This is a genomic window from uncultured Desulfobulbus sp. (assembly GCF_963662935.2).
Taxonomy (GTDB): domain Bacteria; phylum Desulfobacterota; class Desulfobulbia; order Desulfobulbales; family Desulfobulbaceae; genus Desulfobulbus.
Window position 1 is genome coordinate 519,044 of sequence record NZ_CAXXTL010000001.1, and the last position, 230,686, is coordinate 749,729.

The following is a 230,686-nucleotide window of genomic DNA, read 5'->3' on the forward strand; positions in this document are numbered from 1 at the left end:
TTGAGCTTGGGCAGCGGTTCATCCGGATTGCCTGACAGATCACCAAGGACGCCGACGACAAAGGGAATTTCCTTCATCTGAATGGCATCGCCGATTTCCACGTCATAGGTGATCTGCACCCGGGGTGATCGCACCCGGTCCAAGGTATGCTGTAAACTTTCTTTAGCCATCTCTCTCCCTCCTGTTGAAGTGGAACGTTCGCCGTCCCGGCAGCGTCCGCAACCCGTGACGATTACTTAAAAAGCAAGTTAAAGGCGATACTGCATCGCCTTGGTGATATCGGTGGTGCACAGTCTGTTCAATATCTCCCGGGCCCGAAAACGGTCTTCGTCAGTGGCCGTCTCGTCGGTCAGGCAGCGATAGAGGCTATCCAGGACCTCGGCGATCCAGATCGGCGATTCCCAGCGCGCCAACTGCAGTTCTTCCATCTGGGCAAAGAGCTGTTCGACCAGAGGCCGGGCAAGATCGGCCCGTTTGATCTGTAGGCAGAGCCGGGCGATGAGCAGATGATAATTGGCCTGCTCGCGGACTGACTGGGCACTGCAGGCAGCACCGAGCAGTTCCTCAACCGCAGTCTCGATGCCGTTGCTTTGCAGCGTTGCCTGGGCCTGCTGCCAACGCATCTCCTCCAGCCCCCCGGAGCCCAGCAGGCGGTTGACCCCAGCACTGGCCGAAGGCAGCGTGGCGGCAGGCATCACCATGGCAGTGCCGCCTTGCGGCCGGGCAGGGGCTGGCGGCGACGGATGTAGGAACGCTGCTGCGGGGGGCGCTCCCTCTCCTGCCGGTTCCGGCACCGCGTCAAGCTCCGGATCAGGTTCCAGCCGCCGTTTTTCCTTGAGGATCTTGCCGACCTGGGTTCCGCAGTCCTCGAGGGCGGTGCGGAAATCGGAGAGCCGCGGGGCCTCGTTGCCGAATTTTTCGTCGACCAGGGCGTCCAGACGAAGGAAGACGTCCAGGCAGGATTGGATCAGCTGCATGAGTTCTTCATAAAAGGCGCGGCTGGAAACCTGCACCGCCGCTTCAAAAGCCTCGCCCGTGAGTTTGCCGTCGGCGATCAGCTGATCCCGAGCCTGTTTTTTGGTGTCATCGACATCACCCCACTGATTGAGGATGTCGGTCTCCTTGCCGACCTTGACCGATGCCTGCCATTGCAGCCATGAATAGCCCGGCCCCATCCGGCTATCGGTCAGCGGTACCGTTCGTATCAGCAGGGTAAGCTTGTCGTTGACAAACTCCAGCGGACCGCACCGGTAGTCCAGGTCGCCGTCTTCCGCCAGGGGGTAGACATGGTCCCAGAAAGCGCCGAGAAGGCCTTCGAGCAGGACGAGTCCAGTCTTCACCCCGGCAAAACCCTCGGTGGTGAGCAGGGCCTCCATCAGCCAGGCCGCGATCATCAGGTCCTTGGTCTTCTGGCTCAGGGCCTCGGTCGCCAGCATGATAACCGTGTCCCAGTCAGCGGTCTTCAGCTCCCGCCCCCAATCGCCGCGATCCAGCAGGTCGTCGGCCCGGCGAGCCTCCTTGATTGCATCATAGAGCGGCTGATAGCGCATGTCCTCGCCGGCCGGGTTGTCTCCGGGCAGCGGGGCCAGCAGGGCCGCCAGATCAATTGCTCTTTGCATTCGTGTCACCTTGCCTTGACGCCGTCGTCTGAGGGGCTGCCCCAGCGGTCATTGTGAAGCGGACTTCCCGCACCTCAAGCAGGGGCAGGTCTTGTTCCCCGAAAAGAAAAAGCTGTTGGCCTGCTCCTCTGACCAAACCATCGGCCTGGGGTGCCCAATCGGTCATCCGGCCCATGCGGACCTGGGCATCCGCATGCTGCCACGAAAACGGATAGAGCACCGGCAGCATGCCGTTGAGCGACAGGCCGCTCCAGGTGGTGACCGAGGCGGAGATCCAGAGCAGGTCGAGGAGATTCTGGGGCGGGGTGATGAGGATTTCCCGGATCGATTCAAAGGGCACCCAGAGGTAGCGGTCATGGGCAAAGACCTCAAGTGCATGCGCCAACAGGTCGTCGCCGTTGCGCAGCCCGGAAAATTCCTGCCCGTTGACCGTGCCGGATACCTGCGGGATCTGTTCCGCCGCTGCCCGGTTAATCGCTGCGCTGGTGCTGCTAGAGCCTGGAAGAAAGCAGGGGTAGACCTCCTGGAAATAGTCGGGAGTGCCCGGCAGATAGGAGGGCGGGGTTTGAAAGCCGAGCACCTGCAGCCGTTCCTGTTCGCAGTGGAGCAGGCTCAGATACTGCATCATCGCTGGCCCCTTGTCGCTGGCAAGATTGGCCAGCACCTCCAGGTGCTGCCGGGTCTTGTCCCATTCACCGGAAAAAAGCAGAACCTGAAACAGCAGGGTCCGGGCGGCGATATCGCCGGGATGATGCTTCAACGCAGCCACCAGCTCGGCCCGGGCCTCCTGAAGTTTGCCTTGTTTGATCAGTTCTTTGCTGTTCACGTTCTCCTTGCCCTCGATCATGGTTGTGGAGGTCTCAACCCCTTCCAATTCCGTTCAAATTCTGCCTGTGGCATGCCGCCTTGCCACACTAGATGCAGGGTGGCGGCATTTCCGGGGCCGGCGATCAGCAGTCGCGGCCAGGAACCGGGCTGGTGAAGAAGCCCTTCCTGTCCTTGCACTCCGCTGCCGCTGGACTGCTCCGGGGAAAGGGCCACCATTCTGCCGGCGCAGCATCCGTACACCCCCTGAATGTCAGGGGCCGCGAGCAACTGCCAGTGGAGCGCCTTCAGTTCCCCCCAGATCGCAGTCAGCCCAGCCGGGGAAGAGAGCATCTTTGTGTCGCAGGCGACAAACAGGGAGAACGGAAACTCCCGCAACCCGTCGGAACTCGCCTGGATGAGGCCGACCACCAGTACGCTGTTCTTCCGGTGTTGAAAGACGAACGGCCACAACCCCTCGGGGGGCAATGTATCTCCCCGGAACTGGGCAAGCAGCCAGTCGCGCCAATGGACAGAAGCTTTAGTCGTCACCAGGCTGATGTAGTCCTGGTAGCAGGGCAGCTTGCCGAAGGTCTCCACTGGCCACGCTTGGGGTCCGGAGAACAGGTTTTTCAGACGGGTCAACACCTTGTCGTTATTCTCCGATGGCTCGCGGCGCCGATTTCAGCGGCCCGGCCAGGAAATGGGTTCCGGCAGCTTCTGGTCCCAGTTGACGCTGATCGGCACCACATAGGCTGCCTCGCCCGGTGCCCCGCCCGTCTTGGGAAAGAGCATGTTCAGCCGCAGGTCCGCCGAGGGTCCGGCCTGTTTCCGGCGTCCTTCCCAGGCCACATAGGCCGGAAAGGCGAGACCGCCGCCGCTGAGACGGATGGCCGTGGTCAGGCCGGTTTCCTCATTTTTGGCCTCCAGGTAGATCTCGGAATTCAAGCTGAACTCCCAGATCACCGAGGCGCTCTTGAACCGCTGGCCGCTGAACCGCAGGCGGATGGCCTTGTCCTTGTCGGCCTCCAACCCCGAGATCAGCAACTGGGTGAAATATTTCTCCGCATTCCGGCTGTCCTGACCCTGCTCGTCGTCCAGGGTGATTTTCAGCTGGTGTTTGCGCGGCTGCCGGCTGTCGTCGAAGAGGAATTCACGCCAGGCCAGACAGTGTTCGAGAAAGGCCCGGTCCGCCCGGTCGAGTTGGATGGTCGGCTCGGGGCTTGCCGGATCTGTGGCCAAGAGGTTGTATTTCTTAATAAAAGCCTCTAATCCCTTTTCCTGGGCAAAAAAGAAGTCGTGGAGGTCGTTCTTGGTCTGGGTGGTGATGATCAGCTTGCGGATTTCATTGGCCACGGTGTCGCCGCCGATCCAGCCGTCCCGTCGGCCAAAGGGGTACCTATCACCCAGGCGCGCCCGCCATGCGCCGACAAACCCACCCCATTCCTTGCCGGATTCGGCGGAAAAACCCTTTTGCAGCAGGCTGGCGCCATGGGCATCGATTTTGGCCAGCTGCATGGCCAGCGGCTCGCCCCGGCCCGCAGGATCGCCACTGACTCGTTGGTAGAAATCACTCAGAACCTTGAACTTGTCCAGGCTGACATTATCTCCGGGCTTGCCAGCTTTGACCATCTGCCAGGAAACCCGGGCATCATCGGTTAGGTTTTCAAGCACGTTGTTAAAGCTCCGCTGGGCCTCTTCCAGGTGGGGCAGATACTTGGCCGGGGAATAGAGCGCGGCGGTATTTTCGACCCGCTGCGCAACTGGCTGGAGGTCCGTCCCGATCAGCTGGCTGCCGCCCTGAAGGCCCATCAGGGTTTTGATCTCCGCCACATCTTTGTGGGCCATGTGCTCAAAAAAGGCGTTGAGCGGCCAGACGCTGCGATCGATGAACAGGCTGCGCCGATTCAGGGCCTCCTTGCGGAAAGCGGACCAGCTGCTGGTCCGGAGGATGCTGCCAGCGATATCGATGGTGTTGAGCCGTTCCCCCCAGAATTTGACGCAGTTGCCCCAGGCGGTGCCCATCAGCTCGGCGATGGCCGAACGCACCCGGGTCAGTCCCGGGCTGCCGGGATGCCGCGACTGGAGCCAATCGCTTACTTTCTGCAGCACACCGAAGCGCGATGCCAGCCAGGAGGCGCGCAGAGGTTTGGGGATATCGGTGCCGCTGCTGGCCGAAAGAGCCAGAGCCTCTTTGGGCAGAACCACCTGCACGGCCGCCAGGGCCGCCTCCTGATGAGCCTGCAGGATGACGCTGCCGGTCAGGTCGCTGCTCAGCGCCAGGAATTCTTTCTTCTGCCAGCCCTTGTGCTCGACCTTGTCCAGACTCACGCCGATGTCCTTCAGCCGCTCGCTGCGAGCAGTCTGCCAGGTCTGGCTCATGGCATCGAGCAGGGGCAAGGGATTCTCGCTTTCCGCCTTCAGCCGTTCTTTGAGTTCAGGGGTCAGCAAGGGGCCGAAAGCGGCCTCCTTGACCACCCCGTCCCGGACTTGGAACATCTCCGGGTTGAGGGTGCCGTCCATGGCCAGGATATGGCCGTTCTGCTCCAGGGCCATTGTCCATTCGCTGCCAATGCCGCTCTTGAGTTGCGCGCAGACCTGGGCATGCCGATCAACGGTCCCAGTCATCGGCTTGATATCGGTTTGACTGGTCTCGGCGAACTTGTCATGGAGTGTCAGGTATTCGGATCTGCATTGTTCCTGCAACCCTTCTGTCCATACCGCCACTTTGCCGGTGCCCTTCGGATCAAGTGCGGCGATGGCCTGGAGAAAGGACTCGGCCAGCTGACCAAAGCCCTGCTCGACCTGTTCGCCCCGATCCACCGCAGCGGCCGGTTGAAAGGCGAGCAGGGCTGTGTAACCGGTGTTGATTGCCACCAGCCGTTTCTTCTGCTCCTGCCACTGCAGGGCATAGAAGGAGGCCCAGAACCGCTGGAGATGGCCGAGCATCTGACGGAGATACAGTTCGCCGCCCTGGATCTGCCGGGCCACCGTGGCCGTGCCCTTGGCATAGGGGTATCCCTGGATGATTCGTTCCGCCTCGGGCCGGTCGATATCGAGCCCTGTTTGGGATTTCCAGGCAATGGCGTCGAAAAGCGTGGCGAGCGACTGCACAGTCACCGGCTTGCCGGCATAGAGGTCGAGGCACTGCAGGAGCAGCCTGGATAACCGCTGTTTTTCCTCCAGAGTGGAGATGGGCTTGTCTTCACCGTACTGCTGGCCAGCTGCGGCCACCAGACGGTCGAGCAGCCTCCGTTCGACCAGGGCATCTTCAATCCGGCCGAGATCCTCCACCAGTATATTGTGGCTGGCGCGCAGGAACAACCGTGCCCCGTGACTGATCAGGTCCTGCCTGCCGGCTTCCAGGGTGGTGATGGCGCGGGTAATTTCCGAAGCTGGGATCTCCTGGCCGGGCGTGCCGGTGAGGAGCGCCTGGGCTTTGAGTGCTTGGGTTTCTAGCGGCTTAACCTTGGTGGCCAGGGTCCGGTACCCGGAAGCGAGCAGGATGCCGGCACCGGCCAGGAAGAGCACGGCAAACCCGGCCGCAGCCAGGCGGAGGATAAGTTCCCTCTTGGTCACACCGCCGGCCCTGCGCACCAGCCAGCGTTCCTTGAACACCCTGGTGTAAAAGGCATTGATGAAGTAGGCGCGGGACTGGACAAAGGATTTGGCGAATTCGGCCAGCACCGCTTTATCCGCTGCCTCTGCTCCTGCCAACAGGGCGCGGGCGATTGATCGACCTTCCTGCAGGCCACTGCTGAAGGAGCAGCCGCGGAAGAGCAGGGAGACGTGGTAGCGGTCGGGCCGGAAGATGAGGCTGAGGTAACCGGCCAGGGAATCCTGCAAGCGATTGAATTCGCCGGGAAAGGCATAGACGCGGTCCGCCTCCGGGCCGGGATTGAGCTCCCGCAGCCGCCGTTTGGCCCAGCTGTCAAGGCGGTCGACCAGGGCGGCGAAAAAGGCGGCGTACTCCTCCTGGTTGAAGGCCTCGAGGGTCATGTTCCGGCGATTCCAACCCAGGGCCTGCTTGCGCTCCTCGGCCGAGAGCGAGGCGCAGAATTCGGCGAATCCGTAGACCAGGTCGAGCTTGGAGACCATGATGTTGACCGGAAACTCGATGCCTAGGGTCGAGACCAGCTCCTGCAGTTTATCGCGGATAGTTAGCGCCTTGGCTTTGAGGATCTCCGGCGGGTCTTGAAGCAGGGAGGTGGCAGGAATGGTAACAATGACGCCGTTGATCGGGCAGCGCGGCCGATGGTTGGCGAGCAGTTTGAGAAAGGACAGCCATTCCTCGCGGTCCGGGGCGGTATCGACCGGCATGGTAAACCGGCCGGCCGTGTCCAGGATCACCGCTTCGTTGGTGAACCACCAGTCACAGTTGACCGTGCCTCCAGTCCCGGAGAGGGAATCCTTGCCCAAGGGAAAATCCAATCCGGATTCGCGCAGGGTAGTGGTTTTACCGGACTGCGGCTCGCCGATCAGCAGCACCCAGGGCAGGTCGTAAATCCGCACCTTGGTCGCCTTGAGGGTGAGCATGGCCTCGGCCCAGCGGTCCTTGATCCCCTGCACTGCCACTTTGGCCTGCTGGCGCTGTTGTTCGCGGGCCGCTCCATCCTGCCCCAGGGCCTGCTCCATTCGGTCGCCCCGCCGTCGTTCCAAGAGTTTCCACAGCAAGACGATGGCCAGGATAAGCAGGATACACAGCAGCAGGCCGCCAAGGCCGAGCAGGAAGAAGCGCAACCCCATGGTCTTCCAGATAAGGAAGAGCAGGACCGCTGCCGCCACTGCGGCCAGGGTGCCGATGATGGCGAGAAAGACCTTCGATTTGATCAAGTCCAGAAAAACGCTGAGCATAAGCCTTGGGTATCCTTACACGGGTTGCGGTTCTTATAGCATACGGGCAATGGCATGGATGGTTTCGGCAATGGATGACCAGAGCCACTGGCTGGCGATGAAATAGCCGATGGTGGCCACCACCAGGACCGTGACCACGGTGGAGATGCCGAAGATCCGAGGCATGACCTTGTCACCGCCGGTAAAGGCCCAGTCGGCGCCGGGGGTAAGGACCCTTTCGTCGTCGGGCAACCGCGCCGGCGAGACCGCATACACCCGCTGCTTGATATCGATAAGTTCGTTCTCGCGGCTGCGGAACTTGCCGCGAAAGCCGAGCGCCAGGCAGATGTAGAAAAATTCGGCCAGCTCGGGATCGCGGTAACCGTCCCGCTCCAGCAGGTCAAAAAAGCGCTCGCCGGCGACGCTGGTCTTGAACATCTCCATCTCCAGCAGTTTTTCCCGCCATTCCTTGGCCCTGCTCCAGGTGGAGGAAAGAAGCACCTCATCGGCCAGCCCCACCAGCAGATAACGGATGGTTTCGGCCCTGGCATGCAGCGAAGGCGATTGGCGCACATTGGTGTCGACCATCTGCAGGGTGTTGAGGAGATCTTTGCGCAAACCGTAGAGATCGATCTCCGCGCCAGTTTCCAGGCGGTAGCGGAAGCCGAGGAGAAAATCGATCATCGGCTTGACCGCGGTTCTGAGCGGGCTGGACATTACCGTTCTCCTTTGACGACATGCACATAGAGGCTGATGTCAGAGGTCACCTCCACCGGAATGCCGTGGATCACGAGCAGCAGGTCGCGGAAGAGATCCTGCCAGAACTCGGATTGCCGGGAAAGGTCGACCTGAAAATAGTGCAGGCCGCTCCGGTCGGGCAGGCCGGAGGGGATGCGCCGCAAGCGCTGGCAGTTCAGCCCTCGGGTCCGGGCGATCAGCATCTCGTCGATGCGCGATGGCGGGCCGATTTTGACCCGGTAGTCGCTGAGCATGGCATCGACATTGGCTTCGGACATTTCGGTGTTCATACAGAGATAGGCAATCACCTGGACATTGGGTTCCGGATCGAGCCATTCCTTGTCGATGCGGCAGAAGCGGCGCTCGCCGTCGACCTCGAAACGGCGGTGGATGTAATCGACCACCACGCCGCCTTCGACCATCCGCTCGATCAGCCTCAGCACCGTCTCCATCACCGGATAGAGGTTGTCATGGTCGTAGGCCGGGGCCTCCAGCGGGGTTTCGGGGTAGAGCACGATCAGGTCACCGAGCATGCGCACCAATTCCAGGTACAGGGCATAAGGATGGGTTTGGTGGACGTTCAAAAGCTGCTGCAGGACCAGGCTGTAGCTGGCCATGACCTTCAGCCGGGTCAGGTTGCCCAGCACCCGCAGCGGGTCGCTGGTCAAAGAGATGCGCTTGGAGATGAGTTCACCCTGGAGGAAGGTCGCCTGATTGCGGATCTTGACGACCACATTCTTCACCCGCTCCCGGAGATACATGGAGGCCCCGAGATTGAGCAACGGCGGGATATAGGCGGCATGAAAAACTGGCTGCTTGTCGGAAGACCAAACCAACTCGCCCACCTTGACGGCCTCGAACTGATCGCCGGGCGCGGCCCCGAAGGTAATCTGCACATTCCACAGCCGCGACTGGATTACCTGGCCATTCTCGCCGCTGTTCTCGTCAACAATGGTATTTTCCTTGAGTATGCAGGGGCGCGGAATCCCTTTGTTGGGCTCGTCAAGCTCGTGGACCAGGGGCCGGTTCGGCTCAGCCCGCTTGACTGCGAACCAGACCGCCAGCGGTTCATCCAGCTGACTGGTCAAATCGGTAAACGAACACTCCTCGGCAGAGGCGTTGTTGGGGATGTTGAGCCAGGTCCCGTCCTTGAGACGCAGGACCGCCTGATCCACTTTGATCCGAAAACCGACAAGCGCCGTCGGATTGATCTGCAGCGCCGCAATCCCCCACCAGTGGGCGGTGAGATACATCAGCTGTTCGCGCTCGAGCATGGAGGATCGGCGGCGCTGGGTCTGAAAATGATGGGGCTGCAGCAGCATCCCCTCATACCAGTGAACGTCGGCTGATTCGGCTTCGATTTCGTTGATCACGGCACCAGCTCCAGGAGGTTTTTCTTGACTTTGATCAAGTAGCTATCGTGGAAGGACTCTTTTTTCGAGTCAATCACCAGCTGCTGCTGTTCGCGTTGGCTGGTGCTCTCATAATCGGCATAGATAATGATCTTGCCGGTCTCCTTCTGCACCTTCACAGTCACCGTCCTCACTCCGCCGTCCTTGATCGCCAACTTCTGAATCTCTTCCGGGGGCAGCCGCTCGCGCTGGTCACTGCCGAACCACTCGTCCGGCGAGATGCTCAGGATCGAGGCCGCCTTATTCTCCTCCACGGCCACCACGTCGATCGGCAGGAGAATGCCGTTGTTGATCGAATCGTCTGCCTTAAGCTGCAGGGTGACATCGGTCTGTTTCGGGCCGCCCGCGCATCCAGAGAGTGCAAACGCAAGCAGCATGCTGATACCAAGAATTTTTTGTCTCATCCTGATCCTCCTTTGATCAATACTGACGCATGCGATGCACGCTGGAAGCTAGATTGCTAATTGCTGAATTTTTTTCCTGATGATGTCCCGAATAATGGTTTCACTGGCTCCCTCACTTTCCAGACGGCCGAGCAGGGTCTTCATCTTGATGGTCCACTCATCGGCAGCGATGCCTTTTTTGCCGATCGGCAAACCGAGCCCCCGATTGTCTTTCATCTCCGCGGCCGCATGCTCCAAGGTGAGCAGGAGATGCTCGCCAAAGGCCTTGTAGCCGTCCCGCTGCGAGGCCAGGATGACCACCAGGAGGTTGTACAGAGCGTCGAGGTGGTGTTTCAGCTCCTGCGGCGAGACGAGAGCCTCGCTCAACCGCCGCTCGAGTCCGGGCGGGCGGACTTCCTGGCGGCTGGCTACCGGGTTCAGGGCGTCGGCCAGAAAGCCGGTGACCAGCACCTCCAGCCGCTGGCCGAAGGTTTTCCAGATTTCCTCGCATCCGGCTGCGGGCTGCGGCGACGGTGTGGCCGCTGGTCTGAGCAGGGTTGGCCGTCCCTCGGCTGGCGACGACGTCACAGTGGCAACCGGCGGCGGGGCCTGTTCAGGTTGTGTGCCGCGGAAGGCCTCGATAACAGCGGCATCGGTGGCGTTTTGCTGCATCGCCTCCCGATAGGTCTCGAGGAAACGGGGGTCCTGGCTGATATAGCGGGCCGCCAGACTCCTCCCTTCCTTGATCAGCGCCGCCAAGCTCTCCTTGATGCCGATGACCTCCTGCCGCTCTTCACCGGCCAGGTCGAGCAAACGCCAGAGACGGGGGGCAACGGTCAGAGTGCCGGGATCGCCCCGGAAGGCGCGCTCGACCGGGACATCATGCAGCCATTTGGCCAGGATCTGATACCTGTCCGGTGCAGCTGCCCTGCGCTCACAATCGTATACCACGCCGCTTCCGCCTCGGATCTGGGTCATCAGGGCGAGGAAAAACCGGTCCACATCACAGTACAACCGGTTCGGCGTCGCCTCATCGGCCAAGGCGGTAAACAACCGTTCCCAAACTTGAGCCAGTTCGGCAGTCATGGGATAGCGGCTCCGCGGATCCTCAAAGTTCAAGCCACCGAAAACCAGAGGCGCTGCCCCCTCTTGCGCCAGGGTGAAAAGCAGGACCGTTGACCCCAGAAGGAGCACGTCGCCGTTTTTCAGCGGGTAGCTCCGGTCGGGGCTGAGCCGTTGACTGGCCAGATAGGTGCCGTTGGTGCTGCCGAGGTCACGCACGCACCAGTCATGCCCTTCCCGGACGATCTCCAGATGCCGGCCGGAGACTTGGTCGTCAAGCGCCAGGGACAGGGCATTGCCCACCTTTCTCCCGGCGGTGCCAGGTCCGGCGAGGCAGCAGCGGAGTCCGTCCATGGGGCCGCCGATGACCTCAAATTCCACACACTCCGCCATTAGAGCGTGCATCCGGGGATTTGTTTGGCCAGTTCGACCGCCTCGCTCCTGAGGGGAGAGGTTGACGGGATATCTTTCAAATAATCGCAGGCATCCAGGGGTTTGCCTTCGGTCAGATAGCTCTTGGCCTTGCTGAGATAATGGCTATGGAGGCTGCTGGTCGGCGCCTGCGGTTCCCCCTGCTTTGCCGGGGGCGGAGGGGCGACCGGCGGTGCCTGGGTTGCGGCTGGCGGAGTCTGCCGACTTGACTCAACCGGGGGCGAAGCCGGGCTGCGCAGCCAGAAATAGAGGCCGACGCCCACGGCGAGGAGTAGTCCCAACCCCAGGCCGCCGTACAGCAGCAGCTTTGTGTTCAACGGTCCTTTTTTCCCTTGATCCGGCGCGGATGCGGCACTGGCGAAGGGTTTGTCCCCACTCTGACTGGGAAAGGCAGGTTGACGGAAATCGTAGGCAGGCTGAGCTGGCTGCGTGCTGGGGAATCGTACCTCTGCCTGCCCGGTGGGAAAGACGGGTGCGTTCGGCTGGTCAGCGGCGAAAAAGGATTTGTCGTTCGCCGGAGGCTGGCCGAAAGGCCCTTGGTCCTCGGACGGTGGCCAGACCGGTGGGGTGGATCGCGACGGCCGCTCCGGCGGCGGAACGGCGGCACCGGGCAGATGACGGGCTATGGCGGCCGGATCGCTCATGAGAATGGTTGCATCGTTATCGATCTTTTTCCTGATCCGGCAGGTTACGTTGCCGATGGTCAGCGAACAGGGAACGATTATCTCCAGGTTGGTCGATTTGTAGACCTGGCTGGCATAAACCAGGCCGTTCAGCCCCAGGACCTGCACCGCAATCCGGTCGCCGCTTCGCTGCAGGATCAGGTGATTGCGGCTCAGGGTCTTGTCGATGATGACGATGTCCTGGCTGGAATCCCGGCCGACAGTGACCAGCTGGCCATCACGCAGCGGATGTACATTGGCCGGATCTGCCTGCTCGACCTCAAACCACATATCATCCTGCGGTGTCGAATACGTCTGGTATTCAGAAGGGGAGAGTGACGGACTCTGGGGCGAAGATGGCGGATTCGGTGCAGAAAATGAAAGATTCTGAGCCTGAAAGGAGGGGGAGGCTGAGGGAAACGACAGCTCTGGACTCGGCGGCGCAAATGAGGGCCTTGGGTCCGGAGGCACAAACGCAGAACCCTGTTCCGGCGCCGGAAAGGTCAGGCCCGGTGCTGGCGTGGGGGGAGGGGGCGAAAAAGCCGGACCCTGAGGCGGGGCATGAGGAGGAAACGAGGGTTCCGGGGGTGGTGGGGTAACCACATCGGGCGTGCGCTCCTCCTCCTGGGAAGACGGGCGGATAAAGCCGCCAATGCGGGTCATGTCGTCTTTCTGGGAAAAATTGTCCATGGATGCATCCTCAGTATGGCCAGCCAGTCATCAGTCTGTGCCAGGTGTTCATTTGCTGCAGGAGGGTCTGCGCTGCTGGCCCACAACTCCTTGCTGAGAAATCCTTTTCTACTTCCGTTGCGCAAAGGGGAGCCGCTCTTTAATCGCGGCAACCTTGGCTATCGAGATATCCGGGTAGGGGATATCCGGCTGTACCCCGACTTGCGTGCAGGTGGAGTCATCGGCAAAATGAATTGCCAGAGTGGTCAGCCACAGTTCGCCACCGTCGGAAAGCTTGAATACGGTCTGGGATTCGCACTTGCCGTAAGTGCGCTCGCCTATCAGGGGGGCAAGGGTGTAACTCTTAAAAATGCCTGCCAGCACTTCGGCGGCGCTGGCGGTGCGGCTATCCATCAGGATGCCGCTCGGCCGCGGCAGTTTAGTTCCGGCAGGGGAACTGTAGGCATGGATCTTGCCCGTGCGGTCATAGGTGGAGATTAGAGGAAAACCTGTAGGGACAAACAGGCCCGCAATCTCCAGGGCTTCAAACAGATCGCCACCTGCGCAGCCGCGCAGGTCGAGGACCAGGGTCGCACCGGAACGGTGGAGGGTCGTGTAGAGGCTAGCAAAAAAAGGGGCGGTCTCGTGTGAGACGAAATCGGAGATCTGGATAAAGGTGGCGTTGCCTGCCTCGCGGGTGGTGGTGGACCCGAGTTTGGCAGAAGAAGGGAGGATAGTGTAGCGTTTTACCTTGCCGTCGCTGATGCGGACGACCACCTTACCCTCCCGGATTGCCCTATCAATCAGGGCCGAGGTTTGCTGGACATCTCCGGCAACCGGGGTGCCGTTCACCTCCCGCAATTCACCAATTTCGGGAACGCCCTGCAGGCTGGCCGGCCCGCCCGGTTCCGGGGTGACCCATATTCGAGCCTTGTAGGCAAAGATATTCAGCCCAATCCGCGGGGATGAGGCGGCGGGTTGGGGGACAGCGGCGAGCGGCAGGTAGCGGGCGTGAGAATCGAGCGCGTGCAGCCGTTCGTTCAACTGTTCCATGTTCAGCTGGGAGAGCGACTGTTCCGATGGCGGGTTGAGCGCCTTCTGGGCAATGAGCGTGCGAATCTCGGCAAGAGGAGGGGGCTGTGAACAGACTGCGTCAATCGTCCAGCCACAGACTGATAACACCAGCATCAACAGCAACCATGCTGAATTGCACAACGGACTGCGGCAGGCAGCGGAGGCAGTCGCAGGGCGGCAAACCCGGAAGAAAGCCTTTATTCGCGAGGACCAAACACGCTCAGTGGATGGCATTCGAGAGGGCCTGATAGTATTTGTTCAGTTTCCGGTATTCGTCAGCCAATCGATCCCGCTCAAGCTCCAGAACTTGGGCCTGATCGGGATCCGTACCGCTACCACCCTTGCGGTCGAGTTCGGCGATGGAGGTCCTTTGTTGCTCAATCCGTTGATGGGTCTGCTGAATCTGCTCCAGCAGGGAAGCGGCCTCCTTCTTTTGCTTTTCGGATTGCAGTCGCAGTTTACTGACATTGGCCTTGAGGGTGCTCAGCTTTTTCTCCAGAGACACCACCTGCTTCTGTTCTTGGGCAAGTTTCTGGTCCTGGATCTCCCGCTCACTCTTTAGCGCCAATGATTGCTGGTAGAGCTGCTGGTTAGTTTGCTGCTCCTGATCGAGCTGTTGCCGCCGCTGTTGTTGCCGCTCCTCGTATTTGCCTGAGGAGGTGCCGTGCCAATACCCCGCCAGCCCGCCCTGGCGTGGGTCATCGGAAACCGGCCCGCAACCTGCGGTAAGGACGAGAAAGAACATCCCTGTCCAGAAAGCCTTGGCGTTCATGGCTATTTCTTAACCGTGAGATTATCGGCAAGTTTAGCCATCTGTTTGTTGTTGCTGTCCAGGGTATTGATTTGGTTGCGGAGCAGGGTGATTTCCTGCTCAAGACTGGCGACCTGCGGTGCGGATTTGCCGCCCTTGCTTTCCTGTTCCTGCTTGTATTGGGAGAGGGAAGTGAGCTCCTGATTGTAGTGCTCTAAATCCTTCTTGTTCTTTTCCAGGGTGCCGTTGACGTATTTCTGCTCTTCAGCGGTGAGATAAGCTTTGTCTTTCAGCGATTTCTTCTTCGATTGCAGCAGTTTGATTCTTTCTTTCAGATCGCTGATATCGCTCGCCAAGGCAGTATTCTGCTGTTGCAGGTCGGTGTTATATTTCTTGACTACATTGATTTCGCCATCGAGCCGATCCTCCTCGTTGGCGTACTGCTGTTTGCGTTCGGCGGCATTTGAGCCGTATACGTACCCTGCCGCTCCGCCGCCCACCGCGCCGATGCCGGCGCCGATGAGCGCGCCCCGGCCACGGTTGTTGGAATCAAGGGCCGCCCCGGCTGCCGCACCGACCAGTCCACCTAAAACAGCGCCGAGAGCGGTGCCCTCGGTCTTGGTCCGGGTTGCGTCATCGGTGGTTGATGTGTTGGGATCGCCTCCTTTCGCGGCGCAACCGGATAAGAAACAGAGGGTGATAAACAGTGCTGTTACTTTATGCAGGGTTGATCTCATGGCGCTCCTTGCAGGGGATTGGTTGAAATGAGTTGCTTGTATTATTTCAGTCAACAAAATTTTCAAAACGCTGAGAAAAATCTTTTAATATTATTTCTTTGTCAAGTTTATCACCATTCCGAAGCCTCTTCAAGTGCTCTTTTGCCAGCTCCAGGGAGATTTTCTGGCGTTGGGATAAACGCTCTGTGCTCACCTCAGTGGCATTGATTATCTGCTCAGCGGAGAAGGTCCGGTTTAGATTCTGCATCTCATTCAAATAGGAATCAATTCGCTTTTCCCGGTTCTCGCGGGCGTTGTTGTAGGTGTTTTCAGCTATTGTCAGGTCTTCCTGATAGCGTGGTGATACTTTGACGAGTTCAAGAGCGCTCTTCAGCACCATTTCTTTCTTAGGTATCTCGCTGATAATAGCTGATAAAGATGTGCCTTGCCGAATCAGCTCGCTTGGATCGAAGAGGGGTTGAGTGGATACCAAGGTCCGGGCCGGTGCATTTGCAGTGGAAGCGTCGGTCTTGGCTGCATGCGCTGTTGTTTGCTGTTGCGTCTGAACTAGGGGTTGGCTCTGTACCGTTTCCGGATCGCTTACTAGTCTGGAGGATGGGCTGGCAAGAGGGGAATCCTTCTGGGCTGCCGGTGGCGTCGTTTTTTCCACTGATGGAAGTGTAGTTTTTTCGTGCGGGGCCGATGGTTGCGGTAGCGGGCGAAAGGCGTAATAGCCACCGCCCGCGAGACCGATGAGAAGCAGACCCGCGGTTAGCCCGATCAGCCCCTTGGCGCTGCTCTTCGGCGGCTGGGGTGGTGGCGGAGCTGTTGGCGCCGGGCCGGACGGCGGGGCCGGCAGGCATTCTTTGAGGGCGGCAATCAGTGCGTTGCCGTCGGCAAAGCGGTTGGCCGGGTCTTTTTCCAGCAGTCGCATGATCGCTGCAGACAAGGCCGTCGGCAGCATCGGTTCGAGCACATGCGGCGCCTCCGGCGTGTCCTGGGTGATGGACCGGAATATCGCCGCCAGTGTCTCCCCTTGGAAGGGGCGCTTGCCGGTGGTGAGCTGGTAGAGGATCACCCCCAGCGAGTACAGGTCCGAGCGGCCATCCAGCTCTTGCCCCATGACCTGTTCCGGCGACATATAGCGCGGGGTGCCGAGGATCTCGCCAATTTGGGTCATGGTCTGGCCGTCTGGATCCTCGACCCGGGCAATGCCAAAATCTGTGACCCGGATGGCGCCTTCCGGACTGTAGATGATGTTGGGCGGCTTGATATCGCGGTGAATGATCCCGTGCTGATGAGCATACTGCAAGGCTTGGGCAGTTTGGATACCAATGCTGACGATCTCCGCCAGGGTGAACTGCCGGGTGGCCATCAGCTCATCAAGCGGCGTCCCCTGGAGAAATTCCATGGCGATGTAGACGGTGCCATGGTCCTGGCCCACGTCATAGACGGTGACAATGCCGGGATGGGACAGCCGACCGACCGCCATCGCTTCTTTGAGAAAACGCCGGACAAATTCGCTGGAGGTGACCCGGTCCTCGCGGAGCGCCTTCAGGGCAATGGTGCGGTGGATCTGAGGATCATGAGCCTTGTAGACCACCCCCATGTTGCCGCGACCCAATTCGCCGAGGATCTGGTAACGTCCGTACTGTGTTGGTGGGTTAGTGGTTTGCATCGGTTGACTGTCTCAGGGTAGGCGTGCTCTCTCCGGCCGTTCTTCCGGCAGCGAACTGATCTTTTTCTGCCGGGACTGCCGCGACTATTGCCCGAAGAATCCGGTCTTCGGTTGCGGCGGGTTCTTTTCTGCCCTGATGATTTCATCGATCAGGTCACGGCGCATTTTCCGGTAGAGCTGCCAGCTGATTTGGCCATTGGCATAGGCCTGACAGAGGGCCCGCAGTTCTCTGTTCATTGATTCTCCTTTGTTGATGCTGGGCTGGCCACCCGCACGACCACCACAGTGACATTGTCCCGGGCCCGCCGCTCCAGGCAGGTCCCAATTAGATCCTGGGCGATCCGGGCAGGGGAGTCGGAACGTGCCATGAGCACGCCGATTTCCCGATCCTCCAACTCCTTGTACAGGCCGTCGCTGCACAGCAGCAGCAGGTCGCCATGCTGAAGCTCGAAAATATCGAGGTCGAGCACCAGTTCCTCGCCAGCGCCCACGGCCCGGGTAATCACATTGGCCCTGGGATGCGAGCGGGCCTCCTCTGGCGTGATCCCGCCCATTGTCAGCAACTCCTCGACAAAGCTGTGGTCCCGGCTGACCTGGAAGAGATTGCCCTGACGGAAAAGGTAGAGGCGGCTGTCGCCGGCCCACATCACCAGGCCCTGGCGGCCATGGGCAAGAAAGGCGACCACCGTGCTGCCAGAGATCTTGCCGGTTGTCCTGCCTGCATCCACCAGCGCTTTGTGGGCGCCTATCAGCTGATTTTCAACCTGCTCAACAAAGAGGCTGAAAATCGGGTCAAAGGGCACAACCCTGGCATAATCGATTACGGTACGGCTGGCCACATCGCCGGCCATGTGACCTCCCATACCGTCGGCCACCACCCAGAGTTGCCGGTCGGCCAGTTCCAGGCAGGCATCTTCGTTCAAGGTGCGTACGCAGCCGACATGGCTGAGGCTGGCGGAAAGGTATTCGAAATGGCTGCCAAGGGAGCGTTTTTCATGGGGAGGGGTGCCCGGCGGCACGCTGAGAGTGATCTGCTGGGTGCGGTCGTCGTCCATGGTTCTCTGCTAGGGTAAAGGAGACAGTCAACGCTTACCCTGAAGAAGAGGGTCAGGGGGCGGGCGGAACTCGCTTGCTAAAGTTGATGGGTTCCATGCCGATATCATAAGACTTTTTCATTGTAACGATATTAAAATAAATATACAAATTATTCTGGATCAGTTGCGGTTCAAAAATCTTTAAAGAGCTTTGACCGCCTCTTCCCTGCCACGGGTCAGGTCGCGCATGGCTTCATCTTCCGCAGACGGAACATACACCGCCGTCAGTTTCCCCGAACGGTGTAACTGTGGCAGGTTGAGGGCATTGCGACTGTCAATTTTGATTCGATAAACACTTCTAGGGGGAATTTTTAATGGGGCAACCACGGTACAGTCGAGACCCCGTTTTGTCAAAGAGTGGTAGATGGCATACCCGCAGGGACCTGCTTCATAGGCAAACCGCAGCGTTGTTTTTGTGGTTATTTAAGTGACCACATCCATCCTTATACCTGCAGCCCAAAATATTTAGATTTCTTCGCCTGGGATCATGAACAAGTTGATGCTGCTTTTGGCATAATGTTTTTCGCTCATGAGTAGATCCAGAGCCAAAGTGGCAATGTCATCGGCGACTGGATCGATGCTGGCATCTTTTTCCTGTGAAAAAATCTTCAGATGGGCAGGCCTCAGCCCGCACCTCCCCATTCGCGCCCTCTAGGCCAAAATATTCGATTCCCTTGGTGTTAGCGCATCGGCTGCACTTGACGCGTACGACATGCCATTCCGATCCGCACAGTGCACAGTGCAAATAGCGCAGTCCCCTTGTCGAACCCGCCGTGTGGATGATCGAAGCCACCGGTGGGCTGCCGCAGACAGGGCAGAGATCTGGGCGTTCCGGCCGACCTATCTGGTTCGGTTGGAGTTGCCGTACCAGATAGGTCCATTGTACCTGTAGGGCTGCACTAATGAGGGGAGCGGCCGCCAGGTCAAGTTGCGCCATGTTTCCTTGCAGCAAAGCATCGGCCTGCGTTTCCAGCCATCCACTGTCGGCCTTGAGAAGGAGTGAGAGCGCTTGTCTGCCTTTGAGCGGAATCTCTTGAGTGACGGCATCAATGGCCCTGCGGGCAGCCTCGTGCCACCGGGGCTGCCGAGGCCAACCCGCCGGGACCAGCGGCGGGTTGGCGTGTTCGCGGCATTGATCCAGTAAGTGGGGATCAGGAACAGAAATCTCCGGATGGCGGTCCAACTCGGTCTGCTGCCATTCTGCCAATCGCCCCAAAAACAAGAGATAATCGGACAGACTGTGCCCTTCAGCCAGTTGGTGCAACCTTCGGGCACGGTCGGCGAACAGATGAGCCGGCGGGAGAAGCAATTCAGGAAGTGCACCGGCAGCGATCTCAAGCTGGCCGGGTTGTAAAATGGGGGGTGTGATCATCGTGTATCCGGTTGCAGAGATGATTGTTCAGAGCATTTCGCGAAACGCTTCCCCATGCCAATCGAGGCGCAGGCAAGCGCTTCGCCCAACCCATCAAGGTTACTGTTTTTTTTCGACCATCTCCTTATACCAGGCCGCACAATGATGCCTGGCCCAGGCAGCCGTGACGGTTCCACGGGTCATGGCGCGGATCGAACCACGCGTCCAGTAGGCTGCGTAGACATGGACAATGAAACAGGTCAATGCGACAAAGGCGGAAAAGGCATGTACCACCACCGCGTTTCGGCGCAGGTTAACGGAAAACTCGGGTGCGAACCACGGTTGCCAGATGAGAATACCGGAGACCAGCAGCAGCAGAACGGATAGCAGCAGGGTCCTGGTTAGGAGTTTCTGGCCGAGGTTGTATTTGCCGAGCGGGGGCAAATTTTCCGTTCTGTTCCGCAGGATCTCCCCCATGTGTTTTCCCCATTGCCAGTCGACAGCGGTGATCCGATTGTCTTTCCATACCCTGGCCACCCAGATGAGAAAGAAAAAGGACATGGCCGCCCCAAAGAAGGGATGGAGGATACGCGCCCAGGTGCCGCCGCCGAACAGGCTGGTCAGCCAGAAGAAGAGGGGATGGAAGAAACCGAGCCCGGAAAGGCCGGCGAGAATAAAGGTGATGGCCACCATCCAATGGTTGAGCCGTTCGCTGGCGGTGTGCCGCTGAATGAGAGTCTGTTTGCTCATAGCGTTTCCTCCTTTTCCTCTGTGACCTCGTTGGGTCCCTGAGTCAGGTAGTGGAAGACTCCGCCGACAATGGCGGCGCCTAAACCGATATTCATCAGGGTTTTGGCGATCTCTTTCCACAGGGCGACAAGCGGGCTGATGCCCGGATCTTTCGGCAGTCCCTGATACAGCTCGGGCCGGTCGGCATGCTGGAGCACATACATCACATGGGTGCCGCCTACGCCGGGTGGGTTGTACAGGCCAGCCTGCTGGTAGCCGCGTTCCTTCAAATCAGCAATTCGGCCGGTGGCATGCTGGAGCATGTCCTCCTTGGAGCCGAAGGTGATTGCCCCGGTGGGACAGGTCTTGGCGCAGGCCGGCTCCAGGTTCACCGCCACCCGGTCGGAACAGAGCGTACACTTATAGGCCTTGCCGTCCTTCTTGGACAGGCGGGGGATGTTGAACGGGCAGCCGATGATGCAATAGCCGCAGCCAACACAGGCTTCCTCGTGAAAGTCGACAATGCCGTTGCTGTATTGAATGATTGCGCCGGGGGCGGGGCACGATTTCAAGCAGCCCGGATCGGCACAGTGCATGCACCCATCCTTGCGGATCAGCCATTCGAGCCGCCCGGGGGTAGGTTCGACCTCGGCAAAGCGCATCACCGTCCAGCTTTGATCGGAAAGATCAGCCGGGTTGTCATAGACCCCGTGGTTATTGCCAACGGCGTCGCGGAGGTCATTCCATTCCATGCAGGCCACCTGGCAGGCCTTGCAGCCGATACACTTGGAGATGTCGATCAGTTTGGCCACTTCCAGGGTGGTCCGGGCGTTGGGTGAGGGCGTGGTGGTGGCGGAACGTCGTCTAATATCGAGCGATTGCAGGGTCATGGTTCGCCTCCTTACACCTTGTCAATGTTCACGAGGAACGACTTGAATTCCGGCGTCTGGGTGTTGGCGTCGCCGACAAAAGGGGTCAGGGAGTTGGTGATATAACCGTTCTTGGCCACCCCCATGAAGCCCCAGTGGATCGGAACGCCGACGGTATGCACCTTCTTGCCCGCTATATCCAGGGTGCGGATCCGCTTGGTGACCACGGCCACGGCGACGATGAAGCCGCGCTTGGATCTGACCCGTACGCTGTCGCCGGCCTTGATGCCTTTTTCTCGAGCCAGGTCCTCGCCGATCTCGACAAACTGTTCCGGCTGGAGAATGGCATCCAAGGCCGCATGTTTGGTCCAGAAATGGAAATGTTCGGTCAGTCGATAGGTCGTGCAGACATGGGGGAACTGATCGGCTGAGCCGAAGGTGTCCCAGTCGCCCTTGAAGACCCGTGCAGCCGGATTGGCCCGCGCCTTGTCGTTTTTCGGGTGGAGCGGGTTGGCGGCCAGGGGCGACTCAAAGGGTTCGTAATGTTCGGGGAAAGGGCCTTCCGCCATCTTGTCGACAGCAAAGAAGCGTGCCACTCCTTCCGGATTCATGATAAACGGCCCCATGCCGTTTTCCGGCGGTGAGGCGGCGTTGAAATCCGGGATGTCGGAACCTGACCAGGTACCTGTGGCTCCATTCCAGGCGATCAGCTTCCGCTTGGGATCAAAAGGCTTGCCGGTGAGGTCACAGGAGGCGCGGTTGTAGAGAATTCGCCGGTTGGCCGGCCAGGCAAAGGCCCAGTTCAGGGTCTGGCCGATGCCGAAGGGGTCGCTGTTGTCGCGCCGTGCCATCAGATTGCCCTTTTCCGACCAGCAGCCAGAAAAGATCCAGCAGCCGCAAGCGGTGGAGCCGTCGTCGCGCAGCTCGGCAAAGCCGTTCAACTGCTGGCCGGCCTTGAGCAGGACCTTCGTTGCATCCTTAGGGTCGACTAGATCCTTCAAGGCTGACCCCGAAAATTCCCTGGCCAGCTCTTCGGGCGACGGATCCTCCGGCTGGCGATGCTTCCAGGTCAGGTTGAGGATGGGATCGGGGAAGGCGCCGCCATCTTTTTGATACATCTCGCGGAGCTTCAGAAAGATACCGGCCATGATGGCCTGATCCCCCTTGGCCTCCCCTGGCGGCTCGGCGGCTTTCCAGTGCCATTGCAGCCAGCGTCCCGAATTGACCAGTGAGCCATCTTCTTCAGCAAAACAGGTCGAGGGCAGGCGGAAAACCTCGGTCTGGATTTTGGTCGGATCAACGTCGTTGTACTCTCCGTGATTCTGCCAGAATTCCGAGGTCTCGGTGGCTAGGGGATCGATGATCACCAGATACTTGAGCTTGGTCAGGGCGCCGGATATTTTAATTTTACACGGAGCAGAAGCCAACGGATTGAATCCCTGGCAGATATACCCGTTGACCTTGCCCTGGTGCATATTCTCGAACACCTGGAGGATATCGTAGCCCTTGTCAAGCTTGGGCAACCAGTCGTAGCACCAGTTATTCTCAGTCGTGGCAGCATCGCCGTACCAAGCCTTCATCGTGCTGACGAAAAATTTGCCATAGTTTTGCCAATAGCTCATCTGGCCAGGCCGCATCGGTTTGTAGGCCCGCGCATTGATATAGGTCTGATAGTCTTGCTCCGCATCCCCGGCCAGCGACATATATCCCGGCAGCAGATTGGACAGCAGGCCAAGATCGGTCAGTCCCTGGATGTTGGAGTGACCGCGCAGGGCGTTCATGCCGCCGCCGGCAACGCCAATGTTGCCGAGCAGCAGTTGTACCATGGCCCCGGTGCGGATCATCTGGGAGCCCTGCGAATGCTGGGTCCAACCCAGAGCGTACATGATGGTCATGGCCTTGTTGGGGGCGGCGGTGCCGGCAATCATCTCGCAGACTTTGAGGAAATCGTCTTTGGGCGTGCCGCAGATGGAGGAGACCATTTCCGGGGTGTAGCGCGCATAATGCGCCTTCATCAACTGATAAACGCAACGTGGATTTGCCAGGGTCGGATCGGTGACCACATAGCCGTCCGTGCCAATCTGATAGCCCCAGCTTGATTTGGCGTAGGTCCTTATCTCGGCATTGTAGCCGGTGAACAAGCCGTCAACAAAGCCGAATTCCTCCTTCACCAGAAAGCTGAAATCAGTGTAATGCTTGACGTATTCGTGATTGATTTGATCGTTGCTTAACAGATAGTTGATCACGCCGCCGAGGAAGGCAATGTCGGTGCCAGCGCGGACCGGGGTGTAGAAATCAGAAACTGCGGCCGAACGTGTGAAGCGGGGGTCCACCACTATCAACTTGGCCTTGCGGTGGGCCTTTGCTTCGGTCACCCATTTGAACCCGCAGGGATGGGCCTCGGCGGCGTTGCCGCCCATAATTAGGATGAGGTCGGCGTTCTTGATGTCGACCCAGTGGTTGGTCATGGCGCCACGGCCAAACGTCGGGGCAAGACTTGCCACCGTTGGTCCGTGTCAGACCCGGGCTTGATTGTCGAAGGCGAGCATCCCCATGCTGCGAACTACTTTATGCGTCAGGTAGCCTGTTTCGTTGCTGGAGGCGGAGGCGGCGAGAAAACCGGTAGTCAGCCAGCGGTTGACGGTTTGTTCCTTGTCATTTTTAGCGATAAAATTTGTATCTCGATCGTCTTTCATCAAGGTGGCGATCCGGCTGAAAGCCTCATCCCAAGTGATACGCTGCCACTGCTTGCTGCCGGGGGCGCGGTATTCTGGATATTTGAGCCGATTAGGGCTGTGGACAAAATCGAGCAGGCCAGCCCCTTTGGGGCAGAGAGTGCCGCGGTTTACTGGATGATCCGGATCGCCCTCGATATGGATGATCTCGGCCGGGGCATTTTTTGAGGCGTCGCCCAGGCTATACATGAGGAGACCGCACCCAACCGAACAATACGGGCAGGTATTGCGGGTTTCGGTGGAACGGGTCAACTTGAACTCGCGGACTTCGGCCAAGGCATTGGTTGGGGAAAAGCCCAGTTTAGCCAAACTGGAACCGCCTACAGTAGCTGCACAGACTTTGAAGAACTGCCGTCGATTGTAGTGCATCTCGTCATCCTCCTTGTTGGTAGCTCGTTGACTTTTTTCGATAATAAATTATTCTTGTTCGAGCGTGTGTTGCCTTTTCTTTCAGTGAATTGATATTAGGAACATTATTTCAATTGCCAAATAATTGAGTTGCGTCAATTTCCGTCAACATTCAAAGTGTGAATTTTTTTTAAACACACGACAATAGCTCATTCCATAAGAAAAAATGAATGATATAAAGAAAGAAGATGTCCTTTAAATAGAGACATAGAATTCATGATAACAGATAAAATCATTTGATGAATGTACCGTTATTATATTCCTCGAAAGCAACGCGCAGCTCGTCTTGAGTGTTCATCACTATCGGCCCATACCAAGCTACGGGCTCGTGAAGAGGTTTTCCTGAAACAAACAGGAAACGGACGGGTTTGTCCATGGTCGTCACTTGCATAGTGTTTCCGGTCTGCTCATACAGTACCACGGTCTCATGTTCACAGATACATCGACGCTCCAAGTCGGACCAACCATGGCCCACCACCTCAAAGGAATATGCATCGCGACGATCATCGAAGTACCCTTCGCCGTCCAGCACGTAAACAAAAGCAGTGTGGTTGACGGGTAATGTATGGGTGAACACAGTCCCCGGTGGCACAATGATGTCGAGCATTTCTGGTTCGATGATAATATCCCGAACCGGGCCTTTTACACCGCTCACTACGCCAGCAACCACTTTGATTTTGACACCGTTCACCAGGGCAACCTCTGGGATCTCGGCAGCTTTGACCTCTTGGTAACGGGGGGCAATCATTTTATGGCTGGCGGGCAGGTTGGCCCAAAACTGAAAGCCCCACATGGTACCGGTGGGGCTTTCTTGGGGCATCTCTTGGTGGATAATACCACTGCCGGCGGTCATCCACTGCACATCCCCTGCGCTAATAATTCCTGCATTGCCCATGCTGTCCCCATGTTCCACCATTCCCTCAAGAATATAAGTGATGGTTTCAATGCCGCGGTGCGGGTGCCAAGGGAAACCCGGCAAGTATTCTTTGGGATTACTGGTATGGAAGTCATCCAGCATTAAAAATGGGTCGAACTGGGGTATTTGGGAATAACCGAAGGCACGCTTGAGATGAACTCCTGCGCCCTCGACGGTGGGCTGGCTCTTGAATATCTTGGCTATACGACGAACAGTCATAATTGCTCCTCCGTAATCATATGTTTTCAAAAGTAAGCATCACCGTAGTTCAGCAGGTAACTTTGATTATAATTATCCTTTATTCGCTCTCATAATCAACTCGAACCTGATAATATCATACACCAAATTGTAAACTGAGACGCTCGAAAAGCTTAACCGTCCCTCAAGACATTTCAATCAATACGGTCGATGTCAAAAGCCGCATAGGGCCATGATGTTGTACTAGCGCCAGTTAAAGTGATTGACTGATTTATTCCAGCCTGCTGTTTTATTGCGGTAACTGCTGGCAAGGTAATGCTCAAAGGTGTCGTGGATAGGTATCTGAAATCGCTAAAAAATTTCGGATAAAATGTCTCCTTCCCCGCATTCGGCGGCTGTTTCAAGGGAAACAAGCCGACCGTATATCTCCGTTTGCGGAACGGGTTCAGTAAATGGAGATTGCGGCTGATGATATGTATGGGCACTGACCAGGGTTCCCTTTCGCCTGTGAGCTGCACAGGGGGGGTGATCTCCGATGATGAAAATTAGGGTATCTCTTGTGACATACTTGGCGCTCTGCCTTGAAGGTACGCCCGGCACCTGCCTTCGGCTTTACAATCCTTTACTGCTTCTTTCAGCACTGGAAAGGCTCTTTCCATGAACTCGGTATCCAAGACCGTGTACGTTGAACAATCAGCCATGCAGCCTTGACCCCTTTTGGGGCGACCAGACTGACATCAGGCCTACCATATTCGTCCACGATCACCTTGATTCGAGCATTGTTCCGCTCGTGCACGGCCCGCATGCAAGGATGGTATTCCTCTTCTCGTAACTCGCCTGCGTCCATGAGTTCTCACAGGAGCCGCTGGTCGTCTTCCTGCATTGACAAAAGTTTCTGAAATAACGGATGATTCATCGCACGCAGTGGGCTCCTGGCTAACGTGGCGTTCTCCGGCAGCGGAGCACTGTGGAATTACATTCCAATTGGAAGGTATTGTTCAAAGGCCTCTCTTCTTCAAATAGCTCAGGGTCCATTTCTTGTTTCTGATGCAGAGTAACTTGATTAAAAATGTATATTTTTGCATTTACTCGTCGAAACATCACCATTTTCGGGTCGTTCCCAGAAACTCCCTTGCCAATTGTCGCCCCAGTTATTTTCCGCAATCCAAGGTGGAAGGCTAAGCTGAAAATAGATGGCCAGCGCATATATGTATGGCTCGTAAAGTAGGCGTAATTCAAGCAGTTTACGGTCGGCCGCCTCCCCCTCCTTTAGTTTCTGCCCTTTGCTGGTCAGGAGAAATCGTAATTCTGCCAATTTATCAGGAGGCAGTCGCTCAGGATTCGGTTCAACCGGACAGGTCAGAAACACCAACGAAAGATCAACAATGGCATGGCGGGCCATGGCAAAAGTGAGTTCTGCCTGACGTTCACAGGCCCCTTCTAATCCGACCATTATTAATGCACAGGTGTCTAAAATCGCAGTCAACGCTGCAAGCCACGACTGATTGTCATGCTGGGAACGGAAATAGGCGAGGACCGGATAGGATAGATGTCCTTCTAGCAATTCCGCCGACCAGTGTTCCCATTCGTACATGAGCTGCCGAAGTGCCTCTCTCCCTCGTTCGTAACTGTGCCGGCTGAGCATTTCTGAAGCAGTGGGAGGTGAACCGGCACGGGCATCGAGAAGCGAGATACTTACCTCGCGACTAGCGAATGTTTGATTTAGGGCAGGTAGATAGCCAATTATTAAAGCGAGAAAGGCGAATCCCATTCCTGATTCGACGACCACTAGCAAGCGCGTTAAAGAGGAATGGGGAAGTACGTCTCCCAGGCCAAGGGTAAAAAAAGTGCTGCCGCTTAGGTAGAGGTCAGTGATAAAGCCGGCTTGCCCGTCCATGGTCAGCACTGCGGAGCCCAGGGCCCAGTGGATGAGGGCAAAGCCGCTGACCAGGACGACTGCCCAAATGCTAAGAAGTACCAAAAGCGAGAGCGGACCAAAGTAGCTCAACCATGTTTCTCGTTGTTGCAGAGGAATCAGGGCATTCACTATCCTTACCCAAGAGTACCAGCTATTCCTGTAGAATAGCCTGGTTAGGCGGAAGCGGCGAGTCACCCTGCGTGGTAGAATGATAGTCTCGAATCCCTCCCAAAGGACCATGACAATTAAAATAATGCCAATTACGATTGGAACGAATTTCATGCGAACCTCCGTTGGGTACGGTATCCCCTGTGGGGACGGGTGAAAATAATTTCCGTTAGGTAAACCCCCGGCTTTGCCGGGGGACAACAAAAGTTTGACGGTTCCGGCATAATAAAGAAGCCTCCTCTCACGTGGACCGCTCAAAGTCACGAGAAAGGAGGCTTCATGAACAACTTACAATGTTTAAGCCACACGAAATGGGATTGCAAGTTCCATGTAGTGTGGATACCGAAATGCCGTCGGAAGATGCTTTACGGTCAACTTCGCAAGAATCTTGGAGATGTGTTCCATGACCTTGCCCGGCAGAAGGAGAGCCGGGTGTTGGAAGGGCATTTGCAATCCGATCATGTGCACATGCTGATTTCGATACCGCCGAAATATGCGGTATCGCAGATGGTTGGGTATATGAAAGGAAAAAGCGCGATCCATATAGCGCGGACCTACCTTGGCCAACGGAAGAACTATAGCGGCATGAGTTTTTGGGCACGGGGCTATTTTGTTTCAACTGTCGGTGCCGATGAAGAGGTTGTGCGGGCTTACATCCGCGAGCAAGAACAAGAAGACCATCGCGTCGAGCAACTGCAACTATTCAGATAGTCGACCACCGAATGGTGGTCAGAGAATCTGTTGAATATACCGCTTTGAGCGGTTCACAATCTTTCAAGCCACCGGCTTTGCCGGTGGTCACTGACTAGTGCATCGTTTCAGAGGTTCACTGCCTGCCGCAAGCAATATGTTCGATTCTTTATCAAAAAGGGTAGGTGGAGTTTGTCAGGATTACAAAGGATTATTTTTTCTTTTTTGAATCAAAACATATGCGACAATGCCAACCACAATTAAGTTTGCAACGAGTGCAAAAATCCTCACGAACGAGACCTTGAGGTATATTTCGTAAATTTCAAACGGAAAATAGATCGTTCCGCTCACTACGGCTAGCCATTCCGCCCACACCCTCTCTTTCCATAAGCCATACCCTTCAACAAAACGAAAGGCCGCATAGATCAAAGCCAAACAACCAAAAAACCATAATTTTTGGTCAGTTATATTATCTGCCAAATCGATAAATACAGTCGGATACTTTTGCGTAGGGTGCAAATGTACTTTTAAAATGAATTCGTAGGCAATTTTATGAGCATCTTTATGTAAGAGCCGGAGGAGTCCAAAACCAACCGCTAAAACCAAAGCTCCTTTGACCGCCTCAAAGATTGCGACAGTGTGAATACTTTTTCGTAAATGTAGTGAAGTCACTATTAGCTTATATTCCTCATAAAAGTGATTATTTAATCAAACATAGCATCATTGCAAAGTGTAACGTGGAAAAAAGAATAACGTACCAAAAACAAAAGGATATTATTAATGATTCCAGATAGTTTCAATCTTCATGAAAGGCCAGGGCCCTATGCGAACCCTTATCTCACAGGGATCTTGCTGGGGTTGGTTCTCTTGGCTTCATTCTTGATTCTTGGCGTAGGATTGGGCGCATCAGGAGGCATCGCGCGCATTGGTGCTTGGCTCTCCCTACACGTTTCAGCACCTCACACGCTTGGTAGCGAGTATTTCGGCAACTGGGGGGACAAGCCGTTGAGCTACTATCTAGTGTTCATGTTTGTCGGTACCTTTGTGGGAGCTTTGTTCTCAGCGTTTCTTAATAAACGTGTGAGCTTCCAGGTCGAACGAGGTGCCGCTGCTTCCATAAGCATCAGACTCTTGTACGCCCTTGCGGGAGGCGTGATCGTTGGCTTCGCAAGCCGTCTTGCCCGAGGATGCACTTCTGGTCAAGGACTCACAGGCGGCGCCTTGCTTCTCACTGGAAGTTTTGTGTTTCTATTGTGCATCTTTGTCAGCGGTTACGCCACCGCTTGGTTATTCAGGGGGCAATGGAATGATTAACACTCTCTACAACCTCGATACCCTCGGCACCTCCAGGGCCTTTTTCCTCGCACTACTCATCGGCTTAGGGTTCGGCTATGCACTTGAACGGGCTGGTTTCAGCAGCTCACGCCGTTTGGCCGGTGTTTTCTATTTTACAGATATGGCTGTTGTAAAGGTGATGTTCACCGCGATCATCACTGCGATGCTGGGGCTCTCTTACCTGTTGGTTTTTGGATGGATACAACTTGATCAAATTTTTCTCATGCCGACTATTTACGGTGCGCAAATCGTTGGCGGCCTGCTTTTCGGTTTCGGATTTGCCATGGGCGGTTGGTGTCCTGGTACAGCTGCAGCAGGTCTTGCAGCAGGTAGGATCGACGCACTCGTCTTCCTGGTTGGCGCTATTGGTGGAAGCATTCTGTTCAATGAAATATTCCCTTCGATCCGATCATTGTACGACGCTGGAGATCAAGGGGTTCAAATGGCCTATGACACTGTGGGCATGTCGCGTAATTGGTTCATCCTTGTCTTTACGTTGGTCGCGGTAGCCTCATTCTGGCTTTCCGAGTGGGCTGAGAAGGTTCGTACCGGCCGGGGATCCTATTTGGGTTCACCATTCTTGATAATCTTCAGTTTGGTTTTTGTGGCGCTGGCGAGCTGCTTATATATTTTGATGCCAGTCTCCAACTGAAGAGTGGTCGACAGAAACTGATTAAAAACTTATTAAAATTATTTATACCTGGAGGTCGTGGAATATGAAATTGCCAAGCCAAATCGATAGGATTTCCCTCATTTTTTTGCTTACATTACTCCTGCTAAGTGGGTTCGGTGGCATAGCCGCTGGCGAGTCACCGGTGAGTGATATAGCCATAAAAGGATATGATAGCGTCGCATATTTCCAGGCTGGCAAGGCCCTAAAAGGTAATGAGTCATTTACTTTCCAGTGGCATAATCTGACCTGGTATTTCCAGAGCAAAGAGAACAGGGATCTGTTTGCGACCGGTCCGGAGAGATTTGCCCCGCAATATGACGGGTATTGTGCCTGGGCCTTGACAGAGAAGCGGAAGGCCGTAACCGACCCGGAAGTTTGGAAGATCGTTGACGGGAAGCTTTACCTGAATTGCAGCATGGCAGCGTTTGAAAAATGGAGCAAAGATATTCCCGGTAACATCAAAAAAGCGGATGCGAACTGGCTAAAATTTAACACCGGAAATTGATCGTATGATTTCCGCTGGCTATTTCGTTATTGGAAAGTTTTTGGCCATTGAAGACTTCGATTCTGATCATATGAAATGAAAGCATCTTTTGGTAAAATGCTCATAAATGTGTATTTTACAAAAACTACTAAACGACTTATTGGGCACTCAAGATTAATCCACACATTGAGCACAGCTATGAATCCGGTCATTTGGAAGTGGACCGGTTAAGTCAGACAGGTCACTCTCGATTTAAAAATTTATGAAAAATCGCATTCGACGGACCTTGGCAACCTTCCTGGTCCTTCTTTTTTTCACTACCGGTTTCGGAAGTGCGAAAGATATTCAGGAGGTTGACCAAAAGAGAAATCAGCTGATCGGCTATATGCTCGACAAAGAGCTTCCCGTCATCCATTTCAGCCATAAGAAGATGGATGAGTCTCTGTCCATGGCGGCCTTTGACCTCTATTTGAAACAGTTGGATTACCAGAAAAGGTTTCTGTTGAGCAGCGATGTGACGGCATTGCGCTCTTTTGCCCTCTCTATACCTCATAATCTCGAACATGGATCCAATGTCCTGCCGGAAACAGGATACGATATCATGAAAGAGCAGATTGGCCAGGTTGAAAAGATGGTAGACCAGATCATCGCGGCTGGTTTTGATGTGAACAGTGATGAAGTTGATGAAACCGATCCGGAAAAGGTCGCCTATGCCGTCAACCTGAGTGGTTTGAAGGAAAGGTGGCGCAAAATAATAAAAGCTCAGGTTATGCACAGGTACCTCGATCTTGCAGAGGACCAGAAAATAGCAGAGGAAAAACTACCTGATAACGAGCTATGGAAACAGGCAAAAGAAAAAGTAACCAAGGTAACTAAAGATTTTTTTTTCCGTCTGCACCAGGAGACCCTGCAGGATCATTATGATCGTTATTTCAATGCGATTGCCATGGCCTTCGATCCGCATACGAACTATTTTCCTCCCAATCAAAGAGAGGAGTTCGATATCGAGATGCGCGGCAACCTGGAAGGGATAGGGGGGACTCTTCGTGAAGAGAACGGCTTTATCAAAGTAATAAATATCATCCCTGGAAGTCCTTCCGCTAAACAAGGCCTGCTCCAGGCCGGCGACACCATCCTCAAGGTGGCGGAAAAAGGTGCAGATCCGGTTGACATTACGAATATGCGTCTCGGCGACGCTGTACGGCTACTCCGTGGCCCCAAAGGAACAGAGGTCCGCCTGACGGTGAAAAAGCCGGACGGGAAAATTGAGGTCATTTCGATCATCAGGAATGTGGTTCAGATAGAAGCTACCTTCGTCAAGGATGCGGTGATTGATGCTCCAGACGGTGGGAAAATCGGTTATATTTTAATCCCGAGTTTTTATCGGGACTTCGAAAAATCGAAAGGCAGAAATGATGCCAGAAATGCAACCGATGATACTCGTAATGCCATAGAAGATCTGAAAAAGACTAAACTCAAAGGAATTATCCTGGACCTGCGCAATAATGGCGGCGGTTCGCTCATTGATGCAGTTAAAATCGCCGGGCTGTTTATCAAGTCCGGGCCTGTTGTTCAGGTCAAGGACATCAAAGGAAAGATCCAGGTTCTGAATGATAATGATGCGAGCATCGAATACAGCGGTCCGCTAGTCGTTCTGGTAAACCAATTTTCCGCGTCGGCCTCTGAAATAGTGGCTGCGGCCCTGCAGGATTACAAGCGGGCTGTTATTGTCGGTGGCGAACACACGCATGGGAAAGGGACGGTGCAGGCTGTTTTGAATCTGAACAAAAATATACGAGCTTCAAACTCAAAAGAAATCAGCGATGTCGGGCAATTGACTGTAACTATTCAGAAATTCTACCGGATTACCGGAGGATCCACCCAGTACAAGGGGGTTGTGCCCGATATCGTTCTGCCGAGTTTGTTCCAGCATTTAAAATCAGGTGAAAAATATCTTGATTACTCTCTACCTTGGGATCAGATCGGGACGGTAAAGTTCACTCTTTTCAGCGGTAAACCAATTGATCTGGATATGATCAGAAAAAGGAGTCTGCAGAGGGTCAAAAATGATCCTGGGCTGCAGGCCATCGCCCAGGAAGCTGTAAAGGCGGATGGACGAAGCAAACAGACCACGGTGTCGTTAAAGTTGGCAGACATGCGTCAGAGTATTGAGGAGGCTCATGAAGAGCAAAAAATTTTCAACACCCTGTTCCGTAATAATCAGACAGGACTATATGAGGACGAACAGTCTGAAATTGATGGAATAAGTGCGAAAAATGATGTTCCCAATTGGAAAGAGCGAATCAAACAGGATCCATATATAGGGGAAGCAAAACAAATCATTGTCGATATAAAATGATATGAGATAGTTTCGACTTGCCCTGACACCTCACTTGAAAAGATGAGGGTTACCAGTTTTGATAATGGTGCGAACCAACCATCAAAACAAATGGAGGCAACCCTCATGCTCAATGGTAACGAACGCATCGTAAAACACAAGATTGGATTACTCAATCTGGCGGAAGAACTCTCCAATGTCTCAAGGGCCTGTAATATCATGGGGCTTTCCAGAGACACCTTCTATCGCTACAGAGCGGCTGCCGGTAACGGTGGAATCGATGCGCTGATCGATAAGAGCCGTCGCAAGCCCAACATCAAAAACCGCGTCGAAGAGATGACGGAAGCGGCTGTGATTGCCTATGCAGTCGAACAGCCTCCTGGCAAGAGGCTTCAGGGTCTCACTGGTTACCGCATATTCACACTGTTCGACGTGCCATGCTCTCAGACCCCGGGAAAGCGAAATCAGGCTCGCCATATCGTCGATTTCATATTGATTTCCGCGTTTGCAACCACTTCATCCTACCAAACTTGAGCATTTCGGGGCTCAATCACTTCAACCTTACGGCTTTCGGCCTGTCGTTTGGCTGCCCTACGTTTAACCGTTTCAGTTACACTCAACGGTCCAAGGCTCGCTAACCGATGTCTGCTAGACTTTCCGGGAGTGCTTCGCACCCGTTAGAATATGCGGCCTTGCCCGGCCGCACTGCAAGCGGCTCGACGGAATAGATCGTATTTAACCACTGTGGTTAAATCTAACCAATATTTAAGATTGTCTAATGAGAAGTTAAAGGGTGATTGCATAAAATTATAATTAAAAACAAATGGTTGAATGATAAAAAATGAGTTTCATGACCTGGTTCGGAGATTGCTCTTGATAAAAGCAAGCCTTGGATGGAAACACCAGCAATTCTCTACCGGAGATATCATCAATGAAAGATGCATTGATAAAAGAGCGAGACATTTTTTCCCCTGGATCAGCAATGGTGCATAAAGATTTTGCAGAGGAATTCTCTGCCGGGGTTTGCCCCCATTGTGGTGGCTACCCCTCTTTTGACAAAGACGCTATGGACAAGGATTCTCGAAAGGCAATCGCTCCCGAGTGTTCTACCTGCAATTGTGAAAGATATGCATCGAGGATTGGCAAAAGCGCTGACCGGCATGGACTCGTTTAAACCGCGAACTGTCATGGGCAGAGGGTTAGATGACAAGTGACGCTCAGATAAGCGGAATCAAAAATTGTACCAATCGAGGGTGAGAAAAAGGTCCGCCTTGAGGTCTGCCGAGCCTCCACATCCTTTTGCAAACGGCTTGGATGTCCACTTCCAGTCAAGGCCGAACACCATTCATTGGAAGGGCGCATGAATATATTGCAGACAATTGTCTTCGACTTTGACCACACCCTGACGCCTTGGGATTCTTCTGAACGTTTTTTTCGCTGGCTCCTGAAACGCAGTCCATGGAGAATAGCGCTCGTCATGGCTGCAAGCCCATTCCTCGCCCCGCTTTTGTTGGGCAAAAACACGCGCAACCTGCCGGTTAAATTCGCTGTGTGGACGGCAACTTTGGGGCGGTCCGGCGATGCTGTCAGTGCATTGGTGAGAGAACATGTCACTGAGATTATTGCTCGGCAGCAGCCGCTGGTTATGCAGGATGCGATTCGCCAATTGAATCATCATCTTGCGCGGGGACATCGAGTTGTTGTCGCCACCGGCTCGCTCGAAGCGCTGGCCCGTGAATTGCTCGACCAAAGCGGCCTTGCCCATATCCCCTTGGTGGGGTCGTCGCTCAAGCCGTTTCTCAGGGGCATGGTGGCCAATGAGCATTGTTATGGGCATCGCAAAATCATGATGCTCACAGAGCGGGGTTATCCGCCCCCTTGGGTTGCGACCTACACTGACCATGAATGCGATTTACCCGTGATGAGACAGAGTGCAGCGTGTTTTCTGGTGAACCCACGCCCGAAGGCTATCCGGATCATTTCGGACGAGCTTTCCATTTTACCCGAGGTGCTTTCGTGGCGGTAAGCGGCATCACTCTCCGGCATGGCGCTCTACTCAGCGGTGATGAAGGGTGCGAATGAAAAAAATACTATTCATCTGCGGGTCGATGAATCAAACAACGCAAATGCACCAGATTTCCAAGCACCTTCCCGACTACGAGCACACTTTTTCGCCTTTTTACTGCCATGGGTTTGACGAGATGCTGCGCAAATTCGGCCTGATCGAATTCACGATCGCCGGGAACAAAATGGCGGAACGCTGCCGGGCCTATCTTCAGAATCACGGCCTTGCCATCGATTACCAGGGAAAAAAACAGCCCTATGACCTGGTGGTGACCTGCACAGACGTTTATCTGCAGAAAAACATTCGCGACAACCGGATCGTTCTGGTCCAAGAAGGGATTATCGACCAGGAATCCCTCATGTTTCAACTCGTTAAGCGTCTCCGGTTTCTTCCGAGGTGGATGGCGGACACGGCAATGACGGGTCTCAGCAATGTATACCAGGCCTTTTGTGTGGCCAGTGAGGGCTATCGCGACTTCTTCATCCAACGAGGCGCGCGGCCCGAGAAAATCGTGGTGACTGGCATACCCAATTTCGATAATTGCCGGCAATATTGCGCGAACGATTTTCCTTACCACCACTATGTGCTGGCCTGCACGTCCAATTACAGGGAACTGTTTCGGTACGAGGACCGCGAGGCCTTCATTCGAAGGGCGGTGGGGATTGCTGGGGGGAGGCAGCTTATCTTCAAGCTGCACCCGAACGAAAATATCGAGCGCGCCACCCGGGAAATACGAACGCACGCGTCGGCAGCCATGGTGCTGACGAAGGGGAGCGCGGAAGAAATGATCGCGAACTGCGATGCCCTGATTACTCGTTTTTCGTCAACCGCCTTTGTCGGCGTTGCGTTGGGGAAGGAGACCTACTCCGACTTTGATATGGTCACCTTGACCCGCCTGATGCCTCTGCAGAATGACTCGGCAGCCTTGAACATCGCCACCGTCTGCCGCCGGGTTCTTGAAGAGAATTGACGGCTGCTCAAGGTCCCTTACCGATAAGATTTGCTGGCTGTTAGAGCCTCTGGCTCTTTGATATGTAAGGGGTTGTATGTTGGAGAAGACTTGAGGCACTCCATTGCTTGTCATCCATCGAGGAAAGGAACATTGAAGGCATTAGTAACAGGAGCGACAGGATTTATCGGCAGCCATCTGGTGGAAGCCCTTGTGCAACGAGGAGCCCAAGTCCGATGCCTTGTTCGGAATACAAGCCAGTTAGGGTGGATAAAGGATTTGCCGGTTGAATTTGTCGCCGGGGATTGCCTGGAGAAGAACTCGCTCAAACAAGCTGTGCTGGGCGTCGACCAGGTGTTTCATCTTGCCGGTGCAACCATGGCGGTCAAAGAAACAACTTTCTTCGAGGTCAATGGGTTGGGCACCAAGAACCTCGTCCAAGCCTGCACCGAACACAATACCCGTCTTGAAAAATTTATCTATCTTTCGAGCCAGGCAGCAGCCGGACCGTGTCCGAGCTTCGGCAAGAAAAAGGAATCCGACCCCTGCGAGCCGGTTTCGCCCTACGGGAAAAGTAAATTGCTGGGGGAGGAACTGGCCTTGTCCCACGCGCAAGAACTTCCTCTCCTCATCCTGCGGCCCTGTGCCGTTTATGGGCCTCGGGATAAAGGTTTTTTGACACTTTTTCAATGCATCGCCAAGAACATCAATCCCTGCCTCACCGGCCCCGATCAGCATATTAGCCTGTGCTATGTTGAGGATCTGGTCCGAGCGGTCCTTCTGGCTGCCGAGAGTCAAACAAAGAACGGGGAAATATTTTTCCTGTCCGATGGCCATGATTACCGGATGGGGGAAATCGGCGATATCTTCGCGCAAGCAATGGCGAAACGCGCCCTGAAGCTCCGCCTGCCCCAACAGCTGCTCTTCGGCTTGGCTTTTTGTGCAGAATTTTTCGCCAAGGTCAGCGGCAAACCTTCCATTATGAGCCGTGGAAAGGTCAGGGAAATGGGCTGCACGAACTGGCTCTGCGACATTGCCAAGGCCAGGACAATACTTGGTTTCGAGCCCCGGATTGCTCTTGCACAGGGAGCTGCATTAACCATCGCTTGGTACAAAAAAGAACAGTGGCTTTAGCCATTATGCCGGAATGTTTGGATGTTCAACCTTTCAAAAAGAGCAATCATGGCTGGTATTGAGATCGTTACGGTAACTAGCAGATCAGAGCTTAAGGACTTCATCGACCTGCCCTGGACAATTTATGCCGACTACCCTCAATGGGTTCCCCCCCTGAAGAAGGAGGTTCGCCGGATGCTGGATCCCGGCACCCATCCTTTCTGGGAATTTTCCGAGCGTATCCTGTTTCTGGCCCGGCGCGGCAAGAAGAACGTTGGCAGAATCGCGGGCATCATTGATCGCCATCATAACGAGTTCCATCGTGAGCAGATGGGTATTTGGGGATTTTTCGAATGCGCCGACGATCCGGAGGCCGCGTTGGCCCTCTTTTCGTCGGTGGAATCGTGGGTTCGCCGGAAGGAGATGACCTTCGTGCGAGGCCCGCTTAATCCGTCCCTTAATTACGAGGCAGGTTTGCTCATTGATGGCTTTGATTCTCCGCCGGCGTTGATGATGCCGTACAATCCGCCGTACTATCCGCGATTGATCGAAGCGTGCGGTTTCAGCAAAGAAAAAGATCTGTTTTCCTTCATCATAGACGGGGAGTACCGGCTGCCCGAGTGGATGGAGAGTCTTGCAGAACGGCTGACCCGGAAAAAAGGTATCCACATCAGGCCATTTCGGCTCAAGGACCCGGTTCCTGAACTTGCCCTGGTCAGGGAGATTTTCAACGACTGCTGGTCCGGCAACTGGGGGTATGTCCCCTTGAGTGATCATGAGATAGGGGTAATCGGGAAAAGCATGGTGGCCATCGCCGATCCTGACCTGGCTTTTTTTATCTACTATGAGGATGAACCCGCAGGGGTCTGCGTTATCCTGCCCGACATCAACCCCTTGCTCAAGCGCTTCAACGGGCGCATCGGCTTGTCGGGATTGCTGAAAATCGCCCTCTATCGGCAGGAAATCACCGGATTGCGGGCATTGCTTTTCGGCATCAAGGAAAAGTATCGCCAACTGGGACTTCCTCTGCTGGCCATCCGCCATCTGTATGAGGTGGTGCGAAAGAAAGGGAAATATAGCGCTCTGGAGCTGTGCTGGACCTTGGAGGACAACGAGTCGATCAACTCTTTGGTGGAGGAAGCCGGTGCGCGAATACACAAGAAATATTGCATATACAGGAAGTCGTTATGATGATTGAAGGCGGGGCTGTCACCTGGCAGCGGAGGCATGGACAGAGTGTCTGATCAGCGGATTCCCATCATTGCATTTGTCTGGCGGCCCGAAGAAAGAATCTCGGCGGTGACCCAAATGGCGCACCGAACGGGGAGCAGGGCCATCTTCGATTTTTCCCTGATGGAGGTGGAGCCACTCTTTTCCGCCTTACGAAAAGCAGCTTCCGCTGGCCCGGTCCGGGATATCAAGATTTCCGCCCTTGCTTTAATGGATCCCTCTTTGCCGCTGTTGCTGCAAGAAACAGGGGTCGAAAACATCTGGGTCGAATGCCATCCCATGTTTTTTCTGGACGATTATTACGCCTCTCTCAAGAGATTAAGGGAATTGTCGAAAATCTGCCGTTGCTTTCCAATCATCGGAGACCTGGATCTCCTGACGGCTATTTTGCCAGATAGCACGGGAATCGGGCGTATTGTCTTGAAAGGGTGTGAAGCCTCTGGATTCGTGAGCAATGAGACGACGCTCGCACTCTATGCAGCAGTCAAAGAGATGATGCCCCGCTTATCGCACTCTGTCGATATCGTTCTCTGGGGGGGCGTCTCCACCCCAGAGGCGGCAGCGGCCTTCCTGGTCACCGGGGCTCAAGGGATCGTCTTTGAGAGCGTTCATTGGCTGACCGATCTGGTTGCCATTGATGATGGCCAACGCCAGCGGATTGCCAACCTTCGCCTCGATTCCACCGATTTGATTGGCCTTGACGTGCAGGTTCCGTGTCGTTTGTTCAACAAGGGCAACTCGATTGTTTGTAAGGCAATCAAACACTATGAGAGCTCGCTGTGCGAAGCAGAGATCACGGAACAACACCGCCGTTCCTTCGCAGACCGGGTGAGTGCGGGAGCCCTCCAGCCTCTTGCGAGCCATTTTACCCCCGACGATATTATCCCTCTGGGGGTGGAAGCCGCCTTTGCGGCCTCCTTTGCCGATCGTTTTGGCACCGGAACCGAGGAGGCCGTGACGTCCTTCATGGCCGAGATTCGCAACCGCTGCCGCCTCGCTGCAACGAACAAGGATTGCTTTGTGGACAGCCCGGTTGCCAGGGAGATGGGAACCCGATACCCCTTTATCCAGGGGGCCATGTCCTGGATCACGGATGTCCCCGAGTTTGCTTTGCGTGTTGCCGAGGCCGGCGGATTGCCCACCATCGCCCTGGGCATGATGGATGCGGCAACCCTTGATCTGCGGCTGGGACGTTTGCCCGAGATCATGGGAGAGTTCCCCTATGCGGTCAATATTGTTTCGCTGGCGGAGAATCCTTTCAGGGCGAGCCAGCTAGCCTGGATAAAGAAACACCAGCCCCGTTTTGTGGTGATCGCCGGCGGTGATCTCTCACCGCTCAAGGAATTGCTGGAGTGCGGCATCGAGGTTATCTACATCGCCCCTGACGAGTCCTTGTTGCGGCTCGCCCTTGAAGCGGGCGTTCGCTCCGTGATTATCGAGGGGTACGAGGCCGGCGGACACGTGGGGCGTCATAGCACCCTCACTCTGGCGCAAAAGGTGTTGGACCTGAGACGGTTGCACCCCTCCCTGTTTCATAAGTGTCACCTTGTTCTTGCCGGAGGAATCTTTAACCGGGAGACTGCCTTCCTAGCCGCTTTGCTCGGAGCGGACGCCATCCAGATGGGGACCGCCTATCTGGCCACCCGGGAGATCGTGGAAACGGGCGCCCTGACAGCGCTCTATCAGCGCATGATCCTGGACTCGACTCCTGGGGGAACAGTCGTCTCAGGCCAGGCCACCGGACTTCGGGTGCGATCCTTACGAACCCTGAGAGCGGACGCGGTTTTATCCCTGGAGCGGGAGTTCACTGCGGGACAGCAGGACGAACACTCCTTCCGCAAGAACATCGAAGAGATGACAGCCGGGAGCCTCTTTGCTGCGGCTCGAGGCCTGGACAGGCCAGGCGGGGCAACGCTGGATGAACGGGCCTGTCTGGAACGCGGGCAATTCATGAGTGGAGCCTGCTCCGGTCTTATCGGTACGGTCCTGGATCTGCAGTCCTTCCACCTCCACTTGGCCGAAGGCACGCTGGTGCTTCATCAGCCCTTTGCGGGAATGATCGAAAAAAATCCAGAAGCACCGCTCTCCGGGGGCAACCGTGTCCGGAGGCAAATTGCACCTGCCCGAAATGATGGTGCCCGCATCGCCATCACCGGGATGAGCATTCTCAATGCCTTGGGGAGCAGTCCCGAGGGGGTTTGGGATGCAAGCCTGGCCATGGAGAGCGGGATTAAGCTGGTGCCGCCTTCGCGTTGGGATCACAGTCTTTTTTATGATCCCCGGCCGCAGGTTCCGGACAAGACCTACTGCAAGGTGGGCGCCTTCCTCGATTTTCCGATCTCCCGCCATGAGCTCGGCATTCCTCCCCATGATTTTCGGACCATGACCGAAGCCACAAAGATCACCCTCTGGCTTGCCGACAAAGCCATCCGGGCATCCGGTCTTCTGGATTCGGACATCCCGCGTGAACGGATCGGAGTCCTCATCTCGCAAAACTCGGGGGAGGCGGCGGGGACCCTCACCAATACGATCATCAGGGCGTATGTTCATGATATTGTCGGCTCAATAACAAGGGCCATACACCTCACGCCGGATCAGCGGAGCGCCATCGAACGGGAGGTGCGGTCCGGCCGCATGGCCCCAGATGACACCACCCTTCTGGGCAGACTCAACTGCGCGGCGGCCGGATTCATCTGTAACCGCTATGGGTTCATGGGACCAAGCTACGCGGTCTCCGCAGCCTGCGCGACCTCGCTGGTTGCCTTGTACAGCGCCATCCAGATGATCAAGAGCGGTGTTATCGATGCCGCCATTGTCGGCGGAGGCGAGGATAATCTCACCCATCTGCATTTTCTCGAATTTTCGGCTTTGGGCGCCCTGTACGGGCTGTCGGGACAGGAAAGGCCCGCCCGCGAGACCTCACGGCCCTTCGATGCCCAAAGAGACGGCATGGTCCTGGGTGAAGGCGGAGGGATGATTGTTATTGAACGGGAAGGTTCGGCCCGTGCACGAGGCGCCCGCATTCACGCCGTCATCACCGGCATGGGCGCGAGCAACAACCATCTGGGCATGGTCGAGTCCTCCAGTCGGACCCAGGAAATCGCTATCCGCGCCTCTTTCCAGGAGACACCCTATGGGCCTGAGGGAGTGGATCTGGTGGAATGCCATGGCACGAGTACCCGGCAAGGCGACGTCGAGGAGGTTCGAGCCCTCAAGGCCTTCTTTACTGCCTCCAAGCGCACTGTTCTTACCTCCTTCAAGTCCCAGATCGGACACACCCTTGGCGCCTCGGGCATCAACAGCCTCATTCGCGGCGTCATGGCCATGCAGGCAGGGTTTTTTCCCCCTACGCTCAACTATCGCCATCCCGACCCGGCGATGGACCTGAAAGGATCGGGCCTTTTGATCGCGCCTGAGCCGCATGACTGGGCGTCCAAAGGTGGTCGGTTGCGAAGGCTTCAGGTCAATGCCTTCGGATTTGGTGGTTCCAACTACGTGGTGCAACTGGAGCAGGCCATGGATGGGGCAGGGGCGATCCTGGTATCGCCGGGCTGCGCGCCCGGTCTCGCCCAAGCCAAGGCTGGCACCACGGCGGCTGTGCCGGCAGAGTCAAGTCCTGCTGGAGAGGCAAGGGGCGGTCCTTCCGGTCTTGAGGGTGTCTCTTTCTTCCGGGCCAAGATGGATGGCCGCAACTTCCGGCTGGCTGTAGTGGCGGAATCTGAAGAAGAGGCGCTCACGGTTATCGAGAGGTCCCGCTATCTTGCCGAGGGCGGAACCGTCAACCCCCAAGCCTTGCGATCCCTGGCGCAGCAGGGAATCTTCATGGGCAATGCGGATCTGCCCGCGCCCCCGCTGGCTTTGGTCTTTCCAGGGCAGGGAACCCACTACGCAGGCATGGGGAGGGAACTTTACGAGTCGTTTCCAGTCATCAAAAAAGAGATGGATCGGGCTGCGGCCGTGGCGGACTTTGACCTTCTCTACCTCCTGTTCCACGACCACGAAGAAAATCTGCAGAAGACCAGATGGCAGCAGCCAGCCTTGTTTGTGCTCGAATATGCCATGGCTCGATACCTCACCACACTGGGTATCAGCCCGGTGGCCTTGGCCGGTCACAGCCTTGGCGAACTGACTGCCTTGTGTCTGGCCGACGTCTATTCCTTGGAGGACGGATTTGGCATCGTCAACCAGAGGGCGTTGTGCATGGACAAGGCCGCTGGGCTGCAGGATGTGGATCCCGGCGTCATGGCGGCGGTGGATGCCCCCTTGGACCTGCTGCGCGAGATGATCCAAGGAGGGGCGGGAGACGTCCATGTCAGCAATATCAATTCACCACACCAGGTCGTTGTCAGCGGCAAGACCGAGGCGGTGCATGATTTTTGTACCCGACTCAAAGATCGGGGATACAGGGCCACGCCTTTGCGCGTCAGCATGGCCTTTCATTCCCCGATCATGCGCGTCATTCGCGCTGAACTGGAGGCCTACGTTGCCGCCATCCCCTTTCATTCCCCCCGGATCCCGGTCATCTCCAACACAACCATGGCGCCGTATCCATCGGATTCCGGCGAGATCAGGCGCATCCTCATGGCCCACCTGGAATCACCCGTCCATTGGATGCAGAATGTCCAGACCCTGTGGCAGGATTTCGGCGTTCGGCTCTTCGTTGAGGTGGGCCCCGGCGATATAGTCAGCGGTTTCATCACCGACACGCTCCCGGACCCGGCATGCATCCAGACCTGTCTGCCCGCAACCGAAAGCCTGACCTACAAGACCGCCCTGGCGCAGTTGTTCGTGCATGGCGCTTTGCAACCTCCTGGAGAACCGCAGTTTATTTCCCTCCCTGTAAAGGCTGCCGCATCTCACCCGGTTGCCCAAGCACCTGCGTCGTCGGTGCCTGAACCCATGGGTGTTGACGCCAACGCGGTGGCAACGATCATGCAAAGAGAGATCAACCGGTTTGTGCTCGAGACCTCTGGCGGCCTCCTAAAGCCCATTATCCTGGAAGCTATCCGCCAGGAACTGCACCCGCACTTTCAGGAAGATGATCTCTCCTCTGCCTTGCAATCCATGGTTGGGGCTTCTGAGCCCCTTGCAGGGCGGATGCCGGTCTCTCCGGGTACGCCGGCAGCCCTGCCCCCGCCGCTCGATCTCACCCCGTTGACACCAGGTCCGGAGCAGCCCTCACCGCCGCCAGGCGAGGGGTCCGAGCACCAGAATCTGATGGAGCAGCTCATTGGCATCATCATGGAGGCGACCGGATTCAATCGAGACGAAATTCAACCCGGAATGGATCTGCGCAAGGATCTCTCCATCCGTTCCAGCCGCCTCCCGATCATCATGGATGCGGCGGAACGCCATTTTGCCATCACCATAGAATTGGAAGATTTTATCGATGTCCGTACAGTGCAGGACATCGCCCAGAGGATTGCCACAATTATCGCCGCTCAGGAAGTTGCCAGCCCGCAATCGCCCGCCGCGCCGGATAACAGCAGCCCGGCATGGGATGGGACTCTGCATCCCCTGGAAGATGAAGGGCTCAAGCGGCTGGTCTTCCACCAGGTCGTTGTCGAGCCAGCGGCCTCCATTCCCATGGCATTTAATCCCGGAGAATCCATCCTCATTCTCTCGCCTGACAGGGAGGAGCGACGTGCCGGAAAGGTACAAGACATCCTCAAACGTGATTTCAGGGTTGCCTCGTTGCCCATGCTGTTTCTGTCGGGGAATCCCGATGCGGGCGACGATGAGGGCCAGGACATTCGCTCGACTGCAGGGGCCGCCAGAGCCGCCGCCCGGGTAGCGGGCCTGAAGTCCCTTGCTGGGATGGTGATCCTCCTGCCGCAAGGTGGGGCGGACCATTCAGCAAGCATGGAGGATGTTTCGCGGTTGCTCAGGGGATTCTTTATCCTGTTGCAAGCCTTTCTCAAGGCTCCGGGTAAGAAATTTGTCGTCCTGATCCACTCCGGGGAGGGAAACGAAACGGCCGCTCAGCTCCAGACGGAAGGGATGTTGGGCCTCTTTCTCAGCGCCGCTCAGGAATATCCGGCGGTCCAGTTCCGGACCCTTGCAATCGGCAATGACACCGACCTGAGTGCAGCCTTACGCGCTGCCCTGGACAGAGGTTACCCGATGGTGGAGATGGTGCATCGTGCGGGCAGGGTGTGGACCTCGGAGGGGATCATCGCCCCGTTACGCTGGACGAATTCGGCAGGTCCTGATCTGCTCCCTGGAGATGTGGTCGTCATATCCGGAGGCGCAACCGGGATCGGTGCCCACCTGGCCCGCAGTCTTGCACCCTTTCATCTCCGCTTGGTCTTTCTGGGGCGGACGTCGCTGACGCATCCGCCCGCAGGGCCTTCTGGCGACGGCAACAAGGCTGCGGAGATTGCCCGGACCCTGGCGGAGCTGCATGCCGCTGGGATCGAGGCCTTCTACCATACCTGCGATGTCGCCGATCCCGAGGCGGTCCGGGCGGTCGTGGACGAGGTGGTCCATCAGTATGGCCAGATTCGCGGGGTCATCCACGGCGCCGGTGTCCTCAGGGATACCTTTCTCAGCCGGATGACGGCCGATGAGTTCTCCCTGGTCACGGACATTAAATTCCTCGGAGCCTGGAATCTCTTTCAGGCGGTCGAGAAGGCTGGCTTGCGATTTTTTGTGGGACTTTCTTCAGTGGCCGCCATCCAGGGGAATCCTGGCCAAGCCAACTACGCGGCAGCCAACCGGATGATGTCGGCGCTGCTCAGCACCTTCCGGCAAAAGCATAGCGCCATCCGGTTCAAGGCCTTGATGCTGCCTCCCATCGAAGGGGCGGGCATGGCCGAGGATCCGCACGTGCGGGACCTGATGAAGCGCATGGGCGCGTCGTATGTCCATGTGGCTGAACTCGCTGGGCTGTTCTGTCGGGAGCTTTTCGTCTCCCCGGCCGACGATGATTGGGTGCTGTTCATGCGGACGCTTCCCCCCATAGAGAGAGCAAGGCTCAAGGTCATGCCCGGTCGCTTACTCAATGGCGAAGCGGAGAGTGGGATCGAGGCGTTTGGTCCCGAAGATTTTCCCCTGATTGAGGGAATTTCTAGTCTCGACCTGCGCCGGGAACAGCTCGAGGCCTTCAGGACCTTTGCCCGGGAAAAAGATCTATGGATCGAGGATCACCGGCCCTTGCTGTTCGTCAAACATCCCCTGGTCTCAGCCGCCATGTTGCTTGAGACCTTCATGGAAGCGGCCCGGCTGCTGTATCCGTACTTGCAGGTGCGAGGCGTTCGCCAGGTCCGTTTCATGGACATGATCCAATGCCCTCCCGGAGTTCCGCGGCCTTGCAAAATTTCCTGTTGCCGAGTGGGCAATGGTCTGCAGGAGGTGGTATGCGAGGTCTCGCTCGCAACCCGGTCAATCTCTCCCATCGGCAGATTGACCAACCGCTTTACCCCGCATAGCGAAGGGCAGGTGATCCTTGATAGCGGCGATAATGGAGAGAATCTCGGCGAGGGCTTCCCGGATTTTCCGGTCCGGTTAGACGAACTGCGGACCGGCCCAATGGAGCGCGCACAAGTGCTCAAATGGTACCAAGACTATAGCGGCCTTGCCGGCAGATATCGCGTGCTGGAGCGCCTTGACGGTGCCGGTCCGGGAGTGGTCCAGGGACAAACCATCTACCGGCAGACTGATGATTTCGCCGATCTGGCCAACGCGCAGTACCAGTATTCGCCCTACCTGTTCGAAGCCCTCCTGCAATTGACCGGTCTCTACTGCGTTGCCATGCAGATGCCGGAACAACGGACCATGATTCCCATGGAGATCGGGGAGATGCGGTTGAGCCGAATATGCCGGGTGGGGGAGCGAATCACCCTGGAGGCACGCCTGCGGGCGCAAAACGAGCAGGGTTTCAGCTGGGATGCCCGAGGACTGGACGAGCAAGGCCGCACCCTCATGCAGATTGCCAATCTACGCATGCAATGGGTGGCAGAGTGAGTCTGCCGAGTGGGCAAAGAGGGGATTAGATATGTTCACGGAATGCCAGGACATAACCGTTCATGCCACCAGTTTTGCTCATCAAGGGGGACCGGTATTTTATGCCTCCTTGCCCGGCGATGGCGAAACCGGCACCGGATGCGGGGCGAGCAGGGCTGTTGACCAGAAGCGCCTCGTCACCGCCCTGTGTAATCACGTGGGGGCGATGGACAATCCCCGCTGGCTCTATCGGCATCTATTCGACCGGGCAACGTCCCCCATTCAGGTGGCTCACGGTCCCCTGGGCAGTCCCCAACTTTGGCTGGGAGCAGTTCGAGGTCCCGCCGTCTCCTTCAGCGAGGGAGGCGGAAAGATCTGGGCCGCTCTTTGCGGGGATGGGTCCGATATCGGCATCGATGTGGCAGCGGACGGCGAATTCCAGGGCAACTACCCATTGCACCGGGTGTTTCACGACCAGGAGCTACACCATGCCGGGCGGTTGACAGGCGGAGATCTGGCCAAGGCAGCGGCCCTGCTCTGGTCGATCAAGGAAGCGGTGGTTAAGGCCCTGGGATGCGCGTTCCACCTTGTGGCGCCGCGACAGGTGCATGTCTTTCCCTCAAGAGGAGGAGGCTGGGGATATACGTTCCCGGTACGCTTGTTGGGAAAGGCCCTGATGCGGTACCCCCTGGGCGGCCACCGTTCCATATGGGTCCGTTCGTATCCCCTTGAGGGGATGTGGCTGTCCATCGCTCTAGTTCATGGGCAGTCGCAATAAAATGTTGGCGGGAATTCCCGGCTAACGCTCTCTAGAGGCAGAAGGTTGATGCATGATCAAAGAAGCTGAATTTGCCATCGAAGTTGAACTATTGACCAAGCGGTACGGCAAGTATCTGGCAGTGAATAACATTTCGTTCAAGGTCAGGAAGGGTGAGGTTTTCGCTCTCTTGGGCCCGAACGGAGCCGGCAAAACCACCACGGTCGAGATTATCGAAACCATCCGCAGGCCCACATCGGGACAAGTGCGCCTGCTCGGCATGGACGTCACCAGGAAAAAGCACGCCATCGTTTCCTGTATCGGGGTTCTTCCCCAGGGGTTCAGTTCTTTTGACCGGATAACGGTCCGGGAAACCATGCAGTACTACTCGCGGCTTTTCGGCAGCCGGCATGTTGATATCGACGGGTTGATAGCACTCGTCAACCTCACGGACAAGGCTAAGGAGCAATACGCGACCCTCTCCGGAGGTTTGAAGCAGCGCCTCGGCATCGCCATTGCGCTGGTGAATGACCCTGAGGTCGTGTTTCTCGATGAGCCGACCACCGGGCTCGATCCCCGAGCCCGGCGCGAGGTGTGGGACGTCATTCTGGGCCTAAAGAAGAAGGGGAAGACGGTCTTTCTCACGACCCACTACATGGAAGAGGCGGAGTTGCTTGCCGATACGGTCACTATCATCTCCAAGGGCGCAACCATCGCCATGGGCTCTCCCGATCAGCTCATCGAAAACAATGCCGATTACCTGGTGCTCACCCTCCAATCCGTTGAGGCGAGAGCCCTGGAGATTATTGCCCGGATGGGCTTTCGGCCAGACCAGAACACCAACGACCAGACCATCCTGGTGCGGGTGGCACACACCGATGACATCCGGAAAATACTCAACGCCATCCAAGATGGAGGGGCGTCTTTTCTCAGTATGGACGTGCGCAAACCCAACCTCGAACATGTTTTCTTGAAGCTCACCGGCGAGGCGCTCCATCAGGGCGCTGCCGGCGAGAAGGGGGCACCATGAATCTTCGCGTTGTCGGCGCCAATCTGGTGGTGAGTCTCAAGAGTTTTTACCGCGAGAAGACGGCCATGTTCTTCACAACCATGTTCCCGATTCTCCTGATCCTGGTGTTCGGCACCATCTTCATGGACGATGACAAGCTGCACTTCAACCTGTGCCTGCAGGACCTCGACCAAACCGAAATTTCGGCGGAGATCGCCAAGGCCCTCGCCGCTACCGGGAAGTTGAAGATAACCAGGGTCGACCCCGCCCTGGAAGCCGCTAAGTACGCTAAAGACAACCAGGCGAACCTGGTCCTCGTTATTCCCAAAGACTATGAACAATCCCTCGCGCGATATCTGCAATTGGGCGACCGGAACGCTTTCGTTACCCTCAGGTATGTGTATGACCCCAGCTCCAGCTCGGTGGTGGAAAAGATGCAGATCCTCAACGGGGTCTTCGCCGCGATGAACCAGGAGCTGTCCGCAAAGCCGCCGTTCATCCGGACAGCGGAAGTATCGATCCACACCCGGAAATACCGGTTTCTCGAGTTCTTCATCCCCGGCATCATCGCCATGGCGATCATGACCGAGAGCCTGTTCGGCACCGTGCATGTCAACACGGAGCTGCGGCAGAAAGGGATCATCCGAAAGCTGGCCACCACGCCCATCACCCGTGCCGACTGGATACTGTCAAATATCCTCCACCAGTGCATCCTGGCGGTCATATCCACCACCCTCATGCTGCTGGTCAGCTACGCGGTGTTCGGTGTTCAATTGAACATCAACGCCTGGCTGCCGCTTTTCATTGTGCTGGACGTTTTTTCGTTCGTCGGCATAGGGATGATCCTCACCCGCCTCGTCAAGGAGGCTCAGAGCGCCTCGGCAGCCGCCAATGCCATCATGTTCCCGATGATGTTCCTCTCGGGGAGCTTCTTCCCCCTGGAGATGATGCCGGACTTCCTGCAGTCGTTCGCCAAGACGCTGCCGCTGTACTATCTCAACGAAGGCCTGCGGGCATCCATGGTGTTGCACGACAGTGTGACCGCGCTGCATAACGCTGCGATCATTGGGGCGTTCGCGGCTGTGGTCTTCATTCTGGGTCTGACAGTTACCCAATGGGAGGAGGGGAAGTGAGAAGATGGCCCTGAGAGGAAGGGGAAGAACGAACAGTGGAGTTTCGCTCATGGGTTAGGGAAGCGGTTCCCGCATTGCCGAACCAGGCATTCGCCTAGCGCCTGTGGACCCAATCGCAGCGCAGGCAGGTTGGAAAGCCGCTGTAATCAAGTTTGCCAAAGTTTTTTCTGATCCCGGTCAGCACCGGCCCGTTCCAGATTTCTCGGATACTCTGGACGTTGACATCACCGACGTCCTGAACGCCATTGTAATCAACGCAACAGGTTACCGCACGGCCGTCCCAGAGCACCGACAGGGCTGACCAGGGATAAAAACAGACCGACACGATTTTTTCTCCCACCGGGTTGTACGACTTTCCGCCACCAAAGTTATCCAACGAGCTGATATTCAGGCAGTCGCTGGCAATCTTATCGGGCAAAGAGCGCCACAGCGATTGAAACTCGGCCGTCTTGGCCCCGTTGGTTTCCTGAGGCAGGTATTGCAGGATCAACTTCGGATTGCTCTTCTTCAGTTCTTTCCGTATCCGCATAAAATCTTTGATGTTTTGCAGCGCCACCTTGAAGTCCAGTTGTCGCATGGTGGCGTTATACGAGGCTTCGTCGGTGCCGTAAAAACTGATTTTCATCGCATCCAAACCGGCAAGAATGAGTGATCGTGCTGTCTCGGGGAACAGGAGCGAGGCATTAGTGACAATGTAGGTTTCTTGTATCCCGCAGGCCTTTGCGAGCTTGATTCGTTCAGGCAATAAGGGATCCAGAAGCGGTTCGCCAAACCCGTGCAAATGAACAACGGGTTTTCGGCGCGCGCCGGAGAGTTCGGTCATGATTTTTTCGAATAAGGCAAACTCCATGAAGCCGCGTTTGCGGGTAAGCGTGTCCCGGGGACACATAACACACTGTGCGTTACAGCAGTTGGTATTCTCGATCAGGAGTTGCGAGGGCCAGGGGAGGTGGAAGCGGTAGTAGGGATAATAAAGCAGAGGGGTTCTGGCCAAAGACAGCAGGAACCTTGCAATTTTGTCCCGTGCATTGAGAATCATAGTGCTTCCTTGCGCAATGGGGGTGTTGTCAACTCAAGCCCAAACGCCAGCCGTTTCAAAGCCAAAGGAAGAAGCGGGACGTTGTTGTTAGTCATTTTTTTTGGTGCAGGGCTTCCAGTTCCGGGGCAACGACATCCAGTGCTAAGCGGATCTGCTCGGGCGTATGGGTGCAATTGACAAAAAAGCGCAGACGGGCCGAGTTGTCAGGAACAGCCGGATAGACCATGGGCAGGGCATCGATCCCTTGCCGGAGGAGGGCTTGAGAAAGTCGTATCGCCTTGATGGAATCGCCGACGATCACGGGAATGACAGGGGAGCCGCTGCTGCAGGCACCGGTATTCAGGCCTCTTTCCCGGGCGAGCCTGAAAAAAAGGCCAGAGAGCTCGTGCAGACGTGCCACCCGTTGGGGTTCCTTCTTGAGCAGGCGAATGGCGGCCAACGCTGCTGCGACATTGGGCGGCGACATGCCCACGCTGTAGACAAAACCCGGCGCCGTGTATTTCAGGTATTCGATGAGGGCTCCGGACCCGGCAATGTATCCCCCGCAACTGGCAAAGGATTTGCTCAAGGTGCCCATCCACAGTTCCACCTCGGCAGGATTGATGCCAAAGTGCTCGCCGATACCCCGGCCATTTTTGCCCAAGATGCCGATGGAATGAGCCTCGTCGACCATGAGAAAGGCGCCGTGCCGCTTTTTGACCTTTATGAAGGCAGGCAGTTCCGGGATGTCGCCATCCATGCTGTAGACGCCTTCAATCACAACGAGGGCGCGGCGGAAATGGGGGCGCGACTCTTTGAGAATCTTGTCCAGAGCCCGCCAGTTATTATGCGGAAAAGAAAGATGCGTTGCCTGGGAGAGCTGGCATCCCTGGAGAACGCTGTTGTGGATCAGGGCATCATGCACGATGAGGTCGAGTTTGCCGAACAGATGGCCGATCGTGGTCACGTTGGTGGCATGCCCGCTCACAAAAACCAGGCTGTCTTCCGTTCCAATCAAACCGGCAATTTCTTTCTCAATTTCACGATGCAGTGGTCGTTGGCCTGAAGCAATACGGCTTGCCGAAACCGAGGTGCCGTAGCGGTCGATGGCTTCTTTGGCCGCTTGCGAGATGACCGGATCTCCGGACATCCCCAGGTAATTGTACCTGGAGAATGTGATGTTCTCTCGACATGTTGCATTGGTCCCCCTGGAATTTTCCCCCTCGTGTTCCCTGAAGTATGGGTTGTCGATACCTCGCGTTTTCATTCCCAGCAAGATCTGCTGCAGGTTCCGGTATTCGGGGAAATCCACAAACGGCAAACACTCAGGTTGCACATCACGAGCTTTTTTATGGGCGCAGATCCTTTCCACCGGCTCTCCGGACTGACGGCCGGAGGAAAGCACCTTTGCCAACGGTCCGTCTTTGGTCCAAAGCCCTCCTCCCGACGTCCCCAACCAGAGAACATGCGCCGCCAGATCGGCAATGCTCGCGCCCATAAAGAGCGCTTCGACCGGAATCTCGAATCCCAAGTCTTCCTCTATGGCCGTTTTCAATTCGACAGCCATCAAGGAATCGATACCCATTGTATTCAGAGGGTCGTGGACATCCACCTTGGAGAACGAAATTTTCAGAAGCACCGACACCATTTTTGCTATGGAAGACTGGGTGGCATAGATGTGCTCCGCCGCGTTTTCTGTCTCCAGGTTGTCAGCTTTTTCCCAGGCCTGGAAGGGTGACTCAGACTCAATTTTTCGCGAGTATCCCACGCACTCGGCAACAACATCCAAATTGCCCTGGATGAAATACTCCCGGCACAGTCGGCGTTTGACCTTGCCACTGGTCGTTTTGGGAAGACTGGAGGTCTTGATGAGCACGACGGCGTATGCCTGGATGCCATGCTCTCGGCTGATGCTTTGGCGAATGGCTCCGATGACGGTCTCTGCATCAAGTTTTCTGATGTATGATCGCTCAATTTCCTGCACCACCACCAGCTGTTCTTCATTTTCGACTTCTACCGCAAACGCCGCCCCGCAGCCGGCACGCAAAGCCTCATGGCTTCTCTCCGCGGTCCTCTCGATGTCTTGGGGGTAGTGATTGAGGCCCCGGATAATGATGAGATCCTTGAGGCGACCGGTAACAAAGAGCTGCCCGATATGGATAAAACCCAGGTCTCCCGTGCGCAGAAAGGAACCACCCCCCGTATCGGCAAACCGTGCCCAGAAGGTCTCTTCCGTTTCATCGGGCCGATTCCAATATCCTTGGGCAACGCTGGGCCCTGCGATCCATATTTCTCCGATCGTGTCGTTCTCGCATGGAACTTGCTGCTTCGGGTCGACGATAACAATCTCATGGTCCGCGGGTGTTCCCCCATTGCCGACCAGTTCGAAGTCGTGCTCTCTGTCTGCTGTCGCCAGAACAATGCGGCCGGCTTTCAACGCCTGTGCATCCGCACGCAGGAAAGTCGGTTCGGAGCTCTTGTTGCATCCGCAGGCAAGAAGGGTTGTTTCTGCAAGACCATAACAGGGGAGAAAGGCTTTTTTCCGAAACCCGCAGGGTGCGAATGCCTCGGTGAAGCGGCGGAGCGACTCCGCCCTGACCGGCTCGGCACCGTTGAAAGCGACCTCCCAACTCCTCAGGTCAAGACCTGATCTCTGTTCCGGCGTAATCTTGCGAACACAAAGATCGTAGGCAAAATTAGGCCCGCCACTGGTCGTAGCCTTATAGCGTGAGAGAGCCATAAGCCAGCGTAGCGGTTTTTGGATAAAATGAACCGGCGAGAGCAGGATTACCTCTGCACCTGCGAAAACGGGCTGGATAATTCCCCCTATCAATCCCATGTCGTGGTACGGGGGCAGCCAGATGACAGCGCGGATATTCGGTGAATTCCCAAAAACTGCGTGGATGACGGCTGAATTGTGGAGCAGGTTGCCATGGCTGACCATGACCCCCTTGGGATTTCCCGTGGAACCGGAAGTGTATTGGAGAACAGCGAGAGCGTCCGGACCTAGGGAAGGTTCTTGCCACCCCTTTGCCAGGTCGTCGGGAAGAGTGTCGGTTGCTATCCATTTGAGCGACATGAGTCCGGGCGTCTGCTCTATTTGGCCTTGGTACTCTGCCAGAGTAGCGGCCATGGAGAGCGCGACCGTGGCTCCTGCGTCAGATGCAACTGATCGAAGGTTTGCCAGGAATTGTTTGGAATGGGGAGGGTAGGCGGGCACGGCGACCATGCCCGCACAGAGGCAACCAAAGAAGGCTGCGGGAAATTCAATGCCCGGAGGGTAGAGCAAAAGGACTCGCTCTCCTGGAGAGATGCAAGATTGGAGATGTGCTGCAATAGCGAGTACCCTCCGTTCCAATGCACCATAGGTCAGTCTGGTCTCCTGTGATTCTCCATCATTGAGATAGGTGTAGACGGTTTTTTCCCGGTGTTCTTGGACCCTCTGGCGCAGCAGTTCAATCATGTTCGGCAGCCCAATGGGGAGAATCTTTGCGCTTGAACTGGACTGATGCGCATGACTTGTATAGTTTTTCGTGCTGATGTTCATTTCTTCCTTATAGATCAGAGCAACTTGTTGTCATCAAGCCGATCTGAGTCTTTCAATAGTCAACCGTAAAATGCGAAGAAACAAGAAATCATCACTGCATGCAGTTATTGCAACGTGTTGTGAGCTATCCTGCTGTATCGATCTCCCTGTCTCAGGTCTCTTCCACCGTGATGCAACTCACCGGGCACGAAGCAATGGCCTCTTCAATACATTCTTGATCGCCTCCTTCGGGGGTGCTGACATAGGCCTTATTCTGGACGGAGTCGAAAGTAAAAACATCCGGGCATAATTCAACACACGTTTCGCAACCGATACATTCTTCCTGATCTATCCGTACTTCGAGCATCACTCACCTCCTGAAAAGTGTTGAATTCCCCTTTGAGTGGGTCTTCTCGCTGGTTTTTTTGCCTGCGTGCTCCGTGGGCGCTTTGGAAGCGAGCTTCGGTCATATCGTCGGCTGTCTCTGCCATTCACCATGGGCACCGGCTATGGCGTTCCCTTCTCTCCATTCACAAGGCATTCCGATTTTACGCTCCCTTCCTCCTTCATCATCCACACCGTTTTTGCCGGCAAGAAGACTGGAGGCGCAGGACGGCTTTCCGTCAACACATCCCTGTACTTGGCGTTTAAGTGAGAGATACTGTGGCGAAGGTTGCTGATGTTTTGTGCGTCCTCTTCGGTTACCCAGCTCAGGTCACTGATCGAATAGAGTGTTTGTGCGATGTCATCCAAGGCGTACTTGGTGGCAATGCACCATTCGTCGGTGCAGATTTCTCTCTTCGCTTCTCCCTCTTTTAATTTTTCTTCCAGTGAAGAAATTGATTGTTCTAATTTTTTTAAAAGTTCACATTTTTCATTCACGAAGGACTCTATGAGAATAATATGTCTATTCATATTTGTCCTCCATGTGCAGTTTGCGCATCTGTTCACTCAACCCTGCAAGCAGATATGGTTTTGCAACTACGCCTTTAAATCCATAGTTTTTGAAATCAGTCATAACTGGGTCGTAACAGTAGCCGCTTGAAACGATCACCTTGGCTTGAGGATCACAACTGCAAGAAGCTTCTGTATCGCTTCCTTGCCCCCCATGCCGCCGGGCACATTCAAATCCATGATGACGGCGTCAAAGGGCTTGGCCGATTGGCTTGCAGCGATATATTTTGCTAGAGCTTCTTCATCGTTTTGCCCTTTCAACCTGGTACCCGAGGTTCTCCAGCATGGCTTCGACCACTTGAAGGGTCACCTCCTCGTCATCCATAACGAGTATTTCTTGCGCTGATCTCAGGTGTTTCAGCCCATCTCCAATGTTCACCTGGATTGTGACTATGCTGTTTTCCGCACTTCTTTCATAATCTGTCCAAGTTTCTCCGATGCAGCTCGAGTCAGAGACGGCGTGAAAAGCCCTTAGACCTTGAAAAAAGCGAGCAGGTCTTCATTGACCTGATCCTTGATAGTCGAGCACAGGCCGTGTGGGGCGCCGCGATAGATTTTCAGAGTGGCCTTCTTGATGATCATGGACGACAGCAGGGCTGAGGCCCCGATCGGGACGATTTGATCGTCGTCACCATGAAGGATCAAGGTCGGCACGTCCAACTTTTCTAAATCTTTGGTGAAATCGGTTTCGGAAAAGGCCTTGATGCAGTCGATGACACCCTTGAAACCAGCAGTCATCCCCTGGAGCCAGAACGAATCCCGAAGCCCTTGTGATACGTTCACGTTCGGCCTGTTGGCGCCGTAAAACGGCAGGGTGAGATCCTTGAAAAACTGCGAGCGATCGGCAAGGACATTGGCGCGGATCTCGTCGAACACATCAATCGGCAAGCCGCCGGGATTGGCGTCCGTTTTCAGCATCAGCGGGGTCACCGACCCGATCAGGACGACCTTGGCCACACGACTTGTACCGTAACGGCCGACTGAAGAGGTGCCGATTATTGAGACAGGTGTATAAGCAATGAACCAACCTATTTTGCAAGGAGAAGTTCAATGTCAAACCCACCTCATCGTCCACGTCACAGCGCAGAATTTAAGGCCACAGTAGCCCTGGCCGCACTGTCGGAGTCCAAGACTCTGGCTGAACTGGCTACTGAGTACCGGGTTCACCCGACCCAGATCACCCGCTGGAAGCAGGATCTGACCAAGAACGCTTCTGAGCTTTTTGGCAAGGGCAAGAAGAAAGAAGTCAACCATGAGGCCGAAGTGGCCGAGCTCCACCGTCAGATCGGCAAGCTCAAGGTTGAGAACGATTTTTTAGCCAATCTGCCCGGTCTGAACTTGGCCGGGCGCAGAAACAACAGGTGATCGCTATGGGACATCCTGAAGTTTCTGTTCAGCGTTGCTGCCAGCTTTTCGGACTGCCTCGTTCCAACTATTACCGCGGCCTTGGCTTCGGTCTACGTGTTGGTGATTTGGAACTGATGGCCCGGATAGACAAACTCTATATTGAGCACCCCTGGATGGGGAGCCGTTCCTTTGCTGATCACCTCACAACTCCCGAACTCGTGGTGGGAAGAGGTCGTGTCCGTCGCTTAATGCGGGTCATGGGCATCGAGTCTTTAGCTCCCAAGCCGGGCACCAGCAGGCGACAGCCGAAGCATCCGGTCTATCCCTATCTGCTCCGGGGAGTGACCATTGACAGGCCCGATCAGGTGTGGGCGACTGACATCACCTACATCCCTATGGCTCGGGGTTTCATGTACCTGATCGCGATCATGGATTGGGCCACCAGAAAGGTTCTCGCCTGGCGACTATCCAACACTCTGGACACCAGATTTTGCGTTGAGGCTTTGAAAGAGGCTCTCTTTAAATATGGCGCTCCTGAGATATTCAATACTGATCAGGGGTGCCAATTCACCAGCGAAGCGTTCACCTCAGTCCTCAAGGCCTGGAACGTCAAAATCAGCATGGACGGCAAAGGACGATTCAAGGACAATATCTTTATCGAGCGACTTTGGCGCACCCTGAAATACGAAAGGATCTACCTGAAGTCATACGAAACGGGAACTGAGCTTGTCAAGGATCTGACTTCCTGGTTCGGCTGGTATAATGAGAAAAGAAAACATTCGTCACTTGACAAGCAGACTCCAAATGAGGCTTATTCAAAACGAATCGAACAATTGAGCAAGGCAGCCTGAGGCCTGTAACTGTATAATAAAAGCAACATTGCTTATTTCACACCTCAGGATGTCTCACAAACCCCGACCACCTCATCAGGGAACGCGGACAGCAGCCTGTTGGCAAAAGCCTCGCCGTTGTCGAGCAATCCTTCAAAGGCCAGAGCCTGTGAAATGGGACCGTCGTAAAAGAACAGGCTCATGGACCGGCCTGATGGGAGCGAGACCCTATAAGCCATGCCGGGGTCGATTTTTCCCCCACGCACATCGTGCCATTCTTTTCCTTCAAGGGGGCGAACCTGCTGCGCCTGACTGGGAGAAAGGATCGCAAAGGCAATTTCGTACTGGGCCAGAACGTCCAGGGAGGCGAGATCAACTGCTGTCTCCGGGAGCCACAACCCTTCGGGCTTCCGTCCAAAGCGGTATTCGAAATCCTTCATTCCCCAGATAATTTGGGTTTGCTTGTCACGGGTGTTTGCCAGCGGCAGGATCATATGATTGTAGGCTTGGGCCAATGCCGATCCGTGACCTGAGAATTTTTCCATGCTCTGCCTGTCAGCCTCACGAATGGCCTCGTAAACGTCGATGGCAAACTTCTCCATCCAGAGCAAAACCGTAGGGCCGAAATTGAAGCTTATACTGGCGTAATTGTTGACCAGTTGGGCGATTCGTCCTTTGGTGTCCCAGATTCTTGACACAGCGTTGGCAGCGTAGCATTCGGCCGTAATTCGCTCGTTCCAGTCGTGGTATGGAAACGCTGAATCTTGGATTTCAATGGCCTCCAACCAGGGGCTTTCCCGGGGTGGTTGATAGAAATGTCCGTGAATACAAACAAATCGGTTATTCATGTCGACTCCATTTTACGAATGCTCAAAAGGATGTCACTCTGTTCATTTCGAACAATTCGGAATTGAAGAAAGTTCCACCGGATACAACAGACTTGGCCCAATCCCCAACACTTGGGGACTGGCAAGCCGGAATGACTAAAAGATGTGAGTGTTCATGTGCATGAATTATTAGCCTTTTCATGCCGAAATCTCTCTTCCCTCCATTGAATTTATGGTAGTGCCTTTCATTTTCCAATACGAATAGCTGAAATGTCTCCGATAAGTCCGAACACACTTAAGAGCCAGATAATCACTGCAATAATAACAACAGCATTGAGAATCTTTTTAATAGTGGACTGCATCGGAATGTAGCTGTTGATTACCCAGAGGATCACTCCAACAACGACCAAAATAATGACTAATTGTATTAACGGCATAGCATGTCTCCTTGTTAGTTGAGTTTTGAGCCTTGGTTAAGGGCCCAAGCGGGTACAATCCAAATTACTTCTCACCATGTGCTTGCTTTCTTTTCGTGTAGCGTTAGAGAGTTGAGGCCCAGGGATTCACTGCAGGGCCGCTCCGATCCGAGCTTGGAGAGCTACTTGATGACTATGTTCTGATGTCTTAATAAGGAGATACTCCTTCTTCTCGAGATCGAAGAGTTGTTTTCTGCACGCAATTGTCAAATTATACCAATCGTTTATTCTCATGTTGAAACGGTTTGCTTCAGGGTAGTGCAACGTATTCATAAAGGATTGGATCGCGAAATAGTATCGGGCGGCACTCCGTTCGATCGCGCCGCGCGGTCCACCAATATAAACGGGATCGCCATCAGTGTTGATTCCGGTCACTGTGAATCCGACCTTGTCCCGCCCAAAGGTTGCAAAATAGAATTTTGCCACGAGGCGAAGCGCCTTACTATCGCTGAATGCATAACGGACATGGACAAAAGTCCTTCCCCCGTCGAGGGGCAAAGCCTCGAATCTCATACTGTGGTTCTTGGTTCCGTAAGGGCCTTGATCAGCAAAAATGACGACATCCAGATATCCCTGCTGCCGCTCAACCTCCCGGTAATGCCAGATGATTTGGTGCGTATCTTCCAGTGGTTGATTGTCTTTTCGACCGAGGTAAAAGGTGAGCAGCCATTTCCCGGCTCGTTCCTTGTAGGTGCATGCTTTGACGTTGGGGTGAAGGGAGGCGATGTCACACCAGTTTTCGGGTACATCAAGCACCTTGGCAACGATGTCGAAGGGGTAATCGAAGATTCCATAGACATCCACCTGCATCCTGTTGTCTTGTTCAACCGACTCGAGGTAAAGAGGACGACCGAAGTTGCTGGTCTCCAATTTGGTCACATTTCTGTAATAGGTGTCGAGCAAGATGATTTCACTTTGACCAGGACTCTCGGCCGCAAGAGCGAAACCAGCAAGGTACAGAATCGCCACGGCAACCGGAAATAGGAGTAATTTTAGGGGAATCTTGATCGTCTTCATCCGACTTTCTTTAAATATTTATAATAATAACAATGCAATGCGAGAGAATTTACATCCATTGTTCAAATAAATGTGCAAACGATTCTTTGACCCTTTGCGATAAAGGTCTTCTCTCCCATTTGTCCCGCAGAATCTGGTCGGATTCCGCGAGATCCTCGGCAAAGAGCTTTTCCATCTCGACGGCAAACTCGCGACTGAGGACTAGAGCGTTGACTTCGTCATCGCTTAAAAGGCTCCAGTAGTCGAGGTTGGTGGAACCAACGGTCGACCAAACCCCGTCAATGACTGCTGTTTTCGCATGAAGTATGGCGTTACGACGTTCATATATCTTCACCCCAGCCTGCAACAGCGCGGAATAATTATACCGGGCGGCGTTTATAGCCATGGAGGAATCGGTGGTTGAAGGGAGGATGATCTTGACGTCAACACCGCGCCTGGCTGCGTCAGTGAAAGCGTCCAGTATCTGGTCGTCGGGGATAAAATAGGCATTGGTCAGGTGGATCGAATGTTCTGCAAACGTTATGGCAGAGACATAAACGACAAACGTTATTCTGTTGTCTTGGCCCGGTGTGCTGCCGACGATCCGCACCAGGGCACTCCCCGCTTCCTTCAGGTCAGGGAAATAATTGCGTGCAGAAGTCTCTGGGCCGTTCTGCTTCTGCCAGGTATCAAGAAACAATTTTTGGCATTCAGCCACTGCCGGGCCTTCAATTTGGACATCGGTGTCGCGCCAGGGCAGCAACGATCCTTTGACTCTGCTGCCGGAAAGACTGCTTGAATACACCGAACTGATGTTGATTCCTCCGGCAATGGCGACTTTGCCATCGATAATCAGCATTTTGCGGTGGTCCGGGTTCTTTATAAGCCAGTGACCATGGGTCTTCATCGGATTGATTGGGTTGAATTCGACAACTTGAATGCCCTCGCTCCGCAAGCGCTGAAAAAAGGCGGTTGGGGTATTTAAGCTGCCGACGCTGTCATAGATAAGACGTACCTGGACGCCTTCTGCCTGTTTTTGCAGCAACAGATCGGCGAAGGTGCGGCCCACTGCATCGTCTTCAATGATATAGGTTTCAAGATTGATATGATCTTTGGCCCGCTGAATGGCTTGCAACATTGCAGCATAGGCCGCCTGGCCATTGGCGAGCAAAGTGACTTTGTTCCCTTTGGTCAGTGGACTTTCGGTAACCGATTCCACTACGGCAGCATGGCGTTCCAGGATGTCCGTAGGATTGACCGACTTCTTCAGCCGTTCCATGATAGTTTTGCTATTTTGAGGAGAGAGTATCCCTTTGGCTGTTGCGATTTGTGGAGATTGCCGGGTCGTTGGCGCCTCATCAATAACTTTGGAAACATTCGGCAAGGTCGCACAGCCACTATCGAGGCTCACGACGCCAATTAACAAAAGAATCAGGAAGTATGCATTGATGGTTTTCATGCCTTGATGATGCCTCTGCGGCCATTGGAATGCCGATACCTATCTCTTGTGCCTCTGCGAAAAGTCAAAAAATGCTCATCTCGGCAGGCGTGAGAGAACTCTTGCAAAGAGGAATCGTCTAAAAATATATTCTTTTTGTCGACTGCTTTGGTTCCCCTTCCGTTAACCCTGGAGGCCGCCAGCGGCGATTGATTCAGGTGGTGAAGGCTTGGCGCTCAGCTTGTATCCGGTCCACTGTTCCTGGAATGACATGGGTAAGTAACAGGGCTTGTGGGTTTTATCTGGTGAGATTCGATTCATCTCGAATTCAAGAGAGAGGTTTGTTTGCCGGTTGCCGATGGTTACGGAGGCGACCGGCTGTTTGCTGGCAGCGAGGATCCAGAGTAGGCCCTCTCCGCTTGGGCATGAAGCCGAAGGCGGCGAACTGTGCGAGACGTAGCTTGACCTGTTCGTGATGGCCTGCAACTCCTTGGCAGAGAGTTTGGTATACCGGTCACTGCACAGGATCACGGCCCCGTATCGTTCCTTGAGCATTGGATGAGAGAAAAGGGCACGCAATTGCAGCAGTTGCGATTGTTTTGATCCGCAAAGTTGCAGATTGAGGACCAATATTGAGGCACCTTTTTGGCGGACAAGTGCGAACTGGACGATTTCCTTCACTCCTTCCGACTCTCCGGCTCTCTGAAAACTACCGCTGTTAAGTGTCCATATCCCGGCTCCGGTCAGGATGGCAAGGCCACCGGCATCATACGCTTTTTGATTCTTTTCGTTTTGCCGAGAGTGGCTTGCAGCGTAACAGCTGCAGCTCATCGATAACGATTTCGAAATGATTTGGGCTTCGTCCGCACCGTTGTCCATTGCGCGCCGGATGTTTTGACAACACAGGATATCGATTTCAGCCAAGCGTAATTGTTCGATGCGTTCTTGCCGATGAGCGCTTGAAGTACCTTGTTCATTGCTGTTGTTCAGTGTTGCAACTCTGATCATAATTTCTCGGTCTCCAAGAACGATGCGGTTTTTTCAGAGTGATGTCCATTACTCCCCAAAGATGACATCCTGCAGGGAATGCCCTGCAGGATACCGGCTTCGGTATTGTCCCGATTAATATTTGGTTTCAGTGGTTGTTGAGGTGCGGGTCCGTTTCTCTTGCATGCCAGGTTGTTCGGTTGTCGTTGTGGTGGTTTTCCGAACCACTACCTTGTCAGCGATCATGCGATCGCCTTCGCGGGTGTAGTATACCGTCACAGGCAGGCCGGATTTAACCGTTTCCACCGAGACGGGCGCACCGGTTTCGTCAACATAGGTTGTTCTTTTGGTGGAGCTGTAGTTCATCGGAGACGAACTGGTTTCTGTGCGAACCACTATGGTGTCGGGACTCATCTCGCTGATTGTGCCAGCGGTTTCCGTCGACTTGATCGTGTCGACGGTGGTCATGGTTTGCTGTTGGGCAAAGACCCCGCATGGCAAAACCAAAATGGTTAATGCAATGATGTATGATTTCAACGTGTTCATGATATTCTCCATTGTAAAAAATGTATGGTGCCCGCTGGAAGGCCTTTATGCTCTCTGCACCATCCCCAGCCTCCCTCCATGCTCCTGAGCTTGGCCCTTCGCCGTTTATCGACTTTCAGTTGTCGTGGTGGTGGTTTTCTTCTCTTGCATCACCGGATTTTCAATAGTCGTGCTCGTGCTGGTGCTCGATCTTCTCTCAATGACTTCTCCTGATTTTTGGTCTTTGGAAGAACAGCCCACCATGGTGGCGAACAGGACAAAAATAACGAGATACAACGGGGCAAAGAAATTTTTCTTGTTCATAACGGGTATCCTCTTTAGATGATTGTGGTGAAAAGCAATTCTCTCTACGAGAACCTTCTTGTCCATCACCTTTTACATTTCAATATTTACGCCAAGATGAGATCGATCAACCTCTTGTCTGCATCGATGTGATTTTTAAAGAAATTATGATCTGGATAAACATTCAGCAACTGGCATTAATAGCCGTGGGGAAAAGGTCATATATAACCTGTGGTCATATGTGACCTTTTTAATCTTGTTGAGATGCTTGTTGAAAAGGAAAGGAATGAGGTTTTTGATTCCTGCAGCGCAAAGAGGCGGCGGCCTGCAGATTGCGATAGAGCAGGGCAGGGTGAATGATGAGACAGCGCCGCCTATCCAGAGCCTTTCTCAAACTTCTCATCTCCGGCATGGGGGGAGGCGGCAGTTTCAGCACGCTGAACGCAGGCTCTTTTCAATGGAGAGATAGCCGAGTACGCTTTAATTTCACGTGATATCAACATGTTGTTGTTTATGTTTTCCGTTTGGAATTGGGAAGAGAAGGCTCTTTCCTGGCCATCAGCACCCGGTTGAGTGCACGATAAAAGAGTTTTGTTCTGCAGAAGGCCTTGCACAAAATAATTTTTTTTATCCTGCTGGCCGCGTGCGTGGGGGGGGTGAAATTGACCTCAGGAACACCTGGTTGCCCCTCAAATTTTCGCAAAATTAGGATGTTCGATCAAGTTTTCACCTCTTGCGAATTTTTCACCCAATTCCTAAATTATTTCAAATAATTCATCTCATACTCCTTGTTTGAAGCGTTTTTTTTCGCTTGATAAAGAAGAACCATTTTCTCATGGGCATCCAAGAAAACAAGGCTGCACTTGAAGGCGAATCTGCAAAATAGAGATGTTTCGATGCAACGATTATGTTGCGTTGTTACAGTCTTTTCCGACGATGTTTCATTCGGCGTTTCTATTGAAACCGCAGTATGTGTTCTATAATAAAGATAAAATTCGATTTGAAAAAACAATCGGTTAATCGGGCCCAGAGCTTGCTATAACCTAACTGAATGGTCGGCACTCTGTCGTTCCGTGCGTAATAGATTGCTCATGACGTCCCCCCTATTGGTCTATGAGGCCGATCAGGCGCATGCAAATGTAACAACCGAACTGGTGAAAGAAAAAGACCGGTCGAGTGAAGGAGTTTTGGCATGACCAGTGAAGACAATCAACCAGAAGCGGCTTTGCCCCGCCATCGGAAAGGCAGGGTTCCGGGCCAATCAAGATGTGCCGATTATGTTCCAGGCTGCATATTGAAGAAAGAGACACAAAATGGCGATTTTTCAGGCAGTCTCGCCGAGGTCAGGTTTAAAAAACAACCACACAGGCAACATGTGAACATTTTAAACTTTTCTGAGAAGGGTGAACATCAGATGATAGACGGTAAATCGAGGAGACCCGTCTTTGTTGAAGTTTTTTTCAACATCCTTGGTTCGATTCGCCAACCGCTCCTGGTGCTTGATTACGACTTGAATGTTGTCAAAGCCAATCGTCACTATTACCTGAAGTTTGTTAGTGAACCCACTGAGACCGAGGGGAAATCACTTTTTGAACTTGGGAGTCAATCATGGAATATCCCCAAATTGAAAGAATCGCTTGAGGCTGTCCTTCTTGACAATGCGGTGATGAATGACTTTGTCGTCGAGCAGGACTTTGAATGTATCGGCCGAAGAATTATGCACCTCAATGCCAGCCGGGTTTTATATCGAAAATCGGCCGTCTCTCAACTCATCCTTTTGTCTATTGAGGATGTCACTGACAACGAATTGCATAAAAGAAATCTTGAAGAACTCGTTCAACAACGAACAGTGGATTGTGTTTCCGCACAGGAAGAGGCGGATAAAAGACGACAAGCCGCTGAAGACGCCCTTGCAGAGATACAATCTCTCAAAGAACAGTTGGAAGCGGAACGGGCCTATCTCCAGGAAGAGATTAAACTCGAAAACAACCATGAGAGAATTGTCGGCCAAAGCGATGGCCTTAAATATGTGCTCTATAAGGTCGAGCAAATAGCCAGCAGCGATACCACGGTCCTCATCTTGGGCGAAACGGGAACCGGCAAGGAGTTGGTTGCCCGGGCCATTCACGACTTGAGCCTGCGTAAAAACAAGGCGCTGGTCAAGGTGAATTGCGCCGCATTGCCGGCAAACCTCATTGAGAGTGAATTGTTCGGTCATGAGAAAGGGGCCTTCACGGGTTCCCATGCCAAACACATCGGTCGTTTCGAGGTTGCAAACGGCGGCACCTTTTTTCTCGATGAAATCGGAGAGTTGCCCCTCGAACTCCAGGGGAAACTGCTCAGAGTGCTCCAGGATGGCGAATTTGAACGCTTGGGCAGCACCCATACTATCAAAGTTGACACCCGAATTATTGCCGCGACAAACCGCAACTTGGAAGAGGAAGTGCGTAAGGGTCGTTTTCGGGAAGATCTCTGGTACCGGTTGAATATTTTCCCGATCACCATGCCGCCGCTTCGGGATCGCCAGGACGACATCCCGCTTTTGGTGGAGTTTTACGTGGGAAAGATTGCCAAGCGGATGGGGAAAACCATTGAAGTCATTCCGACGGGGGTCATGGATGCTTTGCAACACTATCATTGGCCTGGAAATATTCGGGAGCTAGAAAACGTCCTCGAACGTGCGGTGATCAACTCATCGGGTCCTAAACTGCGCCTGGCTGATGAACTCAAAAAACCATCTAAGGAGTTATGTACAATTTCCAAAACCTTGGCTGCGGTTGAGCGGGATTACATTCTGCAAGTGCTGGAGCAGACCAGGTGGAAAATAAGCGGAAAAAGCAGTGCCGCTGAAATCCTCGGCCTTGACCGTAGCACCCTACGTGCCCGAATGAGCAAACTCAATATCCAGAAATTTTAATTTCATCTCTTGATCAACCTTGATGAACTCGTAAAAAAGGAAAACACTCGGTTGTGTCATTTCGAGCGTAGAGAGAAATCTCTAGAATTATTATGAGATTTCTCCTCGCTGTGCTCGTCGAAATTGACAGAATTCGACTTTTTGCGAAACCATCAACCTTTGTGACTTTCGAAAACTTGCATAGGGCAAGATTTCGATATTCAACCAACCTGGAGGATTAAAATGAAACGATTAATGGTCCTGCTGTACATGGTCGGGGTAGTTCTCTTTGCTACGCAGGCTTATTCCGCGGATAAAGAGGCTATCAGTAAAAATGTGGATGCAGTTGTTGCTGCCATTAATGGTGGCAAGGGCGCAGCAAGCTTTGCCCCTGATGCGTACACACCCTATGCTTTCATCATGGAAGCGGAAGGAAAACTCATAGTGCATCCAACTTTGGCCGGGAAGGATCTGAAAGTCGAAGGTATGCCCATCTATGAGGCAGTAAAGGCTGCAACTCCTCAAGGAGGATGGGTTAAGTACGAATGAAAGGACAAAGAGAAAAACACCTACATTAAGAGGACGAGCAACAATCTTATTGTAGGGAGCGGATATTAAACGGTAAAAAATAGAATTGTTTTGCTTGTGGTGATTCCTTAGGGAATCCCTATTTTTTTGGGCCCTATGCCGCCCCGGCTCAATGCTCCTGCAGCACTTCCCGTATTTTGATCGCCAGATCTTTTGTTGCGAAGGGTTTTTGAATGAAGTTTACGCCCGCCTTCAGGACACCCCGGTGGGCGATTACTTCGGCGGTGTAGCCGGACATGAACAAAATCTTCATGCCGGGATAGAGAGTTTGCAGCCATTCTGCCAGGTCCCGGCCATTCATTTCGGGCATGACCACATCGGTGAGTAGAAGGTGTATCTCACTTTCATGTTCCTTGGCGAGTTCGATAGCCGCGCCCGGTGTCCCCGCAGCTAACACCTGGTACCCTAATTTCCGCAGCATTGTTTGTGCCATCATCAAGAGCGCCGGTTCGTCTTCCACCACCAGTACAGTTTCTCCCTGGCCCAAGGGAATGTCCAAGGCCTTGCTCTGCCAGGTAATGACAGCGTTATCCAGATGCTGGGGCAGGTAGATTTTAATGGTCGTTCCTTTCCCTGGTTCGCTGTAGACGTTGATAAATCCATTGTTTTGTTTAACTATGCCATACACCGTGGAAAGCCCCAGACCGGTCCCTTGGCCCTCTCCCTTGGTGGTGAAAAAGGGGTCAAAAATGTGATCCAGGACCTCCTTGTTCATGCCGCAACCATCGTCACTGACGGCCAGCAGCGCATACGCCCCTTCGACAAACCCAAAATGATCAGCGCAGTAGGCCGCATCAAAAACAGCGTTCCTGGTTTCGATAGTGATCTTGCCAATCCCTGTAACGGCGTCCCTGGCGTTGACACAGAGATTGGCCAGGATCTGATCGACCTGCGTGGGATCCATCTTGATCGAGCCCAGGTTTGCTTTGGGAAGCCAGGCCAGATCAATATCCTCGCCAATAAGACGGCGGAGCATGTCGAGCATGCTCTCCACGGTCTTGTTCAGGTCAAGCACCACAGGGACAATCGTCTGTTTGCGAGCAAAAGCCAATAATTGGCGGGTGATAGCCGCGGAACGTTTCGCCGCCGTGATGATGATCTCAAGGTCGGTATGCAGAGGCTCACCCGGAGCCACCTTTTCCAGGGCCAGTTCCGCGTATCCGAGGATGACGCTGAGCATATTGTTGTAATCGTGAGCCACGCCCCCCGCCAGCAAACCCACCGCCTCCATTTTCTGGGCTTGTTGAAACTGGGCCGCCAGCCTAAGTTGCTCGGTGATGTCCCGTTTGACAGCCACATAGTTGACAATGTGTCCCGAAGCGTCGAGCACTGGCGAGATCGTCGTCTCTTCGCTGTAGAGATTGCCGTCCTTGCGTTTGTTGACCAGGCGGCCAGCCCAGGTTCGACCGCTGGAGATGGTTTCCCAGAGCTCGTGATAAAAAAGTTCGTCATGTTTGCCACTCTTGAGGATGCGCGGGTTTCGACCGAGGATCTCATTGTGGCTGTAGCCGGTCATCTGCTCGAAAGCCGGATTGACGAACTCGATGTTTCCCTTGACATCGGTCACGACAATACCCTCGCCGGCCTGCTTGATGGCAGCCTGTAAACGCTTGCGCTCGGCATCGGCCCTTTTGCGAGCGGTGATGTCGCGGATGTTGCACTGAATCACCTTGCCGTGGTCCACGAGGTAGACGTTGCTGACGAACTCCACGGCAATAGGGAGCCCCGCACGGGTTTCCAGCGGCAAATCTTCGTAGCGGATGTATTCGTTCTCCTGGAGCGTTTTGAATGCCTCCTGGGATGCGGCAATGTCCTTGAACACGCCGAGTTCCCAGATAAATTGGCCGCACAACTCGTCATACGAAAAACCAAGTAACTGCACCAGGAAAGGATTGACATCAACCACCTTACCCGTTTCGGCATCAAGAATCAAAATACCGTCCCGGGCCGATTCGAAGAGCCGCCGGTAACGCTTCTCGGAATCTTGCAGCGTCTGTCTGATTGCCTCCTCTTGGTGCAGTTTTTTTTCCAGCAGGGCTATTTGCCGATGGAGGTCAGTGTCGGGGGAGGCGAGTTGGTTGGCAATAGGTGTGTCTGTCATAGTTTCTAACCCTCGTTTCCTTGCCCAACGGCGAAGGAGCGTGGCTGCTCAGCTAAGGAAGATGCCGCAATGCGCGGCCTCTGGTTCATTGATGCATTGGTTCGACTTCTCGTGCCTGCCGGGAAGGTTCATACCCGCGAAAATGGCCGGAATATTCCAAGGAGTGCGGAGCAAATAGGGTTAACCCCAACATTCATGTCAAAAGTGCAAACTCACATTGTTTTTTTTCGATAAAAACCTGTAATTAAAAGGTTACATTTCATTGGCACTACTTTTTTCTGCCGGCCCGGCCTTGGTATCGTCAAAGCAAAATCCAATATTCGTCCAACCAAGGATTAAATTCATTAATTAGACGGTCAGCGAGAGTCGAGTCACGTGCCCACGACACACGGTTGCAAGCAGGAATCGGCAGGGGGGCGTCGGTCGGCCTTTGGAAGATAAATATTTTGTACGTCGTCAGGACAAAAAGGGATTTTACGGCGAGGATATTTTTAGGTTAGTTTTTGATAGAGTTAAACCCAGCCCATGTTCGTCCTAGGTCGCCGACAACTTCGATTCTAAAAGTTCTCGTTATTTTGACTTATATTTTTAGAAAATGCTGCTCGGATAGCATAAACAGAAAATGTTGATAACAGCATGATTTACTTGGCCCGAATAAACTCAACCGCAAAGGTTTTCTGAATGGCCGCCTGGAAATAGTTCCCATTTAGGTTGTCTGTATTGGGATCGTAATTCAGCGTATAAGTTGATCCTGGATAGTTGACGTCACGCAATTCCACAAATAGGGTGAGAGCTCCTTCCTTGCGCATTACTTCCGCCCTGGAGACATTTATTGGCCGGGGATTGAAGTAGGTTGCAGTCAGGCTTCCGTCCGCCTTGGTATCTTTCAGTTGCAGGATGTATCCGCCATCAGTCCGAACCCAGCTTCCCTCGATCTGCTTGCTGTCCACGGCTCCAAGATTTTGTCCAGGCTCGGCCCAGGCTATTCCGATCGTCGTCGCTGCACTGATCAGACAAAAAACAACGACCGACAGTCCCCCCAAAAGGTCTTCTCAAATTGATTCCATTGACGATAGCCTGCGAAGGCCTGCCGGTTTACCTGTGCCAAAACTGTTCCTCATTCTGTTGATTGAGATGGAGACCTGCAACTTTGCGCCGCCTTTTTTAGAATCGATAGCTGTAATTGACCGAGATAAAATACATTTGTGGGTTGTCGTAACTTCCGGCCAGCACTTCCGGGTTGACTGCCTTACCATCCTCCATCAATAAGTATTCAAAAGCTACACCCAGGGAAGAGCGTTCGCTGAGTTGCCGCTGCACGCCGGTGCCGAATCGCCAGGCAGCGCCAGAAGGTAAGACAAACGAGATGTTGTCTTGATCGTCGTACATGCTGGTATCGTAGGCAACGCCGAAATTCAGTCGGGTATCGGCTGTCAGTTGATATTGGACACCTAAGGCACCATGCCAGGTGTCCTGAAGATCCAGCCTGGATGTTTGGGTAACTGGACCGACGGTGATTTCCATCTCGCTGAGTGTGCTCCAGTCCTGCCACCCCAGTTCGCCCAGGAGTGACCAATGGTCGTTGAGGACCTGCACCGCACTGAACATGATCTGTTGCGGTGCATCCAACATGGCGTTAATCGGGAGTGACCACGCTCTGCCAGTTGGCAAAGTGCCGTTTGCATCAACATCAAAGTTGTAATCCACCTTGCTGGTATAGGTCAGGCCAAGGCGGGTTCGCGCCGACGGCTCAAACAAAACGCCGACTTTTACATTGGGGGCGATATCAGTATCGTCTAATTCGACTTCGTCACCGCCGAAAACCGCCAGTTTATCTCGGGTGAGTGAGAAGATACCATAATTGATTCCCAATCCTGCGCCGATCGACCATTTATTGCTCATCCGATAGGCCAGGGAAGGTTGGAGGGTGAGACCCATCAAGGTGGCGTCCTTCACCAAATTGTGCCCCGACCAATTGTCATCAAAACTCATGCTCAGGCCGAAATTGCCATACAGGGCCATGCCGAGTTTCAGGTCATCGCTGACACTATGGCTGTAAAACAGGCTGCTCCCTGGCAGCCAGCCGACGATATTACCCGGTCCATTCAGGTTGGAGTCGTTCAATTCATATTCCAAATCCCCATATAAGAGTTGTGCCCCGATTACCATCTGATTGCCTTGCAGACGGGTCATGCCGGCAGGATTGCTGGCAATGGTCGACGCATCCTGGGCACGGGCAGCACTGCCGGCATTGGCGAGGCCGAGATCCTCGGTGCCCAACTCATACAGATACAGACCGCCTGCATTTGCTTGACCTGCAAGGGCTAATAGAACCAAAGCTATTAGCGGCCGAACCATTTTTGTATTTATCATATTTTTCCTCAGTGCGTCTGCGCGGAAGATCCCTACCGTAGTGGTTGAAGATTTCACTCTTATGACCTTGCAGTGATAATCATTGTGGGACCGGGCCGCACCCGATTGGTTGGGTGTGGCCCGGTGGTTCAATTCAGCGTTCCTGCAAGATCAAGGCTACTCCTTGCCAGTGCCTTCCTGTAATTTCAGCAGTACCTGTTCGAGGCCGAAGGTGCCAACCTTTTGCCGGGGCGGGAATGCCACGTAGGAGGATAGATGCTGACCCACGTAGTTCGCAGCAGGCAGGAGTGCGTAGGCATGTTCGACACGCCATTTGCCATAACCGATGGACTCGTGGTCGGCACGTTCAAACGGATCGGCGCGCAGGTCGAAGAGCTTCGGCATGCGCAGGGTCACCATGGGCTCTTGCCACACATCAAAGCCATGGGCGCGTTGCTCCTGGAAGACGATCTTCCAACGATCATAGCGGAGGCCCACGAGATCACCCCCGTCGTTCCAATAGAAGAACTCATGACGCGGCCATGCATCTTTCCCCTGCAGCGCAGGCATCAGGTTGTAACCGTCGAGATGCACCTTGTAGGTCTGGTCGCCTGCGGTGTAGCCGGTCAGCAACTTCTCCTTGATGTCAGGCTCGCCAGCGGCTGCCATCAAAGTGGGCACCATGTCCTCCAACGAGGTTATGTCGTTGATTTGCGTACCGGGTTTGATGACTCCGGGCCAGCGGACGAGCGCCGGCATACGATAGCCGCCCTCCCAGTTGGAGTTTTTCTCGTTACGAAATGTGGTAGTGCCGCCGTCGGGCCAGGAAAAGACTTCGGCCCCGTTGTCGGAGGTGTAAATGACGATGGTGTTCTCGTCGAGGCCCAATTCCTTGAGCTTGTTCAGTACCTGCCCGACCATGCCGTCATGTTCAGTCATTGCATCCGCCGCAATACCTAGGCCGGTCTTGCCCTCCGAGCCCGCTTTTAAATGCGTCCAAATGTGCATGCGGGTGGTGTTATACCAGCAGAGGAAGGGTTTGTCGGCTTTCTTGGCGCGCGTCAGGAAATCGAGCGTTTTGGCGGTGACCTCCTCGTCGATAGTCTCCATGCGCTTCTTGGTGAGCGGGCCAGTATCCTTGACGGTCTGCTTGCCAATGCGACCATTGCGCCCATCCACGGTGGGATCATCCTTGATCGACGCGAAACTTTCGATGACACCGCGCGGGCCGAACTTCGCTTTGAACTGGGCGTCCTTCGGATAGTCAGCATTCTCCGGCTCTTCTTCGGCGTTCAGGTGGTAGAGATTGCCGAAAAATTCATCGAATCCGTGCACCGTGGGCAGGAACTCGTTCAGGTCGCCGAGGTGGTTCTTGCCGAACTGGCCGGTCATGTAGCCTAGGGGCTTGAGTAACTCAGCCAAGGTCGGGTCCTTCGGGGACAGACCTTCTTTCCCACCGGGCATGCCAATTTTCAACAGACCGGTGCGGAAACCGCTCTGGCCGGTGATAAATGCCGCGCGGCCAGCGGTGCAACTCTGCTGACCATAGAAGTCGGTGAACAACGCACCTTCCTTGGCAAGGCTGTCAATGTTGGGCGTCCGGTAGCCCATCATGCCCTGGTTGTAGGCGCTGACATTCCACACGCCGATATCGTCCCCCATAATGACAACGATATTGGGTTTCTTGAATTCGGCAGGAGCCGCCGCCTCTGCCCATGACGGCAAGGCGCTGGCGGCAAGGGCCACACCACCAGCGATACACAGCCCGGTTACCAGGCTTTTCGAGGTACTCTTGCCTCTAAAGATATTCCATCTCGAGGGCTTCTGATTTGTGTTCATGCTTCCTCCTTCTGTCTTTTGGGGTTGTCTTGCCTTCATCGCAATTCGTGCTTTACTGTTGATGCTTTCCTGGAGCTGATTGTTGAGACACTTTCCAGCGCTGGATTTACCGTCCGGAACCTTTCACCCGTCGTGTAATCTCTGGCATGTCGTGTTGAATATGATCGTAAAATTGCTTCATACCGGAGCACAAATAGTTCAGTCCCATCTCGCCGTCCGGCGCGCGCACCAACCGATTCTTGGGACATTCGCCCCAGCAGAGACGCAGGTGCGGGCATTGCCGGCAATACTGCGGCAGGGTGCGGCTCTTGGCGAAACCGAAGTGCTTCTGTGCCTCGGAATAGGCCATCTGACTCCAGTGGGTCTCGCTTATCGTGCCGACTCGGTACTCAGGGTACACATAATGGTCGCAAGAGAAGACATCGCCACTGTGTTCGATGGCCATGCCTTTGCCACAGAATTCTGAGGTGATGCAGCGCTGCGACGGCCAGCCCAGAGATTGGGCCACCGCCGTTTCAAAAAGGTCGACATGAATCTTGCCATAATCACGCTTGTACCAGTCATCCCAGACCTTACAAAGAAATCTGCCCCAGTCGTCGGGGTCAACCGACCAGTCGGTGACTACCGAATCCGGAGTCCCGGGTTTCGCTTGTGCTGAATCGACTACCGGCAGGCTGGCAGCGTCCCAATGTTGCGGAGCAGTGTCACGGAACACCTTGGGTTCCACGCAGGAGATGAACTGTACCCGCCATACTCCCAGTTCGCGGGTCAGGAACCGATAGACATCGAGTGGATAGTGGGCATTTTCTCGATTGACGACACAGAGGGCATTGAACGGCACGCCATGCTTGCGCAGCAGACGGGCTGCATCCATCACTTTGGCATGGGTCGGCTGCCCGTCCTTGGTGACCCGGTAGCGGTCATGCAAGCGCTGCGGCCCGTCGCAACTGAGGCCGACGAGAAAATTATGTTGTTTGAGGAATGTGGCCCACTCAGTATCTAGCAGGGTGCCGTTGGTCTGGAGATCGTTTTCAATGCGTTGCTGAGGTTTCTTGTATTGGGCCTGGAGCTCGACCACTGTGCGGAAAAAATCGAGTCCCATCAGGGTCGGCTCGCCTCCCTGCCAGGAAAAGACGACTTCGTCACCAGTCTGCGCTTCGATGTATTGGCGGATGTGCAACTCCAAGATATCATCGGACATCCGAGGTGCGGCGGGCTGTTGGAGCAAGCCCTGCTTGGAGAGGTAATAGCAGTAGGTGCAATTAAGATTGCACAGCGAACCGAGTGGTTTGACCATTGCATGAAAGCGATGTTTATAGCCTTCGGGCTGCTCGGGCAGTAGTATTGCCGGCCCTTTCGAATGGATCATGTCTATTTTGGCTCCATTGGTCTTCTCTAAAAAATCTTCGCCGCCACCTCAGCACCGACCCTTCTCTGTAGCCACTAGACGAAGAATACCTTCGAGCTCACTTGGGGAAGGGTGAGACGGTCTGCATAACCAGACCGCATTGCATGACTGCCTCTCTCAGAAGGTTCTCGAACTTGCTTATCACAAGCGACAGTATTGTTGCCAATTCGAATCGTAACAAGTGTGGTCAGGTGGCCTGCTCCAGGTCGAGGGGTTTCTCATGCTTAAGGGCGGAATTGGAATTTTTCAGGTTAATTGCACGGCGGATGGCCGCAAGAACCTCCACGCCGGAGTCTGTCTTGCGGAAGTAACCGGCGCATCCAGATGCTTCTGCCTGCGCCCGAACTTGGATGTCCTCGTGTCCCGTTATGAAAACGCAGGGGGTGGTATCGTTAACCGCAGAGAGCCTTTTGCTCAATTCCAGCCCAGTCATCCCTTTCAGTTGAATGTCAAGTATAAGGCAATCAAAATTCGGCCGTTTCGTGTCCGTAAGAAATGCTTCAGCGGAGAGATACGTGATCGGTTGAAAGTGAGCGGCCCGCAGCAGTCGACTCATCGAGCGGCAAAGACTCTCATCATCATCAACGACAGCGATATAGATATTTTGTTTGCGGCTCATAACGAGCAGACTAAATCTAAAAAAGGAGGTTTGTCTACTGCCCTTTAGGGAAGGTTGAGAATGAAGAAAAGGACGTGACGTAGAAAAGAGCTGGCAGGTTACTTTTTGATGGGGCTGACCTCAATCCATAACTTCGTTAATTCAGCTGATGAGGACACCTTGAGCTTGCTCGTTATAGAGGTGCGATGGAGTTTTACGGTGCGTTCGTGAATACTGAGGTCGTGGGCGATTTGCTTGTTCAATTTTCCCTGAACAACGTGTTGCAGAACCTCGTGTTCGCGTGAGGTGAGTGTGGCGAAGCACGCCTGCAACGCTTCCATCCGTGCCCGCCCGGCACGTTCGAAGGCATCACGGTCGAGCGCGCGTTTCACTGCGTCAAGCACGTCCTCTTTCGGTGCATGCTTCGTCAGAAAATCTTCCGCACCCCGCCGCATCGCAAGTACAGTGGTCGGAATATCTCCCTGGCCACTGAGGAAGATGACCGGCAATTTGTGCCCTTCCTTGGCGAGTTCTTCCTGCAGGTCCAGTCCACTCAAACCAGGCATCTGCAAATCCACAAGGACGCACCCCGGAATATCAAGTTCCGGTTGGAGCAGAAACTCTGCCGCCGAAGCAAAGGTCTTCACCTCGAAACCAGATGCACGCAACAGTCGTGCGATCGCCTTCAGGAACGAAGCGTCGTCGTCCACGATCCGGACAATGGGAACGGAAGTATTCATTGCGCATTGCTCCCCGCTATCGGCAAGGTGATGGTGAAGGTTGCCCCCCTGTCACGTTGGTTTCCACCCACAACCGTCCTTCGTGTGTTTCGATGATGCCACGGGAGATTGCAAGCCCCATCCCTAAGCCATGGGGCTTGGTACTGAAAAACGGCTCGAACAAATGCAAGGTGTCATCCTCCGCAATGCCGCCACCGTTGTCACTCACGGCAACTTTGACCGTTTTACCGACAGGCCGCGCCGACACCTTAACAAGAGGGAGTTCCGGTTGATTTTCTTCCAGAGCATCAAAGGCATTTAACAGCAGATTAATAAAAACTTGCTGCAATTGCACCGGATCGCCATGAATGGACGGCAAGGCGGGATTGATATCCAACACTAGCCCCACATGGCGCCTATCTGCATCTGACTGCACCAGGGTAATGACTTCGCCCAACAGGAGCGTAAGGTCGAGATGGTATTGTTTGGATTCGCGTTTCTTCATCATGGCTCGCATTCGATCGATCACCTGGCCTGCGCGTTGGTCATCCTTGCAGATGTCCTCCGTAATGTCGCGTAGTTCGGCAAGGTCTGGCGATGGATCTTCCAGCATTAAACCCATGGCCTCGGCGTTGCGTAGGATAGCGCCGAGCGGCTGGCTCAATTCATGAGCGAGTGTCGAGGCTAATTGCCCCATAGTGGAGACACGGTTGATGTGCGCAAGCTCGTTGCGCTTTTGCTGGAGTTCCAGCTCCATTTGCTTGCGCTCGGTGATATCCATCCCGATCCCCATGCAATACAACTGATCAAGATACTGGAATCTAGCGCCTGTCAACAGGTACGGCATCGATCGGCCGTCTTTCATAATCAGATTTGATTCAATCATAAAACTGCCGAGTTCAATGACTTTCTTGATCCCTTCGGTTACCGCCTCCTGATCTGCAGGCGCATACCAGTCAAGTGCATGACGGTTGCGGAGTTCTCCCGGGCCGTAACCCGTAGCTGTTTCGTGATTTCTGTTCCATCGGACCAGTCGCATCTCGGGAAAAGTGTAGAGGTAAAACAAGCCGGGAAGACTTTCCAGTAAGGTCTCCGAGAAGGATCGTTCCATCTGTAAGGCGAGTTCAGCCAGTTTGTGCTCGGTGATGTCGATCGACACGCCCGTCATACGATTGGAAGTGCCATTGGGTACGAAGAGCGTCTTGGCCAGTACTTTTACCCAGCGGATGCTGTCATCAGGCAAAACAATACGGTAATCGTAACGGAAATCAGCTCCCTCCTGGCGGCACTTCTGTGAGGCCTGGGCGACCCACTCAAAATCGTTGGGGTGGAGCCTGGAAAGGAAAGTATCAAATGATATCTGTTCATCAGGCGAAAAACCGTATATCAGTCGGGCTCTTTCTGTCGCCCAAATGACGTTGGTTTTAAAATCCCATAACCAGAGTCCCACGCCAGCAGAATCCGCCGCCAGATCCAACCACTCTTCTTTCTTGCAGAGATCGTCTGACAGTTGTGCGGTCTGAATTATCGCTCGACTCATCTCCCAGGCCATCACCGACACGACCCCCAAGAAGAACATACTGGGAGTAAGCGGTATTGGGTTGATCCCCCAGAACCCGAAAACAAACTGACCTAAGCTGACGGTGATGAAGAACGCCATGGTGCTGCTCAAAAGCAGCATTGATAACCGCTCGCCCCGCCGCCACATCGTCCATGTGGCATCCACAAGGAAGAACAAAAATAACACCAGACTGGACTGACCGATCAACATCCATGGGTTGGGTATGCCCACCGCGACAGAAACGGTTTCACCAAAGAGTTGAAATTGCCGCAAGCCGGTAATCTCACGGAAATTGATATTTGGCGTGAAAACAAAATTGAGGATGAGGGACAACGTCCGTAGACCACAGATCGTCCATGCAAGCCACAAACGCCCTGCCCGCATGTAAAGCCGTACAAAACCGACCAGCGAGAGAAGCAGTACCCAGAAAGGTACATGCCCCCACCGAAGAACCGTACCAAACTCATTGACCGTCTCCGCCCGCAACGCCAACACTTCGCAGACCGCCAAGCCGACCGTTGCCAACGCCGATAGGGAAAAGAGAAGGCTGGCCCACGCCGTGCGCTTGTTGCACCAAACCAACAAGTGCATCATCGCCAGCGTAAGACAGGATGAGGCGACCATGGCCCAGATGATAATAACCCAATTCATCCTAACACCAGGAGTTGACTAGGATATAACTTTCTTTAAAAAGAAAAAATATCAATTTTTTAATTAGTTATGAAGATGAGCGAAACAATAAGGACCGTTGGGGCAATATATTTCCATTTAATGGCTACCAAGGTTATTTATCAGGCCGTGAAAGCAATTTGGCACCATCAGGCCGCAATTCTCCCTTAGGCGATACATGCCGATATAGTGTTTGCCTAGTTATGCCAAGCTCTTGGCATAGTACGCTAACTTTTGTTTCTGAATGCCCCATTGCTGCCATAGCCCAGCGTAGTTTGGCGGCGGTCATTTTGAACGGCCGCCCACCTTTCCTACCGCGCGCCCGCGCTGAAGCAAGGCCTGCCAGGGTACGCTCGGCAATCAATTCGCGCTCAAATTCAGCCAAAGCAGCGAAAATACCGAAGACCAGTTTTCCGGCAGCGGTCGTGGTGTCAATGGCCGCGCCGTGTCCAGTCAGCACCTTGAGGCCGATGCCTCGCCCGGTCAGATTGTGCACGGTGTTAACCAGATGGCGCAAGCTACGACCGAGCCGGTCAAGTTTCCATACGACCAGCGTATCCCCTTCGCGTAATGCCTTGAGGCAAGCCGTCAAACCGGGTCGATCCTCATGCTTGCCAGAAGACTGGTCTTCGTAGAGATGTGCCGGATCAACGCTTGCAGCGATCAGCGCATCGCGCTGTAAAGAAGTTGACTGGGAACCGTCCGCTTTTGATACCCGCATGTAGCCAATCAGCATGTTGCACCTGTCATATATACGGTCGTTTGTATTACATTCCGATTTCGAGTCGATCTCCTCGGATAAGTTGTCATTTTTCTGGTATCTTAAACTATGTCTTGCAACATGTCCTGTGGATTGATTATTTGACACTAAATTAGTTGATGTCAAATAGTAAGGCGGAGAAATTAAATGAAGCGCAATTGGAAAAGAGAAGAACTGGACCAGCACTGGACACTTTGCGCCCACGAACAAAAACTTCTCCAGCGTAAAACCGTCGCTAGTCGGCTAGGCTTTGCTGTATTATTGAAATATTTTCAGGTGGAAGGCCGATTCCCTGAAAACCCTGATGAGGTTTCACGAGAGGTAATCCGCTTTGTCGCCAACCAGCTTGGGATATCCAGTAAATCATGGCGCGATTATTCATGGGTCGGGCGAGCAACCAAGTATCACCGCGATGAAATCCGCAAGTTTTTAGACTACCGCAAGACCTCTACGCAAGATATAAGAATTTTGAGAAAATGGTTGGTGGAAGAATTTCTCCACCAAGAATACCGCCTGGACCGTCTGCAATTGGCAGTCTTTGAACATTTTCGAAATCACCATGTTGAACCTCCTCCTGCTGGAAAGATTCGTCGTTTACTCCAATCCGCCCTCACCGAACATGAAAACCGTTTCTGTGAAAGGATTGTAAGCAACTTTGATGCGGCGATGATGAACCGTCTCAACGGCCTCTTGCAGCTGCAATCTACGGAGGACGGTGAATGGACTATTTGGCAGACCCTCAAGAATGATCCGGGCAAAGCCGGACTAGAGAGTGTCAAGGCCGCAGTCGACCGCTTGCAAATAGTCAGAGGAATCGGATTGCCTGGCGCTTTGTTCAAAGAGGTCTCGCCAAAACTGGTGGAACGGTACGCCAAACGGGCAGTTGTCGAGGAATCCTTTGAGCTCCGGCGGCATGGTCCCCCCCTCCGGGCAACCCTGATGGCCGCCTTCCTTAATCGCCGCTGCGAGGAACTGACCGATCACTTGGTGGACCTGTTGGTGGAAACCGTCCACAAGATGGGTAAGAAGGCGGAAAGTCGCATTGAGGAAGGCTTGAACGAGGTGCTGCAGAAAGCCCCCAGCAAGATGACCAAGCTCTATCAGATGGCCAAGGCCTCACTCGAAGCGCCGCAAGGGATCGTAGCCGAGGTTATTTTTCCCGAGGTCCCGGAAGAATGGCTGCAGAGCTTGGTCCAAGAGGTTGAAGCTGGAATCGGACATCCCACCAAGGTCAAAACGGCATTACAGCGTTCATACCGTTTTTACTATCGGCGAATGCTGCCGGAACTGCTCAATAACTTGGAGTTCAGTTGCACAAATGCGCAGCACCAACCCCTGATGCAAGCCCTGGGGTTGGTTAAATCACTTCTGGAACAGAAAAATGCAGTTTACCCAAAAGGAGCGGAAGTTCCCTTGACGGGGATAGTCCCGGCAAGCTGGCTGCCGTTAGTGGTCGAGGGTGACAAGATCAACCGGATAGCCTACGAGATTTGTGTGTTGAAGGCTCTACGCGAACAACTCCGTTGCCGTGAGATATGGGTGGTTGGTAGCCGACGCTACCGTAACCCCGAAGAAGATTTACCCCAGGATTTTGCAGAGCGCAAGACCTCCTACTTCGAGGATATGGGTTATCCCCTGGATGCCAAGACCTTTACTGCCTCCTTGCGAGAAGAGTTAACCGGCCATCTGCAAGCCCTTGACGAACGCATCTTGATTAATCCCAAGGTGAAGATCGTGGCCAAGAAGGATGGCCACAGAATATCGATTACCCCCTTTGAGCCCCAACCAGAGCCGATAAACCTCGCCACCCTCAAACGGGAGATCACCCAACGTTGGCCGGGAACAAGCCTGCTTGATATATTGAAGGAGACCGATCTGCGGGCAAACTTTACCCGCTTCCTGCAAAGCGGCACCGAGCGAAGCCATATGGATCGTGCTACCCTCCAACGACGGATTTTGCTCTGCCTGTTCGGTATGGGTACCAATACTGGAATTAAGAGTATGGAATCACTGCCGGAAAACGACTACAAGGAGCTGCTCTACATTCGCCGCCGGTTTATCTCCAACGAGGGCTTGCGCCAGGCTATTACCCAGGTGGTGAACGCAACCCTAGCGATACGGCGGCCAAAGGTTTGGGGCGAAGCCACCACCGCCTGCGCCTCGGACTCCAAACAGTTTGGAGCTTGGGACCAGAACCTTCTCACCGAATGGCATCTCCGTTACGGTGGCAGAGGGGTCATGGTCTACTGGCATGTCGAAAAAAATTCCGCCTGCATCTACTCCCAGTTCAAGCGAGTCTCCTCTTCGGAAGCTGCGGCCATGATCCAGGGGGTGCTCCGGCATTGCTCCGAAATGAAGGTTGACCGTCAGTATGTAGACAGCCACGGCCAGAACACGGTTGCCTTTGCATTTTGCCGCCTGCTGGGGTTTGACCTAATGCCACGGTTAAAAGGGATCAGTCGGCAGAGACTCTACAAGGTGGATATCAGCCAGAGTTTTTCCAACCTCAATCCAGTGCTAGCTGCCAAGGCAATCAACTGGGAGTTGATTGAAGAGCAGTGGGATACCATAATAAAGCATACCGTGGCCCTGAAGCTGGGAATGGCGGATGCGGAGAGCCTCTTGCGTCGTTTCGCTCGCAACAACATCCAACACCCGGCTTACAAGGCGTTGACGGAACTTGGGAAGGCAATCAAGACCATTTTCCTCTGTCGATATTTGGAGTCGGAAGACCTGCGACGGGAGATCCACGAGGGGCTCAACGTGGTAGAAAGCTGGAATAGCGCCAACGGCTTTATCTACTACGGCAAAAGAGGGGAAGTATCAACGAATCGTAAGGACAACCAGGAAATGGGCCTCCTTTGTCTGCACCTGTTGCAGGCGAGCCTAGTCTACATCAATACCTTGATGATTCAGGAGGTGCTAGCGGAGCCAGGCTGGCCAGAACGGATGACACTCCGGGATCTGGCGGCTTTAAGCCCTCTTATAACCCAGCATATCAATCCCTATGGACGATTTGAGCTTGATATGGGGACTCGCCTTCCGCTGGCCGCTTGATTAATGACTTTGATCCTTGGATGGGCAAAAATTTAACTTTGCCTTGACGAGACCAAAGCTGGGCCGGTAGGAACAAAAGTGGCGATCTTGGAACATAACCATTTAATTACGGGTTGTTATCTGGCAAACTCAAGACGAGTTTGCATTTTTGGAACGAATGTTGGGGTTGCCCCAAATACGGAGAATGTTCAGGCCGGCCGTTCTTTCCCGTATGGAGCACGGGAACAATCAGCACTTTTTTTTCTGATCGAACAAACAGCGTCCATTCCTTCATACTCTACAACCGTGGCAATTTTGATTTGCAAGGGTTCGCTCAAGAGGCATTTTGTGCCAAGCAAAACACTGAATCTGTCGGATCGCATATGCTGGTCGAGATGTTGGCGGGTTTCCCATTCTGAAATCAGGTTGAAAACATTGACGTCTTCAATGTCGCCGAAAATATCATAACTCAAACAGCCCTTTTCCTTTTCCGGTGGCTCGATCAATGAGTGCAGGGTTTGCAACACCTCTTTCTGCTTTTCCGGGAGCACGGTCATGATGGTTCTGACTATGATCATTGCTGTCGCCCTTTCTGTTAAATTTCGACTCCTGAGTGCTTTGCACGAGTCGATTATCGCCATGAAACTCTTCGATTTTGTTTTCTTCTGAGGAAAAAAATTGGGCCTTCCTCCTTCAGTCTGAACACGAATCACCCTTGATGTTCAATTTCGGCCTGCGGAGGCGATAGCACATCGGGTGATATTGTCTCTGTAACGGCCTTGGCTGCCGCCAACATTTCTCGTAATTCATCCCCCGGCACGCTTTCCTTTTCAGAAAGGAGCCGGGCTAAATCATCAAGGACGGTACGCCGCTCCGAGAGGATTCCACGGACACGTTGGTGGGATTCATCGATAAATCGTGTGACTTCCTCGTCGATTTGAGCAGCCTTGGCTTCACTGTAATTTTTGCCGGAAGAATAGGTGTCCGGAAGAAACATCGCCTGACGAGGACGTTCATAGCTCACCAGACCCAGGCGATCACTCATGCCATATTCTGTGACCATGGCTCGGGCAATATCCGACGCTCGCTGCAAATCGTTCTGGGCACCGGTTGATATTTCCTGGAAAACCAGTTCTTCCGCTACCCTGCCGCCTAACAAAACAGCCAACCGGTCCACCAGTTCTGAACGGGTCATGAGATACCGATCTTCCGTGGGCTGTTGCTGAGTATATCCGAGCGCCGCAATACCCCGTGGAATAATGGAGATTTTATGCACAGGATCGGCATGCTCCACGGACTCGGCGACAATCGCGTGCCCGGACTCATGAAAGGCGACAATTTCTTTTTCCTGGGCATTCATAACCCGGTTCTTTTTCTGCAGACCGGCGACTACCCGGTCAATAGCCTCGTCAAAATCGACCATCCCCACGGTTTCTTTATCATTTCTGGCAGCCAGCAGCGCGGCCTCGTTGATGATGTTGGCCAGATCTGCTCCGACAAAACCAGGGGTGCGGCCAGCAATTTTGCGCAAATCCACCTCTGGTCCCAACACCACGTTTTTGGAGTGAATTTTTAAAATGGCTTCCCGGCCGTTGATATCCGGCCGATCGACTAAAACCTGACGATCAAACCTTCCTGGCCGGAGCAACGCAGGGTCTAGGATTTCAGGGCGGTTGGTGGCCGCCATGATAATGACCCCTTTGTTGGTATCAAATCCATCCATCTCCACCAGCAGCTGGTTCAGCGTTTGCTCCCGTTCATCATGGCCCCCCATCACATTCATCCCCCGGGCTTTGCCGAGGGCGTCCAGTTCATCAATGAAGATGATGCAGGGTGCCTGGGCCGCGGCTTGGGAAAAGAGATCGCGAACGCGGGCAGCTCCAACACCGACAAACATTTCGACAAATTCGGAGCCGCTGATGCTGAAAAAAGGCACCTTGGCCTCACCCGCCACGGCCCTGGCCAGCAGCGTTTTACCTGTGCCTGGCGGACCGACAAGCAGCACCCCTTTGGGTATCCTCCCCCCAAGTTTTTGGGCTTTATCAGGAGTACTCAAAAATTCGACCACTTCCTCGAGTTCGCCCTTGGCCTCGTCAATACCGGCTACATCCTCAAAGCTGACTTTTATTTCACTCTCGGCAAAAATCTTGGCTTTGCTTTTGCCAAAAGACATGACGCCCATTCCCGATCCCATCTTCTTCATGGCAAAACGCCAGATCAGAAACATAACCCCAAGAGGAAGAATCCATGAGAGAAGGCTGCTTAGAAATTTGTTTTGATAGCGTCCGGAATAGCTGACCTTTCGTTCATCCAGCTCTTTTACCAAGCCGGGATCGTTGACGCGAACAGTCGTGAACTCCTGACTTGGAGACCCTGCCAGCGTTCCCGTGATTTTATCAGGATCAATGGTCAGCTCGACCACCTTGCCTTCGACAAGGTCCTGTTTAAACTGGCTGTAGGGAATTGTTTCTACCTTTGCAGAAAAGAGATAAGGTTGCAGGAAGGAAAAGAAGAGAAAAATTAACAGATAAAACCAGATGTTGAATCGGCTTTTAGGTGGCAAGGCATTCTTTTTATCCTGAGAAACTCCATAACCAAACAGAGACCGAATTTTTTCGGTAAGATTTTCTGGTTGTTTGTTGTTCTGATTGACCGACATGTACCAATTCCTCTTTTCTAGAGGCCCGGATAAAACCAATTGCCTGCAGTTTTCCTTGGCCTGACATAAGGAAAGCAATCATTGATCCAGAATTTACGTGGCCGATATATCGTTACTCATCTTTTTGTTTTATCGTGAATAATTAACAATACAGCGGGCGGGGCCGCTACCTTCTTCTCCCGCCATGAAGCGGTTATATTTAACCACCGGTTAAATATAACCTGATTTGCAGGTTCCTCGGTAAACAGGGCTGGGAGAGGGAGCATCCATGGTCCAGAGGCCACGGATGAGCCATGGAGGGTTCAGTCTCGGGACGGATTACTGGTATTGGCCCGTTTGAAGAGTGTCAACGGGAGAAATCTCGTGCTTTGAAACAAGAGATTTCTCCCGTTGGTCGAAATGACATGGTGCGCAGACTTCCTTTTTGCAAGAGGCTCTGGCGATACATTATTTTTACATCAGCAGGTTGCTTGTGAGTAAAGGCGGGGTATCCGCCCTGCTCAAGTAAAGCCATCGAATCCGGCATGGGGCGAGCTCCACAGTCAACAGTGACAGTGTTCATGCAGGGTATATGCAGGGTTGTCTATTGTTGCAACTCCCATTGCCCATTTTCATTCCGGCAAGCTGTGCTGTAGGTCCGTTCCGGTTTACCGTTGATGATGGCTTCGATTTCAGCCTTTCTGCAGACCCGCCTGGAAGAAGAATCCTGATAAGCTGGCTCCGGAGTAACAGCGTAACGGTTGCCGCTATCCGGATTCACCCAGGATGAACGTTGGTTGGATGCACCCTGCTCATAGGTGTTATTCAACCTGTCTCGATCGGATTTATCCATTTCATTGCCGACAATATAACCAAGCAATCCGCCCACTGCGGCGCCAATCAATGTTGCCCCCGTGTTATGGCCGATCGCCTGGCCGATAATGGCGCCGCCTGCAGCACCTCCAACCGCGCCGGTTTGGCCTTTGGTGGCGCAAGAGGAAAGCAGCAGCAGGAAAAGCAGGGCGACGATATTGATATGTTTCATGATAATTCTCCTTGTTAAATGAGAGTGAGCGCCTGAGAAAATACAAAAATATCGTCTCGTCTTGACGCTGCGAACCGCTTGAATTGGAAAATAGAGGGTATTCACGAGAATGAATCGTGTCTTTCTACTGGCTCTAGGCACTCTGAAATGATCTTGTTGCAATGCAACATGGCGCCAGGTGGCGTGAGGTTTAGGAATGGCTGTTTTCAGTCCGCAGTGCAGGGTTAATGCGTACTCGTGAACCTCCCGGGATCCATTTTGTCTTGAGAGGAATGAAGAATTAAAAATTGGCGCAGTAAATAAACCAACATAGAGAGTTGACAATAACCCCGCATGAAGCGGGGGTGTCGTCTCCCGGAAAACGCAAGTGTCAGCACTTCACAACATTTGTTGCCGTCGGCCCTTTGGCTCCATTTTCCACATCAAATTTCACGCGATCGCCTTCCTGAAGAGATTTGAATCCTTCGGCCTGAATAGCGGAATGATGCACAAAAACATCCTTGCCGTTTTCCTGCTCGATAAAACCAAAACCCTTTGAATCGTTAAACCATTTTACTGTTCCTTCAGCCATTACACATACTCCTTTTTTCGTTGAGTGACCGGGTCACACTTTTGGGGTGATGCCCCCACTTTGGGGGCATCGGTCATACACTGAATCATCGGAGAGGAGGATCATTCAATCGTATGTTATCTGTTTTGCAATCTCCGGACCTGGTTGTAAAAATTAGCAAATGTAGCGTATGTTTCTGGTTTGTTAATAAATATTTTTCCGGCATTCATCTGCGCCATGTCGTGAAGAGTTCAAAGTGGGGGTCGTATTTAACCACTGGCCATATATAACCTTCAAGAATCTGTTGCATGAGTATCTGGCGCACCATTTAAGGATACTTTATCCCCTGTCTCGGTAGACGTTGCATGGAGTTCCGCCTGGCCCGCGCACAGGCAGGCACCGAAAATGAAAATTGCTCCGGAAACATAGATCCACAGCAGCAAGGCCATGATCCCACCGAACGTCCCATAGACCGCGTTCAAGGTGGCAAAGTCTTTCAGGTAGATGATGAACAGGTTTTCACCCGCTCGCAATAAAATCGTGGCGCACAGGGCGGCGGCCCAGACTTCGACAAACCGCGTGGGGCGGCTCGGAGCGAACCGGTAAAAAAGGAGCAGGCCGAAGAACACCACCACCGAGGGGACAAAAAAGCTTCCAAGGTCATAGACCCATGAACGGTATTCATACAGGGGAAACAGCAGCCATCCCCTCGCTATTCTGAGCAGCACCGGCACGGCCATGCTCAGAAGGATTGCAGCCGTCGTGCTGCCGAGCAACGTCAGGCTTTTCAAAGGCAAGCGCCACCAATTGTAGACCGTGCTGCCCCAGGCGCGGTTGGTGGCCACGATCAGGGTGGCAAAACATTGAAGAGCGGTCCAGGCCAGGGCGAGAGAGGCGACCGTGCTTGCCTGGTCGCGGGCAGTGATGACACCGGCGATGGCGCTGGAAATATACTGCTGCATCTCACCGCTAATCGGGACATATCCCTCCATAGAGGCGATTACCTCTTTGCCGGCGATATCTCTGTCGACAAAGGTCGAAACAACCGTGACCAGAAGAATCATTAAAGGAAACAGGGAGAAAAATGCATTGAAGGCAAAGGCTCCGGCCAACTGTGCTCCGTCAATGTCCGCAAACTTTTTGCCGGCAAAGCCCGGCACCGTCCAAACCCGGCGAATAGTTTGCCAAAGTCTGCCTTGCCAGCGAGACAACACCGCAGGCAGCCTGGGGTGGCGCTTCCTTTTCACCGCCTGGCTCTCCGCACCATCTTGACCCCCTCCAAAACCAGCAGCGGGATGGTGGCCAAGGCCATAAGCAGCAAGCAATCGGTGAGCGGCATGGACGACGTCTTGAGTATACGGCCCAGGATCGCATTGTGTTGGCTCCACACCTGGAGACCGAAAGAAACGGCGACCACGATGACCAGATTGAGGTTGGTAAATAACGAGATACGCCAGACCTGCTTGGTTTCACTGCGGGCGCCAAAGGACCGCAAGAGCTCGGCAAAGACCAGCACGGTGAAGGCGTAGGTGCGCGCCGTTTCCAGGGGTTCCGTCTTCAGAACAAGGAGGTACACCGCAAATGCCACCCCCGCCGTGAGAACGCCGGTAAGCAGCATCGAGCGCAGGAAGCTGCGGTCAGTCATGCTTTCTGTTCTGGGGCGCGGGTGGCGTTGCATCACGTCGGGGTCGATGGGGTCGGTGGCCAGGCAGAGCGCGGGCAAACCATCGGTCACCAGGTTGATCCACAGCAGATGAATCGGCAGTAGGGGCGATGGTAAACCAATAGCGACGCAGATCGTCATCAGCAGTAGTTCGCCGGTGTTGCCCGCCAGCAGGTATTGCAGCGTTTTGCGGATGTTGTCGTATATGCCGCGACCTTCTTCGACGGCCGCGACAATGGTGGCAAAGTTGTCATCGGTGATGATCATGTCCGCGGCCTGCTTGGTGACTTCCGTGCCCGACTGTCCCATGGCGATGCCGATGTCTGCGCCTTTGATGGCCGGCGCATCGTTGACGCCGTCGCCGGTCATGGCCACCACGGCCTCTTTATCGGTTTTCAAGGCACGGATAATGCGCAGTTTGTGCAGGGCGGTGACCCGGGCGTAGACGACGGTTTTCAGCGCCCGCTGCTGGAGTTCGTCATCGGATATGTTTTCCATCTCCATTCCGGCGATCACTGATTCGTCGCCGGTGGCGAGGCCGATTTCCCGGGCTATAGCTGCCGCGGTGTGCGGATGGTCGCCGGTAATCATCACCACCCGGACGCAGGCGGCGCGGCATTTGGCCACGGCGTTTTTGGCCTCCTGGCGCGGCGGATCATACATGCCCGTCAGACCGACGAACACCAGGTTGCGCTCGACGGCATCTGCAGCGAGCTCGGCGGGCGAAGCGTTGTCCAGGTCGCGATAGGCCGATCCGAGCACCCGCAAGGCTTGCTGCGCCATGGCGGTGTTCAGCGTCTCAATGCTCCGGCGATCCTCGTCCGTCATCGGCCGGACTCCGGTACCGGTGGAGATCTCCGTGCAGAGCTCCAGCAGCATATCGGGCGCACCGTTGATCAGGGCGCGGAGCCTGCCGTCCGGCATCTTGCGAATCACCGTGTTGCGTTTGCGGTCGGAATCGAAAGGAATGGCATGGTGCTTCGGCAATTCCGCCTCAATCTGCTTCCGGTTGCCGCCGGCCTTGGCGCCGGCCGAAAGCAAGGCACCTTCGGTGGGATCGCCGACGGTGTGCCAATCGCCGTCTTCTTCAACGAGATGCGAATTGTTGCAGCCGAGGAGAACGGTTGCCAGTTCGAGCAGCGGTGCCGTGTATTCGGCCTCCGGTTTCTTGCCTGCTAAACGGACTTCACCGTCTGGCCCGTAACCGTCCCCGGTCACCTCAAAACTTTGGCCGGCGACATACAGCCCGCGCACGGTCATTTCACCGGCCGTGAGCGTTCCGGTTTTATCCGTACAGATGATGGTTGTCGAACCGAGCGTCTCCACTGCCGGCAGTCTGCGCACCAGCGCGTGACGGCGTGACATGCGCAGCACGCCGAGCGCGAGCGCGACCGTAACGATGGCCGGCAAGCCTTCCGGCACAGCGGCCACCGCAAGGCTGACCGCAGTCATTGTCAACTCATAGAGATTGGTCCCGCGAAGCATCCCCAGCCCGAAAAGCAGGGCGACAATGCCGAGCGCCGCCCAGCGAGGATGCGTCCGACCGAATCGAGTTTCTTCTGCAGCGGAGTGCTTTCCCCTGCACCCTCCTTGGCAAGCAGTCCAGCGATGCGGCCCAGCTCGGTTTGCATAGCCGTGGCCACCACGACGGCCAGGCCGGTGCCCGCTGCGACTGCGGTGGCCATGAAGACCATGTTGGCCCGGTCGCCAAGAGGGACATTGCTCCCGGCCAAGGTCGCGGGCTGTTTCGCCACCGCTGCCGATTCGCCGGTCAGGGCCGATTCGATGCAGGTAAGCGATGCCGCTTCCAGAAGCCTGGCATCGGCAGCCACCAGGTCGCCGGCTTCCAGTGCCAGGATTTCGCCAACGACTATTTCCGAAGCTGGGATCGAAGTGATGGCCCCATCGCGCCGCACCTTGGCCCGGGGTGCGGTCATCTTTTTGAGCGCTGCAATCGACTCCTCGGCGTTGAACTCCTGGTAAAAACCGATGGCGGCGTTGAGGACAACGATGGCGAGGATGGCGACAGCGTCGACGACTTCACCCATCACGGCGGAGATCACCCCGGCAGCGATGAGAATCCAGATGATGATACTCTTGAACTGACCGAGAAAAATCTGCAGCGAGCTAATGTGCTTGCCTTCTCGCAACTGGTTCGGGCCGTTGGCCGCGAGACGTTGTCCGGCTTCGGTAGCCGAGAGTCCGGTCGCTTTGGAACCCAGTTCTGCCAGTACTTCCTCGGCAGAACGGTGGTACCAGGCTGTACCCTTGGGTGGTTCGTTGGTGGCCGATGGCGGGGTCATGCGATTCTCCTTCACCCAGCTATTGATGTGGCACGGGCAATTGGGGCAAATTTACTGAGCAATATCCTCAGGTGAGAGGATACCATTGATACCAATGGGTGCTATCGCGGTCTCGGATATGCCCGGTTGCCCGGCTGTGTCGAGCTGCTTCGGCGTCCGCCCGAGGTGAATAGCCTCAAGAACACGAAGCATCAATTCGATCCCGCGCTGCTCATCCTGTTCACAGGTTGGGACGCAGAATGAAGGCCGGCAACCACCAATGGGCCGGTAGAAATTCCATGTGACGGGGTGTCAGTCGTCGCTTGGGTCTTCCTCCGTCAGCCGCCGGCGGATCGCCAGCAACTCCTGCTGGCGCTTTTCGCTGACCTCCGGGTAGCTCATTTTGAGGGCCTTAAAGGTATCGAGAATAATTTGAGAAATAATCAGGCGGGCGTTCTTCTTGTCGTCGGCGGGCACCACATGCCAAGGAGCGATGTCTGTACTTGTCGCGCTCAGGCACGCCTCATAGACCTCCATGTACTGTGTCCAGAATTGCCGTTCTTCTATGTCGGCCACACTGAATTTCCAGTTTTTCTCCGGCTCGTCGATCCGATCGAGAAAGCGCTTTCGCTGTTCTTCCTTGGAAAGATGCAGGAAGAATTTGACGATCCGGGTGCCGTTGCGGTGGAGATGGGCCTCCAGATCGATGATGGATTGATATCGCTCCCGCCAGATGGTCTGCTCGTCGACTAACCCATCCGGCAGACCTTGGCCGTGGAGGATTTCAGGATGGACACGAACGATGAGCACTTCCTCGTAGTAGGAACGATTGAAGAGAACACCACCCCGGCCACGGTGATCATCGAGCCTGCAACGGCCGTGAGTAGGCCGCGGGCACCGGCTGCACCGGAGTCGAAAAGCAGCGGCCATCGCCCGAAGATAGGTAGATTGACGGTCGCGTCCACGGTGATCAGGACGATGGCGAGCACCACGGCGACCAAGACCATCACGGCAGGGACGAACCAGAAGCTGGAGCGACTTTCTTGCCACCAATGGTGCAGTTTTCTCAGCATTATCAGCTGCCTCAATCTTTTAGTATCGATCTTTCCGGCTGTTTTTTTGGAAGAGAAGAGGCAGGGGAGACCGGCAGGAGGTTTTCCCCGTCCTTTAACGGCTGTGCCTGTTCCTTGATAACCACGGCTTCTCTGTATAAGCCGACTTCCGCTTTCGTGGATACGGCATCGGGCGTTTCCTCTGGCGGTTGCAGGGGGTGTTGTTCACCTGCCAGGGTATCCGCACCCCGAGTAGCGGCCGGTTTCCCATCGAGTCCGGTCAACGGGATACATTGGGGGAAGGTGCCCTCTCGGTCATCGCCGGGCGATCTCCAGCGCTGGCGGCTTTTATCTTAAAGCCGCCAGCGCCTTTTCCCCGGTCAGGACCAGGATTGCTGAATGGAAAAGAGTTCTGGCTTCTTTTCTTTTGTTGTTCTTTTCCTTGTACCAGGGCCGCGAGTCGCCACTCAGGGATTAATATAGATCGGGGGAAAAAAGATCCTGACGCCCGGCTCTGGAGGCGGTGTATAGAAGCCTGGCGGCGGCGCATAAATCCGGTGACTGTAACCATCTTCATAATACCGGTATCCACGCCTGTCATGCCAGCGGCCATGTCCACCTTGGCGGTAGCGGTCATACCCTGGCCCCCTGTGCTCGTAACGGCGATTGTCATACTGTCTCCCCCGGTTACGATCATTATCAGCGTAGGACGGCGCCACGTTTATGCTGCTTATTATTGCGGTTAAGGCAAGGCCGAACAAAACCTTGCCTGCTATGGATCTCAAACTCCATCGACTTGATGTCTTCATACAATAACTCCATTCTTGGATGGATTCCGATCGTCTGTTTGGCTGCAATCTTTCATGGGAGAACAGCACCGATTATTTCCTCTTACTCTTATGTTTCCTCATTATCCCTTTCTCAAAGACGGTATCGGCACTCTTTTTCTGTTCATCCGACATACTGGCATAGAGTTCCTCAAAAGGAGGGATGAATTTTTTTAGCTGATTTAAGCGGGTTTCGGTCATTTGACTGTGAAATTTCATCCGCTCGACAGCGTTCATCATCTTGGTTTTTTCATCCCTGTCTGCAACCAGGGCGTCCATTTCTTTCGCATCTTCCCGCATCACCTGTTGCAGATTCTCCCATAATTTTTCCTGGGCAGGGGTGATCTTGAGCACAGTTTGCAGCTCTTTGATGCGGGCCTCGGTATGTTCGACCACAGTGGTTCGAGCAACTGCCGGTGCTTTTTTTGTGTCTGATGCCGCCAAAGAAGGATTAGCAGGTGCCAAAAAGAGGGCGGATAAAAACGCCATCATCACAACAACGCGGGTAACGGGGGAAGCAACTTGATGCATTTTTCGTTTCATGTTCTGTCTCCTTACAAGTTTGGGGTTGACCACTTGTAAACGCTCATTGCGCTCCAAATAGAATTTCTCGAATTTCCAGAACTGTAGAATCAGCTTCTCTCTACGGTTCATTGAATGACCAGGGGGCATCTTGATGCCCGAGCTACCGACCCAGCACTTTCATGGTTTCGCGCATGAATGCGGGGAGATCGGCCGGTTGCCGGGACGTGACCAAATTGCCGTCGACCACCACCTCGCGGTCTTCATAAAGTGTCCCTGCCTCTTTAAGTTCATCCGCCACCGACAGGTAACAGGTGGCCCGCCGGCCCTTTAACAAGCCGGCACTGATCAAAATCTGTGGTCCGTGACAGATGGCGGTTACCGGTTTGACGTGCGTAAAAAAACTCCGGGCGATTTCCAGGGCTTTGGGCTCTTTTCTCAACTCGGCCGGCGCCTTTCCCCCAGGCAAGACCAGGATCGCATAATCGTCGGGATTGACCTCATCAAGTGTCATGTCCACGGTCACCTCGTAGCCATGCTTGCCCGTGATAGCCCCGCGATTGAGTGAGGCTACTGTCACCGCAACGCCCGCTTCCTGGAGGCGGTAGTAGGGGACCAGCAACTCAGAGTCCTCAAAATTGTCCGCGCTTACAATCAAAGCTTTCATATTTCCTCCTAGGGAAATTAACTGGAACCGGGCACCGGCAGGGGTAACGACGCCGGAACCGTATAATCCTGCTCAACCGTGGCCCGAATAAGGGCGCGGCTCTCCTTTGGCGTGGCCTGTGTCAATGATTCCACCCGTTCTGCGGCGGAGGCGAGATTCTCGTCCTTGATAGCCTCGCGAAACCAGCGAGAGAAGTCGCCCTGATGCAAATGGTACTGCCATGTTTCGTCATCGACCCCGTCTCCGATTTGCAGGAAGAGCATCAAATTCTGGGCCCGCAGATTCATTTTGTGCTGCGGTCCACGGAAATAGAAGCTGCGCTCTGGGGGAAGCTGACCTTCGGCATATTTTCGGCGGTGTCGATGACGCACCATTTTGCAGGGATGGCCCAGGACTTTTTGCGGCGGTGTGGCGCTCTCTTTTAACCACAAGAGAAATTCGCCTGGCTCCAGGGCTGTAGAGTCCATTTGTGGGACGGGTTGTTTGATAATGCGGGTAAAACTGGTCAGCGTCTCATGCGCATTGGCCCCCACCACCAGCAGAGTGTCGACGCGTTCCAGCAGTGCTCCTGAGAGCAGATCCGGATGCACGGTGATCAGGACGACGTTGGTCAATTCTTTGGGTAAAGTGCCATCGGGCGGCAACCACTCCGCCGGCATGAGATGATGGGCCTCATCAAGAATCAACCAGTGCGGCCTACCGGTTCGCGAACGCATTTGCAGCAGTTGCGACAGCAGTCGCAAGAAAAACGGCGGGCGATCAGGAATGGGCAACCCGGTCAGACACACGACGGCATTCGTGTTCGGATCTTCCAGGAACCGCAAAATTTCATCTTCGGGGGGAGCGGCCTTCGGCCCTCCGAACATGACCGCTCCTTCGAATTCGTCGTAATCTCCCTCTGGATCAATCAAACAGAACTGATACTGCTGCTCCTGGAGAGACTCAACGATTCGCGTCGCGACCGTTGATTTGCCGCTCGCCGATGGGCCGCAAATCAAAACGCTCTGGCCGTATGGGGACAACAGCACCTCTTGGTCATCGCTTGTTCCCAGGACGAGATGATGTCTCTGCTGTTGCAGATTCAGAGCGGTCAAATCGTTTGCGACCAGTTCCTCGATCAACTGGCAGACGCCCTGGCTGTGATCCCCTGCGGTGATGAAATCTGCCGTTTCCTTTACCGCCGGAAGCGCATTGGCCACAGCCACGGACATCTCGCACAATCGTAAAAACGCATGATCATTTTCCGCATCGCCGATACCGACCACATTATGCGGCGAAATACCCATCTCTTTCAGGGCCGCAATCAATCCGCTGGCTTTGTTAATACCAGCGGGCAGAATCATCACTGCCCCCTTATTGAAGATGACCTGCAGTTCCAGCCCTTGATCGTGAATGGTATTGATGACCGAGTCCTGATGCGGCTCCCAGGTGGCGACAACGACACGTCCGACTGACAGGGGCCCGACGTTTTTTTTGCCCAGAGCCTGCAGGAAACTGTCGCTCGGTGACTCGGCCAGCAGTTTTTCTTCCTTCGCTGAGGGCCGGTAGAGCAAACCCCCATTTTCCGCCACGACCCATTCGAACAAGTCGATCTCCGGAAAGATGTCTAACAATTCCGGCAGCTCGCGACCCGTCACCATTACCAGTCGACGCCCAGTTGCCAGAAGTTGGCGCAGCGATTCCACGGTCGCTACGTCAACGCGGCCATTTTGGGCAAGAGTCCCGTCATAGTCAGTCGCCAGAACGTGATATCGCATCGTACAGCCTCATGTGTTTGGTGATTACAGGTCGTTTCATCAACAACTTCCCGCCTTGCTTATTTCTTTTTCTGCGCAGCCTTTATCGGCTGGAACGGTCCGTATTGGTGCTGTTCCTGTGAAAAATCATCCGCATAGGGCGGATATGGGCAGTCGACCGCTTTTTTCTCCAATTTCGGATAATCCTTCTCGAGTCCGCTCATCTGCGGCCGCTTGTTAGAACTGAGATAGGCGGCGATATCGTAGGCGTCTTCATTGGTGATCGCCGGACGGTTCCACGGTGTGCCCAGTGGCATGTTGCTATGGATAAACGCGGCAGTGGTCAGGAGCCGATTTGTTCCCGCTCCGTTGTTATAGCTGTTTGTTCCCCAGACCGCCGGGGTGACGTGGCTGCCCGAACCTCCTGCCGACATGGACTGATAGCCGTTCCCGTTTTCGCCATGGCACGACAGGCAGAATCGGTTGTACGCCTCTCCACCATTTTTCACCTCGGCCTTGCGGTTCGGACCTTCGTATTTGGGTGTTCCCAAGCCGAAAACATCCTTGGGCATGTCTTTCGACAACCAGTTCACGTAGGCGACCATTGCCTTCATCTCCCTGCTGTCAACAGCCAGCGCTTTGCCGTTGAGGCTCCGCTCGAAACAACCGTTAATTCGCTCTTCAATCCCCTGCACCTTGTCTTCGCGGCCTCGGTATTGGGGATACATCTGGCTCACCCCAATCCAGGGAAGTCCGAATTGTTTGGTGCCGTTATCCAGGTGGCAGCTCGTGCAGTTAAGGGTGTTTCCTGAAAAACGCATTTTTTCTTCCTTTACGCCAGGTCCAAGCTGTGCATAGGTATCGGTCAAAAGCCGTGCACCGTAACGAATAAGATCACCTTCCGCACCCTGAGGTATATCCTGCATCAGCGGCGGTACCCAGGACGCAGAAGGATTTTTTTCCTCTATGGGCGGCGCAGTGGTGCGTTCTGCATCGGCCAGGGTGGTTAAAAATCTGAGGATCGTGTTGATTTCCTGGTCCTTCAGTTTCTTGTCCAACTGCAGGTAACCCATCTGATCAACAGCCTCCGCCAGGTTGCCCGCCTCGCCATCATGGAAATAGGGGGCAGTCAGGGTGACATTGCGCAGCATGGGAACCTTGAACACATATTTATCACTTTCAAGGCTGGTAACCTTCATCTGCCCAAGATCCGAGTCGTTGTTGTACGCATGGAACACACCCATTTTCTGAAAGGTCATTCCACCCAGGTTGGGGCCGCTGTGACACTGCACACAGCCGACATTGATAAAGGTGCGCATCCCTTCCATTTCCTGCTCGGTGAGCGCTTGCTTGTCCCCGTCCATGAATCGGTCGAAACGGCCCCGGCTGATCAGCGTTCGTTCAAAGGCGGCAACCGCTTTGGCGAAATTGTCGAAAGTCACGGGGGCTTTCTCACCAGGAAAGGCCTTTTTGAAATCAGCAGGATACGCTGGTATGCCGTTCAACCGTTCGACCAGCGCTGCCGCATTGGGCATGCCCATTTCAATGGGATTGAGCGGGGGGCCTTGAGCCTGTTCTTCCAATGTGGCCGCGCGTCCGTCCCAGAATTGTGCAATTTGGAACCCGGCATTCAAGGTTGGTGGATCGTTGCGGTCGCCAAATTTTCCTTCAGCACCTTTGCCTGTCTTGCGATTATCGGCGCTTGCGCCTTTGTTGTCGATAGGATGGCACGAGTTACAGGATTGGGTTTTGTTGATCGAAATGGCTTCCTCAAAATAGAGTTTCTTCCCCAGTGCAATCATGGCGGGCGTGTCCTGCTCGCCCCCCGGCATGGTCGCGGGAAGTTTTCCAAACAGCGCATGTGCCTGCAGCAGCACGACGCCATCTTGGGCCTTGGCTGCTTTTTTTTGCGCCTCCGTGGTGGAATCGGCAGAGGCCTGCGAGATCAGGTTTCCCGCCAAATCGGAGGAAACCAGCACACTCAATCCCGTTGCCAATAAAACAACTGATCGTAGCTTCTTTTGCATAACCAATACTCCTTTCTAAGTTATTGAGGGTCCGCCGGTTCAGGTCCATTTGACAACCTGCCTGCCGCCAGCGCCTTATACCCAAAGACATCGCACATAAAATTGATAGCCATACTTCCCAACGACAGAACCCTGCCTTCTTTATATGAAAGTGTTGGTTCCGGTGGCGGTGCCATGGCGCGGAATGCCGACCTTTCATTGTTCGTTGTGGCCGGCCAATCTGGTCTAGCCATGCGGGTTAGGCTTGGTCAATGACGGCTACCGCATTGAAGAATACTAACCAACTACTTGCGGGGTTCTCTCAACTGCGTGTCGTTTTGCTTATGGCGGAATTCGGAGAGGCGCCGGTAAATTTCAACTCTCGCTCGGTTGATGCCGCCGATTGGCCGGTGTTCAATTAAAGAATGTGCCGGAGAAAACGACAAATCTTCAGCCAGTTCCTCTCGTTCCTTGGTGCGAAAGGATTGAGGAGGAATGCGAAGGGTGGCAACTTTGATACAGGGCGATTCCTTTTCGCTCCATTCCACTCCGGCATCTTCAACCGGCATCCGGCCAGGGTCCGTTTGTACTTGCACCATGAAATCAAAGCTGGCCTCATTAGTTGCCAGATGTTTTTCCATGTTCTCAGTGAGATAATGATCGGTAAGTTTTGGGGGTAGGGTGCTTTTTAGGGACGTAGTGGGAACAAGTGAGTATTTTACAGCGTGGTCTGTCCCGCAAAGATACGGAGTGGTGCTCCAGTAACGGATGTCCAGCGGAGATGTTTGATTTTCCGGAGCCTTACGGAGTTCGTTGAGGATATGGATATTGCCGGACAGAACGAGGCGGGAAAAAAAGACCAAGGGGGACCATTTGATGCTGTAGTACACTGCTTCGTGAAACAGTTTGACCGTTCCTAGAGGCATGGTCGGATAGCTTATCAAAATGAAGTCCTGTGTTTCTTGCTCCTCGTTGTGCCTCTCGAACCGCTCCCCCTTGACCCCCATGAGTTTTATGGCAAAACCACGGAGGTCTTTGACTTCGTCCGATTGGATCTTTCCGCTGGAACTGGAAATTCGAACCCAAGCGGGATACGTTAGGCCAGATGCGAATATCCCTTCCTTGAGCTCTGCCGGGATGTGGGGTTCGACGATGAATTCTGCTTGCAGGCAGGCTAGATTTTTCGGGTGTGCGTCTCGTTTGGTTTGACCCGGGGGATAATCTTTGGCCATCTTTTCTTGTAAGAGCGTGTGCATATCGTCGATCAACCGTTCTTCATCATCAGGGACCTTTTCAAACGCACTGATGCTTACCCATTTTCCTTCAGAAAACGGCATGGTCTGTCTCCCCTTGGATGTATTGGTTGGGGCAAACGCATCTCCGGACTTGAGCGTACCGTGTCCTCTTCCTTCCGTGCCCGTTCCGGAAAGCGGAGCAGTTCCTCTGGGGGTGATTGCTTGGGCACATGCACAACCCGTCAGTGCCAATGCCAAGAGAATAAGGGCGCACTCTTTCCTCATCATTACTTTTTGAAATCAAGAAATATCAGGGAACAGGCCGTTCTCTTGATACAATTCACCTTAGGTGCATCCGCGCAGGAAATAGAGCACCAATAAGATCGGGATCGGGACTCCCAAGGCCCAAAGCAAAATCCACCCTATTTTCCCCTTTTGATTGTTCAACATGGCGTCTCCTCATTTTGCGATGTGCAAGCTATCCTGATTTTTTCGAGAACAGCCTGACTGGCAAAGAATCCTGGCAGAATGTGCGGCTATGCAAGCGACAGCACCGTTATCACCTTGTCTGCAATCTTTGATCCAGCTCCTCAATACTCAGCGTAACATTGTTCATAATAATGATTTTACAAGATAAATGTCTGCGCAATCGTTTGCTGGGTTGTTGTTGGTGAGCATAAAAAAAGGTCGCATTTAACCGGTGGCTATATATGACCCTTTTCCGATTTATCCGGCTTCATGAGGTCCAAATGATTGAAGCTGATTGGAAAATGCGGAAGGGATTTTTTTTTGGTGGTGGAATTGCGTGATTGGGCAGCTTCCTGGTCTGGCGACAAACTGTTTGTCAGGATGGGAAAATGAACGAGGTGTCCGATCAACAGCTCGTCATTGGATGAATCGACGTGGTCTTCAGGGGTTGATGTTCTATTACCAGTGTCACTTGCTCAAGGGCTGTTTTCGTACAAGGCGTTTCGTGCGAGACGATCGAGGTCTGCGTCTGTTACAGTAGGAAGAAAACATTTGCGATACAGTTCCTCATGCACGATACCGACAATGGCAACCAGTGGAGCCGCAACCAGAACGCCCAGCACACCGAAGGCGGCCACGCATAAGAGCATGGAAAAGATCACAGCCACCGGATGCAGTTTCATGCTGCGCGCCAGGATAAAAGGGAGAATGACATTGTTTTCTAAAGCTTGGATTGCAATATAGGCGAACACGACCCAGAGAGGGGTCATGCCACCTTTGCCGGCGGCGAGCAACAGGGCCGCGACGGCGCTGAGGAGCGGTCCCAAAAAAGGTATAACTTCCAAGATACACGCAATCATGCCGAGAACCAAGGCATCCATGAATCCGAAGATCGGCAACATGAGCACAAAAACCAGGAAGCCGATCGTTATCATTCCCAGCAGTGTTGCCCCGGCCCAACCGGGCACAAATTTCACGATCCGTTGCATGATAGCCAGGGCCTGGTCATGGTGACGCTCGGGTACGAGAGAAAACAGCGTTCCAAAAATGGGGCGAGGGTTGGTCAGCGTAAAGGTTACGCCAAAGAAGACCGTCACCAACACAATCAAAATCTGAGCCGCGTTGAACGCCACCTCCGTGAAGCGGCCAACCACACCTTGCAACATCTGGCTTAGGCTGGACCGAAAAGAAACCGGTTCTTTCATCGTTTTGATCGGAACCGGTTTTATGACGGGCTTCACGGTTTCTGGTTTAGCTTTCCCTTCCACCGCTGCAGTCTGAGCAATTTCCGTGGTGACTTCCGCCTGGAGCTTTTGTTCGGAAAGGACTGCCTGTTGCTCCATTTTGATCAGCGGTTTTTGCAGACGTTCCCAGTAAGCGGGGAGCTGTTCCGAGAGTTTGGTGACCGAGTTCTGCAACGGCCCAAAGAAAGCCCAGCCGGTCAAGGCAATGACCATCAGCAATGCCGCCACAATCAGCCCCGTCGCACCTCTTCTTCCACCTGTCAAAGCCCGCAATCGTGAAATTACCGGATTAAAGGCGAGCGAAATCAGTAAAATAAGCAGAAACGACAGGAGAATAGGGGACAGCAGCGCGAAAGTTTGAATGAAGGCAAATAACGAAGCCCCCATAACTACATACAGATAAACCGAATGTGGTTTCGTGGCTGATTGCTGGTTGTTGGACATGATTTTTCTCGAGAGCAAAGGAGAAGAGCCCATCTTTGATACAATTATGCGGCCCGCAACCTGGAACCTGCCGGATAACAACAAAGCAAATCGGGCGCGTTTATGAAGAGTGCGGCCACCACAATAACCGGAGTCCAAACGCCGGCCAAGGTTTAGGGGGTGACACTGATTCGTTCACTCCCGTTCCAAGTGTTCCTGGAGCCAAGAGAGTTTCTCGCACTGCCTTCCAGTTCACACATTTTCGTGCATATCCTTGGACTGTGATCAGCGGACACCCGAAGCTCCGATCATCAATATAAATGTCGGCATAGCATTTGGTACTGGTTGTCCACTTCTTTTGTTCGGGGTCTACCTGCACACCGTGCAAGACAATGCCTTTCTGGGAAAACCAGTTGATCGCATCCGTCAAGTATTGGTCTGAACGCATGGTGTACAGAATGATGCTATGCCCAGCCTTGACCAGGTCCTTCAGAGTGTCCACAGCAAGTGGTGCATCCATCCCGACTTCTGGGTATTTGTGATCCACACAGGTTCCATCAAAGTCCACGGCTATTTTCATAAGAGCTCCCTGTTCGATCACATTGCAGCCGCAGCCACTTCAACCCGGTTTTTTCCGCTTTCTTTGGCTTGATAGAGCGCAGCGTCTGCTTTCTCCACGAGGACTCGATGCGTCCGGGTCGTTATCCCGCATGAAGCTAACGCCTAGGCTGACGGTCACTGTGTGTCCATCGGACAATCGTTGCGCCATTTTTGTTTTCATTCTGTCCGCAATTTTGCTGGCTTCAAAATTTTCCGGCAGGATGACCGCGAAATCTTCACCGCCGTACCGGCAGCAAATTTCTTGAGATCGTCAAGCCAAAGTTTATCGGCTTCAATTTCGTTTTCACCTCTGCCGTCCTTGAATAAAGTAGCATATCAAAAAAGGACACTTCTTGAAGAGCGGATCCTCAGTACCCTGCCCATTTTCCATCAACCCGTCGTTTCTTGATTTTGTTTCAGTGTTTCAATTAACTGGGTGAGAAGTGTGAGTTGTTGCTGTTGCATTGCAATAAGCTCGTCCCATTGCTTCTCTCTCAGTAAATCCATTTTTTCATGAAGCACTGATATTTCAAGCTCTGCCTTGAGGTTAACTTCGTAATCATGTTCTGCACTGAGTCGATCTGTGGCAGCCTGTCGGTTTTGCGACATCAAGATGATGGGGGCTTGAAGAGCGGCAATCATAGACAAAAAAAGATTGAGCAGTATGTAGGGGTATGGATCAAATGATTTGTCTGGCTGGGTGAGTACGAACGAATTGAGGGAAATCCAGGCAATCAGTATAAAAATAAAAATGCCGATGAAAACCCAGGAGCCTCCAAAGCTTGCGACCTTATCAGCCAACCTCTGACCGAAAGTCAGTTGTTCGGAAAAGTCGTGCACCACATTTCTTGAAATATGGATTTTCCTGGCGAGGGAATGAGCCACTTTTTTTTCTAGCTCACCAAGATCTTCATATTTCATACGAAAGAGTTTTTCTGCTATTGCACTCACGTTTTGGTTCATTGTTTGAGATGGTTATGGATTAAATTTGCAGCGCGGTTTGTGCCGCCATATGTCTTGGACGGTGCGCTTCTGGCGGCAAAATGATCAGCATGTTAATGGATTTCTCCCTGCCGTTGAACCTTTGGATGAGCCGGTGACCCTGTCAAAATTCCAGAAAGCCTTCTGGCCACCTTTCCTTTGAAGTTTTCCCACTTAGTGCTGGTTCGCATCTCCTTAAACTTTACTCCTCCCCACCAGTAGCAGCACAATGCCGCCCACGAGCGCAATACCACCAACGATCGGCGGCAACGGAAATGTCTTGGTTTTCTCTTCCGATACTTGTAATGGGCCAATATCAACGACTTTTTCGCTGGTTGTGTAGGTGATGCCCTGATACCCTAAGGCTATGACTCCTATGGCAATGAGAAAAATGGCGATAAGTGTGTATGATTTCATTTTTTCCTTCCTTTTGAGAGATTCATTTTGGCTGAAGATGAACCGTTGACCGGCCAGGGCTCGACCTCCCCTTTGCTGGGCATAAATTTGTGCTTCGCACCCCGGTGAACTTTCTCGCTTATCAGGGTTTAAGCCCTCTTGAAGGGCGCGATCAAGGAGAGAGTCTGAGGTGTTGGCTAGATTCGGCCTAGCAACAACAGGATCACGAGAATAACCACAATCAGCCCAACCCCCCCGCTGGGTCCATACCCCCACGACCGGCTATGCGGCCAGATCGGGATGATGCCCAAAAGGGCAAGGATCAGAATGACAAGTAATATGGTTCCTATTGACATGACTCTTCCTCCTTCTAAAAATACGTATTTCAAGATGATTGCGCTTTGTTGTTCGCTTCAGCTCATGACTGTTTGAGCATTCTGGTTCACCTCCGCCTTGCCTTAGAGCCAGAGGGGGAGGCCGTTGACCGTGAGACGATCATTCGACCATCATGTTGTTGACCACCTTGACGACGCCGTGCACATCACTCACAAATTTGGTGGCGAGGTCCTTCTCGGCTACGTTTCTGGCTTTACCTGCTAACGTGACCACACCGTCTTTCGTGGTGACCGTCGTTTTCACGGCACTGGTCGAACGATGATACAGCAAGGTCGTCTTGACCAGGGCGGTGATGGATGCGTCGTCAATCGACCCGCCCATGGCGTCCATTCTTTCACCCATGGTCTGACTGCCTGCTTTATCTGCCACCGGCGGCAAGGTCATCTCGTTGTTCACACTCGCAACTCCTTCGATATCCTTGGTATATTCCGTCGCCAAATCTTTTTGAGCCATGCTGGTGGCCTTGCCTCTCAGGGTGACGGCGCCATCTTTGGCTGAAACCGATATTTCGGTTGCACTCAAGCTTCGATAGAACAGGAGAATGAATTTAACCTTGGTCCCTAGCCATGTATCCGAGTTCATGGCAGGCAAGCCGCTCTTGACCACCAATTGATTGTTGAAACTTTTTACTCCGGGGAGGCCTGTGAGTGTCTCTCCCGCCAGCAAAATATGGGAGTCCTCGGAAACGGTCCCGCTTAAGGTGACGACGCCATCCTGGGACTGGATTTTAATGTCATCGCCCTTGAGGTAGGTCTTGAACACATACGACTGTTTGGCCGATGTTTCGATGCGGTCATCCATCTCGGAAGCAAACAGGTTGACGTTGATGAAGAGCACCGAAATTGCGGTAAAGATAAAAGCTGCACAACGATAGGTTGATTTTTTCATGGCAAATCATTCTCCCTGTGGATTGTTCGGCTCTCTTGAACACTTGGTCCGGCGTCAAGCGACCTGGACCAGCCCCGATAAAACGAATCATGGTCAAAATGGCGGTTATGTGAAAAACCAGCGTTCTCCATTATGGTCAAAGCAATCTTGGTTCCTGTTTTATAATGCCAGCATGCTTAGACGTGTAATAATCTGGTATTTAACAATATTTTTAATTGTTATGCTGATGGCATTCGAATGAATAACTCAACAAAAAAGGGTCACATTTAACCGATGGCCATATATGACCTTTTTTCAAAGAAATGGTGCTCTAAAGTACAAACGGGAAAGAGAGGGGATGATATTCAATTGGAGAGAGTAAATGAGGGGAGTCGCTCGTTGTTAAACCTCGCGAATTCAATATGTTCTTAACTGATTATCTGTTTTGACAAGAGATTGTTATCTCAGTTTGTTAGCTCCTTTCTATTGAAAGGGGCTTTCCAATTTTAGTCATCCTTTATGTGATGAATATCTGTATGCGATTGTCCGATTTGACCACATGCATCGTCAAAATTTGATGAATAAGATGCATGGAGAAAAATTGGTTAATGCAACGATTTGGTTGCATCGCAACAGTATTTCCGTCAGAAGTTTCATTCCATACATCTGTTCGATATCCTGTTACATCCTGTAATTGATCAGTAAGATTTAATCTTGTAATCCTTCGGTCTTATGGGCTCATTTTTTGCTTATTGTAAGTTTGTTTCGGTCCATTGGGCCATTGGACACCTCCTTGAGCCGTAAAGGCCAATCGATAGGTGTCCCTTTTTCCAGCCGACCTCAGATGGAACTGGTCCATATCTGCAGAGCATGGTTGTACCAGTAATTTATCTCTAGACTCTGAGGAAACCTCGATAAGTCTTATGTCGCAGAACGATCCCATGCAGACCGAACTTATCCCTGCCGACATCACCCAATCGCATACGGGAGCTTTAGTTTTATCCGGCAATTGGACAGCTCGGACAATGGCTGGCGCAGGTCAGAAGCTTGCTGCCCTGTGTGATGCCAACGTCGCTGAAGTGGTTGTAGATGGTTCGCGCCTGGAGACAATGGACAGCGTCGGGGTGTGGATCCTGCATCGGCAATTCAAAGAGATACGTAATACCGGCCGGTCGATACGTTTGCTCGACTGGTCGTCGCCCTTTCTCAAATTGCTGGATGCAGTAGAAAAGCAGATCGACATGCCTCTGCCCATGCCCCCGCGCGAATCATCGCTGGAGAAAATCGGCAAGGAAGGTGAGGCTGCTTGGCAGGGCATGTTTGCGCTGCTCAGCTTTATTGGTGAATGCGCCTTCGTTCTGATGCGCATTGCCCCTCACCCAAAACGTTGGCGGTGGCGGCAAGTGCTCAAAAACATTCAAATTGCCGGCTTTGACGCCCTGCCGATCATTGGATTGACGGCTTTTTTGTTGGGCATTGTTGTGGCCTATCAGGGTTCGGGGCAACTCAGGCATTATGGTGCGAATATTTTTGTCGTCGAACTGGTCGGTTTTGCAATGCTGCGCGAATTTTCCCCACTCATCACCGCCATCATTATCGCCGGGCGATCAGGATCGGCCTATGCAGCGCAGATCGGTACCATGGTGGTCACTGAGGAGATTGACGGTATGCGCACCATCGGCATTGAACCCATCGATTTTCTTGTCCTGCCAAAGATTATTGCCCTGATTGTTGCCTTGCCCTTATTGACTGTCTTTGCCGACGTTACGGGTGTGTTCGGTGGTATGATCATGGCGCGCTCGCAGTTAGGGATCAGTTACCACGAATTTCTTGTCCGTTTTGAGAGCGAAATCCACCTGTCTGCTTTGCTGATTGGGATCGGTAAATCTTTTGTGTTTGCTGCTATTATCGCCATCATAGGCTGTTACCAGGGTTTTCGCACTAAGGGGAACGCAGACAGCGTCGGTCGGCAGACCACCCGCAGCGTGGTCCAATCCATCTTTATCGTGATCATCCTGGATTCAGTTTTTTCGGTCATCTTCAGCCTGCTGGATCTCTGATATGCAGAACGCCGCTGATCAGGCCAATGTTGGCTCCCCAAAGGTTCCCAATGTCATAGAGATGCGCCAGGTGTGCACCCGTTTTGGCAGCCATGTTGTCCATGCTGATTTGGATCTTGATATCCAGCGCGGCGAAATATTTGCCATTGTCGGAGGCAGTGGATCAGGCAAATCAACCCTATTGCGCGAGATGATCATGCTGCATCGCCCGAACGCAGGGACGGTAAAGATCCTTGATACCGATGTCCTGACAGCCTCTCCGGACGAGGCACTTATTCTGCGCCAGCGCTGGGGCGTCATGTTCCAGTATGGCGGTTTGTTCGGCACGCTCAACGTACGGGACAATGTCGGGCTGCCACTGCGTGAACACACTGATCTGGATGACAGGTTGATTGATGAAGTGGCCGCTTGGAAGATCAGCCTGAGTGGTCTGGAGCCGGAAGCTGGATTGCAATATCCGACTCAATTGAGTGGCGGCATGCTCAAGCGGGCATCTATGGCGCGTGCTTTGGCGCTCGATCCGGAGCTGTTGTTTCTCGATGAGCCAACCGCCGGTTTGGACCCTGGCGGCGCCGGCGGCATCGACGCTTTGGTCCGTCATCTTGCCGAGTTATATCAGCTGACTATTGTGATCATTACGCATGATCTCGACTTTTTATGGCAGGTGACCGATCGGGTCGCCGTCCTTGGCGAAGGCAAGGTGGTCGGTGTTGGATCGATGTCGGAGTTGGCCCACATGGAACACCCTGATATACGCGTCTACTTCGATGGCCCACGCGGCAGGGCTGCACAGGCTCAGGCCCAGACTCAGGATAAGGTCAGGCCAAACCAGAAACAGGACAAGGAGCAAAGGTGGACGCAAAAATAAACTATGCAGCGGTCGGCGTTTTTGTGCTTGCTCTTGGCGCCGTATTCGTAGCGAGCATCCTGTGGCTTGCTGTCGGCGCCGGCAACAAAAAAGATTATGACCTGTATGGGGCGATTATCAAAGAATCGGTGGCTGGTCTCAATATTGATGCACCCGTCAAATACCTCGGGGTCAATGTTGGCAAGGTGCAGAAAATTCAGCTCGACCCAGCCAATCCACAGGAAGTGCACCTGCTATTCGCGATCGAAAAAGGAACGCCCATCAGAGAAGACACCGAGGCAGTCTTAAAAACGCAAGGCTTAACCGGCATTGCCTATGTTGAGCTCAGCGGTAGCTCCCCAGAATCACTGCCTTTGGCGGTAGTCGCGCCAGGCAAATACCCGATGATCCTGACCAAACCCTCTTTAAGTGCACGATTGGAAAATGTCCTGGCTTCAGTGCTCGCCAAACTTGATCGGACTTCGGCAAACGTCGATGCTCTGTTTGAAGAAAATCGGACGGAAATAAAAAATATCCTTGCCAACACCTCTGTCGTGATGAGCTCAATTGCCTCGCAACAGATGAACATCAAAAGATTTATTTCAAGTGCAGCGAATGTCGCAGACGATGCTGCCCTGATGGTTCCCCATTTTGACCCGATGCTTGATCGGATCAGCAGGGCGGCTGATGCCGTCGAAAAAATGGCAAAGGACACTGCTCTTGTCAGCAAGGACGCAAAAAAAGTTTTTACAGAAGTAGAGAGTGGCGTGCACCAGTTCTCCGGGAAAACACTTCCGGAAACCGAAAAGCTGTTGGTTGAATTGAACGCCCTGTTGGTCTCTTTGCGCCGCTTGAGCGAACAAACCGAACGCAACCCCAGCAGTCTGCTGCGCGGCCGCCAGCCCGTTCTTTTGGGGCCAGGAGAATAGATATCGCCATGATCAATACCTCAGTCCCACCGCCACGCAGGAGTTTGAGCGCCATGGTCCTTGTCGCCGCCATCTTGTGCGGCTGTTCCATGCTGCTCCCTGTTAAATCGCCGCCGCTCACGCTGTTTTCATTCGAGAGTCCGCAGCCAATAGTTCAAGCTGCATCCGCACCATCGGTAAAAAGAGCTGCACCGACGCTGATCGTCAGTATCCCGCGTGCCGCAGCTGGTTTTGATAGCCATAAGATCATCTATATCCGCCAAGCCAATACGTTTGAATATTTTAGCCAGGCCCAATGGGTTGAAACACCGGCAAACATGCTCTCGCCCTTGATTGTGACGGCACTGGAGCGCAGCGGTCAATTCAGCGCTGTTGTGCCATCGCCCACCAGCGCAGCCGGCCAACTGCGTCTGGATGTTGAGATCGTGCGCTTACAGCACGAATTCCTGCAGAGACCGAGTCAGGCTCACTTCACCTTACGGGCCCACCTGCTCGATACGGCGACGCGAGAGGTCGTCGCTTGGCGCGAGTTTGATGCAATCGTGCCTTCAGCCAGCGAAGATCCGTATGGCGGTGTGCTCGCTGCCAATAGCGCAGTCCGCATTGTCATTGAAGAACTTGTCCACTTTTGTGTGCAAGCAGCCACCCGGGATTTGCCTGGAGTTTCTGCTCCTTGATCAAGCCTTGTCATGAGATTTTATGGGAGAGAGATTTTCCTTAATGGGAGCCTTTTGCAAAATGACAGAAACAAACTCTGCTTCTCACTCGCATCTCGCGAGAAAGAGGAAATTTATATTGTCATTTCAAGCGATAGCGAGGAATCCCGGTCATCCGGATGGTGAGATTTCTCCCTCCGGTTGAAAAGACACCACCTGCACCGTTCATTTTGCAAAGGCCTCATGGGTTAGCCGATTTCCGGAACCACTTCTGTTTCCCCTAGGTCAGTCTATTTTTGCGTCGAAGTTTCACTGTTTTGCAATTGAGCCCCATCACCTCCACCCATTCGCAGACTATTGGGTACCGTTGACGCCCTGCTGCGCAGGCGTGGCGATCCCGTTGGAATGCACACCCATCTCTATGGCAGCAATGATGTTGTCCAACCAAGGAGCAACCATGAACCAAGAGGCTGCAATCACCTGTATGTTTGTCGATATCGGCGGCGTCCTGCTCTCCAACGGGTGGGATCGTCATGCCCGCAAACAGGCGGCGGCGCGCTTTGCACTCGACTTGAGTGAGTTGGAGGAGCGGCATCATTTGGTCTTCGAGACCTATGAAACCGGAAAACTCACCTTGGACGAATATTTGGATCTGGTGGTCTTTTACCAGAAACGCCCATTAACCCGTGAGCAGTTCCGGGAATGCGTCTTTGCGCAGACCCAACCGTACCCGGAAATGATCGCGCTGCTGCTCAGGGTCAAAGAGCTGTACAGACTGAAAATTTTGGCCGTCAACAATGAAGCGCGCGAGCTGAATGCGCATCGGATTAGAACATTCAAACTCGACGCGTTCATCGACGGCTTTGTTTCTTCCGGCTTTGTCCACCTACGCAAGCCCGATGCCGACATTTTCCGCCTGGCGCTGGACATCGCCCAGGTTCCGGCCCGCCAGATCGTTTGCATCGACGACCAGCCGCTGTTTGTCGAAGTCGCAAAAGGTTTGGGGATGCGCGGCATTGTCCACACAGACTACAAATCCACCGTCGCCGGACTTGCGGCGCTGGGCTTGACCGCTGACCAGGATGGCGTCCAGGCCGGTTGAGTGCAAGGACTATTCCCAGACCCTCGGGGTGGATCGCAACGCCACCGTACCGCATCAACAAAAACTACAACGCAAGCAAAGGAAAGAACCTCATGCAAACAGCAACACAACCACTCTCCCCGGAACTGCTGCTCAAGATGGACGCCTATTGGCGGGCCGCGAACTATCTCTCGGTGGGGCAGATTTATCTCTACGACAACCCGCTGCTGAAAAAGCCGCTTGAACTGGCGCACATCAAACCGCGCCTGCTGGGCCACTGGGGCACGACCCCTGGGTTGAATTTTATCTATGTGCACCTGAATCGGGTCATCAAGGAAGGCGATCTGAACATGATCTACGTCACCGGTCCGGGGCACGGAGGGCCGGGGTTGGTTGCCAACACCTACCTGGAGAGCACCTACAGCGAGGTCTATCCGCAGATCTCCCAAGATGAGGAAGGCCTGCAGCGCCTGTTCAAGCAGTTTTCCTTTCCCGGCGGCATTCCCAGCCATGTCGCCCCGGAAACGCCCGGTTCGATCCATGAAGGCGGCGAGTTGGGCTATTCGCTCTCGCACGCATACGGGGCGGCCTTTGACAATCCGGAACTGATCGTTGCCTGTGTGGTCGGCGACGGCGAGGCGGAAACCGGGCCCTTGGCCACCAGCTGGCATTCCAATAAATTTCTCAATCCGGTATGCGACGGCGCGGTGCTGCCCATCCTCCATTTGAACGGCTACAAGATTGCCGGCCCCACCGTCCTGGCCCGCATCCCTCGCGACGAACTGGAAGCCCTTTTCCGCGGTTACGGCTACACCCCCTATTTCGTTGAAGGCGACGAGCCCATGGACATGCATCAGCGCATGGCGGCCGCGCTGGACGAGGTGATTGCGCACATCCACAGTATCCAGAGCGAGGCCCGTGCCAACGGGTTCCAGAAACGTCCGGACTGGCCGATGATTATTCTGCGTTCACCCAAGGGTTGGACCGGCCCCAAGGTGGTGGACGGCAAGCCGTCCGAAGGCACCTTCCGCGCCCATCAGGTGCCGATGGGCGAGATGAGTCATCCGGGCCATATCCGGATGCTGGCAGAGTGGATGCAGAGTTATCGCCCGCAGGAACTGTTCGATCAGACCGGCAGACTCAAGGCCGAACTGGCCGAACTCGCGCCGCAGGGAGAGCGCCGCATGGGCGCCAATCCGCACGCCAACGGTGGCTTGTTGCTGCGCGATCTGCGGCTGCCTGATTTTGGCGACTACGCGGTGAAAGTGACGCAGCCTGGCGCGGTGGAGGCCGAATCCACCCGTGTCCAGGGCGAATTTATCCGCGATGTGGTGCAGCGCAATCCTCAGACCTTCCGCGTCTTTAGCCCGGATGAAACCGCCTCTAACCGTTGGGGCGCAGTGTTTGAGGTAACCAACCGCTGCTCAACCGCCGAGATTCTGGCCGGCGACGACCATGTCGCGCCAGATGGTCGGGTGATGGAAATGCTGAGCGAGCATCAGTGCGAAGGCTGGCTTGAAGGGTATCTGCTCACCGGCCGGCACGGCTTTTTCTCCAGCTACGAAGCCTTTATCCATATTGTTGATTCGATGTTCAATCAGCACGCCAAATGGCTGAAGGTGACGCGGGAAATTCCGTGGCGGCGGCCCATTGCCTCGCTCAACTATCTGCTGTCGTCGCACGTCTGGCGCCAGGATCATAACGGCTTCAGCCATCAGGATCCCGGCTTCATCGACCATGTGATCAACAAAAAGGCTGAGGTTATCCGCGTCTATCTGCCGCCCGACGCCAACACCCTGCTCTCGGTCACCGATCACTGCCTGAAGAGCCGCAACTACGTCAACGTGATTGTGGCGGGCAAGCAACCGGCGCCGCAATGGCTCGATATGGACGCGGCAATCCAGCATTGCACCGCCGGCATCGGCATCTGGGAATGGGCCAGCAACGACCTCGGCGGCGAGCCGGACCTGGTCATGGCCTGCGCCGGCGATGTGCCGACGCTCGAAACCCTGGCGGCCGTGGAATTGCTGCGGCACCATTTTCCCGCCTTGAAGATACGGGTGATCAATGTGGTCGACCTGATGAAACTCCAACCGCAGAGCGAACACCCTCACGGCCTAGATGACAAGGCGTTTGACGCCCTGTTCACCACCGACAAACCGATTATTTTCGCCTATCACGGCTATCCGTGGCTGATTCATCGGCTCGCCTACCGCCGCACTAATCACAAGAATCTGCATGTGCGCGGCTACAAGGAAGAAGGCACCACCTCCACCCCCTTTGACATGGTGGTGATGAACGATCTTGACCGGTTTCACCTCTTTGGCGATGCGGTCGACCGCTTGCCTCAATTGCAGTCGCAGCTTGCCTATGCCCAGCAATTCGTCCGCGACAAACGCCTTGAGCATAAACAGTACATCGCCGAGTACGGTGAAGACCTGCCGGAAATCCGCAATTGGAAGTGGGGCGCCCAGCAATGAAGGCGCCGGTTGGGTTCGTCTGCGGCTCGGCCTTTTGCGACCGGGCGAACCTGGGGTCATACGTGATGTGTTGGCTGATGCTGATGGTGTTTTTTGTTTTGTCCGGATGCGTTTCGATGGCGCCTTCGTATCAACAACCGCCGCTGCCGGTGGCGATCGCCTATCCGGACGCCCAACCTGCTGAAGGAATCGGGGCAGGGCAGGGCACAATTGCAACCGGCTGGCGGGACTATTTCACCGATCCGCGCCTGCAGACGCTGATCAAACTGGCGCTGGACAATAATCGTGATCTGCGGACCGCCGTATTGCGCGTGGAGGAAGCGCGTGCCGTCTATGGCATCCAGCGTGCCGAGCAGTTTCCGACCATCGGCGTCCAGGCCGGTGTCGACCGATCACGCATCCCTGCCGACTTAAGCCCAACCGGCAAGCCCGTTGAGGGCAGTCAGTACCAGGTAGCCTTGGGCCTGGCGAGTTGGGAAATCGATTTCTGGGGACGGGTCCGCAATCTCAAGGAATCGGCACTGGAAAAATACCTGTCCACCGACGCAGCCCGCCGCGCTGCCTCCATATCGCTGGTTGCGCAGGTCGCCAACAGCTACCTGAGCCTGCGTGAAGTCGACGAACGTCTGGTGCTGGCACGCCGGACTATTGCCAGTCGCGCTGAATCCCTGCGCATTTTCACCCGCCGCGTCCAAGTCGGATCGACCTCGCGGCTCGACCTGACTCAGGTGCAGACTCTGATGACCCAGGCCCAGGCGCTGGGCGCCCAACTTGAACAGTTGCGCGCCGCCCAAGCCCAGGCGCTGATCTTGCTCATTGGGACACCCGTTGACCTCCCCGCCAGACCGGATCACCTTGGAGAACAGGTCGTGCTGGTCGAACTACGTGCCGGATTGCCCTCGGACCTGCTCGTCCAACGACCCGATATCGTCGCCGCAGAACATCAGCTGAGAGCCGCCAATGCCAATATTGGCGCGGCCCGCGCTGCATTTTTTCCCAACGTCACCCTGACCGGCTCCTTTGGTACAGCCAGCGCCGAACTGGAAGGGCTGTTTGCCTCGGGGAGCCATGCATGGGTTTTCTCACCGAGCATCTCGCTGCCCCTTTTCGATGGGGGGCGGCGACGCAACAACCTCAGCCTGACCGAAGCCCGCCGCGACCTGGCAGTGGCCGCTTACGAGAAAACGGTGCAGAGCGCCTTCCGCGACGTGGCCGAGGCCCTTTCCGCACGGCATTGGCTGACTGAGCAGTTGGTCATCGCCCAAACCGCCCAGGCGGTGCAGACCGAGCGCGCCCGGTTATCCCAGTTGCGCTATGACAACGGCGCGGCCACTTTTCTCGAAGTGCTTGATGCCCAGCGCGAATTGCTTGCAGCCGAGCAACAGGTAGTGCAGATTCGCCGGGCTCTGCTGACCAGCCGTGTCGGCCTGTATGCGGCCCTTGGTGGCGGCGCGATGGATTTTGCTTCGCTCCCCGTCCGCGCCCTCCCTAACTCCACCCGAGGCACCCTGAATCCATGAACGCCACCACAACCGCCCCACCGGTCACCGTGACTGCAACGACACTGCCGCCAGCAGCAGACGCCACCGCACCGGTTACGGTAACAGTGACGGTCTCACTTGCTCCCCCGGTTATTGCACCAGTCTCGCCGGCGGCCCCACCCACTGAGACCACGAAGACTGTCACTGAACAGGTTTCACAACCGGCTCACCCCGCAGCGGCACCCGCCTCACCGGAAGATTCTCCACCTGAAGTCACGAAGCCTGCTGCCGCACCGGCCGCAACACCCGTTCCTCCTGAAGCCAATACACCGGTTGCCATAGCCGCTGCTGCACCGCCGGCTGGCGAACCCACCCCGGCATCAACCACTCCCACTAATACGGTTCCTACCACTGGACCGGTTTCCCAGCCGGCTCAACCAGCCGCATCCGCACCCGAGACCCCAGAGGCTCCTTCTCTGCTCCAGAAAATAAAAAAATGGCTGATCCCAATCCTGGTCATCGCCGCCCTGGCGGCGGCCGCGCTGGTGGCCTGGCAGATGCTGCGTCCCAAGGGGCCTGGCAAGGGCTTTGTCAATGGTAATGGCCGCCTCGAAGCCACGGAAATTGATGTGGCTGCCAAACTCGCCGGGCGGGTGGAGGATATTCTGGTGAGCGACGGCGATTTTGTCACTGCAGGCCAGACCCTGGCCCATATGCAGGTGCAAACCCTTGAGGCCCAACGGGATGAAGCGGCTGCGCGGCTGCAGCAGGCCATCACCGGCGTTGCCAGTGCCGAGGCCCAGGTGGCCATGCGCGAAAGCGATAAGCAGGCAGTGCTGGCCCTGGTGACCCAGCGAGAAAGCGAGAGCGATGCCGCCCGGCGGCGACTGGCCCGCTCGGAGACGCTGACCCGCGAGGGTGCCGCATCGGCGCAGGAACTCGACGATGACCGGGCCCGGCTGCGCAGCACCCAGGCCGCCGTTGCCGCTGCCAAGGCGCAGGTGGGTGCCGCCCAGGCCGCCATTGTTGCCGCCCGTACCCAGGTGGTCAGCGCCCAATCCGCCATCACCGCCGTCGAGGCCACGGTCACGCGCATCAAGGCCGATATCGACGACAGTGCCCTCACTGCGCCCCGCGATGGCCGCGTCCAGTACCGTGTTGCCCAACCCGGCGAGGTGCTGGCAGCAGGCGGCAAGGTCCTCAATCTGGTGGATCTGGCCGACGTCTACATGACCTTTTTTGTCCCCGAAACGGTGGCTGGAAAACTGGCGCTGGGCAGCGAGGTCCACATCATCCTTGACGCTGCCCCGCAGTACGTTATCCCCACCAAGGTGTCGTTTGTGGCCAGCACCGCCCAGTTCACCCCCAAAACCGTGGAAACCGCCAGCGAACGGCAGAAACTGATGTTCCGCGTCAAAGCGCAGATTGACCCTGAGTTGCTGCAAAAGCACTTGAAACTGGTCAAGACCGGTCTGCCGGGCATGGCCTGGATCAAGCTCGACCCACAGGCGCAATGGCCGGCCGAACTGGCGGTCAAGGTTCCGCAGTGAATCCGGAAACTCCCCGCACCGCGCCACCGGTCGCCCGCCTGGCAGGCGTCAGCCTGCGCTACCGCAAGACGCTGGCCCTTGATACCATCAGCCTGGATATTCCCGCGGCCTGCATGGTTGGCCTGATTGGTCCAGACGGTGTGGGTAAATCCAGTTTGCTGGCGCTCTTGGCCGGTGCCCGCGCCGTGCAGGAGGGCAGCCTGGAAGTGCTGGGCGGCGACATGACCAGCACAGCACACCGCGACAGCGTCTGCCCCCGCATTGCCTACATGCCCCAAGGTCTGGGCAAAAATCTCTACCCAACCCTGTCGGTGGAGGAGAATCTCCAGTTCTTCGGCCGTCTTTTTGGCCACGATGGGGCCGAGCGCCGCCGTCGAATCGATGAGCTGACCGCCAGCACCGGTTTACAGCCATTCCTGACGCGCCCGGCGGGCAAACTCTCGGGCGGCATGAAACAAAAACTCGGGCTCTGCTGCGCCCTCATCCACGATCCCGACCTGCTGATCTTGGATGAGCCGACCACCGGCGTTGATCCGCTTTCGCGCAAACAATTCTGGGATCTGATCGAGCACATCCGCGCCGAGCGCCACGACATGAGCGTGGTCGTCGCCACCGCCTACATGGAAGAGGCGGACCGCTTCGACTGGCTGGTGGCCATGGATGCGGGGACGATCCTGGCAACCAGTACACCCAAGGCCCTGCGCACGCGCACCGCCACCGACTCCCTGGAAGGAGCCTTCATCACCCTGCTGCCCGAGGAAAAACGGCGTGGCCATCGGACCGTGGTGGTACCGCCCCTGGCAGCCTCGGTCGCGGCTGAGATTTCCATCGAGGCCCAGGGGTTGACCATGCGCTTCGGCGACTTCGTGGCCGTGGATCATGTCGACTTTCGCATCCAGCGGGGCGAAATCTTCGGTTTTCTCGGTTCCAACGGCTGCGGCAAGTCGACCACCATGAAGATGCTCACCGGCCTGCTGCCCGCCAGCGAGGGCACTGCCCGGCTGTTCGGCCAGGTCGTCAATGCGGGCGACATTGAAGCGCGGCGCCGCGTCGGCTACATGTCCCAGGCTTTTTCGCTCTACGGCGAACTCACTGTGCGCCAGAACCTGGTGCTGCATGCGCGGCTGTTCTCTCTGCCCGAGGAGGGAATTGCCGCCCGGGTGGATGAATTGATCAAACGCTTCGGTCTGACTGCGGTCATCGACACCCTGCCCGACAATATGCCCTTGGGCATCCGTCAGCGTCTGTCGCTGGCGGTGGCGGTGATCCACCAGCCCGAACTGCTGATCCTCGACGAACCGACCTCGGGCGTCGACCCGATTGCCCGCGACATGTTCTGGCAGTTGATGATCGACCTGTCGCGCAACGACCATGTGACCATCTTCATCTCCACCCACTTCATGAACGAGGCCGCGCGTTGCGACCGCATCTCGCTGATGCATGCCGGCCGGGTGCTGGTGAGCGACACGCCTGCCGAGTTGCTCCGCCTGCGCGGCACCGACACCCTGGAACAGGCCTTCATCCTGTATCTCGAAGAAGCCACGGCGGGCAGTCCCCAAGCCGATGTTGTGCAGCCGGGCAAGGCCCTGCCATCTGCACAGCCAACGGGTCGACCGCATCGATCCTTTTTCAATTTAGGCCGCGCCTTCAGCTATACCCTCCGCGAAACCCTGGAATTGCGACGCGATCCGGTGCGCGCCACCTTGGCGCTGCTCGGCACGGCGATCCTCATGTTCATCATGGGATACGGCATCAGCCTGGACGTCGAAAATCTGTCCTTTGCCGTCCTTGATCGTGACCAGACCGTCCTGAGCCAGAACTATGCCCTCAATCTCTCGGGCTCGCGCTACTTCATCGAAAAGCCGCCGCTCACCGGCTATGCCGACCTGGATCAACGCATGCGTGGCGGCGATCTGGCGCTGGCCATCGAAATTCCCTCCGGCTTTGCCCGCGACATCGCCCGCGGCACCGCCGTCCAGGTGGGAGCCTGGGCGGATGGCGCCATGCCGACGCGCGCCGAGACCGTGCGCGGCTACGTCCAGGCCATGCACCAGATGTGGCTGATCGATATGGCCACCCACCGTCTCGGAATAAAGATGGCCGCGGCCAGCACCGTTGAAACCCGCTACCGCTACAACCCAGATGTCAAAAGCCTGCCCGCCATGGTGCCCGCCATCCTGCCGATGCTGCTAATGATGATCCCCGCCATGCTGACGGCGCTGTCGGTGGTGCGCGAGAAGGAACTCGGCTCGATCATCAACCTCTATGTCACCCCGGTCACCCGCAGCGAGTTCCTGCTCGGCAAACAGTTGCCCTACATTGTCCTGGCCATGATCAACTTTTTTTTGCTCGCCATCCTGGCGGTCACTGTCTTCGGGGTGCCGATTAAGGGCAGCTTCGCCTCCCTGACCCTGGCGGCGATGATCTTCGTGGTCGGTTCCACCGGCTTCGGCCTGCTGGCCTCAACCTTTACCAACAGCCAGATCGCCGCCATGTTTGTCACCATGATCGGCACCATCATCCCCTGTGTGCAGTTCTCCGGCCTGCTCAACCCGGTGTCCTCGCTCGAAGGCCTGGGTGCCTGGATCGGCCGCGTCTATCCGGCCACCCATTTTTTGACCATCAGCCGGGGCGTGTTCAGCAAGGCCCTGGACCTCACTGACCTGATGCATTCGTTCTGGCCGCTGCTGGCGGCGGTGCCCGTGATCCTCGGTCTGGCGATTATGCTGCTCAAGAAACAGGAGGCCTGAAGATGCACTCTTTTGCGGCCAATATCTATCGCTTGGGGATCAAAGAACTGTGGAGCCTGGTGCGCGATCCGATGATGCTGGTGCTGATTGTCTACACCTTCACCGTGTCGATCTACGTGGCCGCCACCGCCATGCCCGAGAGCCTGCACAACGCGCCCATCGCCATCGTTGACGAGGATGGCTCACCGCTGTCAGCGCGCCTCATCGCCAGTTTCTACCCGCCGCATTTCAAGGCACCGATCATGATTTCGCTGGCCGAGGTCGATGCCGGCATGGATCGGGGCGACTACACCTTTGCCCTCAATATTCCGCCCAACTTCCAGCAGGATGTGCTGGCCGGAAACACGCCCGCGATCCAGCTCAACATCGACGCCACCCTCATGAGCCAGGCCTTCACCGGCAACAGCTACATCCAGCAGATGGTCGCAGGTGAGGTCAATGAATTTGTGGCGCGTTATCGCAGCACAGTGGTGCCGCCGATCGGCTTGGCGCTGCGCATGCGCTTCAACCCCAACCTGGAACAATCCTGGTTCGGTTCGCTAATGGAGATCATCAACAATGTCACCATGCTCTCCATCATCCTGACCGGCGCGGCTCTGATTCGCGAACGCGAGCACGGCACCATCGAACATCTGCTGGTGATGCCGGTGACCCCGGCTGAAATCATGCTGGCCAAGGTTTGGTCCATGGGATTGGTCGTGCTGGTGGCGGCGCTGGTGGCGCTGGTCTTTATCGTTCAAGGCCTGCTGCGGGTGCCGATCCATGGCTCGGTAGCGCTCTTCATGCTGGCGGCCGCGCTCCATCTCTTTGCCACCACCTCAATGGGCATTTTCCTGGCCACCCTGGCGCGTTCCATGCCGCAGTTCGGCATGCTGCTGGTGCTGGTCCTGCTGCCGCTGCAACTGCTCTCCGGCGGGGCCACCCCGCGCGAGAGCATGCCCGAACTGGTCCAGAACGTCATGTTGGCGGCTCCCACCACCCATTTTGTGTCAGCGGGGCAGGCCATTCTCTACAGGGGCGCGGGCCTTGATGTGGTCTGGCCGCAGTTTTTGTGCATTGTGGCCATCGGCAGCCTGCTGTTTGCCGCTGCCCTACTGCGGTTTCGCAAGACGATCAGCCAGATGGCCTGATTGTGTGGCGGGTCATTCACACCTTCAACATCGTGCCTCTCATCTTCGGGCCTTCTGATCTCGCAAGTTAGTGCGGCGACACCAAATGCCGAAGCCATAAGGCCTGTGCGTGGTTCGGGATCTCTCCCCTGCGGTCGAGATGACAGCAGGGAAGAATTGGACAGTGGTAGCTGACCTAAATTTCAAGATGCCTATAATTTGTGGAGCTATTCTTGGGGGATGGTCACAGAGTTGGCCGCATTTGCAATACGTTCTTCATTCGTGACGCAGCGCCTCAATCGGGTCCATACGGGCTGCGCGCCGCGCCGGAAAAAAGCCGAACACCACCCCAATCCCCGCTGAAAACACAAAGGATAGCAGATTAATGGTCAGGTCAAACAGATAGGGCACACCCATTACGCGGGCCAGTACCATGGATGCCCCTGTGGCGATGATAATGCCGATGAGTCCACCCAGCGCAGCCAGGGCCACTGCCTCGATCAGGAACTGGAGCAGCACCTCACGCTCCAGGGCGCCGATGGCCAGGCGCAGGCCGATCTCGCGGGTGCGTTCGGTGACGCTGACCAGCATGATATTCATGATGCCGATGCCGCCTACCAGCAGGCTGACTGCGGCCACGGCGCCCAACAGGGTGGTCATCACCTTGGTGGTGCCTGAGAGTGTTTCGGCCAACTGCTGGGTATCGAGGATGTTGAAGTTGTCGTCATCGCCCTCGGCCAGCTTGCGGCGCTCACGCAGCAACTGCCGCAGACTGGCTTTCAGCCGGGTGCTGTCGCTGCCGTCTTCCATCGAGACCAGCAGGGTGGCCACCTTCTGGTTGCCGGTGACCCGACGCTGCAGGGTGTGCAGCGGGACGAGCACCGTGTCGTCCTGGTCGTTGCCCATCGCGGCCTGACCCTTGGAGGCAAGCACACCGATCACCTCGCAGGAAAACTGCTTGATACGGAGCTGCTCGCCCAGTCCAACAGCTCCCACTGCACCACCATAAATTTCACGGCGTACCGTTTCGCCGATGATGCAGACGGCAGATCCTGCGGTTTGCTCGTCCGGCTCAAACGTGCGTCCGGCTGCCAGCTTCCAGTTGCCGGTGTCGAACCAGGCATTGCTGCTGCCGGTGACGCTGGTGGCCCAGTTGCGACCATTGGCAACCACGGTGACACTGGCGCGGCCTTCTGGCGCTACAGCGGCAACCCCTCCAATCTGGGCCAGGATAGCTTCGGCATCGGACTCTTTAAAGGAAGGGATGCCAGCACCGCCCCCTCCGCCTCCAGGGCCTTGGCGCTGTCCCGGGCGGATCATTAAAAGGTTGGTGCCCAGGCTGGAGATTTGCGTCTGCACGGCTATGGTGGCCCCTTTGCCCAATGTGACCATGGTGATCACTGCGCTGACGCCAATGACAATGCCGAGAATGGTGAGGAACGAACGCAACAGGTTGCGGCGGATCGAGCGCAGGGCGAGAAACAGGGTATTGAGCAGCATCAGGGTCTCCCCGCCGTTGCCGACGCTTTCAAGGCTGTTGGCGGCGATATGGTCGGGTGCGGGTTCGGCAGGTCGCTTTCAATGCGACCATCGACAAAGCGCACCATGCGGTGGGCATAGGCGGCCATGTCGGGTTCGTGGGTGACCATCAGTACGGTAATGCCGTGCTCCAAGTTCAAGCCGCGCAACAATTCCATAATTTCCTGGCTGCGCTGGCTATCGAGGTTGCCGGTGGGCTCGTCGGCCAGCAGCACTGCCGGTTCCGTGACGATGGCACGGGCAATCGCCACCCGCTGTTGCTGCCCGCCTGAGAGTTCTGCCGGTGAATGATGCTCCCAGCCACCCAGACCCACCGACTTCAGTGCTGCAGCTGAAGCGGCACGGCGTACCGCTGCGCTTTCGCCACGGTACAGCAGCGGTAGTTCGACGTTTTCTTGGGCCGAGGTACGCGCCAGCAGATTAAACCCCTGAAAGACAAAACCCAGATAGCGGCGGCGCAGCCGTGCCCGCTGGTCTCGTGACAACGCCTCGACATGCGCTCCGGAGAACAGATATTGACCAGTGCTGGGCGTATCCAGACAGCCCAGGATGTTCATCGCGGTCGACTTGCCTGATCCGCTGGGCCCCATGATGGCGACAAACTCACCGGCATGGATATCGAGATCGATCCCCTTGAGCGCCAGCAATTCGGCCTGGCCGATGCCGTATTTCTTGGTCACCCCTCGCAGCCGGATCAAGGGTATTGCACCGGAATCATTCATTTCGCACTCATCGTTTTCTGGTCGGTAATCACCTGCATCCCGGCTTGCAGTTCGCCGCCGGTGATCTCGGTCATGCGGCCGTCGCTGATGCCCGGGGTCACCGAAACGGCAACGGCGGCGCCATCGCGCAGCACCCAGACCTGCCGGGCGGTTGCCGTGCTTGCTCCTTCCGCCGCTGATTTGCGGGTGGTACTCCTTGGCATGCGTGGTGTCAGGCTTGAAACAATGCCACTCTTGGTCTTGGCCGTGTCGGCAACCGTGGCTGTTGGCGTGAAGCGCAGGGCTGTATTGGGGACGAGCAGGACGTCGTTACGCTGGGTGGCGGTGATGGTAGCAGTGGCGGTCATACCGGGCCGCAGGCTCAGATCGGTATTATCCACACCGAGGTAGGTCAGGTAGGTGACGACATTGTCGGTGATGGTCGAGCCGTAGGCTACCCGGGTAATCTTAGCCGGATATTTGCGGTTGGGGTAGGCACTGACGGTGAAACTGGCGTCTTGGTCCACCTTGACTGAGCCCACATCAGCCTCATCAACATAGACCTGCAGGCGGAGTTGGGTCAGGTCTTCAGCCACAGTGAACAGGGTTACCGCCTGCAGAGAAGCCGCGACGGCGTTGCCGGGTTCGACGGTGCGTGTCAGCACCACACCCGTGGACGGCGAACGGATCGAGGCCTTGGATAGGTTGATTTCATCGGTGGCCAGGGCGGCCTGGGCATCGTTGACGCCGGCACGGGCACTGGCCTCGCTGGCCAGGGCCCGCTTGAGGGTTGCACGGCTGACATCGAGTTCGGTCCTGGACGGTACTTTGCCCCCCGACAGACGCGCCACTTCCTCAAGCCGCACCAGATTGGCTTGGGCCTCACCCACGGTTGCGACGGTTTGCTCGACCAACGCTTTGGCCGCGGCCACGGATGCACGCGAGCGCAGAATCTGACCGTTCAACTTCGAGGGATCGAGCTCGACCAGCACCTGGCCCTTTTCGAGGCGGTCATTGACATCGACATTCACCTTCAGGACCGTGCCCGAGAGTTCGCTGCCGATGTTGATCGAGCGCGTTGGTTGCAGCGTCCCGTTGGCAGTGACGGTCAGCGTCAGGTTGCCGCGCCCCACGGTCTGGGTGGTGTAACTCGGCGCTGCGTCGGCGATTCGGCTTTCCTGCCAGTACCACAGGCTGCCACCCGCCAGCAATACGAGCAGAACACCACCCCATAAAACGGGACGCCGGTACCAGGGGCGCGGTCCAGGCTCGGCGAGCAAGGTGGCGAGGTCGGATGTGGCAGCAGCCTCGGGCGGGGGGGGGACCGAAGAGGAGGCATTGAGTGGGCTCATAAACGGGAACTCCGGGAGGGTGTTTCGATGGGGGTGGGTGGCACATCATTGTCATCAGGACGCCAGCCGCCACCTAAAGCCTTGTATAGACGGACATGGTCGGCACTGACGTCGGCTCGGGCACTGGCTTTGCTGGCTTGGGTGGTGAGCTGGGCGCGTTGGGTTTCGAGCACGACCTGAAAATCAACCAGACCGCTGCTGTAGCGTTGACGCGCCAACAAGGCTGCGTTTCCGGCTGCCTCAGTCGCGTCCTCCAAGCGCAACAAGCGTTCGCGGTCGCCACGCAGGGCCACCAAAGCGTCTTCCACCTCCTGCAAGGCTGTCAGTACGGTGGTTTTGTAGGTCATGAGGGTTTGATCCAGCGCTGCTTGCTGCGCCCGCACCTGGGCGCGTCTGGAGCCGGCGTCGAAAATCGGCATCGAGATATCGGCCATCACCGAACTCACCAACGATGCGCCGTTGGTTAAGGTGTCCAAAGTCATGGCGTTCAGACCCAACGAACCGCTGAGTCTGAAGTTGGGCAGCCTTGCGGCCTCGGCCTGCTGCACGCGGCCCAGCGCTGCCGCCACCTCATGTTCGCTCGCACGTACGTCGGGCCGCTGCCGCAGTGTTTCGGCGGGAATGCTCAGCGCCAAGTCATTTGCGACCTCGGGTACCGATTGAACAACCGCCAGCTGCATCAACAAGGCCGCTGGCGGTTGTCCCGTCAGCACTGCCAAGGCGTGAGAAGTCTGTTCAATGTTGGTTTGCAGGCCTGGTAAGACCGCGCGGAGCTGTTCTACAGCCGTCCGTGCCTGTTCGGCTTCGATAGAGGTGATGAGACCAGCCTGCAGCCGCCACTGGGTGATCTGCAACGTTTCTTGCTGGCTGGCCAGATTGTTCTTGGCTATTTCCAAGCGTGCCTGGGCATCACGCAAAGTGATGTAGTCGAGTGCTACCTCGGCGGCAATCGACACCTGCACATCTCCCAGGCTTGCGGCACTGGCCCGCGCAGTGGCCTCGCTGGTTTCCAGAGCACTACGATTGGCACCGAAAATGTCGAGTTCCCAGGCGGCGTCCAAGCCGGTCGTGAATTTGTTAACGGCGCTGTTGTTGCCCAACTTGCCGCGTTGTGCCGAGGCCGAACTGTCGAGCGTCGGCCACAACGCCGCCGCCGAGACGTCACGTAAGGCACGGGCCTGGCGTAACGCGGCCTGCGCACTCTTGACGCTAGTATTGGTCAGCATGGCCTGGCTCACGAGATTGGCGAGCAGCGGGTCGTTGAAACGGACCCACCACTGGGCCAGCGAGGCGTTGCCGGCCTTGGCGACGCCGTCCGCCGCTGACCAGGCGGCCGGCACAGTGACGGCAGCGGTCTCGAAAGATTGCGGCGTCACCGACATGCAGCCGCTCTGCATCAGCATCAAAATACTAAAAATCAGACCTCTGATGACATTGAACCCGCTGTGGGCGGTCGCCCAGCTCATCCCGCCTCGATGGTGGTTTTTCCTGACCGGGCTGTTACCATCACCGGCGGACCACGGTCGACCGCAAATCTGCTTCCGAATTCTTTCAATACGGGCGCATACATTTTGGGGTACGCTGTTTTCTCTCATACAACTCCGGCATGCCTTGACTGGCCTGTGGATGAACAGGGAGAGGCGCCAAAACCTCCGTAACCGACTGATTCTGCCAGGCAGGGCCTTTCAGCGGCGTTGCAGGTTATGTTGTCCTTTGAACGCATTGTTTCCGTCAATCGCCAAACCTGGCAATAAACCAGGCCGTTGTCAACTGCGTCAGCAACACACAACCAAGCATGATGACGGCCAAAAAAGAGCCGGTAGCGCGGCGGCAGCAGCTCAAAACCGAGAGCGCCTGCCATTGGCGAAAGCGCCAATCCAATTCCAGCGGCCACGGTGCGCACCGAGGGCAGCATCAACGGCCAACTTGCCCAGCTTTCGATAAACGGGATTTTATTGGTACAAATGACATGGATGATCAGGGTCTGGGTGAAGAGCGACGTCACGAACCAGCCGGTGTTGACAGGAGCGGACTGTACCACCGGTCAAACACCTGCACCATGACAAAAAAAATTGCGTAGTCGAAGATCGAACTGATCGGCCCGATGAACAAAATGCAGCTCTGAAACTGTGAATCAAGCAGGAGAGGCTCCACCGGCATGCCCGCATGCTTGCAGATGGAGGCGGTGACAATCTCATTCGCCGGTCAGCGCCTTAACGTCTACGGTCAGGCGCTTCCGCTTTGCTCAGGCCCTCCGGTTGCGTCCCTGGGTCTTTGAGGACGGTCATAATTTCGGCCCGCGCCATTTTCCAGGAAGTTGCATGGCAGGCTGGGCCTCGGCGTTGTCCGGCAGCGGTTCCGGGGCCACGGTGGCGGCTGGAGTTTTTATTGGCTTTTCCATGCACGCCTTAACTTGGTTCTATTGCTTGAAATAATCGCGCACTTTTGAGGCAATCTGGCGATCCGTCATCTTGTCGGCGGGTTCCACCGCAACAATGGTTTCGCCGAGCCTGGCCTGTTCGAGATGCCGTTTCAGCTCGCCCTTGGCCTCACCGGGACCAATAATCAGGAGGGATTCGGTGCCCTGAAAAGCCGCCGTTACCTCCGCATAATATTGGTCGAGCTGGCCCGCAAACTTCCGTTCCCGGCTATCGTCGGCCTTGACCAGCTGCGCTTCATAGGACGCCGTCGGAGGGTTGCCCTCACTCCGCCCAGGGTGTTTCTCAATATTGGATGTGATTTCCAACGTCTCTTCACCTTGGGAGGAGAGCAACACGATGACTGCCTTGCGATGATCAATCCATACCCCTGCTTTCTGTATGTTCATAACGGAATATCCTTTTATTATTTACGGTTGTGTATCTTGCAAGGATCGCTTGCCAGGCGATTTGAGTGGCTTCCGTAAAAAGTGCAACAGGTGTTTCCCCTCTGCTTGGAGCGCCTCGCAAGCTGCATTTGCATCGATATCGTTTACCCTATTCCCCGTGAGACCATCGATCGTAGGGCTCGAGCAGTCCTTTTCCCGGCACTGGCCTTATCTTCGTTCATACGGACCTCTATCCCGATCATATCGGTCCCCTCGGTCGTGCCGGTCGTCACCCCGGTCATGGTGGGGAGGGTAGCCCCAAAAACAGCCTCCAAGGGATGACAACGTTACTGCCAATACGATCAATAGTATGATTTTTTTCATTTTTTTCTCCTTGTTGCTCTTTGTTGTTTCCGTCGCAGAACTGTAAACAACCGCTCCGGCCTACAAACTGCTGTCCGAGGCGTGTATTTTGACTTCGACCGTATGTTCCCGATGGTCGTTTACCAGGTGGATAACCCCATCGTCTTGCTTCATGCCATCCACCGTCACCTGCATTTCCTCCGGACCGGTCTGGGTGGGTAGGATCTTGATGCGGTAGCTTGTTTCCCGATAGCGATAGCGGAGCGTGAACTCCTTCCAGTGCGCGGGGATGCAGGGTGAAATACGCAGTGTGTTCACCTCCAGCTTGAGTCCGAGAAGCGACTCCACGAGCAGCCGGTACATCCAGGCTGCCGAGCCGGTGTACCAGGTCCAGCCGCCACGGCCGGTATGGGGTGCCACCGCATAGACGTCGGCGGCGACAACATACGGTTCCACCTTGTAGATGTCGGTTTCCTCGGGCGAGCGGGCATGGTTGACCGGGTTGATCAGGTCAAAGAGTTCCCAAGCCCGCTGATTGTCCCCCAGGCGAGCAAAGGCCATGGTTGCCCAGATGGCGGCATGGGTATACTGGCCACCATTTTCCCGCACACCAGGGACATAGCCTTTGATGTAGCCGGGTTGCAGCTCCGACGTGTCAAAGGGCGGATCGAGCAGTTGGATCAGCCGATCCTTGCGGCGCACCAGGCGCTCACTCAAGGCCTCCATGGCCAGGTGCGAACGCTCGGGATCGCCGGCTCCGGACAGCACCGACCAACTCTGGGCAATCGAGTCAATCTGGCATTCAGCGTTGCTTGCCGATCCTAGCGGCGTGCCGTCGTCAAAATAGGCACGGCGGTACCACTCCCCATCCCAGCCGTGCTGCTCAATGTTATTGCGCAGGGTGGCGGCTTCAGCCAGACAGCGCGCGGCAAACGAAGTGTCTCCGCGCACTCGGGCAAGTTCGGAGAAGCGCGTCAGCACCTCATAAAGGAAAAAGCCCAGCCACACGCTCTCCCCTTTGCCGTGCTGGCCCACCAGATCCATGCCGTCGTTCCAGTCACCGGAACCGATGAGCGGCAGGCCGTGTTCACCAAAGGTGAGACCGTGGAGAAGAGCCCGGACACAGTGTTCATACAGACTGACCTTCTCATCGGACCGTCCAGGCAGATCGTAATACGAATCTTCCTCTGCTTTAACCGGGCGGCCCAGGGCAAAATGAACGGCCTCATCAAGCACGCCGCTGTCTCCGGTGGTGAGCACATAACGACAGGCGGTTAGCGGCAGCCAGAGATAATCGTCGGAGCAGTGGGTGCGCACGCCGCGATTGGTGGGCGGATGCCACCAGTGCTGGACATCGCCTTCCGGGAACTGATGAGCCGCGCAGAGGAGCAGGTGTTCCCGGACCAGATGCGGCCGGGCGTGGACCAGCGCCATCACGTCCTGCAATTGATCGCGGAACCCAAAGGCGCCACCCGACTGGTAGGTTGCGCTTCGAGCCCACAGGCGGCAGGCCAGGATCTGATAAAGCAGCCAGCCGTTGACCAGCACATTGACCGATTGGTCCGGGGTTTCGACCTGCACTGCGCCAAGCGTGTGCTTCCAGTGCTGCCAGACCAGATCAAGGGCGCCGCGCGCTGCGGTGGCGCCGCGAAAACGATGAACCAGGTTTCTGGCATCCTCAAGGTTTTGTCCTACCCCGAGCTTGAAGATGATTTCGCGCTCCTCTCCGGCGGCTAGATCAAAGCTCATCTGGATTGCACCGCACGGGTCGAGGGCGGCGCCCACCTTACCCGAAAGACGGGTGCGCTTCAGGGCGGCGGGCGTCCGCAGGGAGCCGTTGCGCCCGAGGAATTCCGTCCGGTCGCCGGTGACGGTGCGTTTGCCGTCATCGATGTAAAAAAACGCTGTCCGGTCTGGAAATTCCGTGTTGTATGGGTTGCGCGCCAAGAGGGCGCCACTTGCCGAGTCGACCTCAGTGACCACATGCATGGTAGATTTCGGCCGCAGGTCGCCCAGCACCCATTCAACATAACCGGTGGCCGAGAGGCGGCGAAACCGGCCCGAGTCATTGCGCACCCTGAGCACCATGAACTTGATGGCTGCGTCCAGGGCCACATACACAGTCAGCTCGGAGAGGATACCGCGTTCGGTGTGTTCGAAGATGCTGTAGCCAAATCCGTGCCGGGTAGCATAGGGCGTTGCCCCGCGACAGGGCAGGGGAGTGGGCGACCAGAAGTGGCCGCGCTCCTCATCGCGCAGGTACAAGGCCTCGCCGCTCGAGTCGCTGACCGGATCGTTGGACCAGGGGGTAAGGCGGAACTCGTGCGCATTTTCGCCCCAGGTATAGGCCAGACCACTCTCGGAAATAACAGACCCGAACTGGGGATTGGCCAGCACATTGACCCAGGGGGCTGGGGTCAGTTGTCCCTGAGCGGTGGTAATGACATATTCGCGGCCATCCGGAGTGAACCCGCCCAGTCCGTTGTAGAACGACAGGTCCAGACGCGGCGCGGGTGCGACCGCCAGGGGTTCGGAACGATGGGTCCGGGTCGGGATCAGCTCGGGTACGGTGACTTCCGCCAAACTACGACCCTTAATCTGTTCGGCCAGCGATCCCCGTTTGTCGGAGATGATGGCACGGGCAATTGTTTGGATCAGGATGCGGTCCTCCTCGGCGATCTGATCTCCTGGCCGCACAAAAATGCCGCCGGGCCGGTCGATTAAGCTGGCTTCAATACCGGCGGCAATCAGCCCCATGATCTGATCGTGAAGCAATTGCCGGTAGCCGGCCCGATCCTCGTTCCAGATGACCAGGTCCACGGCCAAGCCCTTGAGCCGCCAGTAGGCATGGGCCTGCACCAGTTGCCGCACTAGTTCAATATTGGCCGGATCTTCGATCTGCAGCAGCACAATCGGCAGGTCGCCGGAGATGGCATAACCCCAGAGACCGGATTGGCCCCGGCGATTTTTGATGAGGATGCTCGGGTCGGCCCGCAAGGCCGCATTGGCGTAGATGATCGAACTGGCTAGACGCCGGTACAATTGGGCGTCAGCCTCCGAGGCATTGAACTGGCGGAGCAGCACCTGGCCGTGGGTCCAGGCCAGATCAAAAACCCGATCTGCCAGACGTCGATCCTGGTATTTATCCACCAGGTGCAAGGCGGCGTCTCGGGTTTCCCCGATGCCGGAAACCATATTGATGGTAACCGATTCCTCTGGTTCAAGGGTGATCCGGTAGCGGATGGAGACGATCGGATCGAGCACCGAACCCTCGCTGCCCGAGAGTGCCCCGGTGAAAAAATCAGCCCCTCCGCTCATAGCCAGGGGAGCAGCCACAGTGTTGCCGCGTCCAATGAACCGCAACCGATCGGTCTCGTAGGAGATATCCCCGATTTCGGCACCATGCACCGCCATCAGGTGAAACATCCAGGGGGTCTGTTCATTGATGGAGCGAGGCCGCCGGGTGCACAGAATTGCCCGTTGCTGCCGGACAATTTCGGTCTGCACAAACAGATTGCTGAAAGCCGGATGGAGCGCGTCTCCGGCAGGCGGGGCCAGGACGACTTCCGCGTAGCTGGTGACATCGATTATTTTGCGTTTGCGGGAACGGTTGTTGAGTGTGATCCGGCGCACCTCAACATCGTCCTCGGACGAAACCACCACCTCGGTATAGGCGTCTATCTCATCGTGCCGGCAACGGAACTCGGCGCGTTCTTCCGAAAAAACCGTCTCAAAGTAGGTCGATGGTTCTAACACCGGCTGATAGGTTGTGGACCAATATTTGCCGGTGGTGACATCCCGGACGTAACAGAAAGTTCCCCAGTTGTCGCAGGTGCTGTCTTCGCGCCAGCGGGTGACGGCCAGGTCGCGCCAGCGGCTGTAGCCGCCGCCGGCGTTGGTGATCATCACATGGTATTTGCCGTTGGATAATAGCTGCACTCCAGGGTTGGGCGTGTCCGGACTGTTGTAGACACGCACCGGCGTTACTGCGTCATTGGCAGCCGCCTGCAATTCGGCAAGTTCGGTTGCGTGGGTAAAGAAGGAGGCGGCCTTGGGAATTCGTTCCTGCAGCAGCAGCATGGTGGCCTGAAACAAGGGTTCCATCGCAAACCGTTTTTGCATGGGACGATCCAACAGCAGGTAAGCCAAAGAGAGCAGGCTCATGCCCTGATGGTGGGCCATGAACGAGCGAACCACCACGTTTGACAGCCCGCGCGGCAGACGGGAAGGCGTGTAGTCGATCGCTTCATAGAAGCCGAAATGCCCTGCAAACCCTTCCGTCGCCATCCGCTCAAGATTCAGGCAGGCTTTCTCTGGTTCCACCATCAGCGCCAGCGCCGTTGCATAGGGCGCAACGACCAGATCCTCGGACAGTCCGCGTTTGAGTCCCAGGCCAGGTACGCCAAAGGCGCGGTATTGATAGTTGAGGTGGGCATCAATGGCGTTATAGCCGCACTCCGAAATGCCCCAAGGTACTCCAGATTTTCGGCCGTAATCGATCTGGCTGGCAACCGCCGCCTTGCAGGTTTGGTCGAGCAGCGTGTTCTCGTAGGTCGGCATCACCAGCATCGGCATAAGGTATTCAAACATCGACCCGCTCCACGAGAGGAGCACGGGCCCGCATCCGGTGGTGGTTAAGAGGCGTCCCAAGGCAAACCAGGTTTCCTGCGGCAACGCGCCCTGGGCAATGGCGACGAAACTGGACAGCCTTGCCTCGGACGCCAGGAGATCGTAGTAGCTGGCGTCCTGGCGATGGTCGCTGGCATTGTAGCCGATGGCCAGGAGACGACGCGATTTGTCAAAAAGAAAATCATACTCCATCTGCGCCATCCGGTTTGCCTGCCGGGCAAGGCTTTCATGCACCGCTATCCGGGCCTGGGCGCGGCTGCTGGCCTCCTTGACCAGCAGGCAGAGCGCCTCGAGCCAGGTTTGATTCCCGGAGACTGTCTGCTGGGCAAGACGATCCTCAAGCACCTGCAGAAGGTGTTCTTCAAAGGCTGCAAGTTCGCGCAAGGTGGGGATTTTGTCGAGATCGGGTAACTCTTCGGGGCCCTGATGAAAAGATGGGTTATCCAGCCAGGGGGCGAGAAAGAGCAACTCCTCGAGTCCATCCCGGCACTGACGGGTTAAGGCGTTGGCCCACCACAGCAAAGGAGTCTCGGAATCGGTGTCCCCGGCCTCGAGGGCGGCAGTCACCTCCGTCGCCGTCGTTGTCCATTGGGTGAGGTGCAGTCGCAGAGTCGAGAGCAGGGCAGGGGGGGAAAGGATGGCCGCCTCCAGTTCCTGCTGCAGTTCAGCGAGTCGAGAGTCCGCTGCGGGGACCGCTTTTGCCGCCTCCACCGCGATTGCCAGGGTGTCCTGCAAGCCCTCCAGGAATCGCCTTCCCAACAGGGTGTCGTCGGCAAGAGCCAGCAGCCCCTGCCGCAGAATGAGCAGGTGACCGGCAAGGTTGCCGCTGTCGACCGATGAAACATAGAGAGGCAGCAGGGGCCGCAGCGATTGGGTGTCGTACCAGTTATAGAAGTGGCCCCGATGCCGCTCCAGCGATTCCATGGTGCGGAAGGCGTTGGTGGTGCGTTCGATCATCCTACCTGGGGTAATATAACCAAAATCGTAGGCGGTAAGATTCGCCAGCAGGGAGAGTCCCATATTGGTGGGCGAGGTGCGATGCGCAACCACCGGGGCGGGATGCTCCTGAAAGTTGTCGGGCGGCAGCCAATGATCTTCCGGACCGACGAAGGTTTCGAAAAAGGCCCAGGTTTTTCGAGCCATGGTGTGGAGAAAAAAGGTCTGCCCGGGCGAAAGTCGCGCTTGCCGGCGGGCCAGCGGCCGGCTGATCCACCAGGCAACGGCCGGAGACGCTAGCCAAAGAACAAGAATGGGCGCCGCCGTAATAAAGGCGGTTGGCCGCACAAAGGCCAGCAAAAGCATGGCGGCAACGGCCAGAGCCGGAGCAAACCACATGGTCCGGTACGAGTCGGCAAGGGTGGCGTCTTTGGGGCTCTCCGAGCCGCTCGACGGGTTCCATTCGAGCAGTCCACGGTGGCTGACCAGCAGGCGCCAGGTTGTGCGCACAATCGCATCCAGGCTGTAAAAAGCCTCATAGGGAAGACAGGTGAGGGTAAAGAGACCCTGGACCAGCCCCAGGCCGGTCGAACTGGCGGCTGCGGCAAGGTGTTGCGTTAAAGGAACGTCCGCTGGCTTGAGCAGCACATGCCAGGTTGAGGCGATCAGGGAAGGAATAAGGATGATGCCCAACACCGCCACGGTCCAAAACCAGGCCGACGGCAGCACGGTCCAGCCCAGCAGCAACAGCAGCGTCAAGGCGGCCGGCGCGAGACTGCGGCGCAGGTTATCGCCAATCTTCCAGCGCGACAGCAGGGTCAAAGGATTCCGCTGCAGGCGACCGTCAAGGCCGGGGACAGCCGGTGTCACCCACTGCGCGATCTGCCAATCGCCCCGAATCCACCGGTGTCTCCGGCTCACATCCTCACTGTAGCGCGACGGATATTCTTCGTAGAGCTGCATATCGCTCAACAGCCCGGAACGGGCGTAACACCCTTCAAGGAGATCGTGGCTGAGGATGCGGTTGTCGGGAAAACGACCGTCCAGGGCGCGTTCAAAGGCATCGACCTCATAGATACCCTTGCCGATAAACGAACCTTCGCCGAACAGATCTTGGTAGACATCCGATACGGCGCGGGTGTAGGGATCGATGCCGGGTTCGCTGCTGCAGAGGCGGGCATACAGGGAGCGATCAGCGCCGGACAGACTGACCGCCACCCGCGGCTGGAGGATGCCGTAGCCGGAAACAACCCGCTGTTTGTCTGGGTCGTAGCAGGCGCGGTTGAGGGGATGCGCCATGGCACCGACAAACTGCCAGGCTGAATCCCGCGCCAGTTGCGTATCCGTGTCCAGAGTGATGACATACTTGACATTGGCCAGAATGGCGATTGCCCCGACAACAAGCGAAAAGCGTTCTGAGGTGTCGGCATCCGGCCCTAGGCGCAGCAACCAGTTCAAGTCGGCAAGTTTGCCGCGCTTGCGCTCGTAACCCATCCAGATTCGGTCCTGCGGATTCCAGCGGCGCGGGCGATGAAAGAGGAAAAAGGTATCACCGGCCGGATTGCCGTACTTGGCGTTCAACTCCTCAATACGCTGTTGGGCCTGCTGTACCAGGGGCTCGTCTTCCGGTAAGGTTTCCGTGGAGGCATCGCGGAAATCGGTGAGCAGGCCATAATGCAGATGTTCATCCTGATTGGCCAGGAAACGGACTTCCAGAGCCTCAATCAAGGCGTCGAGGCTTTCCTCGCTGGTGAGCATGGCCGGCACCACCACCAAGGTGCGCAAGGCCTGCGGGATCCCTTTGGAAAAATCCATACGCGGCAGCGGACGAGGCGTTGCCAGCAAGGTGGCCAGCCAGTTGACCAGGGCAACAGCCAGATGACTGCCGCCTAGCACGGCAAGCAGGCCAATCAGACCCAGCGCCCAACCCTGCGCACTGGCACCGGTGAGCTTTGCGGTCAAGAGCCAGGCAAAGACCGCCGTCAGCAGCAGAATGGTGCCTCCATAGAGCGATAAAGGGAAACGGCGGCTGACAGCGGCCACGACCTCAAGCAGCGACCGGTGGACAGCAGCCGCTTGTTCGAGCTGCACCCGTCCTTTATCGACCAGATAGAAGCCCACATGCGCGGTTGGGTCGTCGCCATCTGTGCAACTGGCACCGGCGAGGGCTAGTTGAATGGCCTTGTGGGCCACCTCGTTTTCCGAGAAAGGGCTTTTTTTGGCTATTTTTTCCACTGCATGGCGATAACGATCACGGGTGGCAAAATCCATCTTGTCATACACATCGCCGGGATCTTCACGCAGGGTCTGCTCGACAACGCTCATCGCCTCGACAAAGATGCGCCAATCCATGGCCCCGAGAAATCGTAAACTGTTGATGGTGTTGCTGATGGAAACCCGGTCGGCGGCTTGTTGCTGATTTTCCGCCCGCACCAGTTGCTCAATTGTCTGGCCGGTCTCAGCCAGACGCTGTTCAATCCAGGTGAGCGGCAGGGCCAGATCCAGGCTCTGCCCCTGGAGGCGTCGCGCAAGCTCAGCCACGAAGGAACTCACCAGATCAGGGCTTGACCGCGCCATGTCGGCAATCACCAGAATCAGGCTTTTGGGATCCTTCTCAGCGGCCTCGAGCATCTGGTCGGCCCAGGTGTTGGCGAGGTTGCGGTTGATCCGGTCGGCAGCGACCCGGGCGGCGACTCGGCGAAGGTTTTCCACCAGCGCCAAGCGCAGCATGATGGGGATAGCCCACAATTCGCCGAATGTGAGGATAGTCACCGTTTGGTAGGCAGCAACGAAACTGCTGAGACTCTCCGGGTCGACCAACCCGTCGCCGTGGGCAATCGTTTCCAGGGCAATATCATAGACCCGCGGCAGCGCCGCTGATTGCCCATTCTGCAAACGCGGCAGTTCCTTGCTGTACCCTTTGGGTAAGTGCCGCTTGGCCGTTCGAATCTGTTCCTCGATCAGATAGAAGTTATCGAGCAGCCATTCCCCTGCCGGGGCAATCCGGAGGTTTGCTTTGACCGCATCGGTCAGGAGGTCTCGAACTCCCAATAGGATTTTTTCGTTCTCGGCCAGCCGTTTGAGAAGGCGGTCCTGGGGAGGGTCCGGGCTCAATGTGTGCGAGGCTGCCAGGGCCTTGCCATGATGTTCCATCTGGTCGGCGCTGAACAACCCCGCGCGCAACGGTGCTTCGCCGGTGGCATATATTTTTGTGTGGCTCTTGTTGCTGAAATGTGCTCGTAAACGGAGGAGAGTGTGACGAATTGTTGTGATGCGGATGTTCATGAATGAAGCTCCTTTTTAAATCGGCTTTCCGGCCCGCTCAACTGAAAGAATGCGTTTGCGAAAGCGGTAAAACCCAGCGGTTAAGAAACTTCTTACTGCGGATAGATTGGTGAGGTGGAGAGTTTTTTCTTTATGAGGAAAATTTGAATAATATATGTGTATATAACAACTTATTTGTTGTAATTCTTGTCAATAAATTTATTGCAATGTTGTGTTGACGCTGTATAGGAGCGAATCTTGTCTCAACGGTTTAATGAGATAATCGCTTGCATGGAGCCCGAAACTAATTTTAATCGATTCGTTGGTAGGGTATGCAGTCATTATGATGACCCGTGTTTTGAGGTTTCTCTCTGCTACCTCGTTCAAAATATCGATGCCCCATCCGTCAAGCAGGTTGATATCTGCAATGATCAGATCAAAATATCCCTCGTCCATTCGTGATAGAGCCATAAGATAACAATCGGCCGTGACCACGGAGTGTTTCTCGCTGGTGAGAAATCTGTGGAAGCTGAACCTGATGGATTCTTCGTCATCGATCACAAGTATATGTGCCATCTTTCTTATCCTAGTAAGCGTCTTCTGGTCAGGCGGCCAGCAGTGTTTGAGTCATGTTGTGGAAAGGTTTGTCGCTATGTTGCATTGAGCAAAACCGGCAAAAACCCTTCCTTGGAAGTTTATTTTTATGATTAAGGCAATCAAGATTCATACCGAAAAAGGCGCCCCTGTCATCATTTCTGATTATAACCATATCTTGGCAGGTTGTGGCACAGCAAAGGGTGAACAGCTTGTGGCTGGCGAGCCGGTCCATTGTTGCAATACACATAAATGTTGCGCCTTGAAGGCTTGGTGACGCAACATTTGAGCAGTGCCCAAAGGGTAAGTTATTGAGTGGTGTGGCCAAATAAAAAGCCCACAGGGGCTCCCTGCGGGCTTTGAACGGAGGAACGGCTCAGCTAATTATTTGGTTTCGGTCGTTGTCGTCGTGCGAGTCCGTTTTTCCTGGATCATCGGACTGCCGGTGGTGGTCGTGGTTTTTCGCACCACTACCTTGTCGGCGACCATGCGATCGCCTTCGCGGGTGTAGTACACCGTGACCGGCAGGCCGGATTTAACTGTCTCGACAGAGACAGGTGCGCCCGTCTCGTCAATATAGGTGGTGCTTTTGGTCGAACTGTAACGCAGGGGAGATGAGCTGGATTCTGACTGCACCACGATGGTGTCCTGGCCCAATTCACTGATTGTGCCTGCGGTTTCCGTTGTGGTGATCCGCGTCTGCTCTTGGGCAAGCACACTGCACGGTAAAACGAGGACAGTCAGGGCGAGGATAAACGATTTGACTTTTTTCATAATTTTCTCCTGGTGATGGTGAATTGTAGATGCATTGGCGGGGACCGGTAAACTGCTTGGCCGCAATCTGTTCACGGTCTTGCCGGTTGCCCTTTCTTTGGAACCTTTCGGCCTTGAAGATGCCGTGGTCTTTATTATTTTGCCGGTCGACTGGTTGAAGTTTTCATGGAGGCGATCAGATCTTGCATCTCCTCACCCTGAGGGTCAAGGGCGGCACCCCTCAAGTAGTGTTCGATGCAGCCATTGATACCATCGGGCAAGCTCTCCTTGTTCCTCCCCATGAGGTCCATAGTCTTGGGTTTGAACAGGTCTCCGCCCAGTCTCTTGCCGCCATCATGACAGGTGATGTAGCTTTTCCCCATAGTGCCGCTGCCAAAGTGAGGACGTGCAAACAGAACCTTGCCCTTGGTTGCTTTGGCAGCATGGGGCAAGTGCACACCACCCGCCATCATCAGCATGGAGATCACAACAAACGCTTTATCCATTGCCACCTCCTCTTGCGTCAGGGATTGATGATCTGGCAAGGGCTTGCCGCTCCGCCACCATCGTTGGGCGCCTGCACCTGGAGAGGAAAAAGTACGCATCCATCACGATGAACCGCAGCGGAGCGGCGAGGGTGCTACAGACCGTTTCAGGCCTTCCACAATCCATGAAGATTGCAATATTCGCGAGCAGACACCTTGTCCGCCTTGATGCAGAATGTTGCTTCCGGCGCGTTGCCGGGTTTGAGGTTCTGACGGTAGACTTTGTCGTCGGCCACAAGTTCGATCCATTCGATCCAGTGTTTATCTTCCATCGGATGGGCGACACTGCCGACAGTCACCTTGTAGCCGTCTGCAACCTTGGTGATCACCGGCACATGTTTTTCTTTGGCGGCATCCACCGTGTTTTCGGAAATCAAGACCATGGGCTGGCCGCAGCACACCAATTCTCCTGCTCCGGCATGGAGTACTTCGATGATGTTGCCGCAGACGGTGCATTTATAGATTTCATTGATTTTGCTCATACAGAGATCTCCTTGATAGGTGAAACGTGATTGTCGGTTGCTAACTCCCCAGCCTGCCGCCTAATTGCCAAAAGACCGGGGTGATCGCTCTTCAACGGGCAGAAAAGAAAAAAGGAGGTACGCCTCCTCTTTCCCCGGCCCGTTCATGCTTGCATTCGTTTGTAGAGATGCCCAATTATTCCATTTGGGCAGTTCGTTCTTTATGCGCTGGTGATGGCCTTTTGCATCTCAGTCTGTAATGATGCCCAGGCATTGTCCATATTCTTTTGAGTCTGGCCCCAAAAGACTGCACTCCCATCGTCCAGATCTTTCAATATTGCCCTGCAGGTTGTAACCCTTTGCTCAAGTTCTTTAATTTTCCTGATATATTTGGCACGCTCCCAGACAGTCGAGCCATTTGGTTGGGTTTTTGATTTGGCTAATTTGGTTTGGACTCGTTCCAATTCGTTTTCCATCTTCTGTTTGTAGGCTTCTTTAGAGTTCATAAGCTGTCCTTTTGTTGATGTAGTGGTGGGTTTTCGCTTCCTTTCGATAGCATTGAGCAGTTGAGCTGTTTCAATGCCGAGCAAAACGCATTTTCTTCCTTCCATGCACCATGGTGGATAAGAAATCCGGCTTGATCAAAATTGACTTCCTGTCCATGGCATTCGAGTATAACCATCAGCAACATCCTGATATTGAATGGCTTTGTTGACTATTGTCCCGTGGGGTCGTCATTTAAGCCGATCTTCAGCCTCTGTGGGTAGGCTCCTGATGGGACGATCGTCCGTGGGACAGCTCGATATCTTCTGTGTTAGCGATATTCGTGCCGACAAGATGATCGAATTTTAATCATCTTTTTTTATCTGAGAGAACAGAGCGTTAAAGCGGGGAACGGGGAGGGGACAGGTTGAAAACAGTTAAAAAAAAAGCGTTGCACGCAACGGAAATGCTGAATGCACTAACCGGATCACGGGCAACGCTCTAAGAGCGGTGTGCTACGAACGGGAGGGCTCTTCGATCAGGTTGAATTTTTTAATTCTCCGGTACAGGGTGACGCGATCGATCCCCAGCAAACGGGCGGCTTTGGCCTTATTCCAGGCGGTTTTATTGAGAGCTTCCAAGGTAGCACCGGAATCGATCCCCTGCGCCTCGCCCCCGGCAGAGCGGCGCATTCCCGGGATCTTCATGAAGTCCGGCGGTAAATGGTCAAAGGTGATGATGTTCTGATTACACAGAACAAAGGCATGCTCCATGGTGTGTTCGAGTTCGCGGACATTGCCCGGCCAGGGATACTTGGCAAATGCTTTGAGGACATCCGAAGAGACGGCGGTAATATTCTTCTTGAATTTAGTATTGAATTTGTCACGAAAGTGTTCAAGCAGCAGCGGGATGTCTTCGCGCCTGTCCCGCAAAGGGGGCAATCTGATCTCGACCACTTTGAGCCGGTAGTAGAGGTCTTCCCGCATTTCGCCCAACTGGACTTTTTCCTGAAGATTGCGGTTGGTGGCCGCGATCAGGCGCACGTTCACCTTGGTGGAAACTGAGCTGCCGACGCGTTCGAATTCGCTCTCTTCGAGGACGCGCAGGAGCTTCACCTGTATTTTAGGCGAGATATCGCCAATTTCATCGAAGAAGATAGTGCCGCCGTCCGCCCGGTGGAACCGACCCTCGTTGTCTCTGATGGCGCCGGTGAACGACCCTTTGACGTGACCAAAGAGCTCGGCTTCCAGGAGATTTTCGGGCAGTGCTGAGCAGTTGACCTTGACCAGCGGTTTATGGCTGCGGTCGCCGGCAAGGTGTAGGGCCTCGGCCACCAGTTCTTTTCCGGTGCCGCTTTCCCCGGTGATGAGCACCGTGGTCTGGACCACGGCCAAGGCTTTAATCAGGGAATAGACCTGCTGCATCGGCTGACTTTTGCCGATGATGCGATGAAACTGCCGGTGCTCGGTCAGCTCTCTTTCCAGATCAGCCACATGGGTGTCGTCCCGCACCACCATCACCACGCCCGAGGGCTTGCCGCCGAGATCGAGGAGCGGATAGGTCCGCACGCTGACCACTCGCGCGGCCCGATTCCCCTGCTGACATTCGATATGGTCCACTTCAACCGGGGCGCCGCTTTGGATTGCCGCCGCCAGAATCTCGCCGCATTTCCCGCCGCATCGCACGGGGAGATCCAGGAAGGGTTTGCCGATGTCGTCGCGAGTATAGGCGCAGAGGGTTAGGGCCGCCTCGTTGAACTCGATCAGTACCGCATCCTTGTCGACGCTGATGATCGCATCGCGGACGCTCCGGAAGATCGCCTCCAGGTTGGTCCGGTATTTTTCTTTTTCTTCATGGAGGATTTTGTATTTCAATGCTGTTCGGGTGAGGCCGAGCAAGGACTCCTGGTTGACAGGCTTGGCTATGTAATCGAAGGCGCCCAGCCGGATGGAGTCGGTCGCGGTCACGATCCCCGGATCGCCGGTGATCATGATCACCGGGCAACTCAGGCCGCGCCCCTTGATTTCGCGTAAAATATCGATTCCCGTCCCGTCGTCCAGGATGATATCGGCAAAGACCATATCAAATTCCGCCTCGCTTAACCGGGCCAGGGCTTCACTGCAGCTGGCAGCCGTGGCCACAATATGCCCCGCACCCCTGAGAAACCGTTCAAAGGTAAACCTGATCGATTCCTCGTCATCGATGACCAGAATTCTTGCACTCATATTCCCCCCTCGGCATCGCTCTGATGCACTGGTAATGCAATGATAACCTTGGTGAACTCGTCTTTAACGCTCTCGAAGAGCAGGCTGCCGCCATGGTCCGCAATAATTTTTTGGGTGATGTTCAACCCCAGGCCGGTCCCTTTGCCAAACGGCTTGGTGGAAAAGAACGGCTTGGTCACCACCGCCAGCTCATGTGCGGCAATCCCCACCCCTCGATCATGAAAAATGAGGTGCACCGACGGCAGACCGCTAATGACCACGCGCTTGGCGGTGATATCGAGGCGTTTGTTGGCATGCCGTCCGGGATACTTCTCGTTTAAGGCGTACCGCGCATTATTGATGATGTTGATAATGCATTGCTGGATCTGCTGAAAGTTCACGTCAACCGGGGGCAGGTCGTCGGGCAGGTCGATGGCGAGGGTGATGCCCTCCTTGCGGATCTGCGCCTGGGTGAGAACGACGGATTCCGCCACAATGGCAGGGAGAGGCGAGGGTCTTTTCTCTTTTCGCCGATCGTGCTGGGCGTAGGAAAGGAGGGTGGTGACGATGCGGCCGACACGCTCGCCTTCCTTGACAATGCGCGTGCCGATATCCTTTTCCAGGCTCTCCGGGCTGCACTCATTGATCAGTATCTGGCCATAGTTGATGATGCCGGTGATCGGGTTGTTGATTTCGTGCGCCACTCCGGCGGCCAATTCCCCCAGCGAGGCCAGATGCGCTGCCTGGATCGCCTCTGCCTGCATGGCCATCTTTTCGGTGATGTCGCTGACCAGAAGGAGGGCGCTGGTGACCGTGTCCGTCTCACGGATCGGAAAAGCCTTGATGTCAAGCACGGCCCCATTGTACGTCACAATCGCGATTTCTTTCTGTCCCGTTGCAAAACAGCGGGTGATCGGGCAATCCTCCAGGAGTGCTATACGGTCATGGAGGAGCTTGTAACAGTATTGCCCTGCCGGGTCGGCGATCGCCTTGTCCAGTTCCAGGGTGTTATCGCCATTGATCCACAATATTTCCATCTCGGGGGAGAGCAGAATCAAGGTATCGCTGATGGCGCTCAAGAGCGTCCGGAATTCCTGGGAGAGCCGTTTGAATTCGTTTTCACTTTCACTCAGCGCGAGTGTGCGCTCTTCCACCCTTTTTTCCAAGGCAGCATGCAGCCGGACGAGCTCGTCTTCGGCTTTCTTTCTTGCCGAAATATCGGTGACCGAAGTCCGGCAGAGCGGAGTACCGTCGGTATGCAGCCACCGGATGCTGTCCATCTGGACGTACCGCTCCGGGCCGTTTCTTTGTTCCAGCCGCAGTTCGCAGCTGTGGCGTTCGTTGGCCTGGAAAACCTGCTCAAGGTGGGCGCGAAAGGTAGCTTGATCCGGTTCTATCGCATGCAGCAACAGGACGGAGTTGATCAGGCGGCCTCGTTCAATGCCCAACTGCCCGGCAAAGGTAAGGTTGGCCTCCACGATGCGCCCCTTCTGATTGGAAGTGACGTAGCCGACCGGGGCAAATTCATAGAGATCGGAATATTTTTCCAGCGATTCGCCCAGTTGTTCCTGGGTCGCGCGGAGCTCCTCGTTTTGCATCTCCAGTTCGATCTGATGCACCTGCAATTCGTGGACAAGCCGCTGGATGTCCTGGCCGCTTGTTGCCGGAAAGTTCCGGAGCCTCTGTTCACGGCTGCGTTGCTCCGCAAGAAGGCGCAGCTCGGCAAGACGTTTCTCTTGAGATGATTGATCGGTCATATTCGCACTCTCAGCCCTCTCTCTAAATTGACTTTGCACGTAATTCCGCAAGGAAGGTTAAAGTGTAACGCGTAACAGAGAAATAGCGAAACATTTCTGTTACACGCAACGATTATTTCTTGTTCTCTTGCCGTAAAAGGTTTGCTATCCCCCTGTTAACTCCTCCTAATGCTATCAATAAATCAACCAGACAGCGGCCCTGTTTTTTTGGGCATTGAATTTGCGTGGTGAAAGAAGGTGAGTGATCGCATGCTATGTCAACCTACGGGATAATTCTCGTGTCTCAAAGGTCGAGATTTCTCGCTAACGCTCGGAATGACAAGGCTTTTCGATCTTTTTCAGACAATCGGATCGAAACAAATAATCTTCTCATTATGCAACAGGCTCAAATAAAAGAAGTATCCGCTTGTCCGATAAGACAGGCGCAAGCGCGGCGGCAAGCCGCTCAACCAGGAAAAAGGACGCCATGAGCAATACCAAACACCGACTGACCAACACCTCCAACCTGCGCAAACGGGCCGAAGAAAAAGCCAGTGAAAAGGTGGCCACTTCAACCGAAGACCTCGCGGCTCAGTCACCCGAAGAAAGAGGGGCTATCCTCCATGAATTGCGGGTGCATCAAATCGAGCTGGAGATGCAAAACGAAGAACTGCGCCGGATCCAAGCAGAACTGGAAGCTTCGCAGGCCCGCCTCGCTGATCTCTACGATTTTGCACCGGTAGGCTATCTGACTGAGAGCGAAACAGGAATGGTCGTGGAAGCGAACCTCACCGCCGCCAGCCTGTTAGGGGTGAACCGGGGCTCGTTGTTACGGCTCGCGTTGAGTCACTATATTCTACCTGAAGATAAGGACATCTATTACCACCATCGGCAACAACTCCTTGAGACGGGAGGACCGCAGATATGTGAACTGCGAATGCTGCGGCCCGCCCGCCCGCCGTTTTGGGCACGACTAGAAGCAATTGCTGCCCATGATCAAAAGGGCGAGCCCCTGTACCGGGTCATTCTCAGCGACGTCACCGCATCTAAACGGGCGGAGGAAGGGCGACAAAAACTCAAAGAGCAACTGGCGCACATCCAACAGATGGAATCGATGGAACGGCTGGCTGGCGGCGTGGCTAACGATTTTAACAACATGCTGGGCATTATCCTTGGGCATGCCGAAATGGCCCTGGACCATGCGGACCCGGATCAGCCGTTTTTTACCAATCTGCAGGAAATCGGCAAAGCGGTCGATCGCTCGGCTAACCTTACCTGGCAACTGCTTTCTTTTGCCCGCATGCAGACGGTTGCCACCGAGGGGCTCGATCTCAACGAGACCGTGGAAAAAATGCTCACGATGCTGCGGCGCCTCGTCGGCAACGACATTGATCTGGTCTGGATACCTGAGGCAGGATTGTGGCCGGTGACGATGGATGTCTCCCAGATTGAACAAATTCTGGTCAATCTCTGCGTCAATTCCCGGGATGCGATCACGGGCAAGGGACAGATAACGGTCGAAGTGAAAAACGCACTCTGGAAAGCTGAAGATAATGTCAATCAAGTGGGTTTTCCTCCCGGCGAATATGTGGCGATCGTGGTCAGCGACAACGGCTGCGGCATAGTAGGGGAGAGTGTGGACAAGCTGTTTGAACCGTTTTTTACCACCAAAAAAGTGGGCCAGAGCGCAGGCCTGGGGTTGGCCATTGTCTACGGCATCGTCAAACAGAACAACGGGTTCATCAATGTGTACAGTGAGCCGGCCCTTGGCACGGTTTTCAAGATCTATCTGCCCCATCATGGGGCCAGTGTCATGCCACTGCGGCAGGGCGAGCAGAAAGAGCTTGCCGGCCGGAAAGAGAAGGCCATCGGTACATCCATCAAGCCGGTGCATGCGAGAAAAAAATTAGAGAAGAGTGATGCTGTTTCGTGAACAAATCTTCAGTTAGAAGACGTTTCATCGCAATTGGTTGCGGTAAAACAACGGGGACGCTCTCTTGATGAGATCGGGTTCCTGATCAGGCTCGGCAGAAAGGTGATGGGGAATCCGCTCTGTTCTTTCGACGATGAACACCATGGAGATTCCAAACGTGAACAATAAAACCGGCGTGCTCTTGATCGCTCTCATCTGCCTGGGGGTGCACTCTGCGGCATGCCTTTTTGCAGACACAGAGATTGATCAAAATATTCTCAACCAGAAGAGCGCGGAAAAGATACAGCTCCAACAAGATACTTCCAATGCCTCGCATCCTGTTACCCAGCCACTTTCTTTTTATGAAGTTCTTGAAAAAGCGGAACAAGGTAACGCGCAAGCTGAGTATCTGCTTGGGCGAAGATATTATTTTGGCGAAGGCGTGACCCAGGACAGGGAGAAAGCAGCCCAGTGGCATACAAAAGCGGCCGATCAGGGCCACGCAACGGCGCAATATGTTCTCGGTCTGTTGTACAGCACGGGAGATGGCGTGCATCAAGATAAGAAAAAGGCTGTGGGTTGGATTACCAGGGCGGCGGGCCAAGGCTTGGCCGAAGCGCAATTTGCCCTGGGGATGATGTATCAGACCGGAGAAGATGTTCCGCAGGATACCCAAAAAGCAAGTGAGTTGATCTCCAAGGCGGCTGCTCAAGGAAGTGAAGAGGCCAGAAAAAAAGCAGCTGAATACAAGTTGTAATTCGCCGTTGCATGCAAGCATCCTTGCCGGTACTGAGCGTTCACGCGGTCCAATCCCTGGCTGTGCCCTTCCGAACGCAGGTGAGGCATTCGGGAGTTCTCCGGTGCGGTCGCAAGGACAAGACGGAACAAGGACAATCATAATTGCCCCCCTACACGACGCCTGGTTGCAGTCTTTAGCCACCGTGCTCATACCCTTGCCCAGAAGTGCGTCAAGCCCCCTTTGTAACGAAAAATACCGCAACACTTGCGAGACACGCAACGATTTCCCCGGGCCCGGTCCTGCTCAAGCGGGAGATGGAAAACAGGATAACTCTCTAGTGTTCCATTGTTTCATTGAACAAAAAAGCCATTTGTCCTTTTAGGCATTGAACTTGCGTTAAGAGAGGCAAAGGGAGCTGTCTGGCAAATCCGCATAACCAGCCATGCATCCAAGAGACATCCAGAGGCGCCACCTCTAGCGAGGTAATGGGAGCAACAAAAATGTTTACAAACGATTACCTCGCCCCCATTCAACAGGAGATGAAGATGAACTACGAAGAACGCGATGCCTATGGCATTTACCACCGCTCCACCGAGGGTGGACCTGGACCTGACCTGACCTGATGGGAGCCAATACCCTTATCGGCAACGATGTTGCCAACCATAAAGGCGAAGATATCGGCGACATCAAGGAAATAATGCTGGACGTGCGAACCGGCGAAGTGCGCTATGCGGTGCTGTCCTTCGGCGGCTTCCTCGGCATGGGCGAAAAACTTTTCGCGGTGCCGTGGGTTGCGCTGACCCTTGATACAGCCAACAAACGCTTCGTTCTCAATGTGGAGAAGGAGCGATTGACCAAGGCACCGGGATTCGACAAAAACAAATGGCCAGACATGGCGGATCGAGCCTGGTCCAAGGAAATCCATTCCTATTATGGGGTTGAACCGAATCCGGACGCCACCCCCATCTAACCCATTACTCACGTTGGTGCCCGTCGGCTCCAACGCTTTCAAACTCACGGTTGCGCGGCTGCGCGTCACAACGGCGCTCTTGAAATCGCACGATCAACAAAGGTCCAAAAGGAGAAGTATCAATGAACAAAGAGAAATTTCAAATAAAAGCAGTGTATTCCACCGTTCTGATCGCAACTGCCTCCGCTCTGCTGCTGTTCAGTGCGCCGGTGTATGCATCGACAACAGATGACCGCATCGAGTCGTCAGCCAGGGATTCCTACATCTTTAAGAATTACCTCAATAATGATGCCATTAAGATCACCTCCAAGGAGGGCGTCGTTACCTTGACCGGGAACGTCACCGAAGAGCCCCACAAAAAATTGGCAGCGGAGACTGTGGAGAGTTTGCCCGGCGTGAAGAGTGTCGACAATCAGCTGGTGCTCAAAGATGAAAAAACCGCAGGCAACATGGACGCCTTGGTCAAAGAACGGGTGAAACTTGAGATGCTGTACCATCGCAACCTCAGTGCCACCAAATCCGAATTTCAGGTGAAAGACGGTGTCGTCACTGTCCGCGGGGACGCTGCGAGCAAGGCCCAGATCGATTTGACCACGGAATACATCAAGGATGTTGATGGTGTCAAAGACGTGAAAAATGAAATGGTCGTGGCCAATGCGGGAAAAACCGTGACTGAAAAGGTCGAAGACGTCGGCACATCAATTGATGATGCATCCATCACCGCCTTAGTCAAGGCGACTTTGCTATATCATCGGTCGACCAGCGCCCTCAACACCAGGGTGGAGACAGTCGATGGCATGGTCAAATTAACCGGCACCGCTAAAAACGCCGCCGAGATGGATTTGGCCACCAAATTCGTTAAAGACGTCCATGGGGTTAAGAGCGTGGTCAACAACATGATCATCGAAAAGAAAGATCCTGCAACCAAGTAATACCGAAAGCCTGGTTGCCGGCCGGATGCGAGAGCGCACCGGCCGGCAACGGGCGGCCCGTTCAATCGGGAAGGAGGAAACATGTTATGGACAATAGCGGTGGTTCTATTAATTCTGTGGGCGCTGGGGCTGGTGAGCAGCTACACCATGGGAGGGATGATTCATATCCTCCTGGTCATTGCCCTGATTGTGGTGGTGGTCAATTTCCTGCAAGGCCGCAGAGGAGTGTAGCAGAGAGTTGGAGCATAGAACAGCATGAAAACACACCCGAGAATAGGCGTTGTGCCCCAGCACTTGATGGGCAAAAACGTCAGTTCTCTTTTACAGGAGGCAGTATGACTTTACTCAACAATCTTATCAAAGTGGGAGGATCGGCCGTGATTCTAAAAGAAATTGCTGACCGGATAGCGGGGACAAGAATTAACCGTGAACAAACGCTGCGCCGGAAGAATGCCGGAATGCTGGCGCTCGGCGTAGCCATTGGCGGCACGGTTGGGGCAGTTGCAGGTCTCCTTTTTGCGCCCAAGGCCGGAAAGGAAACACGTGAGGATTTAAGCCGGGTCAGTTGCCAGACTTGGGGGAAAGTGAAAGATAATGTTTCCACTACCGGACACCGGTTAGTGGATTCAGTAGAGGAAAAGAGTTCTCGCCTGCGGACCGCGGCCGAGAAGGGCGTTGATGCGGCTAAAGAATCGTTCAACGAATCCTCCAGCGCAAGCGAAAAAGGCAACAGCTAAGGAAGAACCCATTTCACTGGAAGGAAGACCATCATGGAAGGATATATCACATTCAGTCAACTGGGACTGCTCATTCTTTTTCTGATGCTGGTGGCAGTGGGCGGTTATGCCATTGTCACCCTGAGAAACGTCAATACAGCGGTCAAAGATATCGGGGCGCTGCTGAAAGAAAATAAGGAAGCGCTCAACCTGGCAATTCCCAATATCGCCCTGGCCTCGGAAAATGTGGTTGCCCTCACCAGTGAATTGCGTGCAGGCCTTGGCGAGGCGAGCAGGGCCATCGGCACCGCCGACCAAATAGCTGCGTACGCCATGGTCGTCGGCGAAGCAGCCAAGGCGCTGGTCAGCGTTTTTGCAGGTTCCAGGAAGTAGAACGGCCCTTCACGTTGCAACATGGAGAGCACGCACTTGTGCTTCGGTCTCCGTGGAGACCGGAAACAAAGAGCTGCTTCGTACTCACTGCGACGGCAGTGCAACACAGACCAAGGAATGAAAATGAAAAAGTCTCCGCAGTCTCAATTAAAGGGTAGGCCACTGTATTGGGGCCTGCTCTTTTTCGCCTTCTTTTTCCCAGCTGTCGCGGCGGCAACTTCAGCAAGCGACGAATTCATCCGGGGGTATGCCACGGCGATTCTCCAGCGGGATTTCCAGATCACCGCCAAAACGCTCAATGTCCAGTCCGGAGTTGTGTATATCAGCGGCCTGGAGGCATCGGATGTTGTGCGTGACCGCATGAAAACCTCGCTCGCTGCTATCGATGGCGTCCGTCAAGTGGTGGTTGGTGAGAAAGGCGAGATCGTTCCCACGGGTGGAAAAACGGCGATCACCCCTGAAGTCAACGTCTTCCTGCCCCGTGATTTACTCTTCAAATCGCTGATTGCCGATCCTCGCTGGCCGCATTTTTCCGCCTCCTATCAGCAATATATGCAAAATGACCAGCTAGACGGAGTAGGATCGGCAACCTTCGGCGAGACCTTCAGTTTTTATCGCTTTGCGGGGCCATGGACCAGTCAAATGGAGGTCGGCCTCCAGGCCGGCGTGTTCTCCATCTTTGATATGAATGCAGATTCCCATGACCTGGTCAATGCCGATTATTTTGTGGCCGTGCCGCTCTCGTTCAAAAAAGACAATTTTTCCGCAATGTCCCGGATCTTTCACCAAAGTTCCCATCTTGGGGACGAATACCTGTTGAGCGGGCAATCGGGAGAACGAATCAATCTGAGCTACGAAGGGGTGGATCTGCTCCTTTCCTATAATCTTCCCTTGGGCTTTCGTATCTACGGCGGCGGCGGCTATCTGTTTGATCGTGACCCTGAAGATCTCGCGCCGGGAATAGCACAGGCGGGTTTGGAGTTCAAGAGTCCTGAGGCCTGGTGGGGCGGTGCGCTCAGGCCGGTCGCGGCAGTTGATCTGCAGAGCCACGAAGAAAACGATTGGGATGCCAATGTGTCCGTGCGTGCCGGATTTCAACTTGAAAATCCGGATTTTATCAGCCGCAAGTTACAAATCCTGCTCGAATACTATGACGGCAGTTCACCCAACGGCCAGTTCTATGCCCGCGACAACGTGGAGTATATCGGGCTCGGATTTCATTTTTTCTATGATTGATACCGTCACAGGCGGAAATGCCTGCCAAATTCGGGTCGCCATAATGCAAACCAAATCAATATTTGGAACAGGAGGGTAGCATGAAATCAAGTACTCAAGACAAGGCGGAAGGCGCGTTCCACCAAATAAAAGGGAAGGTCAAGGAGTTTGCCGGGAAAATCAGCGACAAACCTAAACTTGAAATTGAAGGCAAAGCGGAAAAAACTGCCGGCAAAGTACAGGAAAAAATCGGCGAAGTGAAGAAGGTCTTAGGAAAATAAAAGGATTGCCTAGGCATTCGTCGAATTGTCTTTGGTTCACTGCTCGTGATGCAGGGCATTCAATATGCAACACTATAAAGGAGAATATACATGAGATCATTTGGTTATGCAGCCTTTGCTGCGGCTGCCTTCGCCCTGCTCTTGACTTGTGCGCCCGTCCATGCCTCAAAGACGGATGACCGCATCGAATCGTCAGCCAAAAAATCCTATATTTTTAAAACATTTCTCAAAGACGATGACATTAAAATTCAAGCCAAGGGCGGTGACGTCACGTTGACCGGGCTGGTTTCCGAGGAATCCTATAAATCATTGGCCGAGAAAACCGTTGCAGGTTTATCCGGCGTTAAAAGCGTGGATAACAGGCTGGAAATCAAAGGCGCTCCTCCTTCAGCAAACTCGGATGCCTGGATCAAGGAAAAGGTGAAGTTCATCCTCCTGTTCCATCGGAGTGTCAACGCCGTAAAGACCGAGATTGATGTTAAAGATGGCGTCGTCACCCTCCGAGGCAATGCAGCCAGCCTGGCACAAAAAGAATTGGCGGCCGAATACGCTCGGGATGTTGATGAGGTGAAAGATGTAAGAAATGAAATGACGGTATCCCTGGCCGATGAAAAAACTCCCAAAAAAGCAGTCGAACCTATTGATGATGCTTCAATCACCGCCCAGGTCAACATGGCGTTGTTGCTCCATCGTTCCACCAGTGGCCTCAAAACCTCGATCACGACCAAGCGCGGAGTCGTCACCGTGAAAGGCAAAGCCGGCACCGCACTCATTAAGGAGCAGGTCTCCAAATTCGTCAAAGATGTGCACGGGGTAAAAAGCGTCAATAACAAGATGACCATCGAATAGTTTAAGCGGGAACAATAAAACGGCTAGCTCGTTGCCCCGATATCAATCGGTACAACGAGTCTGAAGAATGCACTTGCTGTATCCATAATGTGTCTCCTTCCTAGAAACCTGGTTGATCGAATATGGTCGTGCTCATGTTACCTGCGGCCCTCCTCCGAGCTTATATCATTGCCCTGAGGGATGAAGTGTCAACGGTGCCGTGCTTCGGGCAGCATTGTCCAATCACAGTGTCATCAGAGAAATAAACTCGAAAGAAGGAGAAGTAATATGCCAGAATTCAGTTCACCCTTTTCAGGATTAGCAAGCAACAAAAAACTCACAAATGAGGAACTGATCCGAGCAATCCGGTTCATGATTGCTGTGGAGTATGAAGCGACCCAGTTGTATATGCAACTGGCTGAGTCAACAGACAATAAACTCGCCATCGCGGTCCTGAAGGATATCGCCGACGAAGAACTCGTTCACGTCGGAGAGTTTCTTCGTCTCCTCCGGGAATTGTCTCCTGATGAAGAGAAACTGTATGCAAGGGGAGCGAAAGAGGTCAAGGAAACCATTAAAAAAATGAAGTAAAAATCCTTTTTCCTCGATTTTTCGTCATTTCTTGTAATCACGACCTGAAATGCATGTGTAACCTGTGACAGAAATATGAAGGAACTGTTGTGTTGCATGTAACGCTTTTCTCTCGTTCAGAAAGAACCGCATATGGTGTTCGCTATGCACTACTCATCTATAATAACAAGATAAAAGTATCTTCATGAGTGTATTAGTCCGTTAGGCCCAGGTCTTGCTTTAGAGAAAGTACATTGGGACAATGCGTTTACCAGTATAGATCTTCATGAACGTTTCAAAAGAAAGTAAGGCGCACACTCATGACTTGGCCTGATGGGCGCCGCCGGTGTTTTCGACAGCTACCCCATGGGCTCTCGTAACGAAGATCCCGAATGAGCAATTCCATTCTGAGTAGGGAACTCAAACGCGTCGGACAAAGACACGCGCCTGTTGGTCTTTTCAGGGAAAGTTACCTCGATGATGTATCGATTCGTGCCCGTACTCTGGAATGTGCCACCGATTGTTTCGTCGACCTCAGCAAAAGTTCATACCTATCGAGGCAGCTTCTTGAGTGACACCCTTCATCCGCATGGTGCCAGAACGTAAAAGAGTCATTGTTCCAATGCGCTCAGTCACTGTTTGAGCAATCTCTTGCCGGATAATCGTGTCCAGTAGAGAATGTTACATGCGTTTTTCGATGGGGAGGTAAAAACAAATATCATGATCTTCCTAATTTCGAAAAACTAAAAAAGGACCAGGAGAAAAAACGGAGGAAATTATGAAAAAGAAGGTAATTGGGTTGGTTAGTGTTGGCTGCCTGCTGCTCGCGGGACAGGCGTCTGCAAAGCAGGTTGATATGATTGCTGGCTTCCAGGACCCACTGTATTTTGACATGCCTGGCTACTCAAAGGGTCTGGACATAGAGGAAGTCTGGGGCGTTGTTACAGTCAACGGTGTTTTCAAAGCACAAGCACACACTGTCGGGAACAGGATGTGGGATTCAGGGACCAATAACTGGATAAATACCATTTTTTCTGGCTCTACTAATGATTCTGTACAAGTGATTTCGACAGGTTTCGGTCTTGTGAAGCAGGGCGGCGACTTAGCTCTGTCTTCATCCGCTCACGATGTTACACTGTCACAGAAACCTGGCGTCCGAAATGGCAACAACGGATACAACGGCAAGGGAAACCGTGGCCAGCTCAAGAATGCCCCGGAAAGAGAAGTAGAGCGGACAAATACCCAGATTGCCGTGATGCCAGCGAGACTGAAGATGAATTCACCAGCCTTCGGTGAAGGGCGCGGTCATGGTATCTTGCCAGTCGACTCACCGCACTTCCCTCTCTTTTCCAATGTTGATGGCGACCCATCTGACTGGAGGGGGGGCTTACCTGAATCGATACCGGCTCAGACTGCCCCGGTTCCTGAACCGGGAACGATGCTCCTGTTAGGTGCCGGCTTAGTGAGTCTTGCTGGTGTTGGTCGAAAATTTCGCAAATAGTTCGTTAGCGTTCCATATAGTTCGCTGCAAGGGTTACTCGTAAAGTACATGTTGACGATTTGTTGGCACATTCGTCAGCCAAGCCTGGTAAGTAAAAAAAATAATTTCAGTGATTTACAACACGTTTGTTTCGAGGTATGACACCCAACAGGAGGGATAGAAAATAATCGGTTTCTCCTGTTGTTTATGTATCCATATTGGCTAAAGAGATTGTATTCACCTCTCACTTCATTTTGTTACGATTTTTAGGAATGAGAATATGGACGAAAATAAGCGGCTTGATAAAAATAAATCAGACGAAACTGCAAATTTATGCTATTAGACTTAGTTTATAGTGTTTAAGGAACTCTTAATGAGTGATGCCCCAATCGAGCATATCAGGTGTTCGATTTTTCAGACGAGGCAAGTCTGAAATGACGATTGAAACAAATACAGAGTACTGAATGATCTTTTTTGATGATTCAGTGTATTACCGATGACCCCGAGGTGGGGCCATCAAATTAACTGTGTGACACGATCACACAACGAAAAAAGGAGTAGTTGCAATGGCTGAAGGAACTGTAAAATGGTTTAATGATTCTAAGGGTTTTGGCTTCATCGAGCAGGAAGGCGGCAAGGATGTGTTTGTGCATCACTCTGCTATCCAAGCCGAGGGGTTCAAGTCTCTTCAGGAAGGAGATCGCGTAAAGTTTAACGTGGAAGATGGTGCCAAAGGCCCGTCAGCAACAAATGTTGTTAAGTGCTGACATTTGAGTCTTTCGTGATATAGAAAAAAACCCGCTTCAGGCGGGTTTTTTTTATATTATAAATTTTGCCCCCATCTGTATAAGACTGTTTTTTCCCAGTCCAAGTACCCCCCTAAAACAGTTTTCCGTACTCTTCGCCAAACAGGTCGATGGGAAATAGCCACGGCGCACTCTCTGGATTTGACACCGAAGTACTTCATCGGCAAGCCTTGAAACTGTCCGACAGCCCCAAAATATTTCTGGGCAAACGGTATCTTCCCTTAAACAGACCTATTCCTCGCAACTAGCTCTGCTGCGCGACTCGGCCCCATTCTGTGGCAAATCTACCTCAAAGCGCTCTACACAACTCTGCCCGACAGATCCATGCCCTTTCTTCCCACTCTACAATCCATCCTGAAAAGCAGACTTGACCCGGAACTTAAAAATAAGGTAACGAATAATGGCCTCGCTGTTGTGCTCCGCCAAAGAAATCATTCCGAGCCGTTGGGCAGGGTATGGTAAAAAAGCAGAGCGGAACACCCACCGTGCTGGCGATTCAAGAGACGACTGACAATTAAGGACGAAGAAACAGATGCTGAAACTCAATAGAACGCGGTATTCCCTGACCTTACTCCAAATACTGGCAGTGTTTTCCCTGTTAATAGGGTTGGTCTTCTTCTACAGAGACCAAGTGACGGCGTTTTTCCAGACGACCCAGGCCGGGCAGCTGGGGCTGGCGCTGAACGGAGCGATCTTGCTGATCTTCCTGCTCGGACTGGTGCGTATGATTTTTATCTTCCTCGCCTATAGCCGCGAGCAGGATGTGCTGCAGCGATTTGTCAAGCGGGCAGGGGAGAACGTCTCCAACCCAGCCAATACCTTACCGGATTCCGCATTGGTGGTGAGGCGATACCGCGCCGTGCAGACCATTGCCAATCAGCTGGCGCCGGTCAACCAGGGGGCTTTGGCTGCAACCCTGGTCGCCGGTCAGCAGGCACAGTTCACCCTGGTGCGCTTCGTCAACAGCATTCTGATCTTGTCGGGTGTCCTGGGAACGGTCATTTCCCTGGCGGTGGCCCTGATGGGTGCAGCGGGGCTGATGAACTCCCCGGATAACATGAAAAATATGTGGGACATCATCGGCGGCATGTCCAACTCGCTGAGCACAACGGTCACCGCGATTGTCTGCTATGTGTTTTTCGCGTATTTCTATCTCCGATTACAAGATGCCCGCACCCAATTACTGGCTAACATCGAGGATGTGACCTCCCTCTACATCCTGCCGCGTTTCAAGTATACGGAGCACAACCTTCTCGGTGATGTGGCCCTGCTCACCGCTAGTTTACTCAAGGCAGCGGAAGGCATCACCCAGGTCCAGGATCGTTTCCTGCATGTGGGTGATCACCTGCAACTGGCGGTGAATGACTTACAAGCGGTGATAGCCCAGAGTGGGAACACTATCCTCGATATTCACGACTCGGTACGTGAAGGTTTTCGCCTGGAGAAGGAGGCCCCAAGGGCATGAACAGCGGTTTCCCGAATCTGAGCGGTGGGCAAGAAGATCTGGAGGAAAGTTTTTGGTCGTCGTTTAGCAACGTCATGATGGTCATCCTCAAAATTTTCCTGCTGGTCATCCTCATCATGGCTTTGAACAACCGCAATCTGCTGGACGATCTGAAAAACAACGTCCAGGCAAAGGAAGAGGCGCAGGAGGAAGCCAAGCTGGCTCTCAATCTGGCGCAGTCGAGCCTGAAAGCCAACGCCAGTCTTGAGGAGCAGCTGGCCTATTACCAGCAACGTTCCTCGTCCCTGGATCTGGAGCTGCTGCGCAGTCGGGCAGAAGCCGAGGGGGCCCGCAATCTCAGCAACAACCAAAAAGCAGAACTTACCCGCCTGCAAGCACTGAACAAAGAACAGGCCGATACTCTCGTCAATCGCAACAAAATCGTCGGCGAACTGCAAGGCAAGCTTACCGGGCTGGTGACTGAAAAGGAACGGACCCAAACCGAACTGGCTACGGCTCGCGATAACACTACCCGTATGGAAACGGAGCTGAGCAGTCTGCGTACCAAATACAATGAAAGTGATATCAAACTTTTAAGCCTGCAAGGTGAGTTCAGCGAGCTCGACAAGAAATATCAGAAGCTGCTCAAACCTGCCCGTTCTGCCAGCAATAAACAGGTGGTCGAGGTCCTCTACCAAAAGACCGGTTGCAGTTTGCGCAAGGCGGGGGAGGGCAGTTACCGCAATCTCGATCGAGCGTCGTTGGAAAACGAACTGGGAGCACTGAAAACCCAGTTTGGCAACGACCTCTATGTCAGAATCGTCATCCCCGACAATAGCGGTCTGTCCTACAGTGAGGCGTGGAGTTTCACTAACCAAATTTTGAGCCGGTATGACTATTATTACAACCTGTCTCCAAGCAGTGCGCCCGCCACCCCGGCGGGATCGCCGTCACCGTGAAGTGAGGAACCATCTTTTCACAGCGTTCCTTTTTTAGTGACGGTCATCTCACACTGGTCACAGTCAAAACCTAAAGTATAACTTCCTGTCTTGTCGGCAAGGGTCAGTGGTTCCTCGAATGTTTCAATTTTTCCTTTCGATTGGGGACATATACCTAACTGCGCTTTGATGCAATACTTGGTGGTCATCAATGCACAGCCTTTGACATCCGCTGCCCGAAGTCGAGTGGGGTCGATGTGTTGGACCCCGTGCCGCCGGTAAAACTCGGCTGCTTTTGCATTGGTGATGTTGTCTAGGTAGCCCACCTCTGGGACCGGCCAAGGATAGGCATTGGGGATGCGCTCTTTCGACTCAGGGGTACACGAGGTGAGTCTTGTCTCCAGATGGGTGGCAAAGGCTTTTCGGCGCAGGTCATTGAAGACAGCGGCGGGGAAAAACAGCTCACGAGAGAGCGTCAGAGAGACATCAGCCACTGAAAAGACCGTGCCGCCGCTTTTCCTTAGTTGTTTGTTAGCCACGGGTTCCAGGGTTCCCTCTCTTTCTGCCCTCTCTTTTGCGGCGATGATCGTCGTTTCCGAGACGATGCCATCCTCATCGATGATTTTCAACCACAGTCCATCGGCAGTTTCCTGTAATGTCATGTGAACGACGATTTTTCGGCAGAGCTCACTTTGGCCAAGGAGTTTCGAGAAGTGGGTGTCGGCATTGCGAAATATTTCCGTTCCTACAGCCAACAGCAACTGCGCGGTGCCATCTTTAGGGTATATTTTTTGGCCTTCAACACGATTTACTCGCACGCCAATCAGTCCGTTTTTCGGATGAAAAAAGCAGAGGCCGTCACCATTGTGGGCCGCATCCTCTCCCTCTAGAATAAAACACCTCGCCTCCACTGCCGCGACGCGGCCGAGTTTCTTGCCTATCGATTTGGGGGTGCGGATCTCTCCTACCACATTTCTTCGTTTATTGAGAAAGTAGTCGGTTTTTCCACGACTAAAGGACCGTGAAGGGTCCGGGGTAAAACCAAATTGGCACCGCCCCGACGACGCCCGCACCAAATCCGCTCGCGAATCGATAATCCGATCAAGGGCAAGCCTGTAAGCAGCGGTCACATTTTTTACATAGTGCTCATCTTTGAGACGACCTTCAATTTTTAACGAACTTATCCCCGCATCAATAAGTGGTTCAAGATGACTCGACAGATCCAGATCTTTCAGGCTGAGCAAATAGCGGTCTTTTTCGAGAACTCTCCCCGTGTTGTCCTGCAGGGTGTACTGATGACGGCAAAACTGGGCGCACTCCCCCCTGTTGGCACTCCGTCCGGCCATAACTTCACTGATATAACACTGGCCGCTATAAGAAACACACAGGGCCCCATGGACAAAAAACTCCAGCGCCACCGAGGTTGCAGAACGGATTTTTTGGATCTGGGCCAGACTCAGCTCCCGGGCGAGAACGATTTGGGTAAACCCCACATTTTCTAAAAATTGGATTTTTTCTACCGTCCGGTTGTTCATCTGGGTCGAACTATGCAGTGGAATAGGAGGGAGGTCTGATGCCAACAAACCAAAATCCTGCACAATAAGGGCATCCGCTCCAAGTCCATATAATTGATGACTTAGCTCCACTGCTTGATCAAGTTCATCATCATTTAAAAGCGTATTGAGTGCCACATAGACCTTCGCCCGAAACTGATGGGCATAGGTCACCAGTTTTTCTATATCGGCCAGATTGTTGGACGCAGCGGCGCGTGCGCCAAAGAGAGGGCCGCCAATATAGACGGCGTCCGCACCGTGATTAATGGCAGCAATGCCGCAAAGCAAATTTTTGGCAGGAGCCAGCAGTTCGATTTTTCGTGCAATCATGGATATCCTTCAAACCCAAATTCTTGTCTACCCCAGCCCGAACTCTGCCGGCCAAGCCTGGTAGCGTTTATTTAAGCAGTATAGTCATAAATTCAGCCCATAGCTGTTTGAGAATCCGGAACAATATTCTTTTTTCCTTTGTGATAAGGACATCCCCATCAGGCAAGCCGATGCATTAAGCACTCTCCCCGGTCTTGTGTGTAACGGTTAGGTGGAAAAAATTGCTACGTTTGTGATACACGCAACGAAAACTCTCCGCCCAATCGCCTGCCAGTACAGCATCAGGTATCATTTAACTCACCACAATAGCAATAAAAAATAATTTTGAAAGGCTCGTTGTCTTACGGGCATTGTACTTGCGTTAAAGAGGTGTAGGGAATGCACGTTGCACCTCCACCAGGACCACTAGGTTCTACTGAAGAAAAGATGGGTTGGACGCAAGCCCAGAGTGACGGAATCAATAACCAATCAAATTCACCACAAGGAGCGAGCGATGAACTGGAATACGGTGCAGGGAAACTGGAAGCAATTCAAGGGGACGGTTAAGGAAAAATGGGGCGACCTGACCGATGATCAACTGGACCAAATCAACGGGAAACGAGAGATCCTCGTTGGCCATATCCAGGAGAAATACGGGATCGAGCAGGAAGAGGCGGAAAAGCAGGTCAAGGAATGGGAGAAAAAACAGGGGTGATCGACAATGCAATCGCCCTCAAAAAATGAACGAACACCAACGTGACGTGAAATGACCTGGTCCAACGAACACCGGTTCATAACGGGCACAATTGTAATTGAACCATTTTAAAACAGGAGGCTGAATATGTCACTTGGCACAATAGCACTCGTAGTCTTGGTTCTTATCTTGGTGGGAGTACTCCCAACTTGGCCCCATAGCCGGTCCTGGGGGTATGCACCGGGCGGCACGGTCGGATTTGTACTTATTATTTTATTAATCCTGGTTTTACTGGGAAAAATTTAACTGTCAAAGGAGATTAATAATGAACGTTTCGTATAAAGGTATCTTTGTTGTTGTATTGCTGGCATCTGTTCTTGGGTTGAGTGCGTGCAAGCAAGAGGGCTCAGCTGAAAAGGCAGGGCAAAAGATTGATAAGGCGGTCGAACAAAGCGAGAAAAAGATTGATCAAGCAGCTGATAAAACCGGAAAAAAAATTGAGCAAGCCGGAGAGTATATGGATGATACCGCTCTTACAGCCAAGGTGAAGGCTGAAATAGCGAAGGATCCTTTGCTGAAAGTTTCTCAGATCACGGTGACCACCACAAAAGGTATCGTGCGGTTGAGCGGCGTTGTTGATACTAATCAGAGTATCGACAGAGCCTTGGAAATTACCCGTAATATCAAGGGTGTGCAAGCAACGGAAAACAGCCTGGTAGTGAAGAGTACCAACTAAGAGGTTGTGGCTTCATTGCCTACACCTTTGCAGGACTGCTGATACCGGCGTTGCCTCCTTCTCGACGAAGGAGGCAACGCTTGGCACAGTGTTCAGGTGCGGTTGCTGAAACAGGTTGCGGTGGGAATAGGTGTCTTCTCATGGAAAACCGAGAAGAGGAGTTCCTTATGAAACGAAAGACATTTGTTCTGTTTTTTCTGATAAGCGTCTGGTCATTGCCTGTCGGTTTCTCGGCGGCGGTCGATCAGTTGCCGGTCCAAAGATTAACCGTTGCCCGGGAACAAGATCGGATCTATGGCAGCCAATTTATGACCCACGAGGAGCGCGTCGAATATCATGCGAAGAAACGCGCCGCGAAAACGGAAGAGGAGCGAAAGCTCTTCCGCAAGGAATATTATCAACCTATGCTGGACCGAGCAAAAGCACGCGGTATAACGTCACCCGACGAACCACCTCTCAGTGAGGACGGTATGGATTTGGGATCTGGAGGTGGGGACATGCGGCAGGGTAGCAATCGTTGATTTCCCCTCTTTCCAATCTGTCTGAACAGATTTGACCATGGAGAATAGAATGCCTCATGAAGGGTGATTTCAAATGGGTTCCCATGCATTCTTTGCTCTGCCGACGCCCACCGCCTGCTTTTCATCCTTTGCTTTTTTCGAGATGAACTAACTTCCGCAATGCTCAGATTGTTCTGCGTCCTGTTCTTGACTCTTCAAGATATCGGTTTTCCGAAACGACGGAGTCAAGAACACAGGGGTTTTGAGAGAATGGCAAGCCTGGTTTGGCGCCGATCAAATCACGGTCGCCTCGCATGCATTCTCCAGTAGAAAGGAAAAGAAGGGAAATGACGAATCGAGTTTTAATTATTACCGCTGATTCCATGGACGCCGAGGCGTTGAAGAAGGTGCTCGTCCATACCAGAAACAATGAGTTTATCCTCGAATGGGTGACCCACCTATCCGAAGGGATTAACCGGCTGCGGGAAGGCGGTATAGATGCGATTATTGTCGATCTTGCACTACCCGACAGTCAGGGCATCGACACCTTTGACAGGCTGTTCGCCGCTGCGCCGCACACCCCGATCATGACGCTCAGTGCAGCGGATGACGAAACTTTGACAACAGCATCGGTGCAGCACGGCGCCCAAGGTTATCTCTCGAAAAGCAACCTGGATAACACCCTGGTGCCGCAATCGCTGCACAACCTTATCCAGCGCAAGGCGGTTGAAGAGACCTATTTCCTGGAAAAAGCACGGGCTGAAATAACCCTCAACTCGATCAGCGACGCGGTTATTGGCACCGACATGGCGGGCAATGTTGACTACCTTAACGTTGCCGCCGAAAGCATGACCGGCTGGTCGAGGGAGGCAGCGCGCGGGCGTCCCATCGGCGAGGTAATGCGGATCATCGATGGCGACACACGCGAATCAAAACCCAATCCGATTGAATTAGTGCTGAAGAACAACACCTCCATGGCCCTGACCGCAGGGACGGTTCTGTTGCACCGCGATGGCCGCGAAGCAGCGATCGAAGATTCCGTTGCACCGATCCATGATTGGGACGGCAAAATAACCGGCGCGGTGATCGTGTTCCACGATATCACCAACACCCAGGCGATGGCGTTGAAAATGGCTCACCTGGCGCAGCACGATTATCTGACCAATTTACCCAATCGTGTCCTATTGAATGACCGGGTTGCGCAGGCGATTTCCTTGGCAAAACGGCGAGGTACCCATCTCGCCGTGCTCTTTTTGGACCTGGATAATTTCAAGCAGGTCAACGATTCTCTCGGGCACGCGACCGGCGACAAATTGCTGCAGTCCGTTGCGGCCCGATTGTCTGCCTGCGTCCGCCATTCCGATACAGTCAGCCGTCAGGGGGGCGATGAATTCGTGGTCCTGGTAACCGAGGACAAGTTCGCGGAAAAGGCTGCCTTGGTGGCGGCGAACAAGATACACACTGCGATGGCAGAACCGCATATCGTCGACGGAAACGAACTGCATGTAACCACCAGTATCGGTATCAGCGTCTATCCTGCCGACGGGCAGGATGCGGAAACACTGATCAAGAACGCCGACACCGCCATGTATAGCGCCAAAGAGCAGGGCCGCAACAACACCCAGTATTTCAAAAACGACATGAATGTCCGCATGTTCGAGCGGCAAGCCATGGAAGCCCATTTACGGCGCGCACTCAAGCAGCAGGAATTTTTTTTGCAATACCAACCCACCATCAATCTGCAAACCGGCGCAATAACCGGTGCCGAGGCTTTGCTGCGCTGGAACCATCCTGAATGGGGCCTGGTCCTGCCCGGTCGATTTTTGCCAGTGGCTGAAAGTTGTCACCTGATGGTGCCGATCGGGCGATGGGTTCTACGGGAAGCCTGTACGCAGGGTAAAAGCTGGCAAGAAGCCGGACTAACCTTGACGTCCATATCGGTCAACATCTCTGCTTCAGAGTTTTGCTACAAGGATTTTGTTGAGGGCGTGCGTACAATCTTGTCCGAAACCGGACTGGACCCGTGTTGTTTGCAACTGGAACTGACTGAAAGCGTCTTGATGCGTGATGTTGAGTCCAGTGCCGAGATACTTCAGCAGCTTAAAAATATAGGGGTCCAATTGGCGGTGGATGATTTTGGCGCTGGATTTTCCAGTCTGCGATATATTTCTAGGTTTCCGATCGATGTCCTTAAAATAGACACCTTATTTGTGCATGACATTAGTTCTGCCAAGGGCAATGGCATTCTTGCCAGTGCGGTTATTGCTATGGCCACGAGCCTCAAGCAATTGGTGGTGGCCGAAGGCGTTGAGGATCAAGTGCAACGGGCTTTTCTCAAGGTCCAGCGTTGCGACGAGGGGCAAGGGTACCTCTTCAGCAGGCCGCTTGGTGCCGAACCTTTCACCTCGCTGCTCGCCGAAGGTCTCTCCAAAACGATTGTTCCTGAAGAGAGGTTGCCATCTACAAATTATCATTGGTTTGAAGGCGAGATCGTGTGACCAAGTTTTCCGGTGAGCCCAACAAAGAGAGGGCCCAATCACGGAAATGAAGGTGCGAAATGAAAATCAACCAAAGAGGCGCGCAATGAAAAAAGTACTTTTAGGGATACTCCTTCTGGCGTTGACGGCTCTCCTGCCTCATTCACTCAGGGCAGAAGTCCATTTGAGCATAGACTTTGCTGTACCGGAGCCTGTCATCTTTGCGTCTGCTCCGGAAGTGATAGTTCTGCCAGACACGAACAATGTGTACGTTGTTCCTGAGAGCGATTTCGACATATTTTTCTGGAATGGCTGGTGGTGGCGCCCATGGGAAGGGCGCTGGTATCGCTCACGCTCCTATAACCGTGGTTGGGGTTACTATAACAATGTTCCAAGCTTTTATTATGACGTGGACCCCGGCTGGAGAGACGCTTACAGAGACCGGAATTGGTCGGGCCATCGGTGGAACTATGAACGGATTCCTCATCAGCGGCTGCAGAGGGATTGGAAAAAATGGCATACCAATCAATACTGGCAAAGAAACAGAACCTGGGGTGTAGAGAGCTACCAACCCAAGCCGCAGCGCCAGAGAGAGGAAAACCGCTCCCATAGGCAAGAGCAATATCAACAACGGCCTGAGGTTCAGCAGCATCAGCAACTGATTCAAGAACACCAACAACAACCCGTGGCTCAGCGACAGCAAGGGCAGGTTCAGAAACCCAAAAAACAGCAGATCCAAGAACATCAGCAATCGCCCCAATCTCAGAGACAGCAACAAAAGATTCATAAATCCAAAAGACAGCCGCGCACCGAACCCAAGGAACAACAACAGATTCAAGAACAACAACAGCCTCAAGATCAACAGCATCAGCAACAGAAACCCCAACAAGAACACGGTCAAAATCGGGGTAAGAATCACCAGGGAAAATCACAACACTAACATTTCCAAGAAGAAAAAGATAAGGGGAGATCAAGGCCATCGAGGAGCAGAAGAGTGAAAAAGGATTGAATCCCGAACACGGCATGAGCAGCCGCCAAACTATTGTCATTCGCAGTTGCATTCAAGATGTCCTAGTCAGAAAGGGTGCTTCATGCGGTCACAACCCCTGGAACTGTCATTCCGAACGCATGTGAGGAATCTCGATATTTCTCCCGTTCGGTCGAAATGGCAAGCCGGAAAGTATCAATTTAAAAGCAAACCAGAAGAAGAAACGGTGATACGGCCTGGCGCGAATCCCATATATGGGGCGGGCGGGCCGTTTTTCTTTCATAACGTATTTACAACATATTGGGTCGGACTCATCAGCAGTGCGCAGTAACGATCCAAGAGGTAGCGTATGAAGGATCAGATAAAGTGAGGTGGTAACGCATCAACAAAACAAAATTTTGCTGATCTGCGCCACCAACTCCATCCGCCAATTGGATGCAGCCATGCTGTATCCGGGAAGATTTGATTGCATCATTCCTGTAGGTGGCTTAGACAAGGAGGGGAGGGCAACAATTCTTGAATATTATCTTGCCAAACTCAATACCGGCAATGTCAACGAGGACCGGATTGTTGCAATGACATCCGGATTCACGCCCGCAGATATTCAGTATCTGTTTCAGCAGGCAGCGCATTTCGCTTTTTGAGCAGGAACTTGCCAACAAAGAGGTGAAGAGGTGCCGATTATTGAGACAGGTGTATAAGCAATGAACCAACCTATTTTGCAAGGAGAAGTTCAATGTCAAACCCACCTCATCGTCCACGTCACAGCGCAGAATTTAAGGCCACAGTAGCCCTGGCCGCACTGTCGGAGTCCAAGACTCTGGCTGAACTGGCTACTGAGTACCGGGTTCACCCGACCCAGATCACCCGCTGGAAGCAGGATCTGACCAAGAACGCTTCTGAGCTTTTTGGCAAGGGCAAGAAGAAAGAAGTCAACCATGAGGCCGAAGTGGCCGAGCTCCACCGTCAGATCGGCAAGCTCAAGGTTGAGAACGATTTTTTAGCCAATCTGCCCGGTCTGAACTTGGCCGGGCGCAGAAACAACAGGTGATCGCTATGGGACATCCTGAAGTTTCTGTTCAGCGTTGCTGCCAGCTTTTCGGACTGCCTCGTTCCAACTATTACCGCGGCCTTGGCTTCGGTCTACGTGTTGGTGATTTGGAACTGATGGCCCGGATAGACAAACTCTATATTGAGCACCCCTGGATGGGGAGCCGTTCCTTTGCTGATCACCTCACAACTCCCGAACTCGTGGTGGGAAGAGGTCGTGTCCGTCGCTTAATGCGGGTCATGGGCATCGAGTCTTTAGCTCCCAAGCCGGGCACCAGCAGGCGACAGCCGAAGCATCCGGTCTATCCCTATCTGCTCCGGGGAGTGACCATTGACAGGCCCGATCAGGTGTGGGCGACTGACATCACCTACATCCCTATGGCTCGGGGTTTCATGTACCTGATCGCGATCATGGATTGGGCCACCAGAAAGGTTCTCGCCTGGCGACTATCCAACACTCTGGACACCAGATTTTGCGTTGAGGCTTTGAAAGAGGCTCTCTTTAAATATGGCGCTCCTGAGATATTCAATACTGATCAGGGGTGCCAATTCACCAGCGAAGCGTTCACCTCAGTCCTCAAGGCCTGGAACGTCAAAATCAGCATGGACGGCAAAGGACGATTCAAGGACAATATCTTTATCGAGCGACTTTGGCGCACCCTGAAATACGAAAGGATCTACCTGAAGTCATACGAAACGGGAACTGAGCTTGTCAAGGATCTGACTTCCTGGTTCGGCTGGTATAATGAGAAAAGAAAACATTCGTCACTTGACAAGCAGACTCCAAATGAGGCTTATTCAAAACGAATCGAACAATTGAGCAAGGCAGCCTGAGGCCTGTAACTGTATAATAAAAGCAACATTGCTTATTTCACACCTCAGGATGTCTCACAAACCCCGACCACCTCAAGGACGATCAGGTAACGGCGGAGACCTTTGTCGATACCTTGCCCAAAGTGCCGCCTTCCTTGAGCGATGAAGTGATTGACGAGTTTGAAAAGGACAGCGTGAGCTTTTCTCGAGTGTGAGTAAAGGCGTTGAAGTGTTGAAGTGTGTTGGTAGCGGTTTTTCCGCGCGCCCTTCCTCCCTTGATATCCACTGATCAGCAAGACAAGACGGTTCATTCAGTAAGGAGATCGCTATCTATGGCAGCAAAACAAAAACACAATAAAGCAACCGCTGAGGACGCACCCGGCGACGCCAAGACTCCCCAGGTGCAAAATAGCGGTATCGATGAGGCTGCAATGTCTGGGCCGGTCGAGGCGAGCGCAACCGGATTCCCCATCGTCGGTATCGGCGCTTCGGCTGGAGGGTTGGCGGCTTTCGAGTCTTTTTTCTCGGGCATGCCGGTTAATACAGAACCCGGCATGGCCTTTGTCCTAGTGCAGCATCTGGCACCGGATCACAAGAGCATGCTCACCGATCTGATCAAACGCTACACCCGGATGCAGGTCTACGAGGTGGAAGACGGCATGGTGGTCCGGCCTAACTGCACCTACATCATCCCGCCTAACCGGGACATGGCTTTTCTCGGCGGCACCCTCCAGCTGTTGGAGCCCTCTGCCCCCCGGGGTCAGCGTCTGCCCATCGATTATTTCTTCCGCTCACTGGCACAGGACCAGCACGAACGGGCTATTTGTATTGTCCTTTCCGGCACCGGCAGTGACGGCACCCTTGGTGTGCGGGCCGTCAAGAATGAAGGCGGCATGGTTATGGTGCAGAGTCCCGAATCCACCGAGCACGACGGCATGCCGCGCAGTGCCATCGCCACTGGCTTGGTGGACTTTCAGTTGTCACCCGCCGAGATGCCTGCCCAACTTATCAGCTATGCCGCCCATGCCTTTGGCAAATCGAAGAAAATTACCGCTGCCCCGCCGTCGAAAAACGAGAATGCGCTGAAGAAAATCTTTATCCTCCTCCGTGCCCAGACCGGGCACGATTTTTCCCAATACAAACCCAGTACCATCAACCGGCGGATCGAGCGGCGCATGGCGCTCCATCAGATTGAATCGATGGGTGATTACGTCAAATATGCGCAGCAGACACCCGTGGAGGTGGAATCCCTCTTTCGCGATCTCTTGATCGGCGTCACTCAATTTTTCCGCGATCCTCAGGCCTTTCAGGCGCTTGAAAAAAGAGTTATTCCGCAACTTTTTGCCGACAAGCCTGTTGGCGGCACGGTTCGCGTCTGGTCGCCGGGATGCGCCACCGGCGAGGAAGCCTATTCCCTCGCCATCCTGCTCGCCGAGCAGCAGGAACTGTTAAGGCATAATTGCAAGATTCAGGTCTTTGCCACCGATATTGACAGCCAGGCGATTGCCACGGCTCGCGCCGGGCTCTATCCAGCCAGCATCGCTGCCGACCTCTCGCCGGAACGATTGGCGCGGTTTTTCTCGGTCGAAGATGACAGCGGCACGCTTCGGATCCATAAAACCATCCGCGACATGCTGATCTTTTCCGAACAGGATGTGATTCGGGATCCGCCCTTTTCCCGGCTGGACCTGATTAGTTGCCGCAACCTCATGATTTATATGGGGGCTGACTTGCAGAAAAAGCTCATCCCTCTCTTTTACTACGCGCTCAATCCCGGCGGATTTCTTTTCCTGGGCACCTCCGAAACTGTTGGTGATTTCGGTACTCTTTTTGCGGCGCAGGATCGCAAAGCAAAGGTGTATCTGCGCAAAGATGCGCTGCAAGGGGCCTCCCGCGTTGGCCTAGGGAGTTTTCTGCCCCCCCAGATGGCGATGGATAGTGCGCTGCCACAAGTCGTCGGCAAGATGATGCCCCACAGAAAACTCACCTTGCGCGAATTGACCGAACAAGCACTGTTGCAAGAGGTTGTGCCGGCAGCCGCACTCGTCAATGGCCATGGCGATATCCACTACATTCACGGCCGTACCGGTATGTATCTCGAGCCGGCGGTGGGTGAGGTCGGCGTCTACAACATTTTAAAGATGGCGAGAGAGGGCTTGCGGCACGAATTGACCATATCCCTGCACAAGGTAGCTGCAGGCGCGGAGGTCGCCCGCTGCTGTGGTCTCCGGGTCAAAACCAACGGCAACTTTACGCCGGTCAATCTGACCGTTCGTCCGGTGGCGCCAAGTGCAATGCCGCTATCCGAGGCGCCCTTATACTTGGTTATTTTAGAAGAGGCGCTGGCCGGCGATCACGAACCGTCGACGCAGGGTGAGGTCAACACGAATACTTGTATTGTAGATACAGATGTGGACGTACGAGTTACCGCTCTTCAGCAAGAGTTGCGAGCCAAGAAAGAGTTTCTCCAGACAACCAACGAAGAATTGAAATCCTCCAATGAGGAAATGCAATCGATCAACGAGGAATTGCAATCAACCAATGAGGAGCTGGAAACATCGAAGGAAGAGTTGCAATCAGTCAACGAAGAGCTGGCCACGGTCAATGCTGAATTGCAAAATAAGGTGGTGGATCTGACGCGCGCCAACAACGATATGAATAATCTGCTGGCCGGGACCGGCATCGGCACAGTCTTTGTCGATCACCAACTGCGCATCCTGCGCTTCACCCCCACCGCAACCAAGATCATCAACCTGATCCAGAGCGACGTTGGGCGCCCCGTGGGCCATATCGTCTCCAACCTAGTGGGGTACGACACCTTGTTAGCAGACACGCAGGCTGTTTTAGAGACCTTGGTTTCCAAGGAAGTGGAAGTCCATTCCCAGGCAGGGATGTGGTACACCATGCGCATACTGCCCTACCGCACCCTGGAGAATGTGATCGAAGGCGCGGTCATCACCTTTACCGACATCACCGAGAGTAAACAAATGAAAGCGGCCCTGAGTGCGGCACAGACGCATTTGGCCGAGGCTATTGTCGCCACGGTCCGCGAACCGCTGCTGGTGCTGGATACCGACTTGCGTGTGATCACGGTGAATGCTGCTTTTTACAACACCTTCCATGTGACGCCCGAGGTTACCGTGGGACGATCACTCTTTGAATTGGGCAACCGTCAATGGGACATTCCCGCACTGCATACGCTCCTGGAAGATATTCTGTCCCGGGATACCGTGTTCAATGACTTTGCAGTGACGCATGAATTTGATAAAATAGGAACGTGTAGGCTTTTGCTGAATGCGCGGCGCATCTCCAAAGAACCTGGCCAGCCCGAGCTTATTTTGCTGGCGATTGAAGCAGGCCCCGAGAGCCCGTCGTTCCACCGTAACGACACCACCGCAGGAGAATGACCACCGCACCATTAAGGAGGTTTGGTCGTGGACAAGAACGATGATGTCCGGCCCAGCGTCACGGGCCAACTGCGCCAGCGGGCGGAGGAGAGAACCAACGCGAAAGCAGCGCCGGTGTCGGAGCAAATAGAGGTTCTCACGCCCGAAGAGATGCGGCAAATACTCCATGAACTTCAGGTGCATCAGATTGAGTTGGAGATACAAAATGAGGAACTGCGGCGCGCACAGGTGGAGCTGGACGTGGTTCGGGCACGTTATTTTGACCTCTATGATCTGGCGCCGGTGGGATATTGTACCGTCTCCGAAAAAGGCATGATCACGGAAGCCAACCTCACCGCCGCCACCTTGCTGGGGATAGACCGGGGTGCCTTGGTCGGGCAACCCATGAGCCGTTTTGTCCTGGCCGAGGATCGGGATATCTATTATCGCCATCTTCAGCAGTTGTTCGCGACGATGGTGCCGCAGGTGTGTCAATTACGCGTGCTGCGATCAGCCAATTCGCCTTTCTGGGCCCGGTTAGAAGCAACCGTGGGCCAGGAGAGCGAGAGTGGGCCACCCGACTGCCGGGTCGTGTTCAGCGATATTACCGAAAGCAAGCGGGCAGATGCAGCCCGTGCAAAGAGCAAACGAGTCGAAGCCGCCCTCGCCGAGAGCAAGCAGGCGGCGGCAGCACTTGCCGAAAGTGAACTCAAATACCGCACCTTGGCCGATTCCGGTCAAGCTCTCATCTGGACTGCCGGTCTGGACAAGCAATGCGATTACTTTAACCAGCCCTGGTTGGATTTCACCGGTCGCACCCTGGAACAGGAACAAGGCGAAGGCTGGCTTGAAGGCGTGCATCCGGAGGACCGGGATCGTTGCCTGCAGACCTATGTTGCCGCCTTTGACCAGCGCGAGAAGTTCAGCCTGGACTATCGCCTGCGTCATGCCAGCGGCGACTATCGATGGGTCCAGGACGACGGCACCCCGCGTTTTGACAGTGCAGGAAATTTTTTGGGGTACATCGGCCACTGCCTGGATATCACCGAGCGGAAGCAGGCCGAGGAAGAACGGGCAAAGCTGCAGGCACAATTGATCCAGGCCCAGAAGTTGGAAGCAGTGGGTCGTTTGGCAGGCGGGATAGCGCACGATTTCAATAACATGCTGGGTATTATCCTCGGCTATGCCGAGATTGTTCAGAAAAAACTGGATCCGGGCCAGTCTCTTTTTACCTATTTGGATCATATTCGAGAAGCCGCCGAACGCTCGGCGACGCTCACCGGGCAACTGTTGGCCTTTGCCCGCAAGCAGATTGTTACCCCCAGGGTCGTTGATCTCAACGTTTCTCTGGAAGGAATGATCAGGATGTTGCAGCGGCTCATCGGCGAGGATATTGATCTCGTCTGGTCGTGCAGCCCAGACTTATGGCCGATCAAAATCGATCCTTCGCAACTCGATCAGATTCTGGCCAATCTGTGTGTCAACTCCCGGGACGCCATCGCAGGTTTGGGCAAGGTTATTGTTGAAACTAAGAACGTCACCCTTGACGCTGCAATCTGTTCCGGTCACCTTGATTTCAAGCCCGGTGAATATGTGGCGCTGGTTGTCAGCGACGACGGCTGCGGCATGGATGAAGAGACGCAGGGAAAACTGTTCGAGCCTTTTTTCACGACCAAGGAAGTGGGGAAAGGGACGGGACTGGGTCTGGCCACGGTGCACGGTATTGTCAAACAGAATAACGGTTTCATCTATGTCTCCAGTGAGTTGGGGCAGGGGACAACTATCACCATCTATCTGCCCCGGCATCACGACAAGGCCGAGTTGTTGCAGCAGGAGGAGAAGCAACCTGTTCTTGAGGGCAGCGAAACCGTCCTCCTGGTGGAAGATGAGGTGAAAATTCTGAAAATGGTCACGATAATGTTACAAAGTCAAGGATATACCGTCCTCGCTGCGGCCACACCCGGCGAAGCCATCGATTTAACTGAAAAGCATACCGATGAGATTCATCTGCTGATGACCGATGTGATCATGCCCGAAATGAACGGACGCGACTTGGCCCGGCTCCTGCTTCTGTTGCGCCCTGGCCTCAAACTACTGTTCATGTCGGGCTACACCGCCGACATCATTGCCCTCCATGATGTATTTGAGGAGGGCATCAACTTCATCCGTAAACCGTTTTTGATGAAGGAATTGGCCAGCAAGGTGCGCGAGGTGTTGGACCAGGAATAGCCAAGGGGCATGGACATTGAGCACAGATATTTTTTCATACTGCAAGCTCTTTAAGAGCCGACAACTTCTTGATTTGTTAAAATTTAATTTGACCGATGCCCTAGAACACCATATAACAAAACAAGATCAAAAAATGAGCGCGATTCTATTAATCGTCCATTTTGAGAGGTCACAGCAAGGGGAGATGTTCAATGTTGGCAATTTGTGAAGATTGTTCAAAAAAATACAATATCGACGAGTCCAAGATGAAAGGGGACAGAGCCCGATTTTCCTGTCAGGAATGCGGCCATATCATTGTTGTGGTGAGAAAGGGGGCAGCTGATCGGTCAGATGAGAATCCCGCGACTCAACCCGCAGACAAATCCCGGCAATAACAATTTTTGTCTTATCCATCAGGACACTCCCTTGAAACAAGTGGCGTAGCTCGAGCTTATGCTTATTCCACGTGAAAAGCCCTGCCTGGAAGGCCTCAACAGCTATTATCTGCATCTTGAGAAATTTATCGAACACATGCAGGGAGAGATCGGATCCGGTGCTATCCATTGCCTGTCATCCAACCTCGAGATGGTTATTTATTTCAATGAATACGAGGTAATCAGCAGTCTCTTGCAGGAAAAAGGCGGAGCGGCCAACTTTGCCTCTTCCTCTGAAATAGCCAGGAGTTTCTTCTACAACTCCAGTTGCGCCGTCGCGGTGTATCAGCTTGACGCCCACGCCATTTTTTTCTGGGCGCAGATGCCTGCGTTTCAGCGGGCCAAGGCAGCCTTGAAGTCAACGGAAATCCCCCTGCCCGATCTTATCTTTCGCCTCAGGCAGAAGCAATTCTCCGGTTTTATCGACGTGCAGCTGGTGAAAAAAAATGATGGCGGTACCCTCTTTTTTAACGAGGGCAATAGGATCGGGGGGTCGTACACCTGGGGCAAAGGCGGCATGAGCACTTCCGACGAGGACTACAATTCCTTGATCAGTCGGGTGCAACTCAATGAGGGTATTTTCACCTTCGGCAGTTTCGTCAAAGAATAAATCAGTTCGTCTGTAACATGTTTTTCAGCTTTCCTTCCCAACTTCCGTGGGGGTAGGTGCCGCCACCACCGCCGACGGTTCCACCTTCTCCGCATCCCATCCTTTTCCCGCCAGTTGACCGCAAGCCGCTGAAATATCTTCACCCCGACTCTGACGAATAAAAACCGTAAAGTCCCGATCACGCAGGATTTTCTGGAAGCGAAGGACGCGCGCTGGCCCTGGGCTTTTATAAGTGCTGTCACCGGCCGGATTCACCGCCAGTAAATTGATTTTACAGGGGACTGTCAGCAGCAGATCCGCGAGTTTTTCCGCATCAGCATCGCTGTCGTTGATACCTTCGAGCAGAGTGTATTCAAACATGATCCGCTTGCGCCGCTTCTGTCGATAGGTGCGGCAGGCTTCGATTAATTCGGCCAGTGGGTAACGTTTGTTGATCGGCATCAAGCTGGTGCGGACGACATCATCGGCGGCATGCAGTGAAACCGCCAGGTTAACGTCAGTCTGGTCACCCAGCAACTGCATCTGCGGCACCAATCCGCAGGTGGAGACAGTAATGCGCCGGTTGGAAAAATCGAGCCCTCGTTGTTCGGTGAAGATAGAAATGGCGTCGATGAGGCGTTCGAAGTTCGCCAACGGTTCGCCCATGCCCATGAAGACAATATTGGTCAGGGAGCCCTTTTCATGGGCAAGTGCCCAATCCCGTACTGCGCAGACCTGATTGACAATTTCCGCCGTGGTCAGGTTGCGCCGGAACCCCATGGTCCCTGTCAGGCAGAACGTGCAGCCCATAGCGCACCCCACCTGCGAGGAGACGCAGAGGGTATTGCGGTCTTCTTCGGGGATCAGGACCGATTCGATGATCTCGCCGTCGTCGAGGCGAAAGGCGAACTTAACGGCGCCATCGCGCGAGCATTCCACCATCGAGTCGTTAAAACGGCTGATGAAGGCCGATTCTGCTAGCACTGCCCGGAATTCCTTGGCGAGATCGGTCATCTGGGCAAAATCGGTGATCCCTGGCTTGTAAATCCAGGCGAGGATCTGCCGTCCCCGAAAGGAGGGGTGTCCCAGGGATTCGACATAGCGTACCAATTGTTCCTGAGTGAGATTCTTGAGGTCGGTTTTCGGCTGATTAAGATTCATGCAAATATTGAATGATGCGTTGTATCGCTTTAAATTTAAGCAGTTTACTTCATGAGTTGTAGCCAGATGCAGCGCAGGGGTTACAGGCCTCGACAAGGCTCTGGTTTCAAGGGGACGAGGCCGGCAAGGGCTTGGTCGATAGTGGCCAGCATTACGTCCTTATCCTTGGGTAGCCTGCCGCTCAAGGCAAAGTAATTTGAGGCATGGTTGGCGTGAAACTGAGTCCGAAACGGAGCCAGGTCAGCCAGCAGGCGGCGCAACTCCTCAAAAAGCTGCACCGGGTTAGGGAGAATGAACCGACCAGCCCGTATCTGCCGGTACAATGGGGTGTTTTCAAGCGGCATCAGGGTGAGGACCGCAATTTGGTGCGGCTGCATCCGACTGAGCACCTCGGCTGTGGCTTGCGCATGTTCCTGGGAGAGAGTCGCTCCGGCAATGCCCAGAAGGCAGGTGACCGACAAAAAGATGCCCGCTGCCCGCACCAGCTGGCCAGCTGTGATCATCGCCTCGCTATCGACTCCCTTGGCGATGGCCGTGAGCGTCGGGTCATGACCGCTCTCCAGCCCCATGTACAAACGGCTCAGCCCCCATTGTTTGTAGCACCGAAGCTGCTCGTCGCTTTTTACCATGATGTTCTGGCAGGTGGCATAGGAACTCACCCGGCGAATCCAGGGCAGTTTTTCCCGGATGCGCAGGAGCAGTGTTGTTAATAAGGCGTGGGGCAGGGCAAGGGCATCGCCATCGGCGAGGAACAGGGTAGTGTGCCGCCCGCACCAGGTGGCGGCAAAATCGAGATCCGCCTCGATCTGCTTCCAGGGCTTAATCTGAAATGGCTTGTTACGATAAGCACCGCAGAAGGTGCAGCGGTTATGGGAACAACCGGTGGTGACTTGGAGGATAAGGGAAAAGGCCTCACTGGGGGGCCGGATGATGTCTCCTTGATAATCCACAGGCGAGCGGGGGCTCTGTCCATGACCAAACCGGCCACGGACAGAGCGCAGTCAAATATTATCCGTTTTTCTTGGAAAAATCGGCCATGAACTCGACCAGTTTCTCAACGCCTTCCTTGGGGAAGGCATTGTAGATCGAGGCACGGCAACCACCGACTGAGCGGTGTCCCTTTAGGCCGTCGAGACCGATTGCGGTGGCTTCGCGAATGAACTGGGCTTCGAGTTCCGGGGTCGGCAGGTTAAAGGTGACATTCATCAAAGAGCGGGATTCTTTCTCGGCATGGCCGCGATAAAAATCGGTACTGTCAATTCCTTCGTACAGCATGGCCGCTTTTTGACGATTGATTTTTTCAATGGCTGCAGCGCCGCCCATCTGTTTAAGCCAGTTCATCACCCGGCCAACACAGTAAATGGAGAAGCAGGGCGGGGTGTTGAACATGGAATCTTTTTCAGCATGGGTCTTGTATTTGAGCATGGTCGGCACCTTGTCGTCGACCAAGTCGAGCAGATCGTCGCGGATGATAACAACTGTCACCCCGGCCGGTCCCATATTCTTTTGCGCCCCGGCAAAAATCAGGCCAAACCTGCTGACATCGATCGGCCTGGAGAGGATATCCGAAGACATATCAGCAATCAGCATCGCATCCTTGTTAGGCATGGCCGGAAACTGGGTGCCGTAGATAGTGTTGTTGGTGACGAAGTAGAGATATTTACTGTCAGCGGCCACGGTGTATTCGTCATCGCGTGGGACCCGCTTGTAGGTGATGTCCTCGCTGGAATAGGCGACGTCGACCTTGCCGAAGAGCTTAGCTTCCTTGATCGCCTTTTTCGCCCACACACCGGTGTTGAGGTAGGTGGCCTTCTGGTCGTTTTTCAAGAGGTTCATTGGCACCATGAAAAACTGTGACGAGGCGCCGCCCTGGAGAAAAAGGACCTTGTAATTGCTCGGAATGCCCATGAGTTCCCGGATGAGTGCCTCGGTTTCGTCGGCTACGGCCATGAACTCTTTAGAACGATGGCTCAGCTCGATCAGGCCAATGCCTGTATTCTTGAAATTGACGATATCGGCTGCCGCCTCCTGAAGAACGGAATAGGGCAGGGTGCCGGGACCGGGGCTGAAATTAAAAATTCTCTCGGGCATAACTTTCTCCTTGGTACAGAGGTGGTATTGGTGAGTTTGTATTATCGGCGGATTTGCCGCAAGGCTTCATAGAGGACGATACCCGCAGCCATCGCCAGATTGAGGCTGCGGATATTGGAATTGCTCATGGGAATCGTTAGACAGCGGTCACTATACAGCGTGAGAATATCTTCCGGCAAGCCTTTTGTCTCCTTGCCAAAGATCAGTTTGTCCCCTGGTTTGAACGAGGCTTCCGTGTACGATCGCTTTGTTTTTGTGGTGATAAAATAGAGAAACTGTTCATCCTGCTGTTGCAGAAAGGCATCAAAACTCTGCCAGTAGTTGATACTGACATGCGGCCAGTAATCCAACCCGGCTCGCTTGAGATGCCTGTCGTCCACCTTGAACCCCAGAGGGTGTACCAGATCCAGGGTCGTGTCCGTTGCGCCGCATAAACGGGCGATAGATCCAGTGTTGGGGGGGATTTCCGGTTCCACCAAAACAATGTGTAAGTCAGATGCAGGCATGAACAAGGGCCATGGTAAAAAGGAAAGAAAAGTGTTCACGTATGTACCGAATATGGATTGAGGTTGCAAATTTAAAAATACGTCTTAGAATTTCTGCTCCGCTTTTGCAGTTGGTGATGGGTTTTTCAACTTCTGCCGGAATGCCTGCAGGAAACGAACTCGTTACAGAGTGGTCTTGATGACAGAGCTGGAAAGACCGGTTTTCCTCTCCCAGCACCCTTGTTCTCCTTTTTCTTCTTTTGCGGACACGATAATGGCGCTCATCGTTCAGAAGTTTGGTGGAACCTCTGTTGGTTCTACGGAAAAAATTACGGCTGTGGCCCAACGGGTTATCAAGAACCACAAGCAGGGGAACCGGATGGTCGTGGTTCTCTCGGCCATGTCTGGTGAAACAGACCGCTTGACCGGACTGGCGCTTGCTATGCAGCGTCTCCCCAGCGAACGGGAAATGGATATGCTGTTGGCAACTGGCGAGCAGGTGACCGTGTCCCTGTTTGCCATGGCCGTCAAAGATCAAGGGGGCGACGCTGTTTCCCTGCTCGGCGACCAGGTGGCCATTCATACCGACAACATGCATACCAAAGCCCGGATCCGCTCAATTGATTCGAACTTGATCAACAAACATCTTGACCAGGGGAAAATCGTCGTCATCGCCGGGTTTCAAGGCGTCACCGATGACGGGGATATCACCACGCTTGGCCGGGGCGGCTCTGACACCACCGCTGTGGCTCTTGCCGCAGCGTTGCAGGCCGATGCCTGCGAGATTTTCACTGATGTTGAGGGGGTCTACACAACCGATCCCAACATCTGCCCCCAGGCTCGAAAAATCGATTACATCAGTTACGACGAAATGCTGGAGCTTGCCAGTCTGGGAGCAAAAGTTTTGGATATTCGGTCTGTGGGGCTGGCAAAAAGGTTTCGTGTGCCCGTACATGTCCGTTCTACTTTTTCTGAAAACATTGGCACCTGGGTGGTTGAGGAGGACAAAATCATGGAATCCATGCTGGTATCCGGTATTACATACAGTAAGAATGAAGCTCGAATCACTATTAAAAAAGTTCCTGATCAGCCTGGAATTGCGGCTAAAATATTTCTTCCTATTTCCGATGCCGGCATCTTGGTCGACATGATCATCCAGAACACCCATGATGGCCGCTTGACGGACATGACCTTCACGGTGCTCCGTCGGGATTATGACCGGGCCATGGAAATCTTGCAAAATGTGGCCGAGGAGATCAAGGCGGAGGCGGTGACCGGTGATAAAGACATTGCCAAGGTTTCAGTTGTCGGCGTCGGCATGCGGAATCATCCCGGTATCGCCTCGACCATGTTTCAGATTCTGGCCAAAGAGGGCGTCAACATGATGATGGTGTCAACCTCGGAAATCAAGGTGTCTTGCGTCATTGCCGAGAAATATACGGAACTTGCCGTCAGAGCCTTGCACGACGCTTTTGCTTTGGACAAAGATAATTTGCCGTTGGAAGAGACAGAGTAAACAAATGACCCGAGTCATCGAACTGTACGACACCACCCTGCGGGATGGTACCCAGGCCGAGAATTTCAACCTTTCGGTCGACGATAAAATCAAGGTTTGTCGGCAACTGGACCGGATTGGCATTGATTTTATCGAAGGGGGCTGGCCCGGTTCCAACCCCCTGGCTGTTGATTTTTTCAAGCGGATGCAGGATGTCGAATTGAAACAGGCCAAGCTGGCTGCCTTTGGTTCGACCTGTCATTTTCAGAAAAGTCCGGAAAACGACACCAATATCCAGGCCTTGCTGGCGGCCCAAACTCCAGCGGTGACGATTTTCGGCAAAAGCTGGGATATCCATGTAATCGATGCGTTGCGGATCGAACTTGAAGACAACCTGCAGATTATTGAGGATTCTCTCGCTTATCTGCGCCCCCGGGTCCAGCATCTGATCTACGATGCCGAACATTTTTTTGACGGATTCAAAAACAATCGAGACTACTGCCTGGCGACTCTGGGCAAGGCCATTGCAGGTGGGGCAGAAACTATTGTTCTCTGCGATACTAATGGCGGCACTCTGCCGCACGAAATTCCTGAGATCATGCAGCGCGTGCAGCAGTATCGCGCTGAATTAGGCAGCGAAGTTCGTCTCGGCATCCATTCCCACAATGATTCTGAAACAGCAGTAGCTAATGCTTTGATGAGTGTGCATCTCGGTGCCAATCAGGTACAGGGCACCATTAACGGTTTTGGGGAACGGTGCGGCAACGCCAACCTGACCTCAATCATCCCGGCCCTGATCTTCAAAATGGGTTTGGAGTGCAAGGTAGGGAAGCGCATCGACCAATTATACACCACCGCGAGGCTGGTTAATGAGCTAGCCAATCTGCCGCACAACCGCTATCAGCCATATATCGGCGAGTCCGCCTTTGCCCATAAAGGCGGGATTCATGTCAGTGCCGTCCAGCGTAATCCCATGACCTATGAGCATATTGCCCCGGAGAAGGTGGGTAATGCTCGGCGCATACTGATTTCCGACCAGTCCGGCAAGGCCAATGTCCTGATGAAGGCGCAAAAATATGGTTTGGATATTGAGCAGAACGATCCGTTAATGGTCTCGATCGTCAACGAACTCAAGGACCTGGAAAATCAAGGCTATCAATACGAGGCAGCCGAAGCCAGTTTTGAGTTGCTGATGCGCCGGGCCCTTGGATTGCAGCGGAAATTTTTCCAGCCAGAGGCTTTCCGGGTGAGCAATTACAAGAATGACATGGCCAAAATCCCGATCACCGAGGCGACCATTCGCCTTTATGTCGATGACAACGAGGTACATACCGCCGCCATGGGCGATGGTCCGGTTAATGCCTTGGATCGGGCTCTGCGTAAGGCTCTGACCAGATTTTATCCTAGCTTAGAGGATATGGAGCTCACCGATTATAAAGTTCGGGTCTTGACTGGTGAGCATGGTACCGGAGCCAAGGTCCGGGTTCTGGTGGAGAGCAAAGATCTGGAAGACAGTTGGGGCACGGTTGGCGTTTCGGTGAACATTATCGAAGCGAGTTGGCAGGCACTGGTGGATAGCATTAACTATAAATTGATGAAAGATGAAAAAACCAGAGACTGATTCGGAGCACACTCTCGACGAGACTACCTGCAAGGACAAGCAAACGCTTGTCCTTTTTCTTTTGGGTTTATTTATCCTTTCCCTGCCTTATTTGTCGCCGGAGAGAGGGGTTGCGCCGCCGGTCTATAAGATTGCCCAGCAAAACGGTTCGAATCATTGGCAGGTTGTCAGCCTTACGGAGGCCATGCCTGGTAAAGAGGCCGCGAAGGAAAACATTGAGCAAGTTTCCGAACAAGTAGATGGATCTCACGTTTTTTACGAAAAAAATAACGGTAGCAACCTTCCGGCTGAGCTCGCTTTGTTTTTCAATCGGCCCTTGCCGATCAACAAAAGTCGGCCAGGGGATTTAGAGATGCTGCCAGGTATTGGTCCTCATTTAGCTTCGGTGATTATCGATGCATTAGAAAAGAAGGGAAGGTTCGCCGGCCCCGAGGATCTACTTAATATTCCAGGAATTGGACCCAAAATCTTGCAGCGCATTCTGCCCCTGATCAGTTTTAAAGAATGACAAGCTGCCCACCTGTAACATCTCCGGTGCTTGTCCTAGTTGGTCCGACCGCCATCGGCAAGACCGCGCTGTCTCTCAAGATTGCTGAAAAGTTTCACTGCGAAATCATTTCCATGGACTCGATGCAGGTTTATCGGCATATGGATATCGGAACCGCCAAGGTAAGCAGGGAGGAGCAGCAAAGAATTACCCATCACTTGATTGACATCGTCGATCCGGACGAACAATATGATGCTGCCCGTTTTGCTTGTGATACCTTGCAAGCTATCGAAAAGATCGTCGCTCGCGGGAAAACCCCCCTGATTACTGGAGGAACGGGGCTCTACCTTTCATCTTTAGTCAATGGGATGTTTGACACTCTTCATGTTTCGCAAGAGGTTCGGGATCAACTTCGACAACGGTTGCAGGGCGAGGGGAGGGACGTTCTACATCGGGAATTGATGGCAATAGACCGGGAAAGCGGCCTTCGGATCCACATCAACGATACACAACGTCTTCTCCGCGGTCTGGAAATCTTTTATGCCACCGGTCTGCCCTGGTCGGAGCATCTTCGTCGCCAGAAAGAATCGGCACGGCCCCCCTGTTTATCCCGCATACTGTTATTGGGCCTGACATGTGATCGTGACTTATTGTATGATCGCATAAAAACACGGACGGTCAGGATGATGCAGGATGCCTTTGCAAAAGAAGTTGAACACCTTCTAAGCAAGGGCTACGCCAAAGATCTGCCGGCCATGCAATCGATCGGTTACCGGCACATGCTTGGCTGCCTCAACGGAGAATGGGACAGGGAGACGGCCACCGCTGCGCTTGTTCGCGATACCAGGCGATACGCCAAGAGGCAGATGACATGGTTTAAAAATCAGCAGCAGGTGCAATGGTTTGATATTGAGCGTGCTGATGAAGTTTTGATAGTTATCGAAAATTTTTTTCAAAAGCTATAATACCAATGCATTACACCGATTCCTCTGAGTCTGACTACACCCCGCTTTGCTCCAGAGGTCCCCTGGAAAGGGCGTTTGGGGAAATGATAGCCAAGGAATTCGGCATCCCTTGTCAGTTGGGCGAAATCCTATATAGCCGTGGCGTGACCACCCTAGAGCAGGCAAATGAGTTTCTCTATCCGCAGTTATCGATGTTGCCGATGCCGGAAAGGATGAAGGGAATGCGCGAGGCCGTTTCCTGCATTCTTGAAAATTGCCGCGAGAACAGACCAATTTTTATCCATGGCGACTACGATGTTGACGGCATTACCGCAACAGCGCTTCTCATGGCATTTTTTAAGGAAATCGGGCACGAGTCCTTTTTTTACATCCCTAATCGACTCGAGGAGAGCTACGGTTTATCGGTCAGCTCGATCAACCGCTTGGTGGCACAGTGTCCGTGCAGGGAAGGTGTCATCATTTCAGTGGACTGCGGCATCACGGCCATTCGTGAGGTTGCGTATGCAAAGCAACTTGGACATCGCATTATCGTGACCGATCACCATGAACCGCAGGATATCCTGCCGGCGGCTGATGCTATTCTCAATCCCAAGCAAGCAGGTTGCGTTTTTCCTTGTTCCTTTCTGTCGGGCGTGGGAGTGGCCTTCTTTCTGGTTATGGCCTTGCGCAAGACCATGGCTCCCAGTGTTAATTTAAAGAAATACCTCGACCTAGTGGCGCTCGGCACAGTTGCCGATGTGGTGCCTCTTGTGGGGGTGAACCGTATTCTCGTTCGGGCTGGACTTGAGGTTTTGTCTGCAAAAGACCGACTTGGCCTATTTTCTCTGTGCAATTGTAGTGGGTTGGAAGTAGAGCAGAGAATTTTGTCTGAGGATATTTCTTTCAAATTGGCCCCACGGATTAATGCCGCCGGTCGATTAGGCTCTCCGCGCAAGGGAGTTGAATTGCTTCTCGCAGAAGACCTGCAGCAGGCGAGACAGGCAGCCCTTGCTTTGGAACAGATGAATACTGCCAGAAAGCAGATTGTGATCGATGCGTTAGCAATGGTTGAGGCAGAATGCGTGGAACAAGCTCAGGCCGGAATTGATGGATTAACCATCTATCAGCATGATTGCCATCCCGGTGTATTAGGGATATTGGCCTCACAAATAGTTGAGCGTTACAATCGACCCACTATAGTCTTTGCCGATGATCAAAAAAACGGTCCGGGGGATTTGATAAAAGGTTCCGGGCGATCGATTAGAGGGATTAACCTTTTTCATGTCCTTGAGCAGTGTTCACCTGTTCTTGAACAATTTGGCGGCCACGCAATGGCAGTAGGGCTAACGCTTAAAAAAGTAAATTTTGGCCTGTTCACCCAGCTATTCAACCAAAAAATAATACAACTAAACAATCGTTTAAGCACAACTGTTGAGACGTTTATTGATTACAGAATGACAGACATTTCTCTGCTTACGAAAAATTTTGCACAAGCATTACAATGGTTACAGCCTTTCGGAGAGGGAAATCCTGAGCCAATTTTTTTGTTGCCTGAGCAAAAACTGCTTTCCCCAAGGGTGCGAAACGGGCACCTAGTTTTTCAGGTGCAGGGGAGGGGGCATATTTTTCATGGGATCGGTTTTCGTTTGGATTGCCCTGGGATGGATCTCGCTCAACCAGCTAACCTGGTTTTTCAATTGAAGCGATTGTGGTTCAAGGGAGCGGAGCGTGACCAGGTCCATGCCCTGCAGTTCGTATCACCTTAATATTAATCATTATATAAAATTTAACATAATATATATTATGCGACATTCAGACTTTACCAGTATGGCACTAGTTTAATCATTTTTTCTGCATCCTATTTCACAAAACCTGCAACCAATCTTTTTCTGTGCAAAGGATTGAATTAATCCCAGAAACAAGCTAAAGGCCTTTCACCTTCATTCAATACAACAAAGAGATTCTCCATGAACCGTGATATTTACCAGGAACCCCTTGTTTCCCGATATACCAGCCGTGAGATGCAGGAACTGTTTTCCGAACGGTACAAGTTTACCCATTGGCGCAAGTGCTGGGTCGCCCTGGCTGAGGCGCAACACGAATTAGGACTGGCCAGTGTGACCGCAGAAATGGTGGCCGAACTCAAAGCAAATGTTGATCATATTGATTATGATATGGCCGCCGCCAAGGAACGTGAAATCCGCCATGATGTCATGGCGCATGTCTATACCTACGGACAGCAGTGCCCGCTTGCCGAGCCGATTATTCACCTGGGAGCTACCTCGCAATTTGTTGTTTGTAATACCGATTTGCTCATCCAGCAGCGCGCGTTACAGCTGGTAAAAAGGTCCCTTGTTAAAGTAATTGCCAATCTCGCCGACTTCTGCGCCACCCATAAAGACTTGGCTACTCTTGGGTTTACCCATTATCAACCGGCTCAGCCAACCACCGTCGGCAAACGTAACACCTTGTACATCCAAGATTTACTGATGGACCTGGAATATATCGAACAGCTCGAGGGGCAGATCAAGGCCCGCGGCGCCAAGGGTACGGTCGGTACCCAAGCGACCTTTATTGAACTGTTTAACGGTGACCACCAAAAAGTTCGTGAGTTAGATCGCCTTGTTTCCAAAAAAATCGGCTTTGACCAGGTCTTTGCTGTAACCGGCCAGACTTATCCCCGGAAACTCGACATGAAAACTGGGGAAACTCTTGCTGGTATTGGGGCCTCCGCCCACAAATTTGCCGTTGACCTGCGCCTTCTTTCGAACCTGAAAGTTCAGGAAGAACCTTTTGAGAGCAAGCAGGTTGGCAGCTCTGCCATGGCCTACAAGCGCAATCCCATGCGCTCCGAACGAATGACCGGCCTAGCGCGAAAACTCATGGGGCTTCCAGCTAATTTTGCCGCCACCGCCGCCAACCAATGGTTTGAACGCACCCTGGATGACTCCGCAATTCGGCGCATGGATATGGCCCAGGCCTTTCTTTTGACTGATGCAATATTAAAGCTTTATATTAATATAACGAACGATATGGTTGTCTATCCGAAACAGATAGAGCGTCACTTGAAAGAAGAATTACCCTTCATGGCTACCGAAAAAATATTGATGGCCTGTGTTGAAAAAGGCAAAAGCCGGCAGGAAATACATGAAGTCATTCGAGAGCATTCTGTCGCCGCTGGACTGGCTGTAAAAAATCAAGGGTTGCACAACAACCTCCTGGAGCTTCTAGCCAAGGACGAACGTATCCCCTTCGACTTCAAGGAACTCGACAGCCTGCTTGGCGATTATCAGCAGTTCACTGGCCGGGCAGCCATGCAAACCACGGAATTTCTCCAGGAAAACGTGGGCCCAGTGCTCGATAAATACAGAAAGATCATCGACAATATCGATGCATCTTTAGTTGTTTGATTGTCGAAAATTATGCTTTGCTTTAATTCAGGCCACATGCCCCGCATAATCGAATGGTACCTTTTGATCCGCCCGGAAAAAATTAGTTGGCTTCGGTTTATTTTTGAAGGGTACGATGGGCTCGCCGTCCTCTCTACCCTTTCGCCGGTCCAGGGCTTGGTGCGGGTCCAAACCTTGGACTGCCATTTTTTGGAAACCATGCGCTTGCTTGAGGCAATGGCCAAGGGTCTCACTCCATTTCACGTCGACAATAGTCACGATGAGGCTGCTCTTTTGATCCCATGAACAAAAGCCTCTATATTAAAACCTTTGGTTGCCAGATGAACGAGCGAGACTCGGAGATCATCGAGCAACTCCTTGCTCAGGAGGGTTATAATACAACCAGTGTGCCCGAGGGGGCTGATGTTATCCTGATTAATACATGCAGTATTAGGGAAAAAGCCGAACAAAAAGTGTTTAGCCTGCTCGGTTCGTTGCGAGAGGAAAAGGCGCGGAACCCCTCGCTGCTCATTGGCGTCACTGGGTGCGTTGCCCAGCAAGAGGGAGAGCAGCTCCGGAATCGGATGCCCCATGTTGATTTGGTTGTCGGTACCCAGCAGATCTATCGCCTGCCAGAGATGCTCGACCGTCTGCAGCAGCAAATGACCACCAGGGAGATTGCCACCGACCTGGAAGACTCCTTCGTTATTCCCCCGTTTCAGAAACTCCTTATTGACCAGCCGCCCTCCCCTGCACCCAGCGGTTACAAACGATTCGTCACCATTATGCAGGGATGCAATAACTATTGCAGTTATTGTGTGGTTCCAACGACCAGGGGCCGCGAGATCAGCCGGCCGATGGTTGACATTCTCGAAGAGGTGGAGATCCTTGTAGGCCAAGGGGTACGAGAAATCACTCTGCTGGGACAGAACGTTAATTCCTACGGTATGACCAACAAGGTGGCGGATGAAAACGTGACTTTTCCGTACTTGTTGCGGCGGGTTGCCTCGATTAAGGGGCTTCGCCGGCTTCGCTTCACCACTTCTCATCCCAAGGATCTTTCGGAAGAGTTGATGCGTTGCTTTGCCGAGATTGAGAATCTTTGTCCCCATTTTCACTTGCCGGTCCAGTCGGGATCCAATGCCGTACTGCAACGGATGAACAGAAAATACACGGTTGAATCCTATCTTGAAAAAGTGACCGCTTTGCGCGGGTATCGGCCCGATATCGCTTTGGCAACCGACATCATTGTCGGTTTTCCCGGTGAGACGGATGCGGATTTTCAAGCCACCATGAATTTGTTAAATACGGTCCGGTTCCATAGTTCCTTTTCCTTTAAATATTCGGACCGGCCCCATACTCGCTCTGCCGAATTTGCCGAAAAAATACCGGAAGATGTGAAAAGTAGACGGCTCGCGGCCTTCCAAAATAGACAGGATGATATTTGTTTGGAACGTAACCGTGAGTATATCGGAAAGAAACTTGAGATTATGGTTGAAGTCGTAAGCGGCAACGACCTTAAAGGGCGGGCTGCAACGAATCATATTGTCCACTGCACATGTTCAAGTAAAATGCATCAATCCGGCGACCTGGCAACAGCACATATTAGTCAGGCAGGGAAGCACTCCTTGAAAGGAGAACTTCAACTATAAGATGAACTCTTCTGTTTAACGCATTATAAATATATGATTGATTTCCACTCCCACACCTTTTTCAGTGACGGCGCCCTGGTTCCCTCCGAACATGTTCGTCGGGTCGAAGTCCTCGGGTATGAGGCCATTGCCATTACCGACCATGCCGACTCCTCCAATATCCATATACTCATCCCCAACCTGATTAGGGTCGCCCGGGACTTAAACCGGGTCAACACCACCCAGCTGATCGTTGGTGTCGAGCTGACTCATGTGCCCCCTGCCCTCATTGCTCCGCTCGCCGCCCAATCACGTGCACTTGGTGCCCAGCTGATTGTGGTGCATGGTGAAACGCCAGTGGAGCCGGTGGTGCCTGGTACCAATCGGGCTGCTCTTGAGGCGGACATCCATCTCCTGGCGCATCCCGGTTTCATAACCGAAGAAGAGGCAGCGTTGGCTGCCCAAAGAAATATCTTCCTCGAATTATCAGGCCGCAAGGGGCACAGTTTAACCAACGGCCATGTTGCTCGAGTGGCGGAGCGAACCGGGGCATCTCTGGCAATCAATGCCGACGCCCATGCTCCCGGTGATTTTCTAACGCCGGAGATGGCGGAAAAGGTTGGGTTAGGCGCTGGCCTAAGTCGAGAGCGTTACCTGAAAATCAGGCGGGATATGACGGAGCTGTTCAAACGGCTGAAACCGCTCGAATAACCGGTTAGTTACACAAATAATCCCCAAAAGACATGCACTATCAAGGAACCATTTACAGGCCCCCCAGCGAAGCCAACAGTATCTTGTTGCAGGTGACCACAGGCTGCTCCCACAACAAATGCAATTTTTGTGGGATGTACAAGGGCCAGCGGTTCACGATCACGCCGGACGAGATTATTTTTGCCGATATCGATTATGCCGTCCGCCACTTTCCTCATGCCCGGCGGCTATTTCTTTGTGATGGCGATGCCTTGGTTCTTCCACAATCTAAACTGGTTACCCTTCTCGAACGGATCAAATCCAGGTTGCCGCAAGTAACCAGGGTCGGCATCTATGCCAACAGTAAAAGCCTTCAATCAAAGACGGTAGAGGAGTTGCAAGTTCTGCAACAGCTCGGATTGGGAATTGCCTACATGGGGCTGGAAAGCGGTGACGACCTCACCCTGGCTGGCATGAACAAGGGTGCGACTTCGACGGAGATGATTGAAATGGGCAGGAAGACAAAGGCTACCGGCATTCGGTTGTCGGTCACTGTCCTGCTTGGCATCGCCGGAGCGGAACGGTCCGAGACGCATGCCGTTGAGACCGGCCGGGTTCTGAGCGCGATGGATCCTGATTTTGTAGGTGTCTTGAGTTTGATGATTGAACCGGGGACACTCCTCCACGCCGAATATCAGGCGGGCCGATTTGCCATGCCCGAACCTTTGGCCATCTTGCGGGAGTTGCGAACCATAATTGCCACCACCGAGCTGACTGCTGGCCTTTTCCACGCCAACCACGCCTCTAATTATTTGCCGATCCGGGCCAAGCTCCCCGAGGAAAAAACGGCAACCCTCGCCCTGATCGACCAGGCCCTTGCCGGCAACCTGGCATTGAAGCCCGAATTTCTGAGAGCGCTGTAACTTCAAAAAATATTAACTCAGTGTCGTTATCTTTTTGTGAATCCTTGTTTTTCCTCTTCGTTGCCATGTTGCATCGGATGTGGGCCAGAATCACTCAAAACCACAATCCGGTTTCGGCCCCAGAGTTTCGCCTGGTATAAGGCCTGATCGGCCCGCTGGATTAACTCGTTGGCCTTGATGTCCCTGGAAGGGATCAAGGAAGCGACCCCCTGGCTGACCGTGAGAATGGGCGCGACTCGGGAAGCCACATGGGGAATGCCGAGTGCTTGAATCTTTAGGTTGAACAGTTCGGCTACCTTGTGGGCGGCCTCCCCGTTACAGTCGGGCAAGAGGCAGACAAACTCCTCGCCTCCGTACCGGGCCAAGGAATCGGAAATCCGGCGCATTCCCTTCTGCAGGGCCTGAGCGACTTCACGCAAACACTGATCACCAGCAATATGGCCGTAATGGTCGTTAAAATATTTAAAATGATCGATATCGATCATGATGGCCGATAGGGGGCTGTTGTTGCGTTGACAACGCCGCCACTCGCGGTGGAGTTTGTCTTCATGATAACGGCGATTGGCGATTCCGGTTAACCCATCTAGATTGGTCAGTTTTCTTAGTTCGTCATTGGCGAGTTCAAGGTGCTTGTTGACCTCCTCCACCTTGGTCATCTGCTCGACCACCAGTTTGGCGGTGATCGCCGCTGCCTCACGGGAGGCCAGCACTTCCCGGTAAAGAAGCCGGTAGCCCGCAAACAGTTCGTCCTTGCTGCATTGTTGCAGTTGCTGACTGTCCAAATGGTAGAGATCATGGAGTTTCATGGGCAACCTCCAGGGCCATGTCGGCGGCCAACTTGATCGTCTCCCGCGCCCCTGCCCCTTCGATCCCGATCATGCACACCGACGGCATCGGCGACACTCCTAAAAAGGGCAAGGATTTGAGCAGATAGAGTAGTTCACTGGAAGGGGAATACCCCCCATGCCAATCGGCACAAAGAATATCCCACCCCAGATGGACGACAGCGCCGGGTTCGGCAAACCCAACCACCCTATCCACCAAGATGACCGTATCACAGTTATAAAAAAAGGGGAGTAGGTCCAAGCCACCCAAGCCGCCATTGATGATTTCGACCTGGTGGCAGCACGATCTGGTCCGTAGTTCGTCAAATACATGAAGGCCGGCGGCATCGGCCGCCACTAGGCTGTTGCCCACACAAATGATCCGGCATTTTGTCATATTCCGAGGCGCAACCTGCCAAGAGATCGATTCTTTTTCGAAAAGGCGTGGACTGAGCAGACCATGCAGAGATCAAAGCTACGGACCACATGCCCAACTTCGACCGGATCCTCGGGGTTGCGAATCGGGGTGCCCACCAGAGCCTCCTCAATGGGGCCGCGCAGATCCCTGTCGTCACGGGGCGATGCATTCCATGAAGTCGGGGTAATGACTTGATAATGGTCGATATAGCCGCCGTTTAACTGCACCCAGTGCCCGAGTAATCCGCGGGGGGCCTGGACAAGCCCAAATCCTGAGCCATTAGCTGGAGAACCAGCCGGCTGATAATAACTCTCTCCGGTCGTCATTGCGCCCAGCCATTGTTCCATTTGCCGCAGGATGTGTGCCGGTCGCAGCATCCTGGCCAAAGCCCGAGCCAGGGCGGATGCGCCCCGGGTGGCAACCAGATCGGTCAAAAGGGGATCTTGCCTGATAAGGGCCTCGGCCAACGCGCCGGTTTCAGGCGGAAAACCATTGTAGCGCGGCGCTTTGCACCAGGAATATTTTTCAGGATCAATCGTCTCCAGAGGGTGGGTCTCGGCTTCTGCCGGATGACCTCCGGAATTCAGGTCCTGGTAGCGGGCGTGCTTGACCTGCTCGACAATCCGTTGCTGGTCAAATTCGCTCAAGGTCCCTTTGTGGAGAAAACCGCCGCAGGATGCTCCCGGACCGCTACCCTCAGCCGGTTCCGGTCCGCTCAGATAGCAATCATGGGACCTGCCGATGCCATCCAAACCAAAAGCCTGTCCGCAGCGCAGGAAAAAGCCCAGTTCACCGCCATGATGTTCCGGACGCTCATCAAGCCAATCCTCAAGTTGCCTGCAGTTGGTCACCGCGGCAAACCGATCTCTAGAGCAACCTAGTACGCGCTGCTCATACCAACGGCGGAACTCGGACAGCAGTAAACGGCACTGTCGCAGGTCTGCCTCGCTGGGTTGTGAGGTGATGCCGCCGGGAACGATGAAAGAAGAGTGGGGCCATTGCCCGCCGAGAATGGCAATGATCTCCGGGATTTTTTTGGTGGCCAGAATAGTGGCCACAACCGCGCTGCCCTGAAAAGGCTGGTATCGCCGCACAATCTCGGGATAAAGATCATGGGCGGCGTAGCCTTCCGCGGTCAGATCGGCGGCGAACATGAGAAAGATATGCCTGAGATCGCTCTGCAGTTTCTCGGCTGCCAAGGCGATATTGCGCACAAGCAGACCATTGGGGCTGACCGCTGTGCCGGTGATGTTTTCCAGGGCCATGGCAGCGGTAAGAAGGTGACTGGTGCTGCAGATGCCGCAGATACGCGGTGTAATCACCAGGCCGTCCAGGGAATTGCGGCCGATAAGCATGTTTTCGATCCCGCGATACATGGAGCCGATCATCCAGGCGTCGCTGACAATGCCATTCTCAATGGTGACCTTGACCTCCAGATCGCCCTCGACCCGGTTCATCGGCATATACACGGTTTTCGCCATGGGCAGTGCTCCTGTTCGGGGTCAGACCCGCGATTTTCTTTTCACCAGCCGCTCGGGAGCGGCGGCGGCAGCCATGCCTTTATAGGCCAGATAGTGGGCACGGTCGACCCCGTCCGGCAGTTCCAGAGGGACGTCAATGATATTGGGGGTGTGGAAAAAAGGGTGATCCTGGGGAAAATCGGGATGAGTACAGCCAAAACAGGGAACACCGGCATTGGTCTTGGAGTTACGGTTATTCCAGAGCACCTTGTTGCAGGGCGCATAGGTCAGCGGACCTCGGCAACCCATGTGGAAGAACATGCACCCCGGTCCGCCGAAATCGTTGTCTTCAACCCGGTATTCGTGATACTCGTTGCGGGTGCAGCCTTGATGCACCAGGATACCGAACCAGTCCTCCGGTGCCTGATAGTCGTTGAGCTCGGGCAGGCGATCCTCGCAGACTGCGCAGAGCGTGTCCTGCAAAACAGTAGGATGAACCGGGCATCCCGGCAGGTTGATCACCGGCCACCCGCGTCGCGACCGGAAATGTTCTCCTAACAACCCGCCGGCCTGATGGTGGAAAAACTGTAAGCCGATGGCATCGATTGCCCCCAACTTGCCGATGCCTCCGAAACAGGCACAGGTGCCGACAGCCACCACCGCTCCGGCCTTGGCCGCCAGCTCTTGGACAATGACGGCTTTGGATTCTCCGCGAAAGGTATCGTAGCCGCCACTTGCGGCTGGTCCGCCGAGAATAAATCCTTCGATGAGCAGAAGGTCCAGAGGCCTCGAGCCTCGGCGCAGGTCGTTCAATAAGGTTTCGTAAGAGACTCGATTACCGAAACTGAGTGAGGGGTGCCAGAGAGTCATCTCCAATTCTTCCAGCAAGGCGGGCAGATGCGGTGTTCCCATTCCCAGGAAGCTCATAGTGTCGCCGCCACAGGCGCCGCATTGCAACCACAAGGCTGTTGGCATGCGTCTCTCTCCTCTGGTACAGTGTTTTTCTTCTTTACAATACCCTATAGTTTCTAATTTATGCCGGGTTGACTGTTCCTGTCAAGCCGATAACTTTTTTCATTCACAGGCTTTTTTGGCTGTGAGACACATCACGAGCACTGTATGCAAACCTTGCAAGCCGATCAAATTGAAATGACGTCCATCAACACGGAATATATTGAGCTGGATAAACTGCTGAAACGGGAAAATCTGGCCGCCAGCGGTGGAGAAGCCAGGTACCTGATCAGTCAGGGACTCGCGCGGGTTAACGGGGTTGTGGAAACAAGAAAACGCCGCAAACTGTATCCTGGTGATCTCATCAGTTTTAACGGTGTTGAGATGCGAGTCACAGGGAGCGAGCCCTGCCCCGCCGCCAACAGCGATACGGAACAGGGCGATTGAGAGGGAGGCTTAACGGGTCAGTTTTTCCTTCGCCTCTTCGTAGCGACTGCGCGTTTTCTCTAAAATCTCCGCCGGTACGGCAGGCGGCGGTGGCTGTTTGTTCCAGTCAAGAGAGGAAAGATAATCGCGCAGGAACTGCTTATCGAAACTCGGCTGCCCTTTTCCCGGCATATATTGATCCAACGGCCAGAAGCGGGAAGAGTCCGGGGTCAAGACTTCGTCCACCAAGGTCAGCGTCTCGCCGTCCATCCCCATTTCAAACTTGGTGTCAGCGATGATGATTCCCTTGGTGCGGGCATAATCAGCGGCCCACTGATAGAGCCGGAGACTGACAGCAGCCATTTGATCGGTCAGTTCTCCGCCAACCAACTTCCGCATTTGTTCAATCGAAATATTTTCATCGTGCATTCCCAGTTCCGCTTTGGTGGAGGGTGTGAAAAGCGGTTCGGAAAACTTGTCGGATTCGCGCATTCCCTCGGGCAGCTTGAAGCCGCAAACTGTGGTGCTTTTTTTATAGGCACTCCAGAACGAACCGCTCAGGTAACCGCGGACAATGCATTCAATCGGCACCACTTTGGTCCGTTTAACCAGCATGGAGCGGCCTTCCAACTGAGCCCAGTACTGCTGGCAGACCAGAGGAAACTGCTCAATATCGGCGCTGATCAGATGATTGGGCACGATATCGCCGAGCAGCTTGAACCAGAACAGCGAAATCTCGGTTAAAATCTTCCCTTTGCCGGGGATGGGATCGGCCATGATCACATCATAGGCAGAAATCCGATCGGTGGCCACCATCAGCAATTTATCGGCATGGCCGGGAATTTCGAACATATCCCGCACTTTGCCGCGATGGATTAAGTGTAAATCCGGGCACTCGGTGGCAATCACAGCCTCGTTCATCTCTTCACTCCTTCATTTTGTTGATAAAACATAACGGTCATTCTTTAGTCTTTATAGTTGTCAATTCGAGACAAAAAAGCAACCGACTTTCCACTCGTCCGCCCTCCTTGACAAGCTCTTTCGGCACCTTACTGTTACCTATCATCGCCAACCACAACCCCAATAAGGAGGTAGATTATGGCATTTATACGATTTGCAGAACGGCCGGCCTTTCGTAACCCCTGGGCCGAATTCGAGCGTATCCGCCAAGGGCTTGACGAGCTTTCCCGCTCGTATGTCGAAAAGGGCAAGGGACAGAATCGGGCGAATGTTTATCCGGCACTCAATATTTACGAAGAAACCGACAGGCTGCTGATCACTGCCGAATTGCCGGGAGTCAAAACGTCGGATCTCGAACTCTCCATTGAAGGGGAAACACTCACCCTTCAAGGAAAACGCGACCGCAGGCAGAACGAGACCGGGGCTTCCTATCATCGCCGCGAGATCGAATCGGGGAGTTTCAGCCGGGCCATCACGCTTCCAATCAAAGTCGACACGGAGCAAGTTGGGGCGCGACTCACCAATGGTATCCTGACCATTACCTTGTTAAAGGCATCTGCAGTCACTCCGCGCCAGATCAAAGTTACTGCCGAATAGGAGGCATGTCATGACTGAACAGGAATTGAAGATTCAAGAGAAAAAAGCGGCGCAACCGGGCGATGAAACCACCAAAAATGAGACCTATTTTGCCCCGCATGTCGACATCTATGAAACGGACCGGGAAGTGGCCGTGATCGCCGACATGCCGGGAGTGACGCTTGAAGGCATTGAACTCTCTCTGGAAGAGAACATTCTTACTCTCCAGGGACATCGTTCTCTCCCCAATCACACCGGTCGAATTGTCCTCGAAGAATACGAAAGCGGCCACTATCTCCGGCGCTTCACGGTGGCGGAAACGATTGATCAGGAAAAAATCGAGGCCTCCCTCACCGACGGTGTCCTCACCGTGCACCTGCCCAAGGCCGCCCCGGCGCAACCGAGGAGAATTGAGGTTAAACTCGGTTGAAACTTTTTTCCTTCAACTCAGAGCGTGCTTTCAGCGGTCCTTCACCCGCCTCAGTTCTGGACAGGCGGAATTGGCGTATTCGACCAATTCCGCCACCAGTGAGCCGATCGCGATCTTGGAGTGAATCTCCACCGGCACCCGGCATCTGTCATCGGTGAGCCAGAGAATGGTGTCACCGCTTTTCTCATACAAACCCTTAAAATACATTTTAGGCAGAACCTTCAGCGTTTCCTTTTCACCGAACACGGTTTGCCGCTTTTCCCGTTGGAGAAGCGCAACTTTGACTTCTTGCCGTTTTTTATCGGCAAAGGTAGGCACGACGATGTCCGCTCCTTCTTGCAAAGCCAGCGCTCTGGTGATGATGAACGAGGCGAATTCATTGTACACTGTGCCGGCAATCTCGAATTGTTCCTCAGGTTCCCTGTTTTTTTGATATCGCACTAAAAGGTTTGCCTGATCATAGTGGGTCAACCGTTTGGTTTCCTTGCGATACCCTTCTTTTTGTTGCACTTCGTAGCGGTACGGCAGCTTCATCGGACCGGAGACAAAGCAGTTAAAGGTATCGTCCACCGGATAGAACAGCTCCAGCGGGCCATAATCCTTGACCTTTGCCGAGATGTTGAAGGCGTCATCTTTTGCTTTTTCTCTCTGTATTTTCATGTAGATATCGCCAATTTTCATTCCGCCGCTCCAGCTGACTGCATAGTGCAGGGTCTCGGAACCGGAAAAGATGACGGCAAGCGTAGCCTGATTAACCTGGGAAGGGCGAGTTTCGAGCACTTCTTCGGCGAAAACACTTCCCTGGCTGCTCAATCCAAGCAGAAACCAAAAAAGGAAGAGTCTCGTTGGCGATCGCATATCAGGAGGCCGTTGCCAGAGCAATCCAGGTGGAAAGGAAAAGAGTCAGGGCAATCAATCCGTTCATGGAAAAGAAGGATTGTTGAATGCGCGAAAGATCCCTGGGGTTAACGATGAGGTGCTGATAGAAAAGTGCACCGCCGGTGACCAGGATCCCGGCGTAAAACCAAAAATTCAGCCCCATCTGCACACCAGTCAAGGTGAAGAGGAGGAATGCCAAAACGTGGAAGGTGACAGCAACACGAAAACCGTTGCGCCGCCCAAAAAGTGCCGGCATGGAGAATAACCCGGCCTCGCGGTCAAAATCGGCGTCCAGGCAAGCGTAGACGCAATCAAACCCGGCAACCCAGAAAAGAACCCCCAGCGACAGGACCCACGGATAATCGTCCAAGCTGGCGGCCACAGCCAACCAACCCCCAAGCGGTGAAAAGGCAAGCGCTACTCCAAGCACCAGGTGGCAGAGCCAAGTGAACCGCTTGGTGAGCGAGTAAAAGAGAGCCAGGCCAAGGGCGACCGGTGCGATATTGAGGGTGAGGGGGTTGAGCATGAAACAGGCAAAGAAGAAGAGCATGCCAGCCAGCACCACCATCAGCCAGGACTCAAAAAGGCTGACCTGTCCTGCCGGCAGAGCGCGGTCTGCAGTGCGCGGATTGACGGCGTCAAATCGTCGGTCCACGATCCGGTTGAACCCCATGGCACAGGTACGAGCCCCAACCATGGCCAGCACCACCCAGAAAAAAACGTTGACCGCTGGGAGGCCCCGCTGAGCGAGAAAAGCGCCCATCAGGGCAAACGGCAGGGCGAAAACCGTGTGCTCGAATTTGATCATCTCAAGCAGGATGGTCACCTTCTTCCACATATTCCCCCCCCCTGCCAGCGATTGATGTTGGTAGCAGAGACCGGGACACCCAACAGGTCACAGAGGCGGGCGGCAAAATGGAGGACAAGGTCTTTCAGATCCTTGGGATGATGGTAAAAAGAGGGCATGGGTGGGCAGATTACCGCGCCGGCTTCATGGGCAGCCAGCATATTGCGCAAGTGGGTGCGGTTCAGCGGGGTTTCCCGGACTGCAAGGAGTAAGGGGCGCCGCTCTTTCAAAGTGACATCGGCGCTCCGATGCAGCAGGTTGCCGCAATAGCCGCCGGCAATGGCCGCCAAGCTGCCCATGCTGCAGGGCAGAACCACCATGGCGTCATAAGAGGCGGATCCCGAAGCGGGAGGCGCAAAAAAATCGTCTGAGGCAAACCACTGGCTCACCTGCGGCAACTGCTCCGGCGCGAGGCCCAGTTCAAACTGCAAAACCTTACGGCCCGCCTCGGAGATGATGCCGTGGACCTCTATTTTTTGTTCGGCAAGCAATTGCAGCAGCGCCGGCACGTAGAGCATGCCGGTGGCGCCGGTGATCCCCAGGATGATGCGGTGACAGCCAGTCATGGTTATTCCTTGATTCCGATGTAGATGGAGACGATGCCAAAGGTCAGTGGCCTTCGCGAAACGGCGCTGAATCCGGCTTCGCGCATCAGGGCTAGAAGTTCTTCCGGTTCGTAGAAAGCGGCAATCGAAGAGGCCAGGTACTGATAGGCCTCCTTGTCGCCGGAAATAAGGCCGGCTACGGCCGGCAGCACACGGTTCAGGTAAAAAGTGTAAAGCGGTTTGATGATTGGATTGGTTGGCCGGGAAAATTCAAGGATAAGCAGCTTGCCTGATGGTCGCAGGATGCGATGCATCTCTTGCAACCCTTGCAGGGTTCGCGACAGGTTACGCACCCCGAAGGCCACAGTGCAGCCCCAGAAGGAACTGGAGGGTGCCGGAATGATTTCGCCGTCACCGCAGACCGGAAAGATGCGCGCCTTGCGGTTATCGGCAGGAAGGGCCTTAGCGCCTGCCCGGAGCATATCCTCGCAGAAATCAACGGCCAGCACCCTTCTCTGAGCCGCCTGTCTGGTCAGTTCCAGGGCAAGAGGCAAGGTTCCGGCACAGAGATCGAGCACCCAGCCATCGGGAAATTTCCGCAGCAATCGGGTCGTCCTCCAGCGCCAGTAGCGGTCAATCTGCAAGGAAAGAAGTGAGTTGAGGAGATCGTACCGCCCACTGATCGAGGAAAACTTTTCTTTGACAAATTTTTTCTTATCATCAAGGAGTTGCGCGTCATTCATGAGAAATCACTCGATACCGATCTGCACGTTCTACAGGATAGTGTTATTGGAATATTTTCAGCGGTAGGGTCTCAGCCGGGGCCTCGCCCCGATCCACCAGATACTGAAAAAACCGCTCTAGAGCCAAGATTTTGACCGGAGTGAGATCGTGTTCAATCCCCATCAGATACCGTGAACAAGCTTCGCAATCCATGGGGATGCGTCGTGCCACCCGATCGCAGATCTCGGCCATGCGCAGGGTGCCCTGCTCCCGGCATTCGACCAGGGTTTGCCTGATAGCCCTGGCAGTTTCGGGCTGTTCAGCAAGGAAGGCCTCACGGACCGCGCACACCGAAAAAACAAAAGGCAGACCGGTGACCTTGTGCCAGATTTCACCGAGATCCAACTGGACAGGATACCGCCCCTCCGCTTTCAGCCGCAGGGCATCATCGCCGATCGCTAACACGGCGCTCACGCCTCTTGTATGGGCGCTGGCGCCGTACACATCACCGACGCCATAGCGTGGCTTGACTCGGTAAAATTCCTCAAGAATAATCTTAACCAGACGAATAGAGGTGTCGGATTGACCGCTCAGGATCATCAATTTCCCGTCAAGGTCCTCTGGTCGGAGTTGGGAAAAGAGAAAAACACTACCCACCGGGCCGGTGGCACTGATGGAAAGGTCGGCAAGGATCTGATAGCGAGCGGGATGCGCGGCGTAGGCATAAGAACTGACAAAGCCCATGTCGATCCGGTCTTCGGCCAGCAGGGCGTTTAACTGGCTCGGTTGTCCTTCGATCATCTGCCACTCAGCCGGTAGGGTGCGCTCCTTCCAGATTTCATAGATGGGAGCCGTGTTGATGTAGTTCACCATACCGATGCGCACCATACTTTGCCTCATTGTGGAATCCGGGCCGGTTTAAGGAAGTCGCCGGTATGCACCAAAAAATGGTAGATCTGTTCGGCGTTCTTCAGGTTGTCGGGAATCGGTACGGCTAGCAGATCCGCCTCCTTGCCTGGTTCCAAGGCGCCAAGACGATGTCCCAGGCCCAAGGCTTCGGCTCCGCCTAGAGTGGCCATCCTGAAAATTTCGGAGGGCATAACAGTCGCGTGCGCCTCTGCCAGAAGGCGCATCTCACGCCAGAGAGAAAGTTTAGGATTACTGGCGAGACTATCTGTGCCCAAGGCAGGCAGAATGCCCTGGTCGAGATAGTCCTGCACCGGCGCCTTTCCTGTCTGCAGAAATTGGTTGCTTCCGGGACAGAGACAGACCTTGACCCCTTCTCCGGCCATGATCCGGATCTCCTCATCGGCGACATGAATAGCATGGATGCACAGGGTTCGATGGTCGAGGATACCAAGATCCCGTAGATAATGGACCGTGCCGCCGTTGCCCCTGGAGGTGAAGGAGCCATCCCAGAAGCCGCGCTGCCGGACAAAGTCCACCATCTCCCCCCTACCCTGCCGGATCATTTCGCCCTCAGCTGCCGGCTCGGCGGTGTGAACAGGAAAGATATGACCAAGATCCGTTGCCCGTGCTTTGAGGTGCTGCAATAAATGGGGATGAGTGGAATACGGCGCATGACCCGAACAGAGGGTGGTCTCATTTTCCTGGCCCAACCGCTGCAGATTTTTCGACAACGTGCTTTCGGCCAGACCGAGATATTCCTTATACGGAAAAAGTACTCCGGGAAACGATGCGGCCAGATTGCGACCGATCGACGTATTGCCAACGTCGGCCAGCACACTGACTCCCGAGCGGTACTGTTGCTCGATGACCTGCAAGGCCGTCTGTTCTGCTTGCACACCGACCGCACCGAGGGTGTCGCGGAGTTCGAGCAATCGGCTGATCCAGCCGGTAAAAGTGGTGTCCAATGGTGCGGCGGCCAAGGCGGCCAGGTGGGAAAGTTCGAGATGGATATGGCTGTTGATTAGAGCCGGCGTCAACACCGCATGCGGGTGATCAACCACCTCGGCGAGAGGATACGGCTGCCGCACTTGCTGCAATTCGCCGACCGCGAGGATTTTCCCTTGGGACACGGCAATGCCGCCCGCCTTGATGGGCAAACGGCTTACCGGCACAATCCAGGGCGCACTGTGGATACGGATCGAACCAGCGTCCATCAGACCGGGGTGTAATCCATCAACCGCTGTTGCGGCTGAAAACCGGCGTCGATAACCAGACCCCTGATTTCTTCTTCCGACAGACGGAAGCGAATGCCAGCGGCAGCCACCACGTTTTCCTCGATCATGGTCGAGCCAAAGTCATTGGCCCCGAAGAACAGGGAAAGTTGGGCGATTTTCGGCCCCTGGGTGACCCAAGAGGCTTGAATGTTGTGGACATTATCGAGAAAGATCCGGCTCAGCGCCAGCATGCGCAGATAACTGACCGCCGTGGTCTTCTCAATCTTGCGCACGGCGGCAAGCGGAGTGTGGTCGGGTTGGAACGGCCAGGGAATAAAGGCAGTGAAGCCGCCGGTTCGGTCCTGCAGGTCACGGATTCGCTGCAAGTGTTCCAACCGCTCCGCAGTGGTTTCGATATGGCCAAACATCATGGTGGCGGTGGTGCGCAAGCCGAGACCATGGGCGATCTCCATCACTTCGATCCACTGGTCAGCCGTGCATTTTTTGGGTGCCATTTCTTGCCGCACCCGGTCGCTGAGGATTTCGGCGCCGCCACCAGGAATAGAGCCAAGACCGGCGGCCATCAACCGTTGCAGAACCTGTTCGATCGAGAGACCGGACAGTTGGCTAAAATGAACAATCTCAGGCGGAGAGAAGCCGTGGATATGGATACCGGTTGCTTTCATGAACCGGAGCATATCCTCATAAAATTCCAGCGGCTTGTCCGGGTGGAGGCCGCCTTGCAACAAAATCTGGGTACCGCCGAGTGCCTGGGTCTCAGCTATTTTTTGCGCCAACTCAGCCTGTGACAACACCTGACCACGGCCATCCTCAGGGGCTTTGAAAAAAGCACAGAACTTACAGGCGGAAATACAGATATCGGTATAATTGATATTGCGGTCAATGACATAGGTGACCACCGGTTCGGGATGCAACCGCAGACGAACCGCATGGGCGAGAAAGCCCAACTGATGGAGGCTGGCCTCCCGCTCCAGGCGGAGGAACTCTTCGCCGTTGATCCTCTGGCCCGCCTCAATGTGCGCGATGATAGCCTGCATGACCGTCAGTAGGTGGCGAGAACAGTGTAGAGGGTGTCACGTTGCACCGGCTGCCTCCCGGCTTCCTTGATCAGCCGAATCAGGGTTTTGTGGCCCATGGCTTGCTCGGTTTCCGCACCGGCCATGTGGGTAATGACCTCTTCCTTGACCGTGCCGTCCATATCATCGGCACCGAAGGCCAGGGCCACTTGCGCCAATTTAGGACCGATCATAACCCAATAGGCCTTGATGTGCGGGAAATTATCGAGCATCAGCCGGCTGACTGCGATATTTTTCAAATCATTGATACCGGTCGTATTGCTGTGTTCCGCCATCTCGGTATTCTTGGGATGAAAGGCAAGGGGGATAAAGGCTAAAAAACCGCCGGTCTCGTCCTGGGCGCATCGCAGGGTATCCAGATGCTCGAGACGTTCGTCAATAGTCTCGATATGACCGTAGAGCATAGTGGCATTGGTGCGTAATCCTTGGCGGTGGGCAATTTTCGCCACATCGAGCCACCCCTCGCCGGGCAGCTTCTTTTCGCAGGTTATCTGGCGAATTCGGGGACTGAACACCTCGGCACCCCCGCCGGGCAGCGATCCGAGGCCGGCGTCGACCAGATCCCGCAGGGTCAGGTCGACCGGTTTTCCCGCCAACTGCGCCAGGTGATGGATTTCGACGCAGGTGAAAGCCTGGATATGGACATCAGGCCGCACCTCCTTGATGCCGCGCAAGAGATCAAGGTAATAGGAAAACGGCAGGTCAGGATGAATACCACCGACCATGTGGATTTCACTGATCGGTTCGTCGAGACGTTGCCTGACCTTGGCCTTAACTTCCTCAACACTCATCTCGTAGGCGAGCGCATGCCCTTTTTCTTTACCAAAGGCACAGAATTTACAGAGATTGGTGCAGATGTTGGAGTAGTTGATATGCTGGTTATAAATGAAAAAAGCTTGGTTGCCGTTCTTTCGTTCCCGGACAATGTTGGCCAGATAGCCGAGGGCGAGGATGTTGGGATGGTGAAAAAGGGTTTGCCCATCTTCGAGCGTCAGGCGTTCCCCATCACGGACTTTTGCTAGAATCCGTCCCAAACCAGCTTGTTCGATGTATGCATCCATGGTGTTGTGCGCGTGCCTCAGGGGCAAAAAAAGAAGCCCCTTGGAGCAAGGGGCTCATGTTCATTGAGATGGTGGAAGGATTAATCGAGAAAGAAGCGGAGTTTTTCCCTGCGGCTCGAGTGTCGCAAACGGTTCAGCGCCTTTTTCTCAATCTGCCGGATACGTTCTCGGGAGACATTAAAGCGTTTGCCGATCTCCTCCAGGGTATATTCGGCTTTTTCGCCGATACCAAACCGCAACCGGATGATTTTTTCCTCGCGATCGGTCAGTGTTGACAACACCTCGGTTACCCGATGCGCCAACTCGCGGTTCTGTACCGCATCGTAGGGCGACTCCGATTCCTGATTTTCAAGAAAATCTCCCAGGGTCGAATCATCGTCACCCACAGGAGTTTCGAGGGAAATGGGCTCACGGGATGCCTCGAGGATGGCCAGGATCTTGTCCATCGGCAGATCGGTCATCTTGGAGATTTCCACCGGTGTTGGTTCGCGTCCCAGCTCCTTGAGCAGAGAGTAGAAGGCCTTGAAGAACTGGCTGCGCAACTCGAGGAAATGGACAGGCAAACGGATGGTGCGGGTCTTGTCGAGGATAGCCCTGGTGATCGCTTGCCTGATCCACCACGAGGCATAGGTGGAAAATTTATTGCCTTTTTTGTAGTCGAAACGGAAAACAGCCCGCATCAGCCCGAGATTTCCCTCTTGAATCAAGTCGGCGAGGGTCAGCCCCTGATGCATGTACCGCTTGGCAATGGAAACAACCAGCCGGAGATTGGCCCGGATCATCGAATCCTTGGCAAACTCGATCGAACGGTTGTACGCTTCGATTCTGGTGGTTAGTTCAAACAGCTCACGCTTGTCCGGGTAGTTCCGGTTGGCAATGCTGACACAATGCTTCATGTAATTGAGCTGCTGTTTCTTTGGCTTGAGTGTCGGATCGCGACGCTGCCAGAGATCGATGCGGTCAACTAACATTTTGATTTCAGTGACGCCGGATGTATCGAGTCGAATCGCCTCGATGATGGCGTCAAATCCTTCCCGGATTGTCTTGGAATATTTGGCTTCCTCCTCAGGGGTGAGCAGATCGAATTGCCCCATCTCCCGAAGATAGGTGGTGGTCGTTTCCTCTGACTCGTGCTCTTCACTGTCGGGCAAACTATCGGAAGAGCCATCGTCCTCGCCGCTTTTTTTCCCGGTCCATTCTTCGCCGGAAAGGGTCTTCCTTTTTCCAGATTCTTCCTGGGTAACAATTTCAATATTGTTTTCACCAAGAAAATCAAAGAGTTCTTCTATAGCCCCCGCATCTTTCACCTGTTCGGGGAGCAGATCGTTAAGATGTTGAAAAGTAATGCAGCCTTCATCCTTTCCGGCTTCAAGAAGGTCATTTTTTATACCTGCTAGCACCTGCCTTCTCCTTTATAATGTGCATTCGCACATAAAGTGTTTTAAGAGACAAAAAGAATATTATAGGATAATCTTTCAGAGTAAAAAAGCAATCGAAGAGTGGTTTTTTTGCGGAAAAAGCATACAATCATGCCGCATTCCTTGGCAGTTCATGGGAGCAACAAGGTTAGGCATGTTACCTCGAGTGGGGATTACAACGGATGAGCAATGAATGATACATCGGTAAACACTGTCCAGCAAAGGTCAAGCGGAATTTTGCTGCCGGTTTTCTCTCTTCCCGGATCTTCCGGAATAGGCGACATCGGCCATCCTGCTCGGCAATTCATTGATTTTCTCAAGAAAAGCGGCCAGAGTTGCTGGCAGATTTTACCGCTTGGTCCCACGAGTACCATCTTTGGTGATTCGCCCTACATGAGTTACTCGGCCTTCGCCGGCTCCCCCTTTTTTATTAGCCTCGACCTCCTGGCAGAGCAACAACTGCTGCGAAAAGAAGAAATCGAGACTCCGGTTTTCTCCGAATATACCGTCGATTATCAGCAGGTCGCCGACCATAAAAAAAAGATCCTTGCCTTGGCGTGGAAGCGTTTTCAGGCTATGCCTAAGAACATGCGGCTTCTGGAAGATTTCATTGGAAGCCACCCCTGGTGCGTTGATTACGGACTCTTTCTCGCACTCAAAGAACTCTATCAGGATAAACCCTGGTATGCTTGGCCTGCTGCCCTCCGGCAGCGACAGCCGGCAGCCCTTGCTCAGGCAACTCGAGAACAGACGGCCCTGATCGATTATTTCCTCTTCGAGCAATACCTCTTTTTTACCCAATGGCAGCAGCTTCATGCATATGCCCAGGAGCAAGGCATCCGAATTATCGGTGATTTGCCCATTTACGTTGCTCTTGACAGTGCTGATGTCTGGGCCAACCAGGAATTGTTTCAACTTGATCAAGAATGCGGTGAACCTACCCATGTCGCCGGTGTCCCGCCTGATTATTTCAGTGCAACCGGTCAACGCTGGGGTAATCCGTTGTACCGTTGGAACACTGAAGATTTGGGGACTAAGCAAAGACTGTGGGATTGGTGGGAACAACGGTTGCGGCTTAACTTCACCCTGGTCGACACGCTCAGGATTGACCATTTCCGAGGCTTTGAATCCTACTGGGCTGTTCCTGCGGAAGAGGAAACAGCCTTAAAGGGCTGTTGGCTGCAAGGGCCGGGACAACCATTTTTCGAGGAAATGGAGCGGCGGCTAGGCGGGATGTCTATCATCGCCGAGGATCTGGGTCATATCACCCCGGAGGTCGAAACGCTCCTGCAAAATCTCGGTTACCCGGGGATGAAAGTCCTGCTTTTCGCCTTCGACGGCGATCCGAACAACAGTTACCTCCCCTATAATATAGAAACAAACTGTGTTGTTTACACAGGTACCCATGATAATGATACCGCTGTTGGTTGGTTTCTTAGTCCCGAAGTGGCTCCGGAGAGCAAACAGCGGGCTAAACGTTTTGCCAACCGGATGGACGATCAAGCCGGAACTTTTCACCAGGATTTGATCTACCTGGCACTCTCTTCCTCGGCCGACCTGGCAGTCCTGCCGATGCAGGATGTCCTTGGTTTCGGCAACGACTGCCGCCTGAACAGCCCCGGCACCACCGTTAATAACTGGCAATGGCGTTGTGCAGAGCGATTCTTCAATGAAGCCGTTGCGACCGGGTTATCTGATCTCACCAGGCTGTTCGGCCGGTTACCTCCACTGGATACCGGAAAAATGAACGGCGATTGTGCAAAGGACAGCGGCTTACCGGAACAATCGGCTCCTTCGTGTGCTCTTTAATTACAAAAAAACCAAAGGCATTCTGGTAAAAGAGAAGCGGCTTTGATGCCTTCACGCGCTCAAGATCCAAAATTTAAATTTGTCGGCTACCACACAACAGGCTCACTGCAGGCTGCTCTTTTCTGGGTCAGCGACGGTTCTCATTACACGCGCAACACCCTGTACCTCTCGCCTCGACAGTTCGATAGTCAAAGTTTCTAGCGAAAATACAAATAAACGAGATAAAAATGAATAAATTTAATAAATTAGCACAGGCTATGTCTCTGGTTTTTCTGCTTTGCTGCTTTAACAACAAAGACATGCCCAGAGCTGCTGAATCAATGACAATTGAACCGGCCATGATCATCACCAGGGAAGATGCCAAGGCGCTGACCGGTGTCAGTTTTGAGGAATGCATCACCAGAGAACAGCCTGCTGTCGGTTTGAAATTATGCGTATATGATAAGGATGGCGCATTTCTGCAACTGGGATTGACGCAGCCTCAGAAAGGCGAAAAGAACACCCCTGAATCCATCTATAACTCAATTAAAGATGCCTTTAAAGATGCGGCAAAAGTTGAAGGCGTGGGCGATGACAATTTTATTGCGCCGCCAGGGTTGCACATCATGAAGGACGGATATTACATCACAATTTCGTTGGGGCTCATGACCAAAGACAGGGAAAAGCTGAAGGTAGCCGGAATGAAAGCGGTCCAGAATCTGGACAGATATACGCAGAAAAAATGACAAACTTCCCGATGACAGTTGCTACAGCTTAACGATACGATGAACGATCCCCTGCTCGGCGGCCAATCTATTCAAACCATGACTCTCCCTTCCATCATCAGGGACGCAAACAAGACAGCTCCTTTCGCTGCTTGTGGCAATTGATAAGGCTACCAATGCCAACCCTCCTCACGCATCCGGCAGTTCCACTTGCATTGGCTCTTGGCCTTGGGCGCAGCGCTCTTTCGAGACGATTACTGTTGACCGGTGTTGCTGTCTCTGTGCTCCCGGACCTCGATGTTCTTGCCTTTCGCCTTGGTATTCCCTATGCCGCAGACTTTGGGCACCGTGGATTCAGCCATTCAGTCTTGTTTGCCTTTCTTGCTGCCCTCGCTGGCTCTTGCTTGTTCCGCTTTTTTCGTTCCACATTCCTGCAGTCGTTCTCGTTTCTGTTCGTCGCCGTCTTCTCGCACGGTCTTTTGGACGCCTTGACCAATGGCGGGCTCGGCATCGCCTTTTTATGGCCTTGGTCAGGTGAGCGTTTCTTTGCACCAATGCAGGTGATTGAAGTTGCCCCTCTTCGCCTTTCTCGTTTTCTTTCTTTGAAAGGGGCCACCGTTTTGTGGTCTGAGTTTTTGTGGGTTTGGTTGCCCGTTATGGGTATGGCTTTTAACGGGATTTTACTTCGCCTAACCTTGAACCGGTATTCAATCAAACCCGTGCCAAAAGCCGTCATGGATGGTTAACTGCTCCATTGAACAGAATGATGGGACAAGCACCGAGCGTCCTATTTCACCTGCCTTTGTACTCGTACCGATGATCAATATGAACCCCAAAATCCACCCCACCCCCACGGTAGTGCTATGAAGATCGCCCCACTTTTCGCTCCTTTCGTCGCTGTGTTGCGTGGACTCCGCACTGTCTTTATCGCTCTTTTTGGCTGTTTCGGCTGGCAGCCCCCCCGATGGCTTTGCTGGATAGGCAGAACTCTTGCCCGCTTTTTTTTATGGACCGCCAAAAAACCTCTGACGGCCGCAGTCCTGTTGCTTGCCCTGCTGGGTGCTGCCGGCGGCGGCTGGTACGGTTGGCAATGGTACAGCCACCTGCCCCAACCTCACACCGTCGACTACCGGGTGATTGCCCCGGCCCTCACTGAGTATGAAAAGTCGCCAGTGGTGATTGCGCCCCTGCGCATCCGGTTTGCCGAATCCGCAGCACCGCTCGCCCTAGCGGGCAAACCGGTGGTCTCCGGTCTGCGCTTGGAGCCCACCCAACCCGGTTCATGGCGCTGGCTTGATGACCGCACCCTGGAATTCAAGCCCGAAGGTGACTGGCCGGTAGCAGGTGCTTTTACCCTGGCCTTTGCCAAGGAGAATTTTTTTGCCCCGGGCGTGCTGGTACGCGACTATCAAACCACCTTTACTACTGCCCCCTTCAGCGCAACCATCGCCGCCAGCGAACTCTATCAGGACCCAGTAGATAGCCGACTCAAAAAGATGGTGACCACTGTCGATTTCTCCCATCCGGTGGATGAGGCCAGCCTGAAACGGGCGATCAACCTTAAACTGGGTGAAGGGCTTGCCTTTCGCGACGCCGGCAAAGAGTCCTGGAGCCTGACCATCGACAAGAGCAGCCTCCATGCCCACATCCATTCCGCACCACTGGCTGTGCCCTTGGAATCGGTACCGATCACCCTGGCCCTGGACAAAGGCATCGGGGCCGCCCGCGGCGGCAATCGCACAGAACACATGATTGAACGGGCGGTGACCGTTCCCGGCCGCTACCAGCTGACCTTCAACAATCTGGAAACAAGCTACGTCACCAATCAGCAGGGCGCACCGGAGCAGGTCCTGATGTTCGACAGCACCTTTCCGGTGGCCGACGAAACTATAGCCAAGCATGTGCGCGCCTGGCTGCTGCCCGAAAAACAGGACGGCTGGGATTCCACACGGCTGGGCGAGGCTGACTTGAAAAAGGCACAACTCCTGCCGCTGACCCAGATTCCCAGTGCCGAACCCCTCAACAGTCACCACAGCTTTACCTACCGCGCTCCAATCAACCGGAAGATTGTTGTCAAAATCAATGAAAAAGTCGAGGCAATAGGCGGTTATCTCTCTAAAAAAGAGGAAATCAGGCTGCTCAACACCGGCGAATACCCCAAGGTCCTCAAACTGCTGGGCAACGGCGCCTTATTGAGCTTAAACGGCGAAAAACGGGTTGGTTTTATGGCCCAGGGACTGCCGGGTATGAAGGTGGAAATTGCCCGCCTCGTTCCTGGCCAGTTGCATCAGATTATCGATCAGAATTACAACGGCTTTTCCCAGCCTTCGGTGTACGGGGAAAATTTCGACCGGCTGGTCGAACGGATGGAATACACTCGTGAATTTACCAACCTCGACCCGGCCAAACCGCTGTACGACGCCGTTGATCTGCGTACCTATCTCAGTGCCGAGGGTGGTCGTCGCGGCGTCTTTGTCCTCCGGCTGACCCCCTTTGATCCCAAACAGCCCAAACGCGAATACAGCGACTATCCGCAAGGTTCGGAAAACGGTGACCGCCGCTTCATCGTCGTGACAGATCTCGGTCTGATCAGCAAACGCACCTTGGACGGCGGCCAGGAGGTCTTTGTCCAGTCGATCGCCACCGGTACCCCGGTTGCCGGTGCCCGAGTCGAGGTCATCGGCCGCAACGGTCTGGCTATCGCCGAGGCCATCACCGACGCCCTAGGGCATGCCCGTTTCCCGCAGATGAACGAGTTGAAGCGTGAAAAAACACCGATCATGCTGGTGGCCAGCCTGGAGAATGACCTTTCCTTTCTGCCCCTGGGGCGTGGCGAACATCAGGTTGATTTAACCCGGTTTGATATCGGCGGCGCGGCCAACGAGAGCGGCCCGGAGCAGATTTCGGTTGACCTGTTCACCGATCGCGGTCTTTACCGGCCAGGGGAGACCGCCCATATTGGCTACATCCTCCGCGCCGCCGATTGGAATACCCGGATCGAGGGTATGCCGATCGAAATTGAGATCACCGACCCGCGCGGCATGGTGGCTTGGAATCAGCGCCGCACCTGTCCGGCCAGCGGCTTTGACGTGATCGATTTCAGCAGCAATGAGACCGCGCCCACCGGCGAATATGCGGCCTCGGTCTATTTGATGAAAAACAACCGCCGCAACACCCTGATCGGCAGCACCAGCTTCAAGGTGCGCGAATTTGAGCCAGACCGGATGAAGGTCGACCTCAGCCTGGCCGAATCGCCGGTGATCGGCTGGGTGCAGCCGAACCAGGTTAAGCCGCTGGTCAAGGCCCGGCATCTCTTCGGCGCTGATGCCTCCGATCGGCGGGTGACCAGCCGGATGCAGTTGAGCCCTGCCCTGCCCGCCTTCAAGCAATACCCAAACCTTCGTTTCCATATCGACGGCGTACTCAAGGAGAGTGTGGACGAGGAATTGGCCGAAGCCAAGACCTCGGCAGATGGTACGGCTCAACTGCTGCCGAATCTGGAGCGCTTTGCCCAAGCGACCTACCGTCTCCGCCTGACCGCGCGGGTGTACGAGGCCGAAGGCGGCCGCAATGTTGCGGCCGAGCAGGAAACCTTGGTTTCGGCGGCCCCTTACCTAATCGGGGTGGGCAGTGCCGATGCACTGGAATACGTTGCCAAGGGCGCGGTCCGCAAAAGCCGCTGGCTGGCGGTGGGCCCGGACCTGCAGCCCCTGGCTGTTGACGGGTTGCACCTGGCCCTGGTCGAATACCGCCATGTCTCGGTGCTGGTCAAACAATCAAGCGGCGTCTACAAATACGAATCGCGGCGCAAGGATCTGGAAAGGGACAACAAACCACTGGCCCTGGCCAAAGAGGGGGCGGAGATAACCCTGCCCACCGGCGAGCCGGGCGATTTTGCCTATGAGATCCGCGACGCCAAGGGCACGGTGCTCAATCGGCTGACCTGGACCGTGGCCGGCGCCGGCAACCTGAGCCGTTCGCTGGAGCGCAATGCCCTGCTGCAGATCAAGCTCGATAAACCCAGCTACGCGCCGGGCGAAACCATCCAGATCAGCCTGCGCGCCCCCTACACCGGGTCGGGTCTGATCACCATCGAACGCGACCGGGTCTATGCCCACGCCTGGTTTAAGACCAACACCACCAGCAGTGTTCAGACCATCACCGTGCCCAAGGATTTGGAGGGCAATGGCTATATCAACGTCCAGTTCGTCCGCGATCTCAACTCACCCGAGATCTTTATGAGTCCGCTCTCCTCCGGCGTGGCTCCCTTCAGTGTTGCCCTGGATGCTCGCAAACTGCCGGTTGCCTTGAAAACCCCGGCCCTGATTGAACCGGGCCAGGAACTGAAGATGGAGTTCAGACCAGGAGAAGCAGCCAAGGCAGTGGTCTTTGCCGTTGACGAGGGCATTCTCCAGGTGGCTCGTTACAAGACTCCGGACCCGCTCGGACATTTTTTCCAGAAACGATCGCTGGCGGTGGAGACCTCGCAGATCCTCAGCTTGATCCTGCCCGAATTCAGCCGTTTGTTGGCGGCGGCTGCTCCCGGAGGCGACGGCGAGGACGAGATAGGTGCTCATCTCAACCCCTTCAAGCGCAAGCGCAAGGGACCGGTTGCTTTCTGGTCAGGGGTGGTCGATGTGCCGGCCGGCGGTCGCAGTTTCAGCTATACCGTGCCCGACAGCTTCAACGGCAAGCTGCGGATCATGGCCGTGGCGGTGACGCCGCAGCGAATCGGCGTTTTTGAAGGGGCCACCGAGGTGCGCGGCCCCTGGGTGCTGACTCCCAATATTCCGGCCTTTGTCGCGCCGGGCGATGAATTCACCGTCAGTACCGGCGCTTTCAGCAACCTGAATGCAGCCAGCGACGTGACTCTGCGTCTGCAAACCAGCGCCGGGTTCACCATCATCAACGAGCCCAATCAAAAAATGGAGGTTGCTCCCAGTCGCGAGGGGATTGCGGTTTTCCGCCTCCGGGCCGGTAACGTCCTCGGGTCGGCTGATCTCACCTTCATCGCCGAGAGCAAGGAGGGCAAGGCCCGCATCGGCGAAACCGTCTCGATCCGGCCAGCCACCCCCTACCGCGTCGGGTTGCGGGCTGGATTGTTCAAAGAACAGGCCTTCAGTCTGGAAAAACAGCGTGATCTCCATGACGAACACCGCAAGGTCGAACTGGGTTTTGATCATACACCCCTGGTATGGATGCAGGGGCTGACCACCTATCTTGACCAGTATCCCTACGCCTGTACCGAACAGTTGCTCTCCAAGGCTATGCCCGCCCTGATTGCCGCCAAACCGGAGGAGGCAGCGCGGGCCGATTTCAAACCCCTGCAGACAGCCTTCACCATGCTTCGCCAACGGCAGAACGAGGCCGGCGGTTTTGGCCAATGGGCCAGCAATTTGGTGGTTCAACCGGAGATTTCTGTTTATGCAGCCGATTTTCTGATTGAGGCCAAGGAACGGGGCGCCACGGTGCCAAGTGATCTGCTGCGCCAGAGCCGTGCCTATCTGGAGCAGCTGGCCAATGGTCCGGCCGAAGGATTGGCTGAGTTGCGCATCAAGGCCCGCGCCGCCTACCTGCTCACCCGGCAGGGTGTGGTGACCAGCGCTGCTGTGGCAGCCACGGTCGAGCAATTGGAAAAGCACCACCGCCAGACCTGGCGCACCGATCTGACTGCAGCCTATCTGGCGGCCAGCCAGGCCCTGCTCAAACAGCGGCGCGAGGCTGATCGGCTGATTGCCGGAGTGCCTTGGCAAACCACCGCACAGGGTAAAACAGCCGTAAGTGATCGATTCATGAGCTTCTATGACGATGATCTCAGCCACGATGCCGAACTGCTGGCCCTGACAGCGCGGCATTTTCCCGATCTTCTGGTTAAGCTGCCGGATGCGCTCTTGCCGGCGCTGGGCGAGCGATTATCCAAGGATCAGTATCATTCGCTCTCTGCAGCCCTGCTGATCCGGGCCTTTGACCTCTTGGGCCGAACAGGTACCGTCAAGAGCGGGCAGCTGACCGCCGAGGTAGGCCTGATGGATGGGGCCACCAAACCCTTGGCCCTGACGGGCAAGCCGCTGCACACCGCCGTGCCGCACGGTTGGAACAAGGTGTTCCTGCGCAAGGAAAACGAGGGATTGCCCTCGTTTTACCAGTTGACCGAGGCTGGATTTGACCGGCAGCCGCCCGTTGGCCCGCTACAACAGGGGATCGAAATCATCCGCGAATATCTTGGCGCGGACGGCAAACCGCTCACCGAGGTCAAAGTGGGGGCGGAGTTCACCGTTCGGCTGCGGTTGCGGGCCACCGAACGCGATACCCTCAGCGAAGTGGCGATTGTCGATCTGCTCCCCGGCGGGGTGGAACCGGTGATCGAGATTCCGGCGGAACCGGTGGAAGAGGTGGTCGAAGCCGACGAGAGCGGAGAGAATCAAACTGCTGGGGAGGCAGGAGTAACCGAAGCAGCATCGAGCGAGGAGGTGTCGACCGGGTGGGAGCCTGATTTTGTCGATACCCGTGATGACCGGGTAGTCCTCTATGCCGGACTCTCGCGTGATGTCGCGACCTACGATTACAAGGTGCGGGCCACCAATGCGGGTGTCTATCGGACCCCGCCCCCGTACGCCGAGGGCATGTACGAGCGTGGCCTGCAGGGCCGCGGTGAGAGCGGCATCCTGACCATCGTCGAGCCGTGAATTCCGGGCCCGGCGACACCAGCACCGGGCTCGGAACTGTTTGGCCGGGAAAACGGGGTTGGCTGTACATCGGCGCAACAGCGCTCCTGCTCTACCTCGTTCTCGCCGGCCTGTGCCTGCTGCCGGCCGAACCGCTCCGTGCGGGCATCCCCTCCTCGTGCCTGGTGCGGGCCGTTGACGGCTCGACGCTGCGCCTGACCCTGAGCCGCGATGGTCAGTACCGGCTCTGGACACCACTGGAGGCAATAGCGGACGCCACCGTGGCGGCTCTTCTGCTCAAGGAAGACCGGTCTTTTTATTGGCACCCGGGCGTCAATCCCCTTTCCCTGACCCGCGCCGTCTGGGCCACCTACGGCCGGGGCGAGCGTCAGGGCGGCTCCACCCTGACCATGCAGCTGGCCCGGCGGCTCTTTCACCTCAACACCCGGCAGATTCCTGGAAAGATCAAACAGATTGGGCTGGCTCTCTGGCTGGAGGCCCGCTACTCCAAGAAAGACCTGTTGGAGGCCTATTGCAATCTTGCTCCCATGGGCGGCAATATCGAGGGGGTGGGAGCTGCCGCCCGGATCTATTTCGGCAAAGAGGCCAGCCGGTTAACCCTGGCCGAGAGTCTGGCCCTGGCCGTGATGCCCCAGAATCCCGCCAAACGGGGCGATTTCGATGCAGAGCAGCAACAGGCTCGCCGCAGGCTGGCCCTGGCCTGGCATGAACACCATTCGCATGAACTGTCGGCACCTGCTCTGCTCGACCAGGACATCTCCGGCCGCACCCGCCTGCCCTTTCTCGCCCCGCATCTCACCGATCACCTGCTGCAGAACGCCGCTGGCGAAACGGTGATCGACACCACCCTCGATCCCCGCCTGCAAGGGTTGATCGAACGGCTCCTCCATCAATATATCAACGAGCACCGCAACCTAGGGCTGGTCAACGGGGCAGTCCTTCTGGTCGATCGCCGCGATATGAGCGTCAAGGCCCTTGCCGGGTCTGTTGATTATTTCGACGCCGCCATCCAGGGCCAGGTCAACGGTGTCCTGGCCAAACGCTCGCCCGGTTCCACCCTCAAGCCCTTTCTCTACGGATTGGCGCTTGATCAGGGATTGATCCATCCCCTGTCGATCCTCAACGATGCGCCCACCGCCTTCGGCCCTTTTCAGCCGGAAAACTTCGACGGCCGTTTCGTCGGCCCGATCTCGGCCCGCGATGCCCTCATCCGCAGCCGCAACGTCCCGGCGGTCTGGCTGGCCAATCAACTGCAGCACCCCACCCTCTACGATTTTCTCCACAGCGCCGGCATCGGCCGCCTGCGTTCGGAAGCGCATTACGGTCTGGCCCTGGTGCTCGGCGGCGGTGAGCTGACCATGGAAGAGCTGGCTGGTCTCTACGCCATGCTGGCCAACGACGGTCAACTCCGTCCCCTGCGCTACCGCCAACGCGATCCCCAACCCGAAGGTGTCCGCTTGCTCTCCCCCCAGGCCGCTTTTATGGTCCGAGACATGCTCGGCGCCAATCCGCGTCCGGATCAGCGGCAGCCTCACCACCGCTCCTGGCCGGTTGCCTGGAAAACCGGCACCTCCTGGGGTTTTCGCGACGCTTGGACTGTCGGCCTGGCAGGAGATTATGTGCTTGCCGTCTGGATCGGTAATTTCGATGGCCGACCCAACCCGGCCTTTGTTGGCGTCAAGGCAGCGACGCCGCTTTTTTTCCGCCTGACCGACGCGCTTGCCTTGACTCTGGCCGACGAAACACCTGTTCCAGCCAAACCACCACCGGGCGTCACCCGAGTCGAGGTCTGTGCTGCCTCCGGCGAACTGCCCAACCGCTGGTGTCCGCAGACCGCCCCCACCTGGTTCATTCCCGGTAAATCGCCGATCCGTGTCTCTACCCTCCATCGCCCGGTGACCGTGGACATTCGCACCGGTCTAGCCGCCTGCACGCCCACTGATCCAAACCAGATCCGGGCGGAGGTTTTTGAGTTTTGGCCCTCGGATGTACAGCGGTTGTTCCGCGAGGCAGGCCTGCCCCGCCGCCTGCCGCCCCAACTCGCTCCCGGCTGCACCCAGCCCGCCGCCGTAGCGTCTGTCGATGATCCCCCCCGGCTGCGCTCGCCCCTGGCGGGTGTGGTGTACACTTTACGCCTGTCGCGACCGGACGAAACTATTGGTCTCCAGGCCTCGCTCGGGGCTGGCTCGGAAACGATGTACTGGTTTGCGGGAACCCGATATTTGGGGAGTGCTCAGCGTGAAGGCATACTGCCGTGGCGACCGGGGAGTTCGGGCCGCTACGAACTGACGGTAGTCGATGATCAGGGACGCAGTGCTAGCCGTGATCTTGAGGTAGAGTTCTTGCCATAACTCTACCAGGGAGGCCAGACGCCGACCAGACTGTGGCCGGTGAGGGTGATGGTGGTGTTGGGGTTAGTTGCCCTCACTTGGGCAGCGACTTGCAGGTAATAGTCGATCGCCTGGGTGAGTTGTTCCGAATTATTGCCTGTGGCCAGGTTGGCATCAGCCAGTAGATCTCCAGTCTGCCCTGGATAGGTTCCGGCATAGGAGATGACGATTTCGTCGCCGCGTTGGAAAGAGACCGCTTCGAAGCCGCTACTATCATCATGTTCATGGCGTTTTTCTGTCCATTCGCTTGTATTAAGGAGTACGTTAATCACCGGACATTGACCACGCATTTTTCGAGGCGAACCGCAGTGAATAATGTAAATTCAATGGGTTATCATCAATGACAGATCAAGGTATGATACTAGAGAAGGCCCCCTGAGCACCCGGCGGACTATTCCGCTATAATGGGGGTATCAGCAACCCTTAGCAAGGAGGCCTTCTCATGCGATTGTACACCAAGCAACACAAGCATTACTGTGGAATCGACCTGCACACCAACAAAATGTACCTGTGCATCCTCAGCCAGGAAGGGGACATCCTGCTCCATCGCAACATCAAGACCGAGCCGGAAACCTTCCTCAAAACCATCGCCCCCTATCGGGATGATCTGGTGGTGTGCGCCGAGTGCATGTTCTCCTGGTACTGGCTGGCCGATCTCTGCGCCACGGAAAACATCCCCTTTATCCTCGGTCATGCGCTCTACATGCGAGCCATCCACGGCGGCAAAAGCAAGAACGACAAGATTGACTCCCAGAAGATCGCTGCCTTGCTCAGGGGCGGCCTCATTCCCATGGCCTACGTGTATCCCCAGCGGATGCGTGCCACTCGGGACCTGATGCGCCGGCGCAACCATCTCATGCGCAAGCGGGCCGAGCTCTTTGCCCACACCCAGAATACCGCCAGCCAGTACAACCTGCAGGTGCCTCTGGGCCGGATCGCCAAACCGCAAAACCGGGAAGGCTTGCTGGATCGGTTCGACGATCCCTCGGTGTGCATGTCCATGGCCGCCAATCTCGACATGATCGACGCCTATGACCGGGTGTTGGCCGTCCTCGAACAGGACATCATTGCCCACGCAAAGGAGCATGACCCGACTGCTTATGCCCTCTTGAAGAGCATCCCCGGCGTGGGCCGGATCAATGCCCTCAATCTGCTCTATGAGATCGAGGACATCAGCCGCTTTCCCAGGGTTCAGGATTTCGCCTCCTATTGCCGCCTGGTCACCTGCTCCAAGGAATCCAACGGCAAGAAATACGGCAGTGGCGGCAAGAAGATCGGCAACGCCCATCTCCGCTGGGCCTTTTCCTTGGCTGCGCAACTGTTCCTCAAAAGCAACGAACCGGGCCGGCAATTCCACGACAAGCTGGTGCGGAAACACGGCAAAGGCAAGGCGCTTTCCATCCTGGCGCACAAGCTCGGCCGAGCGGTCTATTTCATGCTGAAAAACCGGCAGGGGTTCAACATGCATACGTTCCTGGCCGTCTAATCGAGGGGACGGGCGAGCCCGACACCTAACTGGAGCTTTTTTCGAGCATATCCGCATGGCCCTCCGGAGCATATCCTCCGTCTGCCGTCAGCATTATGGGCCATGGTCTGCCGGTTGCACCGCAGCCAGAAGGCTTGATTGGCCGTCCGTCCCGCTCGTTGAACATCTGCTTGTTGATGTGGTTCTGCCCCTCACCCGAGCCCGGCTCTAACTCTGGCATGCCGCCGCATGACCAAGCCGTTTTGAATGGGACGGCACGAGGGTACGCGATTGTTTCTAGGACGCGACAACAAAATCCTTGCCGCAATCACCCGGCCTTCGTTCCCGGCGAGCCCGCGAATGGAACCCGGTCTCCGACGAGCAAGAGAGTGGCCCATTCTCGACCGGGTTCCATTCGCTCGTTGCTCTTGCCAGCATCGTCTTAACTGGCAAAGTGGTTGATCCTCGATAAGTGTTTGGCGCAGAGTCACTCTGTCGTCGAATATGAAACCCAAGTCAGGGCGCGCTTCATCGGGCAATTGGTCGGATTGTACCGACCACAGAGTGATAAGTTCATCGCTCCCGGATACCTTTATCCGTTGACAACCGGGGGCCTTCTAAGTGTTCGGTGATTAACGACCGTGTTAATAACAGGAAACCAATTTATTTCATTTCGCGTTGATTGGTAAGCGCGCCCGGCCATTAATGCTAATTGGATATCGGTAGCAATTTTATTTCTCCTTCTTGCTGTTCTTGAAAAGCCTGTCGCAAGGACATTAAGTAGGGGTAACCATTTCTCTTTCACAAACCTTCAAACATCCTTCATGGTTTGGTTGGTCGGAAAACCAATCAATCGAAAGCCATTTGTGCTTTTCAGTGTGAATATGCTCAACGCAGTTATTTGATCCGGCTAACGGTTCCCGCTGGATGGTCTGGTGTTCGGGTTGCCTGTATTCCGAGACAATCTTTTGAATCATTTCTTTGGTCATAAAGCTGGTTCCAGCCCGTTCCACCACAATGTCCGGCATGGAGGAAATCATATTGACCGTCTTGATCTCGGCTGGCAGCTCCTGTAAGGAGATGAGCTGCCACTGGCTGTTGACGTACTTAAAGATGACATACGGGGGATTGGGCCGACCCCATTTGTTGTAGGAGAGACAGCCCATGGGTTCAACCACCAGATAGGCGGTATTGTTGTGCACATCCAAGAGCTTCGGCAAAAAACTGGAACTGCCCAGATTCTGGCTAAAGTGGTCTTCCCAGGTTATCTTCTGCCTGGCGTCCGGCATGGTGAATGATAAACGCTGTTCTTTGTAGGGCGGCTTTTGGCCGATCTCATGCCCCCCGCCGCGAACCACCGACCGATCCACCACCATCGTCCTGCCGTCGTGGAGCAGAATCTCCTCCTGCCAGCTCGTACCCAGCCCCAATGGGTTGGAATCAGCCAGGGACATGCAGCCGCTCAAAAGAGTGGGCAATAACGCCAAAATGCACCATAACGCTTTGACATCTGGGGCTCTATAACGGCGATGCTTGCGCATCAGAGCATGATCGGAGTATCCTGGCTAGTAATCCTGAATAAGTATCTCAACTCCAAGGTCTTTTTTGATTCATGGTTCCACCAACATCTCCCCACACCCTTAGTTTTCTCGGCATCCTTTTTTACCGTTTTTTCCGCCTCGGGCTGACCGCTTTCGGCGGTCCGGCCATGATTGCCTATATCCGTGACATGGCGGTGCAGAAGGAAAAATGGCTCGATCAGGACAGCTTCAAACAGGGGGTGGCAATCTGCCAGACGATCCCCGGCGCCACCGCCATGCAGATGGCGGCGTACGTGGGGTTACGGGCGGGTGGTGCCTGGGGAGCGATCGCGGCTTATGTGGGTTTTGGCCTGCCGGCCTTTGTGCTGATGGTACTGCTCTCGGCTCTCTACGGGCAGAGCCACGATCTGGCGACCGTGGTTTCCATCTTTGCCGGATTGCAGGTGATTGTGGTGGCCATGGTGGCCCATGCGACTGTTCATTTTGGCCGTTCCACTCTGCGGGACTGGCGCGACCTGGGCCTTGGCTTGGTAGTGGCAGGGTTTCTGCTGATCGGCGGCAATCCGCTGGTGGCTATTCTCGCTGCCGCTCTCCTGGGCTGGCTGCTCTTTCAACAGACCATCCAACCGGGGCAGCAACAGCCACAGTCCCGGCTTCCGTTGGCGTTTTCCACCCTCATTCCCGCCTTGCTGCTCAGCCTAGCCCTGATCCTTGGAATCTTCCTTTGTTTTTTTCTGGATCAACGGCTCTTTGATCTGGCCCTGATGATGACCAAAATCGACTTTTTTGCCTTTGGCGGCGGCTACGCCTCGGTGCCGCTGATGTTCAACGAGGTGGTGACCGGCAAGCAGTGGATGACCAGCCAAACCTTCATGGACGGCATTGCCCTTGGCCAGGTGACACCTGGCCCAATCGTCATCACCGCTACTTTTGTCGGCTTTTTGCAAGCTGGGTTGCCCGGAGCCTTTGTTGCCACCGCGGCTATCTTCGCTCCCTCGCTGATCCTCCTCACCGCCGTGGTCCCGACCTTTGACCGCTTCCGGCACAACATCTTTTTTCAGCGAGCCATGCATGGCATCCTGGTGTCGTTCACCGGATTGCTGCTTTCGGTCACCCTTCGGTTCGCCCTGGCTATCCCCTGGAATTTCTTTCGGGTGGGCCTGGTCGCCTTAGCTCTGTTAGCGCTGTGGCGCAAGGTCGACATCCTCTGGATGGTGCTGGCCGGAACGGCGGTCTCAGCCCTGCTTTTGTAGATTTCAGTTCTGCCCTTACCTCGGCATTAAGCCAATATCGAATTCTTCCGGAAACACCAGCGGCCAAGTATCGGCAGCGACAGCACCAGCAGCAGACCGGTTGCCGCTAGCATCAACCAGTGCGGCAAAGTCTCGGCTACCTCGCCGATGGTTGCCGCTGCTGAAAGTCCCAGGGAGAAGTAGAGTCCGTCAAGCGCCAGACCGCAAAGGACACTGACCACCGAAATCGAGACCAAGTAAACGGCCATCCCTCGTTTCCCCAGAATTTTTATCAGGACTGCCAACGCGGTAATGTTGGTGGCCGGTCCGGCAAGGAGAAAAACCAGGGCCGCGCCTGGACTGACCCCCTTGAGGATCAGGGCCGCAGCGATCGGTGTCGAAGCGGTCGCACAGATATACATCGGAATGCCGACCGCCAGCATCAACAGCATGGAACCGATGCCGCCGCCGAGGTGCCGGGTGATCAGGTCGTCTGGAATAAAGACGGTGATGCAGGCAGCAATTGCGATGCCGACGAAAAACCAACCGGCCAGATCTCCCCAGATGTCCGTGATCGCATAGCGAAGCCCTTGCGTCAGTTTGCTCCATAATCCGATCGGTGGTGGCTCATTGTGTGCACAACCGCAGTCGTCAGTGGCGCAAGTTGAGGCCGGCACCAAGGCCATCGGCAGGGTGCGAAGCGCCTGAGGGCTCCCCTCCCGCCAAAACAACATATTTTCCAAAACTCCGGCGACAAAGGCCGACAAAAAGGCGGCCAGAGGCCGGGCTACGGTCATCAACGGGTCGAGTAGAGCCCAGGACACGGCAATCGAATCCACTCCCGATTCCGGAGTAGATATGAGAAAGGCCGTGGTGGCGCCGTTGTTGGCTCCCTGTTTTTTTAATTGAGCCGCAGCCGGCAACACCCCGCAGGAACAGAGCGGAATGGGCACCCCAAGCAGGGCCGCCTTGAAGACCGATTTAATCTTGCCTGTCCCCAGGTGCGCCGCAACGTAATCGGCGGAAAGAAACATCTTGAGGAGTCCGCCCACCGCCAGACCAAAGAGAATATAAAGCGAGGACTGCTCGAGCAGGGTCCAGGCTGCAATCAAAATTTCAGTGAAATAATGCATAACCTACCGCCAAATTGAAAAATTATTCCCGGATGTGTTCCAGGGCCATGTGGATCAGAGTATGAATGTGATCGTCGTTGAGCCGGTAATAGAGGATCTGTCCCTGCCGCCGGTTCTTGACCAGCGCCATCTGGCGGAGCAGCCGCAACTGATGGCTGACTGCCGATTCCGAGCATTCAAGATGGGCGGCCAAATCGCAGACGCACATCTCACCGTGCCCCAAGGCCCACAAAGCCCGCAACCGGTTAGGATCCCCCATGGCTTTAAACAGGCCAGCCATGGCCTCATATTCGCTAACCGGTAATGCCGCGTCCCGCGCCTCGGCAATTCGTGCCTTATGAATGCAGCGAACCCCGCATAAATCCTGCTCGTTCTCGTCTAGTTCCGCCATGCCACTCTCTTATATGAAAATATGTTCACATTTAAAATTAAAATAGTCTGCACGTCAAAAGAAGTCAAGGATCGTCCGACGATCCTCTTGTATTTTATCCAAAATTTGATCATCCTCTATCCCGACATTGATCACATCCTAACATTTATCCGACATATATATGCCCGTCAGCCGGGATACCTTGTTACTGATTGCATAAACCTGAGAACAGGCATCATCAGGATTGCAGAGCCGTTCGGCATCAGCCCCGGTTTGCATCAATGATCCTGTTCTTCGAGGGATTGAAAACAATGGAGGGGAAAATGAGAGGAAAAAAATGGCTCTGCGTCACGACCTTTGCCGCAGTGACCTTGCTGTCCACTGCTGCCTTGGCCGAGATGCCCAAGTATGTCTTCTTTTTTGTGGGAGACGGCATGTCCAGTGCCCAGATTCAGGCCACCGAGGCCTACCTGACCATAAAAAATGGTGGCAAGACGACCGAGGCCAAGGATCTTTTGAAAGAAGAAAATCGGCTGAACATGAGCAAATTGCCGGTTCAAGGAATGCAAACTACCTATGATGCTCATTCCTTAATGACCGATTCCGCCTCTGCAGGAACGGCCTTTGCCTGCGGCATCAAAACCATGAGTGGCGTTATCGGCATGGATGACACCAAAACGATCAGCTATAAGAGTATTGCTCAACTGGCTGAGGAAAAAGGCAAACGGATCGGCCTCATTTCCAGCGTCTCCCTGGACCATGCCACCCCAGCCTCCTTTTACGCCAGCGTGCCCAGTCGTGGTGATATGAACACCATCGCCAAACAAATGGCGGCTTCCGGATACGACTTTTTCGGCGGCGGCGGGCTGGCGGCTTCCGAGGCGGATGCTATCAAAACGCAGATGAAAGGGGGGGGCTATACCATTCTCAATGACCGGGAATCCATCCTGGCCTTGAAAAAGGACCCGAAAAGCAAAGTGGTGGCAATCAATCCCTTTCTGCAGGATGCCGCTGCCATGCCCTACGCCATCGACCGTCCTCAAACCAACCTGTCGTTGGCCGAGATGACCGAGGTGGCCATTGCCTCTCTCGTCACCCGGAAAAAAGACGGTAAAAAAGGCTGGATGGCCAAGGATGAAGGCTTTTTTCTGATGGTGGAGGGCGGCAAGATCGACTGGGCCTGCCATGCCAACGATGCCATGGCCACCATCGGCGACACCATGGATTTCGACGATGCGGTCGGCGTGGCGCTTGATTTTTACCGGGCCTATCCGTCCCAGACCCTGATCGTGGTCACCGGCGACCACGAAACCGGTGGCATGACCGTCGGCCACGCCACCACCGGATACTCCGCCTATTACGACCGGCTGCTCGATCAAACCAGCAGTTTCCAGGCCTTTGGTTTGAACGAATGGAAAGCCCATTATGATGCCAATAAGGTGGGCTACAGCTGGACCGCCCCCAACAACCTGGAAAGCAGCAGCGAGATGATCGGCTTGATGAAGAGCGTTTTTGGTCTCGAGTGGGCCAGCCTCAATGAGTATCAGAAGGAAAAACTCGAAGATGCCTACGACAAGTCAATGAGTGGCCAAAACGATAACAAAACCGATGAAAATAAACTGCTGTACGGCGGCTATGAACCAATCATCGTCACCATCACCCACATCCTCAACGAGCGTGCCAGCATCGGTTGGACCTCCTATTCCCATACCGGTGTGCCGGTACCGGTTTTTGCCATCGGTGCCGATGCAAAACGCTTTGCCGGGTTTTATGACAACACTGACATCGCCAAACAGATGGCCTGCTCCATGGGCATCTGGCAGCAACTGCCCGTTGTGAAGACAGCAGCAGTTCAATAATTCTGTGTTTCTCTTACTCACCAACCCACGGCGCTGCTCCCCCTTGGCAGCGTCGTGGGTCTTTCTTTTCAAAGTCCATGAATTCATTCCACCGCGAACTGCTTTTTTCCCTGATCATTGCCCTGCTGTGCACCGTCCTTTTTTTCCTCGACATTGCCCACGTTCCTCCGGCCCCGAGCGGCATTCGCTGCCGTGGCCTGATCAATAATGTCGATAATTCCAGGGTGCGCACTAACCTGATCGTCAAGACTAACATCCAATCCCTGACCGTTCAATTGCTCTCCGGACCCCACGAAGGCCAGCAGGTTGAGGTGGTCAATATGCTTACCGGCAAAATGGAACTCGACGAGTTCTATGAACCGGGCACAACCATCCTGGTCGAATACGGCGCTCCCGACGGCAAACCGGTTAATGCCGTCGCCCGTGGTTCCTATCGGCTGGGGTTGCAGATTTTTCTCATTGCCCTTTTTGCCCTCCTGCTTTTCGCAGTAGCCGGGGTCACCGGCCTCAAGGCTGGTCTCTCCTTTGTCTTTGCGGCCCTAGTGTTATGGAAGCTCTTTTTCCCTCTCCTGCTGCTCGGTTATCCGCCCTTGGCCACCGGACTTGGCATCGTCACCCTCCTAACCGGTGTTATCTGTTTTTCCGTGGGTGGTCTTACTAGACGCGGTTTAGCGACTTTCGCTGGTTCCATGTTGGGACTCCTGCTCACCTGTGGTCTGGCGTCCCTGTTTACCCACCTGTTCCGGCTGCACGGAGCGGTCCGGCCTTTTGCCGAAATGCTCCTGTATTCGGGATACTATCATCTCAACCTCACCGATATCTTTGTTGCCAGCGTCTTCATTGCCTGCTCCGGCGCGGTCATGGATCTGGCCATGGACATCGCCGCGACCATGGATGAAATCAAATTCCGGCATCCGGAGATCGGCATACTCGAACACATGCGCTCCGGCCTCCGGGTTGGCCGTGCGGTCACCGGCACCATGACCACCACGTTGCTCCTGGCGTATTCCGGTAGCCATATCACTATGTTCATGGTTTTTCTCGCCAAGGGGTTGCCTCCGGCCAACCTGCTCAACGCCCCCTTTGTTGCCGCCGAAATCCTCAATATCCTGGTCGGCAGCTTCGGGGTGATTGCTGTCGCTCCCTGCACGGTGGTCATTGCCGCTTTGCTGTACCGCTCCGCCCCCTCTCAACGTTCTGCAGTTAAAACAAATGTCGAGATGTAACGATTTCATCATATTCGCTGATTAGCGACCGTCTTTGTCTCCAAGATGCAATGAATATCTATCCTCCTGAAGACGGATAATTTTAACCTTGCTTATAACGAACAAACGCGTCCTCTTTCCCCTTGTTGCTCGCAGCTTGCACGGCTAAATTCAAACTTTGAATTCTCTTGACGCTTGTGGTGATGGAGAGTATAAACGGCTCTCTAAAGAGAGGGTTGTCTGTCTGGAGTACTACTTCTAACGTTGATACAAAAAAAATCCATTCGCCGTCTAGTCAGCAACCGTTTCTTTGTACATCCGAATGATCATCAGTGTGATAGCCGGGTCCTGTGCAATAAAGAATCACAAACCCCGTCAGGTCCGGAAGGAAGCAGCGGTCGTGACACTCTTTATGTGTGCAGGGGTGCCCGGCTATCCTTTTTTCAGTGAGACGTCTGCCGGATCGTATGCCGAACAGCCGATGCACCCTCAAGACTCCTGATCATTGACCGCCGGTATCCGTCTTGTCCTACCTCGTTCTCGCCAGAAAATCCCGTCCCCAGACCTTTGCCGAAGTAGTCGGCCAGAAGCCGGTCGTCCGCACCCTGCAAAACGCCCTGACCCAGAACCGCGTTCCCCATGCCCTGATTTTCAGTGGTGTTCGCGGCACCGGTAAAACCACCCTGGCCCGGATCATGGCTAAAGCCCTGAACTGCGAACAAGGACCTGCAGCCGAGCCCTGCAATGTCTGCCGGTCCTGCCGGGAAATTACCGACGGTGCCAGTATCGATCTCCAGGAAGTGGACGGCGCCTCCAATCGCGGTATCCAGGAAATTCGCGAGCTGAAGGAAAAAATCCGCTTCATGCCCACCAGCTCGCGCTTCAAAATTATCATTATTGATGAAGTGCACATGCTCACCACCGAGGCTTTCAACGCCCTGTTGAAGACCCTGGAGGAACCGCCCAACCATGTGTATTTCATGTTTGCAACCACCGAGCTGCACAAGGTGCCGATCACCATTCTCTCCCGCTGCCAGCGCTACGAGCTGAAACGCCTCGGGCACAGTGAACTAACCGATCATTTCAACCGGTTAGCCGCGGCGGAGAATGTCCGGATGGAGCCCGAAGCTGTGGAGATGATTGTGCGCGAGGCCGGCGGCAGCGTGCGCGACGGACTCAGCCTCCTGGACCAGATCTTTTCCTATTGCGGTCAGGAAGTTCGAGCCGACGACGTGATCGAGGTCCTCGGGCTGGTCAGCCACCAGTTGGTTGCCAACCTGGGAGCGGCCCTGCTGGGCGGCGACCTGGCCACGGTCTATACTCTGCTTGATCAAATGTACCTGCACGGCAGCGACATCAAGCGGTTCAGCAACGATCTGCTGGGCTGGTTCCGGGCTCTGGTCGTCTGCAAGGTCAGTCAAAAGCCTGGTCAACTCCTTGAGGTGACCGAGGATGAACTGGTGTTCTTGGCGAAAACCGCCAGCGCGCATTCGCTGGAAACCTTGTCAGCAATCTTCAACCTGCTCCTTGATGGTCTAGAGAAGGCCTCCTTCTCCCAGCAACCACGGCTCGCGCTGGAGTTGGCCTTTATTCGCGCGGTGCAGTTCCGTGATGTTGTTCCGGTTTCCGAATTGATCGCCCGCTTCGACCGTCTGCTGGCAGGCACGCCCATCGACACCTTGCCGGTTGCCGCACCTTCCCCCGCCATCCGGCAACAGGCAGCTATTCCTCCCGTGGCGGAGCCGGCATCCCCCTCCGTGGCCACCCGGATGCAGCCTGAACCGCTGCCCCCTGTTATCACAGATACTGAACCACCTCTGCCAAGGGAATCGTTGACGGCAACAAATCCTCCAGTCGAACAATCAGTGACTCCCCCGGAACCGGCGGCCAGCATAATGCAAGCCCCCCCGAACACGAAACCGGTCGAACTCCCGCAGCAACGAGAAACGATTTCCGAAACACTCTCACCAGCAGCATTGCCTGAAAAGGTTGAACTGCCCGTGCAAATTCCCCCAACTCCGGTGGAAGCAAAAAAACGCATACGTCAGCATTGGGACGCCTTTCTCAAATATGTGCGTGAACGCCAACCCTGGGTTGCGGCCTCTCTGCAGATGGCGGCCTCAGTGGAGCGCAAGGGCGACGAGTTGATCATCCATTTTACCGATAGTGCCGACTGCACCCTGCTGAAGCAGCGCAATACCATCAATGCCCTGACCGAGTTTGTCCTCGATTTTTTCCAGGAAAATCTACGCATCCAATTTGAGGTTCCCGGATCCGGTACCTGTGCTCTTGATCCGGCCAATGGATTGGCGCCGCTCCAGGAACGTCGCGCCCTGGCCAACGATCCCCTGGTCTTAACCGCATTGGATATCTTCACCGGCCAGGTCGGCGAAATCCGCATTGGGCCGCGTTACCGCGCCAGCACACCAACACCAGTCGTTCCCCCCGTGGAAGAAGGACACCCTGCGGTCGAGGAATAACATTCACCCTCTCCCGGCGTTGCTCCAGAGCAAACAGCCTGCACCAGTTAATTTAAGGTAATCCTATGAATATGAGTGATTTGATGAAACAGGCGCAACAGTTCCAGGAAAAACTGGCCACTGTGCAAAACGATCTGGGCAATATCCAGGTCAGCGGATCAGCCGGCGCCGGCATGGTCACTGCCACCCTCAACGGAAAAGGTGAATTACTCGACCTCGTCATCGAGAAAGCCCTGGTTCAGCCGGAGAATACCCAGATGCTGCAAGATCTTGTTGTCGCGGCCGTCAACGACGGCTTGAGCAAGGCCAAAGAACTGGGCAAATCCGAAATGGCCCGCTTGACCGGCGGTCTCAATATACCCGGTCTTCTCTAAATGCAGGTCATCCCACCGGCCCTGGAGCGGTTGATAACCGATCTGACCAGACTGCCCGGCATCGGACGCAAAACCGCCACCCGCCTGGCCCTCTACATCCTGCGCCGACCTGCCGCCGAGGCCAGAAATCTGGCCGACGACCTGATGACGCTGCACGCAACCATTCATCTCTGCAATCAGTGTTTCACCTTTTCCGAAACCGATCCTTGTGTCATCTGCGGCAATCCCACCCGCGATCCCCGTTTGGTCTGCGTGGTGGAGGAACCCGGCGACCAAATCGCCATCGAAAAAACCGGGGCATTTCGAGGCACTTACCACATCCTGCATGGCGTGATTGCACCCATGGACGGCATTGGGCCCGAGGAATTAAAAATCCGTGAATTACAGCACCGTGTCGCCTCCGGCAGGGTCGACGAAGTGCTGATCGCCACCAGCTCAACGGTGCCGGGCGAAGCCACCGCCTCCTACCTCGCCGAAATACTCAGGGAGACGAAGATCCGAATCAGCCGGCTGGCCTGTGGCATTCCCATGGGTATGGATATCAAGTATGCCGACGAACACACCCTGGCCAAGGCCATTGAATCCCGCCAAGCACTCAACGATTCGTTCTGACCCAACCCCATTCACGGCACCCCGCTTTTCTCAGCACAGGTACTCTTCTATCGATAATCGTTTCGACCTTTAGCCGGACCGGCTGCAAGGACAGCACCTAGCTGTCTTACAAAACCGTCATCTTTTTTTTAAAATCGTGGACGTTTCCCCGATTTTTCCCCATAATCTGTTTTTTCAGCCATCCGTGTGGTTCGCCGGTCTCTGGAAAAACACCAACAAGCATTTTCGCCTACCGCTCTTGAATTCGTATGCTACAATACCGCATACAGTGGTCGCTCTCGGAATGGCCCATCCGCATCCTGGCCGGTGCCCTTGCCCGCTGGCTGATGTTGACAGAACATAGCAAATAAGGAGATCTCAATGATCAATCTGGTTGAAAATGATATCACCACCCTGAAAGTCGACGCCATTGTCAATGCCGCCAACGAAACCCTGCTCGGCGGTGGCGGAGTCGACGGTGCCATCCACAAAGCAGCTGGCCCTGAACTGCTGGAAGAATGCCGTGCCATCGGCGGTTGCAAGACCGGCCAGGCTGTGCTCACCAAAGGCTACAATCTGCCGGCTAAATTTGTCATTCATACCGTCGGGCCGATCTGGCAGGGCGGCAACAGCAACGAACCGGCCCTGCTGGCCAGCTGTTACCGCAACTGCCTGGAACTGGCGGTGAAAAACAATATCCAGTCCATTGCTTTTCCGGCAATCAGTTGCGGTGCCTATGGTTTTCCCCTGGATGAGGCGGCCGATATCGCCGTCGACACCATCCAGTCCTTCCTCAATCGCAACGGTAAACCGAAAGAGGTGTATGTCGTCTGTTTCCAGTCCCGGGCCAAGTTCGCTTACGCCCAGGCTATTCGAGGGTTGGAAGAGTGAACCCGGATTCGGCTCAGTGGTGAGAGAGGAAAAATGAATTCTCCATGCTGTTGGTGAGGGCACCTCCATAAGATGGGCGCAAAATTGACAAACAGGAGAGGATGCAGGATAAATTTTCAACTAAGATCCAACCGTTAGTGAGCTAAAAAGGCGGTGTACGGTTATTGGAACGATATTTACCGCCTATTTTCAACGCCAGCTCCCTTATTTTAAGGCATTGTTTTTGCGTTCCATTGTTGGGTCCAGAGAAAAACGAAAACTACTCTGCGCTCCGGCAACGCGTTCCACGGTAAGCGTTCTGGCTCCGAAATCCTCATCCAGATACCCTTCCAGCAGTAGCGGCCCCTTGCTGTACAACAAATGGCACGATTGCTCGTAGACCCTGGGGAACAGGGTGCATTCCACCAGGCCGGTTTCATCCTCGAAACTGAGGAATTCCATCGGTTCCCCCTTCTTGGTGCCGACGATCTTGCCAGCAATGGGCCATCCGAGGAACCGGATTCGGCGGCGTTGATGGAGAGTCGAAGCAGGGAGATTGAGCAATGCATGGGCGGTCAGGGCTCCAGCCCGAATCCGTTGTTCGGTAAACAGTGTGATTGGATGGCGCTCGCAAAGAAAACCCAAGACCCGGTATTCGTTGCGCAGCCGTTGCCGATGTTCTTCCGCGGGGAGTGGTGGTGGCGATGGATCGAGTGGGAAGAGAGAGCCCACTCTTTTCGCACTTTTCCGCCAGGAAGCCAAGAGCCAGATCAATACCCCCCGGTTTTTTTCCGCGGGCGAATGCAATGCATCCAAAGCACCTGCATGAACGAGGGACTCGGCCTCATCAGTGGATGGCTGTACTCGGCCCAGGAAATCAAACACTGAAGAAAAGGGGTGGTGCCTTGACTCGGACCCAATCCGATCACGCGTTGCGCTGCTCAGCCCGGTGATCGCCATCAAACCCACCCGGAGATATCGTCCCTTACCCCGCCAGTGGCTATCGCTCCTGTTCACATCCGGTTGCAGAACGGTCAAACCCAGTCGGCGAGCCTCGGATACATAGGCAAAGGTCGAGTAAAACCCCCCTTGGTTGGAGATCACAGCCGCCATGAACTCGGCCGGGAAATGGGTTTTGAGGTAAGCAGCCTGGAAAGAGACCCTGGCATAGCTGGCTGAATGCGGCTTGCAAAAAGAGTAGCCGTCAAAACTCATCATCATCGCCCAGATGCGGCCGGTGGTGGCCTCGTCCACTCCGCGCTCCGCAGCAGCATGGAAAAATCGTCCCCGGTAATCCTTGAGATGCCGCTCCTTGTCCTTTTTTGACATGATTTTGCGCAGCCGATCGGCATCGGCATGCGAAAAGCCGAACTGCACCGCCACCCGCGATACGTCCTCCTGATAGACCATAATCCCGTAGGTTTCATCGAGCACTCCGCCCACCAGAGGGTGCAGCGGCTGCCAATCGCCACCGTGCAATCGGCGCAGGTATTCGCGGATGAATTCATTGGCCGCCGGCCGGATGATCGAGGAATGGATGACCAGGTGGGCAAAATCACCCTGCCGGGCACGCTGCTGCAGCAGTCGGGTCGCCGGGCTCTCGATATAAAAGCAGCCCATGGTCTGGCCCTTGGCCACGGTACCTTGGGTAGCGGGATCGTCTTCGGGCAACCAGCTCCGTTCATCAAGCGTCTGGCCATTCTCCCGGACCTGATGGATCGCGTCCCGGATGACCCCCAGGCTACGGTTGCCGAGCAGATCTATTTTGACCAAACCCGCCTCCTCCGCCCCGTCCTTTTCCCACTGAATGATCGGCACGCCCTTGGCTGCCCGCTGCACGGGTACATAATCGCTCACCGGTTCAGGGGTGATGATAACCCCACCGGGATGCACTGAGAGATAGCGCGGTACGCCGCTGATGCTTGCCGCCAAGCGCAAAATATCGGGCCAGGGGCCGGAAAGATCGACGCCCCGCAACTGGGGCAGGCCCTGCAACTGTTCCAGATACCCATCCTCGGCCGTCCCTGCCCGCCATATCCAGGGGAGTTTCTTGGTGATCCGACTGATCTCTCCACCCGGTATGCCAAAGACCTTGGCGGTTTCGCGGATTGCCAGGCGCGGCTGCAGGGAAACGTGGTTGGCAACCATGGCTGCATGGCAGCCGAAGCGATTCAGCACCGCCGCCAGGATCTGATCGCGTTCATCCCAGGCGAAATCGATATCGATGTCCGGCGGATCGATACGGCCTGGATTGAGAAATCGCTCGAAGTACAGGTTGTGGCGGATGGGGCAGACATTGGTGATCCGCAGGCAGTACGCCACCAGGGAGGCTGCGCCGGATCCTCGCCCACAGGTCCGGGCGATGGGGCCAACGATGTCCTGCACCACCAGAAAATACGAGGAGAACTGCATGGTGGAGATAACGGCCAGTTCGTGCTCAAGCCGGACGACCACATCCTTGGAGAGAGGGATACCGTACCGATGCCGAGCCCCTGCAAAGGCCAAGGCCCGCAGCTGTCCGTCGGCATCCTGCTCCGGCCAGGGCGGCATGATCAGGCCGGTATATGGGGTGCGCAGGGTACATCGTTCGGCAATGGGGGAAGCGGCGGCAAGGCACTCGGGCCAGAGCTGAAAACGCTGCCGCCATTCGGCTGATGAAGGGAGTGACGCTTCGACGTCTGTCTCAGACTCGGCCAGCCGGCAAAGCGAGGTGTTGGTGTCAATGGCGCGGAGCAGACGCTGGCTTGAGGAGTCGTCAGGGGAAAGAAAAAAACTGTCCTGAACCGCCACTGCCGGCGCCCCGAGCATACGGGCTGTACGGCGCAGCTCGCTGTTGTATTGATTGGGTTGTCCTGTCAGAGTCGCTGCTGTGTCGGCTCCGATCTCTAGGCAGTGCCGTAGCAAGTCCCGATCCGTTGCCAGGAGGACCAAACCTTGATGGTAAGCGGGCAAAGCGGCCATCAGGTCAAAGGCCTGATCGCAGTGCAAGGCGGTCAGCAAGTGGCAGAGGTTGCGATAGCCATCCCGATCTTTCACCAAGCAGAAAAGCCGCAACTGCTTGACTCGCACCTCGGCACCGATGATTGGGGTGAGACCTTGCTCTTCGCAGGCAGTGAGAAAAGGCCACAGGCCATAGAGGTTGTTGATATCGGTCAGCGCCAGGGTTGTGTAGCCCTGCTCTCGTGCATGGCGGCAGAGTGCCCTGGGGCTAGCCGTTCCCCGCATCAATGAAAAATGAGAATGCAGGCCGAACCCGATCATGGCGATTATTGCATCCCGGCCACAATGGGTTGTTGCGCGCCGCGCAGAATTTTATCGTGGCCGCAGCGGGCTCGGATGGCGTCAAAGGCCTCGCTGAGCCGCTTGTTTCTCTGCTGATCGGGATCAACCGCGGCAAAGAGCGAAAGCTGTTGCACCGGATGCTGAATGAGAGAGCAGGCGAGACTGATTTGCCGGAGGCGGACACGGCGGTGCCAGCCGCGATACAAGGCGGTGAGGGCTAACTGCTGGAGGGCCGGATCGTCACTTACCGGGGTTTTGGCCACAGCCTGCCGGGCAACCGAGAGCCCGTCGGTGTAGAACAGCGTCACCGCCACTCGTCGGCAGCCAAGGCCACGTTGTCGCAATCCATGTCCCACCTGCTGCGCCAAGGTGATCAAGGCGGCGCGCACCACAGTCTCTTGGTTGGTGTCGGGCGAAAAGGTATGCTGATGAGAATATTCCGAACCAGGAGGCCCGGCCGGTTGGACCGGGCTGGGATCAATGCCGCGGACCACCTGATAGAGCAAGCGGGCCCGGTGATCGCAGAGCACGCTCAACTCCTGCGTTGAGAGTGCCGCCACCTGATAAACCCTTCGGATATTAAGGTTTTGCAGGCGGATCAGGTCGACTTGGGCAACACCTGGCAGCAGGTCCAGGGGGAGCGGCGCGAGAAAGGAGCCCTCCTCGCCGCCGCCAACGATATACTCGCCTCGTGGTTTGACCAGTCTGCTTGCCACCTTGGCCACCAGCTTACTGGAAGCGATCGACCAGATAGGGTCAAGCCCCAGATCCCGGCGCAGGGTGTTGCGCAACCGCCAGCCGATGTCCGGCGGTGGCCCGAACAGCCGGTGGGTGCCGGTGACATCAAGGTAGAGGTGGCCGTTGCCACTGGAGCGTTCGACCAGAGGCGTATAATGAAGGGCGTGCTCCAGGCAGCGGTTCAGGGCCTTGCGGTAGTGTTCGGGCCGAGGGGCCAGTACCAAGGCTGCCCGGCAACGGCGGCGGGCCGTATTGAGCAGCATGCCCTTGCGCACCCCTTCGGAGTAGGCTTCATCGCTCATGTCGTAGACAACAGCCCGCGGCGACGGGTCGGCGATGATAACCGGCTTGCTCTTGAGACTGCTGTTGAGCAGGCGTTCCACGGCCACGCTGAAATCGGCAATGTTGAGATGAATGATTCTCCGTTCCATGGAGGTCATTCTAGATAAATGTACAGTTAATGTAAAGTTAAACTGTACATTGTGACAATGGTGACAGGAAAGAAATCAGGGCAGCAGGCTAGCCATGGACTGAGCGTTGCGCACCGCCTGTCCGGCTACATGGTTGTTGAAGAGAATGACGCCGGCGGTACAGTGAGAACGCATCCTTGGAATACGCTCCCGGCTCCATTGGCAGAGTTCACCATCGCTGTACGCATAATCGAACTGCTGCTGCTTGGATCCTGAGCGCCACCCCTGGAGATTGCGCCCATGGAGGCGGAGGTAGAACAGATCGGGATTGGTGACCACATCAAGGGCCGGAAACAGATCAGGCAACGGCGGAGCGTCAACGCTTACCAGGGTAATGCGGCGCTGCTCCAATCCCTTGAAGACGCTGTCCTGCGCCCAGGAGCAATGGCGAAATTCCACCGCCAAGGGCAAGGGCTGCAGGGAGTCGAAGAGGTGGGCCAGGTAGGTGCGATTCTCTGGAGTGCGGCGGAAGAAAGGAGGGAGTTGTACCAGTACGCTGAGAAGACGGCCACTCGCAAGCAGCGGTTGAATGCCCCGGCGGTACAGATCAGCCTGAGTCCGCCAGTCATCGCCAATCTCGTGGGTCATGGTGCGGGTGAGCTTGGCACAGAACACCAGGCTGGTGCCGCCGGCAGTGAGCATCCGTTCCACGGTCTCCGCCCGGATCATCTGATACCAGGTGTAGTTGAGTTCCACCACCGGAAACAAGTGACCATACAGGTCGAGCATCTGGGCTGACTTGGTCCCTGGCGGATAGATGCCGGCATCGATCCACTCGGGATAGGAGTAGCCGCAGGTTCCGATGTAGACCGTCGAATCGGCAGACATAAGCGCTTCCGGCTCAGAGGGTGGCCATTTGTTCGGGGCCGCGTTGGATCCCGATCACCTTCCCTTGAATCAGAACCTCACCCAGGCCATAGGTCATAACCGGATAGTTGTTGTTTTCGGGCCGGAGCTCGATGCGATCCCCCAAATAAAAGAACCGCTTGACCGTGGCTTCCTCACTGTTGATCAAGGCCACCACGATTTCTCCATTGGCGGCAAACTGGCGGGGCTCGCAGACAGCAATGTCACCGTCGAGGATGCCGACGTTCTTCATTGAATCGCCCTGAACCCGGAGGGCAAAAAGGTGCTCGCCGCGAAAAACAGACTCGTCGACCAGCACACTTCCTGCCCATTCCTGCTGTGCATACATCGGCAGGCCAGCGGCCACCCTGCCGATAATGGGAATGTTCCTGCCGCTTGGTTTTTTTTCATTGAGCTCTTTACCTTGCAGGATGATCTTGCGGCTGTATCGGCCATCGCGCCGAATCACCCCTTTTTCTTGCAGCGTGTGCAGCAGGCTGGCTACAGCCGTATGGCTGATTCCCAACTCCTCCGCTGCTTCGCGAAGGCTGGGTGCACCTTCGCTGCCTTGGATTCGATTGCGCAGATAATCAAAAAATTGACGTTGGCGCGGTGTGAGTTCGAGCTGTTGTTGGAGCATGGATTATCCCCTGTATTAAATCTTTTTGCTGCTAAAATGTAATAAAACATTTTGCAAAATGTCAAGTCAATAAATAGAAAGCGAAAAGACAGAGAGTTCAGCGTTTACAAAGGAAACCAAACAGGCTCAAATTGTTTACATCAGGAGGCAAGGCATTATTCTGACAGGATAAAACATCTTGACGCACTCGATTAATCTGGGGTTCAGCGGGTGTTGCATCGGCGCCTGATCAAGGTGCTTGTCCAAGCGGCGAAAGAGATCTTTGCTTGCGTGGACAGCCCATGGCGTTGCTATGCCGCCCCAGCCGCTGGAGGCAAGAAATGTGGGCGGCGGACGGAAGAAATGTTGACGTGATCTCGCGAACGGTTTTTGTTGCATGGGATGCCTCCGGTGTTGTGTGGGCCGTTGGACCGGAAGTGAGCCTGTTTTGTCCCTCTGGTGTGCTGATTACCTTATCGGCCGCATCGATGCCCTGATTAAAACCGGCAAAGCCTGTGGCAAAAATGTTCTGGGGTGACAGCGTGCAACCGGCACTCTCCCCGCCTTATGGGTCACATCGTCATGCTCCGAAAGGTCCGAACCAAGAGCACTGGTTCGGCCGCGATACTCTTCAAACGCTGCCGGCAGAGCACACAGCTTGCCTTCCTGCCGCATTCACACGGAAACAGCGTATGATTATTCCTCTCACGACAATACCGATAACCGTTCGCGTCGCCGCTCTCTGCATTCTTCTGGTCTTGGCCCATTTTCCATGGCTGCAGGTTCATGCCTCCGATCCTGGCGGCAAGACGGCGCGTACCGTTCGGGTGGTCATGGACAACAACTACCCGCCCTATGTGTTTGTCAACAGCGAAGGGCAGGTCCAGGGCATCCTGGCCGACCAGTGGCGGCTGTGGCAGGAGAAGACCGGCATTCAGGTGGAAATAACCGCCACCGACTGGAAAGAGGCCCTCAGGGATATGAAGGCCGGCAAGTATGATGTCATTGATACCGCCTTCGAAACCGAGGAACGGAAAACCTGGCTCGATTTCGGCAAGCCCCATGCCCGCATTGAGGTCGCCGCCTATTTCGACAAGGCCATCAGCGCTATCACCAACGCCGATTCACTGCAGGGATTTGTCGTCGCTGTCAAGGAGGGCGACGCCGCCATCGACCTGCTGCGGAGCCGAGGGGTCAACAATCTGGTTTTTTTCAAAGGCTACGAGGCAATTGTCCAGGCCGCCAAGGAACATAAGGTCAACGTCTTCGTCGTCGATACCCCGCCGGCGCTCTATTTTCTTTATAAATACGGTCTCCAGCACGATTTCAAGGTTTCGCCGCCGATCAACGTGGGCGAATTTCACCGCGCGGTCCGAAAGGGCAACACGGCGCTCCTGCAGGAAATCGAAGCGGGCTTTGCCCTGCTCACCCCCGGTGAACTGGCGAGCATCGAAAAGAAATGGTACGGCGCGCCCCTCCTCAACGGGATTTCAGGTGCTCATCTCCTGGTGGGCGGCAGCAGCCTTGGCCTGGTTCTACTCCTACTCTTTCTCTGGAATCATTCGCTGCGAGCGGCGGTACGGAAACGAACCGCTGAGCTGGAAAGGAGCCGAGAGGCCCTGCGGGAGAGCGAGGCGCGGTACCGTGAACTGGTCGAACAGGCCAGCACCATTATTCTGCGCATGGATCGTGAGGGGCGGATCTGTTTCCTCAATGACTATGCCCTACGCTTTTTCGGCTACCAACTTGACGAAGTCATCGGTCAAAGCGTTATCGGCATCCTTGTTCCGGAAACCGATTCCGCCG

The 230,686-nt window shown here is 54.7% G+C and carries 187 protein-coding genes, 1 other RNA gene and 6 pseudogenes (2 of these 194 cut by a window edge); 83 read left to right on the top strand and 111 right to left on the bottom strand.

The features are described 5' to 3' along the window. The 22 genes and pseudogenes from tssB to ACHZCX_RS02355 all read right to left on the bottom strand — a co-directional run. On the bottom strand, positions 1–170 hold the beginning of the coding sequence (gene tssB, locus ACHZCX_RS02250) for a type VI secretion system contractile sheath small subunit (protein ID WP_319585611.1). The gene continues 355 nt to the left of window position 1, outside the view; 170 of the gene's 525 nt are visible here — the first part of the coding sequence; it begins with the start codon at positions 168–170; its stop codon lies beyond the left edge, outside the window. 78 nt (positions 171–248) lie between these two features. After that, positions 249–1,619 (bottom strand): type VI secretion system protein TssA, encoded by a 1,371-nt coding sequence (tssA, locus tag ACHZCX_RS02255; protein ID WP_319585612.1) that lies wholly within the window; start codon positions 1,617–1,619, stop codon positions 249–251. Continuing rightward, positions 1,603–2,445 carry a type VI secretion system accessory protein TagJ gene (locus tag ACHZCX_RS02260; protein WP_319585613.1) on the bottom strand — a complete coding sequence of 281 codons (843 nt, stop codon included), beginning with the start codon at positions 2,443–2,445 and terminating at the stop codon, positions 1,603–1,605. The genes tssA and ACHZCX_RS02260 overlap by 17 nt, the downstream gene beginning before the upstream one ends. A 17-nt stretch (positions 2,446–2,462) precedes the next feature. Beyond that, positions 2,463–3,068 (bottom strand): hypothetical protein, encoded by a 606-nt coding sequence (locus tag ACHZCX_RS02265; protein ID WP_319585614.1) that lies wholly within the window; start codon positions 3,066–3,068, stop codon positions 2,463–2,465. Between the two features lie 39 nt (positions 3,069–3,107). Further along, a complete protein-coding gene (locus ACHZCX_RS02270; RefSeq protein WP_319585615.1) occupies positions 3,108–7,277 on the bottom strand; it encodes a type VI secretion protein IcmF/TssM N-terminal domain-containing protein in 4,170 nt (1,389 codons plus the stop codon). 33 nt (positions 7,278–7,310) lie between these two features. Then, positions 7,311–7,973, bottom strand: coding sequence for a DotU family type IV/VI secretion system protein (locus tag ACHZCX_RS02275; protein WP_319585616.1), 663 nt, complete (start codon positions 7,971–7,973; stop codon positions 7,311–7,313). After that, positions 7,973–9,367, bottom strand: a complete 1,395-nt coding sequence (gene tssK / locus ACHZCX_RS02280; protein WP_319585617.1) for a type VI secretion system baseplate subunit TssK — start codon at positions 9,365–9,367, stop codon at positions 7,973–7,975. The genes ACHZCX_RS02275 and tssK overlap by 1 nt, the downstream gene beginning before the upstream one ends. Beyond that, positions 9,364–9,810, bottom strand: a complete 447-nt coding sequence (locus ACHZCX_RS02285; protein WP_319585618.1) for a hypothetical protein — start codon at positions 9,808–9,810, stop codon at positions 9,364–9,366. The genes tssK and ACHZCX_RS02285 overlap by 4 nt, the downstream gene beginning before the upstream one ends. 48 nt (positions 9,811–9,858) lie before the next feature. Beyond that, positions 9,859–11,232, bottom strand: a complete 1,374-nt coding sequence (locus tag ACHZCX_RS02290) for an FHA domain-containing protein (RefSeq protein WP_319585619.1) — start codon at positions 11,230–11,232, stop codon at positions 9,859–9,861. An 11-nt stretch (positions 11,233–11,243) separates the two neighbouring features. Further along, the gene (locus ACHZCX_RS02295) at positions 11,244–12,635 is read right to left on the bottom strand and encodes an FHA domain-containing protein (RefSeq protein ID WP_319585620.1); all 1,392 of its coding nucleotides are present in this window, start codon (positions 12,633–12,635) and stop codon (positions 11,244–11,246) included. Positions 12,636–12,743: 108 nt separating this feature from the next. Beyond that, positions 12,744–13,802, bottom strand: a complete 1,059-nt coding sequence (locus ACHZCX_RS02300; RefSeq protein WP_319585621.1) for a S41 family peptidase — start codon at positions 13,800–13,802, stop codon at positions 12,744–12,746. Between the two features lie 106 nt (positions 13,803–13,908). Beyond that, on the bottom strand, positions 13,909–14,460 hold the full coding sequence (locus tag ACHZCX_RS02305) for a hypothetical protein (RefSeq protein ID WP_319585622.1): 552 nt from the start codon (positions 14,458–14,460) through the stop codon (positions 13,909–13,911). A 2-nt stretch (positions 14,461–14,462) separates the two neighbouring features. Continuing rightward, positions 14,463–15,176, bottom strand: coding sequence for a YMGG-like glycine zipper-containing protein (locus tag ACHZCX_RS02310; RefSeq protein WP_319585623.1), 714 nt, complete (start codon positions 15,174–15,176; stop codon positions 14,463–14,465). A 46-nt stretch (positions 15,177–15,222) separates the two neighbouring features. Then, complete coding sequence (locus tag ACHZCX_RS02315; RefSeq protein ID WP_319585624.1) at positions 15,223–16,833, bottom strand: serine/threonine-protein kinase; 1,611 nt, start codon at positions 16,831–16,833, stop codon at positions 15,223–15,225. A gap of 84 nt (positions 16,834–16,917) precedes the next feature. Further along, positions 16,918–17,070, bottom strand: a complete 153-nt coding sequence (locus tag ACHZCX_RS02320; protein ID WP_319585625.1) for a hypothetical protein — start codon at positions 17,068–17,070, stop codon at positions 16,918–16,920. Then, positions 17,067–17,888 carry a protein phosphatase 2C domain-containing protein gene (locus tag ACHZCX_RS02325; RefSeq protein WP_319585626.1) on the bottom strand — a complete coding sequence of 274 codons (822 nt, stop codon included), beginning with the start codon at positions 17,886–17,888 and terminating at the stop codon, positions 17,067–17,069. The genes ACHZCX_RS02320 and ACHZCX_RS02325 overlap by 4 nt, the downstream gene beginning before the upstream one ends. Positions 17,889–18,392: 504 nt before the next feature. Further along, positions 18,393–19,299: pseudogene (gene fdhE, locus ACHZCX_RS02330) on the bottom strand (formate dehydrogenase accessory protein FdhE). A 99-nt stretch (positions 19,300–19,398) separates the two neighbouring features. Beyond that, positions 19,399–20,028, bottom strand: coding sequence for a formate dehydrogenase subunit gamma (locus ACHZCX_RS02335; protein WP_319585628.1), 630 nt, complete (start codon positions 20,026–20,028; stop codon positions 19,399–19,401). Then, positions 20,025–20,897 carry a formate dehydrogenase subunit beta gene (fdxH, locus tag ACHZCX_RS02340; protein ID WP_319585629.1) on the bottom strand — a complete coding sequence of 291 codons (873 nt, stop codon included), beginning with the start codon at positions 20,895–20,897 and terminating at the stop codon, positions 20,025–20,027. Before fdxH ends, ACHZCX_RS02335 begins: the two co-directional genes overlap by 4 nt. An 11-nt stretch (positions 20,898–20,908) precedes the next feature. Then, a complete protein-coding gene (gene fdnG / locus ACHZCX_RS02345; protein WP_319585630.1) occupies positions 20,909–23,980 on the bottom strand; it encodes a formate dehydrogenase-N subunit alpha in 3,072 nt (1,023 codons plus the stop codon). Between the two features lie 271 nt (positions 23,981–24,251). Further along, positions 24,252–25,154 carry a pirin family protein gene (locus ACHZCX_RS02350; protein ID WP_319585631.1) on the bottom strand — a complete coding sequence of 301 codons (903 nt, stop codon included), beginning with the start codon at positions 25,152–25,154 and terminating at the stop codon, positions 24,252–24,254. A gap of 1,042 nt (positions 25,155–26,196) precedes the next feature. Then, positions 26,197–27,333 (bottom strand): potassium channel family protein, encoded by a 1,137-nt coding sequence (locus ACHZCX_RS02355; protein WP_319585632.1) that lies wholly within the window; start codon positions 27,331–27,333, stop codon positions 26,197–26,199. A 165-nt stretch (positions 27,334–27,498) separates the two neighbouring features. Here ACHZCX_RS02355 and tnpA point away from each other — a divergent pair, with 165 nt between their 5' ends. Further along, a complete protein-coding gene (tnpA, locus tag ACHZCX_RS02360) occupies positions 27,499–27,930 on the top strand; it encodes an IS200/IS605 family transposase (RefSeq protein ID WP_319585594.1) in 432 nt (143 codons plus the stop codon). Positions 27,931–28,110: 180 nt separating this feature from the next. Here tnpA and ACHZCX_RS02365 read toward each other — a convergent pair whose 3' ends face one another. Beyond that, positions 28,111–28,581, bottom strand: coding sequence for a DUF2127 domain-containing protein (locus ACHZCX_RS02365; protein WP_319585633.1), 471 nt, complete (start codon positions 28,579–28,581; stop codon positions 28,111–28,113). A gap of 108 nt (positions 28,582–28,689) precedes the next feature. Here ACHZCX_RS02365 and ACHZCX_RS02370 point away from each other — a divergent pair, with 108 nt between their 5' ends. The 13 genes and pseudogenes from ACHZCX_RS02370 to ACHZCX_RS02430 all read left to right on the top strand — a co-directional run bounded on the left by ACHZCX_RS02370 (position 28,690) and on the right by ACHZCX_RS02430 (position 48,939). Continuing rightward, a complete protein-coding gene (locus ACHZCX_RS02370) occupies positions 28,690–29,223 on the top strand; it encodes a YeeE/YedE thiosulfate transporter family protein (protein ID WP_319585634.1) in 534 nt (177 codons plus the stop codon). Next, positions 29,216–29,896: a DUF6691 family protein gene (locus ACHZCX_RS02375; protein ID WP_319585635.1), complete on the top strand. Its 681-nt coding sequence runs from the start codon at positions 29,216–29,218 to the stop codon at positions 29,894–29,896. Before ACHZCX_RS02370 ends, ACHZCX_RS02375 begins: the two co-directional genes overlap by 8 nt. Positions 29,897–29,960: 64 nt before the next feature. Beyond that, entirely contained in the window at positions 29,961–30,422 is a 462-nt protein-coding gene (locus ACHZCX_RS02380) for a YHS domain-containing (seleno)protein (RefSeq protein ID WP_319585636.1), read from the top strand. Between the two features lie 241 nt (positions 30,423–30,663). Next, on the top strand, positions 30,664–32,760 hold the full coding sequence (locus tag ACHZCX_RS02385) for a carboxy terminal-processing peptidase (protein ID WP_319585637.1): 2,097 nt from the start codon (positions 30,664–30,666) through the stop codon (positions 32,758–32,760). 105 nt (positions 32,761–32,865) lie between these two features. Further along, positions 32,866–33,117: pseudogene (locus tag ACHZCX_RS02390) on the top strand (helix-turn-helix domain-containing protein); the annotation flags it as partial. Between the two features lie 982 nt (positions 33,118–34,099). Next, positions 34,100–34,765, top strand: coding sequence for a haloacid dehalogenase-like hydrolase (locus tag ACHZCX_RS02395; RefSeq protein ID WP_319585638.1), 666 nt, complete (start codon positions 34,100–34,102; stop codon positions 34,763–34,765). A gap of 52 nt (positions 34,766–34,817) precedes the next feature. Next, positions 34,818–35,774 (top strand): hypothetical protein, encoded by a 957-nt coding sequence (locus ACHZCX_RS02400; RefSeq protein WP_319585639.1) that lies wholly within the window; start codon positions 34,818–34,820, stop codon positions 35,772–35,774. A 132-nt stretch (positions 35,775–35,906) separates the two neighbouring features. Beyond that, positions 35,907–36,887 (top strand): NAD-dependent epimerase/dehydratase family protein, encoded by a 981-nt coding sequence (locus tag ACHZCX_RS02405; protein ID WP_319585640.1) that lies wholly within the window; start codon positions 35,907–35,909, stop codon positions 36,885–36,887. A gap of 48 nt (positions 36,888–36,935) precedes the next feature. Continuing rightward, positions 36,936–38,057 (top strand): acyl-CoA N-acyltransferase, encoded by a 1,122-nt coding sequence (locus tag ACHZCX_RS02410; RefSeq protein ID WP_319585641.1) that lies wholly within the window; start codon positions 36,936–36,938, stop codon positions 38,055–38,057. Between the two features lie 36 nt (positions 38,058–38,093). After that, positions 38,094–46,061, top strand: a complete 7,968-nt coding sequence (locus ACHZCX_RS02415; RefSeq protein WP_319585642.1) for an SDR family NAD(P)-dependent oxidoreductase — start codon at positions 38,094–38,096, stop codon at positions 46,059–46,061. Positions 46,062–46,092: 31 nt separating this feature from the next. Continuing rightward, positions 46,093–46,818 carry a 4'-phosphopantetheinyl transferase superfamily protein gene (locus tag ACHZCX_RS02420; protein ID WP_319585643.1) on the top strand — a complete coding sequence of 242 codons (726 nt, stop codon included), beginning with the start codon at positions 46,093–46,095 and terminating at the stop codon, positions 46,816–46,818. A 52-nt stretch (positions 46,819–46,870) separates the two neighbouring features. Further along, positions 46,871–47,827, top strand: coding sequence for an ABC transporter ATP-binding protein (locus tag ACHZCX_RS02425; RefSeq protein WP_319585644.1), 957 nt, complete (start codon positions 46,871–46,873; stop codon positions 47,825–47,827). Then, positions 47,824–48,939, top strand: a complete 1,116-nt coding sequence (locus ACHZCX_RS02430; RefSeq protein WP_319585645.1) for an ABC transporter permease — start codon at positions 47,824–47,826, stop codon at positions 48,937–48,939. Before ACHZCX_RS02425 ends, ACHZCX_RS02430 begins: the two co-directional genes overlap by 4 nt. 94 nt (positions 48,940–49,033) lie before the next feature. Here ACHZCX_RS02430 and ACHZCX_RS02435 read toward each other — a convergent pair whose 3' ends face one another. The 6 genes and pseudogenes from ACHZCX_RS02435 to ACHZCX_RS02460 form a co-directional block, all read right to left on the bottom strand. Then, complete coding sequence (locus tag ACHZCX_RS02435) at positions 49,034–49,978, bottom strand: SPASM domain-containing protein (protein ID WP_319585646.1); 945 nt, start codon at positions 49,976–49,978, stop codon at positions 49,034–49,036. A gap of 91 nt (positions 49,979–50,069) precedes the next feature. Then, positions 50,070–53,504, bottom strand: coding sequence for an aminotransferase class I/II-fold pyridoxal phosphate-dependent enzyme (locus ACHZCX_RS02440; RefSeq protein ID WP_319585647.1), 3,435 nt, complete (start codon positions 53,502–53,504; stop codon positions 50,070–50,072). A gap of 151 nt (positions 53,505–53,655) precedes the next feature. Further along, a complete protein-coding gene (locus ACHZCX_RS02445) occupies positions 53,656–53,850 on the bottom strand; it encodes a ferredoxin (protein WP_319585648.1) in 195 nt (64 codons plus the stop codon). A 140-nt stretch (positions 53,851–53,990) separates the two neighbouring features. After that, a complete protein-coding gene (locus ACHZCX_RS02450) occupies positions 53,991–54,398 on the bottom strand; it encodes a hypothetical protein (RefSeq protein ID WP_319585649.1) in 408 nt (135 codons plus the stop codon). A gap of 135 nt (positions 54,399–54,533) precedes the next feature. After that, positions 54,534–54,698 carry a hypothetical protein gene (locus ACHZCX_RS02455; RefSeq protein ID WP_319585650.1) on the bottom strand — a complete coding sequence of 55 codons (165 nt, stop codon included), beginning with the start codon at positions 54,696–54,698 and terminating at the stop codon, positions 54,534–54,536. A gap of 210 nt (positions 54,699–54,908) precedes the next feature. Continuing rightward, positions 54,909–55,418, bottom strand: a pseudogene (locus ACHZCX_RS02460) (alpha/beta fold hydrolase); the annotation flags it as partial. A 69-nt stretch (positions 55,419–55,487) separates the two neighbouring features. Here ACHZCX_RS02460 and ACHZCX_RS02465 point away from each other — a divergent pair. Beyond that, positions 55,488–56,635 (top strand): IS3 family transposase gene (locus ACHZCX_RS02465; RefSeq protein WP_319585211.1). Its coding sequence is split into 2 segments (ribosomal slippage): positions 55,488–55,746 and positions 55,746–56,635, totalling 1,149 coding nucleotides; the frame shifts between segments, so codons are not numbered across the junction. A gap of 71 nt (positions 56,636–56,706) precedes the next feature. On the opposite strand, the pseudogene ACHZCX_RS02470 reads toward ACHZCX_RS02465, so the two are convergent. From ACHZCX_RS02470 to ACHZCX_RS02500, 7 genes and pseudogenes are all read right to left on the bottom strand, one after another. Beyond that, positions 56,707–57,462, bottom strand: a pseudogene (locus ACHZCX_RS02470) (glycoside hydrolase); the annotation flags it as partial. 224 nt (positions 57,463–57,686) lie between these two features. Further along, positions 57,687–57,878, bottom strand: coding sequence for a Thivi_2564 family membrane protein (locus ACHZCX_RS02475; RefSeq protein ID WP_319585653.1), 192 nt, complete (start codon positions 57,876–57,878; stop codon positions 57,687–57,689). A 126-nt stretch (positions 57,879–58,004) separates the two neighbouring features. Next, a complete protein-coding gene (locus ACHZCX_RS02480) occupies positions 58,005–58,934 on the bottom strand; it encodes a hypothetical protein (RefSeq protein WP_319585654.1) in 930 nt (309 codons plus the stop codon). A gap of 49 nt (positions 58,935–58,983) precedes the next feature. Then, positions 58,984–60,372, bottom strand: a complete 1,389-nt coding sequence (gene cls / locus ACHZCX_RS02485) for a cardiolipin synthase (RefSeq protein WP_319585655.1) — start codon at positions 60,370–60,372, stop codon at positions 58,984–58,986. A 162-nt stretch (positions 60,373–60,534) separates the two neighbouring features. Further along, positions 60,535–61,359, bottom strand: a complete 825-nt coding sequence (locus ACHZCX_RS02490) for a hypothetical protein (RefSeq protein ID WP_319585656.1) — start codon at positions 61,357–61,359, stop codon at positions 60,535–60,537. Between the two features lie 114 nt (positions 61,360–61,473). Continuing rightward, positions 61,474–61,884 carry a hypothetical protein gene (locus ACHZCX_RS02495; RefSeq protein ID WP_319585657.1) on the bottom strand — a complete coding sequence of 137 codons (411 nt, stop codon included), beginning with the start codon at positions 61,882–61,884 and terminating at the stop codon, positions 61,474–61,476. A gap of 105 nt (positions 61,885–61,989) precedes the next feature. Continuing rightward, positions 61,990–62,187 (bottom strand): hypothetical protein, encoded by a 198-nt coding sequence (locus tag ACHZCX_RS02500; protein ID WP_319585658.1) that lies wholly within the window; start codon positions 62,185–62,187, stop codon positions 61,990–61,992. Positions 62,188–63,580: 1,393 nt separating this feature from the next. On the opposite strand from ACHZCX_RS02500, the gene ACHZCX_RS02505 reads away from it, so the two are divergent. Continuing rightward, a complete protein-coding gene (locus tag ACHZCX_RS02505) occupies positions 63,581–65,083 on the top strand; it encodes a sigma 54-interacting transcriptional regulator (RefSeq protein ID WP_319585659.1) in 1,503 nt (500 codons plus the stop codon). A gap of 222 nt (positions 65,084–65,305) precedes the next feature. After that, on the top strand, positions 65,306–65,611 hold the full coding sequence (locus ACHZCX_RS02510; RefSeq protein WP_319585660.1) for a hypothetical protein: 306 nt from the start codon (positions 65,306–65,308) through the stop codon (positions 65,609–65,611). 148 nt (positions 65,612–65,759) lie between these two features. Here ACHZCX_RS02510 and ACHZCX_RS02515 read toward each other — a convergent pair whose 3' ends face one another. The 9 genes from ACHZCX_RS02515 to ACHZCX_RS02555 all read right to left on the bottom strand — a co-directional run bounded on the left by ACHZCX_RS02515 (position 65,760) and on the right by ACHZCX_RS02555 (position 77,633). Next, a complete protein-coding gene (locus ACHZCX_RS02515; protein ID WP_319585661.1) occupies positions 65,760–67,751 on the bottom strand; it encodes a PAS domain S-box protein in 1,992 nt (663 codons plus the stop codon). 641 nt (positions 67,752–68,392) lie between these two features. Further along, a complete protein-coding gene (locus tag ACHZCX_RS02520; RefSeq protein ID WP_319585662.1) occupies positions 68,393–68,701 on the bottom strand; it encodes a hypothetical protein in 309 nt (102 codons plus the stop codon). Positions 68,702–68,915: 214 nt separating this feature from the next. Continuing rightward, entirely contained in the window at positions 68,916–70,124 is a 1,209-nt protein-coding gene (locus ACHZCX_RS02525; RefSeq protein WP_319585663.1) for an outer membrane protein transport protein, read from the bottom strand. A 156-nt stretch (positions 70,125–70,280) separates the two neighbouring features. After that, a complete protein-coding gene (locus ACHZCX_RS02530) occupies positions 70,281–71,942 on the bottom strand; it encodes an arylsulfatase (RefSeq protein WP_319585664.1) in 1,662 nt (553 codons plus the stop codon). A 106-nt stretch (positions 71,943–72,048) separates the two neighbouring features. Further along, complete coding sequence (locus ACHZCX_RS02535; protein ID WP_319585665.1) at positions 72,049–73,311, bottom strand: anaerobic sulfatase maturase; 1,263 nt, start codon at positions 73,309–73,311, stop codon at positions 72,049–72,051. Between the two features lie 226 nt (positions 73,312–73,537). Then, on the bottom strand, positions 73,538–73,969 hold the full coding sequence (locus ACHZCX_RS02540) for a response regulator (protein ID WP_319585666.1): 432 nt from the start codon (positions 73,967–73,969) through the stop codon (positions 73,538–73,540). A gap of 98 nt (positions 73,970–74,067) precedes the next feature. Continuing rightward, positions 74,068–74,688, bottom strand: coding sequence for a response regulator (locus tag ACHZCX_RS02545; protein ID WP_319585667.1), 621 nt, complete (start codon positions 74,686–74,688; stop codon positions 74,068–74,070). A gap of 16 nt (positions 74,689–74,704) precedes the next feature. After that, positions 74,705–76,879 carry a PAS domain S-box protein gene (locus ACHZCX_RS02550; protein ID WP_319585668.1) on the bottom strand — a complete coding sequence of 725 codons (2,175 nt, stop codon included), beginning with the start codon at positions 76,877–76,879 and terminating at the stop codon, positions 74,705–74,707. A 133-nt stretch (positions 76,880–77,012) separates the two neighbouring features. Next, positions 77,013–77,633, bottom strand: coding sequence for a recombinase family protein (locus ACHZCX_RS02555; RefSeq protein WP_319585669.1), 621 nt, complete (start codon positions 77,631–77,633; stop codon positions 77,013–77,015). 171 nt (positions 77,634–77,804) lie between these two features. Here ACHZCX_RS02555 and ACHZCX_RS02560 point away from each other — a divergent pair, with 171 nt between their 5' ends. Next, a complete protein-coding gene (locus tag ACHZCX_RS02560; RefSeq protein WP_319585670.1) occupies positions 77,805–80,714 on the top strand; it encodes a Tn3 family transposase in 2,910 nt (969 codons plus the stop codon). Positions 80,715–80,902: 188 nt separating this feature from the next. On the opposite strand, the gene ACHZCX_RS02565 is transcribed toward ACHZCX_RS02560, so the two are convergent. The 23 genes and pseudogenes from ACHZCX_RS02565 to ACHZCX_RS02675 all read right to left on the bottom strand — a co-directional run bounded on the left by ACHZCX_RS02565 (position 80,903) and on the right by ACHZCX_RS02675 (position 102,312). Further along, the gene (locus ACHZCX_RS02565) at positions 80,903–81,271 is read right to left on the bottom strand and encodes an antibiotic biosynthesis monooxygenase family protein (RefSeq protein WP_319585671.1); all 369 of its coding nucleotides are present in this window, start codon (positions 81,269–81,271) and stop codon (positions 80,903–80,905) included. A 131-nt stretch (positions 81,272–81,402) separates the two neighbouring features. After that, positions 81,403–83,352, bottom strand: a complete 1,950-nt coding sequence (gene ftsH / locus ACHZCX_RS02570; protein WP_319585672.1) for an ATP-dependent zinc metalloprotease FtsH — start codon at positions 83,350–83,352, stop codon at positions 81,403–81,405. A gap of 346 nt (positions 83,353–83,698) precedes the next feature. Next, a complete protein-coding gene (locus ACHZCX_RS02575) occupies positions 83,699–83,878 on the bottom strand; it encodes a hypothetical protein (RefSeq protein WP_319585673.1) in 180 nt (59 codons plus the stop codon). Between the two features lie 57 nt (positions 83,879–83,935). Further along, positions 83,936–84,376 (bottom strand): glycine zipper domain-containing protein, encoded by a 441-nt coding sequence (locus ACHZCX_RS02580; protein WP_319585674.1) that lies wholly within the window; start codon positions 84,374–84,376, stop codon positions 83,936–83,938. A gap of 370 nt (positions 84,377–84,746) precedes the next feature. Further along, on the bottom strand, positions 84,747–84,947 hold the full coding sequence (locus ACHZCX_RS02585) for a cold-shock protein (protein ID WP_319585675.1): 201 nt from the start codon (positions 84,945–84,947) through the stop codon (positions 84,747–84,749). A 272-nt stretch (positions 84,948–85,219) separates the two neighbouring features. Next, entirely contained in the window at positions 85,220–86,173 is a 954-nt protein-coding gene (locus tag ACHZCX_RS02590) for a YihY/virulence factor BrkB family protein (RefSeq protein ID WP_319585676.1), read from the bottom strand. After that, positions 86,170–88,074 carry a cation-transporting P-type ATPase gene (locus ACHZCX_RS02595; protein WP_319585677.1) on the bottom strand — a complete coding sequence of 635 codons (1,905 nt, stop codon included), beginning with the start codon at positions 88,072–88,074 and terminating at the stop codon, positions 86,170–86,172. Before ACHZCX_RS02595 ends, ACHZCX_RS02590 begins: the two co-directional genes overlap by 4 nt. Further along, positions 88,044–88,892, bottom strand: a complete 849-nt coding sequence (locus ACHZCX_RS02600) for a cation-transporting P-type ATPase (RefSeq protein ID WP_319585678.1) — start codon at positions 88,890–88,892, stop codon at positions 88,044–88,046. Before ACHZCX_RS02600 ends, ACHZCX_RS02595 begins: the two co-directional genes overlap by 31 nt. Positions 88,893–89,183: 291 nt before the next feature. After that, a pseudogene (locus ACHZCX_RS02605) lies at positions 89,184–89,726 on the bottom strand (polyphosphate kinase 2 family protein); the annotation flags it as partial. Next, a complete protein-coding gene (locus tag ACHZCX_RS02610) occupies positions 89,621–89,944 on the bottom strand; it encodes a DUF2254 family protein (protein ID WP_319585680.1) in 324 nt (107 codons plus the stop codon). The pseudogene ACHZCX_RS02605 and the gene ACHZCX_RS02610, both read right to left, overlap by 106 nt. A 259-nt stretch (positions 89,945–90,203) precedes the next feature. After that, positions 90,204–90,596: a hypothetical protein gene (locus ACHZCX_RS02615; protein WP_319585681.1), complete on the bottom strand. Its 393-nt coding sequence runs from the start codon at positions 90,594–90,596 to the stop codon at positions 90,204–90,206. Between the two features lie 208 nt (positions 90,597–90,804). Then, entirely contained in the window at positions 90,805–91,293 is a 489-nt protein-coding gene (locus ACHZCX_RS02620) for a Spy/CpxP family protein refolding chaperone (protein WP_319585682.1), read from the bottom strand. A 142-nt stretch (positions 91,294–91,435) separates the two neighbouring features. Continuing rightward, positions 91,436–91,939, bottom strand: a complete 504-nt coding sequence (locus ACHZCX_RS02625; protein ID WP_319585683.1) for a type 1 glutamine amidotransferase domain-containing protein — start codon at positions 91,937–91,939, stop codon at positions 91,436–91,438. A gap of 17 nt (positions 91,940–91,956) precedes the next feature. Beyond that, the gene (locus tag ACHZCX_RS02630; RefSeq protein ID WP_319585684.1) at positions 91,957–93,696 is read right to left on the bottom strand and encodes an HAD hydrolase family protein; all 1,740 of its coding nucleotides are present in this window, start codon (positions 93,694–93,696) and stop codon (positions 91,957–91,959) included. 59 nt (positions 93,697–93,755) lie between these two features. Further along, positions 93,756–95,702, bottom strand: a complete 1,947-nt coding sequence (locus ACHZCX_RS02635) for a cytochrome c peroxidase (RefSeq protein WP_319585685.1) — start codon at positions 95,700–95,702, stop codon at positions 93,756–93,758. 284 nt (positions 95,703–95,986) lie between these two features. After that, positions 95,987–97,174, bottom strand: a complete 1,188-nt coding sequence (locus ACHZCX_RS02640; protein ID WP_394708737.1) for a catalase family protein — start codon at positions 97,172–97,174, stop codon at positions 95,987–95,989. A 686-nt stretch (positions 97,175–97,860) separates the two neighbouring features. Further along, the gene (locus tag ACHZCX_RS02645; protein ID WP_319585687.1) at positions 97,861–99,072 is read right to left on the bottom strand and encodes an AI-2E family transporter; all 1,212 of its coding nucleotides are present in this window, start codon (positions 99,070–99,072) and stop codon (positions 97,861–97,863) included. Positions 99,073–99,172: 100 nt separating this feature from the next. Continuing rightward, positions 99,173–99,631: a hypothetical protein gene (locus ACHZCX_RS02650; RefSeq protein ID WP_319585688.1), complete on the bottom strand. Its 459-nt coding sequence runs from the start codon at positions 99,629–99,631 to the stop codon at positions 99,173–99,175. A gap of 39 nt (positions 99,632–99,670) precedes the next feature. Next, positions 99,671–99,910, bottom strand: a complete 240-nt coding sequence (locus ACHZCX_RS02655; RefSeq protein ID WP_394708756.1) for a diguanylate cyclase domain-containing protein — start codon at positions 99,908–99,910, stop codon at positions 99,671–99,673. Between the two features lie 131 nt (positions 99,911–100,041). After that, positions 100,042–100,614 (bottom strand): DUF1003 domain-containing protein, encoded by a 573-nt coding sequence (locus tag ACHZCX_RS02660; protein WP_394708738.1) that lies wholly within the window; start codon positions 100,612–100,614, stop codon positions 100,042–100,044. A gap of 213 nt (positions 100,615–100,827) precedes the next feature. Beyond that, positions 100,828–101,049, bottom strand: coding sequence for a DUF3185 domain-containing protein (locus ACHZCX_RS02665; RefSeq protein ID WP_319585690.1), 222 nt, complete (start codon positions 101,047–101,049; stop codon positions 100,828–100,830). A 176-nt stretch (positions 101,050–101,225) separates the two neighbouring features. Next, complete coding sequence (locus ACHZCX_RS02670; protein ID WP_319585691.1) at positions 101,226–101,384, bottom strand: DUF3309 family protein; 159 nt, start codon at positions 101,382–101,384, stop codon at positions 101,226–101,228. Positions 101,385–101,523: 139 nt separating this feature from the next. Beyond that, complete coding sequence (locus ACHZCX_RS02675; RefSeq protein WP_319585692.1) at positions 101,524–102,312, bottom strand: BON domain-containing protein; 789 nt, start codon at positions 102,310–102,312, stop codon at positions 101,524–101,526. A gap of 902 nt (positions 102,313–103,214) precedes the next feature. Between ACHZCX_RS02675 and ACHZCX_RS02680 the strand changes: the two genes are divergently transcribed. From ACHZCX_RS02680 to ACHZCX_RS02725, 10 genes are all read left to right on the top strand, one after another. Continuing rightward, entirely contained in the window at positions 103,215–104,351 is a 1,137-nt protein-coding gene (locus ACHZCX_RS02680) for an MlaE family lipid ABC transporter permease subunit (protein WP_319585693.1), read from the top strand. 1 nt (position 104,352) lies between these two features. Next, on the top strand, positions 104,353–105,219 hold the full coding sequence (locus tag ACHZCX_RS02685) for an ATP-binding cassette domain-containing protein (protein WP_319585694.1): 867 nt from the start codon (positions 104,353–104,355) through the stop codon (positions 105,217–105,219). 23 nt (positions 105,220–105,242) lie between these two features. Beyond that, positions 105,243–106,127 carry an MlaD family protein gene (locus tag ACHZCX_RS02690; protein ID WP_319585695.1) on the top strand — a complete coding sequence of 295 codons (885 nt, stop codon included), beginning with the start codon at positions 105,243–105,245 and terminating at the stop codon, positions 106,125–106,127. 53 nt (positions 106,128–106,180) lie between these two features. Next, positions 106,181–106,804, top strand: a complete 624-nt coding sequence (locus ACHZCX_RS02695; RefSeq protein WP_319585696.1) for an ABC-type transport auxiliary lipoprotein family protein — start codon at positions 106,181–106,183, stop codon at positions 106,802–106,804. A 436-nt stretch (positions 106,805–107,240) separates the two neighbouring features. Next, complete coding sequence (locus tag ACHZCX_RS02700) at positions 107,241–107,885, top strand: HAD family phosphatase (protein ID WP_319585697.1); 645 nt, start codon at positions 107,241–107,243, stop codon at positions 107,883–107,885. Positions 107,886–107,977: 92 nt separating this feature from the next. Beyond that, entirely contained in the window at positions 107,978–110,344 is a 2,367-nt protein-coding gene (locus tag ACHZCX_RS02705; RefSeq protein WP_319585698.1) for a phosphoketolase family protein, read from the top strand. A 65-nt stretch (positions 110,345–110,409) separates the two neighbouring features. Further along, positions 110,410–111,864 (top strand): efflux transporter outer membrane subunit, encoded by a 1,455-nt coding sequence (locus tag ACHZCX_RS02710; protein WP_394708757.1) that lies wholly within the window; start codon positions 110,410–110,412, stop codon positions 111,862–111,864. 437 nt (positions 111,865–112,301) lie between these two features. Continuing rightward, complete coding sequence (locus tag ACHZCX_RS02715; protein WP_394708758.1) at positions 112,302–113,375, top strand: HlyD family secretion protein; 1,074 nt, start codon at positions 112,302–112,304, stop codon at positions 113,373–113,375. Further along, positions 113,339–116,125 (top strand): ribosome-associated ATPase/putative transporter RbbA, encoded by a 2,787-nt coding sequence (gene rbbA / locus ACHZCX_RS02720; protein WP_394708739.1) that lies wholly within the window; start codon positions 113,339–113,341, stop codon positions 116,123–116,125. Before ACHZCX_RS02715 ends, rbbA begins: the two co-directional genes overlap by 37 nt. A gap of 2 nt (positions 116,126–116,127) precedes the next feature. Then, the gene (locus tag ACHZCX_RS02725) at positions 116,128–117,255 is read left to right on the top strand and encodes an ABC transporter permease (protein WP_319585702.1); all 1,128 of its coding nucleotides are present in this window, start codon (positions 116,128–116,130) and stop codon (positions 117,253–117,255) included. A gap of 255 nt (positions 117,256–117,510) precedes the next feature. Here the strand turns inward: ACHZCX_RS02725 and ACHZCX_RS02730 are convergent, their stop codons facing one another. The 14 genes from ACHZCX_RS02730 to ACHZCX_RS02795 form a co-directional block, all read right to left on the bottom strand. Then, positions 117,511–118,734, bottom strand: coding sequence for an ABC transporter permease (locus ACHZCX_RS02730; protein ID WP_319585703.1), 1,224 nt, complete (start codon positions 118,732–118,734; stop codon positions 117,511–117,513). Further along, positions 118,734–119,495 (bottom strand): ABC transporter ATP-binding protein, encoded by a 762-nt coding sequence (locus tag ACHZCX_RS02735; RefSeq protein ID WP_319585704.1) that lies wholly within the window; start codon positions 119,493–119,495, stop codon positions 118,734–118,736. The genes ACHZCX_RS02730 and ACHZCX_RS02735 overlap by 1 nt, the downstream gene beginning before the upstream one ends. After that, positions 119,492–120,826, bottom strand: a complete 1,335-nt coding sequence (locus ACHZCX_RS02740; protein WP_319585705.1) for an efflux RND transporter periplasmic adaptor subunit — start codon at positions 120,824–120,826, stop codon at positions 119,492–119,494. Before ACHZCX_RS02740 ends, ACHZCX_RS02735 begins: the two co-directional genes overlap by 4 nt. Then, positions 120,823–122,292: an efflux transporter outer membrane subunit gene (locus ACHZCX_RS02745; protein WP_319585706.1), complete on the bottom strand. Its 1,470-nt coding sequence runs from the start codon at positions 122,290–122,292 to the stop codon at positions 120,823–120,825. The genes ACHZCX_RS02740 and ACHZCX_RS02745 overlap by 4 nt, the downstream gene beginning before the upstream one ends. A 125-nt stretch (positions 122,293–122,417) precedes the next feature. Continuing rightward, entirely contained in the window at positions 122,418–122,867 is a 450-nt protein-coding gene (locus tag ACHZCX_RS02750; protein ID WP_319585707.1) for a hypothetical protein, read from the bottom strand. A gap of 378 nt (positions 122,868–123,245) precedes the next feature. Next, positions 123,246–123,653: a hypothetical protein gene (locus ACHZCX_RS02755; protein WP_319585708.1), complete on the bottom strand. Its 408-nt coding sequence runs from the start codon at positions 123,651–123,653 to the stop codon at positions 123,246–123,248. A 423-nt stretch (positions 123,654–124,076) separates the two neighbouring features. After that, complete coding sequence (locus ACHZCX_RS02760) at positions 124,077–132,845, bottom strand: GH36-type glycosyl hydrolase domain-containing protein (protein ID WP_319585709.1); 8,769 nt, start codon at positions 132,843–132,845, stop codon at positions 124,077–124,079. 198 nt (positions 132,846–133,043) lie between these two features. Then, positions 133,044–133,400, bottom strand: coding sequence for a response regulator (locus tag ACHZCX_RS02765; RefSeq protein ID WP_319585710.1), 357 nt, complete (start codon positions 133,398–133,400; stop codon positions 133,044–133,046). A gap of 402 nt (positions 133,401–133,802) precedes the next feature. Then, on the bottom strand, positions 133,803–134,192 hold the full coding sequence (locus tag ACHZCX_RS02770) for a hypothetical protein (RefSeq protein WP_319585711.1): 390 nt from the start codon (positions 134,190–134,192) through the stop codon (positions 133,803–133,805). A 134-nt stretch (positions 134,193–134,326) separates the two neighbouring features. After that, complete coding sequence (locus ACHZCX_RS02775) at positions 134,327–134,677, bottom strand: hypothetical protein (protein WP_319585712.1); 351 nt, start codon at positions 134,675–134,677, stop codon at positions 134,327–134,329. Between the two features lie 146 nt (positions 134,678–134,823). Continuing rightward, positions 134,824–135,198, bottom strand: a complete 375-nt coding sequence (locus tag ACHZCX_RS02780; protein ID WP_319585713.1) for a desulfoferrodoxin — start codon at positions 135,196–135,198, stop codon at positions 134,824–134,826. A 200-nt stretch (positions 135,199–135,398) separates the two neighbouring features. Then, positions 135,399–135,788 carry a hypothetical protein gene (locus tag ACHZCX_RS02785; RefSeq protein ID WP_319585714.1) on the bottom strand — a complete coding sequence of 130 codons (390 nt, stop codon included), beginning with the start codon at positions 135,786–135,788 and terminating at the stop codon, positions 135,399–135,401. Between the two features lie 387 nt (positions 135,789–136,175). After that, entirely contained in the window at positions 136,176–137,885 is a 1,710-nt protein-coding gene (locus ACHZCX_RS02790; protein ID WP_319585715.1) for a sigma 54-interacting transcriptional regulator, read from the bottom strand. Beyond that, the gene (locus ACHZCX_RS02795; RefSeq protein ID WP_319585716.1) at positions 137,882–139,621 is read right to left on the bottom strand and encodes a histidine kinase dimerization/phospho-acceptor domain-containing protein; all 1,740 of its coding nucleotides are present in this window, start codon (positions 139,619–139,621) and stop codon (positions 137,882–137,884) included. Before ACHZCX_RS02795 ends, ACHZCX_RS02790 begins: the two co-directional genes overlap by 4 nt. A gap of 466 nt (positions 139,622–140,087) precedes the next feature. Between ACHZCX_RS02795 and ACHZCX_RS02800 the strand changes: the two genes are divergently transcribed. The 15 genes and pseudogenes from ACHZCX_RS02800 to ACHZCX_RS02870 all read left to right on the top strand — a co-directional run bounded on the left by ACHZCX_RS02800 (position 140,088) and on the right by ACHZCX_RS02870 (position 152,845). Beyond that, positions 140,088–141,533 (top strand): ATP-binding protein, encoded by a 1,446-nt coding sequence (locus tag ACHZCX_RS02800; protein WP_319585717.1) that lies wholly within the window; start codon positions 140,088–140,090, stop codon positions 141,531–141,533. Positions 141,534–141,690: 157 nt separating this feature from the next. Then, complete coding sequence (locus tag ACHZCX_RS02805; RefSeq protein WP_319585718.1) at positions 141,691–142,269, top strand: tetratricopeptide repeat protein; 579 nt, start codon at positions 141,691–141,693, stop codon at positions 142,267–142,269. A gap of 527 nt (positions 142,270–142,796) precedes the next feature. After that, positions 142,797–143,221 (top strand): annotated as a pseudogene (locus ACHZCX_RS02810) (PRC-barrel domain-containing protein). 122 nt (positions 143,222–143,343) lie between these two features. Then, complete coding sequence (locus ACHZCX_RS02815) at positions 143,344–144,153, top strand: BON domain-containing protein (RefSeq protein WP_319585721.1); 810 nt, start codon at positions 143,344–143,346, stop codon at positions 144,151–144,153. A gap of 81 nt (positions 144,154–144,234) precedes the next feature. Further along, positions 144,235–144,384: a lmo0937 family membrane protein gene (locus ACHZCX_RS02820; protein ID WP_319585722.1), complete on the top strand. Its 150-nt coding sequence runs from the start codon at positions 144,235–144,237 to the stop codon at positions 144,382–144,384. 104 nt (positions 144,385–144,488) lie between these two features. Continuing rightward, positions 144,489–144,890 carry a YtxH domain-containing protein gene (locus ACHZCX_RS02825; RefSeq protein ID WP_319585723.1) on the top strand — a complete coding sequence of 134 codons (402 nt, stop codon included), beginning with the start codon at positions 144,489–144,491 and terminating at the stop codon, positions 144,888–144,890. A 33-nt stretch (positions 144,891–144,923) separates the two neighbouring features. Next, positions 144,924–145,262 carry a hypothetical protein gene (locus tag ACHZCX_RS02830; RefSeq protein ID WP_319585724.1) on the top strand — a complete coding sequence of 113 codons (339 nt, stop codon included), beginning with the start codon at positions 144,924–144,926 and terminating at the stop codon, positions 145,260–145,262. Between the two features lie 123 nt (positions 145,263–145,385). Then, positions 145,386–146,498 (top strand): DUF1207 domain-containing protein, encoded by a 1,113-nt coding sequence (locus tag ACHZCX_RS02835; RefSeq protein WP_319585725.1) that lies wholly within the window; start codon positions 145,386–145,388, stop codon positions 146,496–146,498. An 80-nt stretch (positions 146,499–146,578) separates the two neighbouring features. Then, complete coding sequence (locus ACHZCX_RS02840; protein ID WP_319585726.1) at positions 146,579–146,758, top strand: CsbD family protein; 180 nt, start codon at positions 146,579–146,581, stop codon at positions 146,756–146,758. Positions 146,759–146,848: 90 nt separating this feature from the next. Beyond that, positions 146,849–147,607 carry a BON domain-containing protein gene (locus tag ACHZCX_RS02845; RefSeq protein ID WP_319585727.1) on the top strand — a complete coding sequence of 253 codons (759 nt, stop codon included), beginning with the start codon at positions 146,849–146,851 and terminating at the stop codon, positions 147,605–147,607. A gap of 267 nt (positions 147,608–147,874) precedes the next feature. Beyond that, entirely contained in the window at positions 147,875–148,177 is a 303-nt protein-coding gene (locus ACHZCX_RS02850; RefSeq protein ID WP_319585728.1) for a ferritin family protein, read from the top strand. A gap of 757 nt (positions 148,178–148,934) precedes the next feature. Next, positions 148,935–149,657, top strand: coding sequence for a PEP-CTERM sorting domain-containing protein (locus ACHZCX_RS02855; RefSeq protein WP_319585729.1), 723 nt, complete (start codon positions 148,935–148,937; stop codon positions 149,655–149,657). Between the two features lie 545 nt (positions 149,658–150,202). Beyond that, a complete protein-coding gene (locus ACHZCX_RS02860) occupies positions 150,203–150,403 on the top strand; it encodes a cold-shock protein (protein ID WP_306547593.1) in 201 nt (66 codons plus the stop codon). 571 nt (positions 150,404–150,974) lie between these two features. Then, a complete protein-coding gene (locus ACHZCX_RS02865) occupies positions 150,975–151,907 on the top strand; it encodes a hypothetical protein (protein ID WP_319585730.1) in 933 nt (310 codons plus the stop codon). Beyond that, entirely contained in the window at positions 151,904–152,845 is a 942-nt protein-coding gene (locus tag ACHZCX_RS02870; protein ID WP_319585731.1) for a hypothetical protein, read from the top strand. The genes ACHZCX_RS02865 and ACHZCX_RS02870 overlap by 4 nt, the downstream gene beginning before the upstream one ends. Before the next feature lie 17 nt (positions 152,846–152,862). Here the strand turns inward: ACHZCX_RS02870 and ACHZCX_RS02875 are convergent, their stop codons facing one another. Continuing rightward, positions 152,863–154,707: a U32 family peptidase gene (locus ACHZCX_RS02875; protein ID WP_319585732.1), complete on the bottom strand. Its 1,845-nt coding sequence runs from the start codon at positions 154,705–154,707 to the stop codon at positions 152,863–152,865. 493 nt (positions 154,708–155,200) lie between these two features. Here ACHZCX_RS02875 and ACHZCX_RS02880 point away from each other — a divergent pair, with 493 nt between their 5' ends. From ACHZCX_RS02880 to ACHZCX_RS02935, 12 genes are all read left to right on the top strand, one after another. Further along, positions 155,201–155,401: a CsbD family protein gene (locus ACHZCX_RS02880; RefSeq protein ID WP_319585733.1), complete on the top strand. Its 201-nt coding sequence runs from the start codon at positions 155,201–155,203 to the stop codon at positions 155,399–155,401. Positions 155,402–155,527: 126 nt separating this feature from the next. Continuing rightward, on the top strand, positions 155,528–155,686 hold the full coding sequence (locus tag ACHZCX_RS02885) for a DUF3309 family protein (protein ID WP_394708740.1): 159 nt from the start codon (positions 155,528–155,530) through the stop codon (positions 155,684–155,686). 19 nt (positions 155,687–155,705) lie between these two features. Beyond that, complete coding sequence (locus ACHZCX_RS02890) at positions 155,706–156,116, top strand: BON domain-containing protein (protein ID WP_319585734.1); 411 nt, start codon at positions 155,706–155,708, stop codon at positions 156,114–156,116. A 140-nt stretch (positions 156,117–156,256) separates the two neighbouring features. After that, positions 156,257–156,637, top strand: coding sequence for a hypothetical protein (locus ACHZCX_RS02895; protein WP_319585735.1), 381 nt, complete (start codon positions 156,257–156,259; stop codon positions 156,635–156,637). 326 nt (positions 156,638–156,963) lie between these two features. Next, positions 156,964–159,114, top strand: coding sequence for an EAL domain-containing protein (locus ACHZCX_RS02900; protein ID WP_319585736.1), 2,151 nt, complete (start codon positions 156,964–156,966; stop codon positions 159,112–159,114). Positions 159,115–159,199: 85 nt separating this feature from the next. Next, entirely contained in the window at positions 159,200–160,033 is an 834-nt protein-coding gene (locus ACHZCX_RS02905; protein ID WP_319585737.1) for a hypothetical protein, read from the top strand. 419 nt (positions 160,034–160,452) lie between these two features. Further along, positions 160,453–160,725: an ATP-binding protein gene (locus ACHZCX_RS02910; protein WP_319585738.1), complete on the top strand. Its 273-nt coding sequence runs from the start codon at positions 160,453–160,455 to the stop codon at positions 160,723–160,725. A gap of 92 nt (positions 160,726–160,817) precedes the next feature. Continuing rightward, positions 160,818–161,965, top strand: a protein-coding gene (locus tag ACHZCX_RS02915; RefSeq protein ID WP_319585211.1) for an IS3 family transposase whose coding sequence is annotated in 2 segments (ribosomal slippage) — positions 160,818–161,076 and positions 161,076–161,965 — 1,149 coding nt in all. Because the reading frame shifts where the segments join, the coding sequence is not laid out codon by codon here. A 311-nt stretch (positions 161,966–162,276) separates the two neighbouring features. Continuing rightward, complete coding sequence (locus tag ACHZCX_RS02920; protein ID WP_319585739.1) at positions 162,277–165,351, top strand: chemotaxis protein CheB; 3,075 nt, start codon at positions 162,277–162,279, stop codon at positions 165,349–165,351. Positions 165,352–165,378: 27 nt separating this feature from the next. Further along, a complete protein-coding gene (locus ACHZCX_RS02925; protein ID WP_319585740.1) occupies positions 165,379–167,559 on the top strand; it encodes a PAS domain S-box protein in 2,181 nt (726 codons plus the stop codon). A 191-nt stretch (positions 167,560–167,750) separates the two neighbouring features. Then, positions 167,751–167,933, top strand: coding sequence for a zinc-ribbon domain-containing protein (locus tag ACHZCX_RS02930; RefSeq protein ID WP_394708741.1), 183 nt, complete (start codon positions 167,751–167,753; stop codon positions 167,931–167,933). 58 nt (positions 167,934–167,991) lie between these two features. Next, positions 167,992–168,582, top strand: coding sequence for a hypothetical protein (locus ACHZCX_RS02935; RefSeq protein ID WP_319585741.1), 591 nt, complete (start codon positions 167,992–167,994; stop codon positions 168,580–168,582). Positions 168,583–168,606: 24 nt separating this feature from the next. Here the strand turns inward: ACHZCX_RS02935 and rlmN are convergent, their stop codons facing one another. From rlmN to ACHZCX_RS02955, 4 genes are all read right to left on the bottom strand, one after another. Next, a complete protein-coding gene (rlmN, locus tag ACHZCX_RS02940) occupies positions 168,607–169,722 on the bottom strand; it encodes a 23S rRNA (adenine(2503)-C(2))-methyltransferase RlmN (protein ID WP_319585742.1) in 1,116 nt (371 codons plus the stop codon). A gap of 80 nt (positions 169,723–169,802) precedes the next feature. Beyond that, positions 169,803–170,672 (bottom strand): radical SAM protein, encoded by an 870-nt coding sequence (locus tag ACHZCX_RS02945; protein WP_319585743.1) that lies wholly within the window; start codon positions 170,670–170,672, stop codon positions 169,803–169,805. A gap of 58 nt (positions 170,673–170,730) precedes the next feature. Beyond that, positions 170,731–171,813 (bottom strand): 3-phosphoserine/phosphohydroxythreonine transaminase, encoded by a 1,083-nt coding sequence (gene serC, locus ACHZCX_RS02950; RefSeq protein WP_319585744.1) that lies wholly within the window; start codon positions 171,811–171,813, stop codon positions 170,731–170,733. A 41-nt stretch (positions 171,814–171,854) separates the two neighbouring features. Further along, positions 171,855–172,319, bottom strand: a complete 465-nt coding sequence (locus tag ACHZCX_RS02955) for a tRNA (cytidine(34)-2'-O)-methyltransferase (protein WP_319585745.1) — start codon at positions 172,317–172,319, stop codon at positions 171,855–171,857. A 253-nt stretch (positions 172,320–172,572) separates the two neighbouring features. Between ACHZCX_RS02955 and ACHZCX_RS02960 the strand changes: the two genes are divergently transcribed. The 10 genes from ACHZCX_RS02960 to ACHZCX_RS03005 all read left to right on the top strand — a co-directional run bounded on the left by ACHZCX_RS02960 (position 172,573) and on the right by ACHZCX_RS03005 (position 183,478). Beyond that, a complete protein-coding gene (locus ACHZCX_RS02960; RefSeq protein ID WP_319585746.1) occupies positions 172,573–173,814 on the top strand; it encodes an aspartate kinase in 1,242 nt (413 codons plus the stop codon). A gap of 4 nt (positions 173,815–173,818) precedes the next feature. Next, a complete protein-coding gene (gene cimA, locus ACHZCX_RS02965; protein ID WP_319585747.1) occupies positions 173,819–175,414 on the top strand; it encodes a citramalate synthase in 1,596 nt (531 codons plus the stop codon). Beyond that, entirely contained in the window at positions 175,395–175,922 is a 528-nt protein-coding gene (locus tag ACHZCX_RS02970) for a helix-hairpin-helix domain-containing protein (RefSeq protein ID WP_319585748.1), read from the top strand. Before cimA ends, ACHZCX_RS02970 begins: the two co-directional genes overlap by 20 nt. A gap of 26 nt (positions 175,923–175,948) precedes the next feature. Continuing rightward, positions 175,949–176,866 (top strand): tRNA (adenosine(37)-N6)-dimethylallyltransferase MiaA, encoded by a 918-nt coding sequence (gene miaA, locus ACHZCX_RS02975; RefSeq protein ID WP_319585749.1) that lies wholly within the window; start codon positions 175,949–175,951, stop codon positions 176,864–176,866. Positions 176,867–176,949: 83 nt separating this feature from the next. Continuing rightward, positions 176,950–178,611 carry a single-stranded-DNA-specific exonuclease RecJ gene (gene recJ, locus ACHZCX_RS02980; protein WP_319585750.1) on the top strand — a complete coding sequence of 554 codons (1,662 nt, stop codon included), beginning with the start codon at positions 176,950–176,952 and terminating at the stop codon, positions 178,609–178,611. Between the two features lie 201 nt (positions 178,612–178,812). Continuing rightward, positions 178,813–180,255: an adenylosuccinate lyase gene (gene purB / locus ACHZCX_RS02985; protein WP_319585751.1), complete on the top strand. Its 1,443-nt coding sequence runs from the start codon at positions 178,813–178,815 to the stop codon at positions 180,253–180,255. Positions 180,256–180,291: 36 nt separating this feature from the next. Beyond that, on the top strand, positions 180,292–180,540 hold the full coding sequence (locus ACHZCX_RS02990; RefSeq protein ID WP_394708742.1) for a DUF4911 domain-containing protein: 249 nt from the start codon (positions 180,292–180,294) through the stop codon (positions 180,538–180,540). Beyond that, a complete protein-coding gene (gene miaB / locus ACHZCX_RS02995) occupies positions 180,537–181,886 on the top strand; it encodes a tRNA (N6-isopentenyl adenosine(37)-C2)-methylthiotransferase MiaB (RefSeq protein ID WP_319585752.1) in 1,350 nt (449 codons plus the stop codon). Before ACHZCX_RS02990 ends, miaB begins: the two co-directional genes overlap by 4 nt. A 33-nt stretch (positions 181,887–181,919) precedes the next feature. Continuing rightward, positions 181,920–182,576 (top strand): histidinol phosphate phosphatase domain-containing protein, encoded by a 657-nt coding sequence (locus ACHZCX_RS03000; protein WP_319585753.1) that lies wholly within the window; start codon positions 181,920–181,922, stop codon positions 182,574–182,576. Between the two features lie 32 nt (positions 182,577–182,608). Continuing rightward, positions 182,609–183,478 (top strand): radical SAM protein, encoded by an 870-nt coding sequence (locus ACHZCX_RS03005; RefSeq protein WP_319585754.1) that lies wholly within the window; start codon positions 182,609–182,611, stop codon positions 183,476–183,478. A 26-nt stretch (positions 183,479–183,504) separates the two neighbouring features. On the opposite strand, the gene ACHZCX_RS03010 is transcribed toward ACHZCX_RS03005, so the two are convergent. Genes ACHZCX_RS03010 through ACHZCX_RS03025 form a run of 4 tightly spaced genes read right to left on the bottom strand, consistent with a single transcriptional unit; the run spans position 183,505 to position 187,155 of the window. Beyond that, complete coding sequence (locus ACHZCX_RS03010) at positions 183,505–184,284, bottom strand: diguanylate cyclase (RefSeq protein ID WP_319585755.1); 780 nt, start codon at positions 184,282–184,284, stop codon at positions 183,505–183,507. After that, the gene (locus ACHZCX_RS03015) at positions 184,271–184,675 is read right to left on the bottom strand and encodes a hydrogenase maturation protease (protein WP_319585756.1); all 405 of its coding nucleotides are present in this window, start codon (positions 184,673–184,675) and stop codon (positions 184,271–184,273) included. The genes ACHZCX_RS03010 and ACHZCX_RS03015 overlap by 14 nt, the downstream gene beginning before the upstream one ends. Before the next feature lie 20 nt (positions 184,676–184,695). After that, positions 184,696–186,201: a nickel-dependent hydrogenase large subunit gene (locus ACHZCX_RS03020; RefSeq protein ID WP_319585757.1), complete on the bottom strand. Its 1,506-nt coding sequence runs from the start codon at positions 186,199–186,201 to the stop codon at positions 184,696–184,698. Positions 186,202–186,222: 21 nt separating this feature from the next. After that, a complete protein-coding gene (locus ACHZCX_RS03025) occupies positions 186,223–187,155 on the bottom strand; it encodes an NADH:ubiquinone oxidoreductase (protein ID WP_319585758.1) in 933 nt (310 codons plus the stop codon). A 144-nt stretch (positions 187,156–187,299) separates the two neighbouring features. On the opposite strand from ACHZCX_RS03025, the gene ACHZCX_RS03030 reads away from it, so the two are divergent. Further along, a complete protein-coding gene (locus ACHZCX_RS03030) occupies positions 187,300–187,578 on the top strand; it encodes an RNA-binding S4 domain-containing protein (protein ID WP_319585759.1) in 279 nt (92 codons plus the stop codon). Between the two features lie 9 nt (positions 187,579–187,587). Here ACHZCX_RS03030 and ACHZCX_RS03035 read toward each other — a convergent pair whose 3' ends face one another. Continuing rightward, positions 187,588–188,478 carry a phosphoribosylaminoimidazolesuccinocarboxamide synthase gene (locus ACHZCX_RS03035; RefSeq protein WP_319585760.1) on the bottom strand — a complete coding sequence of 297 codons (891 nt, stop codon included), beginning with the start codon at positions 188,476–188,478 and terminating at the stop codon, positions 187,588–187,590. 177 nt (positions 188,479–188,655) lie between these two features. On the opposite strand from ACHZCX_RS03035, the gene ACHZCX_RS03040 reads away from it, so the two are divergent. Together ACHZCX_RS03040 and ACHZCX_RS03045 are read left to right on the top strand one after the other, a co-directional pair. Further along, a complete protein-coding gene (locus ACHZCX_RS03040) occupies positions 188,656–189,114 on the top strand; it encodes an Hsp20/alpha crystallin family protein (RefSeq protein ID WP_319585761.1) in 459 nt (152 codons plus the stop codon). Positions 189,115–189,124: 10 nt separating this feature from the next. Beyond that, entirely contained in the window at positions 189,125–189,523 is a 399-nt protein-coding gene (locus ACHZCX_RS03045) for an Hsp20/alpha crystallin family protein (RefSeq protein WP_319585762.1), read from the top strand. Between the two features lie 30 nt (positions 189,524–189,553). On the opposite strand, the gene ACHZCX_RS03050 is transcribed toward ACHZCX_RS03045, so the two are convergent. The 9 genes from ACHZCX_RS03050 to ACHZCX_RS03090 all read right to left on the bottom strand — a co-directional run bounded on the left by ACHZCX_RS03050 (position 189,554) and on the right by ACHZCX_RS03090 (position 198,198). Then, positions 189,554–190,381 carry a DUF3108 domain-containing protein gene (locus ACHZCX_RS03050; RefSeq protein WP_319585763.1) on the bottom strand — a complete coding sequence of 276 codons (828 nt, stop codon included), beginning with the start codon at positions 190,379–190,381 and terminating at the stop codon, positions 189,554–189,556. A gap of 1 nt (position 190,382) precedes the next feature. Next, positions 190,383–191,240 (bottom strand): UbiA-like polyprenyltransferase, encoded by an 858-nt coding sequence (locus ACHZCX_RS03055; protein WP_319585764.1) that lies wholly within the window; start codon positions 191,238–191,240, stop codon positions 190,383–190,385. After that, positions 191,225–191,815: a UbiX family flavin prenyltransferase gene (locus ACHZCX_RS03060; RefSeq protein ID WP_319585765.1), complete on the bottom strand. Its 591-nt coding sequence runs from the start codon at positions 191,813–191,815 to the stop codon at positions 191,225–191,227. Before ACHZCX_RS03060 ends, ACHZCX_RS03055 begins: the two co-directional genes overlap by 16 nt. Positions 191,816–191,817: 2 nt before the next feature. Then, entirely contained in the window at positions 191,818–192,537 is a 720-nt protein-coding gene (locus ACHZCX_RS03065) for a ubiquinone/menaquinone biosynthesis methyltransferase (protein WP_319585766.1), read from the bottom strand. A 43-nt stretch (positions 192,538–192,580) separates the two neighbouring features. After that, entirely contained in the window at positions 192,581–193,405 is an 825-nt protein-coding gene (locus ACHZCX_RS03070) for a menaquinone biosynthesis protein (RefSeq protein WP_319585767.1), read from the bottom strand. A gap of 8 nt (positions 193,406–193,413) precedes the next feature. After that, positions 193,414–194,640, bottom strand: coding sequence for an amidohydrolase family protein (locus ACHZCX_RS03075; RefSeq protein WP_319585768.1), 1,227 nt, complete (start codon positions 194,638–194,640; stop codon positions 193,414–193,416). Next, a complete protein-coding gene (mqnC, locus tag ACHZCX_RS03080; RefSeq protein ID WP_319585769.1) occupies positions 194,640–195,698 on the bottom strand; it encodes a cyclic dehypoxanthinyl futalosine synthase in 1,059 nt (352 codons plus the stop codon). Before mqnC ends, ACHZCX_RS03075 begins: the two co-directional genes overlap by 1 nt. 5 nt (positions 195,699–195,703) lie before the next feature. Further along, entirely contained in the window at positions 195,704–196,798 is a 1,095-nt protein-coding gene (gene mqnE, locus ACHZCX_RS03085; protein ID WP_394708743.1) for an aminofutalosine synthase MqnE, read from the bottom strand. 80 nt (positions 196,799–196,878) lie between these two features. Then, positions 196,879–198,198, bottom strand: a complete 1,320-nt coding sequence (locus ACHZCX_RS03090; RefSeq protein ID WP_319585771.1) for a sigma-70 family RNA polymerase sigma factor — start codon at positions 198,196–198,198, stop codon at positions 196,879–196,881. Between the two features lie 207 nt (positions 198,199–198,405). On the opposite strand from ACHZCX_RS03090, the gene malQ reads away from it, so the two are divergent. The 5 genes from malQ (at position 198,406) to pbpC (ending at position 209,766) form a co-directional block, all read left to right on the top strand. Continuing rightward, positions 198,406–200,025, top strand: a complete 1,620-nt coding sequence (gene malQ, locus ACHZCX_RS03095) for a 4-alpha-glucanotransferase (protein ID WP_319585772.1) — start codon at positions 198,406–198,408, stop codon at positions 200,023–200,025. A gap of 227 nt (positions 200,026–200,252) precedes the next feature. Further along, positions 200,253–200,750, top strand: a complete 498-nt coding sequence (locus ACHZCX_RS03100; protein ID WP_319585773.1) for a hypothetical protein — start codon at positions 200,253–200,255, stop codon at positions 200,748–200,750. A gap of 155 nt (positions 200,751–200,905) precedes the next feature. Next, a complete protein-coding gene (locus ACHZCX_RS03105; protein WP_319585774.1) occupies positions 200,906–201,475 on the top strand; it encodes a metal-dependent hydrolase in 570 nt (189 codons plus the stop codon). A gap of 117 nt (positions 201,476–201,592) precedes the next feature. Then, complete coding sequence (locus tag ACHZCX_RS03110) at positions 201,593–207,415, top strand: alpha-2-macroglobulin (RefSeq protein WP_319585775.1); 5,823 nt, start codon at positions 201,593–201,595, stop codon at positions 207,413–207,415. A 62-nt stretch (positions 207,416–207,477) separates the two neighbouring features. After that, positions 207,478–209,766, top strand: a complete 2,289-nt coding sequence (gene pbpC, locus ACHZCX_RS03115) for a penicillin-binding protein 1C (protein WP_394708759.1) — start codon at positions 207,478–207,480, stop codon at positions 209,764–209,766. A gap of 2 nt (positions 209,767–209,768) precedes the next feature. On the opposite strand, the gene ACHZCX_RS03120 is transcribed toward pbpC, so the two are convergent. Next, positions 209,769–210,077: a hypothetical protein gene (locus ACHZCX_RS03120; RefSeq protein WP_319585777.1), complete on the bottom strand. Its 309-nt coding sequence runs from the start codon at positions 210,075–210,077 to the stop codon at positions 209,769–209,771. A gap of 170 nt (positions 210,078–210,247) precedes the next feature. Between ACHZCX_RS03120 and ACHZCX_RS03125 the strand changes: the two genes are divergently transcribed. Further along, the gene (locus ACHZCX_RS03125; RefSeq protein WP_319585255.1) at positions 210,248–211,291 is read left to right on the top strand and encodes an IS110 family transposase; all 1,044 of its coding nucleotides are present in this window, start codon (positions 210,248–210,250) and stop codon (positions 211,289–211,291) included. A 25-nt stretch (positions 211,292–211,316) separates the two neighbouring features. On the opposite strand, the gene ACHZCX_RS03130 is transcribed toward ACHZCX_RS03125, so the two are convergent. Further along, positions 211,317–211,511, bottom strand: coding sequence for a hypothetical protein (locus tag ACHZCX_RS03130; protein ID WP_319585256.1), 195 nt, complete (start codon positions 211,509–211,511; stop codon positions 211,317–211,319). Between the two features lie 535 nt (positions 211,512–212,046). Beyond that, entirely contained in the window at positions 212,047–212,724 is a 678-nt protein-coding gene (locus ACHZCX_RS03135; RefSeq protein WP_319585778.1) for a hypothetical protein, read from the bottom strand. A 158-nt stretch (positions 212,725–212,882) separates the two neighbouring features. Here ACHZCX_RS03135 and chrA point away from each other — a divergent pair, with 158 nt between their 5' ends. Next, positions 212,883–214,064 carry a chromate efflux transporter gene (gene chrA, locus ACHZCX_RS03140; RefSeq protein ID WP_319585779.1) on the top strand — a complete coding sequence of 394 codons (1,182 nt, stop codon included), beginning with the start codon at positions 212,883–212,885 and terminating at the stop codon, positions 214,062–214,064. Between the two features lie 26 nt (positions 214,065–214,090). Here the strand turns inward: chrA and ACHZCX_RS03145 are convergent, their stop codons facing one another. Continuing rightward, positions 214,091–215,176, bottom strand: coding sequence for an SO_0444 family Cu/Zn efflux transporter (locus tag ACHZCX_RS03145; RefSeq protein ID WP_319585780.1), 1,086 nt, complete (start codon positions 215,174–215,176; stop codon positions 214,091–214,093). A gap of 22 nt (positions 215,177–215,198) precedes the next feature. Further along, positions 215,199–215,567, bottom strand: a complete 369-nt coding sequence (locus tag ACHZCX_RS03150) for a metalloregulator ArsR/SmtB family transcription factor (RefSeq protein ID WP_319585781.1) — start codon at positions 215,565–215,567, stop codon at positions 215,199–215,201. A 302-nt stretch (positions 215,568–215,869) separates the two neighbouring features. Between ACHZCX_RS03150 and ACHZCX_RS03155 the strand changes: the two genes are divergently transcribed. The 7 genes from ACHZCX_RS03155 (at position 215,870) to ACHZCX_RS03185 (ending at position 222,946) form a co-directional block, all read left to right on the top strand. Further along, the gene (locus ACHZCX_RS03155) at positions 215,870–217,405 is read left to right on the top strand and encodes an alkaline phosphatase (protein ID WP_319585782.1); all 1,536 of its coding nucleotides are present in this window, start codon (positions 215,870–215,872) and stop codon (positions 217,403–217,405) included. Positions 217,406–217,482: 77 nt separating this feature from the next. Continuing rightward, the gene (locus ACHZCX_RS03160; protein ID WP_319585783.1) at positions 217,483–218,631 is read left to right on the top strand and encodes a YibE/F family protein; all 1,149 of its coding nucleotides are present in this window, start codon (positions 217,483–217,485) and stop codon (positions 218,629–218,631) included. Positions 218,632–218,949: 318 nt separating this feature from the next. Continuing rightward, an RNA gene (ffs, locus tag ACHZCX_RS03165) (signal recognition particle sRNA small type) lies at positions 218,950–219,047 on the top strand. Between the two features lie 87 nt (positions 219,048–219,134). Continuing rightward, on the top strand, positions 219,135–221,090 hold the full coding sequence (gene dnaX / locus ACHZCX_RS03170) for a DNA polymerase III subunit gamma/tau (RefSeq protein ID WP_319585784.1): 1,956 nt from the start codon (positions 219,135–219,137) through the stop codon (positions 221,088–221,090). A 71-nt stretch (positions 221,091–221,161) separates the two neighbouring features. Next, positions 221,162–221,464 carry a YbaB/EbfC family nucleoid-associated protein gene (locus tag ACHZCX_RS03175; RefSeq protein WP_319586055.1) on the top strand — a complete coding sequence of 101 codons (303 nt, stop codon included), beginning with the start codon at positions 221,162–221,164 and terminating at the stop codon, positions 221,462–221,464. Continuing rightward, positions 221,465–222,076, top strand: coding sequence for a recombination mediator RecR (gene recR / locus ACHZCX_RS03180; protein WP_319585785.1), 612 nt, complete (start codon positions 221,465–221,467; stop codon positions 222,074–222,076). Between the two features lie 360 nt (positions 222,077–222,436). Continuing rightward, positions 222,437–222,946, top strand: a complete 510-nt coding sequence (locus ACHZCX_RS03185) for an O-acetyl-ADP-ribose deacetylase (protein WP_319585786.1) — start codon at positions 222,437–222,439, stop codon at positions 222,944–222,946. A gap of 204 nt (positions 222,947–223,150) precedes the next feature. On the opposite strand, the gene ACHZCX_RS03190 is transcribed toward ACHZCX_RS03185, so the two are convergent. From ACHZCX_RS03190 to ACHZCX_RS03210, 5 genes are all read right to left on the bottom strand, one after another. After that, positions 223,151–226,186 (bottom strand): DNA polymerase III subunit alpha, encoded by a 3,036-nt coding sequence (locus ACHZCX_RS03190; protein ID WP_319585787.1) that lies wholly within the window; start codon positions 226,184–226,186, stop codon positions 223,151–223,153. A 5-nt stretch (positions 226,187–226,191) separates the two neighbouring features. Continuing rightward, entirely contained in the window at positions 226,192–227,376 is a 1,185-nt protein-coding gene (locus ACHZCX_RS03195) for a hypothetical protein (RefSeq protein WP_319585788.1), read from the bottom strand. A 75-nt stretch (positions 227,377–227,451) separates the two neighbouring features. Then, entirely contained in the window at positions 227,452–228,243 is a 792-nt protein-coding gene (locus ACHZCX_RS03200) for a DUF72 domain-containing protein (RefSeq protein ID WP_319585789.1), read from the bottom strand. A 13-nt stretch (positions 228,244–228,256) separates the two neighbouring features. After that, a complete protein-coding gene (gene lexA, locus ACHZCX_RS03205) occupies positions 228,257–228,901 on the bottom strand; it encodes a transcriptional repressor LexA (RefSeq protein WP_319585790.1) in 645 nt (214 codons plus the stop codon). Positions 228,902–229,036: 135 nt separating this feature from the next. Then, on the bottom strand, positions 229,037–229,279 hold the full coding sequence (locus tag ACHZCX_RS03210; protein WP_319585791.1) for a hypothetical protein: 243 nt from the start codon (positions 229,277–229,279) through the stop codon (positions 229,037–229,039). 293 nt (positions 229,280–229,572) lie between these two features. Between ACHZCX_RS03210 and ACHZCX_RS03215 the strand changes: the two genes are divergently transcribed. Beyond that, a protein-coding gene (locus ACHZCX_RS03215; protein WP_319585792.1) for a PAS domain S-box protein crosses the window boundary here: on the top strand, positions 229,573–230,686 show its beginning. The gene runs 2,531 nt beyond the window's last position; the window shows 1,114 of its 3,645 coding nt (coding positions 1–1,114); it begins with the start codon at positions 229,573–229,575; the stop codon falls past the right edge of the window.

Excerpts from the sequence above, each read along its gene's own strand:
- tssA (WP_319585612.1), bottom strand. The coding sequence starts at position 1,619 with ATGCAAAGAGCAATTGATCTGGCGGCCCTGCTGGCCCCGCTGCCCGGA.
- ACHZCX_RS02270 (WP_319585615.1), bottom strand. The coding sequence starts at position 7,277 with ATGCTCAGCGTTTTTCTGGACTTGATCAAATCGAAGGTCTTTCTCGCC.
- ACHZCX_RS02275 (WP_319585616.1), bottom strand. The coding sequence starts at position 7,973 with ATGTCCAGCCCGCTCAGAACCGCGGTCAAGCCGATGATCGATTTTCTC.
- ACHZCX_RS02285 (WP_319585618.1), bottom strand. The coding sequence starts at position 9,810 with ATGAGACAAAAAATTCTTGGTATCAGCATGCTGCTTGCGTTTGCACTC.
- ACHZCX_RS02295 (WP_319585620.1), bottom strand. The coding sequence starts at position 12,635 with ATGGACAATTTTTCCCAGAAAGACGACATGACCCGCATTGGCGGCTTT.
- ACHZCX_RS02300 (WP_319585621.1), bottom strand. The coding sequence starts at position 13,802 with ATGCTGGTGTTATCAGTCTGTGGCTGGACGATTGACGCAGTCTGTTCA.
- ACHZCX_RS02305 (WP_319585622.1), bottom strand. The coding sequence starts at position 14,460 with ATGAACGCCAAGGCTTTCTGGACAGGGATGTTCTTTCTCGTCCTTACC.
- ACHZCX_RS02310 (WP_319585623.1), bottom strand. The coding sequence starts at position 15,176 with ATGAGATCAACCCTGCATAAAGTAACAGCACTGTTTATCACCCTCTGT.
- ACHZCX_RS02315 (WP_319585624.1), bottom strand. The coding sequence starts at position 16,833 with ATGCAAACCACTAACCCACCAACACAGTACGGACGTTACCAGATCCTC.
- ACHZCX_RS02320 (WP_319585625.1), bottom strand. The coding sequence starts at position 17,070 with ATGAACAGAGAACTGCGGGCCCTCTGTCAGGCCTATGCCAATGGCCAA.
- ACHZCX_RS02325 (WP_319585626.1), bottom strand. The coding sequence starts at position 17,888 with ATGGACGACGACCGCACCCAGCAGATCACTCTCAGCGTGCCGCCGGGC.
- ACHZCX_RS02335 (WP_319585628.1), bottom strand. The coding sequence starts at position 20,028 with ATGAGCAAACAGACTCTCATTCAGCGGCACACCGCCAGCGAACGGCTC.
- fdxH (WP_319585629.1), bottom strand. The coding sequence starts at position 20,897 with ATGACCCTGCAATCGCTCGATATTAGACGACGTTCCGCCACCACCACG.
- ACHZCX_RS02350 (WP_319585631.1), bottom strand. The coding sequence starts at position 25,154 with ATGACTGTTCGTCGTATAGCCAAGATATTCAAGAGCCAGCCCACCGTC.
- ACHZCX_RS02355 (WP_319585632.1), bottom strand. The coding sequence starts at position 27,333 with ATGAAATTCGTTCCAATCGTAATTGGCATTATTTTAATTGTCATGGTC.
- tnpA (WP_319585594.1), top strand. The coding sequence starts at position 27,499 with ATGAACAACTTACAATGTTTAAGCCACACGAAATGGGATTGCAAGTTC.
- ACHZCX_RS02370 (WP_319585634.1), top strand. The coding sequence starts at position 28,690 with ATGATTCCAGATAGTTTCAATCTTCATGAAAGGCCAGGGCCCTATGCG.
- ACHZCX_RS02375 (WP_319585635.1), top strand. The coding sequence starts at position 29,216 with ATGATTAACACTCTCTACAACCTCGATACCCTCGGCACCTCCAGGGCC.
- ACHZCX_RS02380 (WP_319585636.1), top strand. The coding sequence starts at position 29,961 with ATGAAATTGCCAAGCCAAATCGATAGGATTTCCCTCATTTTTTTGCTT.
- ACHZCX_RS02385 (WP_319585637.1), top strand. The coding sequence starts at position 30,664 with ATGAAAAATCGCATTCGACGGACCTTGGCAACCTTCCTGGTCCTTCTT.
- ACHZCX_RS02395 (WP_319585638.1), top strand. The coding sequence starts at position 34,100 with ATGAATATATTGCAGACAATTGTCTTCGACTTTGACCACACCCTGACG.
- ACHZCX_RS02400 (WP_319585639.1), top strand. The coding sequence starts at position 34,818 with ATGAAAAAAATACTATTCATCTGCGGGTCGATGAATCAAACAACGCAA.
- ACHZCX_RS02410 (WP_319585641.1), top strand. The coding sequence starts at position 36,936 with ATGGCTGGTATTGAGATCGTTACGGTAACTAGCAGATCAGAGCTTAAG.
- ACHZCX_RS02415 (WP_319585642.1), top strand. The coding sequence starts at position 38,094 with ATGGACAGAGTGTCTGATCAGCGGATTCCCATCATTGCATTTGTCTGG.
- ACHZCX_RS02420 (WP_319585643.1), top strand. The coding sequence starts at position 46,093 with ATGTTCACGGAATGCCAGGACATAACCGTTCATGCCACCAGTTTTGCT.
- ACHZCX_RS02425 (WP_319585644.1), top strand. The coding sequence starts at position 46,871 with ATGATCAAAGAAGCTGAATTTGCCATCGAAGTTGAACTATTGACCAAG.
- ACHZCX_RS02430 (WP_319585645.1), top strand. The coding sequence starts at position 47,824 with ATGAATCTTCGCGTTGTCGGCGCCAATCTGGTGGTGAGTCTCAAGAGT.
- ACHZCX_RS02435 (WP_319585646.1), bottom strand. The coding sequence starts at position 49,978 with ATGATTCTCAATGCACGGGACAAAATTGCAAGGTTCCTGCTGTCTTTG.
- ACHZCX_RS02440 (WP_319585647.1), bottom strand. The coding sequence starts at position 53,504 with ATGAACATCAGCACGAAAAACTATACAAGTCATGCGCATCAGTCCAGT.
- ACHZCX_RS02445 (WP_319585648.1), bottom strand. The coding sequence starts at position 53,850 with ATGCTCGAAGTACGGATAGATCAGGAAGAATGTATCGGTTGCGAAACG.
- ACHZCX_RS02450 (WP_319585649.1), bottom strand. The coding sequence starts at position 54,398 with ATGAATAGACATATTATTCTCATAGAGTCCTTCGTGAATGAAAAATGT.
- ACHZCX_RS02475 (WP_319585653.1), bottom strand. The coding sequence starts at position 57,878 with ATGCCGTTAATACAATTAGTCATTATTTTGGTCGTTGTTGGAGTGATC.
- ACHZCX_RS02480 (WP_319585654.1), bottom strand. The coding sequence starts at position 58,934 with ATGAAGACGATCAAGATTCCCCTAAAATTACTCCTATTTCCGGTTGCC.
- cls (WP_319585655.1), bottom strand. The coding sequence starts at position 60,372 with ATGAAAACCATCAATGCATACTTCCTGATTCTTTTGTTAATTGGCGTC.
- ACHZCX_RS02490 (WP_319585656.1), bottom strand. The coding sequence starts at position 61,359 with ATGATCAGAGTTGCAACACTGAACAACAGCAATGAACAAGGTACTTCA.
- ACHZCX_RS02495 (WP_319585657.1), bottom strand. The coding sequence starts at position 61,884 with ATGAACACGTTGAAATCATACATCATTGCATTAACCATTTTGGTTTTG.
- ACHZCX_RS02500 (WP_319585658.1), bottom strand. The coding sequence starts at position 62,187 with ATGAACAAGAAAAATTTCTTTGCCCCGTTGTATCTCGTTATTTTTGTC.
- ACHZCX_RS02505 (WP_319585659.1), top strand. The coding sequence starts at position 63,581 with ATGATAGACGGTAAATCGAGGAGACCCGTCTTTGTTGAAGTTTTTTTC.
- ACHZCX_RS02510 (WP_319585660.1), top strand. The coding sequence starts at position 65,306 with ATGAAACGATTAATGGTCCTGCTGTACATGGTCGGGGTAGTTCTCTTT.
- ACHZCX_RS02515 (WP_319585661.1), bottom strand. The coding sequence starts at position 67,751 with ATGACAGACACACCTATTGCCAACCAACTCGCCTCCCCCGACACTGAC.
- ACHZCX_RS02525 (WP_319585663.1), bottom strand. The coding sequence starts at position 70,124 with ATGATAAATACAAAAATGGTTCGGCCGCTAATAGCTTTGGTTCTATTA.
- ACHZCX_RS02530 (WP_319585664.1), bottom strand. The coding sequence starts at position 71,942 with ATGAACACAAATCAGAAGCCCTCGAGATGGAATATCTTTAGAGGCAAG.
- ACHZCX_RS02535 (WP_319585665.1), bottom strand. The coding sequence starts at position 73,311 with ATGATCCATTCGAAAGGGCCGGCAATACTACTGCCCGAGCAGCCCGAA.
- ACHZCX_RS02540 (WP_319585666.1), bottom strand. The coding sequence starts at position 73,969 with ATGAGCCGCAAACAAAATATCTATATCGCTGTCGTTGATGATGATGAG.
- ACHZCX_RS02545 (WP_319585667.1), bottom strand. The coding sequence starts at position 74,688 with ATGAATACTTCCGTTCCCATTGTCCGGATCGTGGACGACGACGCTTCG.
- ACHZCX_RS02550 (WP_319585668.1), bottom strand. The coding sequence starts at position 76,879 with ATGAATTGGGTTATTATCATCTGGGCCATGGTCGCCTCATCCTGTCTT.
- ACHZCX_RS02555 (WP_319585669.1), bottom strand. The coding sequence starts at position 77,633 with ATGCTGATTGGCTACATGCGGGTATCAAAAGCGGACGGTTCCCAGTCA.
- ACHZCX_RS02560 (WP_319585670.1), top strand. The coding sequence starts at position 77,805 with ATGAAGCGCAATTGGAAAAGAGAAGAACTGGACCAGCACTGGACACTT.
- ACHZCX_RS02565 (WP_319585671.1), bottom strand. The coding sequence starts at position 81,271 with ATGATCATAGTCAGAACCATCATGACCGTGCTCCCGGAAAAGCAGAAA.
- ftsH (WP_319585672.1), bottom strand. The coding sequence starts at position 83,352 with ATGTCGGTCAATCAGAACAACAAACAACCAGAAAATCTTACCGAAAAA.
- ACHZCX_RS02575 (WP_319585673.1), bottom strand. The coding sequence starts at position 83,878 with ATGCCGGATTCGATGGCTTTACTTGAGCAGGGCGGATACCCCGCCTTT.
- ACHZCX_RS02580 (WP_319585674.1), bottom strand. The coding sequence starts at position 84,376 with ATGAAACATATCAATATCGTCGCCCTGCTTTTCCTGCTGCTGCTTTCC.
- ACHZCX_RS02585 (WP_319585675.1), bottom strand. The coding sequence starts at position 84,947 with ATGGCTGAAGGAACAGTAAAATGGTTTAACGATTCAAAGGGTTTTGGT.
- ACHZCX_RS02595 (WP_319585677.1), bottom strand. The coding sequence starts at position 88,074 with ATGCTTCGCGGGACCAATCTCTATGAGTTGACAATGACTGCGGTCAGC.
- ACHZCX_RS02600 (WP_319585678.1), bottom strand. The coding sequence starts at position 88,892 with ATGACCCCGCCATCGGCCACCAACGAACCACCCAAGGGTACAGCCTGG.
- ACHZCX_RS02610 (WP_319585680.1), bottom strand. The coding sequence starts at position 89,944 with ATGCTGAGAAAACTGCACCATTGGTGGCAAGAAAGTCGCTCCAGCTTC.
- ACHZCX_RS02615 (WP_319585681.1), bottom strand. The coding sequence starts at position 90,596 with ATGACAATCGCCGTTACGAGCACAGGGGGCCAGGGTATGACCGCTACC.
- ACHZCX_RS02620 (WP_319585682.1), bottom strand. The coding sequence starts at position 91,293 with ATGAAACGAAAAATGCATCAAGTTGCTTCCCCCGTTACCCGCGTTGTT.
- ACHZCX_RS02625 (WP_319585683.1), bottom strand. The coding sequence starts at position 91,939 with ATGAAAGCTTTGATTGTAAGCGCGGACAATTTTGAGGACTCTGAGTTG.
- ACHZCX_RS02630 (WP_319585684.1), bottom strand. The coding sequence starts at position 93,696 with ATGCGATATCACGTTCTGGCGACTGACTATGACGGGACTCTTGCCCAA.
- ACHZCX_RS02635 (WP_319585685.1), bottom strand. The coding sequence starts at position 95,702 with ATGCAAAAGAAGCTACGATCAGTTGTTTTATTGGCAACGGGATTGAGT.
- ACHZCX_RS02645 (WP_319585687.1), bottom strand. The coding sequence starts at position 99,072 with ATGTCCAACAACCAGCAATCAGCCACGAAACCACATTCGGTTTATCTG.
- ACHZCX_RS02650 (WP_319585688.1), bottom strand. The coding sequence starts at position 99,631 with ATGAAAATAGCCGTGGACTTTGATGGAACCTGTGTGGATCACAAATAC.
- ACHZCX_RS02660 (WP_394708738.1), bottom strand. The coding sequence starts at position 100,614 with ATGAACCAAAACGTGAGTGCAATAGCAGAAAAACTCTTTCGTATGAAA.
- ACHZCX_RS02665 (WP_319585690.1), bottom strand. The coding sequence starts at position 101,049 with ATGAAATCATACACACTTATCGCCATTTTTCTCATTGCCATAGGAGTC.
- ACHZCX_RS02670 (WP_319585691.1), bottom strand. The coding sequence starts at position 101,384 with ATGTCAATAGGAACCATATTACTTGTCATTCTGATCCTTGCCCTTTTG.
- ACHZCX_RS02675 (WP_319585692.1), bottom strand. The coding sequence starts at position 102,312 with ATGAAAAAATCAACCTATCGTTGTGCAGCTTTTATCTTTACCGCAATT.
- ACHZCX_RS02680 (WP_319585693.1), top strand. The coding sequence starts at position 103,215 with ATGTCGCAGAACGATCCCATGCAGACCGAACTTATCCCTGCCGACATC.
- ACHZCX_RS02685 (WP_319585694.1), top strand. The coding sequence starts at position 104,353 with ATGCAGAACGCCGCTGATCAGGCCAATGTTGGCTCCCCAAAGGTTCCC.
- ACHZCX_RS02695 (WP_319585696.1), top strand. The coding sequence starts at position 106,181 with ATGGTCCTTGTCGCCGCCATCTTGTGCGGCTGTTCCATGCTGCTCCCT.
- ACHZCX_RS02700 (WP_319585697.1), top strand. The coding sequence starts at position 107,241 with ATGAACCAAGAGGCTGCAATCACCTGTATGTTTGTCGATATCGGCGGC.
- ACHZCX_RS02705 (WP_319585698.1), top strand. The coding sequence starts at position 107,978 with ATGCAAACAGCAACACAACCACTCTCCCCGGAACTGCTGCTCAAGATG.
- ACHZCX_RS02710 (WP_394708757.1), top strand. The coding sequence starts at position 110,410 with ATGTGTTGGCTGATGCTGATGGTGTTTTTTGTTTTGTCCGGATGCGTT.
- rbbA (WP_394708739.1), top strand. The coding sequence starts at position 113,339 with ATGGCCGGCCGAACTGGCGGTCAAGGTTCCGCAGTGAATCCGGAAACT.
- ACHZCX_RS02725 (WP_319585702.1), top strand. The coding sequence starts at position 116,128 with ATGCACTCTTTTGCGGCCAATATCTATCGCTTGGGGATCAAAGAACTG.
- ACHZCX_RS02730 (WP_319585703.1), bottom strand. The coding sequence starts at position 118,734 with ATGCTGCTCAATACCCTGTTTCTCGCCCTGCGCTCGATCCGCCGCAAC.
- ACHZCX_RS02735 (WP_319585704.1), bottom strand. The coding sequence starts at position 119,495 with ATGAATGATTCCGGTGCAATACCCTTGATCCGGCTGCGAGGGGTGACC.
- ACHZCX_RS02740 (WP_319585705.1), bottom strand. The coding sequence starts at position 120,826 with ATGAGCCCACTCAATGCCTCCTCTTCGGTCCCCCCCCCGCCCGAGGCT.
- ACHZCX_RS02745 (WP_319585706.1), bottom strand. The coding sequence starts at position 122,292 with ATGAGCTGGGCGACCGCCCACAGCGGGTTCAATGTCATCAGAGGTCTG.
- ACHZCX_RS02755 (WP_319585708.1), bottom strand. The coding sequence starts at position 123,653 with ATGAACATACAGAAAGCAGGGGTATGGATTGATCATCGCAAGGCAGTC.
- ACHZCX_RS02760 (WP_319585709.1), bottom strand. The coding sequence starts at position 132,845 with ATGAACATCCGCATCACAACAATTCGTCACACTCTCCTCCGTTTACGA.
- ACHZCX_RS02765 (WP_319585710.1), bottom strand. The coding sequence starts at position 133,400 with ATGGCACATATACTTGTGATCGATGACGAAGAATCCATCAGGTTCAGC.
- ACHZCX_RS02770 (WP_319585711.1), bottom strand. The coding sequence starts at position 134,192 with ATGAAAAAAGTCAAATCGTTTATCCTCGCCCTGACTGTCCTCGTTTTA.
- ACHZCX_RS02775 (WP_319585712.1), bottom strand. The coding sequence starts at position 134,677 with ATGGATAAAGCGTTTGTTGTGATCTCCATGCTGATGATGGCGGGTGGT.
- ACHZCX_RS02780 (WP_319585713.1), bottom strand. The coding sequence starts at position 135,198 with ATGAGCAAAATCAATGAAATCTATAAATGCACCGTCTGCGGCAACATC.
- ACHZCX_RS02785 (WP_319585714.1), bottom strand. The coding sequence starts at position 135,788 with ATGGAAGGAAGAAAATGCGTTTTGCTCGGCATTGAAACAGCTCAACTG.
- ACHZCX_RS02790 (WP_319585715.1), bottom strand. The coding sequence starts at position 137,885 with ATGAGTGCAAGAATTCTGGTCATCGATGACGAGGAATCGATCAGGTTT.
- ACHZCX_RS02795 (WP_319585716.1), bottom strand. The coding sequence starts at position 139,621 with ATGACCGATCAATCATCTCAAGAGAAACGTCTTGCCGAGCTGCGCCTT.
- ACHZCX_RS02800 (WP_319585717.1), top strand. The coding sequence starts at position 140,088 with ATGAGCAATACCAAACACCGACTGACCAACACCTCCAACCTGCGCAAA.
- ACHZCX_RS02815 (WP_319585721.1), top strand. The coding sequence starts at position 143,344 with ATGAACAAAGAGAAATTTCAAATAAAAGCAGTGTATTCCACCGTTCTG.
- ACHZCX_RS02820 (WP_319585722.1), top strand. The coding sequence starts at position 144,235 with ATGTTATGGACAATAGCGGTGGTTCTATTAATTCTGTGGGCGCTGGGG.
- ACHZCX_RS02825 (WP_319585723.1), top strand. The coding sequence starts at position 144,489 with ATGACTTTACTCAACAATCTTATCAAAGTGGGAGGATCGGCCGTGATT.
- ACHZCX_RS02830 (WP_319585724.1), top strand. The coding sequence starts at position 144,924 with ATGGAAGGATATATCACATTCAGTCAACTGGGACTGCTCATTCTTTTT.
- ACHZCX_RS02835 (WP_319585725.1), top strand. The coding sequence starts at position 145,386 with ATGAAAAAGTCTCCGCAGTCTCAATTAAAGGGTAGGCCACTGTATTGG.
- ACHZCX_RS02840 (WP_319585726.1), top strand. The coding sequence starts at position 146,579 with ATGAAATCAAGTACTCAAGACAAGGCGGAAGGCGCGTTCCACCAAATA.
- ACHZCX_RS02845 (WP_319585727.1), top strand. The coding sequence starts at position 146,849 with ATGAGATCATTTGGTTATGCAGCCTTTGCTGCGGCTGCCTTCGCCCTG.
- ACHZCX_RS02850 (WP_319585728.1), top strand. The coding sequence starts at position 147,875 with ATGCCAGAATTCAGTTCACCCTTTTCAGGATTAGCAAGCAACAAAAAA.
- ACHZCX_RS02855 (WP_319585729.1), top strand. The coding sequence starts at position 148,935 with ATGAAAAAGAAGGTAATTGGGTTGGTTAGTGTTGGCTGCCTGCTGCTC.
- ACHZCX_RS02860 (WP_306547593.1), top strand. The coding sequence starts at position 150,203 with ATGGCTGAAGGAACTGTAAAATGGTTTAATGATTCTAAGGGTTTTGGC.
- ACHZCX_RS02865 (WP_319585730.1), top strand. The coding sequence starts at position 150,975 with ATGCTGAAACTCAATAGAACGCGGTATTCCCTGACCTTACTCCAAATA.
- ACHZCX_RS02870 (WP_319585731.1), top strand. The coding sequence starts at position 151,904 with ATGAACAGCGGTTTCCCGAATCTGAGCGGTGGGCAAGAAGATCTGGAG.
- ACHZCX_RS02875 (WP_319585732.1), bottom strand. The coding sequence starts at position 154,707 with ATGATTGCACGAAAAATCGAACTGCTGGCTCCTGCCAAAAATTTGCTT.
- ACHZCX_RS02880 (WP_319585733.1), top strand. The coding sequence starts at position 155,201 with ATGAACTGGAATACGGTGCAGGGAAACTGGAAGCAATTCAAGGGGACG.
- ACHZCX_RS02885 (WP_394708740.1), top strand. The coding sequence starts at position 155,528 with ATGTCACTTGGCACAATAGCACTCGTAGTCTTGGTTCTTATCTTGGTG.
- ACHZCX_RS02890 (WP_319585734.1), top strand. The coding sequence starts at position 155,706 with ATGAACGTTTCGTATAAAGGTATCTTTGTTGTTGTATTGCTGGCATCT.
- ACHZCX_RS02895 (WP_319585735.1), top strand. The coding sequence starts at position 156,257 with ATGGAAAACCGAGAAGAGGAGTTCCTTATGAAACGAAAGACATTTGTT.
- ACHZCX_RS02900 (WP_319585736.1), top strand. The coding sequence starts at position 156,964 with ATGACGAATCGAGTTTTAATTATTACCGCTGATTCCATGGACGCCGAG.
- ACHZCX_RS02905 (WP_319585737.1), top strand. The coding sequence starts at position 159,200 with ATGAAAAAAGTACTTTTAGGGATACTCCTTCTGGCGTTGACGGCTCTC.
- ACHZCX_RS02920 (WP_319585739.1), top strand. The coding sequence starts at position 162,277 with ATGGCAGCAAAACAAAAACACAATAAAGCAACCGCTGAGGACGCACCC.
- ACHZCX_RS02930 (WP_394708741.1), top strand. The coding sequence starts at position 167,751 with ATGTTGGCAATTTGTGAAGATTGTTCAAAAAAATACAATATCGACGAG.
- ACHZCX_RS02935 (WP_319585741.1), top strand. The coding sequence starts at position 167,992 with ATGCTTATTCCACGTGAAAAGCCCTGCCTGGAAGGCCTCAACAGCTAT.
- rlmN (WP_319585742.1), bottom strand. The coding sequence starts at position 169,722 with ATGAATCTTAATCAGCCGAAAACCGACCTCAAGAATCTCACTCAGGAA.
- serC (WP_319585744.1), bottom strand. The coding sequence starts at position 171,813 with ATGCCCGAGAGAATTTTTAATTTCAGCCCCGGTCCCGGCACCCTGCCC.
- ACHZCX_RS02955 (WP_319585745.1), bottom strand. The coding sequence starts at position 172,319 with ATGCCTGCATCTGACTTACACATTGTTTTGGTGGAACCGGAAATCCCC.
- ACHZCX_RS02960 (WP_319585746.1), top strand. The coding sequence starts at position 172,573 with ATGGCGCTCATCGTTCAGAAGTTTGGTGGAACCTCTGTTGGTTCTACG.
- cimA (WP_319585747.1), top strand. The coding sequence starts at position 173,819 with ATGACCCGAGTCATCGAACTGTACGACACCACCCTGCGGGATGGTACC.
- ACHZCX_RS02970 (WP_319585748.1), top strand. The coding sequence starts at position 175,395 with ATGAAAAAACCAGAGACTGATTCGGAGCACACTCTCGACGAGACTACC.
- recJ (WP_319585750.1), top strand. The coding sequence starts at position 176,950 with ATGATAGCCAAGGAATTCGGCATCCCTTGTCAGTTGGGCGAAATCCTA.
- purB (WP_319585751.1), top strand. The coding sequence starts at position 178,813 with ATGAACCGTGATATTTACCAGGAACCCCTTGTTTCCCGATATACCAGC.
- ACHZCX_RS02990 (WP_394708742.1), top strand. The coding sequence starts at position 180,292 with ATGCCCCGCATAATCGAATGGTACCTTTTGATCCGCCCGGAAAAAATT.
- miaB (WP_319585752.1), top strand. The coding sequence starts at position 180,537 with ATGAACAAAAGCCTCTATATTAAAACCTTTGGTTGCCAGATGAACGAG.
- ACHZCX_RS03000 (WP_319585753.1), top strand. The coding sequence starts at position 181,920 with ATGATTGATTTCCACTCCCACACCTTTTTCAGTGACGGCGCCCTGGTT.
- ACHZCX_RS03005 (WP_319585754.1), top strand. The coding sequence starts at position 182,609 with ATGCACTATCAAGGAACCATTTACAGGCCCCCCAGCGAAGCCAACAGT.
- ACHZCX_RS03010 (WP_319585755.1), bottom strand. The coding sequence starts at position 184,284 with ATGAAACTCCATGATCTCTACCATTTGGACAGTCAGCAACTGCAACAA.
- ACHZCX_RS03020 (WP_319585757.1), bottom strand. The coding sequence starts at position 186,201 with ATGGCGAAAACCGTGTATATGCCGATGAACCGGGTCGAGGGCGATCTG.
- ACHZCX_RS03025 (WP_319585758.1), bottom strand. The coding sequence starts at position 187,155 with ATGCCAACAGCCTTGTGGTTGCAATGCGGCGCCTGTGGCGGCGACACT.
- ACHZCX_RS03030 (WP_319585759.1), top strand. The coding sequence starts at position 187,300 with ATGCAAACCTTGCAAGCCGATCAAATTGAAATGACGTCCATCAACACG.
- ACHZCX_RS03035 (WP_319585760.1), bottom strand. The coding sequence starts at position 188,478 with ATGAACGAGGCTGTGATTGCCACCGAGTGCCCGGATTTACACTTAATC.
- ACHZCX_RS03040 (WP_319585761.1), top strand. The coding sequence starts at position 188,656 with ATGGCATTTATACGATTTGCAGAACGGCCGGCCTTTCGTAACCCCTGG.
- ACHZCX_RS03045 (WP_319585762.1), top strand. The coding sequence starts at position 189,125 with ATGACTGAACAGGAATTGAAGATTCAAGAGAAAAAAGCGGCGCAACCG.
- ACHZCX_RS03050 (WP_319585763.1), bottom strand. The coding sequence starts at position 190,381 with ATGCGATCGCCAACGAGACTCTTCCTTTTTTGGTTTCTGCTTGGATTG.
- ACHZCX_RS03055 (WP_319585764.1), bottom strand. The coding sequence starts at position 191,240 with ATGTGGAAGAAGGTGACCATCCTGCTTGAGATGATCAAATTCGAGCAC.
- ACHZCX_RS03060 (WP_319585765.1), bottom strand. The coding sequence starts at position 191,815 with ATGACTGGCTGTCACCGCATCATCCTGGGGATCACCGGCGCCACCGGC.
- ACHZCX_RS03065 (WP_319585766.1), bottom strand. The coding sequence starts at position 192,537 with ATGAATGACGCGCAACTCCTTGATGATAAGAAAAAATTTGTCAAAGAA.
- ACHZCX_RS03070 (WP_319585767.1), bottom strand. The coding sequence starts at position 193,405 with ATGGTGCGCATCGGTATGGTGAACTACATCAACACGGCTCCCATCTAT.
- ACHZCX_RS03075 (WP_319585768.1), bottom strand. The coding sequence starts at position 194,640 with ATGGACGCTGGTTCGATCCGTATCCACAGTGCGCCCTGGATTGTGCCG.
- mqnC (WP_319585769.1), bottom strand. The coding sequence starts at position 195,698 with ATGCAGGCTATCATCGCGCACATTGAGGCGGGCCAGAGGATCAACGGC.
- mqnE (WP_394708743.1), bottom strand. The coding sequence starts at position 196,798 with ATGGATGCATACATCGAACAAGCTGGTTTGGGACGGATTCTAGCAAAA.
- malQ (WP_319585772.1), top strand. The coding sequence starts at position 198,406 with ATGAATGATACATCGGTAAACACTGTCCAGCAAAGGTCAAGCGGAATT.
- ACHZCX_RS03100 (WP_319585773.1), top strand. The coding sequence starts at position 200,253 with ATGAATAAATTTAATAAATTAGCACAGGCTATGTCTCTGGTTTTTCTG.
- ACHZCX_RS03105 (WP_319585774.1), top strand. The coding sequence starts at position 200,906 with ATGCCAACCCTCCTCACGCATCCGGCAGTTCCACTTGCATTGGCTCTT.
- ACHZCX_RS03110 (WP_319585775.1), top strand. The coding sequence starts at position 201,593 with ATGAAGATCGCCCCACTTTTCGCTCCTTTCGTCGCTGTGTTGCGTGGA.
- ACHZCX_RS03125 (WP_319585255.1), top strand. The coding sequence starts at position 210,248 with ATGCGATTGTACACCAAGCAACACAAGCATTACTGTGGAATCGACCTG.
- ACHZCX_RS03130 (WP_319585256.1), bottom strand. The coding sequence starts at position 211,511 with ATGCCAGAGTTAGAGCCGGGCTCGGGTGAGGGGCAGAACCACATCAAC.
- ACHZCX_RS03135 (WP_319585778.1), bottom strand. The coding sequence starts at position 212,724 with ATGTCCCTGGCTGATTCCAACCCATTGGGGCTGGGTACGAGCTGGCAG.
- chrA (WP_319585779.1), top strand. The coding sequence starts at position 212,883 with ATGGTTCCACCAACATCTCCCCACACCCTTAGTTTTCTCGGCATCCTT.
- ACHZCX_RS03145 (WP_319585780.1), bottom strand. The coding sequence starts at position 215,176 with ATGCATTATTTCACTGAAATTTTGATTGCAGCCTGGACCCTGCTCGAG.
- ACHZCX_RS03150 (WP_319585781.1), bottom strand. The coding sequence starts at position 215,567 with ATGGCGGAACTAGACGAGAACGAGCAGGATTTATGCGGGGTTCGCTGC.
- ACHZCX_RS03155 (WP_319585782.1), top strand. The coding sequence starts at position 215,870 with ATGAGAGGAAAAAAATGGCTCTGCGTCACGACCTTTGCCGCAGTGACC.
- ACHZCX_RS03160 (WP_319585783.1), top strand. The coding sequence starts at position 217,483 with ATGAATTCATTCCACCGCGAACTGCTTTTTTCCCTGATCATTGCCCTG.
- ACHZCX_RS03175 (WP_319586055.1), top strand. The coding sequence starts at position 221,162 with ATGAGTGATTTGATGAAACAGGCGCAACAGTTCCAGGAAAAACTGGCC.
- recR (WP_319585785.1), top strand. The coding sequence starts at position 221,465 with ATGCAGGTCATCCCACCGGCCCTGGAGCGGTTGATAACCGATCTGACC.
- ACHZCX_RS03185 (WP_319585786.1), top strand. The coding sequence starts at position 222,437 with ATGATCAATCTGGTTGAAAATGATATCACCACCCTGAAAGTCGACGCC.
- ACHZCX_RS03190 (WP_319585787.1), bottom strand. The coding sequence starts at position 226,186 with ATGATCGGGTTCGGCCTGCATTCTCATTTTTCATTGATGCGGGGAACG.
- ACHZCX_RS03195 (WP_319585788.1), bottom strand. The coding sequence starts at position 227,376 with ATGGAACGGAGAATCATTCATCTCAACATTGCCGATTTCAGCGTGGCC.
- ACHZCX_RS03200 (WP_319585789.1), bottom strand. The coding sequence starts at position 228,243 with ATGTCTGCCGATTCGACGGTCTACATCGGAACCTGCGGCTACTCCTAT.
- lexA (WP_319585790.1), bottom strand. The coding sequence starts at position 228,901 with ATGCTCCAACAACAGCTCGAACTCACACCGCGCCAACGTCAATTTTTT.
- ACHZCX_RS03210 (WP_319585791.1), bottom strand. The coding sequence starts at position 229,279 with ATGCAACAAAAACCGTTCGCGAGATCACGTCAACATTTCTTCCGTCCG.